The organism is Rhizobium sp. No.120 (assembly GCF_054558365.1).
The window spans coordinates 1-228,882 of record NZ_BAAJNQ010000008.1 but is presented as its reverse complement, the minus strand read 5'-3'; the positions used below and the strand labels follow the sequence as shown (position 1 = coordinate 228,882).

The following is a 228,882-nucleotide window of genomic DNA, read 5'->3' as shown; positions in this document are numbered from 1 at the left end:
GGCGAGTTCCGCGCTGCTCGGCTGGGGCATCGCATTTGCCCCTCCGCTGCCGGTTAACGCGCAATCATTGCCGCCAGATCAGAACCTCGACGATACCTTGCCTGCTCCGACATCGGTATCCCCGACCGATCCGAATGGTGCCCACACCGCTAACGGCCAGACGGCCGCATCGACCAACCAGACGTCGACAACCGGTGACGCGCCGTTAAACGTGCCGCTGCGCCTCACCGGCATCGACCCCACAACCACCGGCTCGACGCTGGATAACGACCTGCGCCGCGTGAACCTGCGGGAACCAAGCGTCGATGACCTGAGAGCTCGCCGGTATCCAGATCGGCCAGATGCACAGGGCATACCGCTCGGCACCTTTACTCTGCGCCCGTCGATCAATCAGTCGATCAATGTCGAGCGGGATCGCACAGGCGACGTCAAGGACAACCGCACCTTCTTGCAGACCGATCTGCGCAGCACCCTCACATCGGATTGGGATCGTCACGCGCTGACCATCACCGGCGAAGGCGTCTGGCAGAGGAACGTCGGCGGCACGGGCGAAGAAAAACCGACTGTCAATCTGAATGCCGACCTGCGCCTAGATCTTCCAGCCGACACGACCGCGCATGTCACCGCCGGCTATCAATTCTACCGGGAGGATACGAGCGACCCGAATGCGATCGCCGGTGCCTCGAAACAATCCGCCGTCAACCAGTACACGGCCGGACTGTCGCTGGAGCGCGATTTCGGCTTGCTGCGCGGCACGACGGCCGTGGCGCTGACGCGCAGCGTCTATTCCAACGCCGTGCTTTCGGATGGAACGACTGTTACCCTCAGCGATCGTAACCAGACGGCCGGAACCTGGCGCGGCCGCATCGGTTACGAGCTCTCACCCGCCATCATTCCCTTCGTGGAAGTCGATCTCGGGCGAGCCGTCTACGACCAGACGCGCGATAGCAACGGTTACGCTCGCTCGAACCAGAGCTATGGCGGCAAGGGCGGCGTCGAAGTCGATCTCGGCGAAAAATTCAAGGGCGAGCTGGGCTTCGGCTACCAGCACACGGAATTCGACGATTCGCGCCTCGCATCAGTGGACTCACCAACGATCGACGGCAACCTTGCCTGGTCACCCCAGCGCGGTACCGACATCAGCGTCGGCCTTTCGACGACGGTCCAGCCCTCGACCTCAGCCGGCCTCAGCGGCTACACCGCGTACCAGCTGACGAGCACCGTGGCCCATCAGCTGCGCGACGATCTCACCGCCAAGCTGACGGGCGGAACGATCTGGCGCAACTATCCCTCCAATGGCAGCGCCGCCGATGAAACCGAATATGACGCCGCCTTCGGCCTGACCTGGGGGATCAATCGTTACCTCGATCTCACTAGCAATGTCGGCTATCAGCTGACGACCAGGGACGTTGGCGACAGCACCCGTCAGTTCCAGGCCGGCATTGGTTTGACCGCGAAGCGTTGATGGCCCGCACCTCGCTTTGAATACTCTTGCGTTCAAACGAATTGAGGCCCGGCATATGCCAGGCCTCATCATATTTCCCGAAAGTTCGAGCGCTTATTTTAGGGCAGCGATCAGCGCCTTGAACTCGTCCTCGATGGTCGGGCGGATGTCGTCACGCGCCAAAGCGAAGGCGACGTTCGCGAGGATGAAGCCGTCCTTTGCGCCACAGTCGAAGGTCTGGCCGCGGAAGTGATAGCCGGCGAAGTCCTGCGTCTTGGCAAGCTTCAGCATGCCGTCCGTCAGCTGGATCTCGTTGCCGGCGCCGCGCTCCTGGCTTTCCAGAATGTGGAAGATTTCCGGCTGAAGAATGTAGCGGCCGTTGATGAAGAAGTTGGACGGAGCAGTGCCCTTGGCGGGCTTTTCGACCATTTCCGTAATGCGGAAACCGTTGCCGATCGTCTCGCCGACACCGACGATGCCGTATTTATGAGCCTGATCGGGCGCGCATTCCTCGACCGCGATGACATTGCCGCCGCTGTGCTCGTAAAGCTCGATCATGCCCTTCATGCAGCCCTTTTCGGCGCGCATGACCATGTCGGGCAGCAGCAGTGCGAACGGCTCGTCGCCGACGATCTCGCGGGCGCACCAGACGGCGTGGCCGAGACCGAGCGGCTCCTGCTGGCGCGTGAAGCTTGCCGTGCCGGCCTTCGGCAGCAGGCCGCTCAGCAGCGACAGCTCGGCATTCTTGTTCCGCTGGCGCAGCGTCTGCTCAAGCTCGAACTGGATGTCGAAATAATCTTCGATGACGTGCTTGCTGCGGCCGGTAACGAATACGAAATGCTCGATGCCCGCTTCCATTGCCTCGTCGACGACATACTGGATCACCGGCTTATCCACGACGGTCAGCATTTCCTTCGGCACCGCCTTGGTCGCCGGCAAGAACCGCGTCCCTAGCCCGGCGACCGGAAATACTGCCTTACGAACCTTCTTATGCTGTCCCACGCATACCTCCTGGCATTAAATCAGTTGGCACAAAGCCATTCTAAAGGTCAGTAGATTAGATTTGCTACCGTTTTGCAAATAATGACTGACGCAAACTTCCATGGTAAAGAATTTGTTGACTTCGTTCGTTTAGCGTCATGCATGGGCCGATGCAACGCGCATCGCCGCACCGAAATCCAACGATTGATGGACAAGGCTGTAGATGACCGTAAACCGCAAACACTCCCTTCGTGGTCTCGCTCTGGCGCTCGCGCTCGGCGCCTTTGCGGGATTCCTTCCCGCTAACGCCAATGCTGACCCTGGGTTCCAGAAATGGATCGCGGGCTTCTACGCTACCGCCGCAAGGAGCGGGATTACGCAATCCACCTATCGCGATGCATTTGCCGGTGTAACCGATCCGGACCCCACGGTGCTTGAAAAGGCGCAGTACCAGCCGGAATTCAAGTCCCAAATCTGGGATTACCTCGACTCCCGTGTCAATCCCTATACGGTCGATATTGGCCGCAAGATGGCGGTCAAGTACGGATCCACACTGCGCACGCTCGAACAGCATTTCGGCGTCGACCGCAATATCATGCTGGCCATCTGGTCGATGGAGTCGAATTATGGCGAAGTTCTCGCCAAGAACGATCGGCTGCATTATGTGCCCCGCGCGCTGGCAACCCTTGCCTATGCCGATCCGAAACGGGCGAATTACGCCAAAAAGCAGCTCATCGCCGCACTGAAGATCCTGCAGAAGGGCGATATCTCGCGCAAGGACCTGAACGGTTCCTGGGCCGGCGCCATGGGCCATACGCAGTTCATCCCGACGAGCTATCTGCTCTATGCAGTCGATGCCGACGGCAGCGGCCATGCCGATATCTGGAATTCCGTTCCGGACGCCTTGGCGACAACGGCCAATCTTCTCGCCAAGAATGGTTGGGATACCGGCCGGACCTGGGGTTACGAGGTGGTCGTGCCCCCCGGCGGCAGCGCTCAGGCCGGCAAGACACACACCATCGCACAATGGGCGGCTCTCGGCTTCGTGCGTCCTAACGGCAAGGGTTTCCGCACCACCTCGGACCGCGCACAGCTGAAGATGCCCGGCGGACCGAACGGTCCCGGCTTCCTGATGACCGGCAATTTCTTCACCATCAAGCGCTACAACGCCTCCGACAACTATGCGCTGGCCGTGGGCCTGCTCGCGGATCAGATCGCCGGATATGGCGGCATGCAGCAATCATGGCCGCGCCCGAGCGGCGCACTCGACGTCAAGCAGAAATTCGAGCTGCAGACGCGTCTGAAGCAACTCGGCTATTACGATGGCGTGGTCGACGGCAATTTCGGCTCGGGCTCGAAGGCCGCGATATCAGCCGTTCAGCAGCGCATGGGCATGGATGCGGACGGCGAGCCGTCGATGAACCTGCTCAAAGCACTGCGCAAGTAGGCCGCCTCGAGCGAATCCGGATTGCCGGACGATGAAATCGTCCTCATGCGGCGCGGAGTCGTCAGCGGAAAAGAAGCGATCATGAAACACCCTGCCCGCGCGACCAAGGCAACTGTAAGGATTGTTCTGACGGCATTCCTCGCCGCCATCATCGCGCTTGGCTGCCTGCCGAATATGGCGCAGGCGCAGGAGCGTCCGCGGCGGAACCTGTTCGATATGCTGTTTGGGCCGCGTGAGCCCGATTATCCGGATCAGCCCATCGAGCAGCCGCCGCCACGGCGCAAGGTGCAGCCAAAAAAGCGGCCGACCCCGCCGCCGCGTCAGCCAGTCGTGCAGCCCGAAACGCCGCCGCCCGCGGAAAAGCTTCCTGACGCCAAAACCATACTCGTCGTCGGCGATTTTCTGGCGAGCGGTCTGGCAACGGGGCTGGAGGATGCCTTCTCCACCTCCCCCGGCGTCGTCATCCAGTCCCGCGGCAACGTCGCCTCCGGTCTCGTGCGTCAGGATTATTACAATTGGCCGCAGCAATTGCCTGGCATGATCGATCAGCTGAAGCCGGCCATGGTCGTCGTCATGATCGGCGCCAACGACCGCCAGCAGATGATCGGCGACGGACTGAACGAGAAATACGGCACCGACCCGTGGTTCCTCGCCTATGAAGAGCGCGTGCAGCAATTCGCCAAGCTGGTAACGAGCCGCCACATTCCGCTGCTCTGGGTCGGCCTCCCTTCCTTCGGCTCCGATCAGCTGACTGCCAGTGCGGTCAAGCTCAATCAGATCTATCAGAGTCAGACCACCAGTGTCGGTGGCGAGTTCATCGACATCTGGGACGGATTTACCGACCAGAACGGCGAGTTCATCGTCACCGGTTCCGACATCAACGGCCAGCAGGTTCGGTTGAGAACGGCCGACGGCGTCAATCTGACGGCAGCCGGCAAGCGCAAACTCGCCTTCTATCTGGAGAAATCCGCGCGCCGGATCCTGGGCGATCAGGCAAGCCCGGACATCACGCGCCTAGACACGGGCAATCTCGTGCCGGCGCAACAGGCCAATCTTCCTGGCGCAGAGCCGGAAAAGATCACCCGCACGCAGCCGATGAACCTCTCCGATCCCGATCTCGACGGCGGCTCGCAGCTTCTGGGCAGCAGCCCTGCCCCTGCCGCAACGACGTCATCGCCCCGCGATCTTCTGGTCGAAAAAGGCCTGATGGATCCGGCGCCGGCCGGCCGCGTGGACGACTACAGATTGCCGGGATCGGTTGCACGGTAAGCGTCGCGGCTGCGGTTTGACAATCCTGCGCCCCGCCAATAGAAGAATTGCATGAGCACCAAAAGCGCAGATCAGATCGATCGTTACCGCACCTGCCCGCAGGTTGCGGTTTTGCGCGCGTTCTCCGGCCGAGGTCTCCGCGTCCAGTCGTGACAGCCGGAGGCGTTTATGCGTCCGGCGGCGGCTGGACGTAAAGCCCTCAACCTCAAGACATCAACGTTGCCCATGGAGAATGGCACGTGCTCAATATCTATAGCGTCAATTCGCTCGTTCACTGGGAAGAGCGGGACATCCGGCTGCGCGACGATTTCGTCCGCTTCTTTTCCGATGAAGTCGCGAACCTCCTGCGATCCGCAAATCCCGCCTGGGATATGCGAAGGATCGAAGCACCGACTCTGATGCCTCGAAACCTCGTTTCGGACGCCTATTCCAACTCGGACATATGGGTGCAGGAGCGAATGTCGAACACCGAGACCGAACTTGTCCTGCGGCCGGAAACGACACCTTCAAGCTATGTCTACATGCAGCATCTCCTCGGAAACCATTCGAGAACAAGCTTGCCACTATGCGTCTGGCAAGCCGGCAAATCCTTCCGCCGGGAACAGGATCAGCCAAGCAAGCATGTGAGGCTCAAGGAATTCTATCAGCTCGAGTTCCAATGCGCCTTCACCGCCGATAGCGGCAACGATTATCACGCTGCCTCCCTTGAGCCGGTGCGACGGATGATCGCCTCGGTCATCCATCTGCCGACCCGCATCGTGCCGTCCGATCGCCTTCCGGCCTATTCTGAGGTCACCATGGATATCGAGGTCGATAACGGCGATAAATGGATGGAGGTCTGCTCGATCTCGAAACGCACGGATTTTCCACAACGCTACCGCAGCCAGCCGAAGAAAGGGCCGGCGTTAGACCATGACGTTACGGTGCTCGAAATCGCTATCGGCCTCGATCGCTGCATCTACAACTGGAATATCGCCGCAAGCCGATAACGACAAAGGCCGGGGTCGCAATGAACCCGGCCTTCAATCACTTTGCGCGAAAGACAGCGAAACTTAGGCCGGCAGAACCGTCGAACCCATAAGAGCCTCATCGATCGCGCGCGCGGCCTGACGGCCTTCGCGGATCGCCCAGACCACCAGCGACTGGCCGCGGCGAACGTCACCGGCTGTCCAGAACTTGTCGACAGACGTCTTATAGTCCTTGTCGTTGGCAACAACGTTGGTCGAGCCGCGACGGTCGGCATTCACAGTCAGCTTGCCGTCAAGTTCCTTGAGCACGCTGTCGGTGAACGGGCCGCGGAAGCCGATGGCGATGAAGGCGAGGTCGGCGCGGATGACGAATTCCGTGCCGGCGATCGGCTTGCGGCGATCGTCCACTTCGCAGCACTTCACGCCGGTCAGCACGCCGTCTTCGCCGATGAATTCGAGCGTCGCGACCTGGAATTCGCGAACCGCGCCTTCGGCCTGCGAGGAGGAGGTGCGCATCTTCGTTGCCCAGAACGGCCATACGGCGAGCTTATCTTCCTTCTCCGGCGGCTGCGGACGGATATCGAGCTGCGTGACCTTTACCGCGCCCTGGCGGAATGCGGTGCCGACGCAGTCTGATGCCGTATCGCCACCACCGACGACGACGACATGCTTGCCGCCGGCCAGGATCGGATCGGCGGGCCAGCCGACGCTGTCAATGTTTTCGCGGCCGACGCGACGGTTCTGCTGCACGAGATAGGGCATGGCGTCATGGACGCCCGCCAGCGTCGTGCCAGGAATGCCCGCTTCGCGCGGGGTTTCCGAGCCGCCGCAATAGAGCACGGCATCATGATCGGCCAGAAGCTGCTCGACCTTGATATCGACGCCGACATTGACGCCGCAATGGAAGGTCACGCCCTCGCCCTTCATCTGCTCGACGCGGCGATCGATGAAGTTCTTCTCCATCTTGAAGTCCGGGATGCCGTAGCGCAGCAGGCCGCCCGGCTTGCTTTCGCGCTCGTAGACATGGACGTCATGACCGGCGCGGCCGAGCTGCTGGGCGGCTGCCATGCCGGCAGGACCGGAGCCGATGATCGCGACCTTCTTGCCCGTGTGCACGGTTGCCGGCTGCGGCCGGATGAAGCCGAGCTCATAGGCCTTGTCAGCAATCGCCTGCTCCACCGTCTTGATGGCGACCGGCGCATCTTCCAGGTTCAGCGTGCAGGCTTCCTCGCAGGGCGCGGGGCAAACGCGGCCGGTGAATTCCGGGAAGTTGTTGGTCGAATGCAGGTTGTGGATCGCCTGCTCCCAATTGTTGTTGTAGACGAGGTCGTTCCAATCGGGGATCTGGTTGTGCACCGGGCAGCCGGTCGGGCCGTGGCAATAGGGAATACCACAGTCCATGCAGCGGGCTGCCTGTTTCTGCACCTCCTGGTCCGACATGGGGATCGTGAATTCACGGAAATGCCGGATGCGATCCGACGCAGGCTGATACTTCGCCACCTGCCGGTCGATTTCCAAGAAGCCTGTTACCTTGCCCATGCTTTCGTTTCCTCACTCAAAAAGAGGAGCTCATGGCTCCCGTGCCTGAGGGTCATCTCGGTTTCCCTATCCGGCACTTTAATTCAAATCCGATTCCGCTATTCGACAGTCGCGATCGCCATGATGGCGATCGCAATGCGAGGCGAAACCCTCGGCTGGTTTCAGAACCGGGGCGGATTACTCCGCCGCCACGCTCATCCGGCTGCGCTCCATTTCCTCAAGGGCGCGACGGTATTCGACCGGCATGACCTTGCGGAATTTCGGGCGATAGTCGGCCCAGTGATCGAGGATCTCCTTGGCTCGCGTCGAGCCCGTATAGTGGACGTGGTTCGAAATCAGCTGGAAAAGACGCTCTTCGTCGTGGCGCGTCATGTCGTCAGAGACGTCGACACGTCCCTTATGCATGATGTCGCCGCCGTGATGATGCAGCTTCTCCAGCAGTTCGTCTTCCTCCGGAACCGGCTCCAGCTCGACCATCGCCATGTTGCAGCGGCGGGCGAAATCGCCCTTCTCGTCGAGAACATAGGCCACACCGCCCGACATGCCGGCCGCGAAGTTGCGCCCGGTTTCGCCGAGCACGACGACGACCCCGCCGGTCATATATTCGCAGCCATGGTCGCCCACGCCCTCGACGACGGCGATCGCGCCGGAGTTTCTGACCGCAAAGCGCTCGCCCGCGACCCCGCGGAAGTAACACTCGCCTTCTGTGGCGCCGTAGAGCACGGTGTTGCCGACGATGATCGAGTTCTCGGCGACGATCTTCGAATTCTCCGGCGGACGGATGATGATGCGGCCGCCCGAAAGGCCCTTGCCGACATAGTCGTTGCCGTCGCCGATGAGGTTGAAGGTGACGCCGCGTGCGAGGAACGCACCGAAGGACTGACCGGCCGTTCCCTTCAGGGTGACGTTGATCGTGTCATCCTTCAGGCCGCGGTGGCCGTAGCGCTTAGCGACTGCGCCCGACAGCATGGCGCCAGCCGAACGGTCGACGTTCTTAATGTCGACCTCGAAGGCGACCGGCGTCTTCGAAGCGAGCGCCGGCTCCGCCTTCTCGATCAGCTTGCGATCGAGAATGTCGACGATGGGGTGCTTTTGCACCGTCGTCCAATAGGTCTCTTCCTTCGGCGCATCGACCTTGTGGAAGATACGGCTGAAATCGAGGCCCTTGGCCTTCCAGTGGGCGAGCATCTCATCCTTTTCGAGAAGCTCGGAAGCGCCGATGATATCGTCCAGCTTGGCAACGCCGAGCGAGGCGAGGATCTCGCGCACTTCTTCGGCCACAAAGAAGAAGTAGTTGATGACATGCTCCGGCGTACCCTTGAAGCGCTTGCGCAGAACCGGATCCTGGGTGGCGACACCAACCGGACAGGTGTTGAGATGGCACTTGCGCATCATGATGCAGCCGGCCGCAATCAGCGGCGCGGTCGCAAAGCCGAATTCGTCGGCACCGAGCAGCGCGCCGATGATGACGTCACGGCCGGTCTTCAGGCCGCCATCCACCTGCAGGGCGATGCGCGAGCGCAGCCCATTCAGCACCAGCGTCTGCTGGGTTTCGGCAAGGCCGATTTCCCAAGGCGAACCGGCATGCTTGAGGGAAGTCAGCGGCGAAGCGCCGGTGCCGCCATCATAGCCCGAGACGGTGATGTGATCGGCACGCGCCTTGGCGACGCCGGCGGCAACCGTGCCGACGCCGACTTCCGAGACGAGCTTGACCGACACGTCCGAGGTCGGGTTGACGTTCTTCAGGTCGTAGATCAGCTGTGCCAGATCTTCGATCGAGTAGATGTCATGATGCGGCGGCGGCGAGATCAGGCCGACGCCCGGCGTCGAGTGCCGGGTCTTTGCAACCGTCGCATCGACCTTGTGGCCGGGCAGCTGGCCGCCTTCGCCGGGCTTGGCACCCTGCGCGACCTTGATCTGCAGCACGTCGGCATTGACAAGGTATTCGGTCGTCACGCCAAAGCGGCCAGAAGCGATCTGCTTGATGGCGGAGCGCTCCGGGTTCGGCGAACCGTCGAAGAGCGGCATGTAGCGGTCGGCTTCCTCGCCACCTTCGCCGGTGTTCGACTTGCCGCCGATGCGGTTCATGGCAATCGCCAGCGTCGTATGCGCCTCGCGGCTGATGGAGCCGAAGGACATGGCGCCCGTCGAGAAGCGCTTGACGATATCGGCAGCTGGCTCGACCTCGTCGATCGAGATCGGCTTGCGGCCCAGCGCTTCCGCACCCCTAATCTTGAAGAGGCCGCGGATCGTGTTCATTCGGAGCGCCGACTCGTTGACCATTTCGGAGAATTCGCGATAGCGATCCTCGGCATTGCCGCGCACGGCATGCTGCAGGGCAGCTACCGCATCCGGCGTCCAGGCATGGCTTTCGCCGCGCATGCGGTAGGCATATTCGCCGCCGATGTCGAGCGTGCTTGCCAGCAGCGGATCGCGGCCGAAAGCAGCCTTGTGACGGGAGACGGTCTCCTCGGCGATCGTCTCAAGGCCGATGCCTTCGATCATGGTCGCCGTGCCGAAGAAATACTTGTCGACCAGCTCCTGCTGCAAGCCCACGGCATCGAAGATCTGCGCGCCGCAATAGGATTGATAGGTCGAGATACCCATCTTCGACATGACCTTGAGGATGCCCTTACCGACAGCCTTGATGTAGCGGTAAACGACTTCGGTCGCGTCCACTTCTTTCGGGAATTCGCCGCGCTGATGCATATCGAGCAGCGTGTCGAAGGCCAGATAGGGGTTGATCGCTTCCGCGCCGTAGCCGGCCAGCAGGCAGAAGTGATGCACTTCGCGCGGCTCGCCGGTTTCGACGACGATACCGACCGAGGTGCGCAGGCCCTTGCGGATCAGGTGATGGTGTACGGCCGCCGTCGCCAGCAGCGCCGGGATCGCAATGCGGTCCGGTCCGATCTGGCGGTCGGAAAGCACGATGATGTTATAGCCGCCGCGAACGGCAGCTTCCGCCCGCTCGCAGAGACGGTCGAGCATCTCGGGCATGCCTTCGGCGCCGCGTTCGACATCATAGGTGAAGTCGAGCGTCTTGGTGTCGAAGCGATCTTCCGTATGACCGATTGAGCGGATCTTTTCGAGATCGCCGTTGGTCAGGATCGGCTGGCGCACTTCCAGACGCTTGGCGTTGGCCATGCCGGTATGATCGAGCAGGTTCGGACGCGGGCCGATGAACGACACAAGGCTCATGACGAGTTCCTCGCGGATCGGATCGATCGGCGGGTTCGTCACCTGCGCGAAGTTCTGTTTGAAGTAGGTATAGAGCAGCTTCGGCTTGTCGGACATGGCCGAGATCGGCGTATCCGTACCCATGGAGCCGACGGCTTCCTGCCCCGTCGTCGCCATCGGCGACATCAGGAGCTTGGTGTCTTCAGCCGTGTAGCCGAACGCCTGCTGGCGGTCGAGCAGCGACACGTCGCGACGCAGCGCCCGCGGCTCCACTGGCTTCAGGTCTTCCAGGATCAGCTGCGTGCGGTTCAACCAGCTTCGATAGGGATGCTTGGTCGACAGTTCCGACTTCACCTCGTCATCAGAGATGATGCGGCCCTTTTCCATGTCGATCAGCAGCATCTTGCCCGGCTGCAGGCGCCACTTCTGGATGATCTTCTCTTCCTCGACAGGCAGAACGCCGGCTTCGGACGCCATGATGATGCGGTCGTCGCTGGTGACGAGATAGCGGGCCGGACGCAGGCCGTTACGGTCGAGCGTCGCGCCGATCTGCTTGCCATCGGTGAAAGCGACGGCGGCCGGGCCATCCCAAGGCTCCATCAGGGCGGCATGATACTCGTAGAATGCCTTGCGTTCCGGCGCCATCAGCTGGTTGCCGGCCCAGGCCTCAGGGATGAGCATCATCATGGCATGGGCAAGAGAGTATCCGCCGCGCACGAGGAATTCGAGCGCGTTGTCGAAACAGGCGGTATCGGACTGTCCCTCATAGGAGATCGGCCAGAGCTTGGAGATATCCTCGCCGAAGAGCGGCGAAGAGACCGAAGCCTGGCGGGCAGCCATCCAGTTGACGTTGCCGCGCAGCGTGTTGATTTCGCCGTTATGCGCGACCATGCGGTATGGATGGGCAAGCTTCCACGATGGGAAGGTGTTCGTCGAGAAACGCTGGTGCACGAGCGCAACCGCCGTCTCGAAACGCGGATCGGAGAGGTCCTTATAATAGGCACCCACCTGATAGGCGAGGAACATACCCTTGTAGACGATGGTCGAGCTCGACAGCGACACGGGGTAGAAGCTGCTCTCCTCGCCCTCATATTCCGCATAGATGCGGTTGGAGATCACCTTGCGCAAGGTGAAGAGGCGACGCTCGAATTCCTCGTTCGTGCCGGCATCGCGGCCAGCGCCGATGAAGACCTGCACATGGTGCGGCTCGGTGGCGGCAATGTCAGGCGCCTTCGACAGCGAAGAGTTGTCGACAGGCACGTCGCGGAAGCCGAGCAGAACCTGGCCTTCTTCGGCAACGACCTGCGTGATCGCGGTCTTGAAATGCTCGATCAGCGCCTCGTCGCGCGGCAGGAAGAAATGGCCGACGCCGTATTCGCCCGCCTTCGGCAGGATGACGCCCTGCTTCGCCATCTCCTCGCGGAAGAAGCGGTCGGGGATCTGCACGAGGATGCCGGCACCATCGCCCATCAGCGGATCTGCGCCGACAGCACCGCGATGCGTCAGGTTTTCGAGAATGAACAAGCCGTCGCGCACGATCTGGTGCGACTTCTGGCCCTTCATATGCGCGACGAAGCCGACGCCGCACGCATCATGCTCGTTGCGGGGATCATAAAGGCCCTGTTTCGGCGGGATGCCAACAGCGCGTTTCGACGTCTTGGCCGTAGCGGCAGCATTCACTGCAGCAGTCTGGTCAAAACTCGTCAACGTCGTCCTGTTCGTCATGGTCTTCCCTCCGATAAGGCCCGCGTCGCGGGCGCTCCTTCGTCCCGCGCGGTCCGTTTCCGGGGCCGACGCGCGACTGCGCTGTTGCATTGTGAAGATCCGGCCGCAAACCGCGGCTCCCTATACGGAGCCCGTCGTCAGCGTTTCGCGCCTTGCCATTCCACCGCCGCATTGCCTTATCGCCCGAAGGGCGGAAAGGAACATGCTCCCGGTAACTATAGCTTGAAATCCTGACATCGTCAGGACCCTCTAGCGCATCTTCGGCCTTGGCGGCCAAAATAGGACAGCAACCCTGTCCTAATTCATCAGTTCTATGCCAGAAAGCTTCCGCCTTCGCAAGAGCAAAACGGCAAAATTTCGTCAACGGAAGACGTAAGATTGCCTATGCTGCATAAATCAAGCAATAAAGTTTCGCTGCAGCGCATCATTTTATTTGTTGATTGCGTAGATCAATTTCTGTGATGCATTCGTCAAACTCATGCTCTTGATAGGTTTTTGCATTGGCGTAATGTCCAGCCGACCCTATCTATCTCACCGCAATTTCCTCCTTCATCTGGTGCATTTCCATGTTCTTTGCTTCCGATAACTGGGCCGGCGCCCATCCTAAAGTCGCCGAACGTCTGCTTGCCGAGTCCAGCGGTTTCGCCTCCGCTTACGGCACGAGCGAGCTCGACCAGCGCGTCGAAGCCAAATTTGCTGATATTTTCGAGCGCGAGGTTGCTGTCTTCTTCGTCGCAACGGGTACAGCCGCCAATTCGCTGTCGCTCGCGAGTGTCCAGAAACCGGGCGGCATCAGTTTCTGTCATAGCGAGGCGCATGTCGCCGAAGACGAATGCGGCGCACCCGATTTCTTCAGCGGCGCCCGTCTTGCAACGGTCGATGGCGCTCTCGGCAAGATCGATCCCGAGGCGCTCGCCACCAAGATCGCTCGTTTCCCGCAGGATGCCGTGCATCACGGCCGCGCCGCCGCCGTGACGATCACCCAGGCGACGGAGATCGGTACGGTCTATTCGCTGGATGAGATCGACGCCATTGCCGCCATTACAAAGGCGAACGGCCTGCCGTTGCACATGGATGGCGCGCGTTTCGCCAACGCCCTGGTCGCGCTCGGCACGACGCCAGCCGAAATGACATGGAAGCGCGGCGTCGACATTCTTTCCTTCGGCGCCACCAAGAACGGCTGCTGGTGCGCCGAGGCGATCGTCTTCTTCGATCCGGAGAAGGCAAAGGAAATGCATTTCATCCGCAAGCGCGCCGCCCAGCTCTTTTCCAAGTCGCGCTTCATCGCCGCCCAGTTCGACGGTTATTTCCAGGACGGCCTCTGGCTCGAACTTGCCCGCCATTCCAACGGCATGGCCGATCGCCTGCGCGCTGGGCTGGAAAAGACCCCTGGCGCTCGCCCGGCGTGGCCGACCACCTCGAACGAGGTTTTCGCGATCATACCGAAATCCGCCGCCAAAGCGGCCGAAGACAAGGGAGCGAAGTTCTACGAATGGCCGATCCCGGAGTCACGGCCGGATCTGGTCGGCAGCGATGAAACGCTCATCCGGCTCGTTACCAGCTTCGCCACCACCGAAGCGGATGTGGCGAACTTCCTCGCCTGCCTGGGCTGATCCGCATGAAAAAGAGCGCCGTGGCTGGCTTTCAGAGCCCGACGGCGCTCACAATGGGCAAGAGATCAATTTTGATTCCGATGAGCGATCATTGCGAAGTTCGATAGATCGTCGCGATCTGATGCCGGTGCGTTGTGTATAATCATCGTCATTGCCACGACGCAGGCGACAAGCCCGGAAATGAAGATGGCACCATAGATCATCGGGCGACTATTCCTCCGCAACTCCCCATCGCCACCTGAGATAGCAGAAGAAGCTGACTTCCGCCTGAAAACGGGCGCAACAATAAATCAGCCGGCGAAATAAATCCGGATCTCATCCGCATGATTGGAAATGGTTTTTAACAATGGCTGACAGACGATTTCGTCGTTAGCTGGATCGCGGCCCCCGCACCTTGGAGAGTATGTCGTCAGAGAGCGCATTAACCAGAAGTTGGTCGGCACCCTTGCGCGGCACAAGGACGAATTCCACGTCTTCGAGGATGGGCAACCAGCCGGGGGCGATCTCGCTTAGTCCCGCCGGCGCCATGCTTTTCGGCTGCACGAGAACGCCCATGCCTGCGCGCGCAGCCGCGGTCAGGCCACTCAAGCTGCCGCAGGTGCAGACGACGCGCCAGGGCATCTGCTGCCGGCGCAGCGCCTCCAGCGCCACTGCGCGCGTGACGCTTGGGGTGGGAAAGGCAATCAGCGGCAATGGCCCAGTAAGTTTGCGGATGCGATCCGGGTCGCGGGCCAGCCAGACCAGCGGCTCGCGGTAGACGAGCTTGCCCCTCGCATCGCCGAGCCGCCGCTTGGCAAGCACGAGATCGAGATCGCCATTGTCCTGCATCTCATAAAGCACGCCACTGAGCGCGACCGTCAGCTCGAGATCGACGGAGGGATGCGAACGCACGAACTCCTCCAGGACGGCCGGCAGCTGGCTGGTGACGAAATCCTCGGAAACCCCAAGCCGGAGATTGCCGCGCAGGCTGTTGCCTGCAAAAAGCTGACGCACCTCCCCTTCGATCGACAGCATCTGACGGGCATGGCCGAGCAGCGCCTCGCCATCGCCAGTCAGGACGACGCGGTGCGTGTCGCGCGCCAAGAGCTTTCGACCGAGCTCTGCTTCCAACCGCTGTATATGCTGGCTGACGGTGGATTGCCCGAGCCCCAGCCGCTCCGCGGCAAGCGTGAAGCTGCCCATCTGCTCGACGGCGACGAAGCTGCGCAACTGCGTGAGATCAAGCATGACTCATCCTGAATCCCGATAACTGTTATTCCTTGCATCGTGGATCACAATAGGTCTATCTGCAAGGAGTATCATCAAGACTTGCAAATGCGATTGGGGTAGGCACAATGCGCCGCTTTCTTCCAGACACCTTCACCATGCTGCTGGTGCTCACCGTCCTGACAGCATCCTTCTTTCCGGTGCAGGGGGCGAGCGCCCACTATTTCAGCATTGCCACCAACTTCGCCATCGGCCTCTTGTTCTTCCTGCATGGCGCGCGTCTGTCACGCGATGTCGTCATCGCCGGCCTGTTGCACTGGCGGCTGCACCTCGTCATCCTGCTGACAACCTTCGGCGTCTTTCCGCTGCTGGTGCTGGCCATGGGTCAAATCGTTCCGAACAGCATCCTGCCCGTATCGCTCTATACCGGCATGCTGTTTTTGAGCGTGCTGCCTTCAACGGTGCAGTCCTCGATCGCCTTCACCTCCATTGCCGGCGGCAATGTGCCGGCCGCGATCTGCTCGGCATCGGCCTCCAACATCTTCGGCATGTTCCTGACGCCGCTGCTCGTCGGCATCCTTTTTTCGGTCGGCGGCCAGGGCGGCGGCTTCTCCTGGGATGTTCTCTGGCAGATCATGCTGCAGCTGCTCGCCCCATTCATCGCCGGCCAGCTGCTGCAGCCATGGATCGGCAACTGGATCCGTTCGAAGAAGAAGATCCTGATGCCGGTCGATCGCGGCTCGATCCTTATGGTCGTCTATTCCGCCTTCAGCGAGGCCGTGGTGGAAGGATTGTGGCATACCTTCTCCGTCCTCGACATCGTCACGGTCATCATCGCGAACATGGTGCTTCTGGCTATGGTAATCTGCATCACCATGTTCGGCAGCCGTGCCCTGGGTTTTGAAAAGGCCGACGAGATCACCATCACCTTCTGCGGCTCGAAGAAGTCGCTGGCGAGCGGTGTGCCGATGGCCAACGTCATCTTCGCCGGCCAGAGTATCGGCGCCATCGTGCTGCCGCTCATGCTGTTCCATCAGATCCAGCTGATGACCTGCGCCGTGCTTGCCCAGAAATACGCCGAGGCCGCAAAGCGGCGCGAGGCTGCGAAGGCACAGGCGGGCGCAAAGTCCGGCGAAGCGACGAACGCGGCCTGAGCCTCCGGTATCAGACAAAACGAAAGCGGCGCCCCGATGGAGCGCCGCTTCTTTTGATCTTGGGAGGATCAGGAGCTTGGCGGCCAGAGACCGCCAGCCCCGGCATGACAGTCCAAGACCGTCAGATCGCACTTAGTTGATATGAGCCTCGATGGCCTTCGGGGTTTCCACGGGCTCGGCCGCGATGGAGATACGGCGGGGCTTCATGGCTTCGGGAATGTTGCGCAGCAGGTCGATGTGCAGCAGACCGTTCTTCAGTGAAGCAGCCTGGACCTCGACATGGTCGGCAAGCTGGAAACGACGCTCAAAGGCACGCTTGGCGATACCGCGATAGAGATATTCGCTGGCTTCAGCCGGCTCTTCGCTCTTTTCGCCCTTGACCTGAAGGACATGGGCGTGGGCCTCGATGCTCAGTTCCTTTTCATCGAAACCGGCAACGGCCATGGTTATGCGATAGGTATTTTCACCCGTGCGCTCGATATTGTAAGGCGGATAGGTCTGGGCCTGATCCGGTTGGCCAAGGCTGTCGAGCATGGTGAACAGACGGTCGAAACCGACGGTGGAACGGTAAAGGGGAGAGAAGTCTACGTGACGCATGGAAGTCCTCCTGTGAGCGACAATTGCGATGTCAATTCTTGTCCCATGACCCCACTCGGGGCGGCCTCGGGACGGTTCCGCGAGCCCGTTTGGCACCCGCGAAAAAGAGATGGGGATCACTTTTCCGGAGTTCAAGCCCCCAGTGCCGCAACCCTCATTTTGCAGAAAATCACTGCGTGAACCGCAGATGAACGGATAGTTCGGAACCCGTTCAGGCTGGCCGGCCTATCATTTGACCATCGGAACAACCATCGTCCGATGACTGAAGTGTATCGTCCCTTCTTCTTCAGTCCTTGCTCGGCCGGCGAAGCGGATCTCTCTATCTCCGCAAGCCGGCCTTTTTTCTTTGCGCCGGCGGAGCAACAGACGGAGATCAACTTGGATGGAAGTCCACGGGGATTGATCGCCTAGCTCGAAAGCAGCCCGTTCGCCGCCATTATGAGTTGAGACACCTCATGCAGGCTGGAAACCGAGCCCAGGCAAGGTTTCAGGATTTCCTGATTGGGCTCCATCTGGTCCGGCACCATGATCGTCATCATGCCGGCTCCGGAGGCAGATCTTATTCCGTTATGTGAATCTTCCAGCGCAAGACAGGAAGATGGCTCGATACCTAGCCGGGCGGCCGCCGCCAGAAATGGGTCTGGAGCAGGTTTGCTTCCCACATAGTCGCCATAAGCGACAATGTGATGGAAACGATGCGTTAGGCCGTGGGCCTGAAGATGGTGATCAACACTATGACGGAATGAGGACGTCGCTATCGCTCGTGGAATATCGAGTTCGTCCAGAAGATCTAGTAGTTCCGAAACCCCTGCTTTCAAAGCAAGTTCCGTCTCGCCTAAAGCACTGAAATGCTTGAGCCAGAGCGCGCGCACATCGTCGACCGGAAAAGAGGAGCCATATAGGAGAAGTAGCGAATGACGATTCACATGCCACGGCGAACCGATCATGGGACGGTACAAGTCCCATGTCATTTCATAGCCATACTCCGCAGTCGCCGTGATCAGCGAACGTATGTAGAGCGACTCGGTATCGAAGAGCAGTCCATCCATGTCGAAGACGACTGCACGGGGTGGTTGAGGGAGCTTCATCCCATAGGCGTTACCAGCATGGGACGAGAACGACAAGTTCGCCGATGCCGAAAACCATCCCTCGCTACGAAGGGACATGGCGACAACCCTACCCCAAAAGCTTCAGCGAACCAGTGAGCGACTTCACCCATTTCGAAGGTCCCGCCAGCCCGAGGCCGTCGATCACCTCACCGGCAAGATCGCGATTTGGAAACGTCGCCTCATACTCCCTGTAATCGTGTAGCGAGCGCGCAAAGGCAGGAAACGGAACGATCGCGCGGTCGTTTTCCACCGGCAAGGTCTTCAGCAACAGAGATCGTATGGTTTCCGCATCCGCCTGCAGTATCGGAACGGGCATGTTCGAGCTGATGTCGATGGTACGCTCCTCCCTGTCGGTCAATTGCCTAGCCGCAAGCGCCGGAAACTTTGCGCCCAACCCGATCGAGATGGCGCCGGCGGTATTGGCGATCAGACCGAGCGGCAATGCCGGATTGATGACGATGGCAAGACGGATATCGGGAAGCATGGAGACCTGCTGCTGTTGACAAAAGGAATTACAGGATATCTCGCGCGTTGAGGATAATCTTACCTTTTATTGCCGCATAATTAGAGAATATGGTAGTACCTACCTATCCGATATGGATATAAGGTCAGATATGCCAGATACCCTTGAGCCCATCGATTTGAAGATTCTCAGCGCCCTTCAGAAGGACGGACGCCTGACGAATCAGGCGCTTTCCTCCGAAGTCGGGCTCTCCACATCTCCGTGCTGGCGGCGCGTGCGCCAGCTGGAGGAAAAAGGCGTGATCCAGGGGTATACGGCCATGCTCGACAGGCGCCGGATCGGCCTCGGCGTCCTTGCCTTCATCAGGGTCAAGATCGACAGCCACAGCGAAGCGGAAGCCGAGGAATTTTCCCGAGATGTACTGAAACTCAACGAGGTCGTGGCCTGCTACAGCATCGCCGGGGATGCGGATTTCCTGCTGCAGGTCGTAGCCGCCGATCTCGACAGCTATGCCGATTTCGCCATGGCGGTGGTGCGCCGCCTGCCGCGCATCAAGGAGATGGAGACCACCTTCGTGCTGAAGGAAATCAAGCCATTCAAGGGCTTTTCGCTTGAGGTTGGGCAGCGATAGCAGCGCAAAGCACGGAGTGCCGAGTGAGGTATGGGGGAGACGGCACGTCTCTGTGCTCTTTACGTTTGGATCGAAGCCATCCTATTCTCGGGCGAGTGGCTGCCCCCAGGGTATTGCCCGGGGGATATAATGTCGGCGTTTTCTTTCTCAAAGATTTCCTCATCGCTGAGTACGCTTCTGGCCGCCATCGGCCTGCTGACGGTGGCGGTGCTGACAACGCCTGATATCGTCGGACAGACGAGGCTTATCCTGGAAGTCGTGCTTGCTGGCGTCTGGGCTATCTATGTTCTGCAATTGATCGAAACGCTGGTCATACATCGCGCAAGGGAGGTGCGCGGCAGGATACCGGAAATCGCCGTCGACATACTGGCCGTTTTGGTCCCTTTGGCCGCCTTCCTTCTCATCCGCGGACGCGACCAAAGCCTCTATTGCGCCATCTGGCTTTTGAAGCCACTGCGCGGCTCGATCTTCTTCCGACTGCTGGGCAGAGTCCTGACCAAGGAAGCGCGCAACCTAATCGGCGTTACCTCGATTTTCGTCATCGTTCTGTTCGCCGCAGCGCTTGCGGCTTATATCATCGAGCGTGATGTCCAGCCTGACAAGTTCGGCAGCATCCCCCTCGCAATGTGGTGGGCCGTGACGACGCTGTCGACCACGGGCTATGGTGACGAGATCCCGCAAAGTTTCGCCGGCCGCACCCTTGCCGGGCTGGTCATGATGTGCGGAATCGGCATCTTTGCCTTATGGGCCGGCATTCTCGCCACCGGCTTCTACGAAGAGGTGCGCCGCCAGGATTTCGTGCGCAACTGGCAACTAGTGGCGGGAGTTCCGCTGTTTCAGAAGCTCGGTTCGGGCGCTCTCATCGAGATCGTACGGGCGCTGAGACCTCGCATCGTGCCGGCCGGCGGCATCATCTGCCGTAAGGGCGAAGCCGGCGACCAGATGTATTTCATAGTCGAAGGCCGCGTCAGCGTCGCAACACCAAACCCGGTGGAACTTGGCTCCGGCAGTTTCTTCGGGGAGATGGCGCTGATCACGGGCGAACCCCGCTCTGCAACCGTCAGCGCCGCAACCGAGGTCTCCTTGCTGTCGCTCTACTCATCGGATTTCCAGATGCTCTCGAGCAGCAGCCCCGAGATCGCCGACATCATCCGTCAGACCGCGTTGGAACGACGGGGTGCGGTGCCGAAGAGCTGATGTGATCGGACATCATGCTGCCGAAGTCTCCGAAGGCACAATAAATTGCGGACACCGGCGGCCCTGCCATATGCATTGACGTCGATATAACGGATGTGTCAGCCTGATGGGCATTGGCGCCGTCTTCTTATTCGACGGCGCTTGTCACATTGGTTCGGCACGGCGATGCACCCCCGATTACTCAAGACATTCCTGGCTGTCGCCCGGACCTGGAATTTCACCCGCGCAGCCGAAGAGGTTCATCTCGCGCAATCGAGCGTGAGCGATCAGATCCAGTCGCTTGAAGCCGAGTTGGGCACCGCGCTTTTTATCCGGTCAAGATCGGGCCTGGAGCTAACGGCAGCTGGCGAGGCACTGAAGCCCTATGCCGAGAAATTGCTGGCAATCGCCAACGAGGCGCGCGCTGCCGTTGAATCAGTCTCGGCGGCTACGGCTGGCACGGTGACGATTGGCGCACTCGAGACCATTGCTTCCATGAAGCTTCCGCAATGGCTGATGACCCTTCAGCGCGATCATCCCGATATCGATCTGCGGGTGAAGGTTGCAGGCAGCGGCGATCTGTTGCGCGGGCTCGAAACCGGTGAGATCGATGTCACCTTCTGCTTTGACAAAGGCGAGGTCGATGAACGCCTCGCAAAACGGGCGATATCGACAGAGCCGTTGATCCTCATTACCCCTCCTGCACACAAGCCATCATCGAAGACAAACGATCTTGCGGCACTTGCTTCGATGAACTTCGTGGCAACCGAAGCCGGCTGCATCTATCGCCACCTGTTCGACAAGGCATTCGAGACGGCAGGGACGGCAACACCGAAGATCGCCGCCGAAGTCGGCAGCATCGGCTCCATTGCGCGGCTCGTGGCGGCCGGTAGGGGCTCAAGCCTCGTTCCTCGGTTTGCGGTCGCCGACGCACTCCATCGTGGCGAAATCGAGGAAATCCCCTGGCCGGGGCCAATGCGGACAGCGTCGCTTGTGATGATCTGGCGGCGCAGGCGCGTTCAGCCGCAAGCTTTGAAGCTGTTCCTGGCCTTCGCAAATACCGGCTTAGCACCCGCTAAATCAGCCGATGCCCGCCCTCGACATGCAGTATCGTTCCCGTTGTGAAGGCGTTGCCAATCAGAAAGCTGATAGCATCGGCGATGTCTTCCGGCTGTCCCACTCGTCCAACCAGCAGCCGTTTCGCCATAGCGTCCAATGTTTCCTCTTTCCGATCACCGGCAACGAATGTCCAGATGGGCGTATCGACCCAGCCGGGCGAAACGGCGTTCACACGAATGGGCGCCAACTCAACGGCGAGTGCGCGAACCAGCCCTTCCAAACCAGCATTGACGGCAGCGACCACCGACCCTCGTGCCGCCGGCCGGTAAGCGGCTATGCCTGATGTGAACGTAATGGAGCCCGTAGCAGGGAGTAAGGGCGACCCATATTTTGCAAGCAGCAGCGGACCGTAGAATTTACTGTCCACGACCCTCTGCGCAGCCCTGAGGTCCAGCGAAGGCAGCAGCTCGTAAGCGCCCTCGATATCGGCGGCGGTGCTTACGATATGATCGAGCCGGCCGATGCGCTCAAACAGACCGGCGGCTTGGCTTTCTTGCGTGATATCGATCGTCTCGATGGAAACCGATGGGCTTTGGAGTTCCGCGTAAGCGCGCTGGAGCTTGCCCGTGTTCCGTCCAGCGATAATGACCTCGGCTCCAGCTGCGAGCGCGCGTTTTGCCAGCGCCAACCCCATTCCGGAGCTGCCGCCGACAATAAGAATTCTCGAATTCGCAATTTCAGTGATTGCCATATCTTCCATTCCATCAAGTGATGACCACGGCCGAACATTTGCAAAGCTGCACAAGAAGATGAAACGGAGAAAAGCGATGGCACCATCGGAATCGCCGATGGTGGAGTATTGTCTTTAAGGTGCATCGGATTCGATTGCCGGAGCTGCCAACAAAGCTGTTGCAATTCCTCCAGCCTGCGCTATCCCCTTGAGACGAGACATTGTCAGCGAGGCGCGACACCATCATGGATTCGATCCTCTATTCCACAGCAGACAATCCGGTGCCGGAAAACCGCACCGAAGGCTTTTTCGAAAGTTTCGACGGGCGCAAGCTGCGCTACGCCGTCTTCCGCTGCGAGCAGCCAGTCGCCAAGGGAACCGTTGTGCTGCTGCAGGGCCGTAACGAATTCATCGAAAAATATTTCGAGACGATCCGTGACCTCACGGCCAAGGGCCTGTGGGTCGCGACCTTCGATCTGCGCGGCCAGGGCGGATCCGAGCGGCTGCTGAAAGACCCGCTGCGCGGCCATATCCGCCATTTTTCCGATTATGAGCGGGATCTGACCGTCTTTCTCGACAAGATCGTCCTGCCGGATACCCGCCTGCCCTTTTTTCTGCTCGCTCATTCGACGGGCGGGCTGATTGCCCTGTCGGCCGCACCGAGGCTCGCGAGCCGCATCGACCGCATGGTGCTGTCGGCCCCCTTTATCGGCTTGACCGGCCACGGCGCCTCACCCGGCTTTATCCGCTTCCTCTCCGGCGCAGTCAGCGGCATCGGCCTGGGCCGCATGCAGTTCAGCAAGAAATTCAAGGAAAGACCGTTTGCCGAAAACCCGTTGACCACGGACGAACAGCGCTACCGGCGCAACACCGGCATCGGCACCGCCTATCCACAGCTTTGCCTTGGGCCGCCGACGGCACGCTGGCTGTCGCAAGCCTTGCGGGCAATCGAACGGGTCAACATGCCCGAACATCTGTTTTCAATCCAAATTCCTACGGTTCTGATCGCACCGACACGCGACGGCGTCGTGCCCTATGCCGATCAGGAGTGGCTGTCGCGCTATTTCCGCGCCGCACAGCTGGTGCCTGTCCACGGCGCCAAGCATGAAATCCTGCAGGAACGGGATGTCTATCGCAACCAGGCACTTGCCGCGATCCACGCCTTCATCCCCGGCAGCGACGCCGAAACCAATGCCTATGAGATCGAAGCGGAAGCTTGATTCTCAGCGGGATAGGACGGCCAAAGCCTGCTCGTAAACGGCACGGCTGCCGGCCGCGATGATCGTTCCGCCCATTTCGGGGCGACCGCCATCCCAGGTAGTCATGATGCCCCCGGCCTGCTCGATGACCGGAATGATGCCGCCGACATCATAGGGCTTCAGCGAATTCTCGATGACGAGATCGATATGGCCGGCCGCAAGCAGCGCATAGGCATAGCAATCGCAGCCGTAACGGAACAGACGCACCTGACTTTCGATTTCGCGATATTTGGCAAGCTCGCCGCCGACGAAGAGATGCGGCGAGGTGGTAAAGAGGGTGGCATTGGAAAGGCTGCCGCAATCGCGGACCTGCAACCGCCTCTCGCCATCAGGACCGGAATAGGTAGCGCCATTGCCATCGGCAAAATAGCGTTCGCCGGTAAAGGGCTGGTCGATCATCCCCATGACGGCGCGGCCGTTCTTCTGCAGGCCGATCAGCGTTCCCCATACCGGAACGCCCGAGATGAAGGCGCGCGTGCCGTCGATCGGATCGATCACCCAGACATGCTCGCGGTCGAGCCCGACATTGCCATGTTCCTCGCCGAGAATGCCGTGCTCCGGGAATTCGGCCTCGATCAAGGCACGAATCGCCTCTTCAGCGGCACGGTCCCCCTCCGTTACGGGATCAAAGCCCTTGGCTTCCTTGTTGACCACATCGATACCGGCACGAAAGCGCGGCAAGGTTTCGGCCTTGGCCGCTTCGGCCAGACGATAGAAGAACGAGCGATCGGGAAGCATGGTGAATCCGGATAGATGACGGGATGGCGATGTCATAACGCATATAAGCCGTGAAGCAAACCGGCTGATGAAGCGCTGAGCGCAATGCCTGCGGATCAGGCAAGATTTTTGAATTTGCCTAAATATTTTGCACCGCAATAAAGTGCTTGACATTTGTGCAATGCAGCAGCAATATCCTCAATGCAGTCTTTTGACTGTAAATACCCTCCTTGGGTGTTTCCTCCCTAGACTTAGCCGCGCCACGAGCGCGGTTCTTTTTTGCCTGACCTAGCTATGTTGCAAGGCAATCCGCATTCATTGCGGCATTGTGGAAGGCACCTTCGATTTCACAAAAGCGAGATCATTGATGTCTGCCGTTTGAGTGGGCAGCGTCATGAATTGGTTGATCGCCATAAATATCATCCAATAGGTCGGCCGTTGCCAGATTTCGGTAACGGTGGACCAGGGAACTTTGACCGACCCCACCTCGGACGCCACGTCAAACCCCTCATCATGAAAAGCAAACGTCGCCTGTCGGGTCGACATTTTGCGGAACTTACCGACCGTATTGCGGTAATGCGCGACCCATACGGCGATAATTACAGCCGGATAGAGAAGAACGAGGCTGCCAAAGACGCCGGTGAGCCATTCGGTGCCATCACTCCAAAGCTGCCAAAGAAACAGCAAGATTGTTGCAATTTCCGCGACCCAGAGGCGCTGATTGACGATTAGCCGCCGCCAGACAAAGGCCTTTACGGCATCGCGAAGCAATTCTTCCGTGTAGGTGACAGTGATAGTCCGACGCATCGCCCACCCGCTGCGTTCAGGCTATCGCCAAGTTTCGAATTCCGACGTCGCCCACAAGCAGATTTTGCCTGGCCGCGCATCCCTTCGGCGAGCTCAACGACAACAAAACGCTCACTCCGCCGCCAGTGCCGGATCGCCCGTATAGGATTCCACATGCTCGGCCATACGCTTCATGAAAAGCGTGATGGCGGCGGCGACCTTGTCGAAATCCGGGCGCTTTTCCAGCGTTGTCTCATCGACGTAAAGAGAGCGGTTAACCTCGATCTGCAGGGCATGCAGCCCGCGGGAGGGACGGCCGTAATGCTCGGTGATGAAGCCGCCGGCATAGGGCTTGTTGCGCACGGCGTTGAAGCCCATCTCCTCGAGAATCTGCATGGCTGCGCGCGAAAGCTCGGCCGAGGCGCTGGTGCCGTAGCGATCGCCGAGGATAAAATCCGGCCGCACATTGCTTCCGGCTATACGGATATTGCCGGGCATGGAATGACAGTCGACCAGCACGCCGAAGCCGAATTTGACATGGGTGCGCGCAATCAGCCGCCGCAGCGTCGCATGATAGGGCTTGTAGATCGTGTCGATGCGCTTCAGCGCATCCTCGACCGGCACGCGCCGCGCATAGATCTCCATGTTCTCGGCGACGATTCGCGGGATCGTGCCGAGACCGCCGGCGACCCGCAGCGAATTGATATTGGCGTAGGATGGCAAAGCGCCGTCGAACATGCGCGGATCGAGCTCATATGGCTCGCGATTGACGTCGATGTAGGCGCGCGGGAAATTGGCGAGCAGCAGCGGCGCTCCAAGCGCGCTCGCCGCCGAAAAAAGCTCGTCGACATAATGATCCTCGGAGCGACGGATAGCGATGCCCTGCAGGCGGGATTGGGCGATGAAATCGGGAGGATAGATACGACCGCTGTGAGGCGAGCTGTAGACAAACGGTATCGTCTGGGAAGCAGGTTCCAATACCTCGAAAATCTCGAAACTGCGCATTTCTGCGGACATCAACGTCTTTACCATGTCAACAACTTGTCGCAGTGATCATGTTGCCAGTTGCATGACCGCAAGTCCATAGTAACTTGAGCGAAATGGCCTTAATCCAAAACACCGTATTCGGAATCCGGGATGCTTGGCCAGCGGAAACGCGCGGCGTTTTCGAGGAATGAACCTGTGCTTCGAACAAATGCCGGAATGGCGCGTTTTGGCTGACCATTCACGGCTTGTTTACGGCGCCGCGGTACCCTAAACGCTGGACGAGTCCAACAGACAAAGTTGATTAGCGATAGAGATGATGACCCAGAAGATACTTCTTGCCGAAGACGACAACGACATGCGTCGCTTTCTCGTGAAGGCACTCGAAAAAGCCGGCTACAAGGTCTTGTCCTTTGACAATGGAGCCAGCGCTTACGACCGGCTGCGCGAAGAGCCGTTCTCGCTGCTTTTGACAGACATCGTCATGCCCGAGATGGACGGCATCGAGCTGGCGCGCCGCGCTACCGAACTCGATCCGGACCTGAAGGTGATGTTCATCACCGGTTTTGCCGCCGTCGCCCTGAACCCTGATTCGAAGGCGCCGAAGGATGCGAAGGTCCTTTCCAAGCCTTTCCACCTTCGCGAGCTCGTCGACGAAGTCAACAAACTCCTTGCCGCATAAGGCTTTCGGCGGCCACGTCACAAAACCGAAAAAAAGCCTATTGACGGCGACCAAGGTTTTGTGATCTATGCGCCGCCATCGGATGGGCGTGTAGCTCAGCGGGAGAGCACTACGTTGACATCGTAGGGGTCACAAGTTCGATCCTTGTCACGCCCACCATCCTAATTCGCTGAAAAGCAAGGCCTTTCGAGAAATCGAAAGGCCTTTTTAGTTTCGTCATCGGCTTGCTGGAACCTAAGTTTGCCTTGCAGCAGATTGGCCAATAAGCCGATCAGGACCCAAAGCAAATTGCGGACGGTCAGCGATCCAGCAAATGCCGTAAAACCGCCGTCGTCGGATAGGCGTAGACGCCGCGGTCGACAAAACCGTGACGATAGAGACAATTTCGCAGAGCCAGCCAGTAAGGGGTACTATCGGGGTCTGGAGAACCACGATGCCACGAATATGCCTCAGGCTCGCAGCGATCGAGAACCCTCTCGTATGTCGCGAGCACCACCGGATCGCTGTCGGCCCGAATGCCGTGATAGGTCTGATAGTTCGAAGGCGCCTCACCTGCGGAGACGCATGCCAGGCTCAAAATGGCTCCCACCGCTAACATCATTCTCATGTGCTTCGATCTCCAACTAGAGCAATTCCAGACAAAGTGCGCAGCATTTTGCGTCTGGAATTGCGTAAACAAAAGATAGAGCGGTCAGAGATTCCATGAAAAGCTGAACCGCACTGGCCGCGTCTCGAAAATTCGAGCGCAAAGGCGAGAATAATCGTCTTGCGGAAGATAGCCAATCACATGCTGATGTTCGCTGCGATTGCGGTTAAATGGAGCCTGCAACACAAGTTCCCGTGACAAGCCGCTTGACTTCCGGCCGCGCCGTCATCCTACTGTCATATCAGCGCATCGATCATACGGGAGGACGAGATGACGGTGGTGAAGCGGCAATTCTACAAGAACCACAAGCCCAACGGCGATGAATATATGTTCCACCTCGCCCGCGACACCGAAAGCGGCGAGGTCTACGTCATTCGCCAGGCGGATTACACCGTTGACGGCGGCAGCGAGAAGAGCATGAGCCTTTATGAATTCCTGGCCGGCGGCGGCAATCGCCAGAATGCCCTGCTGCAGTTGATCGGCTCACTCGTTCCGGAATCGGCGCCACAACATTGAAGCGCGTCGGACAATGTCCGCAGTGACTTCACCACGGCGACATTCCTGACGTCGAACCCAGACGGGCCTAGTGTGAGCCCAGGTACGGCCAATGGGGTTTGGGCTTGCGTACCGTCTCGGGTTGACTGCCACATTTTGATCGGCGAATCTGCATGGGCTTGAAAGGAGCCTCTCTTATGCGATTCGCAGGCATTGCTTTTGGATTGACGGCGCTGGTCGCCACACAGGCCGCAGCTGCGACCGTTGAGAATTTTCCGGCACAGGGCGCCACCGTGGTCAGCGGAAAATGCTCCAAGCTCGTGGTCGGCAAACTCGATGCTTCCAAGGGATGTAAGGCAGAACTCGCCAGCGTTACCGCACCCGATGGTTCCGTGACTTTCATTTTCACATCCGGCGGCAAAATGCTCGGCTTCCGTGGCAATGGGAAAGGCATCAAACCCGGCAGCCAGAAAGGCACCGCGCAATTGCCGATCGACGTTATCGCGACGGGAGCTGGCAACACCATGTCGAATCAAGTCCCGGCAAAGGGCGCCTGCACCTTTGCCAATCCTTATGCCGGCAAGCCGGTCGCCATCGAATGCTCGGCCAAATCGCCGGAAATGAGCTTTAACGGTAGCTTTACGTCCGATGGCAAGGCGCCCCGCCACAAATAGGCCGGCGCCATCGCGTCGCCGCCGTCTGAGTTAGTGCGGCAGCGCGTTTTTGTGTTTTCTGCCATGATTTGCGCCGGCCGGCGCTTCTCGGGACAGGTCCGACCCGTTGATATGCGCGGGAACGTGCACATCCTCATGGGTAACGGGATGCAACGTCAGATCCACCTGATGCGGCGGTAGGACCTGGGCTTGACGAAGCCTATTCGGCCGCGCCTTTTTCTGCCGTTCCGTCAGTTCCGGTTTTTGCATTTGCGGCGTGCGATGAATGGGTGCTGGACTCATCGGAGCTCCTCCTATTGAACGCTGTTGTTAACGACCTCGCCGCAGCGGCGGGCGGCCACAAGAACACTTGAAGACCAAACGCAGCCTTTATCGTTTGGTTCCCCGAATCCTCAATTATCGGGGGCAATGGCAGCCATCACCATTTCAACTCTTGACCTGCATCCCCACTTCACTAACTATGGAGCATCTCCGTGCCTTCCTGACATCGGCAGCGGATTGAACTTTGGTGCCGGGCCCCTCTGGCGAGAGTTTTCACGGCGCTCTCGCGATGTCGGTACCGCCTGCAGATGAGCCGGCGGACTTCTTTCTATGATCAGCTTGACCATGCCTGACCCGCATGCCGTCTTCGGTATGCGGCTATGCGCGCAATCCGGGTATACCCACTCCGTTTGCAGCGAGGCGCATCCATGAGATCGCCCGCAGCCTCAAAATCCGTCCTCGGTTATTTCAGCTGGGCTTTTGCCGTAACCGTCGGCGGCCTTGCGCTTGGCGCGCTGTTGGGCTGGAACACCACAGGCACCTTCAGCGGCCTTGCCACAGCCTTCTTCATCTGCGCGGTCCTCGCCGTGCTGGAAATATCGCTTTCCTTCGACAATGCCATCGTCAATGCCAACAAGCTGAAAGAGATGACTCCGATCTGGCAGCATCGCTTTCTGACCTGGGGCATCATCATCGCCGTCTTCGGCATGCGGATCGTCTTTCCGTTGGCGATCGTCGCCGTCGCTGCCTGGATCAACCCCTGGGAAGCGCTGAAACTCGCCGCTGCGAAGCCCGAACAATATGCCGAGATCATGCAGGCGGCGCATCTTCCGATCGCCGCCTTTGGCGGCACCTTCCTGATGATGGTAGGTCTGACCTATTTCTTCAATCACGAAAAGGACGTGCACTGGATAGGGTTCATTGAAAAGCGGATGGCGCATTTTGCGACCGTCAAAGGCGTCGAAATCGCCTTCGTGCTGGTCCTGGTCCTGATCTTCACCTCGGTGCTTGACGGGGATGACGCGACAACCTTCCTGCACGCCGCGATCTATGGCCTCCTGACCTTCCTGCTCGTCGAGGTTCTAGCAGGCTTTCTGGATGCTTCGCAGCGGACGATGAGCGCGGCGGCAAGAGGCGGCTTCGGCGCTTTTCTCTATCTCGAAATCCTCGATGCCAGCTTCTCCTTTGACGGCGTCATCGGCGCCTTCGCCCTCACGCAGAACCTCTTCATCATCGCCATCGGCCTCGGCATCGGCGCCATGTATGTCCGCTCCATGACGATCATGCTGGTGGAAAAGGGCACGCTTGCCCATTACCGCTACCTCGAGCACGGTGCCTTCTACGCCATATTGATCCTCTCGGTGATCATGTACGTGCAGACGTTGATGCACATCCCCGAAGTCATCACCGGCCTTGGCGGCGCAGCCCTCATCGGCATCTCGCTCTGGTCGTCGATCCGGTACAACAGGCGCAACGGCCCCGATCACGTGCCGTCGCAAGATGAACGGCAAGACAGAGCGGAAGCTTGATCTCTGTAGCATTGAAACTATTACTTACAGCAATGCTATTTTAATCTGTAACAAAAGCAGTCTTTCTATGGATTCTGCTTTTTTTAAATATAATCGTGCATGCGACACACTTTCAGTGGATCTTGTGGACTAAAGTTGTCGAATGTTTAGGATCTCGACGTATTAGAGCTAGCGCTTTAAGAAAAAACATCGCAATGGCGATGGAAATTGTCGAAGGAGCATGGTCGTGCGCGCAATGGTTGCGCGCCGGCGGATGGCTTCAATTGAGATGGCCAGGAGAGGCAGAGCATGGCGGCAAAAATCGTCCCGGTGATCATGGCAGGCGGCAAGGGTACACGGCTGTGGCCGCTATCGCGCGCTTCCGCCCCGAAACAATTCATCCAGTTCATCGGCGACAAGACGCTGTTTCAGAACACTTTGGAGCGCGTGGCCGATCCAGAGCTCTACGAAGCGCCGATCGTTCTTACCAATGAGGAATTCCGTTTCCTCGTCGCAGAACAGGCCCGCGAGCTCGACTTGAAGCTGGCAGCGGTGCTGCTGGAGCCGGTCGCCCGCAATACGGCTGCCGCCGTTGCCGCCGCCGCCGCGCTCGTCACCGAACTCTTCGGCAAGGACGCGATCATGCACGTCCTCGGTTCCGATTACGAGATCGACGCCAACACTACCTATTATGATTGCGTGCGCCTGGCACGCGATACCGCGCTGCAGGGCAAGCTTGTCACCTTCGGCATCAAGCCGACGGAGCCGGCCACCGGATACGGCTATATCGAAACCGGCAAGGCGCTCGCCACCGGCGCCCATGCCGTCAAGCGTTTCGTCGAGAAGCCCGTCCTGGACAAGGCAAAGGAGATGGTGGCAAGCGGCAGCTTCTATTGGAACTCCGGCATGTTCATGTTCTCGGCCGCCCAACTTCTCGCCGAAATGAAGGAATTTGCGCCAGAAGTCGAAAAGGCTGCCAGCAAGGCCGTCTCCAAATCGACGCGCGACCTCGATTTCACCCGTCTGGATGCCGATAATTTCGCAAAGAGCCCGGACATTTCCATCGACTATGCGCTTATGGAAAAGACGGCCAATGCCGCCGTCGTTCCCTCACCTTTCACCTGGTCCGATCTCGGCAGCTGGGATGCGGTATGGAAAGTCGGTAGCCGTGACGAAAGCGGCAATGTGTCGGCGGGTGCCACGACGCTGGTCAACACCAAGAATTCCCTCGTCATGTCGCACAGCCTGCACGTCGCCGTGCAGGGCCTTGAGGATGTCGCCGTCATCGCCAGCGAAGACGCCGTCTATGTCGGTCACCTCAAGGACAGCCAGGAAGTCGGCAAGCTCGTCAAGCTACTGGCAAGCGAGAAGAAGACGGCCAAGCTCACCGAAACGCATCCGACCTCCTACCGCCCCTGGGGCGGCTATACATCCGTGCTGAACGGCGAGCGCTTCCAGGTGAAGCGCATCTTCGTGCTTCCGGGCAAGAAGCTGTCGCTGCAGAAGCATCACCATCGCTCCGAGCATTGGATCGTCGTCAAGGGCACCGCGGAAGTGACGGTCGGTGAGAACGTGCAGATGCTGCGCGAAAACGAATCGATCTATATCCCGCTCGGCGAAGTGCATCGCCTGGCCAACCCGGGCAAGATCCTGCTGGAGCTCATTGAAGTGCAGACCGGCTCCTATCTCGGCGAGGACGACATCATCCGCCTCGTCGACGAATTCGGCAGAAGCTGATTGCAAGCAGCCGGATCGCGATTTCAGAGCGGCGGGCGAAAGCTCGCCGTTTTGCTTTCGCGTTACACGGCAGGACTTTCCCAAGCGCCGGCAGACATCTTGCTTTCTTTCGCTGCATTGCACACACTGACTCAAGGGAACAGCAATCACCGCACAACGATGCGGGCTAGGCGAAGAGACATATGGCGATCAAGGCAAGCATCTACCATCTCACCCACTATAAATACGACAATCCGGTCCGCCTCGGCCCTCAGATCATCCGCCTGAAACCCGCCTCCCATTCCAAAACCCGCGTACTCAGCCATTCGCTGAAGGTCACGCCGTCGAATCATTTCGTCAATCTGCAGCAAGACCCCTACGGCAACTATCTCGCCCGCTTCGTCTTTCCCGATCCGGTGACCGAGCTGAAGATCGAGGTCGATCTCATCGCCGACATGACGGTCTACAATCCCTTCGACTTCTTTGTCGAAGAGGAAGCGACGAAATGGCCCTTCGACTATCCCGAGACCATTCGCGACGATCTGTCGATCTATATGAAGCCGGAAGAACCCGGCCCGAGGCTGAAAGCCTTCCTCGCCACGCTCGACCGCTCGGAACAAAAGACCGTCGATATGATCGTCGGCCTCAATGCGCGGCTGCAGCAGGAGATCGGCTATGTTATCCGCATGGAGGCCGGCGTCCAGACGCCGGAGGAGACCTTGGAAAAGGCGAAAGGCTCCTGCCGCGATACGAGCTGGCTGCTCGTTCAGGTTCTGCGCCATCTCGGCCTCGCCGCCCGCTTCGTCTCCGGCTATCTCATCCAACTCACGCCGGATCTGAAGGCCCTTGACGGTCCCTCCGGCACCGAGGTCGATTTCACGGACCTGCATGCATGGGCAGAAGTCTATCTTCCCGGCGCCGGCTGGGTCGGCCTCGATCCGACCTCGGGTCTTCTGACGGGCGAGAGCCATATTCCGCTGGCCGCCACGCCGCATTACCGCAACGCCGCACCGATCTCGGGCGGCTATTTCGGCGAAGCCAATACCGAATTCGATTTCGACATGAAGGTCGCCCGCGTCGCCGAGCATCCGCGCATCACCAAACCCTTTTCCGATGAAAGCTGGGATGCCTTGAACGCGCTCGGCGAAAAGGTTGACGCGATCCTCAAGGAAGATGACGTGCGCCTGACCATGGGCGGCGAGCCGACTTTCGTGTCGATCGACGATTTCCAGTCCGAGGAATGGAACACTGCCGCCGTCGGCCCGACCAAACGCGACCTTGCCGATCAGTTGATCAGGCGCCTGCGCGAGCGCTTCGCGCCCGGCGGCTTCCTGCATTATGGCCAGGGCAAATGGTATCCCGGCGAAAGCCTGCCCCGCTGGACCTTCTCGCTTTACTGGCGCAAGGACGGACGGCCGATCTGGCAGAACCCCGCTCTGATCGCCGAAGAAACGGCACAGACCGGTGCGGACTCGGAGCGCGCCAGCAAGCTCCTGAATGCGATTGCCAAAGAACTGGCGATCGAGCCTGACATGGTGCAACCGGCTTACGAAGACCCGGCTGAATGGATCGTCAAGGAAGGGAGCCTGCCGGAGAACGTTGATCCTTCCAATTCGAAGCTCAAGGACCCCGAGGAGCGCAGCCGTATCGCTCGTGTTTTCGAGCGTGGTCTGACGACTCCAACCGGCTACATATTGCCCATACAGGCATGGAACGCGCGTGCCGGCGGTACGCGATGGGTCAGCGAAAAATGGCGCACACGCCGCGGCAAGATTTTCCTTGTGCCCGGCGATTCTCCGGTCGGCTATCGCCTGCCGCTCGGCACGCTCCCTTATGTGCCGCCGTCACGCTATCCCTATATCCACACGGCCGATCCCTCCATTCCGCGCATGCCTCTGCCTGATGTCATCGTGCCGGCTGGCCGCACCATGCCAGAAGCTTCGTTCCAGGTGGATGAAAGCTCGCAATCGCGGGTCGAACAGACGCTCGGCGAAATCGGCGGCGCCGTCCGCACCGCGATCTCTGTCGAACCGCGGGACGGTCGGCTGTGTGTCTTCATGCCTCCGGTCGAAAAGATCGAACATTATCTCGAACTGCTGGCAGCGGCCGAGAATGCCGCGGCGGAACTTGCGCTGCCGATTCACATCGAAGGCTATTCGCCGCCACAGGACGAACGCATCAACGTCATTCGCGTCGCGCCTGACCCGGGCGTGATCGAGGTCAATATCCATCCCGCGTCGAACTGGCAGGACTGCGTCGACATTACGACGGCGGTTTACGAAGAGGCGCGGCAGACACGCCTCGGCACGGACAAATTCCTGATCGACGGGCGTCATACCGGTACCGGTGGCGGCAATCATGTCGTCGTTGGCGGCGCCAATCCGAACGACAGCCCGTTTCTTCGTCGTCCCGACCTGTTGAAGAGCCTGGTGCTGCACTGGCAGCGCCATCCCTCGCTCTCCTACCTCTTTTCCGGCCTGTTCGTCGGCCCGACAAGCCAGGCGCCGCGCATCGATGAAGCCCGTCACGACAGCCTCTACGAGTTGGAAATCGCGCTGGCCCAGGTGCCGGCGCCAGGGCGCGGCATCCAGCCGCTGCCCTGGCTGGTGGATCGGCTCTTCCGCAATCTTCTAACCGATGTCACCGGCAACACGCACCGCTCGGAAATCTGCATCGACAAGCTGTTTTCGCCGGATGGACCGACGGGACGCCTTGGTCTCGTCGAATTCCGCGGTTTCGAAATGCCGCCGAATGCCCGCATGAGCCTTGCCCAGCAATTGCTGGTGCGCGCACTGATCGCTCGCTTCTGGCGCAACCCGATTGATGGCAAGTTCGTGCGCTGGGGCACGACGCTGCACGATCGCTTCATGCTGCCGCATTATATCTGGCAGGATTTCCTCGACGTTCTCAACGATCTTCGCGAAAACGGCTTCGATCTGCGACCGGAATGGTTCCAGGCGCAGCTCGAATTCCGCTTCCCCTTTTGTGGCGAAGTCGAATACGAGGGCAGCAAGCTGGAACTGCGCCAGGCGCTGGAACCTTGGCATGTCATGGGCGAAGAAGGTGCGATCGGTGGCACAGTGCGCTACGTCGATTCGTCGGTCGAGCGTCTGCAGGTACGGTTCGAAACCGCTAATCCCTCCCGCTATACGGTGACCTGCAATGGCCGTCCCGTACCGCTGACGCCGACAGGGATGGCAGGTGTTTCGGTCGCCGGCGTGCGTTATAAGGCATGGCATCCGGCGTCAGGCTTGCATCCCGTGCTCCCCATCGACACGCCGCTGACCCTCGATATCTATGATACGTGGTCGCGCCGCTCGATCGGCGGCTGCATCTATCATGTTGCGCATCCGGGCGGCCGCAACTACGACACCTTCCCCGTCAATGGCAACGAGGCGGAAGCGCGACGTCTTGCGCGTTTCGAGCCTTGGGGGCATACAGCAGGTGGCTATGCCGTAAAACCGGAGACTGCATCGGTGGAATTCCCGCTGACGCTCGACCTCAGGCGTCCGGCGGGAATTTGAGACGGAACTGGGCATGAGTAGAAAACCGGCGACGGAACGGCGGGATGAGGTAAAGATCGGCACTGCCAAGGCGCCGGCCTTTGCCTATCGTCCCCTGCCGGGTGTGGCCGACGAAATGGTCGACAATACTGGCGCGGTCCGCCCAGTCTGGCAAAACTTCCTCTCGGCGCTGACGCGTATGACGGAAGAGGGGTTGACCGAGCGCTTCGCCCGTGCCGACCGCTATTTGCGCGATGCCGGCGTCTTCTACCGTGCTTACGGGACAGCGGGTGTCAGCGAACGCAACTGGCCGATTTCCCACATCCCAGTGCTCATCGATGAACGCGAATGGCAGGCTCTTTCCGAAGGCTTGCAACAGCGCGCCGATCTCTTGGAATCGATCATCGCCGATATCTATGGTGACAGCCGGCTGGTGAGCGAAGGGCTGCTGCCGCCGGCCCTGATTGCCGCCAATCCGGAATTCCTGCGTCCGCTTGTCGGTGTGAAGCCCGCAAGCGGCCATTATCTGCATTTCCTCGCTTTCGAAGTCGGCCGCGGTCCCGATGGCAACTGGTGGGTGCTGGCCGACCGCGCACAGGCGCCATCCGGCGCCGGCTTCGCTCTCGAAACCCGCGTCGCCACCACTCGCGCCTTCTCCGATATCTATGCCGAAACTAAGGTTCATCGCCTCGCCTCCTTCTTCGGCGCATTCCGCGATGCCCTGCTCGGTGGCAAGCGAAGTGGCGAGGGCCGCGTCGCGGTCCTGACGCCGGGGCCTGCCAACGAAACCTATTACGAGCACGCCTATATCGCCCGCTATCTCGGCTTCATGCTGCTCGAAGGCGAGGACATCACCGTCGTCAACGATCAGCTAATGGTGCGCACCGTCGCAGGCCTAAGGCCGATCAGCGTGCTCTGGCGCCGCCTCGATGCTTCCTACGCCGATCCGCTGGAGCTTAACCAGCATTCCCATATCGGCACGCCCGGCCTCGTCGAAGCACTGCGGGCGCAGACGGTGACCATCGTCAACGCGCTCGGCTCCGGCATTCTTGAGACCAGAGCGCTGCTCGCCTTCATGCCGACCATTTGCCGGCATCTGCGCGGCGAGGAGCTGAAGCTGCCCTCGATCGCGACCTGGTGGTGCGGCCAGAAGAGCGAGCGGGAACATGTCGCCGCCAACATCGAAAAGATGGTCATCGGCCCAGCCTATTCCTGCATGCCCTTCTTCGATGACAACGGCCAATCGGTATTGGGCTCGACATTGCGCAGCACCGCACGCGATTCGATCGCGGATTGGTTGGCGACAGAGGGCCACAAGCTGGTGGGTCAGGAGGTCGTGACACTTTCGACGACGCCGGCCTGGGTCAACGGCAGGCTGACGCCGCGACCGATGAGCTTGCGCGTCTTCGCCGCCCGCACGGAAAACGGCTGGCAGATCATGCCCGGCGGCTTCGCCCGCATCGGCAGCGGCGACGATGTCGCAGCCATTGCCATGCAGGCCGGAGGTTCGGCCGCCGATGTCTGGATCGTCTCAGACAAGCCCGTCGAGGCGCACACGCTGCTGCCGGCCGAAGAAACCTTCACTCGCAACATGCCGGGCAGCCTGCCAAGCCGGGCGGCCGACAACCTTTTCTGGCTCGGCCGCTATATCGAGCGCGCCGAAGGTGCGTTGCGCATCCTTCGCGCCTGGCATGGCCGTTTTGCCGAAGCGGCCGATCCGAACCAGCCGCTGCTTGCCGATGTCAGCGCCTATCTTGCCGCCATCGACATCGATACCAAGCAGGCCGTGCCGGAAAACCTGTTGCGCAACATCGAGAGCGCCGTCTATTCGGCAAGCAACATCCGCGACCGCTTTTCTCCCGACGGCTGGCTGGCGCTGAACGATCTCGCCAAGACGGCACGCCGCTTCAAGGAAGGGGTGAAATCTGGAGACGATGCCAGCCATGCGATGACGATCCTCTTGCGCAAGCTCGCGGGCTTTGCCGGTCTTGTGCATGAAAACATGTACCGCTTCACCGGCTGGCGATTCCTGTCACTCGGCCGCTATATCGAGCGCGGCCTGCACATGACGCGATTGCTCGGTCATATGTCTGGCCCCGATGCGCCCGACGGCGCGCTCGACATGCTGCTTGAAATCGGCGATAGCGTCATGACCCATCGCCGCCGATATAACGTCAATACCGCTCGGCTGACAGTGACGGACCTGCTCGCGCTCGATCCACTTAACCCGCGTTCGATACTTTTCCAGATGAACGAGATCCACCGCGAAGTGGAACAACTGCCGAATGCCTACGTCAACGGCCAAATGTCGCCTTTCTTCCGCGAAGCCATGCGCCTGCACTCGGGGTTGGCTGTCATGACGCCCGAAGCGATGACGGTCGAAGTTTACCAGCAGCTGGCGCGCGAACTGGAGCGGCTGTCCGACCTGCTGGCACGCACCTATCTCGGATGACGTAATGCTCTACGACCTTTCGCTTCATATGGGCTATATCTATGACGTGCCGGCAAGCGGCGCGCGGCATATATTGCGCGTCATGCCGCTCTCCCTACCCAATCGGCAGCGGCTGATCGCCGGCTCGGTGAAAATAACACCGGGACCGGACGAGCAATCCAACTTCACGGATTTCTTCCAGCATCCGGCAACCTCGATCCTCGTGCGCGAGCCGCACGAAAGGCTCGATATCCGCATGCAGGCACGCGTTCAGGTGGAGAGCCAGCCCGTTGGGGCGGACTTCTCGCCGCTGCTTGCCAAGCTGCCTGACGAGATCAATGATTGCTGGTCGATCGATCCATCTTCGCCCCACCATTTTCTCGGCAGCAGCCCGCGTTTGCCGGACACGAGGGAAATCGCGGATTACAGCAAACAGTGGAAATCGGCCAATCTGACGACCGTGCAGATCGCCCATGCGGTCTGTGCGCAGGTACACAAGGATTTCGTCTATGATCCGGAGGCGACGACAGTGGACACCACGCCGAGGGAAGCTTTTCGCCTCAAGCGCGGCGTCTGCCAGGATTTCACGCATGTCATGATCATCGCGCTTCGCAGCCTCGGCATTCCTGCCGGCTATGTCAGCGGCTTTCTGCGTACCATCCCACCGCCCGGCAAGGAAAGGCTGGAGGGCGCCGATGCCATGCATGCCTGGGTGCGCATCTGGTGCGGCGAGACCGCAGGCTGGATCGAGCTCGATCCGACCAATAATATTCCCGCCGGCACCGATCACATCGTCGTTGCCTATGGTCGTGATTATTCGGACGTTGCCCCTGTTATCGGCGTACTGAAGAGCTACGGCAACCAGGAAGCCGTTCAGGCTGTAGATGTAATTCCACTAAAATAGAATATACTTAAAGTAGTAAAAATCTGAAGCAAATCGCGCCAGATTATGTAGTTGGTTAAAAATCAACCGACCGCTTAAACCTTCAACTAATATCTGTAATCGATAGTCCCGCCATTCTTGAGACTGAAGCTCTTTTATAGGCGGACATGATGGTTGCCGGCTCGGATTTACTTCGCATTACAAAACAACTTCTACGAGATAGAGCCGGAAACTTCGGCATCCTGACGGCGATTGCCGTACCCGTGCTCGCTGTGGCAGGAGGTGTAGCGGTCGATGTCACGAATATGTCGCTGACACGCAGCCAGCTTCAGGAATCAACGGACGCCGCGGCACTCGCTACAGCAACGGCGCTCGCTGAAGGTAGTGCGACCACGACGACCGCCAAGGATATGGCCAATAATTTTGTCCTCGGCCAGATGTCGAATTATCTCGCCAGCGATGTGCAGGCTACGAATTCACTGAAAGCGGGCACCAGCACGACGGTAACAAAAACGACCGATTCCTCCGGGAATTCGGGTTACACGGTCGTTGTAAATGCATCCTATTCGATGTCTGTGAACAGCATGACCCGCCTGACCGGGCAGAGCTCCCTGAACATTTCTGCGTCCAGCACGTCAACCAGCGGTAAGACTACCGAAACCCAGAAGAATGCGCTGTCGATGGAGATCGCGCTCGATAAGTCCGGTTCGATGTTACTGAATACGGAAGTTATCGACACCACTCAGACAAGCTGTATTCAATATTATACCAAAGGGAATTATCTGTATCAGTATCCAAAGGCTCAGAGCCCTTGCTACGTCAAAAAGATTGCAGCACTGAAAACAGCGGTCGGCAGTCTCCTGGACCAGTTGGACGCGGCCGATCCTACCTCGCAATACGTCCGCACCGCAGCCATTGCTTGGAGCAGCGAAGTCGACAGCTACAGCAATCTCGATTGGGGAACAAAATCGACTCGTACCAACGTCGTCAGCGGGTTGAATGCTGAGGGCGGTACCGAGTCCAGTGCACCGATGACAATGGCTTTCAACAACCTCACGTCGGCTTCTGAAGCAGCTGCGCAGGCCAAAAAGAATAACAAGACTTTCCAGAAGTACATCATCCTGATGACAGATGGAGAAAACAACGACGCCAGCTCGGATCAGAAGACGCTGGCAACCTGCAATGCTGCAAAGGCCGCCGGTATCAGAATCTATACTGTTGCCTTCATGGCTCCGGCACGTGGCCAAAGTCTGCTGCAAAATTGCGCGACGAGTCCATCAAACTACTTTGCTGCGCAGCAGATGTCGGATCTGGTTGCCGCCTTCAAGACAATCGCCACGGAAACATCAAAGCAGATGACGCTGCTGACTAAGTGATCCAGCCGGCAATAGCGCGACGCAACCAAAGGTATATGAAAAAGAAAAAGCCGCGCGGGACGAGTATCGCGCGGCTTTTGTTTTTTCAATGCGCGGATAAGAGCCCGAAATATCACCGGAATCAAGTCTTTTCCCGTTTACCGGAAACCTTTCGCCGCAATTTTCGCATCTGCGCAACTCGCTTGTTGCAACTGCTTTACATCGGTGCGTAAACTGATAGTGAAACGGAAGGCAAATCGATTTAGTTTAGCGTAACACGCTGAATATAAATCACAAATGGCGAGAGTTGATAGTATGAATAACTTGACGAAGGCCGATCTCCCCGTTCCAGCGCCGCGCAGTTCCCGCCCGGAAATCCTTGCCGAAGAAATCATCGAGCGCCTGACATACCGCATCGGCAAGGACGCAAAGGTCGCCAAGCCACATGACTGGCTGACGGCAACGATCCTGGTCATTCGCGACCGCGTCATCGACAAATGGATTGAATCCACCCGCAAGGTCTATCAGACCGGTGCGAAGCGTGTTTACTACCTATCTCTCGAATTCCTCATCGGCCGCCTGATGCGCGACGCCATCTCCAATCTCGGCCTGATGGAGGAGATCACCAACGCGCTCGCTTCGCTGGGCGTCGACATCCGCGTCATCGCCGGCCTCGAGCCCGACGCGGCGCTCGGCAATGGCGGTCTTGGCCGTCTCGCCGCCTGCTTCATGGAATCCATGGCAACCGTCGACGTGCCGGCCTATGGCTATGGCATTCGCTACGTGCACGGCCTGTTTCGCCAGCAGATGGCCGACGGCTGGCAGGTGGAGCTGCCCGAAACCTGGCTGGCGCACGGCAACCCGTGGGAGTTCGAACGCCAGGAAAGCTCCTATGAAATCGGCTTCGGGGGCGCCGTCGAAACCATCGGCAGCCATGACGATCAGCCCCGCTACGTCTGGAAACCGGCCGAGCGCGTCATCGCCACCGCCTTCGATACCCCCGTCGTCGGCTGGCGCGGCAAGCGCGTCAACACGCTGCGCCTCTGGTCGGCGCAGCCGATCGACCCTATCCTGCTCGATGCCTTCAACGCCGGCGATCACATCGGCGCGCTACGCGAAAGCAACAAGGCCGAAAGCCTGACGCGCGTTCTCTATCCTGCCGATGCGACGCCCGCCGGCCAGGAGCTGCGCCTGCGCCAGGAATTCTTCTTCTCGTCGGCTTCGCTGCAGGACATCCTGCGCCGTCATCTTCAGCAATATGACGATCTGACCAATCTCGCCGACAAGGTCGCGATCCAGCTGAACGACACGCATCCGGCCGTCTCCGTCACGGAAATGATGCGCCTGCTGATCGATGTCCACGGCTTTGATTTCGACAAGGCCTGGGACATCACCAGAAACACCTTCGGCTACACCAACCACACCCTGCTGCCAGAAGCACTGGAAAGCTGGCCCGTGCCGCTGTTCGAACGGCTTTTGCCGCGTCACATGCAGATCGTCTACGCCATCAATGCCAAGGTACTGTTGGAAGCGCGCAAGCTGCGCAATTTCAGCGATACCGAAATCCGTTCGATCTCGCTCATCGACGAGAATGGCGATCGCCGCGTGCGCATGGGCAATCTCGCCTTCGTCGGCTCGCATTCGATCAACGGCGTTTCCGCGCTTCATACCGACTTGATGAAGGTCACCGTCTTCGCCGACCTGCACAAGCTCTATCCCGATCGCATCAACAACAAGACGAACGGCATCACGCCGCGGCGCTGGCTGATGCAGTGCAATCCCGGACTGACCAATCTCGTGCGGGAAACCATTGGCGACGCCTTCCTCGACGATGCGGAACAGCTGAAGCCGCTGGATCAGTTTGCCCGCGACAGCGCCTTCCAGGAGAAGTTCGCCGCCATCAAGCGTGCCAACAAGGTGCAGCTCTCCAACCTCGTCGCCAGCCGCATGGGTATCAAGCTCGATCCGAATGCGATGTTCGATATCCAGATCAAGCGCATCCATGAATACAAACGCCAGCTTCTGAATGTCATCGAAGCGGTGGCGCTCTACGACCAGATCCGGTCGCATCCGGAACTCGACTGGCAACCGCGCGTCAAGCTCTTCGCCGGCAAGGCGGCGCCGAGCTATCACAACGCGAAGCTCATCATCAAACTGATCAACGACGTCGCTCGTGTCATCAACAACGATCCCTCCGTGCGCGGCCTCCTGAAGGTCGTCTTCGTGCCGAACTACAACGTCTCTCTGGCGGAAGTCATGGTTCCGGCCGCCGATCTTTCCGAGCAGATCTCCACCGCCGGCATGGAAGCATCGGGCACCGGCAACATGAAGTTCGGCCTCAACGGCGCGCTGACCATCGGCACGCTGGACGGCGCCAATGTCGAAATGCGCGACAATGTCGGCGAGGACAATATCGTCATCTTCGGACTGCGAGCCGACGAGGTCGCGAACCTGCGCAGCGACGGTCACAATCCGCGCGCGATCATCGAGCGTTCGCGCGAATTGGCTCAGGCACTTTCGGCCATCGCCTCCGGCGTCTTCTCCCCTGACGACCGCAACCGCTATGCGAGCCTGATCGACGGCATCTATAGCCACGACTGGTTCATGGTCGCCGCCGATTTCGACGCATATGCCTCGGCACAGCGCGAAGTCGACATTCTCTGGGCCAACCCGTCGGAGTGGTACGCAAAGACGATCAACAATACCGCTCGCATGGGCTGGTTCTCCTCCGACCGGACGATCCGTCAGTATGCCAAGGAAATCTGGAGAGCCGGATGAAAAAGCCGAAAAAACCCGCTGACGGCACAAGCTTGAGGGATATTTCGGCAGGGGATATTGCTGCAATTCTCGCAGGCACGCATTCCGATCCGTTCGCTGTTCTCGGCGTACACAAGACGGATGAAGGCTATGTGGCCCGCTGTTTCATCCTTGGCGCGGAAGCCGTCACCGCCACGGCGCTAGACGGTTCCGTCATCGGCGAGCTCGAATGTCTTGATTCGGCAGGCTTCTTTTCCGGCGAGGTCAAACTCGCCAAGCAGCAGCCGGTCCGCTATCGCGCCAGGCGCGGTGATGCCGAATGGGCTGTGACCGACCCCTACAGCTTCGGCCCGGTCCTTGGGCCGATGGACGATTACTTTGCGCGTCAGGGCACGCATTTGCGCCTCTTCGACAAGATGGGCGCCCATCCGCTGAAACACGAGGGCGTCCAGGGTTTCCATTTCGCCGTCTGGGCGCCGAATGCGCAGCGTGTTTCAGTCGTCGGCGACTTCAACAATTGGGATGGCCGCCGTCATGTCATGCGTTTCCGCTCCGATAGCGGCATCTGGGAGATCTTCGCCCCCGATGTGCCGGCCGGTGTGGCCTACAAGTTCGAGATCCGCGGTCAGGATGGCGTATTGCTGCCGTTGAAGGCGGATCCCTTTGCTCGACGCAGTGAACTGCGCCCGAAGACGGCTTCGGTCACCGCCAACGAATTGCTTCAGGTCTGGGACGATTCCGCCCACCGCGAGCATTGGGCAAGCGTCGATCAGCGCCGTCAGCCGATCTCCATCTACGAGGTGCATGCCGGTTCCTGGCAGCGCCGGGACGACGGTTCGATGCTGTCATGGGACGAGCTTGCTTCGCGCCTTATCCCCTATTGCGTCGACATGGGCTTCACCCATATCGAATTCCTGCCGATCACCGAGCACCCCTACGATCCGTCCTGGGGCTATCAGACCACGGGCCTTTACGCGCCGACGGCCCGCTTCGGCGAACCGGAAGGTTTTGCCCGCTTCGTCAACGGCTGCCACAAGGTCGGGATCGGCGTCATTCTCGATTGGGTGCCGGCACATTTTCCGACCGACGAGCATGGCCTGCGCTGGTTCGATGGTACAGCGCTTTATGAGCACGAAGACCCGCGCAAGGGCTTTCATCCCGACTGGAATACGGCGATCTACAATTTCGGCCGCACCGAGGTTCTCGCCTATCTGCTGAACAATGCGCTCTACTGGGCGGAAAAATATCACCTGGACGGTTTGCGCGTCGATGCCGTCGCCTCCATGCTCTACCTCGACTATTCCCGCAAGCATGGCGAATGGATACCCAACGAATACGGCGGCAACGAAAATCTCGAAGCCGTGCGTTTCCTGCAGTCCATGAACACCCGGATCTATGGCGCTCATCCCGGCGTCATGACCATCGCCGAGGAATCGACCTCCTGGCCGAAAGTGTCGCAGCCCGTCCATGAAGGCGGGCTCGGCTTCGGCTTCAAATGGAACATGGGCTTCATGCACGATACGCTGAGTTATCTTGCCCGCGAGCCCGTGCATCGCAAATATCACCACAACGAGCTCACTTTCGGCCTGATCTACGCCTTCTCGGAAAACTTCGTGCTGCCGCTCTCCCATGACGAGGTGGTTCACGGCAAGGGATCGCTGATTGCCAAGATGGCAGGTGACGACTGGCAGAAATTCGCCAATCTGCGTGCCTATTATGCCTTCATGTGGGGCTATCCCGGCAAGAAGCTGCTCTTCATGGGTCAGGAATTCGCGCAATGGAGCGAGTGGAGCGAGGAGCGCGCTCTGGACTGGAACCTGCTGCAATACCGCATGCACGAAGGCATGCGCCGCCTCGTTCGCGATCTCAATTTCACCTATCGCAGCAAGCCGGCGCTCCATGCCCGCGACTGCGAGGGCGATGGCTTCGAATGGCTTGTGGTCGACGATTTCGAAAACTCGGTCTTCGCCTGGCTGCGCAAGGCGCCAGGCGAAAAGCCGGTTGCCGTCATCACCAATTTCACGCCAGTCTATCGTGAGAATTACACCTTGCGTCTGCCGGCTGAGGGGCGGTGGCGTGAGATACTGAATACCGATGCCGATATCTACGGCGGCAGCGGCAAGGGGAATGGCGGGCGCGTCCAGGCCGTCAATGCAGGCGGAGGCGTACATGCGATCATAACGCTGCCTCCGCTGGCGACCATCATGCTCGAACCGGAATTCTGAGATCACTACGGACAGGGAGGAATAAAATGGTAGAAAAACGTTTCCAGCCGCTGGCGCGCGATGCCATGGCCTACGTTCTTGCCGGCGGACGAGGAAGCCGCCTGAAAGAACTGACCGACCGCCGTGCCAAGCCCGCCGTCTATTTCGGCGGCAAGACCAGAATCATCGATTTTGCGCTGTCGAACGCGCTCAATTCCGGCATCCGCCGCATCGGCGTCGCGACGCAATACAAGGCGCACTCTCTGATCCGCCACATGCAGCGCGGCTGGAACTTCTTCCGCCCCGAGCGAAACGAGAGCTTCGACATCCTGCCGGCATCGCAGCGCGTTTCTGAAACACAGTGGTATGAGGGTACAGCGGACGCCGTCTATCAGAACATCGACATTATCGAGCCTTACGGTCCGGAATATATGGTCATCCTAGCCGGCGACCATATCTATAAGATGGACTACGAATGGATGCTGCAGCAGCACGTGGATTCCGGCGCCGATGTCACCATCGGCTGCCTGGAAGTGCCGCGCATGGAGGCCGTCGGCTTCGGCGTCATGCATGTCGATGACAAGGACCGGATTATAGATTTCGTCGAGAAACCGGCCGATCCGCCCGGCATCCCCGGCAATCCCGATTTCGCGCTCGCCTCGATGGGCATCTATGTCTTCCATACGAAATTCCTGATCGAATGCCTGAAGCGCGACGCGGCCGATCCGAATTCCAGCCGCGATTTCGGCAAGGACATCATTCCCCATATCGTCAAGAACGGTAAGGCCGTAGCCCATCGCTTCACACAGTCCTGCGTTCGCTCGGATTTCGAGCGTGAAGCCTATTGGCGCGATGTCGGCACGATCGATGCCTACTGGCAGGCGAATATCGACCTGACCGCCGTGGTGCCGGAACTCGACATCTACGACAAGTCCTGGCCGATCTGGACCTATGCGGAAATCAGCCCGCCGGCCAAATTCGTCCATGACGACGAGGACCGCCGCGGCTCCGCCATCTCCTCGGTCATCGCCGGCGACTGCATCATTTCCGGCGCGACCCTCTATAACAGCTTGCTCTTCACCGGGGTTCGCGCCAATTCCTACTCCAAGCTGGAAGGTGCCGTCGTGCTGCCGAGTGTCAAGATCGGCCGCCGCGCGCAGCTCAAGAACGTCGTCATCGACCATGGCGTCACCATTCCGGAGGGATTGGTGGTAGGCGAGGATCCGGAACTCGACGCCAAGCGCTGGCGCCGCACGGAAAGCGGCATCTGCCTCATCACCCAATCGATGATCGACAAGCTGGATTTGTAACCTATGAAGGTTCTCTCGGTTTCGTCCGAAGTCTTCCCCCTGATAAAGACAGGGGGCCTGGCCGATGTGGTCGGCGCCCTGCCTATTGCACTGAAGCCCTATGGCGTCGAAACCAAGACCCTCATCCCGGGCTACCCTGCGGTCATGAAAGCGATTCGCGATCCGATTGTCCGTCTGGACCTTCCGGATCTCCTTGGCGAGGCAGCTACCATTCTCGAAGTCGAGCACGCAGGCATCTCCTTCCTTGTGCTCGATGCGCCGGCCTATTACAGCCGCACTGGCGGTCCCTATGTGGATGCGACAGGCAAGGATTACCCGGATAACTGGCGGCGCTTCGCCGCGCTATCGCTCGCCGGTGCGGAAATTGCCGCAGGTCTCCTGCCCGGCTGGCGGCCGGATCTTGTGCATGCGCATGACTGGCAGTCGGCCATGGTGCCAGTCTACATGCGCTACTATCCGACACCCGAACTGCCGAGTGTTCTGACCATCCACAACATTGCGTTCCAGGGTCAGTTCGGCGCCGACATTTTCCCGGGCCTGCGCCTGCCGGCCCACGCCTTTTCCATGGAAGGCATCGAATATTACGGCGATGTCGGCTTCCTGAAAGGCGGGCTGCAGACGGCACATGCCCTAACCACCGTCAGCCCATCCTATGCCGAGGAAATCCTGACGCCGGAATTCGGCATGGGCCTCGAAGGCGTCATCGCCAGCAAGGCTTACAATCTCTACGGCATCGTCAACGGCATCGACGACGATATCTGGAACCCTGCGACCGATCCGATGATCGCCCAGACCTATAGCGCTGCGACGCTGAAGGATCGCGCCATCAACCGCCATCGGGTCGTCGAGCATTTCGGCCTGGACGAGGATGATGGTCCGATCTTCTGCGTGGTCAGCCGCCTCACCTGGCAGAAGGGCATGGATCTTCTGGCCGAGGTTGCCAGCGAGATTGTCCACATGGGTGGTAAGCTCGCAATTCTCGGTGCCGGCGACGCAGCGCTGGAGGGCGCGCTCTTTGCCGCAGCCGGCCGTCACCGCGGTCGCGTCGGCGTTTCGGCCGGCTACAACGAGCCCATGTCGCATCTGATGCAGGCCGGCTGCGACGCGATTATCATCCCATCGCGTTTCGAACCCTGTGGTCTCACGCAGCTTTATGGCTTACGCTACGGCTGCCTGCCGATCGTTGCGCGAACGGGCGGGCTGAACGATACGATTATCGACGCCAACCACGCCGCGCTGCAGGCAAAAGTCGCGACCGGCATTCAATTTTCGCCCGTCACCGCGGAGGGGCTGTTGCAGGCCATGCGCCGCGCGATGCACCTCTTCCAAGATCGAAAAGTCTGGACGCAGATGCAAAAGCAGGGCATGAAATCCGACGTATCCTGGGGCAGGAGCGCAGAACGCTACGCCGCTCTCTACTCCAGTCTAGTCTCGAGAGGCGCTTAACCCGATGATTAAAACTGTACCGACCACCCCCTACGCGGATCAGAAACCCGGCACTTCGGGCCTGCGAAAAAAGGTTCCCGTATTCCAGCAGCCGAACTACGCGGAAAACTTCATCCAGTCGATTTTCGATTCGCTCGAAGGCTATCAGGGTAAGTGCCTGGTCATCGGCGGCGATGGCCGCTACTACAATCGCGAAGTCATCCAGAAGGCCATTAAAATGGCCGCCGCCAACGGCTTCGGCAAGGTAATGGTCGGCAAGGGCGGCATCCTCTCGACGCCCGCAGCCTCCAACATCATCCGCAAGTACAAGGCCTTCGGCGGCATTATCCTGTCGGCCAGCCACAATCCCGGCGGCCCGACGGAAGACTTCGGCATCAAATACAACATCAGCAATGGCGGCCCCGCGCCGGAAAAGATCACCGACGCCATCTACGAGCGCTCCAAGGTGATCGACAGCTACAAGATCGCCGACTTCCCGGACATCAACCTGGACCGCATCGCCCGCGAGGATGTCGGCGGCATGATCGTCTCGGTCATCGACCCCGTCGAAGATTACGCGGCTCTCATGGAAGAGCTGTTCGATTTCGGCGCCATCCGCAACCTGATCAGCCTCGGCTTCCGCATCTGCTTCGATGCGATGAGCGCCGTCACCGGCCCCTATGCCAAGGAAATCTTCGAAATCCGCCTCGGCGCGCCGGACGGATCGGTCCGCAACTTCCTGCCGCTGCCGGATTTCGGCGGTCACCACCCGGATCCGAACCTCGTCTACTGCAAGGAGCTTTACGACGACATGATGAGCGACGATGCGCCCGATTTCGGCGCAGCATCGGATGGCGACGGCGACCGCAATCTCATCATCGGCAAGGGCATCTACGTCACACCGTCCGACAGCCTGGCGATCCTGGCGGCCAATGCCAATCTCGCTCCCGGCTATTCGCACGGCATCGCCGGCATTGCACGCTCGATGCCAACAAGCGGCGCCGCCGATCGCGTTGCCGAGAAGCGCGGCGTCGGCATTTATGAGACGCCGACCGGCTGGAAGTTCTTCGGCAATCTGCTCGACGCGGGTATGGCGACGATCTGTGGCGAGGAAAGCTCCGGCACCGGCTCGAACCACGTTCGCGAAAAGGACGGCCTCTGGGCCGTGCTGCTCTGGCTAAACATTCTCGCCGTACGCGGCGAGAGCGTCATCGATATCGTGACGCAGCATTGGGCCACCTATGGCCGCAACTATTATTCACGCCACGATTATGAAGGCGTCGATACCGATGCTGCCAACGGCCTGATTGCCGCGCTGCGCGAAAAGCTGCCGACGCTGCCGGGCACGAAGTTCGGCGATCTCACCGTTTCCGCCGCCGACGATTTCGCCTATCACGACCCGGTCGATAAGTCGGTCAGCCAGCATCAGGGCATCCGCATCCTCTTCGAAGGCGGCTCCCGCGTGGTCTTCCGCCTTTCCGGCACCGGCACGACGGGCGCAACGCTGCGTGTCTATATCGAGCGTTACGAGGCCGATCCGACGCGTCACAATATCGAAACCCAGGAAGCATTGGCCGATCTCATCACTGCCGCCCAGGAAATCGCCGACATCAAGGGCCGCACCGGCCGTGACGCACCGACGGTGATTACCTAAATTTACGACTAAGCCCCTTCTCCCTGCATATGCGGGGAGAAGGTGGCCAAAAAGCCGCCGAACAATGTGAGGCGGCGATTGGTCGGATGAGGGCCTTCTCGAAATTCGCCACTGAATAATTTGCCGAACGCTCTGCCCCTCACCCTAGCCCTCTCCCCGCAGGCGGGGTAAGCGAACAATCTCCAGCGATCCGGAGAGCCCGCGAGACATGTCCGAACCGACAACCCGCTGCCTTGGCACCACCCTCACCGACTCGGGTGTCGAATTTGCTGTCTATTCCAGGCATGCCGAGCGGATAGAGCTTTGCCTGTTCGACGCCGAGGGCCACAAGGAAATCGCGCGTCTGCCGCTCACCCGCGACGGCGATGAGCATCGACTCTTTGTGAAAGATGTGGGGGAAGGCACGCGCTATGGCCTGCGTGCCCATGGCACCTATGATCCCGATCGCGGCCTATGGTTCGATCTATCCAAGCTGCTGGTCGATCCCTATGCCAAGGAGATCGATCGGCCGTTTCGCTACGATCCGCGCCTCGGGGTCTATGGCACTGATACGCAGGATCTCATGCCGAAGGCGATCGTCTCGCGCGACGTTGCCGTCAAGCGGGCCAAGCCTCTGTTTCAGCCCGGCGGCCTGATCTACGAAATCGCGGTAAAGCCGTTCACCATGCTGCATCCCGATGTGCCGGCGAAACAGCGCGGCACGCTCGGCGCCCTCGCCCATCCCTCAATCATCGCACATCTCAAGCGCCTGCAGGTCGACGCCGTCGAGTTGATGCCGATCACCGCTTGGATCGATGAACGGCATCTGCCGCCGCTCGGGCTCACCAATGGCTGGGGCTACAATCCCGTTGCCTTCATGGCGCTCGATCCACGTCTCGTCCCCGGCGGCATCAGGGAATTGCGTGAGACGGTGGCAGCCCTTCACGCCGAAGGGATCGCAGTCATCCTGGATCTCGTCTTCAACCATACAGGCGAGAGCGACCGTCAGGGCCCGACGCTATCCCTGCGCGGTCTCGATAACCCTACATATTTCCGTAGTCTGCCGGATCAGCCCGGAACGCTGGTCAACGATACCGGCACGGGAAACACTGTCGCATGTGATCAGCCTCCGACACGCAAGCTCATCATCGACAGCTTGCGCCATTTCGTCCGCAATGCCGGGATCGACGGCTTCCGCTTCGATCTCGCCACCGTGCTTGGACGCAACGGCAAGGGCTTCGATCCGGAAAGCATGACGCTGCGCACCATGCTGGCGGACGAGGTGCTGCAGGATCGCATCATGATCGCTGAACCCTGGGACATTGGTCCCGGCGGCTATCAGCTCGGAAATTTCCCGACACCTTTCCTCGAATGGAACGACCGCGCTCGCGACGACCTGCGCCGCTTCTGGCGCGGCGATGCCGGCATCGGCGATCTGGCAACGATTCTTGCCGGCTCCTCGTCCATCTTCGGCCGTGACGGGCGGACGCAGACGCGCAGTGTCAACTTCCTCGCCGCCCATGATGGCTTTACCCTGATGGATCTCGTTTCCTACGAGAACAAGCACAATGAGGCCAATGGCGAGAACAATCGCGATGGTCATAACGAGAACTTCTCGTGGAACAACGGCATCGAGGGAAAAACGGACGATCTGGAGATCCAATCCAAGCGCCGCGCCGATATCGAAGCCATGCTGTCGATGCTCTTTGCCACGCGCGGCACGATCATGCTGACGGCGGGCGATGAAGGCGGACGCAGCCAGCAGGGCAACAACAATGCCTATTGCCAGGACAACGCCATCACCTGGGTGGACTGGAAGACGCTGGACAAGGAACTGATCGGCCATACCGCCTGGCTTGCCAGCCTCCGCCGCCGCTTCACGGCCTTTGGCGACATGAATTTCTTCCGCGGCGATGGCGACGTGCATTGGTTCTCAGGCGCAGGGACGCCGATGACGGTGCCGGATTGGGAAGCGCCGGGAGCGGCCGTGCTTGGCATGGCGCTGCAGACAAAGGATCGTGCGACGGACCGCTCGACACGGCTCGCCCTGGTCTTCAATCGCGCCGGAGACGAACGCGCCGTGACATTGCCGGCTTCCGAGAGCGGCGGCTGGTCCCAGCTGACGACGGGGGGCGAGAATATAGCCGGTGGACAAATCGCCATCCCTGCCCGCTCTGTCGCCTTCCTTCTGGAAAACTGATCGCGGTTGCACTTTCAGTCTCGATTCGCCAGAAAGGGTTTTGACGACACAGACTGACGAGGATGGAATGCCCGGCGAAATTTCGCTTGTTGAGATCATGAAGCTTGCGGGAACGGAAATCGGCGTTTCCGACTGGATCGCCGTCGATCAGACGATGATCGACACTTTTGCCGATGCGACACTCGATCATCAGTTCATCCACGTCGACCCCGAACGCGCCAAGGCGGAAACGCCCTATGGCGGCACGATTGCCCACGGCTTCCTGACGCTCTCGCTGCTCTCGGCGATGAACTACAGCGCCCTGCCGAAAATCGGCGAACAGATCATGGGCATCAACTACGGCTTCGAGAAGATCCGCTTCATGTCGCCGGTCAAGTGCGGCGTGCGAGTGCGAGGACATTTCACCCTCGCCGAAACGCGACTGCGCGGCGCCAATATGCTGATGTTGACTTATGACGTGACGGTCGAGATCGAAAACGAACGCAAGCCGGCACTGACTGCGACATGGACGACCATATCGCAGTTCGACCCGAAGGATCGGCCGGAAGAGCCTTAAGACTTTTTCAGGATGGAACGGATTTTCTGAGCAAATATAACCAGAAGAAGAAGCGCAATTCCGCACAAAGCTTCCGGGAGTTGGGAAGTTAGAGCGCGAAATATAGAAAGCACTTCGAAAGAAACTTCGCCATCAACAACCTGCTCAATTATATGAAGAACTATTATCGTTGGCACGAAAACTGTCAAGTAGCTTCGAATACGGTCCAAAGCGTCAAATTTACTTGGCATCGTTGGCTGCGTGCTTTCGAAGCCTATCCCGGTCCATGCCCTGGAATCGACTTCAAGGCTTTCCCTGTCAGAGCCCATGGGCGTGACCTTTGTATCGCGCATCACAATGCGCTGATTGAAGGCGAGTGCTGCGAGCGCGCCGATACAACCAATATGCGACCGAAATTGATGGCAAACAAGATCCATTGCCATCAACTCTCGGCGTCATGCACCACATCGACTTTGCCCGCTAAGGCTATCGAGCTTAAAGGCCGGCATCCTCCGCGCCTTCTGCCAGAAGGCCAAAGGCATAATCGGAGAAGGAGCGCCAGACTTCGACGCGGAATGTCTCGTCGTCGAGCCGCAGGATTACGACTTCCGCCTTGCCAAGCAGCGTGCGCGAGCAGGCGCCGACAGGAAATGCGCTGAGCGACACATCCTGCGGGCAGCCGGCGGCAAGCGTTGCTTCCGCGCCGGGGCCGGACACGATGACGGCTGTATTGCGATGCGAGATATCCGTCGCCGAATGCAGCACGCCAGACGATGCAGCCACGCCGACCAGCTCGACACCATTTTCGTCGATAACGAGCCATTCGTCCGGGCCGAGCCACAGGGCATGACGCCCATTGGCGCTGGCCGAGGTCTTCGGCCGGGTCGGCAGTTGAAGGCCGATCGCCTGTGAAAGACCATGGACGGAATCGGCCGGTGCGCGCAGCGAAATGCGGCTTGCGGGAGCAGCTGGCGTCAGCCGCACGGTCGAGGAACCACCGTGGCGGCCGGCGAGGGGCAGTTTGCGGGTAGCGAGATCAGCCATTGATCCGGCCTCCTTCCTTGTCAAAGAACACCAGATCCGTCACCTCGACTGATATCGTCTTGTCTGGCATGGGCACATAGAGCGTCTTGCCCATGCGCTCGCGTCCGCCGGCAACGAGCGCGAAGGCGATGGAGCGGCCGAGATTCTCGGACCAATAGGCGGAAGTGACATGGCCAAGCATGGTCATCGGTTTCGGCTCATTCGGATCAGCAACGATCTGTGCACCCTCCTCCAGCACCACCTTCGGATCGCGGGTGACGAGACCGACGAGCTGCTTGCGCCCTTCCTTGACGAGATCCGGCCGCTTCAGGCCGCGAATGCCGACGAAATCGGTCTTCTTCTTGGAAACAGCCCAGGCAAGGCCGGCATCGTCAGGCGTCACCGTACCATCGGTATCCTGGCCGACGATGATGTAGCCCTTCTCGGCGCGCAGCACGTGCATGGTCTCCGTACCGTAGGCGCAGGCGCCCATAGGCTCGGCACGAGCCCATACGGCCTCCCAAACGGACTGGCCGTAATCGGCCGGCACGTTGATTTCGTAGCCGACTTCACCGGTGAAGGAGACGCGGAACAGCCGCGCCGGTACGCCGCAAACCTTGCACTCGGCCACGCTCATATGCGGGAAGGCCTCGTTGGACAGATCCTGGCCTTCGACGAGCGGCTCGATGATCTCGCGCGCCTTCGGACCCTGCACGGCGATAACGGCCCATTGCTCGGTGGTGGAGGTCAGCCACACCTTCAGATGCGGGAATTCGGTCTGCAGATAGTCTTCCATGTGATGCAGCACGCGCGGCGCACCGCCGGTTGTGGTGGTCACATGGAAGCGATCCTCTGCCAGACGCCCGACGACGCCGTCGTCATAAACAAAGCCATCTTCGCGGGTCATGATGCCGTAGCGGCAGCGGCCGGGCTTCAGCGTATCCCAGGCGTTGGTGTAGAGGAGGTTCAAAAACTCGGCTGCGTCGGGTCCGACCACTTCGATCTTGCCGAGCGTCGACGCATCGAACACGCCAGCCACTTCGCGCGCCGTGCGGCACTCGCGATTGACGGCTTGGTGCATGGTCTCGCCGGCGCGCGGATAGAACCAGGCGCGCTTCCAGTTGCCGACATCTTCGAAGATCGCGCCGTGCGCCTCTTCCCAGGCATGCATCGGCGTCTTGCGTGCGGGATCGAAGAGAGCCCCGCGCGAATGGCTGATGAGCGTACCGTAGGTCACCGGCGTATAGGGCGCGCGGAAGGTGGTAAGGCCGACCTGCGGAATATCCTTGCCGAGCATTTCGGCGGCGATCGCCAGCCCGTGCATGTTGGAAAGCTTGCCCTGATCGGAGGCCATGCCGTTGGTGGTGAAGCGCTTGATATGCTCGATGGAATGCATGCCTTCGCGCACGGCAAGACGAATATCCTTGGCGCAGACATCGTGCTGGAAATCGACGAAAGCCTTCGCATTCGTGTCCGGCCCGGCGCCTTCGGCCGCACCGATCATGCCGCCGGTCCACTCGAAAGCCTGTTCGGCGTGGAGCTGGATCTTCTCGCCGCCATTGGTGCTGCCGGTGGCGCGCGCCATCAGCTCACCGGCGGCAAGAGATTCCTCGATCGCGGCCTGTAGCCCGTCCGTACCGTTGCAGGCACCGACCGAAAGGCAATCCTGAACATAGGTGCCCGGCAGGAAACGCTGCTTTTCGGCATCGAATTTCAGCTTGCCGCGCGATTGCGAGAAGAGATGAACGGAAGGCGTCCAGCCCGCCGAAACCAGCAGGGCATCCACCGGGATCTTGCGGGTGGCGGAGCTGCCGTTGCGCGAGACGGTCATGGAGGAGACGCGCAGTTTGCCTGATGTATCGACGACCGCATAGTCGGTCATCACCTCGATACCGAGCCGCTTTGCCTCGGCGAGAATTGCCTCGCCCGGCCGCGCACGGCTGTCGACGATGGCAGCGATCGAGATGCCGGCACGCTTCAGGTCGAAGGCGGCCTCATAGGCCGAATCATGTGCGGTATAGACACCGATCTTCGCGCCGACGGCGACGCCATAATGATTGAGATAGGCACGCGCCGCCGAGGCGAGCATGATGCCCGGACGATCGTTGTTCGGAAACACCATGTGGCGTTCGATCGCGCCGGTTGCCAGGATGGCGCGCTTGGCACGGACCTGCCACAGGCGTTCGCGCGGCAAGTCGCGGCCGGGTTTGGCCAGATGGTCGGTCACGCGTTCGGCAAGGCCGAAGAAATTGTGGTTGTAATAGCCGAAGGCGGTCGTGCGGGTCAGCACCTGGACATTCGGCATCGCCTTGAGCTTGGCGAAGGTCACCTGCGCCCACTCGTAGCCTTCCACACCGTCGATCTTGATGCCGGTGTCGAAGCGGAGCGCGCCGCCGACCTCCGGCTGCTCGTCACAGAGGATGACTTTAGCGCCGGTTTCAGCCGCGGCGAGTGCCGCGGAGAGGCCGGCAACACCGGCACCGACGATGAGCACGTCGCAATGCGCATAGCGGCTGGCATAGTGATCCGGATCCTCTTCCGTCGGCGCAACGCCGAGGCCGGCGGCACGGCGGATGAAGGGCTCGTAAATATGCTTCCAGGCCGACTTCGGCCACATGAAGGTCTTGTAGTAGAAGCCGGCGGCAAAGAAGGGCGACATCAGATTGTTAACGCCCCCGATATCGAAGGCGAGCGACGGCCAGCGGTTCTGCGACTGGGCCTTCATGCCGTCGAAGACTTCCTGCACGCTGGCACGTACGTTCGGCTGACGCCGCGCCGCATCGCGTGAAATATCGAGCAGCGCGTTTGGCTCTTCGGCTCCGGCCGAGAGGATACCGCGCGGACGGTGGTACTTGAAGGATCGGCCGACCAGATGAACGCCATTGGCAAGCAGCGCCGATGCGACGGTATCGCCTTCGAGCGCGGTATAGGTCTTGCCGTCAAAAGTGAAGCGAGCGGTTCTGGCCGGCGTCAGACGCCCCTTGCCCGCGATACGATTGGCGCCGCTCATTCAGCAAATCCCTCTGTTGGTGCCGTCTTTTCTTGTTCGTTTTGTTGCTGCGCCACCGGTTCGGCCGCGCCGGGCTTGAGCGTCGCCGGATCCGGTTTCGGTTCGCCGGCCTTGTAGGTTCGGTAGAAGTGATCGCTCACTGTATCGCGCGCCGCATTGAAGAAGCGGCCGCAGCCATGGATGTGCCGCCAGCGCTCGAAGATCAGCCCCTTCGGATTGTCGCGCAGGAAGAAATATTCCTCGAATTCTTCGTCCGAGATCCCGGCAATATTGGCCGGCCGCACGATATGCGCGTCGCCGGCGTTGCGGAATTCAAGTTCCGAACGCTCTTCCTCACAATAGGGGCAGTAAATCAGCAGCATCGTTTTCTACCTGTGTTAAAGCTCGGAGCCTGTAAGGCTTGTGCCGGGAGGCTGCGCGCAAAGCTGCCGCCCCATGATGACGAAAGGTGTTATGCGCTTCAGCAGCGCCTCCAGCGATCCATAGGGCTTCAGCACGTTGGTCATCCCCAGATTAACCAGGCTCATGCCCAGCAGATCAGTGTCGATCGCAAACGCCCTGGTCGCCTCGGGCGTCTGGTCCGGCACGAAATAGACCGTCGGCTTGTTCAGCACCTTGGCACAGGCAATCACGCCGCTTTCGGCCACGAAGGGCCAGTCGGCCTCATCCTTTGCCTTGTGGATCACCTGCATGCGAAAATCCTTGACCCCCGGAATAAGATCGCTGACTTCGGTCGCGATCGCTCCGACCGGCAGGGAAAGCCCTGCGGCAAGAACGATCCCGACCGCGGCCGACATCAGTGTGCCACGGCGGCGGCGGCCGCCTCATCGATCAGACGGCCAGTGCGGAAGCGATCCAGCGTCAGGCCGGCATTGAACTTATGCGGCTCGTCGCGAGCAATCAGATGGGCAAAGAGATTGGCCGAACCCGGCGTCGCCTTGAAGCCGCCCGTGCCCCAGCCGCAATTGACATAGAGTCCGGGCACCGGCGTCTTCGACTGGATCGCCGACCGGTCCGGCGTATTGTCGACGATGCCGCCCCAGGAGCGCATCATCTTCACGCGGCGGAACATCGGGAAGAGCTCGCAGATCGCATCCAACGTATGGGTTATGATCTGCAACCCGCCGGTCTGGCTATAGGAATTGTACTGGTCCGTGCCCGCACCGATGACGAGCTCGCCCTTGTCGGACTGCGAGATATAGGCATGCACCGTGTTCGACATGACGACACAGGGAAAGATCGGCTTCAGCGGCTCGGAGACCAATGCCTGCAGCGGGCTCGATTGCAGCGGCACACGCACGCCGGCCATCTGCATGACGACCGTGGTATGGCCGGCTGCGGAAACGCCGACCTTCTTCGCGCCGATGAAGCCCTTGCTCGTTTCGACACCCGTCACGCGGCCATCCGGCCCACGGCGAATGCCGGTCACTTCGCAATTCTGGATGATGTGCACGCCGCGATCGGAAGCAGCGCGGGCAAAGCCCCACGCGACCGCATCGTGACGCGCCGTGCCGCCGCGACGCTGCAGGGCAGCGCCGTTGATCGGATAGCGAGCCGTCTTCGAAATATCGAGCGGCGGACAATAGGCTTTCGCCTGTTCCGGCGTCAGCCATTCATTATCGATGCCATAGAGGCGATTTGCGTGGATATGACGCTTGAAGGACTGCTGGTCATGCACATTGTGCGACAGCATCATCACGCCACGTGGCGAATACATGACATTGTAATTGAGATCCTGAGATAGCCCCTCCCAGAGCTTCATCGAATGCTCGTAGATGTGCATGCTCTCTTCATAGAGGTAGTTCGAGCGGATGATCGTCGTGTTGCGGCCGGTATTGCCGCCGCCGAGCCAGCCCTTTTCGATGACGGCAACATTGGTGATGCCATGCTCCTTGGCGAGATAGTAGGCCGCACCCAGGCCATGACCGCCGGCGCCGACGATGATGACGTCATACTCCTTGCGCGGCTCCGGCGAGGTCCATTGAGCCTCCCAGCCCTTGTGAGCCCGCATCGCTTCCCGTGCCACGGCAAAAACCGAGTATTTACGCATTCGCCCTCAACTCCTTCAGGCAAGACGCCCATCTTTATGGGTCATACAAATCGCAAATCCAAAACCGACACAACGGCTCTTTTGCGACGCATTCAGGACCGGCTTTCGACACGGTTAAAATTGCCATGCGGCCGAACCGTCTGCTTACGAGTGCCAGCAGATCTATTTGCGCTGCAGGTGACAGACCTTCACACGCCCGCCATGACCGTCCTTGCGCCAGACGCATCCCTCTTCTCGCGGCTTTCCATTATAGAGATAAATTCTCGCACGACGCTTGCTGTCGTAGGTCTGATTGGAAAAATCATGGCCACCGATGCGCACATTCTTGCCGAGCCGCACTTCGCCGGCTTTGGCAGGCGCAAACACCGTAGTGAGAACGACAAGGCTAAGCGCGATGGCACTAAGCGCTTTCCTAACAGCAATAAAGCGATGCGATTGCATAAAGTGATTTCCCCTCGTTTCGGACGGCTGCTCCAATACCCCCGCAGCTCACGAATGATTCTGATCCGAAATGCTCACATAAGCATGTCAGTGCCGCAAAGATCGGGATCTGCCAATCCCTCTTTCAAGCGCCTTCGTGAAAGCCCAGCAGGTATCGCCGGCTCAAATCCACCCTCGACAAACCGCTTTTTCCTCTGCAAACTCACGATCTAGCTAGACTTTGACAAACCGATCTGCTATCCCGCCTTCCAATCGCAAGGCTACGGCTGCGCGAACGTTATATTTTTGCCTCCTGGCGCTGCCGTCGCCGCTGGCATCAACCAAACCAAAGGAACGTGATTCTCGTGCAGGTACTTGTCCGCGATAACAATGTCGACCAGGCTCTCCGCGCTCTCAAGAAGAAGATGCAGCGCGAAGGTATTTTCCGCGAAATGAAGATGCGCGACTACTATGAAAAGCCGTCGCAGAAGCGTGCTCGCGAGAAGGCAGAAGCTGTTCGTCGCGTTCGCAAGCTTGCTCGCAAGCGCGCTCAGCGCGAAGGCCTTGTTGCCAAGTAATCGCCGTTTTTTCGACGTTTTCAGATGCATGTGTGGCGGGGGCGAGTCGTTCGCCGCCGCCTTTTTGATTTATTCTCTACGCAAATCGGATTAAATCAGAACAGCCTGATATGACGCATGGGGAAAGCGAACCCGATAATGGCAATGACGACTTCCGTAAAGTTCCGCACTTCGAACCTCTCCTTACCCGTTTCGAAGCGCGCCGCGGCTCTGCCTGCTTTGGCGATACTTGCCGCAATCAGCCTTTCCGGCTGCCAGACTGCCAGCACAGATAACGTGATCCAGATCGACAAGGCGCAGGGTTCGTCCGAAAATATCGCCTCGCTGACATCTGTCATCAATGCCAATCCGCAGGATCCGGAAGGCTACAATGTGCGTGGCACGGCCTATGGCCGCGGCGGCGATTTCAACCGCGCTCTTGGCGATTTCAATCAGGCGATCCAGCTCAATCCGAAATTCTACCAGGCGTACGCTAACCGCGCGCTGATCTATCGCAACATGGGCAAGCTGCCGGAAGCGGTCGCGGACTATAATGCGGCGCTGCAGATCAACCCGAACTATGATGTCGCCTATATCGGCCGCGGCAATCTCTACCGACAGTCCGGCCGCGACAACGACGCCTTCAACGATTATTCGAAGGCCATCAGCCTCGGGACGACGGATGGACGCGCCTATAACGGCCGCGGCGTGATCTACCAGAAGCGCAATCAGCAGGATAAGGCGATCGACGATTTCTCCAAGGCGATCTCGCTGTCGCCGAACTCGCCGGAACCCTACAATAGCCGTGGCATTTCCTATCTCGCGCAGAACGACGACGACAACGCTTTTGCCGATTTCAACCATGCTATCGAGCTGAACAACAAGCTCGCCGAATCCTGGGCAAACCAGGCCTTCGTTTATGAGCGCAAAGGCGACAAGGCGAAAGCCCGCCGCTCCTATCAGCATGCGGTCAACCTCGATCCCAACTATCAACCGGCCAGAGACGGCCTGGCGCGTGTCGGCGCCGGCGCCTGACGCAAATCATATAACCGCAAGACATCCAGCCGCCGGCGCTCTTTCGCACGGCGGCTTTTCTTTGCCAGGGTCTTTGATTTCGCGCATGTCGTTATCGCAAAACCGCTGCACACTTTTGCGCGACATGCTGTAGTCTCAAGCTCATCCGTTCAAGCGAGACAAAGACATGTCCTCCCCGCAGAAAATCATCGTCATCGGCGCCGGTATCATCGGGGCTTCCATCGCTTGGCATCTGAGCCGCAAGGACGTATCGGTAACGGTGGTCGCGCAGCAGACCGGCGGCGTTGCCACTCCGAACTCCTTCGCCTGGATCAATGCCAGCTGGGGCAATCCGGAATTCTACTTCCGCGTCCGCCATCGCTCGATGACGGAGTGGTCGAGGCTGAAGGCGGATCTGCCTGACATCCCTCTATCCTGGTGCGGCGGCCTCAGTTGGGATCTGCCCGAGGCGGAGTTGGACGCTTATGCGGCGCAGCACCACGGCTGGGGCTACGGCATACAGCCTGTCAACCGCGCGACAAGTGCCATGCTCGAACCCTACCTGGCCAATCCGCCCGACTATGCCCTGCATGTCGCGGAAGAAGGCGCCGTCGAACCCGTTACCGCTGCCGAACTGCTGCTGGAAGATGCCCGCCGTCGAGGGGCGATCCTGTCATCCGGCGTCGAAGTCAAAGGGCTGCTGCGGCAGAGCGAGCGAATCGTCGGTATCGAGACGAACGAGGGACCGATATACGCCGATCATGTCGTTCTGGCCGCCGGTGCCGGCACGGCCGCACTCGCCGCCTCGATCGATATTCTCGTGCCGCTCGAAACACCTCCGGGGCTCATCGTTCATTCGCGACCCGTGCGGAAAATGTTGAACGGTCTGGTGATGGCACCGGAACTGCATCTGCGCCAGACGGCAGAAGGACGAATCATTGCCGGCAGCGACTTCGGCGGCACCGATCCCGGCGACAATCCTCGAGCGGCTGCCGACGCGCTCTTCGCCAAGGTCAGAGCAATGTTGAAAAACGGTGAGGCGCTGGAGCTTGATTTCCACACCATCGGCTATCGCCCGACTCCGAAAGATGGCCTGCCGATCCTGGGTAACACCGGTGCGGCGCCCGGCCTCTACCTCGCAGTTCTGCATTCTGGCGTCACGCTCGCGCCGCTCGTCGGCCTGCTCGCCGCGCAGGAAATCGTCGATGGCAGCGAAGCGCACGAGCTTGCGCCGTTCCGGCTCTCCCGCTTTTCCTAGCTTGCGAATGAGACGATCAGCGCAACTGCAGGGATGCGTTGCCACAGTCGTAAATACCCGAGATCGCTTACGATTTCGCAGTAATGACTTTTCAGATGTTGCAAGGAAAATTACCGAGCCCTAACATGGCGCTTCTGGAGCATGTAGCTCGGATCGGGGCATGGGGGCGCTTGGCACGATGACCAATACCATTTTCTTTGCGTTTGCCGGCGCGTCGGATCCTTGTGGAGACACGATCGGTTGATCGCTTCATGAGAAAGCCGCATTTTCCGAAAGCGTCGATTGGTGCCTATCTGATCGCCATCGCCTTGGCGATCGCCTTGCCTATTCTCGCCTTCGTTGCGCTGCTTCTGGTTCAGCTTGAGAATAATGAACGTGATGTGCTGAAGGGTGACACCGTTCAGGACGCGCAGGCGCTTGCACGCGTCATTGATCGCCAATTGCAGGACATGGCGACGACGCTACGTCTCCTGTCTTCCTCGCCGGAACTCGAACGCAACGACATTGCCACCTTCTTCGCCCGTACGGAAACGGTCCTGCGCACCGATTCGCTCTTCGTGCTACTCATGGAAAAGGATGGCCAGCTTCGGCTGAATACCCGCTGGCCGCTTGGAAAACCGCTCGGCAAGACCGGCAACATGGCAGCACTCCAATCGGCGCTGAACTCCGGCCGCATCGAGGCATCCGACGTTTTCATAGGATCGAACGCCCGCCGTTGGGTCTATAACGTCACCCTGCCGCTTGAGCATTCGCCGGCCGGCGCGGCTTTGGCAGTAACCCAGGATGCCGACGAGCTCGCCAAGCTCATAACGACTGAGGCCCTGCCGCCCGGCTGGTCCGCCGCCGTTGTGGATAAATCCGGCCATGTCGTCGCTGCCGGCGGACCGACGACCCTCGCTCCTGGCGACACCTTTAACAAGGACATTCTGCCGAAGCTGATCGCATCCAGCGGTGTCTACCAGGACGAAAAGACCTTGCCGAATGCGGTGCTCGGCTATGCCCAGATCTCCGGCTGGTCCTGGAAGGCCGTCGTCTGGGGACCGATTGCATCCGCGCAGCAGTCGCTGATGAGCACCTGGCGGTTCCTGATTTATGGCGGCGTGACGCTGCTAATGGTTGCGCTCATCGCCGTTTATGCGCTGGCGCGTCAGGTGCGCACCACCATCCAGAGCATAGCCGACATGGCAGACCGCATGGGCCGAGGCGAAATCGTGTCGCCAGTTGACACCAGCGTTATCGAGGCAAATCAGGTGGCCATTGCGCTTTCCAACGCATCCTTCGACCGCAGCGTTACCGAGGATCGGCTGCATTTCGTCATGCACGAGCTCGTCCACCGTACCAAGAACCTGCTGGCGCTCGCCCAGGCGATGACACGCCAGCTCGCGCGGCAGACTGATAGCGTCGACACGTTCCAGCGGGCGGTCGCCGACCGGCTGGAGGGCCTGGCTCGCTCGATTGAGGTGCTGACCAGCGAACAATGGTCCGGCGTGTCGCTGCGCCGCGTGATCGACATTCATCTCGCTACTTTCCTTCAGGGACCTCAGCAACTCGACGTTCTCGGCAACGACTTCCTGCTGAAGCCGGAGGCGGTACAGAATCTCGGCCTGATCCTGCACGAGCTTGCCACCAATTCGGTCAAGTATGGGGCGCTTTCCGCACCGGAGGGCAAGATCACCATCGAATGGACAAATGAAGCCAGTGAAACCGGCACGATGATCCGCTTCGTCTGGACTGAAAGCGGCGGTCCGACTGTCAAACCGCCGAGCGAGGCCGGCTTCGGCACCACTGTCACGAGAACTCATGCCGCGGCATCCTTCAGCGGCCAAGTCGAGGTCGATTTCCGTCCGGCCGGACTCATCTGGATACTGACCGCGCCACGCAACATGATGGAGCGTCAAAGGAGCTGAAATGCTGCGCGTGCGGGCGCAGCGACAGCCTACTCGTTCATCGCCTTGACGATTTCCTCGGTGACCTTTTTGGCGTCACCGAGAAGCATCATCGTGCCGTCCTTGTAAAACAGCGTATTGTCGATGCCGGCATAGCCGGAGCCAAGCGAGCGCTTGACGAAAAGGCAGGTCTTCGCCTTGTCAACATCAAGGATCGGCATGCCGTAGATCGGCGAGGTCTTGTCGTCGCGCGCCGCCGGATTGGTGACGTCATTGGCGCCGATGACATAGGCGACATCGGCCTGGGCGAATTCCGAATTGATATCTTCGAGTTCGAAGACCTCGTCATAGGGCACGTTGGCTTCGGCGAGCAGCACATTCATGTGACCCGGCATGCGGCCGGCAACGGGGTGGATGGCATATTTGACCTCGACGCCATGCGCCTTCAGCCTGTCCGCCATTTCGCGCAATGCATGCTGGGCCTGCGCCACCGCCATGCCGTAACCCGGCACGATGATGACCTTGGAGGCATTCGCCATCAAATAGGCGGCATCCTCGGCCGAGCCAAGCTTCACGGTCTTGTCGGAATTATCAGCTCCGCCCGAGGCCGTCTCGCCGCCGAAGCCGCCGAGAATGACCGAAAGGAAGGAGCGGTTCATGCCCTTGCACATGATGTAGGACAGGATGGCACCCGAAGAGCCGACAAGCGCGCCGGTGATGATGAGCGCGAGATTGCCGAGCGTGAAGCCGATGCCGGCGGCAGCCCAGCCAGAATAGGAATTCAGCATCGACACGACGACCGGCATGTCGGCGCCGCCGATCGGCACGATCAGCAGCACGCCAAGAAGTAGCGACAGCGCGACGATCGCCCAGAAGGCGAGATGGCTTTCGCTCGCCGCCAGGCTGATGATCGAGACCAAGATCAGCACAAGCAGAGCAGCGTTGATGATGTGCCGGTTCGGCAGCAGGATCGGCTTGCCGGACATGCGCCCGTCGAGCTTCAGGAAGGCAATGATCGAGCCGGTGAATGTCAGCGCGCCGATCGCCACACCGATCGCCATTTCGATGCGGGCTTCCGTATGGATATGGCCGATTTCGCCAATGCCGAAGGAAGACGGAGTATAGAGCGCCGAAGCGGCGACGAGGACAGCCGCAAGACCGACCAGCGAGTGGAAACCGGCCACGAGCTGCGGCATCGACGTCATCGGAATGACGCGGGCGATGTAAGCCCCCGCTCCGCCGCCGATGGCAAGACCGAGAATGATCAGCACGAAGCCGCCGAAGGACGGCGTCGCCAGCACCAGCGTGGTGACAATGGCGATCCCCATGCCGACCATGCCGTAGAGATTACCGCGCCGGCTCGTGGCCGGATGCGACAGGCCGCGCAGCGCCAGGATGAACAGGACGCCGGAGACGAGGTAAAGGAAAGCCGCGATATTGCTCAGCATGCCGTCCTCACTTGTCCTTCTTCTTGTACATCGCCAGCATGCGCTGGGTGACAAGGAAGCCGCCGACGATATTGACCGAAACGAGCACCAACGCCACAAAGCCAAAGCCGGTGGCAAGACCGCTCACGGAAATTCCAACAGCCAGCAGCGCGCCGACGACGATGACCGAGGAAATGGCGTTGGTGACCGCCATCAGCGGCGTATGCAGGGCCGGCGTCACCGACCAGACGACATAGTAGCCAACGAAGATCGCCAGCACGAAAATTGCAAACTGGAAGACGAAGGGATCGATCGCGCCGCCAGTTGCCGCGCTGACAGTCTCCGGGGCCTGCGCCGCGGCGGCCGTGACGGCGTCAACGGCATCATGCAGTTGCTGGAGTGCCTGGTCCATCGCTTGGCTGGCCATCTCAGAGATCTCCCTTCTTGATCGTCGGCTGGTCGGGATCGACGAAGTTCGGGTTCACGACTTCACCACCATCGGTCAGCATCGTCGCTTTGATCAGCTCATCGGTGCGGCTGAGGGCGAGGCTCTTCGTATCCTTGTCGACCATCGTCTCCAGGAAGGTCACGAGGTTCTTGGCATAGAGAGCTGAAGCGCTGGCCGCGATCCGGCCGGCCATGTTGGGATAGCCGATCACGCGGACGCCTTCGACCTCGGCGATCTTGCCATACTCTGCGCCTTCGATATTGCCACCGCGCTCCACGGCCAGATCGACGGCAACAGCGCCGGGGCGCATCGCCTTCAGCATGTCGCGCCCGACGAGGCGCGGTGCAGGCCGACCGGGGATCAAGGCCGTGGTGATGATGATGTCCTGTTTGGCGATATGATCGGCAACGAGAGCTGCTTGCTTGGCTTGATACTCTTTCGACATTTCCTTGGCATAGCCGCCTGCGGTTTCCGCCGCCTTGAACTCCTCGTCCTCAACCGCGATGAATTTTGCACCGAGCGAAGCGACCTGTTCCTTCGCAGCCGGACGAACATCGGTCGCTGAGACCTGCGCGCCGAGACGCCGTGCGGTCGCAATCGCTTGCAGGCCGGCAACACCTGCCCCCATGACGAACACTTTCGCCGCAGGCACCGTGCCCGCCGCCGTCATCATCATTGGTAACGCTCGATCATAGACGGCTGCCGCCTCGATGACGGCCTGATAGCCGGCAAGGTTTGCCTGTGACGACAGAACGTCCATCGACTGCGCGCGAGTAATGCGCGGCATCAGCTCCATCGCAAAACTCGTCAGCCCGGCGCGCGCCATCCCGGCGAGCGCTGTCTCGTTGCCATAGGGATCCATGATGGCGACGACGATGGCACCGCTCTTGTAACCTGCTATCTCCTTGGTCGTCGGTCGCCTGACCTTGAGCACGACGTCGGCCGCCTTTGCATCCTTGACGGAGCCGATCCGCGCGCCGACGGCTTCATATTCGACATCGGGGATACGCGATAAAGTCCCCGCACCGGCTTCGATCACGACATCGAAACCGAGGCTCCTCATCTTCTTTACCGTTTCGGCGGACGCCGCAACACGCGTTTCCTCCGCGACACTTTCCTTGGCAACGAAAACCAGATTGCTCAACAACGACACCTCGCATCACAAACGGCACCGCTCCTGAATGCGGCGGCGCTGTAGCCTGCAGAATCATGGGAAAGCGCGGGCGATCGACCCGCCATCTGTCAGCGCTGTATGTCAGCGCAACAGGACGATGCTGGCGATGGTCAGAACGATGAATATCAGGACGCCGCCGAGGAAGCCGGCATGACCGAAGAAACCGGCGGCCATGGCGATCAGCAAGGCGGCGACGATCGCAGACCCAACTTTAGCGCCCGAGATGAAAAGATTATAGGTCTTCTCATGTTCTTTGTAGTCCATCGGAGCACCCACTTCAGCGGGTCCAGTATGATGTTCGGCCATGCAGATTTCTCCCCTCAATCCTCTCCTCCGACAGACAATCTAGACAGCTCGCCGGAGTCCATCCTCAAAAACTGCGATATCCCGTAAGGGAAATACCGCGATCAATCTTCCTCCACCGAGGCGTTACACAAAGCGAGGAAAAATGCAATGCACGAGAAGGTCGCAGATGGCGCAGGCCGATCGAATTGCCGGAGGTTTCCAAATGTCTCAGCACCGCTGGGACGCCGGCTATCTGACGACCTCGGGCGGCAAGAGCCTGCCGGCTCCCAGCTGCCGTCTATCGAGACCGGCGACCTTCTCGACGACTTGCTCTGAGGCTATCGGAGGGGAAAATACGTAACCCTGGACGATATCCGCCAGGTTCCGCTCGACGACCAATGCGAGCTGCTCCAGCGTCTCGACACCTTCGATCACCACATGCAAGCTGAGGGCGCGGGAAAGATCGACGATGCCGCACAGCAGCTTGAAACGACGGCTGTCCGTCGTGATATCGCGAACGAAGGAGCGATCGATTTTCACGACATCCACCGGCAGCGTATCGAGGTAACTGAGGCTGGAAAATCCCGTTCCGAAATCGTCGATCGCAATCGTAATGCCCCTCGTCCGCAAATCCGCGAGAATGGAGTGGACCGTTGCCACTTCGTCCATCAGGCAGCTTTCGGTAACTTCGAGATGCAGGCGGAAGGGCTCAAGTCCCGATATCTCGAGCGCCGCGGTGACGATTTTGATGATCTCGTCATTGCGCAGATCCTGCGCGGAGAGATTGACGGAAACGGCGAGTGGCGCAGGCCATGAGGCACAATCCCTGCAGGCCTGGTTGATCATGAAGTGGGTGATGCCGGCAACGATCCCCATCTCCTCGGCAAGCTGCACGAAAAGATCGGGCGGGATCGAGCCCTTCTCGGGGTGAATCCAGCGCGCAAGCGCCTCGCAGCATTCGATGCGGGAGCCATCCGGCCTGTACATCGGCTGGTAGGCCGCCTGAAGTCTTCCTGCCTCCACCGCCTCGCGCAAGTCATCCTTCAGCTTTTGCCGCTCGACATAGCGTGCGTCCATTTCCTGCTCGAAGGCGCTGCAGCCGCCCCTCATTCGGGATTTCGCCTCGAAGAGTGCGAGATCGGCCTTGATCTGCCATTCCTCCGGCCGGAACTCCCGGCTGGGCATCGTCATATATCCGCCACTGACAGAAACCCGAAAGCTGCTGTCTTCCGCGTCATAGGTGCCGGCCATTGCCGCATGCAGGGCGCGGATGCGACCATCGATATTCGCAACATCGTCCTCATTCGGAAAGAACAGCACGAATTGATCGCCGACAAGACGAGCAACAAGCGCTGTCGTGCCGGCAAGCGCCTTCAAGCGCTCGGCCACGGCAACCAGCAGACGGTCCCCCGCGACATGTCCCTTGGTATCGTTGACATGCTTGAAGCCGTCGATATCCAGAACCAGTATGCCGATGCGGCTTTCCCGCTTGCGTGTAGCCAGCCTCTCCTTGACCTGATCCATGAAATATTCGCGGTTCGGCAGCCCGGTCAAAGGGTCGTAGCGCACCATATGCAGGATCTTGCGCTCTGCGCGAATACGCACCGTCACGTCCTCGAAGATCAGAATGACGATCCCATCAGCACGCCGGCTAGCCGAAAATTCCAGAAACTGATCCTCATTGAATTGAATGAGGGTTCGGGAAAGCGTGCCGCTGACGAGTTGAGCCAATTGCCGCTGAATGAGCCCGGGAAGCGATCCGTCGATGAAGGCGTGACGGGCGCCATAACGTAGAACGACGTCGAATTCGCAGTCCTTGAGCCGCTGCGGATCGGCGAAGTTGAGGAGCTCGCATGCCTTGCGATTGACGACCAGAATGCGATTTTGGGCGTCCAGCATGAACAGCCCGTGGGGCATGTTGTTGAGCGCGGTGTCAAACCTGTCGGCCATCAACGATATCTCACGTGAGGCGACAATGTTCCTGTAGAGGAATTCGCGCATGCCACTTGCCATTGAACGGGTCGTCAGCCCAAACGGAATAAGCATGAGGGACGCGGTTCCCTTGTAAAATTCCTGCGATAGCAGACAGGCAATAACGATCGGCACGCAGCAGGCCAGAATCTGAAGATCGACTGCACGAGGCGAACCGTAGTTGCGACCGACGATCGATACAATCGACGCCATCGTGACGGCGATGCAGATGAATTCCGCCAGCGGATTGCGCAGGATGAGGATGGCATAACCGCTTCCGATGCCGAGAATGGCGGCCGTTGCCGCGGCGCCAACGGCATAACGTGTTTCCCAGCTGGCTATATCGGCGCGCGAAAAACCGTTCTTGTCCGCTGCATCGAACAGCCGAAACAAATTGATCCGTAAGCCAAAGACAACGGCAAACGCCACGCAAAAGGCCAGATAAATGCCGGCATGCGTACTTAGAAAAACGAGGACATAGGTGAGGATATGAACGAATACGCCCGTAAAGAGCGTTTTCCGGTTTCCGAAAAGCGAACTGACAAACGACAGATAAACATCCGTCGGCACGGTGTCCGGGCTTGGAGGCTTCATTCAGACTTCCCCTGATGCGGCGGACACCCTAGGGGAAACCTTTTAAAATTTACTTGCCCAAACCGAGTTCATTCGGAAAGTTTTACCACTCAAAACGGCAGCTTAAATTCAAGCTGGATTGGGATCAGTATCGCGCCGACATAATGATTCCCGACACACGTTGACGTTGATCTGGCATTTAAATCGCCAATAAAGAAAACGATATACCGCCAAAGACTTATGAAATACGATTACAGCTTGCCCGCCCGCTGCTGGATCATCATGAAGGTATCGAATGTATACTCGGAAAGCTGCATCCAGAGATAGGCATCCTTCTTATAGGCAACTTGATCCTCGTAAATGCGCTTGAAATAGTCGTTGGATTTGGAGAGATCGGCATAGAGCGCGCTAGCTGCCTGGAAACAGGCTTCCATGATCTCCTGGCTGAAGGGCCTGAGGGTCACTCCTTGTGCCACGATGTCCTTCAGCGCCTGCGGATTTTTGACGTCGTATTTCGCTAGCATGTTGGTGTTGGCGAAGGCGCACGCATCGCTGAGGATCGTCTGATAAGGCTTCGGCAGGGCATTCCATTTTTCCAGGTTGAAGAAGGCATGCACCACGGCGGCGCCTTCCCACCAACCAGGGTAATAATAATATTTCGCGATCTTCTGCAGCCCGAGCTTCAGGTCGTCATAAGGTCCGACCCATTCGGCCGCATCGACGGTGCCCTTGTTCAGCGCATCGTAGACACCGTTGACAGCAATATCCTGCTGCGGCACGACACCGATCTTCTCGATCACCTTGCCGGCTAGCCCGGCGATGCGCATCTTCAAGCCCTTGAGATCGTCGAGCGTATTGATTTCCTTGCGAAACCAGCCGCCCATCTGCGCACCGGTGTTGCCCGCGGGCAGCCCTAAAATGCCCTGCGTCGCATAGAACTCGTTCATCAGCTTATTGCCGTTGCCCTGATAGAACCAGGCATTGGTCAGCCGGGCATTGAGGCCGAAGGGCAGTGCCGTACCGATGGCATAGGTCGGATCTTTCTGCCAGAAATAATAGGAGCAGGTATGCGCGGCATCGACGGCGCCGGCGCTGACCGCATCGGCCGCCTGCGCACCGGGTACGATCTCACCAGCCTCATAGGTCTGAATTACGAAATTGCCGTTGGTCGCGTCGGAAACATGCGTCGCAATATCCTCCGCGCCGCCATAGATCGTATCCAGGCTCTTGGGAAAGGAGGAGGTCATCCTCCAGGTAATCTTCGGATATTCCTGGGCAAGGGCCGGGCTCGCAAGCGCGGAAGCGGCAGCACCTGCGCCAACAGCTCCTGCCCGCCTGATGAAGGAACGGCGATCCATCGAATTCTCCCATACGGACGGCATTGCTGGGGAACGGCACGCTCCCCGTCACGGCGCAAGCGATGGAACTAACCATGCCGCACACAGTCTTTCAAGTTTGCTCTTGCACCGCATTATGGCGATTCCTGTACATCCGCACGACGAGCCGAAACAAAGCCTTGTGAAAACCTCTGCGCGTTGCCGGCCGGGTTGTCTTCGCGTAAATTCATGGAGCATGAATCCGCCCTCGGATTGACATCATGATCGTCCAGAGGTCCATCATAGAACCGTTTCGCCTCTTCCGGAGCCTTGAATGCTTAGACCGATCATCGCTATTCCCGCCGATATCCGCGAGTTCGACGGCACCAGCTGGCATGCGGTGCAGCTGCAATATGTCCGCGCGGCGGTCAAAGCAGCGGGATTGATGGCACTGATCGTTCCCGCGCTGGAGGAGGGCAACGATGCAGAGACCATTCTCGACCGGGTGGACGGATTGCTCGTTTCCGGTTCGGCGACCAATGTGCATCCATCGCTCTATGGAAAAGAGGCAAAGGACAGCGACGGCCCCTTCGATCCGGCGCGCGACGCGACATCGCTGCCGCTCATCCGCCGTGCGATCGACCGCGCCATCCCGATGCTTGCCATCTGCCGCGGCATTCAGGAGCTGAACGTCGCGCTTGGCGGCACACTGGCAAGCGAAATCCACGACCAGCCGGGCATATGGGACCATCGCAAGCCGCCGAATGTCGATCGAGATACGATGTATTCGATCCGCCAGAGCGTCTTCGTCAAGGAAGGCTCCTGCATCGCCCGTGTCGTTGGATCAGGTGAAATACAGGTGAACTCGCTGCATCGTCAGGCGATCGCCGATACGGCACCGAGACTGCAGGTGGAAGCGCTTGCTGAGGACGGCACGATCGAGGCTGTCTCCGTCATTGGCGCCAAGGCCTTTGCCGTTGGCGTGCAATGGCACCCGGAATATTGGGCCGAGACGGATTCGCCGTCGCTAAAGCTCTTCACTGCCTTCGGCGATGCAGTGCGCGACTATGCTGCGAGCAAAGAGCAGCTCGCAGCTCCGTATCAGCAAAAAGCGGTATGATCAGCCTCGCGGCTTGATCGCCGTTTCCGGCACTGGCGTCACAGGCCTGCCCTTTGCGAACCATTCGATGATATTGTCGGAGACCAGATCGGCCATGGCATCGCGCGTCGGCACCGAGGCGGATGCCACATGCGGCAGCAGCGAAACGTTGGGCAAAGAGAGATATCCAGCGGGGACATTCGGTTCGTCATAGAAGACATCGAGGCCGGCAGCGCCAAGAGTTCCATTCCCAAGGGCAGCGATGAGCGCGTCGTCATCGACGGACCAGCCGCGACCGACATTGATGAACACGCCCTGCGGCCCAAGAGCCGAGAGGATTTCGGCATTGATGACCTTATGCGTCTCCGGCGTCTTCGGCACGATCGAGATCAGGGTATCGACCGACTGCGCCATCTCCTTCAGCGTCGGGTAGTAATCGTAAGGCAGGGAGTCGCGCGGCGTGCGGGTGTGATAGCCGATCTTTACCTTGAACGGCTCTAGCCTTCTCGCGATCTCCAGGCCGATACGACCGAGACCATTGATGCCAATGCGGCGTCCCCTCATCGAAAAGGGCGAGAGCGGAAAAGCCCCTTCCTTGACCCAGCGCCCATCACGCAGCCAGGTTTCCGCCTTGGGAAACTGCCGCAGCGTGTTCAAGAGCAAGGCGATCGCGGTATCTGCAACCTCGTCATTCAGGACATCAGGCGTGTTGGTGACGACGATGCCCTTGGAAGCGGCATGCTTGACGTCCACACCATCGTAACCGACGCCGAAATTGGCGATGACTTCGAGATTCGGAACGGCATCGATCCAGCCGGCGTCGAAGCCACCCGCAACGGCAACGCCGCGGATGCGGGCCGCGGTTTCCGCATCGATCTTGGGGCCACCATCGCGCTCGACGGAAACGATATCGAACTGTTTCCGAAGCCTTTCGAGGACACGCGGGTGTATCTTCCCCGGAACGAGGACGGCGATGCGATTATCGGACATGGATCTTTCCTCTTGAGATACAGTTCGGCGCCGAACCGCTGTTAGCGAGCTTTATAAGGCGCCGTCGATTGGCGGATGCGCATTTCCGGCTTGATCAGATGAATACCGTCCGGCTCATGGCTTCCCGCCAGCCTATCCAAAAGCGCGCGCGCTGCAAGCCTCCCGACCTCGGCCTGACCGTTCCAGACGGTGGTGAGCGCCGGCGTTGCGATTGCCGCCTCCTCCAGATCGTCATAGCCGGTGACCGAGATGTCCCGCCCGGGAACTAGGCCGGCGCGCGAAATGCCGTTCATCAGGCCGATGGCGACCAGATCGTTCCAGCAGACAGCCGCCGTCGGCTTCTGCGGTAGCGACAGGAAATGCACCGCCGCCTCGAAGCCGCCCTGCTTGGAACGGGCGCCGGGAATGCGCAGATTGGGATCGACCTCGATGCCCGCCTTGCGCAGCGCATTCACATAGCCCTGGTAGCGGTCGCGCCCCGTCGAGGTCTGATCGGTGCCGCCGATCATGGCAATGGATCGGTGACCGAGACTGATCAGGTGGTTGGTGGCAAGCGAGATCCCATAACTGTCGTCACCGCGAAAGGTCGGCAGATCCAGCGCTTCGATCTGTCGCGCGACAAGGATAGCCGGCATTCCGTTTTCTTCCGCCAGTTCGAAATCTTCGGGCGGCGTCCCGATTGCGGGCGACATGATGACGCCATCGCCGCCGAGTTGCAGCAGCGTCTCGATAAAGGTTCGCTGCTTTTCGACGGAATCATAGTGATTGGAGAGAATGAAGGTGTGGCGGCTGCGATCGAGCTCGCTTTCGATCGCCTTCAGGATTTCACCATAGAAGGGGTTCATTATGTCATGAACGACGACACCGATAATGCCCGATCGCGATGTCCTGAGGCTTGCCGCGCGCCGATTGTAGATATAGCCCAGCGCGCGGGCCTGGTCCTTGATCTTCTCGCGTGTGTTGACCGCAACCAACGGGCTGTCGCGTAAGGCCAGAGATACCGTTGCCGTTGAAATGCCCAGTGTTTCCGCAATCGTAGAAAGCTTTATCTTTTGCGCCACGCGCGCCCTCCCGTGAAACGCAGCCGTAACATATTCCGGTCGTTTTACGATTCCGGAATTTAAAATCTTTAATTAAAAGCTTTAATCACGTCACGCAACACGAATTCTTGAGGATTCTCAGAATTCGTCGTCATCCTCGCCATCGTCACCGGCCTGGAGATTATGTTCGATCGTTTTGAGCAGGCGCACAAGCGAGCGAATGTCTTTTTCCGAGAAGCCGCGGGTCGCAAGCTCATCGCAGCTCGCCGCCGAACTCTCGATCTCGCTAACGCTGTTTCGGCCTGCTTCCGTCAGATAGACCTTGGTCAGGCGGGCATCGTCGGCATCCGGCCGCCGTTCGACGAAGCCTTGCGCCTCCATGCGGCCTATCGTCCTGGTCATCGTCGGCGCCTTGACGCCGAGCTTTTGCGCCAGCGTACCGGCTGGAAGACCATCGCTTGCCGCCAGGGCAAGAATGACACCATCCTGTCCGGCATAGAGACCGCTCGCCGTCAGGCTGCGCGTCATCACCGTGCGCATGGACCGCGCCGCCTGCGTCAAGGCCGGTGACAGATCGGCAAGCGTGTAGTCCCGGTGATCCTTCTTCTTACCTGACTTACTTTTCTTCCCGACCTTGTTCTTTTTGCCCATCGTGATTCCGTTGACCTTTTCGCCGCTAAGTCATCACGCTATGACATTGCGCAGGTTACTGACATAAACAAGAGGTACATCCTCAGATGGCGCATCCTTTGCCATGTTTCGATGACAATGATGAAACATTGACGCCCGAAGAGCGAAGAAAATGGATCGCCGTACTGCCACTTGGCGCCTATGAGCAACACGGCCCGCATTTGCCGTTCGAAACCGACGCACTCATTGCCGAGGGAATCGTCTCACGCCTCAAGGTTGCCTTGCCGGCAAACCTGCCCGTCACTTTTCTCGCCGTCGAGCCGGTTGGATATTCCATTGAGCATATGGATGTCGCCGGTACCCGCACGCTGGCTTTCGACAAAGCTGTTCTGCGCTGGCTCAGCATTGCCGAGATGATTAACGATCTCGGCATCCGCAAATTCGTCATGCTGAATGCCCATGGGGGCAACTCGCCGCTGACGACCATCGTGGCGACGGAAGCGCGCGTGCGCTTCAACATGCTGGCAGTCGCCACCAGCTGGACCCGCTTCGGCGTGCCGGATGGGCTAATCTCGCCGGACGACAAAGCCATCGACATTCATGGCGGCGATATCGAGACGTCTGTCATGCTCGCCCTCCATCCGGAGAAGGTGGACATGTCGAAAGCGGCAAACTTCTCATCACGACAATCGGACTTCATCAAGGGCTTCAAGCATCTGCGCGCCTACGGCCCTCACGCTTTCGGCTGGAAAATGTCCGATCTGAGCGCACAAGGCGTCGCTGGCAATGCAGGGGCCGCCACGGCGGAAAAGGGCGAACGGCTGATCTCGCACGCTGTCAAAGGTCTCGTCGAACTGCTTGAAGATGTCGACAGCTTCGATATGTCGACGCTGTCGTGACTATGCGATCAATCCGTATCTCCGCAACCCAATGTGATCTTATAACATATAAAAGCCTTTGAACTGGCGTCTTCAACTCCTTATATGAAAGCCGACCAATGTCTGCTCCCCGGGGCAATCTTCCATATTTCGAGGCTCCCATGACCGAAACAGCCACGCAAAAGCCCGTTCCCGTCACCGTTCTCACCGGCTATCTCGGCGCCGGCAAGACGACGCTGCTGAACCGCATCCTTTCGGAAAATCACGGCAAGAAATACGCCGTCATCGTCAACGAGTTCGGTGAGATCGGTATCGACAACGACCTGATCGTCGAGTCGGACGAAGAAATCTACGAAATGAACAATGGCTGCGTCTGCTGCACCGTTCGCGGCGACCTGATCCGCGTCGTCGAAGGATTGATGCGCCGCCCCGGCCGCTTTGACGGCATCATCGTCGAAACGACAGGCCTTGCCGATCCGGTTCCCGTCGCCCAGACCTTCTTCATGGATGACGATGTCCGCGCCAAGACCGAACTCGACGCCGTCGTCGCGCTCGTCGACGCCAAGCACCTGCCGCTGCGCCTGAAGGATAGCCGCGAAGCCGAAGATCAGATCGCTTTTGCCGACGTCGTCGTCATCAACAAGTCCGATCTCGTCTCACCGGAAGAGCTGGCTCAGATCGAGGACATCGTCCGCGCCATCAACCCGGCTGCCCGCGTCTACAAGACGACCCGTTCCGGCGTGGAGCTCGCCCGCGTGCTGAACCAGGGCGCCTTTAATCTGGAACGCGCGCTGGAAAATGATCCGCATTTCCTCGAGCACGGCCACGAGGATCACGTCTGCGGCCCGGATTGCGATCATGATCACCACCACCATCATGATCATGACCACGATCATCACCACCATGATCACGATCACGACCATCATCACCACCACGCGCCTTCGCCGATCCACGATGTGACCGTGCAGTCCGTTTCGCTGCGCGGCGGCGAAATGAACCCGGAGCGCTTCTTCCCCTGGGTCCAGAAGGTCACGCAGACGCAGGGGCCGAACATCCTGCGCCTCAAGGGCATCATCGCCTTCAAGGACGATCCGGAGCGCTATGTCGTCCAGGGCGTGCACATGATCATCGAAGGCGATCATCAGCGTCCTTGGAAAGACGGCGAAAAGCATGAGAGCCGCCTCGTCTTCATCGGCCGCGAACTCGACCGCGAAAAGCTGGAAGCCAGCTTCAAGGCGTGCGAGGCGACTGCCTGATGCCAACAGTTGCTCCGCTTGATATCGACGGCCACGTTCTGGCCGTCGAATTTTTAGGTGATACACCCTTCTTCGCCAGCGCCGCCGGCGCAATCCACCGCCTCGAAGGCGGCGAGAAGATAACCGAGGCCCATCAGGGGATGCTGACCTGCATCCGCGATCCCTATAGCGATAGCCTGATCTCCGGCGGCGAGGACGGCAAGGTTCTGAGAATCACAGCCGACGGCAGCATAACGGTGCTGGCCGAAGCGCCGCGCAAGTGGATCGGCCAGCTTGCGGCGGGCCCGCAAGGCGCCGTCGCCTATTCCTATGGCAAGAGCACATTCGTACGGCTCTCCGACGGCACGACGAAAGAGTTTCCGGAAGAACGCACCGTCGAAGGCATTGCCTTTGCACCCAAGGGGCTGCGCATTGCGGTCGCCCGCTACAACGGCGTATCCCTGCACTGGGTCGGCATGAGCGCCCAGCCCGTCAATCTCGAATGGAAGGGCGCCCATACCGGCGTCACCTTCTCGCCGGACGGCCAGTTCATTGTCACCACCATGCAGGAAAATGCCCTGCACGGCTGGAAGCTGGATACGAAGCCCGGCGCCGAAGCCCGCCATATGCGCATGACCGGCTATCCCGCCAAGGTGAAGTCGCTCTCCTGGTCCAACAAGGGCAAGTGGCTTGCCTCGTCTGGCGCACCGGCCGCGATCGTCTGGCCCTTTCAGGGCAAGGACGGCCCGATGGGCAAGGCGCCGCTGGAGCTCGGCACGCGCGCCAACATCATGGCGACCTCGGTAAAGTTTCATCCTGCCGAGGATATCCTCGCCATTGGCTTCATCGATGGTATGATCCTTGCGGTTCGCATCGGCGACGCCAAGGAAGCGCTCCTCCGCCGGCCCGGCAAGGGTGCGATCACGTCGATGAGCTGGAGCAAGTCCGGCAAGCTGCTCGCCTTCGCCTCTGAAGCCGGCGACTGCGGCGTTGTGGACATTTCCGGCTAAAGCAATTCCAGGAAAGTGCGCAGCGGTTTTCCGTCTGGAGTTGCGTGTAAACACAATGAGATGCAGAGAGACAGGACCATGCCTCAGCCCGGAACGGCAATCGCCGGAAACATAGCTGCCTCAGCCGAAAACGTCTGGGATGTGATCCGCTGCGAAGCCGTCGAGCTTGCTACACGCGAGCCGACGCTTGCGTCGCTGCTGCGAGCACAGTTGCTTGACGGAAACTCCAATGCCGAAAGCCTTGCCAACATTCTCGCCGCCCGGCTCTGCGTCGTCAGGATCGAGCATGGTGACATGCTTTCGCTGCTGTCCGATGTACTGAAGCGATATCCCGTCATCCTGCAGGCAACGGAAGCGGATCTTGTCGCGGTGCGAACCCGCGACCCCGCCTGCACGACCTACCTGCACGCACTGCTGAACCTGAAGGGTTTTCATGCCCTGCAGACGCACCGCATCGCTCATGCGCTCTGGACGGAAGGCCGCAAGGAAATTGCGAGCTGGCTCTCCAATCTCGTCTCGCTCGTCTTCGGCCCGGATATCCATCCGGCCGCAAAGATCGGCACCTCGATCATGCTTGATCATGGCTCCGGCATTGTCATCGGCGAGACTGCCGTCATCGAGGATGAGGTCTCCATCCTGCAGAATGTCACGCTCGGCGGCACCGGCAAGGAAAGCGGCGACCGCCACCCCAAGATACGCCATGGCGTGATGATCGGCGCCGGTGCCAAGATCCTCGGCAATATCGAAGTCGGCGCCTTCAGTAAGGTTGCCGCGGGCAGCGTTGTCGTGAAGCCCGTGCCGCCGCATTGCACCGTTGCAGGCGTCCCGGCCGTAGTCGTCCGCATCCATCGCGCCGACGAGATTCCGGCTGAGACAATGGATCAGAATATTTAGGTGTGAAGGACTATCGCGGCCTCGTCTTCGAGACATTTCCTCGCCGCGCCGATGAACCTCAGGCCCGGCGAGCCTCTGCCCTCGCCACCAATCAGAAACGCCTCCGCCCGAAGGACGAAGGCGTAATAGAGCGCAGAACTGCTCGTTCTCTTTATGCAGCCTTTGCTATCGGCGGCTGGGCCAGTTTGCGGCCGCTAGCGACGATCAGGCCGGCGGCACTATCGAGCCAGCCCTCCTTGAGCTCGAGAGCCAGGAAGCGCTCGCGCTGGAACGGACCGGGCATGACGAGATGGCGGGTCTTTGCGGCAAAGAAGCCGAAACGCTCGTAGTAAGGCGCATCGCCGACGAGCAGGATCGCGCCGTGGCCGCGCTTCTTGGCCTCCAGAATGGCGGCGCGCATCAGCGCCGAGCCGATGCCCTTGCCTTCATAGGCGGGATCGATCGCCAGCGGGCCGAGCAGCAGCGCATCGACCGGGCGGGTCTCGCGGTCGACGCCAGCTTCGACGTTCCAGAGGCGAACCGTCCCGATGACATGGCCGCTGCGATCACGCGCGACCAGCGCCAGGCCTTCAGCCGGCACGCGACCCTGGCGCAGCTTTTCCGACGACTTCTTGCGGCGGTCGGGACCCATGGCGCGATCCAGCAGGTTTTCGCGCGCAACGACATCGCCTGCATTTTCCAGGTCGAGGGTGAATGTGGACGGCGCAAAGAATGCGCGGACAGAATCAAGAACAGCGGCCATCTCGGCCTCCCGTGCCCAATACCGTTATCAGCGGTGGTGACGAACTATTGTGAGGGTGCCGCCCCGGCTGGCTACGGGGCAGCTTTGTCGAACTTCAGATCCCTGCCGGACCTCAGATGATGTAAGCCTTCAGCGGGTCGAAGCCGTTGAACGCCACAGCCGAGTAGGTCGTAGTGTAGGCACCGGTGCCTTCGATCAGGACCTCGTCGCCGATGGTGAGCGACACCGGCAGCGGATAGAGGTTCTTCTCATAGAGCACGTCGGCCGAATCGCAGGTCGGACCGGCGATGACGCAGGGTTCCATCTCGTCGCCGTCGCGCGTCGTGCGGATCGGGTAGCGGATCGCCTCGTCCATGGTTTCGGCCAGACCGCCGAACTTGCCGATGTCGAGGAAAACCCAGCGAGCGGCATCGTTGTCCGACTTCTTCGAAATCAGAACGACTTCAGCCTTGATCACGCCGGCATTGCCGACCATACCGCGGCCCGGCTCGATGATCGTGTGCGGGATCTGGTTGCCAAAATGGGCGCGCAGAGACGCGAAGATCGCCTTGCCATAAGCTTCGGCCGAGGGAACGTCGCGCAGGTACTTGGTCGGGAAACCGCCGCCCATGTTGACCATCTGCAGGTGAATGCCCTGCTTGGCGAGCGAAACGAAAACGCGCTTGGCATCGGCAAGAGCGTCGTCCCAGGCATCGACCTTGGTCATCTGCGAGCCGACGTGGAAAGACACGCCGTAGGATTCCAGGCCCAGCTGATGTGCATAGACAAGAACGTCGACGGCCATCTGCGGGACGCAGCCGAACTTGCGCGACAGCGGCCATTCCGCACCTTCGCCATCCGTCAGCACGCGGCAGAACACGCGAGCGCCGGGAGCGGCACGCGAAATCTTCTCGACTTCCTCGTGGCTGTCGACGGCGAAGAGGTTGATACCGAGCGCATGCGCACGGGCGATATCGCGCTCCTTCTTTATGGTGTTGCCGTAGGAAATACGCTGTGCGGTCGCGCCGGCATCGAGCGCCATTTCGATTTCGGCGACGGACGCGCAATCGAAATTGGAGCCGAGGCTTGCGAGCAGACGCAGCACTTCCGGAGCCGGGTTGGCCTTGACGGCATAATAGATGGCGCTGTCCGGCATGGCATGACGGAAGGCGTGAAAATTGTCGCGGACGACATCGAGATCGACCACCAGGCAAGGACCGTCCGGACGTCGGGCAGCGAGGAAATCGCGAATACGTTGCGTGGTCATGTCAATTCCCTTTCAATTCCAAAGGCTCCGGGGAAAACCCAGAGGACAAAGGGCGACGCTCACTCGCTCAGGAACCAGCCGGTGGAGACCCCGGTACCGTGCAAATGCGCGAAGCGCGGATGATGAACCAGTGCCGCAAGCGGCGCTAATTCGCTTTGTCTGCCATGGATTGGAGGGAATATCCCAACCGCACTTCCGGCAATGAAGGTGTGCCTCTTCAGTATCCCCGGCTGATGGAAAGCCGGGAGAGAACAAAAAGGCCCGCACCGTCGTTGCTTCAGATGTCCTCGCATTTTTCGGTTGGCCGAAATAGCGACTGGAGGGGTTAGTTCCAGGTACCTTACCGATTTTCTCACCACATCGAGGATCGGCGGACACCCACGGGCACGTGCGACTTTGGGCTGATCGGGAAATAGGAATATTCGCCGTAATAATCAAGAAAATTTTTCAGCTGTGCCCGAAAAAAATAATTGAACAAATCGGCACGTTTTGTTCAACATCCAGAAACAGTTAGCGGGAGGCTTCAGCATGGACACTTTAACCCGGATTCGCGCCTTTATCGACGTAGTCGAAGCCGAAGGATTTTCCGCGGCCGCCCGCAAGACCGGCCGCTCCAAGGCGCTTCTTTCGAAATATGTCCGCGAACTGGAGGACGAGCTCGGCGCGCTGCTCTTGAACCGCACCACGCGTCAATTCTCCATGACGGAGGCCGGTCATACCTATTATCGCACTGCCTCCGATATCCTGAAGGAGATCGATAATCTTGCCGACCTAGTGCGCGAGAACAATCAGCAGCTGAAAGGCCGGCTGCGCGTTTCCGTGCCGCGCACCTTCGTGGATGCCGATGTCGGGCAGTCGTTGATCGACTTCGCCAAGGAAAATCCCGATCTTGCACTGGAAATCGCCGCCGACGACCGCTTCGTGGACTTGATTGAGGAAGGCTTCGATGTCGCCGTGCGCATCACCAAGCTCGAAGACTCCGGCATGATTGCCCGCAAGATTTCCGATTTCCGCATCCATCTCTGCGCGACACAAGAGTTCCTCGATCGCTATCCGACGCTGGAACATCCGACTGACCTTGCGCGCATTCCCTTCATCATCGACACCAACACCCGCTCGCAAGGCACCATTCGCTTCGTCGATGCCGACAGCACGACCTTCAACGTGGCCATCAACGGCACGCTTGAGGTCAACAGCCCGCATGCCACGCTGCGTGCGGCGCTCGCCGATCTTGGCGTTGCCATCGTCCCGGACTTCATCGGCCGCAAGGAAATCGAAAGCGGACGGCTGCTGACGCTATTCAACGACTACCTGCCGACGGACCGCGGCATCTATGCCGTCTATCCGCATCGCCGCTATCTCCCCGCCAAGGTGCGCATTTTTGTGGACTACCTGCACAACTGGTTCCGCAAGAACGGCTGAACGGCCGAGGTTGGCCTGCCGGTCCCAATTCCGTCTCATTTCCTGACCAGAAAACGAAGTGAATCAATGCTCGCGAAATACATCGGACGCATGAGAAAATCCACGACCGCCTACGCTGTTGCCCTGACCGGCGGCCTGTTGATCATGCCGGCCTCAGCATCGGCGCATCCGCATATTTTCGTCGAAGCACGTCTGGAAGTGTTGGCCGGCCCGGACAGCAATGTGCAGGAACTGCGCAACGTCTGGCGCTTCGACGAAGTGTTCTCTTCCTCCGTCCTTATGGATTTCGACAAGAACACCAATCTGAAGCTCGATCCGGACGAGTTGAAGGAAGTCGGCAAGACGGTGCGCGAGTCTCTGGCTGACTACGATTATTATGCGAACCTGACGCTCAATGGCAAAGCGATCAAGGTCGAGAAGCCCGACGTCATCAATGTCGATTATCGCGACGGCCAGCTCCTGATGTTCTTCGCCGTCAAGCCGGCCGAGCCGATGCCGCTGGCGAAGGGCAACAAGCTCAGCTTCGGCATCTATGACCCTACGCTATACACCTCGATCGATTTCCCGAGCGACAAGGAGCTGATGACCGAAGGGGAAGCCTTCAAAAGCTGCACATCGAAGGTCGTGCGCCCGAATCCGGATGAAGTCATCGCCGAAAACAAGTCGACCCTGACGGATGCCTTCTACAATGATCCGACGGGAACGACGATGTCGAAACTCTTCGCAACGCGGATAGACGTCCAATGCTGATTTCGAGAATAGGGAAGCTCGCACCTGCCGTTGCGCTCGCCCTTCTGGCGGCAGCCGGTCTCGCCCATGCTGCCGGCTCGCCGCTTGGCATCGGCACGGCCGAGCCGAGCTTCCAGCCGATGGGCGGGCCGCTGGCGCCGATCTTTCTCTATGTGAATTACGAGCAGCAGGCTTTCTACCGTGCGCTCACCAAGTCCATTGAGGCCATGCGCCAGGATCCCTGGCAGCTCTGGACGCTGATCGGCCTCTCCTTCGCCTATGGCATATTCCATGCCGCCGGCCCCGGCCACGGCAAGGCTGTGATTTCCTCCTACATGGTCGCCAATGAGATCGAGCTGAAGCGCGGCATCGGCATTTCCTTCGTCTCCGCACTCATTCAGGGCCTTGTCGCCGTCCTTGTCGTCGGCGCCGCCTATTTCGTCCTGCGCGGGTCCGGCATCACCATGACGATGGCCACCAACGCCATGGAGATCACCAGCTTCGTCATGGTCATCCTGTTCGGCAGCTGGCTCCTGTTCCGCAAGCTGCGGGCGATGATGCAGAGCCGGGCGCAGCATCAGGAAATGCAGCTTGCGACATCAGCCGGGCCAATCAGCCTTTCGCTGTTCGAGGGAGCCGCGACGGGCACGGATTCGGCGAGAGGTTTTGCGCGCAGCAGCGCCGCTATGCCCGCCGCTGGCGGCTATCAATGCTACGATCCAGCCCATACTAGCGGCGACGGCGCCTATTGCGAGACGTGCGGCCACGCCCATCTTCCCGATCCGAAGATGCTGTCGAACGAAAAATTCAGTGTCCGCGAGGCTTGGTCCGCCATTGCCGCCGTCGGCCTGCGACCCTGCTCGGGCGCGCTGCTTGTCATGACCTTTTCGATGCTGAACGGGCTCTATCTCGGCGGCCTGTTGTCGGTCCTTGCCATGTCGATCGGCACGGCGCTCACCGTCTCGCTGCTTGCCATCATCGCGGTCTTCGCGAAAGGCACCGCCGTGCGTTTCACCGGCAAGGGCTCGAGACTTTCAGTTTGGGTCAGCAATGGCATCGAGATCCTCGGCGCGCTGCTCGTCATCTGCACAGGCGTCATCCTCCTCGGCGCCTCGCTGCAGAACTGAGCGGTTTCCGGAAGAATTCGGGAAAGCTTGCTTTGGAGTTTATGGTTGATTGCGTCGCTGATGACGCGCCCGAAGCCAGAACACGAAGAAAAACGCCAGAATGACCAGCACACCGAAGCCGGTGCCGAGCCATGGCGAGATCGAGCCAAGCCAGACGATGACATTCGGCATCAGGTAAAGCACGGCTGTCGCGACCAACAGAATAACGCCGGCTGCGATTGCGGCCGAACGGGTTTCGCTTTTCTTGTCCGTCAATGTAGCCATCCCTGACGCCCTGACATGAGTTCCGGCGAAGGCTTAGGCCAGCTGCCCGGGAAAGGCAACCGGCCTATCTCTCAGAGCTGAACTTTGGCGCCGGCAACAGTCGCTTCGATATGATCGACCAGAGCATCGGCCAGGCCAAGCCGCCCGGCCAAGAGATCGAGATAGCCGCGCTCGGCCCGCGAATCCGGTTCGATCGCCAGCCGTGACGCAGTATAGACCTGCACGCGCTGTTCCTCCGTCTTCGCCGAGGCGACGATGGCATCGAGATCGACGGGATTGGCAAGTTCACGCTGGAAGAAGGCTTCCACCTCGGACCCGACACCGGCCTCCTGCACCTTGTCGAGAATGCGCTGACGCTCCGCATCGTCGATATGGCCGTCGGCACGGGCAGCGGCGATCATGGCCCGCACCAGCGATAGCGTAAAATCATTGCTGGCAACTGCCGGCGACGTGCTGAAACCGGAATCTGACGGCGGCGGCAGGAACTGCGGCTCGGCCTGCGGGGCCGATTGCGGTGCCGGCGGCGGCTGGTTGCCGTCGCGATAATTCTTATAGGCCTGATAGCCGAGGCCTGCGATGGCTGCGAGACCGCCGAGCGCCAGCGCATTTCCGGCGACTTGGCGTCCGGTTTTCGTCCCCAGCAGCACGCCGGCGATCGCGCTCGTCGCCATCGGATTGTCCCTGGCAAGATTGATGGCCTGGGTGGCCCTATCTTTTACTGTCCCTTGCACACCTGGAACCTGCGATCCCAGGAATTGGTCAAGAAGCTTGCGGGCGTCGATCATAGGGATGGTCCTCCGTCCTTGTAATGGTGAAGGGGAGATAGGAAGCGCAGCCGCAAATACCAATCCGCAGAATACAAAAAGGCGCGCGGAAAGCTCCACGCGCCTTTGAAATCGAATTGGATAGGCTTGGATCTCAGCCCTTGAGCGCGGCTGCCTCTGCGGCGAGCTTGGTGATCCCAGCCCAGTCACCTGATGCAACCAGTTCCTTCGGCGCAACCCAGGAGCCGCCGACGCAGATGACGTTCGGCAACGACAGATAGTCATGGGCGTTCTTCAGCGAAATGCCGCCAGTCGGGCAAAAGACCGTGCCCGCGAGCGGCGACGACAGGGCCTTGAGATACGAGGCACCGCCGGCCTGCTCGGCGGGGAAGAACTTGAGCACCGTATAGCCCTCTTCGCGCAGCGCCATGACTTCGCTTGCGGTAGCGGCACCCGGCAGCAGCGGCACATGCGAACCGCGCGCGGCATCGAGCAGCTCCTGCGTCGTGCCGGGGCTGACGATGAACTTGGAGCCGGCTTCGACGGCTGCGTCCCACTGGCTGACATTGAGGATCGTGCCGGCGCCGACTTCGGCACCCTCGACCTCCTCGGCGACAGCGCGGATCGCATCGAGCGCGCCGGCAGTGCGAAGCGTGATCTCGATGGCTTTCAGGCCACCCGCAACGAGCGCCCGGGCAAGCGGCACGGCCGATTTCGCATCGTCGACGATCAGCACGGGAACGACGGGCTGCAGTTTCAGGATGGAAAGAAGCTTCTCGGTTTTCTCGCCCATGATCGGCATACTTCCTTAAAACGATTGAAATCCGGTTTTCGAATACCCCTCCCAAAGGTGCTTGTCGAGACAAAAGCACGCTTTCGATACGACGGGTAGGAATTCGTCCTGACATACTATAGTCTAATGTCATCTGTGCCGGTGGAGCATGTCAAACGCATGGCAAAAGAGATCGAGCGAAAGTTTCTGGTGCGCGGCGATCATTGGCGTAATCTCGTTTCCGAGAAGCTGATCCTGCGACAGGGATATATTGCCTCCATGGCGGACCGTTCCGTCCGTATACGGCTGACGAACGACATGAAGGCGACCTTGACCATCAAGATCGGCAAGGCGATGACCAGGGACGAATTCGAATACGAGATCCCGCTCGATGAAGCAGAGGAGCTTCTGGAAACGGCGATCGGCCTCGTCATCGAGAAGGCTCGCCACAAGGTTCCTTTCAAGGGCTTCACCTGGGAAGTGGATGTCTTCCACGGCGCCCATCGCGGCCTAGTGATCGCTGAAGTGGAAATGGATAACGAAAGCGACAATCCGGAACTGCCGGACTGGATCGGACGCGAAGTAACCGGCGAATACCGCTATTCCAACCAAGCCCTCGCGACGCAGTTCGAGCAGGAATACGATGAGCTATCGCATACGGCCTGACCGGGCTCTTGACGACGAGGTGCACAAAGCCGCCGTGCACCAACTCGGCAAGGCGATAGCCGAATTGACCGATAGGCCTAAAGGCCTGCACGAAGCGGTTCACAACGTCCGCAAAAACATCAAGCGTGTGCGAGCCCTCTACCGATTGATAGCGCCGATCGCACGTGAATTTCAAAAGCGGGAGAACGGCCGGCTGCGGGACATGGCACGCACGCTTTCCGGCGTCCGTGAGGCAACCGCGCTGATCGAGGTCAGCCACTATCTGCAGGCGACCGCCACATCCGCGGAAGAATTGCATGCGCTGGCGCGCGTGAACGATCTGCTGACCGCGAGACGCGACCGCATGGCTGAGGCGGAGACCGACCTCGAAAGCAAGGCACAGGCAGCAATCGCGACATGTGCGGAGGCACGCGAAGCGCTGAAGGACGCCTCCTTCGGCCGTGGACGCCGCGATACGGCCCGCCTTTTTCAAAAGGGCTGGCGCACGAACGTCCGCAAGGCGATGGAAGCGCTTTCTGAATGCCATTCGGAATCGGCCCATACCGAAAACTTTCACGATCTGCGCAAGCGCAGCCAGGATTACTGGATGCATCACATGCTGCTGCGCGATATCTGGCCGGCCGCCATGCATGCTAAGCAGCTGGAGGCCAAAGCTTTGGTCGACGTGCTCGGCCGCTATCTCGACATGTCGATACTGGCCAATGTCGCGGATCGCGAACCGCATCTCTTCGACAGGAGCGACGATCACGCTCGTTTGCTGGAGGCGATCATTTCCAGACAGCAGACCGCCCGCGAGGAGGCGCTGAGCCGGGCGCGCTGGGTCTTCGCCGACAAGCCGGAGAACGAGGCGCGAACGATCAAGCGCCTCTGGCTGGAGGCGGGAGACTGAGGCTGACGAGTCCCCCTCACTCGCCCTTGCGCTTCGGGGTTTCGGCCTGACGGCCTGCGCGCCTCAGCGTGAGGGCCTTCACCAGCGCCCCGCCCATCACTGCAGACATTATCTGAAGCTCAAAGGCCACTCCGCTCTCGTCTGAGCGCGTCGAGGGACGGGGGTGGCTCTGCCTGGCTATGCCTCGAAAGATGGAGGCTGCCCGCCGCATGGTTTCAAAATACGAATCCCGATTGCCTGAAAGCCCGCAAAATTGTATTTCACCGGCATGACCGACATGCTTTCAGATCCACGGCGCGACGCGACCGGCGCATTCCTCGTTGCCGCGCTCTATCATTTCGTTTCCTTTCCGCGCTTCGAAAGCCTGCGCGAGCCTCTGCTTGCGCTTTGCGAGAAAAATGGAGTGAAGGGCACGTTGCTGCTCGCGCATGAAGGGCTCAACGGCACGATTGCCGGTACGGATGCCGCTATCGGCACCATACTCGCTTTTCTGCGCGCCCAACCGGAATTCGCCGGCCTTGAGCATAAGGAAAGCCGCGCCTCGAAAATGCCGTTCGTGCGCATGAAGGTGAAGCTCAAGAAAGAGATCGTCACCATGGGTGTCGAGGACATCGATCCGACCAAGGTCGTCGGGACCTATGTCGCGCCGAAGGACTGGAACGCGCTGATCTCCGATCCCGATACCATCGTCATCGACACCCGCAACGACTACGAGACCGCCATCGGCGTCTTCAAGGGCGCAGTCGACCCGAAGACCAAGACCTTTCGTGAATTTCCCGACTGGGTGCGCGACAATACCGGCCTGCACAACAAGCCGAAGATCGCCATGTATTGCACCGGCGGCATCCGCTGCGAAAAGGCAACCGCCTTCATGAAGCAGCAAGGCTTCGACGAGGTCTATCATCTCAAGGGCGGCATTCTGAAATATCTCGAGGAAGTGCCGCCGGAAGAGAGCCTGTGGGAAGGCGCCTGCTTCGTCTTCGACGAGCGTGTCTCTGTCGAACACGGCCTGAAGGAAGGCAATCACAAGCTCTGCCACGCCTGCCGCAATCCCATTACATCAGAGGAAGTGACCTCACCCTTTTACGAGGCCGGCGTTTCCTGCAGCCACTGCTACCACGAACGCACTGAAGAAGACCGCGAACGTTACCGCGAAAGGCAGCGGCAGATCGCGCTCGCCCGCAAGCGTGGTCACGAGCATATCGGCTAAAGACATTTTCGGAAGAACTGCACTCCGGCCCTTGCGTCGGGAATGCGCGAGCGCGTTAGCCGTATCAGGCAGCGGCGTGTTCTTCGTCCACTGCGGCGGCTATCTGCACGGCGAGGCGTTTGCTGATTTCGGCTTCCGGCATCGGCTTACCATAGAAATAGCCCTGCAGCTCGTCGCAACCGAAGCCCTCCAGCGCCCTGCCCTGCTCTTCCGTCTCGATACCCTCGGCCGTGACGGGAATGTCGAGTGATCGGGCGAGTGCCACGGTGGCCTTCACCATCTCGCGGGCGCGGTTGTCTTCCAGCACATTCATCGTCAGGGAGCGATCGATCTTGATGCGGTCGAACCCGAACTGGCGCAGGTAACCGATGGAGGAGAAACCGGAGCCGAAATCGTCGAGCGCCACCTTGACGCCGAGCCTCTTCAACCGCTCGATCGACTGACGTGTACGCTCCGGATTTTGAATGATATAGCCTTCGGTGATTTCGAGCGTCACCCGCTCGGCTTCGATTTCGGTACTGTTGAGCACGCTGCGGACATAATCGGCGAAGGCGGGATTGCGGAACTGGCCCGGCGAAACATTGACGGCAACACGCAGATCCGGCCAGTGCCTTGCCGCCTCGCAGGCCTTGCGCAGGACAAGCAGGCCCAATGCCTCGATCAAGCCGCTGGTTTCGGCAATCGGAATGAAAGCCTCCGGCGAAATAGGCCCATGGCCGGGGCGGTTCCACCGCACCAGCGCCTCGACGCCGATCATCTCGCAGCTCGATGCATCAACCAGCGGCTGGTAGGCGAGCGTCAGTTCCTCCATCTCGATCGCGCGACGCAGATCGAGCTCCAGCGCATTGCGTTCCTCGCGATGAGCATCCATGGCCGTCTCGTAGCAGGTCATGCGGGCGCGACCGGCTTCCTTGGCCTTATACATGGCAAGATCGGCGCGTCGCACCAGTTCCTCGCGATCGATGCGGCCCTCAGGCGAGCTTGCGATGCCAATACTGGCGCCGACGACGACCACGCGACGGCCGATTTCCAGCGGTTCGGCAAGGAAATCCAGGATCTGCTCCGCCAGGTGCAAAGCCGGGGCGTCATTGAGTTCCTTCGTCGGGAAGGCGATGGCGAACTCATCGCCTCCAAGGCGCGCCAAGGCTGCCTGTGGTGGCACGAGAACCTTGAGTCCGGCGGCTACCGCGCGGATGAGCTGATCGCCAGTACCATGCCCATAGGCATCGTTGATTTCCTTGAAGCCATCGAGATCGAGATAGAGAAGCAGGACGTTGGTGCCATCGGAGCGCGCTCGCTCGACCAGGCGATCCACATCGAGCCGCAATCCCTCGCGGTTGAGGAGCCCGCTCAGCCGGTCTCGAAGAGAAACCTGGCGCGCCAGAACCTCTTCCGCTCGCAGCCGGCGTCCCGCCATCGATCCCAACATCAGAAGCACAATGAAGAACAGGCCTACGAGACCGAGGGCTCCGAGAACCAGCGGGCGGACCTGCTGATAGCTCATATCCCCCGGCTGGCGTGAGTTCCACACGAGCCGCCCCAGCGACTTGCCAAGGGGGTCGACGATGGAGACGGCGTATCGGACGACGGTATCCGGCGGCACCAGCGTCAAGCCGCTGATAACGTAGGTATTGGAGAGCATCTTGATCCGGCCGGCGTCAAGGTAGCGGACGAGGATCAAATAGCGCCGATGACCTTCTGGCACCGGAATGCGACCGGATCTTTCGCGGATCGTTGCAGCCCCGGCAGCGGCGATACCGTCCCTGGTCATGATATAGCCGGCAGCTTCCGGCACCCCCGTCACACGCGTTGTGCGCGCCTGATCGACAAGCGCCCAGACTGCGCTGCCAAGAACCTCCTCGACGTTGCCGGTCAATGGTTGACCATCGTGATAAGCGACGATCGGTTTGTTGTTGTCGTCGACGATGACGGCGGTATCGAACAGCGCACCGTTGGAGGAAATGTCGCCATAATTGCCGACGATCCAATTTTGATTATCGGTCTCATAGACGCTTCGCGCCGCATCATTGCGCGCGGAATGGTCGTGCAGCGTCGCTTCCAGCTGTCCCTGAAAGGTCTTGAGTGCACCGACGGTCGTTTCCCAGGAGCGCTCGTCATCGAGCTTGTTGGAGTATTCCGCAACCCGCCCGATCGCGGTAAGAACCATCAGGGTCACGACGGCAACGATCAATGCAAAGCAAAGCAAAACGGCCGTCACGATGGAATGACGACCGATCTGTGTATTTTCGTGCAATGATCTGAAAGCTGCTCCCAACGCCTTTTCTCCTTGCGAACAAGTCTGCCGTCAGGTCTTCAATAAACGGTTAAGGCGAATTGGAGATTCCTACAGGAAAGAGTTGTATATCCGCCGAAGCCGAAAGAATTCATCCCTTAGTGGCAATCGCGCGCGCGAAACGGCTGAGACTTGCGGAGAAAATACCGCTTTCACGCGCCTCCAGCAGCATCGCAGCCTGCATTTCATCGCTCCTGCCCGCAACCGGAAGACGCAAGAAAGCATCTTCAATGACGCGCAGGGACATGGTCTGCAGGACATCGGCCAGCAGTGCCAATACGAGATCGCCGCGATGCGACGCGTGAGCAAACATCAGCGGCTTGAACGGCACCTCGTCACGCGATACCAGCCAGTCCAGCGCATTCTTGAAGCCCCCGGGTATGCCATGGGCATATTCCGGACAAGCTACGATCAAACCGTCTGCCTTACGGATCTCAGCAGCAAATCGCTCGACGATGGCTGGTGTTCGCTCGCCCTCATTGTCCGGGTTGAAGATCGGCAGATCTCCGATCAGATCGCAAATCGCAATAGTGATGCCCTCCGGGCAGGCGAGCTGCAGCGCCTCCAGCAGCCTGCGACTGGCCGAAGCCCGCCGCTGGCTGCCGCAAAGTGCATAAAGAGAAATTGGCCGTCGGGTCATGCGCGATGTCTAGCAAGCCTGGCCGATTCGAGCGACAGACATCTCCCCCTCAAGGGCCGAACCGCGTCAGACCGCTTTGTGGTTGCCCTTCGGAAACTGCGAGGCAAGCTCCTTATACCACTTGCCGCTCTTCTTGATCGTGCGCACCTGTGTCTCGTAATCGACATGGACGAGGCCGAACCGCATACGGTAGCCCTCAGCCCATTCGAAATTGTCCATCAGGCTCCAGGCGAAATAACCGCGCATCGGATAGCCGTCCTTGATGAGATCGGCGACGACACCGAGATGCTCGATATAATAATCGAGACGCGGCTGGTCATCGACCTCGCCATTGACCACGCCCATGTTGTAGCAGGCGCCGTTTTCGGTGATGTAGCACTCCGGCAGGTCGTAGCGCTTGTTGAGGTCCTCGACGACATGCTTCAAGCCGGGCGAATAAACCTCCCAGCCTATATCCGTCCTTACGTCGCTGACCGGCGGCGCTTCCTTCGTCCAGGGGAAATCGCCGCTCTTGGAGGCGTCATCGTGGACGCGCATCGGCATGTAATAGTTCAGACCCCACCAATCGAGCTTCTGATTAATGGTCTTCAAATCGCCGTCCTCGATGACAGGCATGCGATCGCCCAGCGCCTCGACGAATTCCTTCGGATACTCGCCCTTGAAGATCGGATCGAAGAAGGCGCCGTTGTGGAACTGATGCGCGCGTTCGACAGCGGCGGCATCTTCCGGGCGATCCGAGCCCGGCAGGATCGAAGCGGCATTGAGCACGATACCGACCGGCACCTTCGGCGCGACGGAGCGGATCGCCTCGACGCCAAGGCCATGCGCAAGGTTCATATAATGCATGGCATAGAGCGCCGCCTGCATGTTGCGCTCGCCGGGCGCATGGACGCCATAGAGGTGGCTCAGCCAGACGATGCACCAGGGCTCGTTGAAGGTGGCAACCGAGTCCAGACGGTCACCGAGACGGCCCATGACAGTCTTGGCGTAGCGTTGGAAGGCATGCGCTGTCGAGCGCGCCGTCCAGCCGCCATCGCCGGCGAGCGCCAGCGGCAGATCCCAATGATAGAGGGTCGCAAAGGTCTTGATCCCTCGTGCCTTACATCCGTCGACCAGGCGATCGTAGAAATCGAGACCGGCTTCGTTCACCGGGCCGGTGCCTTCAGGGATGATGCGCGGCCAGGCGATCGAGAAGCGATAGGCCTCAACGCCCATTTCCTTGATGAGATCGAGATCTTGCTCAAGACGGTTATAATGGTCGCAGGCGACGTCGCCATTATTGCGCTGATAAACGCGGCCCGGCATGTTGGCGAAAGCATCCCATATGGATGGCTTGCGGCCGTCCGCCTTGGTGGCACCTTCGATTTGGAAGGCAGCCGTCGCCACACCGAATGTGAAATCGCCGGGGAAGCGATCGGCAAGAAGCTTCGGATCGATCATGGTGAAAATCCCGTCTGTTTTGGCTTCGTTGGCTGCGGTTTAGCCAACCCGGTTGGCAAAGTACAGTGCCGGCGCCGGAAAACTGCAACGTTGCAGGCGCCGGTAAACAACGCGACCAAGGTGCGCCTCCGCCGGCGACGGCAATACTTTTCGCACGACTGGATAACAGCAATGTCAACAGTCGTGACTTGTCTTTCAGCTTGAGATCAATTGAGGGTAGCATTCAAACTTGACAATGAAAGGACACAAATGCTTCCTGCGATCCACGCCCTCCATCCTCATCTTCTGAGCCTGCTGCGCATCGTCGCCTCGCTCGTGCTCTTCAGCTATGGAACGCAGAAGGTGCTGCATTTCCCGGCAGCTGAAAACGTGCCAGCTGTCGGATCGCTGCCCTGGATCGCAGGCCTGCTGGAGCTGACGCTTGGCTTCCTAGTGCTCATCGGTTTCCAGACGCGGATTGCTTCGTTCATTCTGTCAGGCTTGATGGCCGTCGCCTATTTCCTGCGCCACGCGCCGCAGAGCTTCTATCCCGCTCAGAATGGCGGAACGGCCGCCATCCTCTTCTGCTTCATCTTCCTGTTTCTCATCGCCGCCGGCGGTGGTCCGTTGAGCGTGGATGCACTGACGAAGCGCGAGCAGCAAGCTACTGCCTGAATGAGCAGATTCGAGGCGGCAAAACCGCCTCGAATCTCCGTCAAACCTAGAGCTTAACCCAGGCGCCATTGCGCTTCGAGGACGCAACGCAAGCCTCGACGAAAGCCACGCCCCTCACGCCGTCATCGACAGTCGGGTAGATCACGGCGGGATCGACGGCCACACCCTTCTTGCGGGCGTTGATGGCACGCGCAGCCTCGGTATAGATCGTGGCGAAAGCTTCCAGATAGCCTTCCGGATGACCGGACGGGATGCGCGAGACGCGTGCCGCTGCGGCACCCGAGCCGGCACCGTTGCGGGTGATCAGCCGCTTCGGCTCGCCAAACGGCGTATACCACAGATAGTTCGGATCGGCCTGCGTCCACTCGATGCCGCCCTTTGTGCCATAGACGCGGAGCTTCAGGCCATTCTCATGACCTGGCGCCACCTGGCTGCACCACAGCATGCCCTTTGCCGGCTTTTCCTTGCCCTTCGCCTTGAAGCGCAGCAGCACATGGCCGTTATCATCCAGACGGCGACCTTCAACGAAGCTGTCGAGATCGGCAGCAAGGCTGTCGAGCTCGAGGCCGGTCACGAAGGACGCGAGATTATAGGCATGCGTGCCGATATCGCCGGTGGAGCCGCCGACGCCCGACTGGGCCGGGTCGGTACGCCAGGCCGCCTGCTTCTGGCCGGACTGCTCGATATTTTCGGTCAGCCAATCCTGCGGATATTCCGCCTGCACAACGCGGATATCACCAAGCTCGCCATTGGCGATCATCTCGCGCGCCTGGCGGATCATCGGATAGCCGGTGTAATTATGCGTAAGGATGAAGAGCGCGCCGCTTTCATCGGCCACCTTCTTCAGCTTCTTGGCATCGGCAAGATTGGAGGTCAGCGGCTTGTCGCAGATGACATGGATGCCGCGGCGCAGGAATTCCTTGGCGGCGTCATAATGGACATGGTTCGGCGTGACGATCGAGACTGCTTCGATGCCGTTCTTCAGCTTGGCTTCGCGGATCGCCATGTCGCGATAGCTGGAATAGGTGCGCGAGGGATCGAGACCAAGATCGCGGCCGGATGCCACGGCCTTTTCCGGCGAAGACGAGAGCGCGCCGGCGACGAGATCGAACTGGTCGTCAATGCGCGCGGCAATGCGATGCACCGCGCCGATGAATGCGCCGGCGCCGCCGCCCACCATGCCGAGCCGAATGCGCGGCTCCCGCGTCTGTTCCGATGATCCTTCGATTGCCATTTTGTCCTCCTGAATGAATGGAATTTTATGAACGCGATCGCTTGCCGCAATCGTCCCCTCTCCCCGCCTGCGAGGAGAGGGCTAGGGTGAGGGGCCGAGCCTTCTGCAAGCTCTGAATTGGCGGAAATATCGAGAAGGCCCCTCATCCGTCCTCAAACGATTTCGCTCCGCTCAATCGTTCGAGTCCACCTTCTACCCGCATCTGCGGGGCGAAGGATCGGGATTACAGCCCCAGCATGCGCCGGTTCGCCGCCTGGTCCGTACCGCTGCCGGCAAAATCGTCGAAAGCCTTTTCCGTGACGCGGATGATATGCGCCTTGACGAATTCGGAGCCTTCGCGGGCACCGTCTTCGGGATGCTTCAGCGCGCATTCCCATTCGACCACGGCCCAACCATCGAAATTATTAGCGGTCATCTTCGAGAAGACAGCGCCGAAATCGACCTGGCCGTCGCCAAGGGAACGGAAGCGGCCGGCACGCTCGACCCAGCCCTGATAGCCGCCATAGACACCCTGGCGCCCGGTCGGATTGAACTCCGCATCCTTGACGTGAAACATCTTGATGCGGTCCTTGTAGATATCGATATTCTCGAGATAGTCGAGGCACTGCAGGACGTAGTGCGAGGGATCGTAGAGCATGTTGGCGCGCGGATGGTTCTTCACGCGCTCCAGGAACATCTCGAAGGTGATGCCGTCATGCAGGTCTTCGCCCGGATGGATCTCGTAGCAGACGTCGACGCCGTTTTCGTCGGCGTGATTGAGGATCGGAGTCCAGCGGCGGGCAAGCTCTTCGAAGGCGGTCTCGACAAGGCCGGCCGGACGCTGCGGCCAGGGATAGATGAAGGGCCAGGCGAGCGCGCCGGAGAAGGTCGCATGCGCCTTGATGCCGAGATGCTTCGACGCCGTCAGCGCCATCTTCACCTGCTCGACCGCCCATTCCTGCCGAGCCTTCGGATTGCCCCGTACTTCCGGAGCGGCAAAACCGTCAAAGGCTTCGTCATAGGCAGGGTGCACGGCGACGAGCTGGCCCTGGAGGTGGGTGGAAAGCTCGGTGACCTCGACGCCGTTGGCGCGGGCGACACCGGCAAATTCATCGCAATAATCCTTCGAGGAGGCTGCCTTCTTCAGGTCGATGAGCTGGCTTGCCCAGGTGGGAACCTGCACGCCGATATAGCCGGCATCGGCAGCCCATTTCGTGATCGAATCCCACGAGTTGAATGGCGCCGCATCGCCGGCGAACTGGCCGAGAAACAGGCCTGGTCCCTTGATCGTCTTCATCTGTAATTCCTCCCTAATCGCGTTCTGTAAACGTTTCCGATGCCTTTCGGACCCATATCCGAGGCGGCTGAGGTGCCGTAGCCTCCAAAAACTATAGGGTCGTCGGGCTGAAAGTCGAATGCCCTGCGACCTAATCACGGCACGCCGCAGACGGCAAGAGGTACGTGCCGCAAAATTTCCATCCTCCCGCAAACGAGAATGATGAAACATCGAAAAAAGCGCCCGCCGAAACTGGCGGGCGCCTCGCAAAATCAACGAATAACCGATCAGAACGGTGAATCGGGGAAGTAGAAGTCCTTGGCATTGTCCTTAGTGACGAGCGTCGCATCCAGGATGTAGTTGCCGCGAACCGGAACCTGATCGTAGAAGTTGGCAGCCGTCAGTTCCATGGCTGTGCCAACCATTGCCGGCGGATAGAGCACGTCGACCGGGATCAGCTTGTCGCCATCCATGACCTTCTTGATCATGTCCTTCGAGCCAGCGCCGGCGATGATATACTTGATATCGGTGCGCTTGGCCTGCTCGATTGCCTGCAGCACGCCGACAGCCATGTCGTCATCCTGGCACCAGACCACATCGATCTTCGGGAATTTGGTCAGGTAATCCTGCATGACCTTGAAGGCGTCGTCGCGATTCCAGTTGCCATATTGGCGGTCGAGAACCTTGACGTTCGAGCCGGCAATGCCCTTGTCGAAACCGTCCTGGCGCTGCTGGTCGATCGGGATCGGCAGGCCGCGGATGACGACGACCTGTGCATCCGGCGTGTTCTTCTTGATGTATTCGCCAGCGACCTGGCCAAGCGCCGGATTGTTGCCCGCGACATAGAGGTCACGGACGGAATTGTCGTTGTTGCTGGGCGCACGGTCGACGAGCGCCACGAACTTGCCCTTGTCCTTGACTTCCTTGATGGCGTTGACAAGCGGATCCGGATCCGACGGCAGGATCACGAGAGCGTCGATGCCTTGAGTTTCCAGATCCTGCACCGCATTGGCCTGGCTCGCCGCGTCAGGCGAGGTCTTGACGATGACGTTCAGCCCCGGATGTTCCGCCATCAAGAGCTTGGCGACGCGCTCGGCATGGAAGACCACGCCCGAGGTCCAGCCGTGGTCGGCCGCGGGAATGGAAACACCGATCGTCACTTTCTTGTCCTCGGCATGTACCGTGCCGGCCAGAGCCGCCAGCACGACGGCCACGCCCAATAATCTTTTGCGCATTCTATCCTCCCACAAAGAAACAGGGCTTTCTCCTGATGACCGGGCGCCCCCTGACCCGGTTATTGGCTATTTGCGAGCAAGCGAGCGCTGAACCAGCATGGCGATGATGATAATCGCGCCCTGGATGGCACTGAGCAGATACTCGCTGATGAAATTGGAAAGCAGCATGATGTTGCCGACGAGCTCGAGAATGAAGGCGCCGCAGATCGTGCCCCATACCCTGCCCGCTCCGCCCTTCAGCGCCGTGCCGCCGACGACGACGGCGGTAATTGCCTGCAATTCCCACAGGCTGCCCGTCGTCGCCGAGGTCGAGCCGAGCCGCGGTACATAGAGAAGCACAGCGACCGCCACGCAAAGACCCTGGATGACGAAGGCGACGGTGCGCACGCGATTGACCGCCACGCCTGAATAACGCGCCACGTCGCGATTGGAGCCGACGGCGATCACATGCCGCCCGTAGCGGGTGCGGTAGAGAATGAAGGCCGCAATGCCGGTAACGACGAGAATGACCACGATCGGCACCGGCACGCCGAGCACCGTGCCATAATAAGCAGGCTTGTAGAGCGCCTGAATAGCTGGAGGCCGCAGGGTGATCGCGCCACCCTGCGACAGCCAGGTCGTCAAGCCGCGGTAGACGCCCATCGTGCCGAGCGTCGCGATGAACGGCTCGATCTTGCCCACGGTCGTAATCAGCCCGTTGGCAAGGCCGCACAGCAGGCCGGCAACGACCGAAAACAACACGGCCGCCGCCAGCATCGTGGCCGGGTCGGCAATGACGCCCGAATTCATGAACAGGATCATCAGGCTGGCGACGAAGGCGACCATCGCGCCGACGGACAGATCAAGATCGCCGGCCGAAATGACGAAGGTCGCCCCGACCGCGATGATGGCGATGAAGGCGCATCTTGTCGCGACATTGGTGAGATTGGTAATGCCGATGAAGTTCGGGTTGACCAGTGCGCCCACGATCAGAAGCAGCACCAGCGCCGCAAACGGTGCAACCGCCCTAAGATCGACATCCCGCCAGGAACGTCCCCGCCGGCCTGTCTTGCCGCTGCTGTCTTCACCCACGCTCATAACCAAAACCAACCTCCCGTCCCATGATTGCTGGGAATTCGCCCTGCTACGCCGCCCTTTCAGGCAGCCGTCTTTTTCTTCAGGCCCGCCGCATAACGCATGATTTCCTGCTCGGTGATCTCTTCGCCTTCGAGCACGCCGACGATCCGGCCCTCGCGCATCACTGCAACCCGCGTGCAAAGCCCGATAACCTCTGGCATTTCCGAAGAGATCACGATGATCGAATGGCCGTCGCGTGCCAGCGCAGAAATGAAATGATAGATCTGCTGCTTCGTCCCCACATCGATGCCGCGCGTCGGCTCGTCGATGATGATGATCTGCGGCTCGGTCTCCATGATCTTCGCAAGAAGCAGCTTCTGCTGGTTGCCGCCGGACATGCGACCGGCAACGATATTTCCGTCCCTCACCCGGATGTCGAAGCGGCGGCGCGCCCGCGTCAGCGCATCGGCTTCGCTTGAGGCACTCAGATAGCCGAACTTGCCGTGCCGGTCGAGCGACTGCAGGGTCAGATTGACGACCATGCCCGAGTTCAGCAGCAGACCCTTCGATTTGCGGTCCTTGGTCATATAGGCAAGGCCGGCATCGATGGCCGCATGCACGTCATGCGGGGGCACGGTCTGGCCGTTGGCAACGACCTCGCCGGATGTACGCGCCCGCAGACCGACGATCGCCTCCATCAATTCGGTGCGGCCCGAGCCGATCATCCCGGAGAAGCCCAATATCTCGCCCTTGCGCAGCTCGAAGCTTGCATCGTGGACATAGCCGGTCGAAACCGAGGCAATGCTGAGCACCACCTTCTCGTCGACATCGGGCTCGTTCTTGGCCGGATAAAGGCTGGAAAGCTCGCGCCCGACCATCAGTTGGGCGATCGATTCGCCATCGAGCAGCGAGGTCGACGAGGTCTTCACCCATTGGCCGTCGCGCAGTACCGTGACCCGATCCGTCAGCTCCATGACCTCATCGAGCTTATGGGAGACGAAGACGAAGCTCGTTCCCTGATCGCGCAGCTTGCGCACCTGCTTGAACAGGAAATTGGTTTCTTCCCGCGACAAAACGGCAGTCGGCTCGTCCATGAAGACGATGCGCGCATCGCGGCTGATCGCCTTGGCGATCTCCACCATCTGCTTGTCGGCAATGGAGAGTGTGCTGATGATGGCGTTCTCGTCGACATGCGATCCCAGAAGGTCGAGCACGCGCCGCGTTTCGGCACGCATGAGCTTGCGATCGAGCACGCCGAAACGCGTGACTTCGCGGCCGAGAAACAGGCTCTCGGTAACGGTCAGATGCTCCGCAAGATTGAATTCCTGGTGAATGATGACGATGCCGAGCGCCTCCGCGGCGCCGTTCGGCGGCAGCTTCACCGGCTTGCCGTCGAGGAGGATTTCACCCGATGTCGGCTGTTCGAAGCCGGACAGAACCTTGACGAGCGTCGACTTGCCGGCACCGTTTTCACCCATGAGCGCATGGATTTCACCGGCCCGAAGATCGAAGTTGACGCTGAACAGCACCTGCACGCCGTTAAAGGACTTGGAAATCCCTCTCGCAGACAGCACGACCGTACCGTCGACGGCTTCCGAACTCATTGAATCCTCCCTGCGGTCCCACCCGCTTTCCACGCTATGTAAACCTTTACATACATCGTGTAAAGGTTTACATCATTGGATATCGTACAAAATTTCGCGGTTACCTTTGACCTCCACGTAAGTCTGTGTAGTCTCCAGCCCGAGACGAGACCCAAGGCAGAGCGCAGTGTCGAATTCCACGCCCGCAACTATCGAAGACGTCGCCCGAATTGCCAATGTTTCGATAGCAACGGTTTCGCGGGCCATCCACACTCCGGAGAAAGTCGCCAACTCGACGCGGCTGAAAGTCAATCAGGCTATCGCCGTTACCGGTTATACCACCAACGCCATGGCGCGCAGCCTGAGACTCGGCCGCTCGAACATGATTCTCGTCGTGGCGCCCGATATTGGTGATCCCAATTTCTCGAATATTCTGATCGGCCTGGAAAACGAGGCGCGTTCGCACGGCTACGGCATCCTGATCGGCCACACGCAGAACGATGCCCAGCGCGGCCTGGAATATCTGAAATTTCTGAACTCCAACCAGGCGGCGGGATTGATCCTCTTCACCGGCATCCTGCCCTTCGGACATCAGACGATGACAGCGCGGTTGCCGCCGAGCGTCGGTGTCTTCGAACCGGTCTTCAACGGCGGCATCCCCTATGTCGGCGTCGACGATATCGCCGGGGCGCGCAAGGCCGTAGACCTGTTGATCGCCGAGGGCCATCGCAAGATCGCCTTCATCGGCGATTCCCGCACTCGCCTCGCCTACAGCAGGCGGCGCATGGGCTACGAGGCTGGGCTGGATGCGGCCGGCATCGGACAAGATATGCGCATCGTCTTGGATGGCGACGGCACCATCGAGAGCGGCCGGCTCGCGGTCGAGCAGCTGTTCATGCGGGACACGCTGCCAACGGCCTTCATGTGCGTCAACGACCAGACCGCGATCGGCGTGATGATCGGCCTGAAAACGCGCGGCTATGATATCCCCGAGGATTTTTCGGTGACCGGCTTCGACGACGTGCCGCAAGCCGTCTTCATGACGCCGTCGCTGACCACCATCCGGCAACCCCGCACCGCCATCGGCAAGCATGCGATGGCGCTTCTGCTGGGACTGCTTTCGGATGGCGAGCCGGCCGAGACGGAGATCCTGCTGCGGCCGGATCTGATCGTGCGGAACTCGGTCGGAGCTCCGCCGCGCAATCGACGCTAGGCAGACGCAACGATGCCGCTCGGAAGGATCACCCTCTATGTCCGCGATGTCGAAGCGACGGTCAGCTTTTACGAAAAGCATTTCGGGTTCAAGCCACTCCGGCTGGAGGGCGATCGGATTGTTGAGCTGCTCGCGCAGGATGGCGGTGCCAATCTGATGATCCATCCGGCGGGTAAGGCGCAGAAAATGGGCCAGGTGCTGGTAAAGCTGGTCTTCGACGTCGAACATGTCGAAGCTTTCCGGGCTAGGTGTGCCAAAGAGGGGCTGGAGTTCGGCCCCCTGCACCAGGCCGACGGCTATGTCTTCGCCAATGCCAAGGACCCCTCAGGGAATCCTATAGCCATTTCCAGCCGTGCCTTCCGGCGATAATCCGGGAGGCGATGAAGGTCGCCTCCCGGACGCATCGATCAAACGTAGCGATTGACGATGTTTTCGAGCAGTTCCTGCTTGCCGGACTTCGGCTGCGGGTTGACGTCCTTGGTCTCGACCCACTGAGCGATCTGGTCGAGCGAATATTCGCCGCGCAGCAGCTTCTGGCCTTCCGCCGAATCCCAGCCGGCATAACGATCGGCGAGCGGCTTGGAGAGTGCCTTGTCTTCGATCATCTTGGCAGCAGCCTTCAGGCCGCGAGCGCAGCAATCCATGCCGCCGATGTGGCCGATGAGCAGATCTTCCGGATCGAGCGACTGACGGCGCAGCTTGGCGTCGAAGTTCGTGCCGCCGGTCTTGAAGCCGCCGCCTGCCAGAACCTGGTAATAGGCCAGCGTCATTTCCGGAACGTTGTTCGGGAACTGGTCGGTATCCCAGCCGGACTGGTAGTCGTTGCGGTTCATGTCGATCGAGCCGAAAATGCCGAGCGCATTGGCAAGCGCCAGTTCGTGCTCGAAGGAATGGCCGGCAAGGATCGCATGGCCCTGCTCGATATTGACCTTCACTTCGTTTTCGAGGCCGTACTTCTTGAGGAAGCCGTAAACCGTGGCAACGTCGTAGTCATACTGGTGCTTGGTCGGCTCCTGTGGCTTCGGTTCGATCAGGATCGTGCCCTTGAAGCCAATCTTGTGCTTGTATTCGACGACGAGGTTGAGGAAGCGGCCCAACTGGTCCAGCTCACGCTTCAGGTCGGTGTTGAGCAGCGTCTCATAGCCTTCGCGGCCGCCCCAGAGAACATAGTTTTCGCCGCCGAGCTTATGGGTGGCGTCCAGGCAGGTCTTCACTGTCGCAGCCGAGAAAGCGAAGACATCCGGATCCGGATTGGTCGCGGCACCCGACATGAAGCGGCGATTGGAGAAAAGGTTTGCCGTGCCCCAGAGTAGCTTTACGCCGGTATCGGCCTGCTTCTTGGCAAAATAGTCGACGATTTCGTTGAGGTTCTTGGTGTTCTCGGCGAAATTCTTGCCTTCCGGACGCACGTCGGCATCGTGGAAGCAATAATAGGGAGCACCAAGCAGGGTGAAGAATTCGAAGGCGACGTCAGCCTTCAGCTTGGCGGCTTCCATGGTTTCATGGAACCAGGGGCGAAGGAAGGTCTGACCGCCGAAGGGATCGCCGCCCGGCCAGGTGAAGGTGTGCCAGTAGGCCACGGCGAAACGCAGATGGTCTTCCATGCGCTTGCCGGCAACGACCTCGTCCTTGTTGTAATAACGGAAGGCCAGCGGATTGGTGCTGTCCGGGCCTTCGTATTTTACCTTGCTTATGTCACCAAAAAATCCGGTGCTCATATCTCATCTCCTTGGTTGGTGTTTCGGTAGTGTTGTTCGTTTCATGCAGCTCTGCCCCTCACCCTAGCCTCTCCCCGTTCGCGGAGAGAGGGGACGACCTCTGTATCCTCGCCGAGCAAAGCGTTAGGACGGGCAACAGTTGCCGCCATCCCCTTCTCCCCGTCAAAACGGGGGGAAGGTGCCCACCCTTCGACAAGCTCAGAAGGGCGAATGAGGGGCTAGCCCTCCACGCTGCTTCAATGCGCCGACAGCGGCTTGATCGCTGGATAAACCGCCCGATAACGCTTGTAGGCATCCGCATAAGCATCCGTCAGCGACCCAACCGGATCGATCGTACCGGCCGTCTGTGGCGGTGTGCAGACCGCGACAGGGTCGGCGCCGGTAGCGGCAATCAGACCGAGGCGTGCGGCACCAAAGGCGGCGCCGAAATCGCCGTCCGCCGGCAGGTCGACCGGTACGCCGAGCGCAGTCGCGATCGAGGCCAGCCAGTAGCGCGAACGCGAGCCGCCACCGATGGCGGTCACACGTGCGATATCCGTGCCGGCCGAGCGCAGCGCTTCCAGATTGTCGCGGATGGCGAAGGCCACGCCTTCGAGCACGGCTTGCGTCAGCACGGCGCGGCCGCTTTCATGGCCGAGACCGATGAAGGCGCCGCGGATGGTAGCGTCATTGTGCGGTGTGCGCTCACCCGAGAGGTAGGGAAGGAAGGTGACGCTGGTCGGCGCCTTCAGCGTCTCGCCAAGCTCCGTGGTGAGTTCGGCAGCGGATTTGCCCGTCACATGCGAATGCCAGTTCAGTGCATCGGTTGCCGAGAGGATGACGCCCATCTGATGCCAGGTGTTCGGCAGCGCGTGGCAGAAAGCATGTACGGCGCTTTCCGGCTTCGGCAGATAGGAGCCGTTGGCAGCAAAGAGCACGCCAGACGTCCCGAGCGAAACGAAGGCAGCGCCGTGGCTCACCGTACCCATGCCGCAGGCGGAGGCCGCATTGTCCCCTGCCCCACCGGCAACGACGACATCGCCGCCGATACCCCATTTCGAGGCCAACTCGCCGCGCAACTTGCCGGCAACTTCCGTGCCTTCGACCAGCGTCGGCATCTGCTTCTCATCGAGATTGGTGGCAGCCAGCAGCTCGGAAGACCATTTGCGCTTACCGGTATCGAGCCAGGACGTGCCGGCCGAGTCGGACATTTCCGACATGTGCTCGCCGGTCAGCCACAGGCGCAGATAATCCTTCGGCAGCAGCACCCAACGCACTCTGGCGAAAATGTCAGGCTCGTGCTTGGCCACCCATGCGAGCTTCGGCGCGGTGAATCCAGGGAAGACGATATTGCCGGTCAATGCCCGAAAGCGCGGGTCGGCATCGAGCGCGGCGGCCTCCTGGTAGCTACGGGTATCGTTCCAGAGGATGCAGGGCCGCAGCACCTTGTCATCGGCATCGAGCAGCGTCGCGCCATGCATCTGGCCGGAAAGGCCGATGCCGCGCGCGGCCGCCAGCTCCTTCGGATGCGCCGCTTTCAGCCCGGCAACTGCTTCTTCCGTCGCGCGGATCCAATGGGCCGGCTCCTGCTCGGACCAGCCGGGATGCGGGCGCGACACATCGAGCCCGCCATTGGCGGAACCGATGATCTTCTGATTACCGTCTATCAGCATCGCTTTGACGCCGGACGTTCCGAGATCGAGACCCAAATACATCAGATATTACTCCCTATGCTCTGCCGCGTTCGAATGCTCAGGGCAGATTATCCTTCAAGAAAATGTCGAGACGAATGCGCTCCTGATCGGCGATGACAGCCTGGCCGTCGGCCGTCGCCTTCATGACGCGGATGGCGCTGCGGACTTCATGGCCGGCATCCTGATTGAGGACGGCATCGAGCGTGCCGTCCAACAGCGCCGCCCTGGTATGCTGCGTCAGTTCATGCACGACCACCGTCAGCTCACGCTCGGGCCGCACGGCTTTCAGGGCCGCAATCAGACCACGGTTGCCGGCACCGAGGCTGTAGATGCCGATGATATTCTTATTTGCGGAGAGCGCCTTTGAAACAAGCGATCGGGCCTGTTCGGGATCGTCACGTCCTTCCAGCACAGGCAGCAGCCGCAGCTTGGGAAACTCTTCTGCCATCACGGCGGAAAAGCCCTGTAGGCGCTCGCGATGGTCGCGCACCAGCATCGAGCCAGCGAGAACGGTGAGATCGCCTTCACGCCCGCCAAGAAAGCGCCCGAGCAGCCGCGCGGCCGTCCGCCCGGCGGCAATATTGTCGATACCCGCATAGTGATGGCGCATGGAATCGGTAAGGTCCGAGACCAGCGTAATGACGGGAATACGCTCCGATACGAGACGGTCGACGGCGGCCCGCACTTCCGGCGCATCGGTCGCCACGAGGGCGACGCCGGCGATATCCTGCCCCTGCAAGGCGTCCAGTGCCGTGACCAGCGCCGGCACATCGAATGGTGGCACCTCGACGATGCGGATGTCCGTGCGCTCTATGCTGGCCCGCAAGGTTGCCTGATGCACTTCGAATCGCAGCCCATGCATGAAGGAATTATCCCCCGTTGGCACGATGAAAACGAGAGGATAGACACGGCTCTTGGCCAGATTGGCAGCAGCGACATCGCGGATATAGCCAATTTGCCGGATAGCGGCTTCCACCTTCTCCCGTGTCACCAGCCGCACGCCTGGCCGCTGGTTCAGGACTCGGTCCACCGTAGCGAGGCTGACGCCCGCAGCAGCGGCGATGTCATGCACGGTCGGTCTCATGGGTTCCTCCTGCGGAAACCCTTACTGCGATTTTTGATGTACGTAAATCAAAAATTTCGGGCCGGTGAATTTTTCCAAACGACCTCAAACAAAAAAGGCCCCTCGCGAGGAGGGGCCATGCCTTGGGAGCATTATCAAGAGCCGGATCAGTGGCCTCCGCCGCCGCCCGCTGCGTTCGGCTTGCTGAGCATCAGAACGCCGAGGATCATCGCGAGAAACAGCACGGTCAGCATCAGGAAAATATCCCCGAATGACATCACGACCGCCTGCCGCGTCGCCATATTGACCATTTGCTTCAGGGCGGCCTGATCACCGTCCAAGCCCGCTGCATTGAAGCTGGCGGCCATGTTGTTCAATTGTGTAACGGCGGCATGGCTGCCCCAATGAACATGGTCGCGGAGATTGAAATAATGCTGATCCTGCCTGTTCGTCAGAAGCGTGTTGATGATCGCGAGACCGACGGCACCGCCGAGATTACGCGTCAGATTGAACAGGCCGGACGCGCCGCGCATGCGCGCAGGCGGCATGGTTCCGAGCGCGATATTGTTGATCGGCACCATGCAGAGCATCAGACCGAAACCGCGCAGGATCTGCGGGATGAGCAACTCCCAGAAATCCCAGTCCACCGTCAGGTGCATCATGATGTAGGTGCCGGCCGAGAAACTGGTGAAGCCGATGATCATCAGGATACGCAGGTCGACCTTGCTCGACAGGAAGCCGGCCAGCGGCGCCGTGAAGAACATAGTAAGACCGGAGACGAACATCGTCTCGCCGATCTGCAGCGAATCGTAGCCGCGAATACGCGCGAGATAGAGCGGATAGATATAGGTGAGGCCGTAGAGACCGATGCCCATGACGAAGGAGAATATCGACCCGAAGGAGAAGTTCTTGTTCGTAAAGGCCCTCAGATCGACGACGGGAAAATCGACCGTAAAGGCGCGATAGAAGAAAATCACGGCGCCGATAGCGGACGCGATGGCACCGGCTACGATATAATTGTCATTGAACCAGTCATTCGTATTGCCTTCCTCGAGCACATATTCGAGCGCGCCAAGGAAAACACCCATCGAGATCAGACCCCACCAGTCGAACTTCTTGAAAAGCGACAGCTCGGGCTTGTCGAAGTCGATGAAATTCCAGGTGACGATGGCAACAATGATACCGGGTGGAATGTTGACCAGGAACAACCAATGCCAGGAGAAGGCGTTGGACAGATAGCCGCCGACGGTCGGGCCGATGGTCGGCGCAAGCGTCGCGATCAGGCCGATGATCGGCGAGACGACGTTGCGCTTGGACGGCGGAAAAATCGTGAATGCCGCCGCGAACACCGAGGGGATCATGCCGCCGCCGATGAAGCCCTGCAGGGCGCGGTAGATGATCATCTGATCGATATTGGTGGCGGTCGCGGCAAGTGCGCTCGATATGGTAAAGCCGGCCGCTGAAATCGCGAAGAGATAGCGCGTGGAGATGATGCGCGCCAGCGTTCCCGACAGCGGGATCATGATGACTTCGGCGATCAGATAGGCCGTCTGCACCCAGCCGATTTCATCCGAGCCGGCGCTGAGGCCGGCCTGTATTTCGCTGAGCGATGCCGAGACGATCTGAATGTCGAGGATCGACATGAACATGCCGAGCACCATCGCCAGAAAGGCGATGAGCTTTCTCGGCTCGATATGATCAACCGCGGGCGCGGCGGGGGCGGCCGCGCGTGGGGGCGACCCGGCTGTAGTGCTGGCGGACGACATGATGCGTCTCTCCCGAGCTCGATCGTTTTTTACTTGTCCGGCGCCGTGCGGGTATCGACGTCGACGACGACGCTAAGGCCAGCGCGCAGACGGCCGGTATTGAGCGCATCCTGCGGCAATGCGATGCGGACAGGAACACGCTGAATAATCTTGGTGAAGTTACCCGTCGCGTTTTCCGGCGGCAGCAACGAAAAGACCGAACCGGAAGCCGGCGAGATCGACTCGACGGTGCCGACGATCGGATGATCGCTGAAAGCATCGACGTGAACATTGACCTTGGAGCCGGGAACCAGATGCTGGATCTGCGTTTCCTTGAAATTCGCGTCGATATAGAGCTGCTTGGTCGGTACGATCGCCATCAGCTTCTGACCGGGGGAGACGAGATCGCCTTCCTGCACCGAGCGATTGCCGACGATGCCGTCATACGGAGCCTTCAGCACGGTAAAGGACAGGTCGCGAGCGGCCTTGTCGCGCGCGGCTTCGAGACCCTTGATCGTGCTTTCGGCTTGGCGGCGCTGCGCCTGCAGCAGGTTGATGTTGGCCTGTGCGGATGCGATAGCGGCGTCGCCGCCGACCAGATTGGCCTTGGCCTGATCCAGCGCGATATTGGCGCTGTCCAAAGCGGCCGTGGTGCCGACCGACTTCGATTGCAGTTCAGCAGCGCGCGTCTGGGTGATCTGGGCGCCGCGGACCGTGGCTTCCAGGGCAACCTTCTGCGCCTGCGACTGGGCAAGGGCTGCCTGGCCGGCAGCGATCTGTGCATCGATGGTATGGAGTGAGAGCTCTTCTGTATCGAGCGAGGCCTGCGCCTGGCCGAGCGCCAGTTTGTAGTCGCCGTCGTCGAGCGTCGCGAGCACGTCGCCAGCCTTGACCTGCTGGTTGGCAACGACGTTTACCTTAGCCACATAGCCGGTTACCTTTGGCGAGATCGTAGCGATATCGCCGCCGATATAGGCGTCGTCGGTCGAGACCATGAAACGGCCGTTCGTCCACCAGTCATAGCCATACCAACCGCCGGCTCCGAGAGCCGCGACGATGAGGATTGGAAAAACCAGGCTGCGCCGCTTCTTCTCCGATGGCGGTGGGGCCGCAGGGGCCGGAGCAGCGGGCGCAGCCTGGGCGGGAGCAGGATTGCTGCGCGTTTCAGCCACTGGAGCCTCGGTAGGCACACCGGTCTCCCGGGCTTCTACTTCCGCATCAGCGGGCTCGTTCACGATACGCGCTACATTGTTTCCATGACTTGACGACATTTCCTACCACCGAAATCTGGCAAAATAATCGAACCGAACGGTTCGGTTCAATTGACATAGAGCCTTTCTCACGCCATATCAAGAGATATCGAACTGAGCGGTTCGATTTATTTTGCGAATCTGTTTAAGATTCAAAAAAAATGATCGAGTATCGCGTAAAGGAGACAGTGAAAGAGCCTATGAAACACGAATCCCAAAATGCCGCTGTGCTGAACGCACCCGCGCCGGGTTCCGGTGGACGCTGGGCAGCCGGCGAGGACCCTGCCAAGCGTCATCAGATTCTCGAAGGCGCCAAGCGTGTCTTTATGAAAATGGGCTTCGATGCGGCGAGCATGAACGATGTCACCCGCGAGGCGGGCGTTTCCAAGGGCACCCTCTACGTCTATTTCGCCAACAAGGAAGATCTGTTCGCCGCCATGATGGAGAGCGAGCGTACCCATTTCGTCAACCTTGTGCGCAATGCTCTTTCAGACGAAGCGGATGTCACGACCTCGCTGTATGATTTTGGCATCGTCTTCGTCACGCACGTCACCTCGGAAAAGACCATAAGCGCCATGCGCACGGTCATCGGTGTGCGCGAACGCATGCCTTCGCTCTGTCAACGCTTCTTCACCGGCCCCGAAAATCTGCGCACGGTGCTGCGCGGCTTCCTCGAGCGGCAGGTTGCCGCAGGCCATCTCAAAATTGACGATTTCGACATGGCTGCCCGCCACTTCCTGGAAATGGCCAGCGGCGGCTATTTCAAGCTGCGGCTCTTCGGCGACATGGAAGAACCGCCGTCGAAGGAAGAGATCGACTATGTCGTGCGCGGCGCTGTGCGGGTTTTCCTGGCCGGCTACGGTCCGGATCGCAGGGATTAGCATGAACAGGCCTCCCCTGTCTTACGCGAGCATGCAGTGATCCAACTCCGCAATGGCGATCAAGCATCGCTTCTGTCGGCAGCCTATGAGTGGTCCGGCAACCAGGGGAGTTGAAATGAGCGCGATCGGCAGAGCGATATGGTTTATCGAAAGCCATTTTAAATCCGACATCTCCCTCGACGAGATCGCCGAGACGGCCGGGCTGTCGCGTTTTCATCTATCGCGTGTCTTCGGCATGACGACGGGCCACTCGATCAGCGGCTATATCCGGAACCGTCGCCTCAGCGAAGCGGCTGTCGCACTGGCTGACGGCTCATCCTCCATTCTCCAGGTTGCCCTCGATGCGGGCTACGGCTCGCATGAGGCTTTCACCCGTGCCTTCCGCGAGCAATTCGGCATGACGCCGGAAAGCCTGCGCAAACAAGGACACGTTCGTAACCTCGCTCTACAGGAGCCGATCAGAATGGACGACACCCGCCTTCCCAAGCTTGAGGCACCGCGCTTCGAGACCCATCCCGCAATGCTGCTTGCCGGCCTCGCGGAAACCTATGCCTATGAGGCGACAGAGGCCATCCCCTCGCTCTGGCAGAAATTCAACCAATATTTCGGCCATATATCCGGCCAGATAGGCAACGTCGCCTATGGCGTCTGTACCCAGGCGGAAGAAGGCAGCGAAAGCTTCCGCTATATGTCGGCAGCCGAAGTTTCCGCCCCCGACGGCCTGCCCGAAGACTTTGTGACGATGAAACTGCCGCAGCAGCGCTATGCGATCTTCACACATCGCGGCCATATTTCCGGCATTTCCGCGACGGTGCATCAGATCTTCGGCGAATGGCTGCCGCAATCGGGTCAACAGCATGCCGGCACCCCCGACATGATGGAGCGCTATGACGACCGCTTCGATCCGCGCACCGGCATGGGCGTGACGGAAATCTGGATACCCCTGAAAGCCTAAAAACCAAGCCTGGGAACAGAGCCGTGGAAACAAGGCCGCCGCCACGAAATTGGCGGCGCCGCTTGTACGAACCATGACACTCCTTACATTACGGCCATTCTGAAGAGGCCGGGCTGGGGGCCAGCATCGGCGAATGCTGATAAAGGGGGCATCGTCAATGGATATTGTGGGGCTAATACAGGACCCGGGAGCGTGGGTGGCGCTCGTCACGCTTGTCGTCATGGAGGTGGTCCTCGGCATCGACAACCTGATCTTCATCTCGATCCTCACCAACAAGCTGCCGCCGGAGCATCGTGACAGAGCCCGCAAGATCGGCATCGGCCTCGCCCTTATCATGCGCCTCGCACTGCTCGGAACCGTCGCCTGGATCGTTCAGCTCACGCAGCCGGTCTTCGAAATCTTCGGCCAGGGCTTCTCCTGGAAGGACATGATCCTCATTGGCGGCGGCCTCTTCCTCGTCTGGAAAGCGACGAAAGAGATCCATCATAATGTCGATCCGCAGGAGCAGGGCGAGGATTTCATCGCCAAGTCGAACACCACGACCTTCGCCTCGGCGATCGGTCAGATCCTGCTACTCGACCTGGTCTTCTCGATCGACAGCATCATCACCGCCGTCGGCATGACGCCGCACCTGGCGATCATGTTCGTCGCCGTCATCGTCGCCGTCACGGTCATGCTGGTCGCCGCCAACCCGCTCGCCAATTTCATCGAGAAGAACCCGAGCATCGTCATGCTGGCGCTCGCCTTCCTGCTGATGATCGGCACGACGCTGATCGCCGAAGGCATGGGCGTGCATGTTCCCAAGGGCTACATCTATGCCGCCATGGCCTTCTCCGCCCTGGTCGAAGTGCTCAACATGATAGCGCGGAACCGTCGGAAAAGGGCATCCGGCGGTCATTGACCGAGAAAGCCGCATCGATGACGAGGTGCGGCTTCATCACATCGATCAATCCTGAACGTGGATGTCGACCCACTGGCCGACATCGCCGTGCCCGTAAATATCGACCTTGATCCAGACATTGCCGCGGACGATGAGATTTCCGGCATCGTTTGCGATATTGCCATTGGCCAGCATGGCTTCCAAATTTTGGCGATTGGAAGCCTGCGAGAAGAAGCTATCGCCCTGATCGCCACGGTCTCGGCGGCGATAAACGTGATAGTTCGCACGGTCCTGACGGATGATCTGCCAGGGCGCCGTCAGGCGCTCGCCTTTGGAATTGTAAAGATCGTCGTTGCCGATATAGGCGCGATAGGATTCGATCAGTTTCGCTGATTTATCGCGCGTGATGGTGGATTGGGCAGCAGCGGCATCGACCATCGAGACCGTCAATAGCAAACTCAAAATCAGTTTTTTCATGGTATCCCCGGAATGAACGATTGAAAACCTATTTCGCCACTGCCGCGAAAATTGCAAATCAAATTCGGCAAGCGTAAGGCTTTTCTTCTGAAACACTTACGAAGAGTAAAGACGCTTGGCGAAATTGGAAGGTCGGCCCTTTTCGATGCAGCACAGCCTCCTTAGCATCATCACCCGCTCTTGCGGCGCAGTTTCCCTTGACGCCATCCCCTGAATATGGCCTAAGGCCAGCCATACGGAAAACGCTGATAGAAGCGGCAAGACGCCCTTTTCCGGCCGGTTTCCTGATCCAGATAGACATTTTCGGCTGGACGGCGCTTGTCCCAAGCGCGGCCCGGCCTTTTATGACGGGCAAACAAGATGACCACTTCAGGCGTTCGCGTCCGCATCGCACCCTCTCCCACCGGCGAGCCGCATGTCGGCACCGCTTATATCGCGCTGTTCAACTATCTCTTCGCCAAGAAAAACGGCGGCGAGTTCATCTTGCGCATCGAGGATACCGACGCGACCCGCTCCACTCCGGAATTCGAGACCAAGGTGCTCGACGCCCTGAAATGGTGCGGCCTGAAATGGTCCGAAGGTCCCGATATCGGCGGCCCTTACGGCCCCTATCGCCAGAGCGACCGCAAGGACCTCTACAAGCCCTATGTCGAGCAGATCGTTACAAACGGTCACGGCTTCCGCTGCTTCTGCACGCCGGAGCGCCTGGAAAAGATGCGCGAAGCGCAGCGCGCCGCCGGCCTGCCGCCGAAATACGACGGCCACTGTCTAAACCTCTCGGCCGAAGAAGTGACCTCACGCGTCGCAGCCGGCGAGCCGCATGTCGTGCGCATGAAGATCCCGACCGAAGGCTCCTGCAAGTTCCATGACGGCGTTTACGGCGATGTCGAAATCCCGTGGGATGCCGTCGACATGCAGGTCCTGCTCAAGGCCGACGGCATGCCGACCTATCATATGGCCAACGTCGTCGACGACCATCTAATGAAGATCACCCACGTCGCGCGCGGCGAGGAGTGGCTCGCCTCGGTGCCGAAGCACATTCTGATCTATCAGTATCTCGGCTGGGAGCCGCCGGTGTTCATGCACCTGTCGCTGATGCGCAATGCCGACAAGTCGAAACTGTCGAAGCGCAAGAACCCGACCTCGATCTCTTATTACACGGCGCTCGGCTATATCCCTGAAGCGCTGATGAACTTCCTCGGCCTGTTCTTCATCCAGATCGCCGAAGGCGAAGAGCTTTTGACCATGGACGAACTTGCCGAAAAGTTCGATCCGGAAAACCTGTCCAAGGCCGGCGCCATCTTCGACATCCAGAAGCTCGATTGGCTGAACGGCCGCTGGATCCGCGAGAAGCTGTCGGAAGAAGAGTTCCAGCATCGGGTGCTGACTTGGGCGATGGAAAACGACCGCCTGAAGGAAGGCCTGAAGCTGTCGCAGTCGCGCATCACCAAGCTTGGCGAACTGCCCGACCTCACAGGCTTCCTGTTCAAGTCCGACCTCAACCTCGATCCCTCAGCCTTCGCCAAGATCAAGTCGACGCCCGAGGAATTGCTTGAGATCCTGAACACGGTACAGCCTGATCTCGAAAAGATCCTCGAATGGAATGTCGAGACGATCGAAGCCGAGCTGCGCGCCATCGCCGACCGCATGGGCAAGAAGCTGAAGGTCATCGTAGCCCCGCTTTTCGTCGCCGTATCGGGTTCCTCGCGCTCGCTGCCGCTTTTCGATAGCATGGCGATCCTCGGCCGCTCCGTCGTTCGCCAGCGGCTGAAACTGGCCGCGCAGACCGTTGCGACCCTCGTCGGCCCGAAGAACTGAACCGGACTTTAAAACCATGAACGACAAGACCGAAGCATCCGCCCTCTCCTCCGACGCAACGGAAGTTCGCCGCCAGAAGCTGAAGCTGCTGCGCGAACAGATCGGCGACGTCTATCCGGCGCATTTCCACCGGAGCATGACCAATGCCGAACTCGCTGCGAAATACGAAGACCTCGAGCCGGATACCGAAACCGGCGATGTCGTTACCGTTGCCGGCCGCGTCTATTCCTCGCGCAACTCCGGCATGTTCATGGATATCCACGACGCGTCCGGCAAGATCCAGATCTTCAGCCACAAGGACGTGACCTCGGAAGAGGCCCGCTCCCTGCTGCCGATGATCGATATCGGCGACATCATCGGCGTCACCGGCGTCGTGCGCCGCACCAAGCGCGGCGAGCTGACGATCAATGCCCAGCAGATCACCATGCTGACCAAGTCGCTGCTGCCGATGCCGGAAAAGTGGCACGGCCTGTCCGATATCGAGCTGCGCTATCGCAAGCGCCATCTCGACATCATGACCAACGAGGAATCGAAGCTCCGCTTCCAGCAGCGCAGCCGCATCGTCTCGGGCATCCGCCGTTTCATGGAAGATGACGGCTTCATGGAAGTCGAGACGCCGATGCTGCAATCGGTCTATGGCGGCGCCACCGCCGAGCCGTTCAAGACGCATCACAACACGCTGAAGCTCGACATGTACCTCCGCATCGCGCCGGAACTCTTCCTGAAGCGCACGCTGGTTTCCGGTCTCACCGACAAGGTCTTCGAGATCAACCGCAACTTCCGCAACGAAGGTGTCTCCACCCGGCACAATCCAGAATTCACCATGATGGAGTGCTATTGGGCCTATGCCGACTACGAGGACATGATGGATCTTGTCGAGCGGCTGTTCTCGACGCTTGCCATGTCGATCCACGACAGTACCGAATTCGCCTTCGGAGACAAGCAGATTTCCTTCAAGGGCCCGTTCCGCCACGTGCCGATGCCCGACGCTGTCAAGGAAGCGACCGGTATCGATTTCCTCGCGATCAAGACCGACGAAGAAGCCCGCGCCGCGTCCAAGGCCGCCGGCTTTGCCGTCGAGAAGGATGCGACCTGGGGCGAATGCCTTGCCTTTATCTTCGAAGAGAAGGTCGAAGGCACGCTGATCCAGCCGGCGCACGTCACGCATTTCCCGAAGGACATCTCGCCCTTCGCCAAGGAAGTGCCGGGTGAGCCGCGCCTTGTCGAACGCTTCGAGACCTATTGCAACGCCTGGGAACTCGGCAACGCCTTCTCGGAGCTCAACGATCCGGAAGAACAGCGCGCCCGCATGGTCGAGCAGCTCGAGCAAGCGCATGCGCGCGGCGAGAAGCAAAAGGAACTCGACGAGGAATTCCTCGACGCGATCGATCAGGGCATGCCGCCGGCGGGCGGTCTCGGCATCGGTGTGGATCGCCTCATCATGCTGTTGACCAACTCGCCGTCAATCCGCGACATCATCCTTTTCCCAGCCCGCCGCAACAAGGCCGATTGAGACAGCCTCGCCCGAATAGCAAAGGTGCGAACCATGACGGATAAAGAGATTTCAGCCGCAGATTCCGACAGCGAGCATCAGCGGCTGGCTGATCTTGCAGAGCTCGGCGACATCGATCTCTCGCAATATGCACCGGGAACGTTCGGCTGCCACGAGGCGATGCACACGGCGTCGATCATGCTCGACATGACCGACGACCAGCTGCTGCAGCACCCCACCATCTTGGCGGATCCGGACTTCTATCGTCTTGCCGGCGAAGTCCACGAGGCGCTCTTCGCGCTTTACCAGGCTATCGGCAAGAAACATCTGGCGGAATGAGGCATCAGCCTTTCCGCCAGATAGCGCAAATCCGTTTTTGGTCAGTTGGTGACGGGCGAGCGGCGGTCGGCTGCACCCGTCATGGTCGGGTCCAATCCCGGCGGTGGGCTCTTGTCTTTGGGACCGACATCGGCGCCGATGAACTCGCCGTTTATATCGTAGCCCGGCTGCACATTGCCGGTCGATTTCGGCTCCGGCAGTGGCGGCTTGGCATCGTGGCTTTTTGCCTGCTTTGCGGCCGTCTTCTCTTCCGCAGCGATCGCCGCCTTCATCTTGTCCTTCTTGGCGTCGCCACCATTGTCCGCTGCCAGCGCATTGTCGCAGTCGGACAGATTCTTCAATCCAGCAATCGCCGCATCGATATCCTGCGGCAGCATGGTAATCTGCTCGCCGTAGAACAAGCCGGCGTTGCTGGCGCCACCATCGTAATAGCGCGCCGTCAGTGGTGCTTCGGAACTACCATCGACCACCCGGTCGGGATGGGCCACATAGACGACATCGGCACCTAGAGCCCGGCCACGCAGGTCGGAACGCAACGTTGGCCCGTTTTTGTCAAGAACCACAACCTGAACGAGATCAGGCTTCTGTTCCTGATAGACGGCCTTAGCAACGCGGAGCGCGGTTCTGACCCGCGTTAGCCCATCGGTCGGTTCGGTGCGAATATATTTGCGAACCCAGAAACGGTTGTCCTTACGGATAGTGATGAGATTGACGTCGGTGCACTGGAGCCCGTCGGGGGACGCAGATACAAGACCGAGCAGTCTGTCCTTGCCGACATAAAGCGCAAAAACGCCGGAGGACCCTACGAGAAGGGCCGCTCCGCCGATCAGGACGACAAGTTTCCGGGGTACCCGGAAGATGTGCAGTAAGGCGCTCACGCCAACTGCTCCCTCATAGACCACTCCAAGGCGATAAAAATGATCAACCCTCACGTTAGGGAACTGGCGTTTCGGAATACTTAAAACCGAGGTAAAACTTGCATCGTCTTCGACATCGTTACCAAAAAAGGTCCAGGCTTTCACAGCTATGACGAGCACTTGCCTTTCTCAGCGCGCACATGCTCTAACCGGAGCATGGCCTTCACCCTGAGACAGCTACAATACTTCGTCGCCGTGGCGGAACAGGGCTCCGTGACGCGCGCCGCGCAGAACCTGTCCATCTCGCAATCCTCTGTGACCGAAGCGCTCAAGGAGCTGGAAAGCGACCTCGGCGTCGAGCTGTTCGAACGCCATCCGCGCGGCCTATCGATCACCCATAACGGTCACCAATTCCTGCGCCATGCGACGAAGATCCTGGCAACAGTCTCCGATGCTCGCACCAGCTTTTCCGGCAAACAGAACGAGGCCGGCGGCACGCTGAATATCGGCGTGACATCGCTCGTTGCCGGCTATGTCCTATCTGATCTTCTGGCGCGCTATCGTCGCGCCTGCCCCGGGGTCGAGGTCAGCGCCATCGAGGACAATGGCGGCTATCTGGAACATCTTCTGGTGGGCGGGGAACTCGACGTCGCCGTCATGGTCATCTCCAACCTTCGCGACCGCATGGCCCTGCAGGCGGAGATTTTGGAGACCTCGCCCTATCGCCTTTGGCTGCCAATGGGTCATCCCCTGGTCTCGGCCGATATCATCAGCGTCGCCGACATCACCCGTGAGCCGCTGATCATGCTGACCATCGACGAAATCGAGGAAAACACCGGCAAGCTTTTGAGTGCGCTCGGCGCCCGCCCGCATGTCGCCTTCCGCACGCGCTCCGTCGAGGCAGTGCGTAGCCTGGTTGCCACCGGCGCCGGGGTCGCACTACTGCCGGATCTCGTCTATCGTCCCTGGTCGCTGGAAGGCGACCGCATCGAGAGCCGCGACGTGTCGGGATCGCTGCCTGTGGTCCAGGTCGGCATGGTCTGGCGTAAGGGATCCAGCCTCCCCCAAGCAGCCCGCGATTTCGTCGGCGTTGCAGAAAGCATGCGCTCGGGCCGGCAGCGGTAGTAGGCAGCATTCTTCCGACGTGGCAGAGTGGAATACAATCGAAGATTGCTGCAAATGGAGATCCGGCATGACGACCGTAATCATATTCGACTGTGAGTTCCTTTGCCTCGAAGGATCGCAACGCCGGTTCTGGTGTGCCGCCCATGATCCTGATCCAGTCGTCGCGCAAATCGGGGCCGTCAAACTTAGCCTCGAAGGTGATTTCCCGATCCTGGACAGCCACAAAGCCTATGTTCGTCCGGTCGATCGGTTTGGCAAACAATATGCGCTCGATCCGTTCTTCACCGCATTGACGGGTGTGACCGAAGAGAACATCGAGGCGGAAGGAATGGCTCTGCGGGACGTCATTGCCGGCCTGGATCGCTTCTCAGGCGGTGCTCGCTTCTGGTCCTGGGGCAAGGACGAGCTGAATATGATGGCAATCAGCTGTTACGTCGCCGGTATCCAGCCCTTGATCCCCGCGCATCGCTTCGACAATGCCGTCAAGCTGTTGCTTGCGGCGGGAATGCCGGCCAAAGATCTGGCCAGGACGCCGAGCAACAAGCTTGCCAATTACTATGACGTGCAGCACCCACCGCTTCAGGGCCATGATGCGCTCGATGATGCCCTTTCCATTTCCTACACGCTGCAGCACCTCATGCGGGCTGGAAAGCTGCGGCCCGAGGTTTTCGATCCCTTAACCGCGGATAGCTAGAAATCGGAATTTCCGATATCGCCTTTCTGATAAATGAATTTGCGAATACGGCGAAATCGCGTCACCTTTTCTTCCGGGAACAAAAAGCCAGCCACTGGCTCCACAATATCAAGGCTCAAAAACCGGGAGAGTCCGATGAAGCATCTGCTGAAATCATGCACGGCTGCACTCGCATGCTTAAGTTTCGCCATGCAGGTCATTGCCGCCGAACCATTGAAGACGCTCGGCAAGGGCGAAGGCGCGGTGAGCATTGTCGCATGGGCCGGTTATATCGAGCGCGGCGAAAGCGACAAGAATTACGATTGGGTTACCGGCTTCGAAAAGGAAACCGGCTGCAAGGTCAGCGTCAAGACTGCAGCGACATCGGACGAAATGGTTGCGCTGATGAACGAAGGCGGCTTCGACCTCGTGACGGCCTCTGGTGACGCATCGCTGCGTCTCGTTGCCGGTAAGCGCGTGCAGCCAATCAATACCGATCTGATTCCGAGCTGGAAGAACCTCGACGAGCGCCTGAAGAATGCTCCCTGGCATACCGTCAACGGCGTTCACTATGGCGTGCCCTATCTCTGGGGGCCGAACGTGCTGATGTACAATACCGACGCCTTCAAAGACCAGGCGCCGAAGAGCTGGAATGTCGTCTTCGAAGAGATGACACTGCCCGACGGTAAGTCCAACAAGGGCCGCGTGCAGGCCTATGACGGCCCGATCTATATTGCCGATGCTGCCCTCTATCTCATGGCGCACAAGCCTGAGCTGGGCATCAAGGACCCCTACGAGCTCAACGAAGACCAATACAAAGCCGCCCTTGAGCTGCTACGCGGCCAGCGCAAGATCGTCAGCCGTTACTGGCATGACGCGATGATCCAGACCGACGACTTCAAGAACGAAGGCGTCGTCGCCTCCGGCTCCTGGCCGTTCCAGGTGAACCTGCTGCAGGCCGACAAGCGGAAGATCGCCTCCACTTTCCCGGATGAGGGAGCGACGGGCTGGGCCGATACCACCATGCTCCATGCCGACAGCGAACATCCGAACTGCGCCTATATGTGGCTGGAACACTCGCTGCAGGCCAAGGTTCAGGGCGATGCTGCCGCCTGGTTCGGCGCCGTGCCCTCGGTTCCAGCCGCTTGCAAGGGTAACGAACTCTTGACCGACAGCGGTTGCGCCACCAACGGCTACGATCACTTCGACAAGATCAAGTTCTGGAAGACGCCCGTCGCGAAATGCAGCACGCAGAGCGAATGCGTGCCCTATCACCGCTGGGTCTCCGACTATATCGGCGTGATCGGCGGCCGGTGATCTTCCTCTTCTCCCCAGCGGGGAGAAGGAGGCACGTCTCCGCCAAGCGCCTCGGGCGCATCCGGCCGGCGCGAGAGACAACCATTTTGGGGAGAAACCTATGAACTCCGTTCGTTTCCAGCAGGTGTCGCGTCATTTCGGCCAGGTCCGCGCCGTGGACCGCGTCGATCTGGAGATCGCGCCCGGCGAGTTCTTCGCCATGCTCGGCCCTTCCGGTTCCGGCAAGACCACGTGCCTCAGGCTGATCGCCGGCTTCGAGCAACCGACAGGCGGTCATATCGAGATCTTCGGCGAAACCGCCGAAGGCGTTCCACCCTATAGGCGCAACGTCAACACGGTCTTCCAGGATTATGCGCTCTTTCCGCATCTCAACATCCTCGACAACGTCGCCTATGGGCTGATGGTCAAGGGTGTCGGCAAGGCCGAACGGCTGAAAGCCGCCGAGCAGGCGCTGGAGCTGGTGAAGCTGCCGGGCTATGGCGCGCGCCGTCCCGGCCAGCTCTCCGGTGGCCAGCGCCAGCGCGTGGCGCTGGCCCGCGCGCTCGTCAACAAGCCGAAGGTATTGCTGCTCGATGAGCCGCTTGGCGCGCTCGACCTGAAACTGCGCGAGCAGATGCAGGAAGAGCTGAAGAGCCTGCAGCGGGCGCTCGGCATCACCTTCATCTTCGTCACCCACGATCAGGGCGAGGCCCTATCCATGGCCGATCGCGTCGCCGTCTTCAACGACGGCCGCATCGTGCAGCAAGGCACGCCGCACGATATCTATCAGCGGCCGAAAACCCGCTTCGTTGCCGATTTCGTCGGCTCCTCCAACGTCATCGCCCCGGAAGTCATGTCATCGCTCGGCGGCGAACGCCGCTGGGCAAGCCTGCGCCCCGAAGCCATCCGGTTGACTGAGGAGAGCGGCGTGGCGGCCACCGTGAAAGCAACGAGCTTCCTCGGTGCCGCTACCCGCCTCTCGGTCGAGACGAATGGCATCCGTCTGCATGTGACGGTACCGGCCGGTCTATCGGCTCCGGATGCCGGCGCTTCCGTCCGCCTCGCCTGGCGGCCGGCGGATGTTCATTACATGGATGACGCCGCATGAACGCCGCCGTCTTCCCCACCGCGTCGAGCCAGGCGCCGGCCTCGATCCTGCCGCGCCGCGGCGGCGTCTTCGGCCGCCTATCGGATCTTTTCTGGCGCCGCCCGAAACTCTTCCTCTTCCTGATGCTGACGCCGCCGCTGCTCTGGCTCGGTATCATCTATATCGGCTCGCTGATCGCGCTGCTGCTACAGAGCTTCTTCTCGATCGACGACTTCTCGGGAATGGTGAACTACGAATTCACGCTCTCGACCTATGCGCAGCTGCTGAACTCGGCCAATTTCGATATCATCGTGCGCACGGTCGTTATGGCCGCCCTCGTTACGCTCGCCTCAGCCTTCGTCGCTTTCCCAATCGCCTATTATGCGGCCCGTTATGCGCAGGGGAAATGGAAGGCGCTGTTCTATCTCGGCGTCATGCTGCCGCTCTGGTCGAGCTATCTCGTCAAGGTCTATGCCTGGAAACTGATCCTCGCCAAGGAAGGCATCCTCACCTGGATCTTCGCTAAGCTGCATCTCGGCTGGCTGCTCGACGGCGTGCTTGCCCTGCCCATCGTCGGCGGCAACTCGCTCTCGGTCAGCTACATCGGCACCTTCCTCGTCTTCGTCTATATCTGGCTGCCCTATATGATCCTGCCGACGCAGGCAGCCCTCGAGCGCGTGCCGGCGAACCTGCTGGAAGCCTCCTCGGATCTCGGCGCAACGCCGAACCAGACCTTCCGCACGGTTCTGCTGCCGCTCGCTTTGCCCGGTGTTGTCGCCGGCTCCATCTTCACCTTCTCGCTGACCCTTGGCGATTACATCATCCCGCAGATCATCGGCTCCTCGCGCCTCTTCATCGGCCAGGCCGTCTATACGCAGCAGGGAACCGCCGGCAACGTGCCGCTGGCCGCCGCCTTCTCAGTCGTGCCGATCGTCATCATGGCCATCTATCTCTGGATCGCCAAAAAGCAGGGAGCTTTCGATGCGCTCTGACCGTGGCCAACGCGCCTCATTTCCGCTGAAGGCCGCAGCCGCAGGCGGCCTCCTCTTCCTGCACCTGCCGATCCTGCTGATCTTCGTCTACGCCTTCACGACAGAGGAGAAGAGCTATCAGTGGCCGCCGCCGGGGCTGACCCTGCAATGGTTCGGCATCGCCTGGAACAGGCCGGATGTCTGGTCGGCGCTGGCGCTGTCGGTGCAGGTCGCGACCATCGCAACCGCCATTGCATTGATCCTCGGCACGCTCTGCGCCGCCGCGGTCAGCCAGACGAAATTCTTCGGCCGCGAAGCGATCTCGCTCTTGGTCATCCTGCCCATCGCGCTGCCTGGCATCATCACCGGCATTGCGCTGCGTTCCGCCTTCAGCCTGTTCGATATCCCCTTCTCGGTATGGACGATCGTTCTCGGCCATGCCACCTTCTGCGTTGTCGTGGTCTATAACAACGCGGTTGCTCGCTTCCGTCGCACCTCCGGCTCGCTCATCGAAGCGTCGATGGATCTTGGTGCCGATGGCTTCCAGACCTTCCGCCATGTCGTCCTGCCGAATATAGGCACGGCGCTGCTCGCCGGCGGCATGCTCGCCTTCGCGCTGTCCTTCGACGAAGTCATCGTCACCACCTTTACCGGCGGCCAGCAAATGACGCTGCCGATCTGGATGCTGGAGGAACTCATTCGCCCGCGCCAGCGACCCGTGACCAACGTCGTCGCTATGGTCGTCGTGCTTGTCACCTTCCTGCCGATCCTGGCAGCCTATTATCTTACCCGCGACGGCGACCAGATTGCCGGCGGCGGCAAATGAAAGGGAGATAAATATGGATACCCAAATGCTGATCGGCTCCCGCTTCGAAGCCGGCACCGAAACGGAGGAACGCGTCCTCAACCCGAAGACAGGCGAGGCGGTGCTCAACTTGCCTGAGGCCTCGCTCGGGCAGATCGACGCCGCTGTCGACGCCGCGGAAAAAGCCTTTACGAGCTGGTCGCAGACGACACCAAGCCAGCGCTCGGCCTATCTCCTCAAGATCGCCGATGCCATCGAGCGGGATGCCGAAGGTTTCGCAGCCCTGGAAGCGTTGAACTGCGGCAAGCCGATCAACGCCGTGCTCAATGATGAGATCCCGGCGATCGTCGACTGCTATCGCTTCTTTGCCGGCGCGGTGCGCAACTTGCACGGCCCGGTCGCGGGCGAATACCTGCCCGGCCACACCTCGATGATCCGCCGTGATCCGATCGGTATCGTCGGCTCGATCGCACCGTGGAACTATCCCTTGATGATGATGGCCTGGAAGCTGGCGCCGGCCATTGCCGGAGGCAACACCGTCGTCTTCAAGCCTTCCGAACAGACGCCGCTGACGGCGCTGAAGATGGCGAAGCTGCTGGCGGATATCCTTCCCGAGGGCGTCGTCAACGTCATCCTCGGCCGCGGCGAGAGCGTCGGCAACGCGCTGATCAACCATGCCAAGATCAGCATGGTTTCCATCACCGGCGATGTCGCCACCGGCAAGAAGGTCCTGCAGGCCGCGGCCAAGACGGTCAAGCGCACACATCTCGAGCTCGGCGGCAAGGCCCCCGTTATCATCTTCGACGATGCCGATATCGACGCCGTGGTCGCCGGCATCCGCACCTTCGGTTACTACAATGCCGGCCAGGATTGCACCGCCGCCTGCCGCATCTATGCTGACGCCAAGGTCTACGACAATTTCGTCGCTGATCTGACGTCAGCCGTGTCAAGCATCAAGTTCAACCTCGCTGACGACACCGAGAACGAAATCGGCCCGCTGATCTCCAAGCGTCAGCGCGACCGCGTCGAGAGCTTCGTCACCCGCGCCGCCGAACACAAGCACATGGAAGTCACCACCGGCGGCAAGATCTCTGGCGAGCGCGGCTTCTTCTATGCCCCGACCGTCGTCGCCGGCGCCACGCAGCATGACGAGATCGTCCGCCGTGAGGTCTTCGGGCCTGTGGTCTCCGTAACGCGCTTCACCAATCCCGAGGATGCCGTCACTTGGGCCAACGACAGCGACTACGGCCTGGCTTCATCGGTCTGGACGAAGGACATTAGCCGCGGAATGCAAACCGCTGCCCGCCTGCAGTATGGCTGCACCTGGATCAACACCCATTTTATGCTGGTTAACGAAATGCCGCATGGCGGCCTGAAGCAATCAGGCTACGGCAAGGATATGTCGGTCTACGCAATCGAAGACTATACCGCCGTTCGACATGTGATGATCAATCACGGGTGAGAAGAGTTACGCAAACCGGCCTTCCTGAGTTTGAGGCCCCGCTGTACCCCCTCTCTCCCTTTCGGGACATCTCCCCCACAAGGGGTGAGATCGTTGGAGCGCATCATTCAGTCCGTAAGATAAAGCATAACAGCTCAGCCGATACGATACTCATTGTTTTGCAATGGCAGCGCTGCAGGTTACCAACCTCCCCGTTGTGGGGGGAGATATCACGAAGTGACAGAGGGGGGTGCCACACTCCCCACAATTCCAGAGCCCTCGCCGAAAACAAACCGCCTTCGGAACAAATCACCCTTCTCCAGCGTATTTATGAAGTACAACGCAGAGGAGACAGCTAAATGCTGAAATGGGCTCTCATTTTCTTTGTGATTTCGCTGATCAGCGGCTTTTTCGGCTTTTCCGGCGTATCCGCCGCAACCGCAACCATCGCGCGCGTTCTCTTCGCCATCTTCCTGATCATCTTCCTGGTGTTCCTGGTTCTCGCCGTCATGGCCGGCAATGCCGTCATGTGACGGTTTCAGCCACGATTGTCGAAGGGGCGGGCCTAGATCAGGCTCGCCCCGACATTTATGGCAAGCGCTAGGATCGTCGTATTGAACAGGAACGACAGGATCGCATGCAGAAGCACCAGCTTACGCATCGAAACCGTGGAAATACCGATATCGGCGGTCTGTGCGGCAACGCCGATGGTGAAAGAGAAATACAGAAAATCCCAATAGATCGGCTCCTCCACCGGCTCGGCGAATTTCAGCCCCTGCCCCTTGCCCGGAATACTGTAGAACCGGTGTGCGTAGTGGATGGTGAACAGCGTGTGCAGGAAGGTCCAGGATATCAGGATCGTCACGATCGCCATCATCACGCGGTAAAAGGCGATTTCGGGTGAGGCATTCTTAACGCCAAGCAGATCGAGCGCAATGCCGCCGATGCTGGCGAGCGCTGCCGCAATCGAAAGGAACAGCAGAAACCCATCCGAGAAATCGAGATCGGCCGAGCGCTTGCGGATGCGCTGCGGGTCGGCCGTCAGCATGCGGTAAAGGCTGTAGACGATGAAGACGACGGCGGTCGCATCCCAGGCGATCAGCAGATTGCTGGCGTTAAAGTCCCTGGAGGTCAGAAGCAGGAAGACGCCGATGCCTGCAAGCACCGAGATCACGATCACATGGTGCTTACGCCATAGCGCGAAGCCTCTTGAACGATGCAAAAATCCGTTCGCATCCATGCCGCTCTCCCGATCGCAAATCGCCCATCGCAAGCCGATTCGCAAACGAGAGTGGCAAATAAAAGGAAGCCCTGCAACACGAAGCCTCCGATACAAAAAGCGGCTTCAGCCCGTCCAGCCGCCATCGATGACGTGGATCTGGCCTGTTGTGAAGCCGGCCTCGTCGCCGGCAAGGTAAGTCACCAGAGCGGCGATCTCCTCCGCGGTCGCGATGCGGCCCATCGGCTGGCGGGCGATGAAATCCTTCAGCGCTTTGTCATAGTCGCCGGTTGCCTTCAGCCGCTCATGCAGCGAAGGGCTGTCGACCGTACCGGGGCAAATGGCGTTGGCGCGGATGCCCTTGGCAACGAAATCGGCGGCAATCGATTTGGTGAGGCCGATGACGGCAGCCTTGGAGGCGCAATAGGCGAAACGGTTCGGCACGCCCTTCACGCTTGAAGCGACCGAGGACATATTGACGATCGAGCCCTTGCCCTTCTCCAGCATGCCCGGCAGGAAGGCGCGGCAGGTGGTGTACATGGCCTTGGCGTTGAGGTTGAAGGAAAAATCCCAATCCTTCTCTTCGCAGTCCAGGATCGTGCCGGCATGGACGAAGCCGGCGCAGTTGAAGAGCACGTCGATCGGGCCAAGCTCTTCCGCATAGGCCCTGACCGCGGCGTTATCGAGCACGTTCAATACATGCTTGGTGGCGCCGTCCAGTGTCGAGAGCGTCTGCTCGTTGATATCAGTGGCGTAGACATGCGCGCCGAGCGAGATGAAGCGCTCCGCCGACGCCCGGCCGATGCCCTGCCCCGCCGCCGTGATGACGACCTTCTTGCCTTCCAACCCGTGACCCATAATCCTGATCCTTTCTTCGGGACAATGATCCTAGCCAGTTTCGGCGGCTGCAGCGCCGACACCTCGGATAAGATCATGCAATAACAATTAATTGGCGTAGCCTTGTTCTAAACTACGAGAGATTGCCCAAAGCGGTGGTTCGGCTTGTCGACAAGAACTGTATGGTGCTCGCCACTTGGCAGTCCATCGCTAATCACTCGGACGCCCCGCTTCATTGAGCTTCCTCCCTCCAAGCTCGGACCAGCCGTCCGATTGCTCTCTGGCCTTCTACAGATTAATAATTTATAAGCAAACATCTTATTCACTGGTCGTCAAGTCACGATCGACTGCTTGCAAAAGACTATCATTCATATATGAATGATAGTTGCACTTTCTTCGCGTGAGGGCTTGTTTATGAGCATAGAAGACGACAGTGACCGCTATCGCGCGCCAGCCTTGGATAAAGGGCTCGATATTCTCGAATTGCTGGCAACGATCGACGGCGGGCTGACGCAGGCGGAAATCGCCAAGGCGCTCAACAAGAGTCCCAACGAATTCTATCGCATGCTCGATCGCCTCGTGCGGCGCGGCTATGTGCAACGGCAGGACGGCGATCGCTTCTATCTGACCCTAAAGCTTTTCGGCCTGGCGCATTATCATGCGCCGGTGCGACGCCTCGTCTCCTTCGCCACGCCATTGATGCGTGAATTTTCCAATCGGGCCGAGCAGGCTTGTCATCTGGCGATATACGATCGCGGCTCCGTCGTTGTCATCGCGCAGCAGGATTCGCCGACCTATTGGGGCATCTCGATCCGGGTCGGCGCCCAGCTCAATCTCTACAACACCGGCTCCGGCCACATTCTCCTGGCATTCAAGGATGAAAAGCAACGCCGGATGATGATCAACGAACAAAGCCGCCAGGAACCGGATCCCGAGGAGCCGCCCGCAGACCTCGAAGAGAAGCTCTCGGCAATCCGCGCAAAAGGCTTCGAAACCATGGACAGCCTGCAGACGAGCGGCGTTCACAATATTTCCGCACCGGTGCTAGCGATGGACGGGAATGCGCTGGCCGCGTTGACCTGCCCCTATATCGAGGCCGTGAATCCGAGGGCGCCGACGCGCCAGCAAGTGGTCGAATACGTGCTGCAAGCAGCCAAGGCGATCTCCGAAACCGTCGCCGGGACCATAGACAAGGCCGAGCTATAATTTTTATTTGAATGAATGATTTTCTGTGAGCATTTGGAAATGTCAGCTTCTATGGGAGGAACGCCATGCTTTTCGACAGCCATCTCCACATCGTCGACCGGAAGCGGCTGGGCTATCCTTGGCTGGCAGAGGCCGGCGCACTCAATCGCGACAGTCTCTATGACGATTATGCGCGCGAGGCCAAACGCCTTGGGATAACCGATACGCTTCACATGGAAGTCGATGTGGCCGAAGAGGATATCGAGCGCGAAACCGAATATGTCAAAGGCCTGAGCCGCAAGCCCGGCAGCTTGCTGCGCGGCGCGATTGCCGCCTGCCGTCCCGAAAGTTCAAACTTTCCTGCATACCTCGAGCGCGCCCTCGCCGACCCTTTCGTCAAAGGCTTCCGGCGTGTTCTGCACGTCGTACCGGATGACGTCTCGGAGGGTGCCCTCTTCCGCGAAAACCTGAAGCGGCTCGGCAATACCCGCCTCACCTTCGATCTCTGCGTCTTGCCGCATCAGATATCCAAGGCGATCGCGCTCATCGATCTCAATCCCAATGTTCGCTTCATCCTCGACCATTGCGGCGTGCCTGCCGTGAAGGATGGGCTGAGCGAAAGCTGGTCGACGGGTATCAGCGAGGCAGCGAAAAGGCCGAATGTCGTGGTGAAGATCTCCGGCGTCGTCGCCTATGCCGACCCGGACAACTGGTCGCCGGAAACGCTGCGCCCATTCGCCGAACATTGCATCGCAAGCTTCGGCTGGGATCGCGTCATCTGGGGCAGCGATTGGCCCGTCTGCACGCTTGGCGGCAATCTCTCCACCTGGGTCGCCGCCACGCATGCCCTGATGCACGGCGTCAGTGCCGACGAACGCGATAGGCTCTATCGCCTCAATGCCAAGCGCCTCTGGTCTCTGTGAGGCTGCGCGCTTCCGTCTAACTGCGGCAACTTCAAAGCCCATTCTTCAAACAAAAAAGGGCGTCGCATCCCTGCGACACCCTTTCGAATCTTAGCTTCCCTCGATGGAGAGAACCCAGTTACCGTCAAGCAGCGGCGAGCTGCAGTTCCTTGCTGACCATGGCGCGCAGCGTGCCGAGATCCTTGGCGAAGGCGCGGATGCCTTCGGAGAGCTTTTCGGTTGCCATTGCGTCTTCGTTCATCATCCAGCGGAAGGTTTTTTCGTCGACGGCGATCTTTTCGACCGAACCCTTGGGCTCCGGCGAGAGCTTGCGCTCCAGCTTGCCTTCGTCCTTGGAGAGCTCATCAAGCAGGTTCGGGCTGATCGTCAGGCGATCGCAGCCGGCCAGCGCTTCGATTTCGCCGGTGTTGCGGAAGGAGGCGCCCATGACGATCGTCTTGATGTCGTTGGCTTTGTAGTAGTGATAGATATCGCGCACCGAGATAACGCCCGGATCTTCCTCAGCCGTGTAGTCCTTGCCGGTCGACTTTTTGTACCAGTCGAGGATGCGGCCGACGAAAGGCGAGATCAGGAAGGCCTTGGCGTCGGCGCAGGCAATCGCCTGTGCTTTGCTGAAGAGCAGCGTCAAGTTGCAGTCGATGCCTTCCTTCTGCAGCACTTCGGCGGCGCGAATGCCTTCCCAGGTGGAGGCAAGCTTGATCAGGATGCGGTCACGCTCGATACCGCGCTCCTTGTAGGCGGCGATAATGGCGCGGGCCTTGGCGAGCGATGCTTCCGTGTTGAAGGAGAGGTCGGCATCGACTTCGGTGGAGACGCGACCGGGAACGAGGCCGGAGAGCGCTGCGCCGACTGAGATCGCCAGACGGTCGGCAACGGCGGCAACGACGGCTTCGGAGGCACCGCCCTGCTTCTTGCCCCAGGCGACGGCTTCCTTAATCGCATCGGCGAACATCGGCGTACCGAGCGCCTTCAGCACGATCGTCGGGTTGGTGGTGCAATCCACCGGCTTCAGGCGGGCGACTGCCTCGATATCGCCGGTATCGGCCACGACCGTGGTCATGGCGCGGAGTTGATCAAGCTTGGAAGTCATAACAGGTATCCTTGTTGAACGAAGCTCATTGAGATGGGAGATATTGGCAGCAGATCCGGTCTTTGCGTCAGACGCGGCCGAAGGCATCAGGGGTGCAGCCTTCCTTCTCCTATGTGTCGGTAACGGGATAAAAAGCGCGAAAGTTCCATTTCCGGTGAACGGCCGAGCGGCGAAGAAACAACCTTCCGAAAGCAGGCTTTTCACCGGTACCGGGCGCCCTATATGGCTCCCTGTCCGGTCTGGCACTTGCTTGCAGCAGCACTCGCACATTGTCCTCCTCGATTGGACAAGACCGAATTCCTCACCACCGACTATCAGCAATCTCGCATCGAAAAGTCAAGGACATTTGTGCAATTCGATTGACATAAGTTTCATGTCATAGAATATCGCCAGCAGAAGAGCCGATCTCGCCTGCCCAGTCATCCGCCATCATTCCTTTTCTCATCTCAGGCGGATCATGACGTTAAACGGCGCAGGCGACAATCTCGCCGGAGGACCTGTGGCCAAACTGAGACGCGGAACCCACACCGCCTATTCGGAGACCTCCTCCCTGAGGCTTCGCGCCGCCTGGCTCTATTACAACCAGGGCCTGACGCAGAAGGATGTCGCCGAACAGCTCGGCATCAGCCGCACCACCGTCATCCGCCTGCTCGACGAGGCCATGCGCCGGGCCGAAGTGCAGATCTGGATCACCGAAGGCATCGACGACTGTGTGGAACTAGCGATCAAGCTGGAGCGCACCTTTGGACTCGATGAAGCGATCGTCGTTCCCGAGCCGGCCAATGGGGATGTGAACGCGCAGGCAAAGAGCGTTGGCCTGGCGCTCGGCCAGTTCCTGACGGAGGCCATCCCCGACAATTATACGATCGGCGTCGGCTGGGGCCGGACGATGACGGCTTCGCTCGCGAGCTTCCGCCCGACCCGCCGCGACAATTGCAAGGTGGTCTCCCTGCTCGGCGGCATCGTCGCCGTCCATCAGACCAACCCGATCGACTATACATGGCGTCTGGCGAGCCAGCTCGGCGCGGAATGCTACATGTTCCTGGCGCCGCTGCTCGTCGACTCCATCGAGACCAAACGCAATCTGATTGAAAAATGCGGGCTGGAGGCCATCTACCGCCTAGCGGAGAACCTCGATCTCGCTATTGTCAGCTGCGGCGATATCGGTCCGCAATCGACTTCCCTATCGGAAGGTTTCATCTCGAAACGCGAGCTGGAAGAGCTGATCGAAATGGGCTGCGTCTGCGACACCATGTTCAACTTCCTCGACGCCGAGGGCAATTCCGTCGATCACCCGATCAACAAGCGTGTCATGTCCGTCGATCTCGATACGCTGAAGAAGGCCAAGCATATCGTGATCTCTTCCGGCGGCGCTCACCGTGCCCAGGCGATCGGCGCCACCATCAAGCGCATCGGCTGCAATACGTTGATTACGGATGAAAGTGCCGCGAAGGCGCTGCTGCAGATGGCTGTAGCGAAGGCGGCGTGAGCAATTGCATTTGCGTTTGCGTTTGCGGAGGGTGGATCAATGCCTCAGCGATCTCAAAACTTTCGAACGCCCCTTCAAGCATCCCCCGCTTCCCACCCCAGCATCGCCCGCTTTCGCGTCAGCCCCCAGTGATAGCCCGTCAGCTGCCCATTTTTCCCGAGCGCGCGATGGCAGGGCACGACAAAAGAAATCGGGTTGCGGCCCACTGCCGCGCCGACAGCCCGCATCGCCGTCGGCTGGCCGATATCCCTAGCGATGTCAGAATAGGTCACCGCGCGGCCCATCGGGATCTTTAACAGGCTCTCCCAGACGCGAAGCTGGAAATCCGAGCCGATCAGCACGACGCGCAGCGGCTGGTCGCTCGACCAATTCGAGCGCTCGAAGATGCGTGCCGCATAAGGTGCCGTCGCATTCGGATCCTCGATGAACTCGGCATTCGGCCAGCGGCAGGTCATGTCGGCGAGGCAGGCCTTCTCATTGCCGGCATCGCTGAAGGCGAGTCCGGCGAGGCCGCGATCGGTGACCATGATCAAGGCGAGGCCAAAGGGCGATATGTGAAACGCATAGCGCATCACCAGACCGCTGCCCCTCGCCTTCCATTCGCCCGGCGACATCGCCTCATGCGTCACAAAAAGATCGTGCAGCCGGCTCGGACCGGAAAGGCCGACCTCGAACGACGTCTCCAGCAGCGGCAGATCCTCCTTGCGCAGGAGACGCTTGGCATGATCGAGCGTGACAGCCTGCAGGAAGGCCTTCGGCGACAGCCCGGCCCAGCGTGTAAACGTCTTCTGCAGCTGGGTCGGCGATTGGCCGAGCCTTTCCGCCAGCATCTCCAGCGAAGGTTGGTCGCGATATTCCTCGGTGATGAGCTCGATGACCTCCCGCACGGTCTCGTAATCCTGACCTTCCGGGGTGATGTCTTTCTTCAGCTGTGCAATCGCATTCATGATCTTTCTCCTTAAAAAGGAGAAAACCACGGCAAGAGGGCTAAAACCACCCGTTTCTTGCGCAAGTGGTCTCTCTGCAAAAATGTGATATCGCCGGTCTGGAAAGGCCGCTCATATCCGCTGCGTTACGGTCGCCAAGGCACGTTTGAAGGCGTTGGCAAAGCTCTCGCGATCCTCGGGATTGAGGAAGGAGCCGACATCGATGCCGTGATTTCGATCGCGAACATGCATCGACACGACACCGATCTCGCTGTGACGGCGAACGAGGAAACGCGTCCAGAACGGATTGAAATCATGTTCCACCATGCGACCCGTCGGCGAGAATTTGCGGATGGAGACGTTGGTGCGCGATACCGTCACCTCTTCGCGCACACGGCCCGAGCGGTAATTCAGCCAGAAGGCGCCATAGAGCAAAAAGAAATCGGCGCCGAAGAAGATGCCGATCGGCCAGGCGCCGCGCGTGACGAAGAGAATGCTGTAGAAGAGGCAGAAGGTGCCGGCCAAGGCCAGCATGATCTTGAACCCCTTTCGCGGCAGCGAGCGATGGGGAAACAATTCGGCGGCGAAAACCGGTCTGTTGTCGTCTGCCGCCGTATCGGCGTTGCGTTTCGTCATCGGACTTGAGTATAGGTCGTTTATGGCAAATCCAAAGATCAAATCCAGCGCCCAAACCGCGAAAAAGTCAAATGCGACCGCAGGCCGCAAGCCGGCTGGGAAGAGCCTCTATTCCAAGGCAGACCTGGAAGAGATCTTCCGGCGCTTCTCCATCCAGCGGCCGGAGCCGAAGGGCGAGCTGGAACACGTCAATCCTTTTACGCTGGTCGTTGCCGTGGCGCTGTCGGCACAGGCGACCGATGCCGGCGTCAATAGGGCGACGCGCGCCCTCTTTGCCGTCGCCGACACGCCACAGAAGATGCTCGATCTCGGCGAGGAGCGCATTCGGGACTACATCAAGACGATCGGCCTTTACCGTAACAAGGCCAAGAACGTCGTCGCCTTGTCCGAAAAGCTGATCACGGATTTCGGCGGCGAAGTGCCGCGGACGCGCGAGGAGTTGGTAACCCTGCCCGGTGTCGGCCGCAAAACCGCAAATGTCGTGCTCTCCATGGCTTTCGGCCAAGCGACGATGGCCGTCGACACGCATATTTTCCGCATCGCCAACCGGCTGCTGCTGGCTCCAGGGAAGACCCCCGACGAAGTCGAACAGCGGTTGATGAAGATCATTCCCGATCAGTATCTCTACCATGCTCACCATTGGCTGATCCTGCATGGTCGCTATGTCTGCAAGGCGCGCAAACCCGAATGCGAACGCTGCGTCATTGCCGACCTCTGTCGCTCGCCGGAAAAGACCTGGGACATCCCAGCTCCTCTGGTCGAGCTTCCGCCCCAGATCATCGGAGCGGAAGCGGCAGGCTAAGCCCGTCTTGACCGCGGGTTCGTCTCCCTGTGCGAGATCAGCTTGTGCAGATGCACCATCATGCCCGCAGCAAAGAGCGGCGTCAGCAGGTTGAGCAGCGGGATCGCCAGAAACGCGGCGATCACCAGGCCGGCCAGGAAGACTTTAAAGGCGTGCTTCACGCGGAATTCCCGCGCCTTGTCCGGCGGATGGAAGCGCATAGCGGCAAATTCGAAAAATTCCCGCCCAAGCAGATAGCCGTTCACCAGGAAGAAGGCGACGAGATTGACGCCCGGAATGAACAGCAAGAACAGCGCCACGATATTGCCGACGATGACGACCCCGAGAAAGCGTAAGGAGCTCTTCGTCGCCGCGACGATCGGCATCGCGGTTCCCGGCGCATCATTCGGATAATCGCGTCTTTCCACCACTTCGGCGACATCGTCGAGAAATAGGCCGGCAATCAGTGCCGTGACCGGCGAAATCAGCAACGCCATCGCCAATGCCAATGCAATACCCGCGAAGATGGCAAGGAAGAACGAGAGCCAGCCGGTCCAATCTGAAGTGGATGGCATGAAGCCCTGCAGCCAAGGCAATATAAAGGAATTGAAAACGCCTCGCAGGACGAACCAAAGCACGAGAAGCGCCAGCAATGTAAGGCCGAGTACCTTCCAGAAAACTTTGCGCGTCTCGGGCGCAAAAAGATTTTCGAAGGAGCGGCGGGCGGCAAGGCCAATCATTCGTTCTACCTCTCTTAGTGGCAACTGGACACTTAAGAAACGGTTGTATCGATATCAATATCCCGCAAAGATATATGAATGTGACAATTAAAAATTTGAATTATTGTAATACATTTTGCACTAATATATTCTGTAGGCCACATTAAGAACAACAACCGCAACAAGAACGACGGCCCGACCTAAATTGAATACCCAATGGGCGCAGAAATTGGCGCGACATAACATCGAAAAGACCATCAAAGAGGCGCAAAATTTGGAAGACCTTAGCCAGAAACTTAGACAATATATAAAGATCGGCACTCCGGCCGAACGAAGAATTGCTAAGTATTTCTCCGAGCATTTGAACGAACTGCCGTTTGAGACGGCCTCCTCCGTCGCCGACAGGCTGGAATTGAGCCCGATGACGGTAGGGCGGTTTCTGCGGTCGCTCGGTTATCACGGTCTCGATGGGATAAAGGTACACCTCAAGGAGAATGCACCCAGCATCACCTCGCAATTGCCCAATATACTGGAACAGTTGCAGAAGGATGCAAGCGAAGGGCGCCCGCTTGCGACGCAGATTGCCGAACAGGTCGAGATGCTGCAGCATATCTATAACCTCGCCGGCCAGCCTCAATGGCGCGACGCCGTTTCGACAATTCTGTCCTCCGGAAATGTCTTCGTCACCTCTCACCCGAGTCTCGCGGGGATCGGACGCTATTTCCGCGATCGCCTCACCTTTGCCCGCGATCAGGTCCTTTTCCTCGATGGCGCCAATGGCAGCTATATCGAGCTGTTCGGTGAGCCCGCCGCGGACGGACTGGTTGTCGTCATCGACTCCCCGAGCTTTGTCGCATCACGGCTTCTGGCCCGTTCGGCTCGTCGGGCAGGCTACAAGGTATTGCTTTTAACAGGACAATTCACGGAATGGGCGCATGAATTCGCAAACATCACGCTGTCCCTGCCGCCGCAGCGCGCGACCAGCCGTGAAAATCTTTCAGCCATAATGGCGCTGCTGGAATATCTGGCGACTTCAGTTGCTCACGCAGCCGGTGAAGCGGCGGAGGCAAGGGCGCGCCGCATAGAAGAACTGCAGGGCATGTTCGCGCAGGCACCGCTTCGGTAGGCTGCCTATTCGATGGCGTCCAGCTCCGCTCGATGGCGATACATGGCGAGGAAACGCCGGTAGTCGCGATCATAGAGCTTCTGTTTTTCCGCATTCGGCAGCCGCTCATGACCGCCCGGATACATGGCTGCGCCGGCAACTCCGAGGCTTTCGTGAATCCCGCAGGAGACGGAGGCTGCGATAGCCGTGCCGAGCAGCACGGTCTCGTTCATCTTCGGGATGACGACCTTGCAGCCGGTCACGTCGGAATAAAGCTCCATCAGCACCGAATTCTTCACATGGCCACCGGCGACATGCAGCGTATCAGGCACGTAGCCGTAATCGCGCATCCGCTCGAGGATATGACGAATGCCGAGTGCAATGCCGACGCTGGTGCGCCAGTACAGCCTGCAAAGCCCATCGAAGGAGGCATCGAGAGTCATGCCGCTGATGACTCCCAACGCATGCGGATCGGCAAGGGGCGAGCGATTGCCGTGAAAATCGGGCAACACGTGGATGCGTCCGCCGAAGGAAGCCCCCTCCTCCAGCCGCAATTCCGCGATCCGCCGGACGATGCGGTCATGCAGCGCCGCCGTTGGAAGGCCGCCGGCCGCATGCATGCTGACGATATGGTCGAGGAGCGCACCGGTGGCAGATTGCCCAGCTTCGGCAAGCCACATGCCCGGAAAGACGGCTTCATAATAGGGGCCCCACATGCCGGTGCTGCGCTTGCGCTCCCGCGCAAAGGAAACCACGCAGCTCGAGGTTCCCGCAATCAACGCCAGTTGATGCTCCAGCATGTCGGCATCGCCGGCATGGCCTGCAAGCGCACCGAGAGCGCCCGCGTAGGCATCGATCAAGCCCGCGCCCACATGGCATTCACGATCGAGACCCAGCGCTTCTGCCGCCTCTGCCGTCAGTGTGCCGATGGACCGGCCGACTGCAACACTTTCGTCGGGCAGGCTGCCGCGTTCACGCAGATCGCCAAGGCCGATCAGATTGAGAAAATCGGCCTGCCAGCCCGGCTGGCGGTGCGCCAGATAATTCCATTTCGCCACCAGCGTCGAACGCGAGCGCGCAAGCGAACCGGTCGCCTTCCAGGTCATGAAATCGGCAAGGTCAAAAAAGTAGCCGGCCTGCGCCCAGCTTTCCGGCAGGTTTTCCTTCAGCCACATCAGCTTCGGCATTTCCATTTCGGGCGACATGAACTCGCCGGAATATTCAAGAACCGCGTGCTTCGTCGCCGTACAGTAATCCGCTTCGACCAGCGCCCGATGATCGAGCCAGACAATGGTGTCGAACCTTTTCTCGCCCCCAGTGGACACGGTAAGCTGTCCGCCATCGCGATCGCGCACGACCAGCGAACAGGTCGCATCGAAGCCGATAGCGCCGATAGCGGATGCGGCAACGCCGGATGCCTTCACGGCTCCGCGAACGGCGGTGCAGACGGCAGTCCATATGTCTTCGGAATCATGCTCGGCGTGGTTCTCACGCGGGCGGTTCATGAGGATCGGATGTTCGCTTTTACCCAGCAGTGAACCGCCCGCGGTGAAGACACCAGCGCGTGCGCTGCCTGTGCCGATATCGACCGCAACCACGTGATCACGCATGCAAAAGAAGTCCCGCCCACTTATCTCTTGTTGCGGACAAGTTGTATCAATTCCGGCATCGCGTCAAACACGACTTCCGGTGAAAGCTGCTCCAACTCGGCCCGATAACTCGGCGAATGAGCATGCGAACCACCGGTAAAGGCAAAGACTGTCATGCCGGCCGCGCGCGCGGCCGTGATCCCTGCCGGACTGTCCTCGACGACAATGCATTCCCTCGGCGGTATACCCATTTTTTCCGCCGCATAGAGAAAGAGATCCGGCGCCGGCTTGCCACGCTTGACCATGCTGGCGCTGAAGATATTGGGCTCCAGCCTGTCGAGCAGACCGGTCACGCCGAGTGAGAGACGGATACGCTCCAGCTGACTGGATGAGGCGACGCAACGCGGCAGCGAAAGCGCATCCAGCGTCGCGCCGATACCGTCGATCGGCTTCAATTCATGCTTGAAGCGCTCGTAGAGGTCATTGCGGATGCGATCGAGAAATGCCTGATCGATAAAGACGTCGAATTCCGTTTGCATCGTATCGACGAGCGTCGCCAGGCTCTTGCCGAGGAAGCGGCTATAGACATCCTCCTCGCTCATCTCGATGCCAACATCATGCATCGCCTGGATGAGCACACTGACCGACAGCGGCTCGCTGTCGACAAGCACACCATCGCAATCGAAGATTACGAGCCCTGTTCCCGCATCCGCCATCACAGATCCAACCTGAATTCTATTCGTAGCCCTGCCATGTCCGAAATACCGGCGGGACAATGGAAAACGGCCGGAACAGGAGAGGTCCGGCCGTTCGAAAATTATTCCGCGAGTTTGTTGTCCAAGTATAGCTGCAGGGTGACGCGGGTACCCTTTTCCCACAGCGTTTTCAGTGCATGCGCGAAGCGCTTGCGGAAAAGATCGGATTTGGCGACATCACCGAAGATGTCGTCAAAGACGAGGAAGGCATTCGGATCGTCCTTGGCCTTGAGGGCCGCTTCATGCAGCCGATCGGCGCTGGCATCGTTGAAGACGATATCCTTGCCGCTATCACTCTTGCCGGCGAAGTAACGGCACCACAACGCCGAAACGAGCGCGAGGCCGACAATATCCTCGCCGCGGCGAAGACGATCGGCCGTCGACGGCAGGATGAATTTCGGCTGCCGGTTCGAGCCGTCCTGCGCCAGGCGCGGAATGGTGTCGGCGATCTTCGGGTTGGCGAAGCGGTGCTCGATCAGCTTGAAGTAGTCGGCCAGCACGGTGTTCGGCACCGGCGGGATGACGGGAATGATCTCGTCGTTTTCAAGCTTGGCGAGGAAGGCCCGGATCAGCGGCTCCTCCATGGCTTCATGCACAAAATGGATATCCATCAGCGCCGCCGGATAGGCGATTGCCGCATGGCCGCCGTTGAGGATGCGGATCTTCATGTGCTCATAGGGCGTCACGTCGGGCACGAAGGTCACGCCAACCTTTTCCAGCGCTGGTCGTCCGGCGGGGAAATTGTCCTCCAGCACCCATTGCTTGAACTCTTCGCAATAGACGGGCCAGTTGTCCTCGATATCGAAGACTTCTTTCAGCAGGTCGATTTCACGCGCGCCGGTTGCCGGCGTGATGCGGTCGACCATGCCGTTCGGGAAGGCGACGTTCGCGGCGATCCAGTCGGCAAAAGCCGGGTCGGACAGCCGCGCCGTGCCGACGACGGCGGCTTTGGTCACGCCGCCATTATGAGGGATGTTGTCGCAGGACATGACGGTGATGGGCTGCAGGCCGGCAGCGCGCCGCGCCTTTAGACCGGCGACAATCAGGCCGAAAACCGTCTTCGGCGCATCCGGGTTCTGTCCGTCGGCCACGATCGCCGGATGAGCGGGATTGAACTTGCCCGACGCATCGATGAAGTAACCGCCCTCAGTAATCGTCATCGACACGATGCGTATCGCGGGATCGGCAAGCTTGGCAATGATCGCCTTGGCGTCGCCGACCGGCAGGATGTCGATCATCGGCGCGGTCACACGCGCAGCCGTGCGATTGTTGTCCTGCTCGACGACGGTCGTCAGAAAATCCTGGGAAGCCAGCTTCTCGCGCATAGCCGCATCCGACGGCAGCACGCCGGCGCCGATGATCGCCCAGTCATCGGCTTCTCCGGCATTGAAAAGATCGTCGAGATAAACAGCCTGATGAGCGCGATGGAAATTGCCGACACCGAAATGCACGATACCAGCCGAAAGCGACTTCCGGTCATAGGCAGGAATAGCCGCCTTTGCAGCCGCCTGCTGGAGAGTTGCGAGCGATAATTTGCACGTCATGTCTCTGGTCCTTCTGAAAGGTCTTTGGCTCCGGGCGGCTGGGGGAGACCGCACCGGCTGGTATGCTTGACCGGTCTACGCAGATCGAAGGATCCGGACCGGAACAGATGCATCGGCCGCGCCCGCTCAAGGGCATGCGGCCTTGACTTTTAGGCTGAAATCGCCAGCCCTTCGGCGCTGAACCGGTGGATATGCGCCTTGTCCGGCGTCAGGTAAACGGTATCGCCGGCCCGGGCCGGAAAATCGCCCGAACCGCGCGCGGTCACCGTGCCGATCCCGTCGACATCGATATGCAGGAAGGTGTCGGAGCCGAGATGCTCGGCAACAAGCACCTTGCCCTGCCAGTCGCCCGACGTGGTCGACAACAGCACGTGTTCCGGCCTGACGCCGATCGTGTCGCCGCCGAGGCTCTGGGCATAGGCGCCCTTGACGAAGTTCATCTTTGGCGAGCCGATGAAACCGGCGACGAAGAGATTGCGCGGGCTGCGATAGAGCTCCAACGGCGAGCCCACCTGCTCGATATTGCCGCGGTTGAGCACGACGATCTTGTCGGCCATGGTCATGGCCTCGACCTGGTCATGCGTCACATAGACCATCGTCGTCTTCAGCTGCTGGTGCAGCTCGCTGATCTCGAGGCGCATATTGACGCGCAGCGCCGCATCGAGGTTCGACAAAGGCTCGTCGAAGAGGAAGGCTGCAGGCTGGCGCACGATGGCGCGGCCGATGGCGACGCGCTGACGCTGACCGCCGGAAAGCTGGCGTGGTTTGCGCTCCAGATAATCCGTCAGGTTGAGGACGCGTGCGGCATCCGCTACCTTTTTGTCGATTTCCGCCTGCGGCATGTTCGCCATTTTCAGCGGAAAGGCGATGTTCTTACGCACGCTCATATGCGGATAAAGCGCGTAAGACTGGAACACCATGGCCAGGCCGCGATCGGATGGTTTGAGATTGGTACCATCCTTACCGTCGATCATGATCTGACCGCCGGAGACGTCTTCGAGGCCAGCGATGAGACGCAGCAGCGTGGACTTGCCGCAGCCTGACGGGCCGACGAACACGACGAACTCGCCATTGTTGATCTCAAGGTCGATGGAAGGGATGACCTTGGCTTCGCCGAAGACCTTGGAGACTTGTTTGAGAACAATGCTACCCATGCTTCTCTTCCTTACTTAACCGCGCCGAAGGTCAGGCCGCGAACGAGTTGTTTCTGGCTGAACCAGCCGAGGATCAGGATCGGAGCGATCGCCATGGTCGATGCCGCCGAAAGCTTGGCATAGAACAGGCCCTCCGGGCTGGAATAGGAGGCGATGAAGGTGCTCAACGGTGCGGCGTCTACCGCGGAGAGGTTGAGCGTCCAGAAGGCCTCGTTCCAGGCGAGGATGATGTTGAGCAACATCGTCGAGGCAAGACCCGGGATCGCCATCGGCGTCAGCACGTAGACGATCTCCTTGGCGAGCGTCGCGCCGTCCATGCGGGCCGCCTCGAGGATTTCGCCGGGAATTTCCTTGAAGTAGGTATAAAGCATCCAGACGATAATCGGCAGGTTGATGAGCATCAGCACGACGACCATGCCAACCCGGCTGGCCAACTGGTTGTTCAGGAGGCCGAAGCTCTGGAACAGCAGATAGATCGGGATGAAAGCACCGACCGGCGGCATCATCTTCGTCGACAGCATCCACATCAGCACGTCCTTGGTGCGCTTGGTCGGCGAGAATGCCATGGCCCAGGCGGCAGGCACCGCAACGAGCAGCCCTAGAATGGTCGAACCGAAAGCGATGATGACCGAGTTGCCGAAGTGGAGGAAGTAATCCGAGCGCGACTGCACCTCGAAATAATTCTCCAGCGTCCAGTGGAAGAAGAGGAACTGCGGCGGCGAGGCAATCGCATCGCCTTCCGTCTTGAAGCTCGTCAGGATCGTCCACAAGATCGGGAAGAAGATGAGGAGCGCCACGACCCAGGCGGCGACCGATACGACGATCTTGCGTTGCGTGCTGATCTTGCGTGCCATCTCAAGCCTCCAGATTCTTGCCGACCGCGCGCATCAGGAAGATCGCGACGATATTGGCGAGGATGACGGCGATGATACCGCCCGCCGATGCGCCGCCGACATCCTGCGACAGAACGATCTGCGAATAGACGAGATAAGTGAGGTTCGTCGTCGCCGTGCCCGGACCGCCATTGGTGGTGACGAGGATCTCGGCGAAGGCCGACAGCATGAAGATCGTCTCAATCAGGATCACCACGGTGATGGCGCGCGCCAGATGCGGCAGGATGATGTAGATGAATTTCGAAACCGGTCCGGCGCCATCCATCTCGGCGGCTTCCTTCTGCTCCTCGTCCAGCGACTGCAGGGCTGTCAGCAGAATAAGTGTCGCGAAAGGCAGCCACTGCCATGCGATGATGATGATGATCGACAACAGCGGAACCGTCTCCAGCCAGGTCAGCGGATCAAGCCCAAAGAACCGGAAGAGATGTGCCAAGAGCCCGTTTACCGGGTTCATGAACATATGCTTCCAGATGAGGGCTGCGACCGTCGGCATCACGAAGAAGGGCGCAAGCACCAGCATGCGCACGATGCCCTGGCCGAAGATCGGCTGATCAAGAAGGAGAGCCAGCGCAATGCCGCCAACGACGGTGATCAGCAACGCACCGCCGACGAGCAGCAGCGTCACGATCAGCGAACTCAGGAAGGCCGGATCGGTGATGAAATATTCGTAGTTGAGAAACCCGAGGAAATCATGCGTGCCGGGATTCAGCAGATTGTAGTTCAGCGTCGAGAAATAGATCGTCATCACGAGCGGGACGATCATCCACGCAAAGAGGAGCAGAACCGAAGGCGCCATCATGACGCGCGCGGTGGAACGGGTGTGCAACGTTGCCATGGCAAGTACCGACCTATCTTTGAAGGAGGGGGTGGCCGCGGACCGGCTGAAACAAAAGGGCCGCCAAGGGCAGTTCGGCGCTCGGCGGCCTAGAGGAAAGCAGTGCTCGAGAGGGCGCGCTGCTTTCCTTAGCTTCGAAGGCCCTTACTTCGGATAGCCGGCCTTTTTCATTTCGCGTTCCGTCAGCTGCTGGGCAGCCTTCAGAGCCTGATCGACCGAGATCTGGCCGGCAAGAGCAGCCGAGAACTGCTGGCCGACCGCCGTGCCGATGCCCTGGAATTCCGGAATAGCAACGAACTGCACGCCGACATAGGGAACCGGCTTGACGGTTGGATGCGTCGGATCAGCCGAATTGATCGAGTCGAGCGTCATCTTCGCGAAAGGCGCCGCCTTCTGGTAGTCCGCACTTGCATAGAGCGACGTGCGGGTGCCGGGAGGTGCATTCAGCCAGCCTTCCTTCTGTGCGACCAGGTTGGTATAGTCCTTGCTGGTTGCCCAGGAGATGAACTTTTCCGCCGCTTCGGTCTTCTTCGAGGAGGCTGGGATGGCGAGGTTCCATGCCCAGAGCCAGTTGCCGCGCTTGCCGAGGCCCTTATCCGGAGCCAGAGCGAAGCCCACCTTGTCTGCGACCTTCGATTCCTTCGGATCGGAAACGAAGGAGGCAGCAACGGTAGCGTCGATCCACATGCCGCACTTGCCGGACTGGAACAGGGCCAGGTTCTCGTTGAAGCCGTTGGACGATGCGCCCGGAGGACCTGCATCCTTCATCAGCTTGACGTAGAAGTCGAGCGTGTCCTTCCATTCCGGCTGGTCGAACTGTGCCTTCCACTTTTCGTCGAACCAGCGAGCGCCGAACGAGTTCGACATCGCCGTCAGGAACGCCATGTTCTCGCCCCAGCCCGCCTTGCCACGAAGGCAGATGCCGTAGACTTCATGGTCCTTGTCGGTGATCTTGCGGGCTGCATCGGCAACAAAGTCCCAGGTCGGCGCATCCGGCATCTTCAGGCCGGCCTTGTCGAAGAGGTCCTTACGGTACATGACCATCGAGCTTTCGCCATAGAACGGTGCTGCGTACAGCTTGCCGTCGGTCGTCAGACCGCTGCGAATGGCCGGGAGAAGGTCATTCACATCGTAGTTCTTGTCAGCGGAAAGCTTGTCGAGCGAGGCAAGCCAGCCGAGCTTGCTCCAGATCGGCACTTCATATGTGCCGATGGTCAAAACGTCGTATTGGCCGGCCTTGGTGGCGATGTCGGTCGTAACCTTCTGGCGCAATACGTTTTCTTCAAGCGTGACCCATTGCAGGTCGATGCCGGGGTTCTTGGCTTTGAAGTCGTCCGTAAGCTTCTGCATTCGGACCATGTCGCCGTTATTGACCGTCGCAATCGTGAGGGTTTCGGCAGACGCCAGGCCGGCAAACATCAGGGCCGAGCAGGCGCCCAGCAGTAAAGTTTTCAATTTCATATCTTCCTCCCAGAAGATTAAAATGAGCATTCGCTTTGCTCGTGGGCAATTACTCACTTCTTGCGACAAAATGTCAATGCAGATTCGTTGCTGCATTGCCGAGCAAACCGCCTATCATTTTGATTTTATAAGTTGATTTTTTTGCTCAGACCTTGAGCAAAAATTCAGCAACTGCCTCGTCGGTGATCAAACCATTGATCTGCCGGCCGACAATCGCAGCCTTGATCGCCTGGAATTTGCGCCGACCCTTGGCGATTCCGATGACGCTGCAGGTATCTCGGGATGGCAAGGGCGCACTGGCGACGCGCTCATTAACATCGTCAGGCATGAGCTTGCCATTGCCATCGAAAACCCAGCCACAGATCTCGCCCGCAGCACCTCGATCCATCAGGGCCAGCATCTCGTCTTTTTCGAGAAAGCCGTCGAGGCAGAGCGGCGCCTCGACACCCATCTCGCCGATGCCGACGAAGGTCACGTCGGCCTGCGCACTGATATCGAGCGTCGAGCGCACCAGCGCCTGCGCGTGCAGGAGCTCGCGCTCCTCTGCGGAGGACACCAGTACCGGCAGCGGCATCGGAAAATGCCGCGCCTTGACGACGTCGGCCATGCTGAAGATGACGTTGTAGTAGGCGGCCGAACCGTCGGGGCCGATATTGCCCGTCAGCGACACAACCCGGTGCTGTAGACATTCGATCGCCGGCAACTGATCGACCGCAGCCTTCAGCGTACGCCCCGTGCCGATTGCCAGCACGATCGGGTCGGGTCGCCGCAGCCAGCGCTCGATTTCGGCGGCACCCGCTTCGGCAATGCCGACCGTAGAGGACGTACTGTCCGGATCGCTCGGCACGATATCGACATGTCGCAGATTGAATTTCTTCTTGAGCTCCGCCGCATATTCCATGCAGACGGCGATCGGATGGTCCAGCCGGACCTTGATCAGCCGCTCGGCAACGGCAAGCGACACCAGCCGCTGGGCTGATTGCCTGGATATTCCCATCGCGACTGCGATTTCGTCCTGGGTGCGGCCGGCAACATAGTAGAGCCAACCGGCCCGCGCCGCATCATCAAGCCGCCCCTGGGAATCCAGCTTTCTCGCCATCGCCTTCCTTTATCGAAACAGCGCCCTTGCCGCCATCCGGATCAAGCGTGCCTGATTACTCAGCTTCCGGCGGGATGACGCCCTTGGTCAAGGTAAAACAACCGTAGAAACGGCGCTCGCCGGTCTGAATGACGCAAAAAGCGTCCTTGGCACGCTCATAGAAGGCAAAACGCTCGACTGGCGTCAGCGGCCAATGCTTGCCCTCGGCCTTGTCGATTACGGCCTGGACTTCACGCTGCACCTGCGGCACCTCGTCCGGCGCGCCTACCACTTCCATGCGTGCCGCCGCATCGTCGATGAAAGTATCGAGCGGCATCAGCGATAGGATCGCCGCAACCGCTTCGGCAGACGACACATTGTCGATGCGCAACAGCTCGCCCAGAACCGTCTGGCTTGCCACCGATTCAGCGGGGAAATTCGTATCGACGACGGCGAGCATATCGCCATGCCCCATGGACTTAAGTGCGTAGAGCACATCTGCATTCAACAGCGGCGAGATTCCCTTCAGCATGGCCAATATCCTCCGATAGCCTATGGCGGCACCCGCCGCTTCGTTCTTCGCGCAAACAAGTAACCATCGCGTTCCTATCTGTCTATAGGTTCCGGGAACGTTTTCGATGCGTCGGAGAGCTATGAACTGTGCATCCAGCTATGGCTTATTTCAGCCGTTATTGACCCGATAGGTTCGTCGGCATTAACTGAAGTACGTTCAACGGTTGAGAGGTGCAGGTGCGCATTCTTGTGGTGGAGGACGACGACACGATCGGCGGTGCGGTTCGCGACCATATTGCGGCAGGACCTCATGCCGTGGATTGGGTCAAGAACCTGACCGATGCGGAAGAGGTCACCAGCGCCGTGCAATACGGTCTCATTCTGCTGGATCTGCAGCTTCCGGACGGCAGCGGGATCGATTTCTTGAAGCGGCTGCGCCGCAGGCCGGATGAAACGCCAGTCATCATCCTGACGGCACGCGACCAGATTTCCGACCGCATCGAAGGCCTGAACAGCGGCGCCGACGATTATCTCGTCAAGCCGTTCAACCTCGGCGAATTGACGGCACGTATCCTGGCGGTCGCCCGGCGTTATGCCGGCAGTCCGCAGCCGACGCTCCGGTTTGACGACCTCGAAATCGACCAGCCGCAGCGCCGCGTCAAGCTGGCGGGCAAGGACGTGATTCTGACGGGCCGGGAATGGGCAGTCCTCGATCTGCTGGTCACGCGGCCGGGCGCCATCGTCTCCAAAGATAAGATAGAGGAAGCGCTCTACGCCTTCGGCTCCGAGATCGAGAGCAACACGGTGGAAGTCTATGTCAGCCGCCTTCGCAAGAAGATCGGCAAGGACCGCATAAAGACGGCGCGCGGCGTCGGCTATTGCCTGGGCGAGCGATGAGTGAGTCCAAAACCGCCAGTCGCGCCAGTATCACTCGGCGTCTGATCACAGCGCTGACCGGGACCGTCGTTATCTTCTGGCTGATCGCGGTCGGCATCGGTGTCTATGTCGTCAACAAGGAGCTCTCCGAGACCTTCGACGGCGCATTGCAGGAAACCGCCGAGCGTCTGCTGCCGCTGGTGCTCGACGACCTCGCTAACCGCGACCATTCCGGCGATCCCCAGAGCCTGGAAGCACTCAACAAGGGGCTGAACCGTGAATATCTGACCTACCAAGTGCTCGACGGGAACGGCAAGGTCATCCTGCATTCCCACGATGCCCCTCCGACCGCCTATGAGGTGCCGCTGACAATCGGCTTCCACAATACATCGCGATATCGCATCTATACCGAATCCTCGGCAGACGGGACGATCTTCCTCCACGTCGCCGATGCCTTCAAGAATCGCCGCGAGGCATTGCGCGAGAGCGGCGTCGCGCTGCTGTGGCCGCTGCTGGCGCTTATTCCGGCGAGCATCATCGCCATTGGCATCATCGTCGGCCGATCGCTGCGACCGATCGATCGCCTGCGCTCTCAGATCGCCACCAAGGATGGCGGCAACATGGCGCCGCTCGAAAGCGAAACGCTGCCGCTCGAACTCCAGCCGATCGCCCGTTCCGTCAACCTGCTGCTCGAGCGCCTGCGCCTTGCCCTTGAGGCCGAGCGCGAATTCACCGCCAACAGCGCCCACGAGCTGCGCACCCCGATTGCAGGCGCACTTGCCCAGACCCAGCGGCTCATCGCCGAACTGCCGCAGGGGCAATTGAGGGAGCGCGCCAGCCGCATCGAATCGTCTCTCTCCAATCTTGGCCGGCTGGCGGAAAAGCTGCTGCAGCTCTCCCGTGCCCAGGCCGGCATCGGCACCGGCGACAAACCCGCCGACCTCATGGCCATCATCGAAACCGTCATCGGCGATTACGACCGCGATACCAGCACAGCAGGCCGCGTCCTGCTGGAGAGCAGGACATCGGGGAAACTGATCCGCAATATCGATATCGACGCCTTTGCGATCGTCATGCGCAATCTGATCGAAAACGCTTTGATCCACGGCCCGGCCGATGATGAGGTCACCGTCAGTGTCGACGACCGCACCGTTCGCGTCATCAATGGCGGCGCCGTGCTTTCCGCGCATGAGCTTGCCGGCCTGAAGAAGCGTTTCTGGCGCGGCAAGACGAAAGCGGCGGGCTCCGGCTTAGGCTTGTCGATCGTCGAGCGCATCATCGGCCAGATCGGCGGACACCTCGATCTGCTGTCGCCGGCGAGCTGCAGGACCGATGGCTTCGAAGCGAAGATCACCCTGCCGCTTCCGACAACGGACTGATGGCACGCCGACCCGGGAGGATTGGCCCCACCAAGGATTGATCTTGCAAAGACCGGCAAAGGGTGCGAGCAAGTGCGCATGTTTCCAGCGGATCGGCATTCATGATCGTTTCCTTCGACATCGGCGGCAGCGCCATCAAAGGCGGCATTGCCCGCTCCATGACGGATATCGTAACGCTGGCGCGGCGCCCGACGCCCAAGCATGATTTTGCTGAATTCGTCGCTGCCCTAAGAGATGTAATCACGGAGGCGGAAGGCAAGCCGGATTGCCTGTCCTTCTCCATCGCCGGCGTCATCGATCCCGATACGCAGGCGCTCACCTGCGCCAATATTCCCTGCATTCACGGCCGGCACCTTGCCGCTGACCTCGAAGCGGAACTCGGCTATCCCGTGCTGATTGCCAATGATGCCGACTGCTTTGCCATGGCCGAGGCCATGTCTGGCGCGGGCCGCGGCCATCGCATCGTGTTCGGCGCCATTCTCGGCACTGGTGTCGGTGGCGGCCTGGTCGCTGATGGACGGCTGGTCAACGCTGCCGGCGGCTTTGCCGGGGAATGGGGCCACGGTCCGATCATCGCCTCCTTTGCCGGCAATCCGCCTGTTGCCATTCCCGCCTATGCCTGCGGCTGCGGCCAGAAGGGCTGCGTCGACACGGTCGGCGGCGCCCGCGGCATCGAACGCCTGCACAAGACGCTGCACGGCCTGGAACTCTCCAGCGAAGAGATCATCGGCGAGTGGCTCAAGGGCGAAAGCCGCGCGGAACGAACGATCGACATCATGGTCGATCTGGTGGCCTCGCCGCTGGCGCTGACCATCAACATAACCGGTGCGACCATCGTGCCCGTCGGCGGCGGCCTTTCCAACGTCGAGCCGCTTCTGGCACGTCTAGACGAGGCAGTACGCGGCCGCATTCTGCGCAAGCTCGGCCGGCCGCTCGTGGTGCCCAGTGAGTGCAAACTGGAACCGGGCCTCATCGGCGCGGCCCTGCTGGGCCTGAAACATGCCGGACAGCGCACCCATGCTGCTTGAAGTCTGCGTCGAGGATATTGCCGGTCTCAAGGCCGCCGTCGAGGGTGGCGGCGATCGCATCGAGCTTTGCAGCGCACTCCCTCTCGGCGGCCTGACGCCAAGTGCCGGGCTGATGGCCGCTGCAGCCAAGATGCCCGTCCCGGCATACGCCATTATCCGTCCGCGCGCCGGCGGCTTCGTTTACTCGACAGATGAGATTGACATCATGAAGCGCGACATCGATGCGGCGCGAGCTGCCGGCCTGCCGGGTGTCGTGCTCGGTGCCTCCCTGCCAGATGGGCGACTTGATGTTGACACGCTCGCGGCTCTCACCACCCATGCGGACGGTCTTGGCAAGACGCTGCACCGCGCCTTCGATCTGGTACCCGGCGTCGAGGAAGCCGTCAATGCCGCGATCTCCCTCGGTTTCGAGCGTATCCTGACATCCGGCGGCGCAAAGACAGCAGCCGAAGGACTTACCATGCTCGAACAGGCGATTGCGGCCGCCGCCGGCCGCATCTCCATCATGCCGGGCTCCGGCGTGACGCTTGCGACGGTCGGTAAGCTATGGCCGCGCCTACAGGTCAGCGAGATCCATGCCTCCTGCTCGGCACCCGTTTCCGAGATGGATGAGCGAGTCATCGCCCTCGGCTTCTCGGCGCCATTGGTACGCCGCACAGATGCCGCCACCGTCAAGGCGCTCAAGGCATATTTTGCCTAAAGCATATCGTACAAGGATGTTGCAGCAGCTCCGGGACATAGAAAAGCCGGAGCCCCGAACACAGGGAACCGGCTGCGCAATATCGCGGTCTGCTTGAGCAACATCATGAATTGACAAAGAAACATTAGAATGATCAATCGTTCATAAACGCATATGCTGTAGTCATGAATATGGCTGCGCAACATTTAGTTATTGCAGCAAGGTAAGTTTCCTCGGGAGTAGCTGTGATCTGAATCATGTCGGTGGCGCCACCTCGCAAGAAAAGCAGAGCTGTCTTTTGGATTGCCGCCGTTGTCATCGGTTCGATCATTCTCGCAACCGCTCTCCTGGCTAACGATATGCGCAATCTACGTGCCCTGGATGATCGCTATCATCTCAATCTGTTTCCGAAATCGGAGCAACATGCAGCAGCGCCGACCGTGCCGGCGCAGGAGCAGCAGCCATCTCGTACAGCCGCTCCTCCTCCGGCAGCGGCGCCGAAGACTTCAGCCGCGGCAGCCCGCAACGTCCGCGTTAAGCCAGCGACCGTCACCGTTAAGCCTCCCGTCAAGAAAATATCCCATCTGCTGGACGAGCCTGTCGATGTGCTGCTAAGCGCCTTCGTGCGCAGTTGGCGGATATCGGGTCAAACGCTTTGCGCTGATCTCCAAAAGTTCGGCCTGTCCGTGGGCGAATGGCGGCAAAGCGAACTGGGCGCCGGCACTTCAGAGTGCAGTTACGCCGTCCAGAAGGGCGCCTACGGCGATCCCAAGGCGGCCTCCTTCTTCATCATCGCCAGGGGCAAACCGTCAGGCGAAATCGATGCCATCCGCATCAAGGTCATCATGCCTGATAATGACGACGGAAAGGCCGTTGCCGGCACCTTTGTCGACACCGTCGTCCTATTGCTGAACGAAACCCATTGGCTGGACTTTCAGGCCGCGCTCGAGGCGGTCGGCAAGTTGCAGGATGTGACGCTGCAAGCCTTCGGCGCTAAGCTTGCCTTTTTCAAGGAATTCCAGAGCGACAACAATTTCAACCTGCAGCTGGAATTGCGCAGAACATCGCCGGAACAGCTCCGAACCGCGATCGTCTTCGACAAGGCGCGCTGGACACTACCCTCCCCGCCATCGACTAACTGATCACATGGATTCCTTCGAAATGCGGGGTTCCTGTTGCGCTGCGCCATGGATGGTGCTCATATAGGCAACGATTCCGAAGGTCGGCGGATCACCGGCCGCCAGCACCATGTTTCCCGAGAGCACGACGCGGTTTCCGAAGGGATCCATGCAAATCGTCAAACGCGCCGGGCCCCAGCCGAGCGTTGGAAAGTCATTACATTCCATGGATTCGATAGATCCCAATCCGCAGGGTCAGACTTTTGCGGTCGAACGCAATCCCCGCCTGCGCTACATCATCCCCGCCGTAGTCGCTGTTGCCTTCCTGATGGAACAGCTCGATTCGACCATCCTCATCACTGCCGTTCCCGATATCGCCAAGAGCCTCGATACCACACCGCTTCGCATGAACCTGGCTGTTACGACCTATATTCTCACGCTTGCCATGTTCATTCCGGTGAGCGGATGGTTTGCGGATCGCTTCGGCGCCAGGCGCATCTTCACGCTTTCCCTCTTCATCTTCACCATCGGCTCGATCCTCTGCGGCCTGGCGACCAGCCTGCCGATGCTCATCGCCACGCGCGCGCTGCAGGGCTTTGGCGGCGCCATGATGACGCCGGTCGGGCGCCTCATCCTCATCCGCAGTTTCCCGCGCAGCCAGCTCGTGACAGCCATGACCTACATGACCCTACCGGCTGTCATGGGGCCTGTCATCGGGCCGATACTTGGCGGCTTTCTGACGACCTATCTGTCCTGGCGCTGGATCTTCTGGGTGAACCTGCCCTTCGGCCTCATCGGCATGACCATGGCGCTGCGCTATGTTGAGGATACTGAACGCGACGCGACGATCAAATTCGATTTTCCTGGCTTCGTCATGGTAGGCATCGGCTGCGTGCTGCTGCAATTCGGCATCGAGAATATCGGGCGCCCGACAATCCCCGGCTGGGCTATCGTCCTCACGCTTGCCGCCGCCGGCCTGCTGCTGGTCGGCTTCATCCGCTATGCCAGAGCAGCGGAATCTCCAGCCGTGGACCTTACACTCTTCAAGCTGCGCACCTTCCGCATCGGCACCCTTGCCGGCGGTATCTGTCGTGTGGGACTGAACGGCGTGCCCTTCCTGCTGCCACTGATGCTGCAGGTTGGCTTTGGCTTGAGCCCGATCATCTCGGGCACGCTGACCTTCGTCAGCGCCCTGAGCGCCCTCGCCGTACGGCCGATCTCGGCAAAATTGCTGAAGCTCTATGGCTTCGATCGCATGCTGACCTGGAGCGCGGTGTTCGGCGCCGCCGTCGTCGCCGGCTTCGCATTGATCACGCCGGATACGCCGCACTGGTTCATCATCGTCTATGTCTTCATTTTCGGGCTGGCGCGGGCCGGACAGTTCATGACGTCCAATACCCTGTCCTATTCCGATACCCCGGCGGCACAGCTTAGCCGCGCCACCAGCTTGGGGGGCGTGCTGCAGCAATTGAGCGTCAGCTTCGGCGTCTCCGTCGCCGCCATGCTGCTGGGATTGGTGACCTTGGATGGATCGCCGCTGACGCCGGAGAAATTCCATATTGCTTTTTTGCTGATGGCGGTCATACCGCTGCTCGGTATACCCGGCTTCCTCCAGCTGCGGCCGGAAGACGGCGCACAAGTGAGCGGCCATCAACGGCAATCGAAAAAGCAGCCGTAAGGGCTAAGCCGCAAGCGCCGAGGCGCGCGGATGGACGAGATGATCGCGAAGCACCGCACCGGAGCGGTCGACTTCCTGCATCAGCACGTCGTAACTCCACAGATCGGCCAGATGCTGCAAGACGCGCTTGGCATCCATATCATCGAGCAGCGCGCCGTTCAGCACCGTATGCTTGACCAGCAGCCGCCTGTCGCCGGCAAGATCGACATCGACGATCTCGATATGCGGATCGATCCAGCCGACATCATATTGCCGCGACAGCTCACGGCGGATGCGCCGGTAGCCGCGCTCATCATGAATGGCGGCCACCCTCAGCCCCTCCTCCTCTTCCGGATCGTCGGTCAGTTGGAACATGCGCATCTTGCGCATCAGGTGAGGGCTGAGGAACTGCGCTACAAAGCTCTCGTCGCGATAATTGGCCCAGAGATCGCGCAGCACCGCCATGGCATCGCCGGTGCCGGCGATCTCGGGGAACCACTGGCGATCCTCCTCCTCCGGCTTCGTCACGATACGCTCGATATCCTGCATCATGGCAAAGCCGATCGCATATGGGTTAAGGCCGGAATAGCGGGGATCGTTGAAGGTCGGCTGGAAAACCACATTGGTATGCGATTTCAGGAATTCCAGAAAATCGCCGTCGCCGATGCCGCCGAGCTCATGCAGCCGCGTCATGATGCGATAGTGCACATAGGTCGCAGTACCCTCGTTCATCACCTTGGTCTGGCTCTGCGGGTAGAAATATTGCGCCACATGCCGCACGATACGGATGATCTCGCGCTGCCAGGGCTTCAGACGCGGCGCCATCTTTTCCAGGAAATAGAGGATATTCTCCTGCGGCAGGCCGGCCAGCGAACGCCGCCGCTCCAGATCGAGATCGTGGGTCTTCTTGCCGGAGCCGGCTGGAACCGTGCGCCAGAGATCGTTGAAGATCTTCTCGTCATACTCGCGCCGTTCGCGTTCGCGCTTTTCCTCGTCGCGCAAATCCGGCGTTTTCTTGCCCGCATAGCGATGCACGCCATGCGACATCAGCGCATGGGCGGCATCCAGCGTGCGCTCGACGGCGGCGTGGCCATAGCGCTCCTCGCAGCGCGCGATATAGCTCTTGGCGAAATTGAGATAGTCGAGAATGCCTTCAGCATCGGTCCAGAGCTTGAAGAGATAGTTATTCTTGAAGAAGTGATTGTGGCCGAAGGCGGCATGCGCGATGACGAGCGCCTGCATCGTCGCCGTATTCTCCTCCATCAGGTAAGAAATGCAGGGCGAGCTGTTGATGACGATCTCATAGGCGAGCCCGCGCAGGCCCTTGCGGTAAAAGGCTTCATGATGGGCGAAGTGCTTGCCGAAGGACCAATGCTTGTAAAATAGCGGCATGCCGATCGATGAATAGACGTCGAGCATCTGCTCGGCAGTGATGATCTCGATCTGGTTGGGATAGACATCGAGACCGAGCTCGTCGACAGCAATCTTCTCGCAGGCATCATGAATTCGTTGGATCGTGGCGAAATCCCAGTCTGCACCTTCGAAAAGCCGCTCCATCGATGCCCTCTTTGCCATCATCCGCTCCTTGTTTCCGCCGTCCGGCGCTGGAAGAGATCGTGGAAGACCGGATAGATCTGGCTGCGATCGCTGACACGCCGCATGGAAAGCACCGGCCATCCCGCCTGCATCCGCTCGTAGAGCGACCAAATCGCCGAGCCGGACGAGATCGCGACGCTGCGTGATTCCCCGACTTCGAGATAGGCGAAATATTGGCAAACGGGCAGGATCTCGCTCGTCATCAACGCTGCCGTCGTCGCATTGTCGGAATAGGCGTTGTCGCCGTCCGACGCCTGGGCGGCGTAGATGTTCCAGTCGGACGCCGGGAAGCGGTCCCGCACGATCCGCCGCATGGCCTCGAGCGCGCTCGAAACCTGGGTGCCGCCAGTTGCCGGGCTGCGGAAGAAGGTCTCCTCGTCCACCTCTTCCGCTACGTCGGTATGACGAATGAAGACGATCTCGACGCGGCGGTACTGCCGGGTCAGGAAGATGTAGAGCAGCATGTAGAAGCGCTTGGCGAGATCCTTCATGTGCTCTGTCATCGAGCCGGAAACGTCCATCAGGCAGAACATGACGGCTTGCGCCACCGGCTTCGGCTCGTTCTCGAAACGGCGATAGCGGATATCGATCGGGTCGATATAGGGAATGCGCCGGACCTTCGATTCCAGCTTTTTGATCTCGTCTTCGAGCTGTGCGCGGCGCTTCTCGTCCGTGCACTCCTCGGCTTCCTCGATGAGCTTTTCGACCGTTTCCGGCTTCGGGCGATGCAGCGCAACACGGCGCATCATCGCAAGCCGCATCGTGCGGTTGATGGCAAGATTGGCGGGCGACCCCGCAACCGAGTAGCCCGAGCGCACCGGATTGATCTGATCCGCCGACATCAGGCGGCGCTTGGCAAGATCGGGCAATTCCAGATCGTCGAGGAAGAGATCGAGAAACTCATCCCGCGTCAGGATGAAGCGGAAGGCATCCTCACCGGAGCCGTCGCCGCCGGCACGGCCATTGCCGCCGCCACCTTCAGGCCGCGGCAGGATATCGCCTTCGATGAAGTCCTTGTTACCGGGAAGAATATGTTCCTTCAGGCCCTCTGGGCCACGATGGAACCGAGGTTCCTCGGTTCCATCAAGGGGAATGCTGACTTCGCCACCCTTCAGAATATCCTGAATGTCGCGATTTTGAGAGGATTCATAGACCGCTCTCTGCACCAGCGCTTTTGCTCTTCGCAAAAATCGTTGACGATTTTCCAGACTTTTTCCGCCTGGGTTCAGGCGTCTGTCAACAATGTGCATTCCTTCTTCCTTGGTGGCTCATCCCGCCTGTTTCACACGCATGTACCATTCCACAAGGCGCCGGACCTGACGCTCGGTGTAACCCCGCGCGACCATCCGCTCAACGAATTCGCCATGTTTCTTCTCCGTCTCGCCGTCCTTCTTGGACCCGAAGGAGATGACGGGCAGAAGGTCCTCGACCTGGGAGAACATCCGCTTTTCGATGACTTCGCGGATCTTCTCATAACTGGTCCAGGACGGGTTCTTGCCGCCATGGCTCGCTCGTGCCCGCAGGCAGAATTTGACGACCTCGTTGCGGAAGTCCTTCGGATTGGCGATGCCTGCCGGCTTTTCGATCTTGGTGAGCTCCTGGTTTAGAAGCTCGCGGTCGAGAAGCTGGCCCGTATCGGGATCCTTGAAGTCCACATCCTCGATCCAGGCGTCGGCATAGTCGACATAGCGATCGAAAAGGTTCTGCCCGTAATCCGCATAGGATTCCAGATAGGCCTTCTGGATCTCGTTACCGATGAACTCCGCATAGCGCGGCGCCAATTCACTCTTGATAAACTCGATATAGAGCTTTTCGGTTTCAAGCGGCAGCTGTTCCCTGCGGATTGCCTGCTCCAACATGTACATCAGATGCACCGGATCGGCACCGACTTCTGTCGTATCGTAGTTGAAAGTCGCCGCCAGCACTTTGAAGGCGAAACGAGTGGAAGCCCCATCCATACCCTCGTCGACACCGGCCGCATCACGATATTCCTGCACGCTGCGGGCTCTCGGATCGGTCTCCTTCAGGCTCTCGCCGTCATAGACCCGAAGCTTGGAGAAAGCGGTCGAGTTCTCGTGCTTGGACAGCCGCGTCAGAACCGTGAAGCGGGCGAGCGTCTCCAAGGTCGATGGCGCGCAAGGCGCGTCGCTGAGCTCGGATTCCTCGATTAGCTTTTCATAGATCTTCTGCTCTTCGGTGACCCTGAGGCAATAAGGCACCTTCACCACGCAAATGCGGTCGATAAATGCCTCATTGTTCTTGTTGGCCTTGAATGTCTGCCATTCCGACTCGTTTGAGTGCGCCAGGATGATGCCTGAGAAGGGTATCGCACCGATATTTTCCGTACCGATGTAATTGCCTTCCTGTGTCGCCGTCAGCAGCGGATGCAGCATCTTGATCGGCGCCTTGAACATTTCAACGAATTCGAGAACGCCCTGGTTGGCGCGGTTCAATGCACCCGAATAGCTGTAGGCATCCGGATCGTTCTGCGCGAGACTTTCGAGCTTGCGGATATCCACCTTGCCAACCAGCGAGGAAATATCCTGGTTGTTCTCGTCGCCCGGTTCCGTTTTGGCGACGGCTATTTGCCGCAGCCTCGAGGGCTGTATCCTGACGACGCGGAAGCGGGAAATATCGCCTTCGAACTCCTCCAACCGCTTGAGGCACCAAGGACTCATGAGCCCGGTCAGGCGTCGACGCGGAATGCCATAGCGCTCTTCGATCATCGGCCCCATGGTGACGGGGTCGAATAGGCTGAGCGGGCTTTCGAAGACCGGGCTCAGCTCGTTTCCGGCCTTGAGGACATAGATGGGATGAACTTCCATCAATGATTTCAGCCGTTCGGCAAGCGACGACTTGCCGCCGCCGACGGGCCCAAGCAGATAGAGGATCTGCTTGCGCTCCTCCAGCCCCTGGGCCGCATGGCGGAAGAAGGCGACGATGCGTTCGATCGTCTCTTCCATGCCGAAAAAGCCCGAAAAAGCCGGATAAGTCCGGATGGTCCGGTTCATGAAAATACGCCCAAGCCTTGTATCCTTGGCCGTATCGATCAGCAGTGGTTCGCCCATGGCTGCCAGCAGCCGCTCTGCCGCATTTGCGTACATGAGCGGGTCATCCCGGCACGCTTCCAGGTATTCTGAGAATGACATCTCGACTTCGCGCCGTGCTTCAAAAGTACGGGCGAACGTGTTGAACAGAACATCGTTGTTTAACATGGCGCCTCGGTAGCTTGCTATTGCAATTAACGCCGGCTTTTACGAGATCACTTTATCCCGCTATATCTAAAGTGCGGTATGACTCGTTTCGAATCAATAGGTGATCTGTCAATAATTCGTACGCTTGATTCCAAATGTCATCAATATCTTGATGGGGTCATGCACCGAATTAATGAAACACAACCAAGGGATTGTTGTAGCAACACAACGCACGCAGTGGTTATGCAATCTCGACCGGCCTATTGCCGCGTATTCTTGCAAATACACGATCTCGGCGAGGAATTGAACGAAGCCAGCGTCAAGCTTCATTGTCCGCATGATTGGGGAGAAAAGATGGTGCCCAGAGCCGGAATCGAACCAGCGACACGCGGATTTTCAATCCGCTGCTCTACCAACTGAGCTATCTGGGCATCCGAGCTTCCCGTCGAAGGAAGAGCCTTGTCAGGCGCTGGGCGGTTGGTTCGCCCCGGAAGCGAGCGGGGTTATAGCATCTTGTTCGGCCATGTCCAGCCGCAAATGACTCTTTTTTGACAGGAAATCGAATTTTGCCAATTCGCGAACAAAATGAAAGGGTTCGCGACACCGAGCCCTCTTGGAAAACGCATTCAGCCCTGGTCGGAGCCGTCGGCCTTCGTCTCGTCCTCGGTCACGGGAATGGCGTAGGAGCCGTTGAGCCATCGGGAAAGATCGACGGATCGGCAGCGATCCGAGCAGAAGGGGTAATGTTCACGCAGTGAAGGGCGGCCGCATTCCGGGCAGGGACGCGTCTTTCGCAGCGGCTCGACCTTCGAACCCACCTTGATCTCCTCAGCTTCCGTCATGACAACTATCCTTCCTGCCATCCGGCGTGGACATCGAAGCCCTCGCCCGCCAGCAGCAGTATGGTTTCATAAAGCGGCAATCCGACGACATTGGTGTAGGAACCGACAAGCTTCTGCACGAAGGAGCCGGCAAGCCCCTGAATGCCATAGGCTCCCGCCTTGCCACGCCACTGGCCGGAGGCGAGATACATGTCGATATCGCGGCGGGAGAGTCGCTTGAAGCGAACCTTGGTCTCAACGACCTTCTGGCGGGCCTTGCGATCCGGCGTGATCAGGCAGATGCCGGTATAGACCACGTGGCCGCGTCCGGAGAGCAGATGCAGAGCAGCAGCGGCCTCGTCGACGAATTCCGCCTTCGGCAGGATGCGCCGTCCGACGGCGACGACGGTGTCGGCGGAAAGAATATAGCTCCCCTGCCAGGTGGCGTCGCTCTTGATCGCCGCAAAGGCGGCATCACCCTTCTCAGCCGAAAGCCGCCGCGCCAGCGAGCGCGGATGCTCCGATTTCTTCGGCGTCTCATCGATATCCATGGGCATGAGGCGCGCGGGCTCGATGCCTGACTGATGCAGGAGTTCGACGCGACGCGGTGATCCGGAGGCCAGTATCAGCTTATGTTTCAACGCCATCAGATCTCGACTTGTCATACGGGAATGAGAGCCGGTTCTGGAGCATGATGCCGAAAAGTGTCAGCGGCTTTCGGTCGACATCATGCCGAGAACGGCGAATTACTTGAAACGATAGGTGATGCGGCCCTTGGTCAGGTCGTAAGGGGTCATTTCCACCAGCACCTTGTCGCCGGCCAGAACGCGGATGCGGTTCTTGCGCATGCGGCCAGCGGTGTGGGCGATGATCTCGTGCTCGTTTTCCAGCTTCACGCGAAAGGTCGCGTTCGGCAGGAGTTCGGTGACGACACCGGGAAATTCGAGGACTTCTTCTTTCGGCATTAAAGCTTCTTTTCCTGTCGGTTGGGGCCAGCGCCCATGCCAAAAAAGCGGGGTCGCCGGAAATTTGCGCGGAAACTACACAATCGCCGCGGTTTTGTGAACCACGTTGATAAGGGTTTCTGCATTTGTTTCATTTGCGGCTCTAAAGCGAGCCGCGATGTTCCACCAGCCTGCTCTCGATCAGGTCCAAAAGATAGTCCCTCACGCCGCGATAGGCATCCAGAATCTGCTCACGCGTCCCATCCGTCGCGGAAGGATCAATCGTCGGCCAATAGATGACGTCGATGGCATTGGCCCGTGTCAGCTCCAGCGCGGCATGATGGGCCTCGGGAGACAGCGTAATGATGACGTCGAAGAAATCATCCTCCAGCTCTTCCATGGTCTGTGGCTGGCGGCGGCCGAGCGAGAGCCCCATCTCGGAAAGCACGACATCGACGAAAGGATTGCGCTCGCCGGCACGCACCCCCGCCGAGGCGATATAGGTGCCCTGCGGCAGCATTTGCCGAGCGATCGCTTCGGCCATGGGCGAACGAATGGTATTCAGGCCGCACATGAAGAGGATGGCGCCGGGGGATTTGCCCCCGGGCGACCTGCCATTGTGCTCGATGGCCTGCGGCTCGTCCATGGCAGTCACCCGCGCCAGTAGAGCACGCAGACGAGCGTGAACAGCCGCCGCGCCGTATCGAAATCCACGCTGATCTTGCCGTTCAGCCGGTCCATCAGCGTCTGGGAGCCTTCGTTATGGATGCCGCGCCGGCCCATGTCGATCGCCTCGATGCGGCTTGGCGTGGCCGAGCGGATCGCCTCGTAATAGCTCTCGCAGATCATGAAATAATCCTTCACGATCCGGCGAAACGGGGTGAGCGACAGAATATGGGTGGCGACAACGCCACCATCTTCCATGCGGATGTCGAAGACCAGCTTCTGGTCGACCAGCGAAAGGTTGAGCAGATAGGGCCCGCCCTCATGCCCGACAGGCGCGAAACTGTTTTCCTCGATCAGGTCGAAAATGGCGACGGCGCGCTCATGCTCGACATCGGGCGTCGAGCGGCCGATTGTGTCGTCCAGGACCACATCGCTCAGCCGGAAGACGCCCTTTGCCATGCCTTACCCCTCGAGATTGAGGCGGATCGCGACCGACCGCGCATGGGCATCCAGCCCCTCGGAATTGGCAAGCGCGATAGCCGCCGGCCCGAGCGCGCGAAGCTGCTCGGATCCCAGCCGCAGAATCGAGGTGCGCTTTACGAAATCCAGCACGGAAAGGCCGGAAGAGAAGCGTGCGGAGCGGGCCGTCGGCAGCACATGGTTCGAGCCGCCAACATAATCGCCGATCACTTCGGGCGTGTGACGACCGACGAAGATCGCGCCGGCATTGCGCACACCAGCAAGCAGCGGCTCGGGATCGTCGACAGCGAGTTCCAGATGCTCGGCCGCGATTCTGTTGGCAAGCGGAATGGCCCGCTTCAGATCGGAGACCAGGATGATCGCGCCGAAATCCCGCCAACTCGTTGCCGCCGTCTGCGAGCGGCTGAGCTGCTTCAGCTGCCGCTCGACCGCCGCTTCCACAGCCCTGCCAAATTCGGCATCGTCGGTGATCAGGATCGATTGCGCACTTTCGTCATGCTCGGCCTGCGCCAGCAGATCGGCGGCGATCCAGTCCGGATCGTTATCCCTGTCGGCGATGACGAGCACTTCCGACGGGCCGGCAATCATGTCGATACCAACAGTGCCGAACACCTGGCGCTTGGCGGCCGCCACATAGGCGTTGCCGGGGCCGGTGATCTTGTAGACCGGCTTGATCGTCTCGGTGCCATAGGCAAGGGCCGCGATCGCCTGTGCACCGCCGATGCGGTAGATCTCCTCGACGCCGGCCATGCGCGCCGCGGCAAGCACGGCCGGATTGACGGCGCCGCCGGTCGCCGGCACGGCGATGACGACGCGGTCGACACCGGCGACCTTGGCCGGCACGGCATTCATCAGCACCGAGCTCGGATAGCTCGCCGTGCCGCCGGGTACATAGAGGCCGACCGCGTCGATCGCCGTCCAGCGCGACCCCAGGCCGACGCCGAGATCGTCCTCATAGATATCGTCCTTCGGCAACTGCCGGCGATGATGCGATTCGATGCGGGTCGCGGCGACCTTCAGCGCGCCCAGCACTTCGGCCGGAACGGCCGCGATCGCCGCGTCGATCTCCGCTTCGCTGACGCGCATCGGCGTTACGGCGAAATCGACGCCGTCGAACTTCTTGGAATAATCCGCAAGGGCGGCATCGCCGCGCGCCCGCACATCGTCGATGATGCCGCGCACGACCACGTTCACATCCTCGGACACTTCCCGCTTGGTCGTCAGGAATGCGGCGAACTGCTGCTCGAACCCTTCCGACGCCTGATCCAGCCAGATAGCCAAACTGATATTCCTCTTTCACTGCGGCCGCCTGCGGCGGCAAGAAATCCAACCGTCGCGGCTTATTCGCCCGCGTCGGGATGTCGGGGCTTGTGGGCCGTTTCCCATGCCCCGCCAATATCCGCAAGCTGGGCCTCGATGCACTCGACATCGAGCGCGATGGTGGCGTTGGCGGCAAGGGCAAGCTCGATCGTGCCGTCCGGCCCCTCGCCTTTTTGCTCGAAGCGGATGGCGAGCAGCGACAGAACCTCGTCGCGCTTGCGCCGGTCGAAGCCGTTGGAGCGCACCGCCTGCACGCGCTTGAACACCAGCGCGGAACGATGGCGTTCATAAGGCTTGCTGCGCTGGTCCGATTGCTCCCAGGCGAAACGGTTGGCCGCGAGCGAAAACTGCTCCTGCTTCGGCGCATAGGACATGTCGCCGACCTTGAAGACGCTATCCTGCATATAGGCAGAGATGACATCCAGGTCCTCGGTGTCGAGTGCCATTAGCTTGAGATCGCTCATTCGTCCTTTATCCCTGATCGCGCCCCTAGAGCGTTTCTGCTTTCTTCGAAGCGCGAAAACGCTCTATCCTTTTTATTCTCTCGCAATTCCGGACGGAAAACCGCTACGCACTTTTCCTGGAATTGCTCTGGAACGCCCGGCAAACATTGTTGCCGACATTTTCCATTCTGGACATAAGATGCGAGCGCAAAAGACGCAACCGAAGAAAGCGGGCTTGCCCGCTCTCTTCGCGCCATCCGATGGAATTAAGACATGCCGCGCAAAACGCTGTCGCGGTTTTGCGACAGCGGACGGGCAAAACCTGCGCGACGAGCTTAGTCGCTGATACGCTCGACCACGGCGCCGCAGCGCGTCAGCTTGTCTTCCAGCCGCTCGAAGCCGCGATCTAGGTGGTAGATACGCGATACTACCGTCTCGCCTTCGGCGGCAAGGCCGGCAATCACGAGCGAGACGGAAGCACGAAGGTCGGTCGCCATCACGGGCGCACCCTTCAGCTTCTGTACGCCTTCGACGCGGGCGGTCTGACCGGAAAGCGAGATCTTGGCGCCGAGGCGGGCGAGCTCCTGCACATGCATGAAGCGGTTTTCGAAGATGGTCTCGGTGATATTCGAGACGCCCGACGAGCGGGTCATCAGCGCCATGAACTGCGCCTGCAGATCGGTCGGGAAGCCGGGGAATGGATCGGTGACGACGTCGACCGGCTGGATGCCGCCGCCGTTGCGCATGACGCGGATGCCGTTATTGGTCGGCGAAACCGTGGCACCGGCGCGGCGCAGGCTTTCGAGCGCCGTGTCGAGCAGCGCCACATCGGTATTTTCGAGCGTGACATCGCCGCCCGCCATGGCAACGGCCATGGCATAGGTGCCGGTCTCGATACGATCGGGCAGCACGCGATGGCGGGCGCCGGAGAGCGAGGTGACGCCCTCGATGGTGATCGTGCTGGTGCCGGCGCCGGAGATCTTGGCACCCATGGCGATCAGGCAGTTGGCGAGATCGACGACCTCGGGCTCGCGGGCGGCATTGCCGATGATCGTGGTACCGCGGGCAAGCGTGGCGGCCATCATCATCACATGCGTCGCACCCACGGAAACCTTCGGGAAATCATAACGCGCGCCGATGAGGCCGCCCTTCGGCGCGGTGGCATTGATATAGCCGCCATCGATTTCCATGGTGGCGCCAAGCGCCTGCAAGCCCTCGATGAAGAGATCGACGGGACGCGTGCCGATGGCGCAGCCGCCGGGCAGCGACACGCGCGCCTGGCCCTCGCGGGCGAGCAGCGGCCCGATGACCCAGAAGCTCGCGCGCATCTTGGCGACGAGTTCGTAAGGCGCGGTCGTATCGACGATGGTGCGGCAGGTGAAATGGATGGTGCGGGAATAACCGTCTTCCTGGCGCTCGCGACGGCCGTTGACGGCGACATCGACGCCGTGATTGCCGAGGATGCGCATCAGGAGCTCGACATCGGCGAGATGCGGCACGTTTTCGAGGGTCAGGGTATCGCTTGTCAGAAGCGAGGCGATCATCAGCGGCAGGGCGGCATTCTTGGCGCCGGAGATCGGAATGATACCGTTGAGCTCATTGCCGCCGACAATCCTGATACGATCCATATAAGCAATACGGGCGAGGCCCGCCTTTCCTGATAGTCCCGGGCGCCTCAAATCGCGGGCGCCAGGTTTCGTGCACCTTGGTAAAAGGCGCTCTTTAGACGAAATAGATTAACGCATCAATTCGATTGATGATGGGCGACATCAATCATTGCGATTCGTTCCTTTTTGCGGCGGTTTCAGCACTATCCACAGGCTTTGCCGCCGGCAAACCATCCGTCTCATCGGCCTGGCCGGCGCGCCGCGCCCGCACCTGCTGCTTGCGGCGGGACAGATTCTCCCGCAGCTTCTGCGCGGCACGCTCCCGCCGCCGATCCGCCTCCGTGACCTGCTTGCCGCCCACGGGCTCACGCGCCTCGCCGCCGGCCCCGTCACCGGCCCCACCGGGCGCCCAACCGTCCTGCAAAGCCTGCCCACCATCGATTTTCGTCTTGTCCGTACCCATGGCTTCCTCATAGCGGAAAACCTTAGGCGCCAAAAGACCGACACATTTTTTCCAACGATCTTTCACAGAACTTGCAATTTGCGACTTGCACTCCGCCTCCACCTATGGCAATAGCCGCCTCGCCCAATACGGCGCACCACACCGCGCCACGGAATGCTGCTATAGCTCAGGGGTAGAGCACTCCCTTGGTAAGGGAGAGGCCGAGAGTTCAAATCTCTCTAGCAGCACCAGTTTTCTCAACAACTATTGATACTCGGCCGCTGGCGGCCCCATCATATCCGTGCGTTTCTCAACTCAATTGCATGGATGTTCCGCGCACAACATTCTACGGATGTTCGCGAATGCGCAGGTCCCCGCGGCCCTGATCCCAATTTTTAACGCTGTGATTTGATTCAAAATGACATCCAGAACCGCAACGCCGCTACCCGTGCGAACAATTTACTTGCCGTATAACATTTACAGCATCGTATCTATACTCGTAAGATTCTTGTCTCGTCATTCAAATTGAATTCAAAAATAGTTATGGCTCCTAGCGAACAAAAAGCGAAGAAAAAATCCATGTTTGATATATCTCTCGCGACTGCCAACTTTTGGTTTGACGCAGCGAATATAGCCTTACTGATTGGAGCCATTTTTGTAGGTCTAGGAACTTTCGGCGTTTACAAAATGGGGGCAATAAAAGAGAAATTTGCGGACGAACGTATTTCATACAATGAAAATGAAACTGCAAAAGCCAATGAAAATGCCGAGATCGTCCGCAAATCAAATCTAGTACTTCAAGCAGACCTTGAGCGTGAAAGAAGCGCTCGACTAAAGCTGGAGAAGAATTTAGCGCCTCGTCATTTAGGCGACGAGCAAGCTAAAGTTATTGCTGACGCGATAAAGTCATTCCGTGGTCAATCGATAACTATCATTTCTCCAATAGGAGATGCAGAAGCAGAGGCGTATGCCGCTGAGTTTATTCTCATGTTTAAGAATGCTGGCTGGAATCCAGGGACAGCTGACCTACCTGACCTAGCAGTTTTTACGCCATCTCCAACTGGTCTTGTGCTTGCCATTAATAAAGAGGATTCGGACGCCCGCACCCCTCCTCCGAGTGCGATGCCTCTGTTGGAGGTTTTCAGCAGCCTTGGCCTTGTGAGCTCTGCGAAAGCGGAGAAAATCGCGCCTAAGGGAGGTATTTTGTTGATAGTCGGCACAAAACCCCGCTAGGGAATTCGCGCTCGGTCTCATTCGAACGCAACACGGCGTGATCGAAACTCCGACCTCGCCGCGCACACACTCTCTCTGGTTTGCGCTCCTGACCCTCCATCGCACAGAACATTTGATGGCGACGATGGCGCTCGCGTCTTCATTTATTTCACCACTACCCTCCCCAATTTCGCTTCAATCCCTCGTTTAAACCCTTCCCTCATCACACCCATTCCAGCCCGGGAGAGCCACCCTCCATGTCGAAACTACGCGTCGCCGTTCTGTTTGGCGGTCAGTCCAGCGAGCATGAGGTTTCCGTCATGTCGGCCCGCAATGTCGTCAAGGCGATCGATGGCGCAAGATATGAGATCGTGCCGATCCTGATCGATCGCGGCGGGCGCTGGCTGCTGGTGGAGGAAAAGGGTGGCGCGCTGCCGGAGCCGGTTGCCTATGAGGGCACCGAAGTCTGCCTGGTTCCGGGCGGCAAGGGCCGGCTGATGGCGCTGGAAGGGGCTGGCGCGCGCGCGCTGCCTGCGGTCGATGTGCTGTTTCCGGTGCTGCACGGGCTGAACGGCGAGGATGGCTCCATTCAGGGCCTTGCCCAGATCGTCGGCCTGCCCCTCGTCGGTTGCGGCATTCTGGGTTCGGCCAACGCGATCGACAAGGATATGGCAAAGCGCCTGCTGCGCGAGGCCGGCCTGCCGGTGGCCCGCTCCGTGACGCTTGTGCGCGGCGACAAGCCGGATTTCAACGAAATCGCCGCCACGCTCGGCTCGCCCGTCTTCGTCAAGCCGACGCGCCAGGGCTCGTCGGTCGGCGTCAGCAAGGTGGGGGATGCCGCGGCCTTCGAGAGCGCACTCACCGAAGCTTTCCGGCATGACCGCAAGGTGCTGGTGGAAGAATTCGTGCGTGCCCGCGAGATCGAATGCGCCGTGCTGGAAGAGCCTGACGGATCGCTCTTCGTCTCCGTGCCGGGCGAAATCGCCACGGCCGCGACCCACGGCTTCTATTCCTACGAGGCGAAATATCTCGACCAGAACGGCGCCGTCGTCACCGTGCCGGCGGATATTCCGGCCGGAACGGCAGACATGCTGAAGCGCATGGCGGCGGATGGCTTTCGCGCGCTCGGATGCGAAGGGCTGGCGCGCGTCGATTTCTTTCTGCGGCCGGATGGCAGCGTCGTCATCAACGAGATCAACACCATGCCCGGCTTCACCAATATCAGCATGTATCCCAAGGCCATGGATGCCTCGGGCATTTCCTATCCGGAGCTTATCAGCCGACTGATCGAGCACGGGTTTGCCCGGGCGCGGCAGGGATAATCCAAGGGCGGCGGCAGGTTTCGATGCCGCCTGCCCTCAGACCTTCTCCGTCTTCTTGGTCTTCACCTTCGGCTCGGCGGGCGCATCCGGCGTCGGCGCGAGCAGCTTTCTGAGCGAGGCGATCTTGTCCTTCACCAGCGGGCGGAAGCGGCTGGCGCGATAGGGCATGTCGGCGGCGCCATAACCTTCCGGCCCGTCGTCATTGCCGCGATGGATCTCCTCCAGCTTCACGCCGATGAAGGTGCCGTCGACATAATGCGTGTATTCGCCGACCCAGCGGATGGTGTAGATCGTTCCCTTGCGGATCAGCTGATCGATGCTGACATGCTTGAACGTGTCGTCGACACAGACGACCTTTTGCCCCACATGGAAATCGTAGCTCACCCTGCCCTCCTTGAGGCGACGAAACATAATGGCTTCTGCCGCTAGGGCAGGAACATGGCCAGATATCGGCAAATCCGGTGCGCTTCACTCTCCAGAACAAATCATCCGGCGAGTCAAGTTCATCTGCCGCTGAGAAAGGCTGCGTCCGTCGCCGGCGGCCGACCGAACAATTTGCGGTATTCACGCGTGAACTGCGTCTGGCTGTCATAGCCGACCTCAAATCCGATCTCCCGTGCGTTGCCCTCGCGAAGGAGCAGCCGGCGACGCGCTTCCTGCAGCCGGATGAGCGCCCGATATTGCAACGGCGTCATCAATGTCACGGCCTTGAAATGCCGATGCAGCGATGTGGGGCTCATTCCCGCCATATCAGCCAGCTTGCCGATGCTCATGGCCTCGGCGAAATGGCCCTTGATCCAATCGGTGACGCGGCCGATCTGCGCCAGATTCGTTCCGTGCGTGGCAAGCTGCCGCAGCATAGGCCCGAGCTCGCCGCGCAGCAGCCGATAATAGAGTTCAAGCTTGGCAAGCTTTGCCATCATGTCGATATCGTCAGGCGCATCCAGGCAGGAGACGAGGCGCAATGCGGCGCTCACGATCTCCGGCGTCTGCCGCGACACCGCAATTCCCGTGCGATCGAGAGGCTCCGCCGCATGAATCACCGGAGCCTCCGCAAGAAGCTTTGCGATCTCCTCTCTCTCCAGTTCGAAGGAGAGCGCCAGGTGCGGGCTCGCCGGATCGGCCTGTTCGATCCGCGCAGACACCGGCAGATTGACCGTCGCGATGAAATATTGCGAGGAATCGACGCTGAAAACCCGCTCTCCGAGCCGGATCGTCTTCTTCCCCTGCAACACCATGCAGATTCTTGGACTGTAGACGGTGTCCGTCGGCAGGGTCGGCCGATCAACCCTATAAAGCGTCAGCCCCTGCACCTCGGTCGTCTGCTTCTGAACGGCAGCGTGACGGCTGATCAGCTCTCGCAGCTGCGTCGAAGATTCCATAAATCCGGCTTTCGATGATGGCGACATTTCCTACACATGATATCGCCAACAGGCAAAATTGGAAGGATCGTATGAAAGTCTGGTCCTTCTGCCCTAACGCTTGAATGCCAGCCGCTCCTAGTTTTGCGCAAGGCGATCCTTCGACAGAAGGCTGCCAAAACATGCAAATGAAGGAGCAGAACATGAACGACACACCTGTATGGTTTATCACCGGATCATCCGCGGGCCTCGGATTTGAGCTTGCAAAATCCGTGCTCGAGCGCGGTTGGCGGGCGGTCGTGACGGCAAGACAGCCTGAGCGGCTGGAGGCCCTGGTCGCCGAGCACGAGGAGCGCGCTCTGGCACTCCGCCTCGACGTCACCGACATCTCCACGATCCGTACGGCAGTGGCCGATGCCATGGCCGCCTTCGGCCGGATCGACGTGCTCGTCAACAATGCCGGCTACGGTTATCTCGCCGCCATCGAGGAAGGCGACGATGAGGGCGTGCGCAAGCAGTTCGAAACGAATCTGTTCGGTCTCATCAATGTCACCAAGGAAGTATTACCCGGTATGCGCGCCCGCAGGAAAGGCCATATCGTCAATATCTCGTCCTTGGGCGGCCTGGTCGCATTTGCCGCCACCGGCTATTATCACGCGACGAAGTTTGCCGTGGAAGCGATCTCGGAATCCCTGTCCTATGAGGTTGCGCCACTTGGCTTGAAGGTGACGATTGTCGAGCCGGGCGCGTTTCGCACCAATTGGGCCGGAAGCTCGATGGTCGAATCCCCGATCCGGATCGAGCATTATGACGACACGGCCGGAAAACGCCGCCAATCCACGAAAGCGTCCTCCGGCAATCAGCCGGGCGATCCCTCGCGTGCCGCGGCCGCCATCATAACGGCGGTCGAAGCCGAGGTGCCACCGCTTCGATTGCTGCTGGGCGCTCCGGCACTCGATATCGCCTACAAGCGTCTCGAAGCGCTCAAGGCGAATTTCGATGCCTGGAAAGACGTTACACTGAGCGCCGACTTTCCTGATTTGCGGAAGAACTGACTTTCTCGCAGGCGGAAGCATCGCGCACCGTGGCCGGCGGCACCCGATTACGCGCCTGCGAGAACAAGACGAATGTCACAATACCCATCCAATGAAACGGTGACAAAGCAACCGTTGACAAGCCCCATGGAAGGCTGAAGATGCGCTTCGTTCAAGCAGCCGTAAGGCCTTGCTTCCATATCCGATACCCGCAAGGCTCGTTGAGTTCATGCCCACCCTCCGCCTCATTGCCGATGACTTAACCGGCGCGCTCGACACCGCCGTGGAATTCGTCGGCGTCTACGGGCCAATCGACGTGGAGCGCAGCGATGCGCTTTCCGAGACCCTGCCGGATTGCCTCGCAATCGACAGCGGCACTCGCGAGAAGACGGCAACGCAAGCGGAGGTGATCGTCGGCGGCATCGCGCCGCTGCTGGAGGGCGCCGATCTCGCCTTCAAGAAGGTGGATAGCCTGTTTCGGGGGCCTTGGGCGGCGGAGCTTGCAGCCTGCTTCCGGCTCGGCCACTGGCGCCATTGCATCCTCGCGCCGGCCTTTCCGCATCACGGGCGGCACACGCGCGGCGGACGACAGGTGCTTTATGCCGGCAGGGACGCCTGGCGCGACATCAGCGGCGATATAACAGCGCATTTGCGCGCCGAGGGTTTGCAGGCTTTCAACACACCACTCGATAGGCTCGAAGGCCAGTCCATTCCGGATGGCATCCATGTTTTCGATGCGCACACGGATGACGATCTCGATGCCATCATCGTATGGGTCTCATCTGAGCTGAAGGGGCCGGTTCTCTGGAGCGGCACAGGCGGCCTTGCCCGGGCTCTAGCGCGCAATATCGAGCTGGCGACTCATCACCTGCCTCGCGCAAATAAGGACAAAGGCGAACGCCACCCAGCGCCATCGGTCCCTATCTCGCGCAAGCTGCGGAGGCCGGTGCTCGGTCTGTTCGGCTCCGATCAGCCGATCACGCTGGCGCAGCTCCAGGCCTGCGGCCCCAATTGGCTGAAGCTTGCGGAAGGGGCCGATGCTGGCGCCATCCATCATCAAATTCAGCAAAGCGGCATCGCCATGATCAGCCTCGATCTGCCGACGGGGCTTGAACGCGAGGATGCTGCAAGGCGCATCGCGGCGAGCTTTGGCGGCATGGCCAAGGCGTTGCCCGCCCCAGGCACGTTGATCGTCGCCGGCGGCGAGACCCTGCGCAATCTCTGTTCGGCGCTCGATGTGTCGGCCCTCAGCATCACCGGCCAGGCCGCACCCGGCCTGCCGCGCTCGACGATCGTCGGCGGTCCTTGGGAGGGCACGACGGTCATCTCAAAGTCGGGCGCATTCGGCGGCCCCACCCTATGGCGCGATCTCTTGAGTGAAAACGGGCTGATTGCCGGAGGAGAAGAACCATGACGCGACATCTCGCAATCACCATGGGCGATCCCGCTGGCATCGGTCCGGAAATCATCGTCAAGGCCGCGGCTCGGCTCAGAAATAGACTCGATAATGGTAAGCTAAAGCTAAACATTATTGGTAGCGGCCCTGCCCTGCGTCTCGCCGAAAAGCAACTCGGCCTCGATATCAAAATTCCTGAAGTGCAGATGGAGGCCGACTGGCCGAACCTCTGCTTCATCCAGGCCGATGCCGAGGGAGAACCGATCCTGCCGGGTCGGCTTTCCGCTGATGGCGGCCGCATGGCCTTCAAGGCGATCGAAAAGGGCGTTCAGTTGGCGCTGTCAGGTAAGGTCGGCGGCATCGTCACCGCACCGCTCAACAAGGAAGCGCTTAACAAGGCTGGCTTTCATTATGCCGGCCATACAGAACTGCTGGCGGAACTCACAGGCGCGCGCAGCTCGGTGATGATGCTCGCCCATGGCAATATGCGCGTCAGCCACGTCACCACCCATGTGGCACTTGAGGATGTGCCGAAGCGCCTGACGCCCGAGCGGCTGCGGCTCGTCATCGACCTCACCGATAAAGCGCTCAGAAATCTCGGCATCGCCAACCCGAAGATCGCGGTGGCGGCGCTCAATCCGCATGCCGGCGAAGGCGGCCTCTTTGGCCGGCAGGATATCGATATCTCCGCGCCGACCATCGCCAAGGCGGTGTCCGACGGGCTCGATATCGTCGGCCCCGTTCCCGGCGACACCGTTTTCGTCAAGTTGCGCGCCGGCCAGTACGACGCGGTCATCGCCATGTATCACGATCAGGGCCATATACCGGTCAAGCTGCTCGGCTTCGAGATCGATCCGGCCACGGGCAAATGGATGGATCTTTCCGGAGTCAACATCACGCTTGGCCTGCCGATCGTGCGCACCTCGGTCGATCACGGCACGGCCTTCGACATCGCCGGCAAGGGCATCGCCAATGAGCGCAGCCTGATCGAGGCGATCGAATTCGCGGAGAGATTGGCGGCCGGCCGATAAGGCCCTAAACCGCCGATGTCCCGCCAAAAAGCAAATCGGTGCGCTCGGCGACCAGCGTAAGGAAAGCCTTCGTCCTCGCCGCAGGACGCGGCCCCGGCGGATAGATGGCATGCACGTCCACAAGCCTGAACTCATAGGCGGGCAACAGGGGAACAAGCCTTCCTTCGGCAATTTCCTTGCCACAGACGGCTGCAAACAATGCACCTATTCCCCGCTCCGCCAGCACCGCCTCCATCAGCGGCCTCCAATGATTGACGCGCCATTTTGTATGGATGAGTGCTTCCACCGGCTTGCCGTCGGGACCGATCAGATGCAGCCGCTCGTCCGCCGCGAAACCCGCAACCCTAATGAACGGATGCGCCGCTAACTCCGCGGGTTCCCGCGGTAACCCGTGTCGCTCGATATAGCCGGGAGCTGCCAGCAGGAACCGCCGCATCGTCCCCAGCCGGCGGGCGATGAAATTGCCGCTGCCGATCTCGCCGATGCGGATGGAGAGATCCACACCTTCAGTCATCGGATCGACGAAACGATCATTCAAGGTCATGTCTATTGCCAGGTCCGGGTGCAATCTCTGGAATTCGACCAGCAGCCGCGGCAAAGTCATCTCGCCAAGCCCGTGCGGTGCTGCGATCCGAAAGGTTCCGGTCAGTGACGTCTCGGCCGATGCAACGGAAGCCTCTGCTTCCTCGGCAGCCTCGATGGCACGCTTGGCATAGTCGTAGAAGCGCGCGCCGGCGTCGGTCGCCTGCACCGAACGGGTCGTCCGGTAAAGGAGCCGCGCGTTCAAGTGCTTTTCCAGCTTCTCGACGCGTTCGCTGACGGTGGGTTGGCCGAGGCCGAGGTCGCGTGCCGCGGCCGAAAGGCTGCCACGTTCGACAACGCGAGTGAAGATGCGCATGGCGGAAAGCATATCCATGATCACATCTTATCGTCTTTTACGATAAATGACATCGCTATTCGCTTTCTTCCCAAGCATATGCCGATCGACGATCTTCTGGGCGGTCAACAACCCAATCGGAGAACCAGTCTTGCAGACCAGCACCATTCAAACGGGCAATCCGCAGCCTCAATCGTTCCAAGGTCAGAACATCGTCATCATCGGCGGCTCCTCGGGGATCGGCTTGGCAACGGCCAGACAGGCCAAGGAAGCCGGCGCAAATCTCTTTCTGCTATCCCGCAACCCTAAGCGTCTTCGGGAAGCCGCCGTGGCGATCGGTGGCGCAGTCCAGATCGTCTCTGATATTGCCGCCCCGCAGCCGGCGATGTTTACGGGGATCGAAAGAATCGACCATCTGCTGATCACGGCGGGAACCGTGCAGCTGCAGTCGCTGAAAGATCAGTCGGAGGCGGATCTCCTGAAGGTCATCAGTGAGCGTCTGATCGGGCCTTTGCTTGCCATCAAGGCCGCCCTTCCGCTTCTGCATCCCGCAAGCTCGATTACCATGACCTCCGCACAATTGGCCTCCCGCCCCGCTGCCATCGGCGCTGTCGTGGCCGCGGCCGTCGCCGCGGTCGAGAGCACGGTTCGTGCCCTCGCCCTGGAATTATCGCCGATGCGCATCAATGCGGTTTCTCCGGGATGGGTGGATACCCCACTGCTCGATGGCCTGATGGGAGAGGCCAAGCGGCAGGTGCTCGAACAGACCGCCTCCACGCTCCCTAGCCGCAATATCGGCCGGCCCGAAGATATCGCCCAAGCTATTCTCTTCCTCATGGCAAATCGCTTCGTGACGGGAGAGATCTTGCATATCGATGGTGGCGGCCGCTTGGTCTAGCCGCTCGACTGTCGGCAAGAACTCGAAAATTCCGCAATCGTGTCGGCTTTGCCGCTCCTCTTTCGTCCTTGGGGCATCCAACGAGAGAGGAGCACCCAATGTCCAAGATTGCCCCATGCCTGTGGTTTGCGCGGGAAGCCGAGGAGGCTGCGAATTTCTATGTTTCGCTCTTCCCCGATTCCCGGATCGATCACGTACAGAAGAACATTGTCGACATGCCCTCCGGCAAGCCCGATGAGGTTCTGGTCGTTGCTTTCACGCTCGCCGGCCAGCGCTTCATGCCACTGAACGGCGGCGACCGCATCGAATACAATCATGCGATCTCGCTGGAGGTGGATTGCGCAGACCAGGCTGAGGTCGACCACCTTTGGGGCGGCCTCGTCGATGGCGGCACGCCGGTGCATTGCGGTTGGGTGACGGATCGCTATGGCGTCTACTGGCAGGTCGTGCCGACGGTGCTCCGCAAGTATATCGCCGATCCGGATCCGGCCAAGGCCGCCCGCGTCATGCGAGCCTGGATGGGCATGGTCAAGCTCGACATTGCCAGACTCGAAGCCGCCTATCGCGGCTGAGCGACCGTTCTGGGGATCGAGTCATGGGCGAGGTCCGCCGAGCGTTCTGAAATTCCCTGCAATTTCAGCGGTTCAGACCAATGCCTGTGCCCGTAAGACTTGCGGCGGATCGACGCTTGGAATACCGTCTACTATAGGCTCGCCACAGGCGGGTTTCTCGACATCATGTCAAGCAATTGGACTGCCGCGCCGTTAAGGCACGACCCGGCAGGAAACGGCCGATTTCATGCAGCATCCAAGAGAACGTATCGATCTCACCGGGCGTGATTACACGGCGATTTATGCCCTAAGCGACATCCATGGCTGCTATGATGAGATGGCGGAGGCCGAAAGGCGCATCGTCGCGGATGCGCGCAGCCTCCCCGGCCGAAAGCTGCTGATGTATCTCGGCGACTATGTCGATCGCGGCCCGCGCTCCGGCGATGTTCTCGCGCATCTCAGCGCACCGCCGCCGGAAAACTTCGACCGCTACACGCTTTGCGGCAATCACGACGATGTCTTCCTGCGTTTTCTCGACGATCCCGAAACCAATAGCCACTGGCTCGAATTCGGCGCACTGCCGACGCTCGCCTCCTATGGCATCGATGCCCGGCACATTCTTGTCGATCTCGGCTACAGCGTCCAGCAATTGCGCGACATGACACTCAGCGCCATGCCGCCGGCGCATGTCGATCTCCTGCGTTCATTGGCGATAGCCGTCACGTTCGGCTCGACGCTCTTCGTCCATGCCGGCATCAAGCCCGGCATTCCCTTAAGCTATCAGACGGATGAAGATCTGATGTGGATCCGCGAACCCTTCCTGTCGGAGGGGCCGCAACTGCCACTGCAGGTGGTCCACGGCCACACACCGCATTCGCACCCCACTTTCGGCTTGGGCCGCATCGGCATCGATACCGCCGTTTCCATGGGCGGAAGCCTGACGATCCTCAAGATCGCCGACGGCAGCTCGACAATCCTGCAATCGATCTAAACGGTTCAAACAAATATCCCGGCTCGAAGCCGGGATATTTGTTCTTTCAGGTGCCTTACTCTGCCGCCACAGCCGGCGGCAGCTGGATCGTATTCTGCTCCTCCGCGTCGGCGTGCTCCTTGGCCGGCGGTTCCGCCGACTTGTTCTTCGGCTCGCGGCCGAAGAACAGGGCGTAGCCGGCGGGCAGGACGAAGATCGTCAGCACGGTCGCGACCAGAATGCCGCCCATCATGGCGTAGGCGAGCGGTCCCCAGAAGACGCCGCGCGAGATCGGTATCAACGCCAGCACGGCCGTCAGCGCCGTCAGCATGATCGGCCGGAAACGACGCACGGCCGAGCCGATGATCGCCTCCTTCCGGTCCATGCCCGCCGCGATATCCTGGTCGATCTGGTCGACGAGGATGATCGAGTTACGGATGATGATGCCGAGCAGTGCGATCACGCCGAGGATCGCGACGAAGCCGAAGGGCGCACCGCTGATCAGGAGGGCACCGGCCGCACCGATGATGCCGAGCGGGCCGGTCGCGAGCACCAGCATCGCCTTGCCGAAATGCTGCAGCTGCGCCATCAGGAGCACGACGATGATGACGAGCATGATCGGCGCCTTGGCAGCGATCGAGGCTTGGCTCTCCGCGCTGTCCTCGGCACCGCCCTGGATCTCGATCTTGTAGCCGGCCGGCAGGCTGTTCCTTAGATCAGCCATATCGTTGTAGAGCTTGGCCGTCACGTCGTTCGACTGCACGTTATCAGGCAAGGTTGCCCGCACTGAGATGGTCGGCAGACGATCGCGGCGCCATTCGATGCTCTGCTCCATGACGGGCACGATCTTGGCGACTTGCGACAGCGGCACGAACCCGCCCGAGTCGGTCGGGATATAGACGGAGTTGACCGAGGTCAGCAGGTGGCGGCTCCCGTCCGGTTCGCGGGCAACGATCCCGACGGTTTCCTCACCCTCGCGATAATTGTCGAGCGTGAAGCCGGACATCGAGGCCTGCAGCATCTGGCGGATGCGTTGCGAGGTGACGCCGAGAGCGCGAGCGCGATCCTGATCGATCACGAGCTTCATGGCTGGCACCGGTTCGAGCCAGTCGTCATGGATGGCGCCGAGCAGCGGGTTTTGGGTAAAGCGCTGCTTCACCTCGTCGGCAATACGGCGAACCTCCTGCCGGTCGGGACCCATGATGCGCAGCTGCACGGGCCAGCCTGTGGGCGGGCCAAGGAACAGGCGGTCGACCTTGCCACGGACGGAGGGGAAATCCGCCGCCAGGATGCCGCGCATCTTGGCAATCAGCCGCTCACGTGCCGGCTCGTCCTTGGCCATGACAAGCATCTGCGCATAGTTCGGGTTAGTGAGCTGCTGATCGAGCGGCAGGAAGAAGCGCGGCGCGCCCTGACCGACATAGGTCGCGATGAAACGCTTGTCCGGATCATCGGCCATGCGGGCTTCCAGCGCCTGCGCCTGACGCTCGACTTCCTTGATGCTGGTGCCCTCAGGCAGCCAGAGATCGACCAGGATTTCCGGACGCGACGACTGCGGGAAGAAATTCTGCGGAATGAACTGGAACGACCACAGGCTGCCGACGAAGGCGGCAAGCGTCAACAACAGAACAATGACGCGGTGGCGCACGGCCCAGGCGACCGAAGAGTGCAGGCGGCGATAGAAGCGCGTATCGAACACATCATGATGCTCGCCGGCATGGTGGCGCTGCTTGAGGATCATGTAGCCGAGCCATGGCGTGAAATAGACGGCCACGAACCAGGAGACGACGAGCGCGATGCCGACGACATAGAACAGCGTGCGGACATATTCGCCCGCGGTCGATGCTGCAAAGCCGACGGGAATGAACCCGGCCGTCGTGATCAGCGTGCCGGTCAGCATCGGGAAGGCGGTCGAGGAATAGGCGAAGCTTGCGGCATCGAGCTTGACCAGCCCTTCCTCTAGCTTACGCTCCATGAGCTCGACCACGATCATGGCATCGTCGACCAGTAGGCCGAGCGCGATGATGAGCGCGCCGAGCGAAATACGCTGCAGGTCGATGCCGAACTCGTACATGATGGCGAAGGTAGCGGCCAGCACCAGCGGAATGGCGATGGCGATCACGAGACCGGAACGCCAGCCGATCGACAGGAACGAGACGATCAGCACGATGACGAGCGCTTCGCCGAGCGCATGCATGAATTCGCTGATCGCGTCGGTGACGACATCAGGCTGGTTGGCGATCTGATCGACCTGAACGCCGACCGGCAGAGAGGCTTCGAAGCGCTTGTAGGTTTCCTCAACCGACTTACCGACATCGGTCACCTTGAAGCCTGGAGCCATGACGACACCGAGCTGCACGCTTGGATGGCCATTGTAGAGGAACTTGGCAGTATAGGGGTCCTGCAGCCCGGCGGTGACCGTAGCGATATCGCCGAGGCGTGTTACTTGGCCACCGGCGTTGAGTCGCAGGTTCTTGATATCCTCGATCTTGTTGACGTCGCCCTCGACCGAGATGCGCACAGAGCGGGTGCTGGTATCGACATTCCCGGCCGGATCGACGCTGTTCTGGCCGACGACGGCGTTCTTGAGGTCGTTGAGCGTCAAGCCGCGCTCGGCCAGAACCTTGGAGGAGACGTCGATATAGATCTGTTCCGCCTGGTCGCCGATGATGGTTGCCTTCTCGACACCTGGCGTCGAAAGCAGCATGTCGCGGGCCTGGATGGCAAACTTCTTCAGCTCTGGATAGCTATAACCATCGCCACTGATCGAATGCAGCGTGATGAAGGTATCGCCGAATTCATCGTTGAAATAGGGGCCGAGCAGGCCCGACGGCAGCTCGTTGCCGATATCGCCCACCTTCTTGCGGATCTGGTAGAAGGCATCCTTCACCTCGGCGGTGTTGGTATCGCCCTTGATCTGGATGGTGGTGATGGCAAAACCAGCGCGGGTGTAGGATTTGACCCAATCGAGATGCGGCGTTTCCTGCAGCTTGCGCTCGATCTTGTTGACCACCTGGTCTTCCATGTCTTGCAGCGAGGCGCCGGGCCAAACGGTCTGGACCACCATGACGCGGAAGGTGAAATCCGGGTCTTCCTTCTGACCCATATGGGTCAGGCCCAACGCGCCGGCGATAATGATAAGCCCGAACAGAAAACGAGCAATACTTGGATGGGCGATCGCCCAGCGCGACAGGTTGAAACGCTTCCTCTCGCCGGAGGTGCTGTTGATGGACATGGTGTCGTCCCCTCGATCCGGGTCAGCGTACAATAGCCGCCGAAGCGGCGCTGGTTTCTGCGGAGGCCTGCTGGGCTGACGCAGCCGGAAGCTTGACCTTCATGTTCTCGTTCATGAATTGTGTGCCGGCGGCAACGACGACATCGCCGGCTTTCAGGCCATCGCCAACCCGTACGCCGTCATCGGCAAAATCGGCAACCTTGATGGCACGGGAATGGACCGTGCCGGCACTGCGATCGACCAGCCAGACGATCTGTTTTCCGTCCTTCTGCGCAAGAGCGCTGAGCGGGATGGAAACATAGGGCTGGGTATTGTCGGCAAGCGCCTCGATCGTCGCGGTCATGCCAAGCAACACGCGCGGATCGTTCGGCACGCTTACACGTACCGCAAAGGTGCGCGACTGATCGGCGCTCCCTGATACTTCCCGCACCTTTCCATCCAGAACGAGGGCGGCGTCAGACCAGAAGCGCGCCTTGACCTCCTTGCCGACCTTGAACTGGGCGATGTCCATTTCCGGGACCGCGACCTGCACTTCCTTCTCGCCATCGACGGCAACAGTGATGACGGGTGTGCCGGAACTGACCACCTGGCCGACATCGGCATTGATTGCGGTCACGATACCATTCATGTCAGAGGTCAGGTCGGCATAAGCGACTTGGTTTTTGGCTTCGCTCAGGGCCGACACCGCAGAATCCCGCGACGAAACGGCCTGCTCATAGGAAAGCTCCGCCTGCTCGAGCTGCGACTTGGAGGTAACATTCTTGTTAAAAAGCGTCTGCGCGCGCGTGCGGGCAAGCTCGGTCGTCTGCACCTGCTTTTCGGCCGCATCCAGATCGGCCTGCGAGCGACGCACGGCGAGGATATAATCGGTCGCATCCATGCGAGCGATCACATCGCCGGGCTTTACCCTCTGGCCGATATCCACCTTGCGCTCGACGATCTTGCCGTTGACGCGAAAGCCGAGATTCATTTCCGTCCGTGCACGGACGGCGCCGGAATAATCGAGCTTGCGCGTCGTGTCCGCTTGGGCGATTTCGACCACCTTGACCGGCCGGATCACCTCCGCCGTCTCCTCTTTCTTCTCATTGCAGCCCGCGAGACCAAGTCCGAAAGCGGCAAAGAGCGCCGCGCCCGCAATGGTCCGTAAAGTGTTGGTCGTCAGCGAAACCATGTCGCTCTCCTAAAGTCGAACAAAGAGTACGAGCACGCCGGCCATCCGGATGCGCATTGTTATTTCTTCAAAGCCCTGATGACGAACGCGATGATATCTTCGGGATCCGCCTGGTAGGATTTGGCAAGGCACTGAGCCACCATCTGCGGATGACAGAGATCGACGGTCGTCGCAGCAAAGCATTTGGCGGCAAGATGCGGATCCTGTTCGGCGAATTCGCCGGCAGCAATCCCCTCGGCGATGATCTCGGCGACCAGCGCTTGCGTACGCTCGATATGCTTTTCGATGACATGCCAGTCGCGCTCGATGGCGACGATGACCATCTCGTGAACCTTCTGCTCATCCAGCATGGTCTCCAATATCATCTTGTACTGAGATAGCGCATAAGCCCGCAGCCGCTCGGTCGCGCTGATCGGCTGATTGCGGATACCAAGGGCCATCTGATAGCTCAGCTCCAGCATGCGCCCACATAGAGCCTGGTGAATTTCCACCTTGGAACCGAAGAAGCGATAGATGTTTGCCGTCGACATGCCGAGATCGCGCGCGATGTCGGCTACATTCGTCTTGCTGTACCCATAGTGGCGAAACAGCTTTTCGGCGGCGTCGAGAATACGCGTGATGTTTTCCTGGCGGGCAGGATCGGCGTTGACATCGTGAAGCTCGAGCATAAAGAAAGCCTGATAGATTACGAGTGACGAATTTCAATTTTCGTCACTCGTAATCTATCAGAGTGCCGATGTCAAGAAGCCGCCCACAACCGTAGGCAGCTTCAGATGCTACTGAATAAACCGATGATGCGGCGAAGAACTTGAAACAACAGTTAAACGTTCAACAACGCTCCTTGCGGAACGGGCTGAAAGGCGTCCGGCATTTTGTCGCAGGCCGATCCCTGCGCGGTCAGGCACCCACAAGTGTTGGATGGAAACGACGAAGGCTGAAAAAGCCGACGAAGACAATGACCACCAAAAGCGCCACCTGCGCCGCGAGAATCGGCGGTTCGTTTCCGGTGGGTGCCAGCGTATTGAGCGCCGGTATCTTCTGGAACGATTGAATGATGAGCACCAGACAGTTGAAGAATAACAGCACGAGCGCGCCGATCACGAAAACGGCGCGCCATATGCCGGCAAGGTGGAATGTGTAACGCGCCAGCGCCGTCGGAATGAATATGAGCAGACAGATGATGCCGACGATGATCGCCGGCGTCACACCATGAAACGGGAACAGAAAACCCGTCAAGCTGGTGAGAGCCGTCGTCAGCATATAGACGAGCGTCGAGCGATTATGACGGTCGGCCGTGAGGAAGCCGTAGGCTACCACGATGCCGCTGATAATGGCGATCAAGCTGATGACGACGTGAATCAAGAGAATTCCAGACATTCGCCCCTCCTTGAGCATTGCATTAAATGGAAATGACAGCCCAATTTCGAATGCGGAATATATATGAAACGCGCCGCGCCAGCCAGGGCGACGCGAAAGAGCCAAAAGACCGCTTAGGCGGCGTGAACTTCCAGAGAAATCGGAACGGAAGCGAGCGCCTTTGAAACCGGGCAGCCAGCCTTCGCCTTGTTGGCAAGCTCGGTGAATGTGGCCTCATCGGCGCCGGGGACCTTGCCGATCAGTGTCAGATGAATGGCGGTAATAGCGAAGCCGCCTTCAACGCTTTCAAGCGTGACCTTGGCCGTCGTCTCCATGCTTTCGGCAGTGAAGCCGGCTTCATTGAGGATCAGCGACAAGGCCATGGTGAAGCAGCCGGCATGCGCCGCGCCGATCAGCTCTTCCGGATTGGTGCCTGGAACGCCTTCGAAACGGCTGGCAAAGCCGTAAGGATAATGATTGAGCGCGCCGCTTTGCGTCGAGATCTGACCCTTGCCGTCCTTCAAGCCACCGGACCATTGAGCCGAACCTGTGCGATTGATCTGCATGTCGTTCTCCTTGTCGTTGAATGAACTTGGGTGCGGAACCGCCTCCCGTTGATGATCGACGGCAGGCGGAATGGCCGCCCGCGTCAACACCATAATCGTTCTATCCCGCGAAGACGACGCCGCAGTAACAGCAGCGGCGCCGATTTTGAAAAGCCTGATAGCCGCGGACTGGTCTCAAATGGCTGAAATGCAGCAGACTAAATCATCATACAAGAATATTGCCAATGTATGATGATTGGCGTATTCTCATCTCAATGCGAAAAGGGAGGCACGAAAGCGCCCAGATCTTTCGCAGCGAGAGGTGTCCGCAGAAACTGCGGAATGATGCGGAGGATAAAGCGTGGAATCGCTGCAAAGGCAGGAGCATGGCGCGTCGGCCAAGCTTGAGCGTCGTCCGCGTGTGCGCAGAAACGTGACGGCGGCGATCGCCGAAGACATCTGCGCCGAGCGCTATGCTTCCGGCTCGACCCTGCCGCGCGAAAACGATCTCTGCGAAATATACGGCGTCAGCCGCACGGTTATCCGCGAATCCCTCAAGGTTCTGGAGTCCAAGGGCCTCGTGCGAGGCAAGCCGCGCATCGGCACTTCCGTTTGCGATATGGATGATTGGAACATTCTCGATCAGGATGTGCTGGAGTGGATGGGTCCTTATATCGCCGATTTCGATATTCTCGGTTCCATCCTCGAAGCGCGCCGCACCATAGAGCCCGCCGCCGCCGAATATGCGGCCGAGCGCGCCACGGCCCGTGAAATTGCCGACCTGGAGAGCGCATGGCAGCAAATGCGCGACAGCGGCGATGATCCGGAAGGCTTTACGGAAGCCGACGTGGCTTTCCACAAACTGCTGCTCAGCGCCAGTCACAACCAGGTGTTCCGGCGCCTCTCCAGCGCCATGCATGCCGGCCTCAAATATGCGCTGCACGCCTCCAACGTCGCCGCCGACAGCCGCGACGAAGCAATCGCCGTGCACGGCGAACTCGTGGAAGCGCTGCGCCTTCGCGACCGCGATGCGGCGCGCGCCTGTGCCCATCGCATGCTCGATCTTGCCGCCCGCGATCTCGCCGTCGAACGACGGCTGGACAAAGGCCGGAAAACAAATCCCGAAACCCCGAGATCCGCGGCATCGCGCCGCTGACGCAACCCGAAGTCCAAACGGAATTATTCCCATGAAAATTACCAAGCTGACGACCTATATCGTTCCGCCGCGCTGGCTGTTCTTGAAGATCGAGACCGATGAAGGGATCGTCGGCTGGGGCGAGCCCGTGGTCGAGGGTCGCGCGTTGACCGTACAGGCGGCCGTGCACGAACTGGAAGACTATCTGATCGGCAAGGATCCGTTCCTGATCGAGGATCACTGGAACGTCATGTATCGCGCCGGCTTCTATCGCGGTGGCGCCGTCCACATGTCGGCGCTCGCCGGCATCGACCAGGCGCTCTGGGACATCAAGGGCAAGGCGCTCGGACAGCCGATCCATTCGCTGCTCGGCGGCCAGGTGCGCGACAAGATCAAGGTCTATTCCTGGATCGGCGGCGACCGTCCCTCCGACGTCGCCAACAATGCCAAGGATGTGGTTGCCCGTGGCTTCAAGGCGATCAAGCTCAACGGCTGCGAGGAAATGCAGATCGTCGACACCTATGACAAGGTGGAAAAGGCTGTTGAGACCATCGCCACCATCCGCGAGGCGATCGGCCCCTATATCGGCATCGGCGTCGATTTCCACGGCCGCGTCCACCGGCCGATGGCCAAGGTGCTCGCCAAGGAGCTGGAACCCTACAAGCTGCTCTTCATCGAAGAGCCGGTGCTGTCGGAAAACCGCGAAGCGCTGAAGGAAATCGCCAATCATTGCTCGACGCCGATTGCCTTGGGTGAGCGCCTCTATTCGCGCTGGGATTTCAAGTCGGTGCTGTCGGACGGCTATGTCGACATTCTCCAGCCCGACCTCAGCCATGCCGGCGGCATCACCGAATGCCGCAAGATCGCGGCCATGGCCGAAGCCTATGACGTCGCGCTTGCCCCGCATTGCCCGCTCGGTCCGATCGCGCTCGCCGCCTGCCTGCAGGTCGATGCCGTCAGCTACAATGCCTTCATCCAGGAGCAGAGCCTCGGCATCCACTACAACAAGGGCAACGACATCCTCGACTACATCTCCAACAAGGAGGTGTTCCAGTATGCCGACGGCTTCGTTTCGATCCCGCAGGGTCCCGGCCTCGGCATCGAAGTCGACGAAGCCTATGTCATCGAGCGCGCCAAGGAGGGCCATCGTTGGCGCAACCCGGTCTGGCGCCACGAGGACGGCAGCGTCGCCGAATGGTAAGATTATGCTCGTCCCCTGACGGACGAGAAACCGCATATCTCCAATGATGAAAGGCCCGATGGCAGCAGATCTGCGCTATCGGGCCTTTTCTTTAGACAGTGCTCTTCTTGGTTCGGCACCTTCCCCTTTGCCGCGTGGCGGCGAACATCGCTGCAGATCCCGTCTGCCGCCCTCCCAAAAAAGTTGCGCCTGCAGTATCGGCGCAGATACTGCAGGCGCGTCATGCGTCTCAACAAGCCCCCAGGGAGACGCATTCCCAGAGCACGATCACCAAAAACGTGGAGTGTCTTTTGGCTCAGACCATGCTCAAGCAGGCAATTTCTAACTACTCCCGCTCGCCGGTGAAATTCAGCAGCAGCTGGAAGATGTTGACGAAGTTCAGGTAGAGCGACAGAGCACCGAAAACGGCGAGCTTCTGCTGCGATTCCTGATCGTAGTTTTCGGCATACTGCTCCTTGATGTTCTGCGTATCCCAAGCGGTCAGGCCGACGAAGACGACGATACCGATGATCGAGATGGCGAACTGCAGGGCGCTCGAACCCAGGAAGATGTTGACGATGCTGGCGATGATCACGCCGAACAGACCCATCATCAGGAACGAGCCGATGTTGGAGAGATCACGCTTGGTCGTATAGCCGTAGAGGCTGGTAGCGCCGAACATGGTCGCAGCGATGAAAAAGGTGCGCGCGATGCTCGTACCGGTGAAGACCAGGAAGACGGAGGCCAGCGACAGGCCCATGACTGCGCAGAAAGCCCAGAACATCATCTGCGCTGTGCTTGCCGACATCGACTGGATGCGGAACGAGAAGAAGAACACAAAGGCGAGCGGCGCCAGCATGACGACCCACTTCAGCGGGCTCTGGAAGATCGGCACATAGAGCGCCGGCGTCGTGCCGACGATCAGCGCGACGATTCCCGTCACGACAAGGCCGATGCCCATGTAGTTGTAGACGCGCAGCATGTGCCGGCGCAGCCCCTCGTCGAAGAGCGCCTGAGAGCCGGCGGCGGCTCCGTAGCCGTATCGCGGATTGGTCGGATTCATGGTCGTTCTCCTTTAAATTCGAACTAGTACAGGCTGCGGGCAAGCTTTTCGGCATCGCCGTCAAGCTGACCCGCCTTGCCGTTGCCGATCAGCGCATAGGCGACTTCACCGATCTGCCAATAGGCAGCCTGGACATCGTCACGCTTTATGTGACTGACATCCTGCACGGCGAAATTGCCCGGACGGACGGCAAACAGTGACAAATGTCCGTCTTCGCCGGCATCGACCATCATTTCGACACTCGGACCGAATTCGGACGGATAGATTTGCGCGTCCGTGACGCGCCAGTCCCCCGGCAGCTGCGGCAAAATGATTGCCGTGGATGCGCGGATTTCATCCGGATTGTAATTGGCAGCCGCCGACTGCGGCTTGAGCTCTTCGCGTACGGCCGTGGTCTTGTAGGCGCGCACCGCATCGTCGACGAAGGTTGGCGGCCGCGTCGATGCACTGACCTCGCTCGCCGTAAAGGCGCCGAAGGACGTATGCGCGACCCAGCCGGTCGTAACCAGTACGGCAATGGCCGCGACGCGCTGGAAAGAACCCAGCATGCGGCCGTAGACCAGCCCGCGCTCCAGCCGCCGCGCGGCCTCACGCGTTTCCGCCCGAACCACATGGCCTTCTCCGGCCAGCGCCATGCGCAGCTCGCCGCGGATGCTCATGTCAGCCATCACCTTGGCTGCGATCTCCGGATGTTCCGAGAGATAGGATTCCACCTCGACACGGCGCGCAAGCGTCAGCTCGCCGTCGACATAGGCGTCGAGATCGGTATCGATGATCGGATCAACGATTTTCATTGCCGCCTCCCTCGATAAGCCTGAGATGTGAAACCTTCGAGGTAGCCTCCTCGAAACTACGCAGCGTCGCGCGAGCCCGCGCAATGCGGGACATCAGCGTGCCCAGAGGAATGCCAAGTGCCGATGCCGCCTCCTGATAGGAGAGATCCTCGATCGCAACGAGATGCAGCGCCTCACGCTGCTCCTCGGGCAGACTGAAGAAGGCTTCGCGGACCTGGTTCAAACGCACCGTATGGTCCTGCGATGCCGGCAGCGCCGTTTCGAGATCGGCCGCAGCCTCCTCGTGACGACGGTTCAGCGACTTCTTCTGGCGCAGGCGATCGATATGCACATTGTGCAAGATCGACAGCAGCCAGGTGCGCAGATTGCCGTCGCGCCGGAAGGATGCCTTGCGCTCATAGGCCTTGACCAGCGCGTCGTGCACCAGATCCTCGGCCTCGTCCGCATTGCGCACAAGCGAACGGGCGTATCGTCTCAGCGACCCGAGCTGCCCCAAAACATCGAATGTGCGTCCTTTGCGTTCCATACACCTATATACGGAAGCACTCCGGATTCTATTCCATCGCCCGGCGAATATTTTTGCCGATTTTTTACATCAGCAGGAAATCCCTGGGCTGCGGCAGCGGCGGCAGGTCGGTTTCCCCAAGCGCTTCGCGCAAATTGATCTCGATCGTATCGGCAAGCGCGCCGATCGCGAGCGCATTGGGTCGCTTGCCGAAAGGGTCTTCCAGCTCGTCGCCCAGCGCATCCAGACCGAAGAAGGTGTAGGCAATGAGGGCAGTCACGAAAGGCGAGCCCCAGCCGAGCGTGTCGACATAGCCAAAGGGCAGCAGGAAACAGAAGAGATAGGCGGTGCGATGCAGAAGCAGCGTATAACCGAACGGAAGCGGCGTATTTCGGAGCCGCTCGCAAGCCGCCTGGGCCGCACCCATCTGGCCAATCGTGATGTCCAGCATCTGATATTGGATATCGGAAATCACACCCGATGCTTTCAGCCGCGCGAGATCGGCGGACATCAGGCGCAGAATGAGATCAGGTTTGTTGCGAGCCGCACGGTAGAACTCTGCTTCGCTCGGGGTCAGCAGGCGAAACACCTTGCCTTCGTCACTGCCGGGCCGCAGAAGACAGACCAGCGCCTGCGCGAAGGCCATGGTCAGACGTAGCAGGTTTTTGCGTGCTTCGACGCCGGCCCCACCCGCTCCCTCGAGCACCAACGTCTGCCGGGCAAAGCTGCGTGACACATTGATGAGCTGTCCCCAATCGCGCCTGCCCTCCCACCAACGATCGTAACAGGCATTGTTGCGGAAGCCGAGGAAGATCGAAAGCGCGATGCCGAGCAGCGAAAGCGCCGAACCATTGAAGGAGACGATGAGGTTCGGCCGCTCCTCATGGCCCCAGACGATTAATGCCGACAGCAGAAAGATGGCAATGATCTGTGGCAGGATGCGCCGAATGATCGACCCGCGGACGATGAAGAAAAGCTGGAAGAGATTCGGCCGGTCGCGGACGATCATGACGAAATGCACTCTCGATGACTATCTGGTGAAGCAGAAATACACCAGACGCACCGGCAGTAACGATCATTTCTTGCAAGGCGGCTCTGACCAGCAGGCATCGCTCGCCGGTCAGGGTGGATCATCATTTCGCGCTGGCGCTTGCCGTCACCAGAACCGGGTCGGCGCGATAATCGCTCGGGAAGAGATGCTGCAGGTTCTTGATCTTCGGCAGGTCGTTGATGACGATATAGGGATAGTCCGGATGCGTCGTCAGGAAATCCTGATGATAGGCCTCGGCGGCATAGAATTGCCGCGCCGGCTCGATCTTGGTGACGATCGCAGCGTCGAAGACCTTGGCATGGTTGAGCTGATCGATATAGGCCTTGGCGATATCGGCCTGTGACTGGCTGGTCGGGAAGATGGCTGAACGATATTGCGTGCCGGTATCCGGCCCCTGACGGTTCAGCTCCGTCGGATCATGCGCTACCGAGAAATAAATCTGCAGCAAATGACCGTAGCTGATCTTATGGGGGTCGAAGACGATACGCACGGATTCGGCATGGCCTGTCTCGCCCGAGCCTACCATTTCATAGTGCGCAGCATCCTTGCTGCCGCCGGTGTAACCGGATGTGGCGCTGATCACGCCGTTGACGTGCTGGAAGACGCCTTGCACGCCCCAAAAGCAGCCGCCGGCAAGCACCGCAGTCTCCGTATTGGCGGAGGATGCCTTTTCATCCATGCTCGGCGCGGGAATGACGCGGGCGTCCTCGGCAGAGGCGCGACCGGCGAATTGCAGCGCAACGCCGCCGAGCAATACCGCGATCGCCGCAAAGCCGGCCAAGCGGGTGACGCGCCCTGAATAAATGCTGATCGTGTCCTTCGATAAAATCTTCATGACGATTTCCTCTCGACCGCGATTGTAAATGCTACAGTCACAAGGGAATACGGGAGGACAGGCATTTTTGTTACGCGCGCCCGCGTGCAACACCGAAATGTGAACGCCGGACGCAGCTCAGTAGTGCGGCGGCTTGGTAATGGCCGGCGCGTCGAGCGACTGCTCCTCCAGCGTCAGAAACCGCTCGGTCAGCCGATCAAGTTTCTGCCTGGTCTGCTCGACCACCTTCCATTGCTCGGCAAGCTGATCGGAAAGCTCCTCGATCGTCTTGGCCTGATAGGCGACGGTTTCCTCAAGTTTGGTGATGCGGCTCTGTTCGTCTGACATGTCTGATCCCTTTCGCAACGATCTACAGCACCGGTACCGCCGCGTACAGTCCTTCCGGCATGAGACAAGCGGCAGCATCATTTGACGGTGATGTGACAAAACTGAAAAACAGCTGAAAACACCTGTTACCTGACTGACATGGGGCCCCTCTAAAGAGAGCGCAGAGACGCGTCGGTATGAGGGCAATCCCTTCCGCGGGCGCACCCTTTCTGAAGACTGCGGAGAAGCGCCTTGAAGATCATCCAGATCACCGACACGCATTTGAGCCCCAACAAGCCGCATTTCAACGGCAATTGGGAGCCGCTGGCGAAATGGATCGAGGCAAGTGGCGCCGATCTCATCATTCACACCGGCGATCTCAGCGTCGATGGCGCCGACAAGGATGAAGATCTCATCTTCTCCATGGAACTGATGCGCCAACTCTCCGTGCCGATGCTGATCGTGCCCGGCAACCACGATGTCGGCCACCTGCCCGGCTCCTATCAGCCCGTCAATCCAGAGCGGCTGGACCGCTGGCGCCGCCTCGTCGGCCCGGATTATTGGGCGAAGGACGTCGACAACTGGCGCCTGATCGGCCTCAACAGCCTGCTGATGGGCTTCGAGGATGCCGAAGAGCAGAAGCAGTTCGACTGGCTGCAGGAGAAGCTCGAAAGCCGTGGCGAGCGCCGCATCGCTCTCTTTGCCCACAAGCCGCTTTTCGTCGATGCGCCCGATGAGGGCGATACCGGCTACTGGAGCGTTCGTCCGGCGCAGCGCCGCCGTCTCTACGATCTTATCGCGGCCCACGATGTCGCCCTCTTCGGCAGTGGCCACCTGCACTGGACCTGGGAAGGCCGCTTCAACGACACGAAGCTGGTCTGGGCGCCGCCTGGCGCCTTCATCCTCGGCGAGATGGAACGCGAAATGCCGGGCGAACGCCTGATCGGCGCGGCGATCCACGAGCTTGGCGAGAGTGTATCGACCGAGCTCGTCGCCGTACCCGGCATGACCGCTTACTTCCTCGATGACGTCGTCATGGAAGTCTATCCGCAAGCCGCCCCCAAGGCAAAGGAGCCGACCGAATGAGTGCGCTTTCGCTTCGCGGCATCGCCAAATCCTTCGGCGGCAACGCCATCCTCAAAGGCGTCGATCTCGACGTCCAGCCCGGCGAATTCATCGCTCTCGTCGGCCCGTCCGGCTGCGGCAAGAGCACGCTTTTGCGCATCCTCGCCGGCCTCGACCATGCCGACAGCGGTGAAATCGTCCTCGGCGGCAGCGACGTTTCCGGTGTTGCCGCCGCCGACCGCAACATCGCTATGGTGTTCCAGTCTTACGCGCTCTATCCGCACCTGACAGCCTCGGAAAACATCGCCGTGCCGCTCGCAATGCGCCGCCTGTCGCGCGTCCAGCGCCTACCCTTCATTGGCTCGCTCATCCCCGGCCAGCGCACGACCCGCGCCGGCATTATCCGCGATGTCCGCGAAATGGCCGTATCGCTGAAGATCGATCACCTGCTCGATCGCAAGCCCGGGCAAATGTCCGGCGGTCAGCGTCAGCGCGTGGCACTCGCCCGCGCCATGGTGCGCCGTCCCGCCGTCTTCCTGATGGACGAGCCGCTTTCCAATCTCGACGCCAATCTGCGTGTCCATGCTCGCGGCGAGATCGTCGATCTGCACCGCCGTGCCGGCGTGCCCACGGTCTACGTCACTCACGATCAGGCCGAGGCGCTGTCGATGGCCGACCGCGTCGCCGTCATGATTGGTGGACAGCTGCTGCAGCTCGCCTCTCCCCAGACGATCTATGACGACCCGGCTCATGTCGAAGTCGCCCGCTTCGTCGGTCAGCCGCGCATCAACCTTTTGCCGGCGCTCGCCGAAAACGGCACCGTCGCCTTCGGTGGCATCCGGCTGGCACTCGACGACAGCAGCTTAGCCGGCAGGAATGTGACTCTCGGTATCCGCCCGGAATTCGTGCAGCTCTCCCAGGACCGTCAGGATGCGCTCGCCGCCCATATCGAGCGCATGGAATTCCTCGGCTCGGAAGTCATCCTCTATGCCAAGCTCGACGCCATCGGCGAAACCATGGTCGTCAAGCTTGCACCGGCGGAAGTCGCCGGCCTGTCCGCCGGTATGCCTGTCGCGCTGACGCTTGCAGCCGAACGGGCCATGGTCTTCGCCGAAGACGGCCGCCGCCTGCGCGCAAGCCCCACGACCGTTGACGCGACACGGGAGAAGGCGCATGGCTAGCATTGCCGCCACCTCCCTGCCGATGAGGACGGCCGCGGCACGCGAACGCAGCGAAGCCCGAACGGCGCTGTTCTTCGCCCTGCCTGCCATCATCTTGATTGTGCTCTTCATCATCGTGCCGATCGTCGCCGTCGTCGTGCTCGGCTTTACGGATTTCCAGCTCGGCGACAAGAGCCTGCGCTTCGTCGCCTTTGAAAACTATGCGCATCTGCTGCGCGACCGCGCCTTCCAGAAATCGCTCTGGAACACGACGGTCTACACCGCCATCGTGGCACCCGTCTCGATCGTCCTCGGCCTCGGCGTCGCATTACTGATTGAGAGCGAAGGCATCGGCCGCAGCTTTTTCCGCACGGCCTATTTCCTGCCCGTCGCCTCGCTGATCGTCGCGATGGCGACCGTCTGGCAATATCTCTTCCATCCGACGATCGGCCCGATCAACGCGCTGCTCGGCGAGATCGGCGTGCGTGGCCCGAATTGGCTCGGCGCCTCGGCGACCGCCCTCTACAGCCTGTCGATCATCGGCGTGTGGCAATCGGTTGGCTTCAACATGGTGCTGTTTCTCGCAGGCCTCACCGCCATCCCGCGTGAACTCTATGCCGCCGCCGAAGTCGATGGCGCGAAATCCGCATGGGACCGCTTCTGGCTCGTTACCTGGCCGATGCTCGGGCCGACGACGCTCTTCGTCACCACGATCAGCATCATCAATGCGGTGAAGGTCTTCGACACGGTGAAAGCCCTGACTGACGGCGGCCCAAACCATGCTTCGGAAGTCCTCCTCTTCAGCATCTACCAGGAAGGCTTCGTCTATCTCCGCGTTGGTTATGCTTCGGCAATGACCACGGTGTTTCTCGCCATCCTCGTGGTGCTGACCTTCCTGCAATATCGCGTCCAAGACCGGCAGGTGCATTACACATGACCTCGACAGGCTTCACTCCCGGCCGCATCCTGCGCCTCTCTCTACTGATCCTGGGCTCGCTCATCTTCCTCGCGCCCTACATCTTCATGATCTCGACCGCCGGCAAGGCACAGGACGATATCTTCACCTCGGCGCTGAAGCTGATCCCGACGCATTTCTATTATGTCGAAAACATCGCCAAGGCGCTAAGCAAGGTTTCGATGGGCACGCTGCTCTTCAATGGCGTCCTGGTCTGCGGTCTGATCTTCTTCTTCCAAGTGCTGATCGCCATTCCCTGTGCCTACGCCATGGCGAAGCTGAAGTTCCCGGCGGCACGCACCATGATGGTGCTGGTCATGCTCGGCTTGCTGGTCCCGATCCATGCGACGGCGCTACCGCTCTATGTCGGCTTCAATAGCCTGTCGCTCCTGAACAGCTATACGGCTCTCGTCGCGCCCTTCTCGATCTCGGTCTTCGCGATCTTCATGTTCCTGCAGTTCTTCCGTTCCATGCCGGACGATCTGATCCATGCAGCCCGCCTCGACGGCATGTCGGAAATCGGTATCGTCGCCCGCGTTATCGTGCCGAATGCCTGGCCGGCGGTGACAGCCTTTGCGATCTTCTCGGTCGTCGCGCACTGGAACGACCTCTACTGGCCGCTGATCGTCATCACCAAGCAGGAATACTTCACGCCGCCGCTGGGCCTCATGTATTTCCGCGCCGCCGAAGCAGGCGACGACTACGGCGCTCTGATGGCTGCAACCCTCATCATCACCCTTCCCCTCGTCGCGGCATTCCTTCTGGCACAGAAGCGTTTCGTCGAGGGCATCACAATGACCGGTCTCAAAGGCTGATCGGTTCGACAACGGAGAACGAGCGATGAAGCATATCACCCAGATTCTCGCCGCCGCGGCCATTTCGATGGTCGTGTCGGTCCCGGCTTACGCCGAAACGACCCTGACGGTTCACTACCCCATGCCCGGTTTCTTCAAGAACGTGATGGACACGATCTCGAAGAAGTTCATGGAGGAAAACCCGGATATCAAGATCCAGTTCGCCGCTCCTTCGGCCACCTATGAGGAAGGCATCCAGACCATCCTGCGCCAGGCCGGCACCAGCGAAATGCCCGATGTCACCTTCATCGGCCTCAACCGTCTGCGTATGATGGACGAGCGCAACGTCGCCGTCGATCTCGGCCCCCTCGTCAAGAAAGAGGGCAACATGGCCGAGAAAGGCTTCTCGGACACGATCCTGAAGCTCGCCCAGGTCAAGGGCAAACAGGTCGGCCTCGCCTTCGCGACGTCCAACCCGATCATGTATTACAATGCCGATCTGGTGAAGGCTGCCGGCGGCAACCCGGACAACCCGCCGAAGACCTGGGACGAGGTCATCGCGCTTGCCGGCAAGATCAAGGCGCTCGGCAACGGCGTCGACGGCATGGACTTCCGCTGGCAGGGCGACGACTGGATGTTCTCCGCCCTCCTCTTCGGCGCCGGCGGCAAGATGCTGAGCGACGACGAGACGAAGGTGGCCTTCAACGGTCCCGAGGGTCAGAAGGCCGTCGAACTGATCCAGCGCTTCGTCAAGGAAGGCGGCATGCCGGTCTTCACCAAGGCCGCTGGCGAACAGGCTTTCGCAGCCGGTAAGGTCGGCTTCGAATTCCAGACGACCGGCGCTCTCGTCAACACCATCAAGAATGTCGGCGCCAAGTTCGACCTGCGCACTGCCAAGCTGCCGCTGATCGACCCGGTCAATGGTCGTCTGCCGACGGGCGGCAACGCCGTCGTCATCCTGACCCACGACCCGGTCAAGGAAGAAGCCGCCTGGAAATTCGCCAAGTTCGCCGCCGGCCCCTATGGCGCCTCGGTCGTCGTTCCCGGCACCGGCTATGTTCCGAACAATGAGCTTGCTGCCAAGTCGGCCGAATATCTCGGCGACTTCTACAAGAAGAACCCGCTGTTCCAGGCCGGCCTCAGCCAGATGTCGATCATGGTTCCCTGGTACGCCTTCCCGGGCTCCAACGGCGTCAAGGTCACGCAGACCATCGTCGACAACCTCTCACGCATCGTCGATGGCTCGGCAGAGCCGAAGGAAGCGCTCGACGACGCCGCTTCCGACGTCGAAGGTCTGCTGCCGCGCAGCTGATCTTTCGAACCCATCTGAACGATCCGCGCCGTCTCGCAACAGGAGGCGGCGTTTTCATATGCGAAGATATGTCAGGATTGGAGGGTGAGATCGCGTACTGTGCCGCCCGCACGCATCCGGTAGGGCACGGTCAGATGACGTGGCGGCGCGGCATTCTCAGCCATGTCGAGCAGCAGCGAGGCGGCAGCGGCCCCCATGGTTCCATCCGGAATTTCCACCGTCGTCAGAGCTACTTCACCTAGAAAACCGAGGGAAATCCCGTCAAAGCCGGCGACGGAAATATCGCGCGGGATCGAAAGACCCTGACGCCGAAGTGCACCCATGACGCCGAGCGCGAGAAGATCGTTGGAGGCAATGATCGCCGTTGGGCTAAACCGCGAAACCGCATCTGAAAGATCGAGCTGTTCCAGGCTGTTTACGAAGGAAATTTCGAGCGCATCGAGAGGCAGCTGACCCGCTGCTTCCATCGCCTTGATATAGCCGAGGTAGCGCAGCTTGGCTCGATCCGACGCGGAGAAATGGCCTGATATGAACAGGATGCGGCGATGTCCCTTGCACAGGAGATGATCGGTCAGGTCCCGGCCCGCACCGAAATTGTCGGTCGCGACGGCCGCCGTGAAGCGGTTGGTCGGCAAGTTTCCAAGCAGGACCGTGGGTGGCAAGGCGGAGGATAGGACGAGGCTGCGTTCGGGATTGCAGAGTGTAAGGATCAACCCGGTCGGCTGCTGCTGAAGCAGCGAGGCGACGGCATCGACCTCCTGCGCCGGATCGTAGTTCGATTGCGCGATCAGCACGCTATGCCCCGCGTAAAGGGCGCGGTTCTGGATACTCGAGAGCGAAGCCGCGAAAACCGGATTGGTGATGCTCGGAATGAGCACCCCGATCGCCGGCCGGCCAGGGCCGCTACGCCCGCCGGCCCGATAGCCAAGCTCCGCCGCCGCCCGGCGCACGCGCCGCACCATTTCATCGCTCACCGGACCACTGCGATTCATCACCCGGCTGGCGGTCGCGACCGAGCAACCGGCGCGAAAGGCGATCTGCTGGAGCGTCGACATGATATCAATCACCTCCGGCTTCGGTTTCAGCGCTCGACTGGTGCAGCCCTATGGGAATGTCGGGGATTTATATCAGACCGATGACACTTATTTGACAGCCCTCCGCGCACCGCGACAATCCGACCCTTGATCTTTGCTGCAGCGCAGCAGATGCTCGCTCCGATCGCGCGGCGAATGATGCTGTCATCAACCGATGTCATGATTGCCGCGCTGTGATCCGCAGATCCGCCCCTCGAAAGGATGCTCTCATGTCAGAAGCACGGACGCCTGCCACCACCACCGACAAGACCGAAAGACTATTTTTTCTCGATATCAACGACGGACGAATCCTCTCCTCCGCCATCGACGGCACTGATTTGAAGCTCATCGTCCAGCGGCAAGGCCGCAGCCCAGACGGCATTCTCGTCGACAGCGAGAACGGCTGGATCTACTGGACGGAGATGGGCAACGACTACAACGCCCATGACGGCTCCATCGAGCGCATGGACCTCGACGGCAGCAACCACATCACGCTAATCCCGCCGGGCAGCACGCTCGTCACACCGAAGCAGATCCAGCTCGACCGCGAAAACGGCAAGCTCTATTGGTGCGACCGCGAGGGCATGCGGGTGATGCGCGCCAATATCGACGGCAGCGATATCGAAACCCTCGTGCAGAATGGCGACAGCCCGGAAGACAGCGCCGATATCGAACGCTGGTGCGTCGGCATCGCCCTCGACCTGCCGCTCGGCCAGATCTACTGGACCCAGAAAGGGCCGCCGGATGCCGGCCTCGGCCGCATCTTCCGTGCCGGCATCAATATCCCGGCCGGCGAAACCGCGACGAGCCGCAGCGACATAGAAATCCTGCTGGACAAGCTGCCGGAACCGATCGACCTCGAGCTGGATCTCGCCACGCGCACGATCTACTGGACCGACCGCGGCAATCTCCCGCGCGGTAATACCGTCAATCGCGCAGCGATGAACGATATCGCCGCAACCTCCGAAGTCGTCCTCGAAGGGCTAGACGAAGGCATCGGCCTCTCGCTCGATCTCCCCAACAACCGCATGTTCTTCACCGACATCGGCGGCAACCTCTATTCGGCAAGCCTCGATGGTTCAGGCGAGCGCGAACTTCTTCATCATGCCGGCTCGTTCACCGGTATCGTCTACGCCGAAATCTGAATGTTGATCGTCGTAGGCGCACACCAGCGCGCCTACGACCCATCCTCCTCGGCCACCATCCGATCCAGATTCTGGTTTAACCGCCGCATGAGTTCAACCAGCGTCTGAATTTCATCAGCGCTGAAGCCAGAAAGAACCTGTTCTCTCCCCTCTTCCAGCGCCTGGCGCGCTGCCGGGAGTTTCGCGACTGCGGCCTCGGTCAACGACACGAGGCTACTGCGGCCATCGGCCGGGTCGGGCGTGCGCCGGATCAGACCATCCCGCTCCATGCGCGCCAGCATCTGAGCCATCGATGGCTGCTCGATTTTGGCGAATTTCGCCAAATCCTTCTGCGACATCTGCGCGCCATTCCGGAGCAAATACAGCACCGGCAGCTGGCCGATATTGAAGCCCAAAGCTCTCACCCGACGTTCGCCAAGACGTGAAAACGCTCGCGACGCCATGTTGATGAGCGGCGCCGGTGTGTCGAATAAATCCCAATCAATCATGTCTTCACCACTTGAGTAGGTACCTATGTTAATTTATATAGGTACCTATATAAAAAATTATGAGAACTCTGTCCATGACATCCTATCCCCGCATCGCCATCATCGGCGCAGGTCCCGGTGGTCTGACCCTGGCCCGCATCCTCCACCAGGCAGGTGTGCCGACCATCGTATTCGAACGCGAGGAACATGCACTTTCCCGGCCGCAGGGCGGCACGCTGGACCTCCATGTAGAATCCGGCCAGCTCGCGCTGCGCCGCGCCGGCCTCTACCAAGAATTCCTGACAATCGCCCGCTATGAGGATCAAGGAAGCCGGCTCTATGACAAGCATGGCGCGCTGCTCTTCGCCGATGACGACGCAGATGAATCCGATAGGCCCGAGGTCGACCGCACCGCGCTCAGGCAAATCCTGCTCGCCTCTTTGCCATCGGAAGTCATCTGCTGGAACCACGGTCTGCGCGAAGTCCGCCCGCGCGACGACGGCACGTACGATCTGGTCTTCGAAAACGGAATGGCTGGTCCCTTCGACCTTGTCGTCGGCGCTGACGGCAGCTGGTCCAAGGTCAGGCCGCTTGTCTCCTCGTACCACCCGCAATATAGCGGTATCACTTTCATCGAATTCGGCATCGACGATGTCGACGCCAGCCATCCGGATCTCGCAGTCCTTGTCGGCCGCGGCAAGATCGGCGTCGAAGCCGATGGAAGAGGCCTGATCGTCCAGCGCAACGGCAACGCCCATCTCAGAGGTTACGCGATCTTCCGTGTGCCGGCCGACTGGGCAGACGAGACCTTCGACTTTTCAACGCCGGCAAAAGCCCGCGCGCGGCTGATGGCCGAGTTCGAAGGCTGGACGCCGGAGATTCTGCGCTTCATCGAAGCCAGCAACGACCATATTGTTTCTCGACCGATCTACGCATTGCCGGTTGGCCACCACTGGCAGAACCGCATCGGCATCACACTGCTGGGCGATGCCGCACATGTGATGTCGCCCTTCGGCGGCGAAGGCGTGAACATGGCGATGCTGGACGCAGCGGAGCTCAGCCGCCAGCTTCTTGAGCAGGCCGACTGGAAACGTGCCGTCCAAGCCTATGAAGCTGAGATGTTCGAGCGGGTCATCGAGCCAGCAGGACAGGCCGCCGAGGCCGTAGCGACGGAGCTTTCTCACCTCGGAGCCGAGCTATCGCTTCAGCATTACAAGGCACATCTCGAGGCCCGTCAACAAAGTGCGGCAACGTAGCCGCACTGAAAGAAAAGCGGGCCAACCTGACCCGCTTCAAAGAATGTCATCTATCCCGTCGGGGGCGGCTCAGTTACTCTTTCGCACGCCATCCAGCAGATGCGGCAACGTCTTGACGCCCTGGTCACGCAATTCCGCCGGCAGCAGCCCTTCCGGAAGATCCTGATAGGAGACCGGGCGCAGGAATCGGCGGATGGCCAGCGTGCCGACCGAGGTCGTGCGGCTGTCCGAGGTCGCCGGGAACGGCCCGCCATGCACCATGGCGTGGGAGACTTCAACGCCAGTCGGCCAGCCATTGGCGAGAATACGCCCGACTTTGCGCTCCAGCACCGGCACGAGCTTGGTGGCCGCCGCATAATCTTCCGCTTCAATCTGCAGCGTCGCGGTCAGCTGGCCCTCGAGCTTTTCCGCAACGGCGATCATCTGGTCGATATCCTTGCAGCGCACGAGAAGGCTCGCTGCACCGAAGACCTCATGGCCGAGACGTTCATCCGCCAGGAACTCCTCGACGTCGGTCTCGAAGAAGATACCGGGGCTGCGATTGACACCTTCAGCCGGAGCGCCGTGAGCGACGGTCTTCACAGCTTCATGTTCCGCCAGTGCCGCAACGCCCTTGTCGAAGGCGGCGTGAATGCCGGGTGTCAGCATTGGCGCGGGCGCACGGCCGGTCAGCGCGTCACTGGCAGCCTGGACGAAGCGGTCGAGGTCGGGGCTCTCGATTGCAAAAAGCAGGCCCGGATTGGTGCAGAACTGGCCGGCACCGAGCGTCAGGGAATCGATGAAGCCGGTCCCGATCGCCTCGGCGCGCGCGGCAAGCGCTGCCGGGAACAAGAAAACGGGATTGACGCTGCTCATCTCGGCATAGACCGGGATCGGCTCGGGCCGCGCCGCGGCAATGGCGCCGAGCGCCAGTCCGCCGCCGCGCGAGCCGGTGAAGCCGACGGCCTTGATGCGGGAATCGCGCACCAGTGTTGCGCCGGTTTCATTGGCACCGGTCAGTAGCGAGAATGTGCCTTCCGGAAGACCGGATGCGGCGACGGCGGCGCGGATGGCGCGGCCGACAAGCTCGCCCGTGCCCGGATGGGCAAGATGGCCCTTGACGACGACCGGGCAGCCGGCGGCAAGTGCCGATGCCGTATCGCCACCGGCAACCGAGAAGGCGAGCGGGAAGTTGCTGGCGCCGAAGACGGCGACCGGGCCGAGCGGGATCTGGCGCAGGCGCAGGTCCGGCCGTGGCAACGGCTTGCGCTCAGGCAAGGCCGGATCGACGCGCAGGTCGAGCCACTCGCCGGCACGGACCACCTGCGCGAAGAGCCGCAGCTGGCCGACGGTGCGGGCGCGCTCGCCCTGCAGGCGCGCCACCGGCAGGCCGGTCTCTTCCGCCGCCCGCTCGATCAGTGCATCGCCGATTTCCATGATATTGTCGGCAATCTTTTCGAGGAATGCTGCGCGCTGTTCGGGAGTGGTCGCACGGTAAACGTCAAACGCCTGCGCCGCCAGTTCGCACGCTTTGGCAACTTCGCTCTCGCCGGCGATCGCAAAAGCCGGCTCCAGGCTTGCGCCGGTTGCCGGGTTGATGGCACGCACGGTTCTGTTGCCGCCGGTAGAATCTGAGCCGATCAGCAGATCGCCGCGAATCTCGAAAGACTGTATCATGGGTATTCCTTAATGATGTCGGAGCGCTAAGGTGGCGCTGCGAGAGCAGATAGCAGGACGGGATGACAGATATAAGATGATAATCGTCATCTAATTATCAAGGTACAAGTCCTGAGATCAAGGCGTCGGCGTCAATTAATCATACTTTTTCTGCATATGGCGCTGCCGCCTCTTTCGTGCCAATTTAGCGCCCATCCGAAAGACCGAGTGCGACCAAGTCCCCATGTCCATTGCACTTCTTGGCGATCCGATCGTCCAGTTCTTCATTCTGGTTGTCGTCGGCACATTCGTCAGCCGCATCATGCTGCGTCACCAGCGCGCGGGGCGTCTGATCGGTCAGATCGCCTTTTTCGTCTGCCTGACCGCACTTTTGTTCTATCACGGCATCGTGCCCTATGAGCCGAGCCCGCCGCAGGACTCGGTGACGCTGCGCACCTTCACGGGCTTTGCCAAGATCGTCTGGTGGGTCAATGGTGCCTGGGTGCTGATCGCCTGTGTGCGGCTGTTCCTGATTTTCGAGCGCAAACCCCGCGAAGGCCGGCTGCTGCAGGATCTGATCGTCGGCGTCATCTATCTCGGCGCCATTCTCTCCATCGTCGGTAATGTCTTCAGCGTCCCGATCGGCACACTGATCGCGACATCGGGCGTCTTCGCCATCATTCTCGGTCTTGCCTTGCAAAGCACCCTGAGTGATGTCTTCTCCGGCATCGCCCTCAATCTCGGCCGCCCCTACTCCGTCGGCGACTGGATCATCCTCGAAAATGATGTCCAGGGCCGCGTCGTCGAAACCAATTGGCGCGCCACGCAATTGCTGAGCGGCACCAACGATCTGGTCGTCATTCCGAACAGCGTCCTTGCCAAGACGCGGCTGACCAATCTCTCCGCGCCCGACGAGAGTCATGGCGCCACCGTCACCGTTCGGATTCAGCCGACCACTCTGCCGCGCATCATCGCGGATGTGATGCAAAACGTCTTGATCAGCTGCAATTCGATCCAGAAGAACCCGGAACCCAATGTCGCCATCAATTCCATCGATGGGCAGGCGATCGAACTGCAGCTGTCTTTTCGCGTGCGCGACATGTCGCTGACCCAAGCCGCAAAGAACGAGATCTACGATCTGCTATTTCGCCACGCCAAGGCGGCAAACTTGAAATTCGCCGATCCCCCCGGCACGATCGTGCTTCCGATGGAGCAAAAGCCTGAAGCGGCCGACGAGAAGCAACATGCGCCCGGAACACCATGGCGGCTTGTCAGCAATATCCCCCTGTTCTCTTCGCTTACCGAGGATGAAAAGGAACATCTGGCATCGCATATGCAGCGTCGGACCTACCGCAAGGATGCCGTCATCGCCGAACAGGATGCCCGCATGCGGGCGCTGACGATCGTCCGCTCGGGCGTCGTCAGCATCACCCGCCGCGAAGGGCATCGCCAGATCGAGCTGACGCGCCTTGCGCCGGGAGATTATTTCGGTGAGAACGGGCTGCTGATGGGGTCGGGCGAAGTCGGGACGGTTCGCGCCCTGACCTTCGTCGTCACCTATGAAATCGGCGAGGAATGTCTGGCGCCGCTGCTGCATGACCGGCCGACCCTTGCCGAAGAACTCGGCGCCATTCTGGCAAAACGCATCGAGGCGGAGCAGCATCTCTTCGCCAATGTTGATATGCTCGGCCATGGCGCTCACGTGACCTCGCTAAGCTCGCGCATCAAGCATCTCTTTCAACTGCAGCAGCACGATTAGGCCGCATCCGCCGCCTTCGTCGATCGCGAAACAGCTAAGAGATTTTGCCCGATGGCGCGGGCGGTATTGAAATGGGAGCTCACATCCTGCGTCTCCGTCAGCAGCAATTCGGAGGTCGCGACGGGAGCGCCGCAATATCCGAAAATGCCATGATCGATCTGCATCTTCATGGCACCGAAATAGCCATGGCGCGCATAGGTCCGCATGGTTGCACCGCCAATAGCGATCAGATGGACGCGAAGATGGCGTAATCTTTTGATCGCCCTGTCACCGGGCATGTCGTCATAGGCCCAGCCATTTGTGAACACCCGGTCGATCCATCCCTTAAGGAGCCCAGGCATGGACCACCAATAAACCGGATAGACCAGCACCAACGCATCGGCGCGATCGATTCGCGCTTGCTCGGCAACAACATCTTCGGGCGATGGCCCTTCTCTGAGATGAGCCGCAATATCGGCGGCGCTGAACCTCGGATCAAAACCTTCCGCCGTTAGATCCGCGATTTCAAACGAAGCCCCCGAAGCCGTTACACCTTCGGCGACTTTGGCCGCGACGGCGTGGCTGAACGATTCGGGATTCGGATTGGCAATGACGATAAGCGCGTGCATGTGAAAAACTCCTGATGACACATTGTGAGCGGCGGCCCAGTCTTATATACTTTTAGTAAGTTACTTTTGGTATATAGCGATGTCAAGCATGCAGATAAAGAAACCGGAATCCCGCAGCCGCCTGACGCGGGAGGAGCGCTACCGGCAGCTCATCCAGGTTGCCTGGCAAATCATCGGCGAAGAGGGAACGGAAGCCCTGACATTGGGGCGGCTTTCTGAGCGTGCCGGCGTGACGAAACCTGTGGTCTACGACCACTTCACGACCCGTTCCGGCCTGCTTGCCGCGCTCTATCGCGAATACGATATCAGACAGACCTCGGTGATGGACAAGGCGCTGGATGCAAGCAGCCCGACGCTGACAGGCAGGGCGGAGGTGATAGCCGCCTCTTATGTCGATTGTGTGCTGCTGCAGGGACGCGAAATACCCGGTATCATCGCCGCCCTTGCAGGCACGCCGGAGCTTGAAAAAATCAAGCGCGAATATGACATGGCCTTCATTGAGAAATGCCGCGCGCTGCTCGCTCCTTTCGCCGATGCAAGTTCCATCAAATCGGCCGGCCTCTGGGCGATGCTGGGTGCCGCCGAAGCCCTGTCTTATGCTGCGACGACAGGCGACATCAGCCCACAGCAGGCAAAGGACGAGCTCCGTGAAACCATCAAGGCCATGGTCGCGAGAAACAGGTGAGAACGGGTTCCCGGTAAAGTCCCGAACGACGGTCAGTTCGATTGCGGTGTCGGCACCGCCTTGAGCTGCCCAGCATAAAACGCCTTGGCGTCGCCCGTGAACTGCTCGCGCGACGTCGGCCGCGTGTAGAACATATGGCCGCCGCGATAGAGCTTCATCGCCACGCGGTTAGCAAAATCGGACGGCATATGGTCGAGCACATATTTGTTCACGCCAAAGGGAATGACGAGATCGCTATAGCCCTGCCCGATCATCACCCGGAAGGATGGCGAGAGCGACAGCAGCTCCTTGAGATCATCGCTGACGCCCGCGGTTCCGCGCGAGCCACCATTGCGCCCACCCCATTTCCATTCCCTGTTCACGGATGACGACAGCAGCGTGTAGGTCATGTCGGTATGGAAGCCCAACTCGTCACGTGCATAGCCTGAAAAGGCACCGCCATAGGCGCGGACGAAGCCATCCAGAACCGGATCGCCGCCATGCTCGGCCTCGGACTGCGGATAGGGGTCGGGCGCCAGAAAGGAAGCATCATAGGCGCTCGCCACATCCGCGCCATCGCCATTGGAATGCTTGCGATAGACGCCGCCAAGAAAGCCCTGGTTCTTGGCGACGACATCCTGCGGTATGCCGGTCAGCTTCGCGACGAGTCCGTAGAAGGCTTGGCCGGAGTCTCCTGATGGCGGCCGTCTGGCAAGAGTTGGCAAATATTCGTTGAAAGCGAAGGCTTCGGCATCCTGGACTGCTTTCTCGCTGAAGGCGTTTTGACGCTCCAGTTCGGCCGCTGCCAGTGACGGCAGCTGCAGGGCCGCGCCAAGCGCATCCTCACCGCCCCCGAAGACAAACCGACCCTCCAGCAGCGGCGACAGCATCACGACGCCGGAAATCAGAATGCCCTGATCCTCGCGCAGGCTGTTGGCAACCTTGATCGAACGAAATCCGCCATAGCTCTCACCGAGGATATATTTTGGCGATGCTGCCCGGCTGTTATGTGCGACGTAGAGGGCAATCGCCTTGGCAAGGCTCTCGGCATCGCTGTCGACGCCATAGAAATCATTCTGATCATCTGGCTTGGCAGTGCGGCTCCAGCCGGTACCGATCGGATCGATCAGCACGAGGTCGGTAAATTCGAGCCAGCTTTGCGGATTGTCCACCAGCTTGGCATTGGCGCCATCCCGCCCGTCCGCGCCGAAATCGACGATGCGTGGACCGACGAGCCCGAGATTGAGGAAGGCCGAAGCGGCACCTGGCCCGCCATTGAACACGAAAGTGACGGGCCGGTTCGCATCCCGGTTCTTTGCGACATAGGCGGTGTAGAAGATCGCGGCACTGCGCTGCCCATCCTGGCCAAAGAGATCGAGCGTACCCGCTGTCGTCGTATAGGGGATGGTCTTGCCATCAGCATTCAGCACATGATCGCTCACGGCATCGGGCGGCAGGAGCGAGAGCACGCCGCTCGCACTGGCAGGCGCGCCATGACCCGGCTCAGGCGGAGCGGCGGAAGCCGTTACCGATATAAGGGAAAAGGCCAGCGCCAGGCCGGGAACCATCTGGCGAAAAGACATGAAATCGCATCCTCCAAAGGGATCATCGCATAGCGGTCATTGCCGGCGATACTATGTCACGAACACCAAGCGCCGAAACTCAAGAGATGTTGATCGATAAATGATCGAGCATGGCGCTTCTGGAGGATGGCGGGCTGCAGCAAATCAGAATTTGATCCTGTCGATGCTGGTGAGCGTCGTCTTCTGCGCCACGCCAGGTGCATTGACCATGTGCCAAGCCACATATTGCTCGCCGTACAGCTCGGTGGAGGACATGCCATCGACGGGCAGTACGATGTTCATGCCGTTGAGCGCGGCATCCGTTGCCGTATCGAGTACCGCGCCCTCCGAGGCCGTACCCGTGACGATAACGGTCTTGATGCCTTTGTCGGAAAGAATGCTGCGCAGGTTGGTGCCGATGAACTTGTCCGCTCCGGATTTGACGATCGGCTCGCTCGCCAGAGGTGCGAGCGCCGTTGCGATATCCTGCGGCTCGCCGACACCGGCCAGGCTGAAGACCACCAGCATCTCCTTGGCTCGAGCCTGATCGAGCAGGGTTTTGACCTTGGGGACGGAGGCGAGGCAACGGGGCTTGGTCTTCACGTTGCACGGTCCCTTGGTCGGGTCCTGCGCGCCATTGAAATCGAGGATCAGCAGGGCCGTCGCCTTCGGATCGACGGCAACAGTCTTCAGCTCTGGCGGCGCCGGCGGCTTCACCTTCTGCCAGTCGTCGATGATCGTCTGCGCCGCGGCAGGTGAGATCAGCGCAGGACTGAAGCCTATGCATAGGATTGCAAAACCCGCACCGAATGCAAAGCTGGTCTTGCCAACCCTGCCGCTTGTTTTTCTAACCGAGTTCCCCTCCTGCATCGACGTCCTCTTGGTTTGACGGTGGTGGAAGAGAGATAGGACATAAATTCCGACCGGGCACCGAAACTCTTCGTGATGCGCCGCCCGCCCAGATCACGGCGAGCGACAGGGAGCCGCTAGGCGCCGGCAGCATCGTCGGACGGCTGTTCGCTACCTTTTTCGCCACCACGCAGCTTCTCCAGCAGGTTTTGCAATCCCTGCCTGATCACTTCGATTTCGCCCGAACCGGCCATGTCGGACCAACGCTGCTCCACCATCTTGCCCGCAGCCATGGCGACCGGCCGCACGCCCTTGCCGCGCTCGGTCAGAAACACCAGCCGAGCGCGCCGGTCGTTCGGATCCGGTCGCCGTTCGACATAACCCAGGCGCTCCAGTTCCTCCACCGCCTGCGTCATCGTCTGCTTGCGCACATGGGCAAGCCGGGTGAGTTCGCTCACCTGGATGCCTTCCGGACGCGCGAAGGTGAAGACGTTGGAATGCGGCGGGCGGATGTCACGAAAGCCGGCCTCCTCCAGCGCGGCGTCGACAGCCTGCGCATATTGCTGATGAACGAGCCGCAACAGCAGACCCAGCGACAGATGAGCTGGAGCATCTTTTTCCATATAGACAGGTGCCTGACCATTATGATAAATAGACAGGTACCTTACCATTGTATTTCACGAGAGGATACCCCCACATGCCCTCGCTCAACGTGCTGGATTCAACAATTTTCTATCAGGAAACGGGAACGGGAACGCCCTTCGTCTTCCTGCACGGCAACCCGACCTCATCTCACCTGTGGCGGAATGTGTCGCCTGCCGTCACCACACCGGGCCGTCGTCTCGCGCCCGATCTCATCGGCATGGGCCGCTCCGGCAAGCCCGATATCGCCTACACGTTCGAAGACCATTCGCGCTATCTCGACGCCTGGTTCGATGAACTGGCGCTCGAGGAAGTCGTATTGGTCGGTCATGACTGGGGCGGTGCGCTTGGCTTTGATTGGGCAGCCCGCCATCCGGAACGCGTGCGTGGTATCGCCTTCTTGGAAACGATCGTGCGGCCGATGACCTGGGACGACTTCCCCGGCGCACGCCCTCGCTTTGAAGCGCTCCGGTCGCCCGGTATCGGTGAGACAAAGGTATTGGACGAGAACTTCTTCATCGAACAGGCTCTGAGGCTTACCGTTCTCAACGGACTTAGCGAAGAGGATCACGCTGTCTATGCCGCACCCTATCCGACGCGCGAAAGCCGCCGGCCGCTGCTTGCCTGGCCGCGTTCGATGCCGATCGAAGGCAAACCGGCCGACGTGATCAAGCGCATCGAAGCCTATGACGCCTGGCTGGCGGAAGATGCCGGCATTCCCAAGCTGCTGCTGACCTTCGAAGGACCAGCAGAGACATTGCTGATTAGCGAGGTGATGACGGCCTGGTGCCGGGAAAACATAGCCGATCTCGAGATCAGAAACTGCGGGCCGGCCAGGCACAATGCGCCGGAAGATCAACCGGAGGCCATCGCGTCAGCTATTTCCGACTGGGCGGATCGTCACGCCTTGTCCAGATAGGCCTCGTAATCGAGCAGGAGCCTTGCGCTACTGCTGCTCGATCGCTAACCATCGAGGACAATCCGTCGTTGACAAAAAACTGCCAGCCCATAATCTGCGTCTAAGCCTTTGCGATTGCCCAATTTTCTTTTGGAGATCAGGATCATGCCGGCACATTGCATGAGACGACTGGTTCTGGCAGGCATCATCCTCGGCATATCCGCTTGTATGGCAGCCGCCGCGCAGACACTCGACGCAATCGCGCAAAAGGGCACGATCCGCATCGGCTATATCAGCGATGAAGAACCCTTCTCCTTCAAGAAGAAGGACGGCAATCCAACGGGATATGCCATCGACCTCTGCGGCAAGATTGCCGATGCTGTCGGTACCAAGGTCGTCAATCTCAAGCGGGATTATGTCGAAACCACGCTTGCCGATGGCTTCGATGCAGTTAAAAGCGGCCAGGTCGACCTTCTCTGCGGCGCCATCACCATCAATCTCGGGCGACGCCAAAGCGTCGATTTCTCACAGCCGATCTTCATCACCGGCGCCAGCGCCCTGCTGCGCAAGGATTCGCCTGATTATCTGATGTCTTTGTTCCTCGACAAGCGGCTGGCGCAAGTCTCCGCCAAGCCCGCCCCCGCAACGAGTGCGATTGGCGTTCGCGCCGACACGACAACAGGCACGACCCTGCGCGAGGCGCTAGGCTCCGACGTGCCGAAGACGCGGATCGCCGAGTTCGCCACGCATCAGGACGGTCTGGTCGCGCTCGAAAACCACAAGATCGATGCCTATTTCGCCGATCGCGCCCTGCTCTTCGATCTCGCTTCCCATGCGCATAATCCGTCCGCGCTCGCCATCGGCAACCGCCTCTTCACGCATGAGCCCTATGGGATCGCACTCCGGCAGGATGACTCCGCCTTCCGCCTGCTCGTCGACCAGACGCTGACCGAGACCTACCAGTCGGATGATTTCGCCAAGCTACTGACCACTTATTTCGGCCAGGAAGGCCCCGTCTTGCGCCGCGAAATCATGATGCAATCGATCCCTCAATAATAAGGGATAGCGTGCAGACGGTTATAAAGTCGTCTTTGCGACATCTCCGATCAGCATATGTCGCCGCCAAACCCAGCCATTTCCTGATGGGCCAGCGTGACGGTCGTCGTGCAAGCATCTTCAATATGTCGTAGACAGGCTCTGGTCGCCGCCGCACACATCATAAAATCCGTCTTCAATATCAATCAGGGTCGCACGCAATGGCAGTATTTCCTCAAAAGGCGAAGGTCGTCATCATCGGTCTCGGCGGTATCGTCGGCGCATCGATCGCCCACCATCTGATCGAGCGCGGCTGGGACGATATTGTCGGCATCGACAAATCAGGCATCCCGACGGATATCGGCTCGACAGCGCACGCCTCCGACTTCTGCTACACGACGAGCCACGATTTCCTTTCCTGCTGGACAACCCTCTATTCCATCGATTTCTACGATAAGCTCGGCCACTATGCCCGCGTCGGCGGTCTGGAAGTCGCCCGCGTCGGCGATGATGACCGCATGGCGGAAATCAAGCGCAAAGTCACCTCGGGCAAGGCCTTCGGCACACGCGCCCGCCTGATCGAGCCCGCCGAGATCAAGGAAAAATTCCCGCTGATCGAGGAAAGCATGGTTCAGGGCGGCATGTGGGACCCGGATGCAGGCCTCGTCATTCCCCGTTCGCAGACTGTTGCCGGCAAGCTGATCGACCAGGGCGAAAAGAGCGGCAAGCTGCAATCCTTCGCCAATACGCCGGCCCAGTCGCTGATCGTCAAGGACGGTCGCATCAGCGGCGTCGTCACCCATCGCGGCACGATCGAGGCAGACTATGTCATCGTCTGCGCCGGCCTCTGGGGCCGCCTGATCGCCGAAATGGTCGGCGAAGACCTGCCAGTCATGCCGGTCGACCATCCGCTGACCTTCTTCGGTCCCTACAATGAATTCGCCAACACCGGCAAGGAAATCGGTTTCCCGCTGATGCGCGACCAGGGCAACTCCGCCTATATGCGCGACACCGGCGATCCGAAGACCGCCGAGGGCGGCCAGATCGAATGGGGTTATTACGAGGAAAAGAACCCCCGCCTCTGCCATCCCCGTGATCTCCTCGAAAAGCATGAGGCACGCCTCTCGCCGTCGCAGCGCGATCTCGACATGGAGCAGATCATCGAGCCGCTCGAGCGCGCCATGGAGCTGACGCCGATCCTCGGCGAACTCGGCTATAATGAAGGCCATTCCTTCAACGGCCTCCTGCAGGTCACCACCGATGGCGGTCCGTCTGTCGGCGAAAGCCAGAAGGTCCGCGGCCTCTGGTATTGTGTCGCCATCTGGGTGAAGGACGGCCCCGGCTTCGGCAAGCTCGTCGCCGACTGGATGACCGACGGCCGCACGCCGATCGACCACAACCGGATCGATTATTCCCGCTTCTATCCGCATATGCTGGAAGAGAAATTCATCGAAGGCCGCTGCACCGAGGCTGCGCAGAAGATCTACAATCCCGCTGTCCACCCGCGCGAACCCTACGCGACCGGCCGCAATGTCCGCCGCTCGCCCTTCTATGAGCGTGAGAAGGAGCTCGGCGGCTACTTCATGGAGCTTGGCGGCTGGGAGCGTGCGCATGGCTATGCCGCCAACGAGCACCTGCTGGAAAAATATGGCGATCGCATCCCCGTGCGCGAAAATGAATGGGACAACCGCCATTTCTGGCGCGTTTCCAATGCCGAGCATCTGGCGCTGAGCGAAGATTGCGGCATCATCAACCTCTCGCATTTCGCCATGTACGACATCGAAGGCCCCGATCATGTCGAGCTGCTGGAATGGCTCTGCGCGGCCAAGATCGGCGGCGATGCCAATATCGGCAAGGGCATCTACACCCACTTCCTCGACGACGAGGGCATGGTGCGGGCCGATTTCACCGTCATCCGTATGGCCGACCGTTGCCGCCTCATCGACGGCGCCGATGCCGGCCCGCGCGATTTCCACTACATGCGCCGCGTTGCTCAGGACAAGGGCTTCGACGTCACCATCACCGATGTTACCGAACGCTATGTCACCATCGGCATCTGGGGGCCGAATGCCCGCACCAACCTGCAGAAGGTGGTCGAGAACCCGGAAAGCCTCTCGCACGAGAACTTCCCTTTCGCTGCCATCAAGCAGATCCGCCTTGCCGGCAAGAACGTCACCGCATTCCGCATCTCCTATGTCGGCGAACAGGGCTGGGAACTGCACATGGCCTATGGTGACGCGCTGGCCGTCTGGGATGCGCTGCGTTCGACGGGCGCCATCGCTGTCGGCGTCGAGACCTATGCCAACAGCCGCCGCATGGAAAAGAGCCTGCGCCTGCAGAATGCCGACCTGTTGACGGAATATAATCTTCTCGAAGCCGATCTCGCCCGCCCGAAGGTCAAGGAGGCCGATTTCCGCGGCAAGGCGAAGCACCTCGAATACCGCGCCCGCGAGCATCAGCCGGCCATGCTCTGCACGCTTGTGATGACCGACAATATCGACTCCAACGGCGTGGCCCGCTACCCCGTCGGCATCCTGCCGGTCATGGATCCCGAAACCGGCGAAACCCTTGTCGACGAGCTCGGCCGCCGCTCCTTCACCACCTCGATCGCCTACGGCCCTACCATCGGCAAGAACATTGCGCTCGCCTATCTCCCCTGGTCCTATGCCCAGGAAGGCCGCAAGCTGACGGTCGAATATTTTGGTGAGACTTACCCGGTCGAGGTCGCCGGCGTCGGCTACAAACCGCTCTACGACGCCGAGAACCTGAAGCCGAGAAGCTGATCTCCAACAAACCGGAAAGCGAGGTCATGCCTGGCTTTCTGGTTGTCTGTCGGACCGGACGTCTGTCAGGCCGTGTGATCGATGATGGCCTGCGCGATCTCGTCAATATCGCGCTCGTGGATTTCGTGCCCTCCACCCTCGACCCGGTGCAGCCGTGCATCTCGCACGACCTTGGTGAAGGCCTCCCCGTGCTCTATGGGAAACAGCGGATCGGCTGTGCCGTGGATCGCAAGGACCGGCAATTTGATATCGGAAGCGTGAAGTCTTTCGGGCCTTTCCTCACTCACGAGCGTGAAATGGTTCGTAGCGCTGGCAAATGACGACGCCCGTGCCATGTCGCGGGCGATCAACGCCCTTGCAGCGTCAGGATCGTGCGGATGCCTGGTGCCGGCAAGCATCGTTGTATCGCGACGCAGGAAATCGGCAATAGCTTCGAGGTTCGACCAGTCGATTGCTTCGGCCGACCTGGAATGCTCCTGATAGGCCTCCGTCGAGGAGGGCAAGCCCTCGACTCCAAGCGGTGATGTGCTGATCAGCGTAAGCGTGCGCACACGCCGGGGATGGCGCAACGCGACTTCTTGTGCAACGGCGCCACCCATCGACATGCCCACTACATGCGCTGTTTCCAATCCATAGCCTTCGAGAATGGCGATGGCATCGTCGGCCAAGTCGCCGAACGAATAAGGCGGTTCGCCTTGCGGATAATGTGTCGAGACGCCGGTATCGCGTTGATCGTATCGGATCACATAGCGCTGGCGGGCGGCAAGCGCCTCGCAGAACCTGTCCGGCCACCACAGCATCGAAGCCATCATTCCCATGATCAATATGATGGGCGGACTGGAGGAATCACCGAAAGCCTGGGTCTGCAGTTTCGCTCCCTTGCCCTCGATTGACGTCTGGGTGGCAGTGAATGATCTCGTTTCTTCCATGGTAAAATCCACCCGATTGCAAATTGCAACTGGAATCGTATTGCATAACTGATCTTATTATGCAATCAGTTTATGAGGCTGAAATACGGGGTATCGACTTCCATCAGAGCAATTCCAGAAAAGTGCCCAGCAATTTTCCATCCGGAATTGTGCAAGAACAATGGATTAGAGCTGTTCGAGGGTCTTGCGAGAACTGAGCCCGATGGCGATTGAGACAAGATGAGAGAGGCTTGTAGTGCTGCAATGTGCTGATTTTTACGACGCTGAACTATCACGGCATAACCGGCATTTGCGAGCCGCCGCCCACGTCCGGGCGCATGACCGTGTACTCGATATCGGCTGCGGAGCCGGACAAACCACCCGCGAAGCAGCTCTTGCCGCAACACAAGGCAGCGCGATCGGCGTGGACACGTCCGCCGAGATGATTGAGATAGCGCGTCAGCGTAGCGCTGATGCGGGATTGCGCAACATCAGCTTCGAGCTGGGTGACGCACAAGCTCACGACTTTCCAGCTGCCGACTTCGACCTATGCATCAGCCGGTTCGGCGTCATGTTCTTTGCCGATCCGCCGGTGGCATTTGCCAATATCGCCCATGCAATCCGCCCCGGTGGACGCATCGCCTGGATGGTATGGCAAGGCGAAGAGCACAACAAATGGTCCAGCGCCATCAGGCAGGCGCTGGCGCCAGGAAGCACCATTTCTGCAAAAGCCGGCAAGGCATTTTCGCTCGGGGATCCCGCTATTGCCACGAAGCTACTAAGCACTGCCGGCTTCACCTCGATCGACTTGATAGACGTGCGCGAACCGGTCTTCTATGGACCTGACGTCGATTCCGCCGTCGATGCCTTGAGCCACCTGTATATGGTAAAGGACGCGCTCTCGCATACGGACGGGACAGCCAACCAATCACTGCAGCGTCTGCACGATCTGCTGGAGGCGCATATGACCCCTGAAGGTGTGCTCTTCCACTCCCGCGCATGGATCATTACCGCCGATCGGGCCGATGGCTAAGTGGCCTCCACCTTTCCGGGCGATTGCGTTACGGCGCGGATCTGCGAACACCCGCTTTAGGTTCGCGCCCGCGATTTTAGCATGAGTTTTGCCTCCCTCAAGCTAAGGCCCATCATTAGCCAACGCAAAAACTAGTCGGCCTCGCGCGCGCCTCTAGCATCAGGCAAAAATGCGCCGGAAGTTGATCGCATAAGCGCCCTCGTGCCTAATAGCGCTTGCGTTCTGTCAATCTCGCGTCTCAGAAGCTCTATTACCTCGACTACCCCCTGCTCACCGCCGACAGCAAGGCCGAACAAGGCAGCGCGGCCAATCATCACCGCGCTCGCACCCAGCGAGATCGCCTTGACGATGTCGCTGCCACGCCGGATGCCGCTATCGATGATGATCGGAACATTGACGACGGAAAAGCGAGACAGAACGTCGATAGGTGCGGGAGCTATGTCGAGTTGGCGGCCGCCATGGTTGGAGACAACGACGGCATCAACGCCGAGAGCGACAGCACGCTCAGCGTCGTCGGGGTGTAAAAGCCCTTTTACCAGCAGATGACGTGGCCAGCGGTCGCGCAGACGTTTCAGATCGTCCCAATCGAAGCTCGCGTCCATCTTGCGGGAAAGAAGTGCTGCCTGGGCATTGGGATCTGTGACCGTGTCTGTGGCGAGATTAGCCATTAATGGCGCGCCGTGCCGGCCAACGTCCCACAGCCAACGCGGATGACAAAGGACATCTGCGATGGTCTTGGGACGGAAGCGGAACGGCATTACGAAGTTGTTCCGCTCATCGCGCTCCCGCTTGCCGCCCATCGCAACATCCACCGTCAAAACCAGATGACTGAAGTCGGCCGCAAGCGCCCGATCCACTAATTGATCAGCGAAATCGCGGTTCATAACATAAAGCTGGAACCACAGATCGCCGTTCGAAGCCTTGGCGACTTCTTCGATGGAATTGTTCGAGGCCGTCGACAAAGTGAAGGGGATACCCAATCTGGAAGCAGCCCTGGCGAGCAAAATATCGCCCTCGCGTCGGTAAAGGCCGTTGAGGCCGGTCGGCGCGATGACGATCGGCATCGGCAGGCGTTGCCCGAACCAGTCGATGCTCTGGTCGCGGACGGAGACATTGTTGAGCAATCGCGGCGTCATTTTGATCGCCTCGAAAGCCCTGCGGTTTTCCTTGAGCGCGACCTCGTCTTCTGAGCCGCCGTCCAGATAGTCAAAGACAAAGCGAGGTAACCGGCGCCGCGCCTTCCGCCTGTATTCCTCGACGTTGAGAAAGGTCATTAGGGCGCGATCCGGATTTCGACAAGGGCCTGGGTCTTGTGTATCGTCACCTGTTCGATCGCGGCTATCAGAGCCGCGTCGAGATCCTCAGCGCGATCCACCCGGGCAGTCCAGGCTCGGCTTGCCGCCGCCACCTTGGTAAAGTCCGGCGCCGGTGCAAGCGAAACCAGAGGCATAGTGTTTGCCTTTGCCGCATATCCGTCCGGGTAAACGCCGAGCACCGACTGGCGTACCGCCCCCCATTCGGAATTGTTAAGAACCAGAATAAGCAGCGGAATGTCAGCCGCTTCTGCAATCTGATGGCAGGCAACCGGGTTAGAGAACATGTAGGAACCGTCTCCCATGGTGGCGACGATCAGCCTGTCCGGCCGGGCGAGCTTCATGCCGAGCGCTGCGGGGAAGCACCAGCCAAGGCCGCCGGAATGCGGTTCCTGAAACCAGCTATTGGGCGAGCGCAATGTCAGCTCCTCGAGCGGCGCGCCGAGCTCTGAAAGCACCGCCGCGTCCATTCCCTCGATAGCCTTGGACAGGCAGGTGCTGACAAAAGCCTTCGACATCACGGGGCCACGGCCTGCCGCTGCACGTTCCAGGACTGCCGCGCGGCGCTTGGAGGATGCGGTTGCGACCTCGGCGCGGCGGGCATCGCGAACCTTTTCCGTCTGCAGCAAGAAGCCGGAAACGGCGGCAGAGAGTTCAATGATGACATCGGCCGTATCGCCGACAAGTGCCAGATCGCAGGGGAAGTTGCGGATGGGAAAGCGTGCATAGAGCGGATCTTCGCCTATATGCACAACCTTGCAGCCGGGCTTTAGCGCATGAATATCGGGCGACCATGGCGCAAGGCTGTCGATCACCAGTACGAGATCGGCCTTGGCAAGCCATTCGGCTGGGTCGCCGCCCACCGCCATAGGATGGTCGGTCGGCGCCGCGAGCTGGATCGCCCAATATTGGCAAATCGGAATGCCCCACTCCTCGGCGAGGCGCGACAGGGTCTCGAAGCCTTCCGGCGAGCCTGCGCCACGCTGTGCGATGATCAACGGGTTCTTGGCTTCGCTCAGCAGTTTCGCGGCTGCGTCGATATCGGCGCGGCGCGGCCCAGCGCTCGCGGCCGCAATCGTCGCCCGACCTTCGAGCTCGTCCGATGGGCAAGGCTCACAGAGAACTTCGCGCGGCAGACTCAGATAGACCGGCCCGCGCGGCGTCGAATTGGCGATGGCAAAGGCCCGGTCGACGATGTCGACGGCCTGTTCGGGAAATTTCAGCTCGTAGTCCCATTTGACCGATTCGCGGATCATGGCGGCCTGGTCACGCATTTCCTGACCCCAACCGATCGGTACCGTGCGGGCGCCGAGGCGCCCCTTTTCGACGACGGGCGTGCGGCCGGAAAAGACGAGCACGGGAACATGCTCGGTCGCCGCGTTGATTGCGCCAATAGCGCAATTGGCAAGGCCGACATTGGTATGAGCCATGACCGCCTGTGCGCGTCCCGTCGCCAGATAATAGCCGTGCGCCATGCCCATGGCCGCGTTTTCATGCGGGATGACGATGGCCTTCGGTAGCGGGATCTGCTTGGCCGATGCCTCCGCCAGACCCTCGATGATCGGCGGGAAATCCGTTCCGGAATTGGCGAAAATGTAATCGACGCCCACGGCCTTCAGGCGCGCGAGAAGAGCACCGCCGGCGGTTATCGTTGGAGTCTTTTCGTCCGTCATGAATGTTACTCGCTTTCACTATGTTAGAGGTGGCTGGGAAGCCAGGTCGCAAGGATTGGAAAGGCAATGAGGAGCGCTAGCCGGACGAGATCGGTGACGATGAAGGGGGTAACGCCTTTGAAGATTTTCGAGAAGCTTAGCTCCGGCACGACGCTCTTGATGACGAAGACGTTCATGCCCACCGGCGGATGAATGAGCCCGAGTTCCACGGTCATGACAATAATGACAGCAAACCAGATCGGATCGAACCCGAGCGACAGAATGACCGGATAGACGATCGGAACCGTCAGGATGATCATCGCCATGGCATCCATAAGGCAGCCAAGGACGATGTACATCAACAGGATCAGCAAGAGTACGCCATAGGGATTCAAGCCAAGCCCGGTCAGGAATGCCGTTACCTTCTGCGGCGTACCGGTAATCGTGAGGAAATAGCCGAAGATCAATGCACCGATGAGGACGGTGAAAACGGCTGCAGCCGTGCGCGTCGCCTGCAAAAGCGACGTCAGGATTTGGCGTCGCCCGAGCTTGCGGCGGAGAACCCCAATGATGAACGCGCCGCCAGCACCGACACCACCAGCCTCCGTCGGTGTGAAGAGACCGCCATAGAGACCGCCGATCACGAACACGAAAAGAGCGAGCGGCGCCCAGATGTCCTTGATCGCCTGGAAGCGCTCGCTCCACGAGCTTTTGGCCGCCGCCGGCAGCAGGTTGGGACGCACGGCGCCTAAAATGACGATCGTCGTCATATACATGAGGACGGCGATTATTCCCGGAATTAGGCCCGCCATGAACAGCTTGCTGATATCCTGCTCGGTGATGATTCCGTAAACGACGAGCACGGTCGAGGGCGGGAACATCGCGCCCAGCGTCCCGCCGGCTGCGATCGTGCCCGCGGCGAAAGAGTCTGGATATTTCAGCCGCCGCATCTCGGGATAAGCGACCGTGGAGAAGGTTGCAGCAGTGGCAACCGATGAGCCGGAAATGGCGGCAAAGCCACCGCAGGCGAGGATCGTGGCCAGCCCCAGGCCGCCTTTCAAATGGCCAATGAGCGTGTTGGCGGCGCGGAACAGTTCCCGGCTCATGCCGGAATTGGAAACGAACGCCCCCATCAGCAGGAACATGGGGATGACGCCGAACGTGTAGTCGGTGACGGTGCGCATCGACGTCTGGCCGATCAGCTTCAGCGCTGGGCCGAATCCGGCAAGAAGGCCGAAGCCTGTTACACCGACGAGGCCCATGGCCATGCCGACGGGAACGCGCAGCAGCATAAGCGCGAAGAGAACGACAAATCCGGAAATGGCGACAAGGTTCTGTGTCATAAGCTTATTCCACCGGATCGTTGACGTGCTCTTCATTCACACGGTGCGGGTAAAAGACGAGGCGGAACGTGCGCACGGCGATCAGCAGCACGGCGGCAACGTCGCCAAGCCAGGCAACGAGAAAGAAGGGCCAGGTCGGAAGCTGCAGATCGTAGGTGAGGACATGCTGGGCGCGGGTCTGGACGACCTTGTCGAACAGCATGATGGTTTGCACCGTTACGACGAGGAGCAGGACGAGTGTGGCGAAGATGTCGATCGCCCGCTTGTATTTCGGGCCAACATTCTCCCAGACGAGATCAACTGTGATATGCGCGCCCCGATAGCTGGTGGCAGCAATCCCCCAGAAGATAAGGATACCCAGGAACAGGCGTCCGAAGTCATAACCATCGGGAATGGAATAGGAAAAGAAATAGCGCAGCATGACCGAAATGAAGATGTCCGCAGCGACAAGTCCGACAAATCCGGCAGCGATCCATTCAATCCCGGCGATGAAGCGATCCATGCCGTTTTGCGGCGGCTGGACGGCAGGTGCTTGGCCTTCTGTTATTTCAGGCGTCATGGTTTCCTCCCATTTGCCCTGAGCGATGGACCGGCCCCTGACGGGACCGGTCCGACCCGCATCAGAAGGCGGCGTTATTGTCGGAAAGGCTTTTCTTCAGGTCATCGAGTACTTGCTTAGGGTCGCCCCCCTTCGCGGTAACCTGCTTTTCCCAGCTGCTCTGCAGCGGAGCTACGGCCTTGCGCCACAAATCGATCTGCTCCGGCGTCAGTTCCACGACCTCATGGCCGGCGGCCGCCTTCATGCGCGCGCGGCCGGCATGCTCAAACGCGGTCCAGGCGGAGGAGAGCTTGACGGCCCATTCCGTGTTGCAATGGGCGTCGAGCACTTTTTTCTGCTCGGGTGAGGCGTTGTCGTAGACATCTTTATTCATCGACCAGGTGTAGGCGGTCGTATAAAGCGGGACGTCGAGCGTGTATTTCGTCACCTTGTCGATGCCGAACAGGAAGACCGAATTCCATGGGAATGTGATGGCGTCGGCAATGCCGCGCTCCAGTGCATCGCGTGATTCCGGCGCTGATGCCTGAATATTGGTACCGCCGAGAAGCGTCACCATTTCGCCTATGGTCTGTTGCGCGGGGCGGACTTTCAGACCCTTCAGGTCGCTGGGTAGAACGATCTTCTTGACCGAATGCAGGCTGCCCGGATCATGTACAAAAGCGAGGCAGAAATGCGTATCCGCCATCTCCTTGCCAGCATATTTGCGATACCAGCTATCGACCGCGGCCGTGCCGCCCGCCGCATTCGCAATCGTGAAGGGAAGCTGAGCAGCATTGATCAGCGGGAACCGGCCCGGCTGATAGCCGGGGCTGACATAACCGACATCGGCAATGCCATCCCGCACCATGTCATAATGGTCGAATGCCTTGCCAAGCTGCTCGGCCGGAAAGATCGAGGCGGTAATGGTGCCACCGGAATCCTTGGCGATGCTGTCGGCCCAATCCTGCGCGGATTTCACGAGTGGATGCGTCGGTGGCACCCAGAGCGAAATCTTCAGGTTAATCGGCTTATCCGCAGCCGCCGCGGACGAAACAGCGCCGCCCAAAAGCGATCCAAGCCCCATAGCGGCAATTATGAGACCGCTTTTCAGAATTCTGTCGAACATGTCTTCCTCCTTGTTGAAGGCTGCAGGCAAGCCGCAACCGTTTCCGGCTCTCCTCAAAGCCGAATTGCGCGGGAAATCCCGGGGTTCGAAATGTCTTCCAATCGCCAGCGAAGCGTTGCCGTAGGGGCGGCCAGCGACGCTGTGAGCGACTTCAGCCTTTGCCGAGCGCGCCGACAATCCTTGCCAGGATCGCGATCAGCGCCTCCTTGTCCTTTCCGACGATCGCATCGAGACGGCGGTCATGCTCGCGCGCGACGGCGTGCAGCCGCTGATGCATTTTGCGACCCTCGTCCGTGAGGCTGACACTGTAGCTGCGCTGATCGTTCGGGTTTTGTCGCCGTTCGATCAGGCCGCGAATTGCAAGCCCCTTCAGCGTCGAGGTCAAGGTCGAGCGGTCGCGACCGCAGACCCTGCTCAAGTCCGAAGGGGTCAGCTCGTCATATTCGGAGAGGATCGTCAGGATCGAATACCAGCCCGGCTTCAGGTCGCTCTTTTCAAGCATTGCGCTGAACGCCTGGAAAGAAACCTCTTGAGCCACGCGAAGGTGATAACCGACGACGTCCCTGAAGGCCGTCGGGATGAGAACGTCGCTTTCGTTTTCGCTCGGCAAATCTTCGGCTGTTTTGGCTGATACTGTCACGATCGCTCTCCGTTGTGCCTTCAAAACGGGTAATGCTGGTGTGCGTCTTCCACCGTGATCCAACGCAGATCGGTGAATTCCGCAACCGCTGCACGTCCGCCGAAGCGGCCGTAACCTGAAGCCTTGACCCCACCAAACGGCATTTGAGCTTCGTCATGCACGGTCGGGCCATTTATGTGGCAAATCCCGCTTTCAATTCGGCGGGCAACGGCCATGGCGCGCTCGACATTCCGGCTGAAGACGGCAGATGATAAGCCATATTCCGTATCATTCGCGACGCGGATCGCCTCTTCATCGCCATTCACACGGATGACGCTTTTGGCCGGACCGAAGGATTCTTCGGAATAGATGCGCATCTCGGGCGTGACATGATCGACGAGCGTTGCTGCCATGATGGAACCATTATGCGTACCACCGGCAACGAGTACCGCACCTTTGGCAATAGCGTCATCGACCATTTCCTGCACTCGCTCGGCCGCCTCGGGCGTGACGAGTGAACCCAGAACGACGTGACCGCGCGGATCGCCGACCGGAAGCGCCTTCGCCTTGGCCGCTAGCTTTTCAACGAAAGCATCCGCCACCTTCGTATCGACGATGATGCGCTCCGTCGACATGCAGATCTGGCCCTGATTCATGTAGGCGCCGAAAGCGGCGGCATTGACTGCCGCATCGAGATCGGCGTCATCGAGAACGATGAAGGGCGCCTTGCCGCCGAGCTCGAGAAGAACCGGCTTGAGATGCTCGGCCGCAAGCTTGGCGATGATTTTGCCGACGCGGGTAGAGCCGGTGAAGTTAATGCGCTTGACGGCCGGATGGGCGACCAGCGTCTCAACGACCTTGGCCGCATCGGCCGGTGCGTTGGTGACGACATTGACGACACCATTGGGGAAGCCCGCTTCTCGCAGCACCTGGCCGATGAGCCGATGCGTGCCAGGGCACATCTCGGAGGCTTTCAGGATGACCGTGTTGCCACAGGCAAGTGGCATGGCGATTGCGCGCGTGCCGAGGATGACGGGAGCATTCCAGGGCGCAATTCCAATGCAGACGCCGGCTGGCTGGCGAATGCCCATGGCAAGTGTGCCGGGCTTGTCGGACGGGATGATCTCGCCGGAAATCTGCGTCGTCATCGCTGCGGCCTCGCGCAGGATGTTGGCGGCGAACATGGTATTGAACCCGCCCCAGGGCGCGGTTGCACCCGTTTCGGCGGTCATCAGGCGGATGAATTCGCCCGCCTTGGAATCCATGATATCGGCCGCCTTCAAGAGCAGCTTGCGGCGTTCGCCCGGACCCGATGCCGACCATTGCGCGAAGGCCGCGGCGGCAGCATCGGCCGCGGCATGGGCGTCGTCCGCCTGGCCGGCGGGCGCCTTGGTCGCGATCTCTCCGGTCACGGGATCGATGCGCTCATATACCCCGCCCGAAAGGGCTGCGCGGTCTTCATTGTTGATCAAAAGCTGAATGTTATCCATGATCCTCCTCCTCGGACGGCAAGGTCGCGTCGGTTGTAAACCGCCACGCTGCTCTGTGCAGATACGCCAGTCATTATGCTGTGCCTGTTCGCCCTGCCTCCTCTACACCTGAAGCTTATCCAACCTGCATCAGCCTCGCAAGATAGTTTGACATCAAAATATTTGACGTCAAACTATTTTGATGTGAGCATTGCGCGACCAAATGCGGCTGAGGATGGAAAGCCGAAAGCTATGGGAGGAAATGCATGAAGATCGCTGTTATCGGGGCTGGAGCCATGGGAAGCCTGTTCGCCGCACGCTTGGCGGAAAAGGATCACTCGGTCTCTCTCGTCGAAGTCTCCCGCGTCATGATCGACACCATCGACGAGAAGGGGCTTCGGATGACCGGCCTCTTTGGTGAGAAGGCCTATAGCCTGCCGATCGCTCTGGCGGCTCATTATGCTGAGGCCTTCGAACTGTTGATCGTATTCACCAAGGGCATGTACACGACCGCTGCGATGGAAGCTGCGAAACACCTCCTCGGCCCGCAGACATGGGTGCTCACCGTTCAAAACGGCATAGGCAATGTCGAGGCGATCGAGGCCTTCCTGCCACGAGACCGCATCGTCATGGGCATGACCAACTGGCCCTCGACGCTGATCGAACCGGGCCTGATCACTGTTCCAGGTGAAGGCGAGATCAAGGTATGGGCGGCGAACGGTCAAGCCTCCGCAAGACTGGAAGCGATCAGCCGCGCCTTGGACGAGGCGGGCCTCAACTGCAAGCTGGACCCAGATGTCGAAGTGAGCATCTGGGAGAAGCTCGCCTTCAATTCAGCACTCAATTCACTGGCAGCAGTCACGGCATTGACGGTCGGCGAAATGGGCGACCGGCAGGAAGCCCGAGACATCGCTTTCGCGATTATCGATGAGGTTGTCGCCGTCGCAAAGGCGCGCGGTCTTGCCGTCGACACCGATCATATTCGAGAGTCGATCGAACACGCCTTTGCCAATCATGGGCAGCATAAACCATCCATGTTGCAGGATCGGCTTGCCGGCCGGCGTATGGAAATCTCCACGATCACCGGGGCCGTCAGCAAGGCGGGCACGACGCTTAACGTTGCAACACCTGTGACGACGACGTTTGCCAATCTGCTGACCATTTTTGACGATGCCGGCCCGGTCGCCTAGACATCTCGGGCGGAGGCTTATGCGAGACCTGGACTCGCATTTCTGTTCTTGAAATAGAACCTGATTGGAATGGCGAATCCGCAACTGGATTGATCCTGGGAATAAATTCGATATAGGGCGCCCTGGCAAGCGTATCATCGGTGGGAAGTGGCCATCATTTCCTTCTGCTCCTTGTCCGGCTTACGCGCTCTGGCCTGCTTCCCTCATTGAGCGGCGGATCGGCAGCAAATCGACCCTGATTACCGATTTCAGGAGCCCCCAGGCTCCGCCCGGAACGAACAGCGTGACGCCGATCGCCAGCAGGCCCAGGATGATAAAATAAAACGAGCCGATATTGCCCATGGTTTCGCGGAGCAGGAAATAGATCGCCACACCCACAATCGGCCCTTCGAGCGTCCCTATACCGCCTAGAATGACGGCGAAGAGGATGATCGCCATCCAGTTCATCGAAAAGCCCGCCGTCGGGCTTACCTGCAGGGCGACCATGTAATAGCAAGCCCCGGCCGCGCCACCGATCGCCGCTGCGATCAGAAGCACGTATGTCTGCGTCTTGCGGATGGTCACGCCCATGGCCTCAGCCGCGAGTGAACTGTCTTTCATAGCGCGTAGGGCCAGCCCGAAGCGACCGCGCATGAGACCGACGCAGGTCAGAAGCGCAATGAGCAGAACAATGGCTGCCGTCCCATAGGTGGCAAAAAGCCGGACCGAACGGTCGATGCCGCGCACCGCCGTCAGTGCGACGCCACCGCCGCCGCCGAGCACGGCGGTATGATAGACGATCAGCCGGACGACCTCGGAAATCACCCACGAACCAATGGCAAGCTGCGCGCCGGAGAGGCGAAACAGGATCGGCGTGATCAGCAGCCCAAAGGCTGCGCAGACCAGCGCCGAAATGATGACGAAGGGAAAGGGCGGCAGGCCGAGACCGTTGGCGACCAAGAAGAGCGTGTAGCCGCCGATGCCGATAAAGACCTGGAAGCCCATGAAGACGATGCCGCCGAAACCGGCAAGTAGGTTCCACATCAGGGCAATCGACAGCACTGCCGCGATTTCAGTCGTCAGCAGCACGGCATAACGCGAGCCGGCAAACGGAATCACAATTAGGACGGCAGCGATCAATCCGACTGTGACGAGCGACCGGGCGAAAGGCGAGGCGAGCGTCATGCACGTATCCTTTTGGTAAAGAGACCGCCCGGCATTAGCAGCAGGCCGAGGAGAAAGACGACGTGGCCAACAAGCGGCCCCAGGCTTGGGACGACGAACGTACCGGCCGCCTGAGAGATGCCGAGAATGATGCCACCGGCGAGCGTTCCCCAGATCGAGCCGAGCCCGCCGAGGATCACCGCCTCGAAGGCGAAAAGCATCCGCTCCGGCCCCGTAGACGGGTCGAACGTGCCGCGCATCCCGTAGAAGATCGCGGCAACGGCGGAAATCGCCAGCGCAAAGCCCATGGCATTGGCAAAGACGCGGCGTGTCCCGATGCCCATCAGTTGCGCGACCGCTTCATTGTCCGAGGTCGCCCGGACCGCGCGGCCAAAGCGCGTGCGGCCAAAGACGGCGGCGGTGAGTGCAAAAATCCCGACCGCTACCGCCAGCGTAAGAAGCGGCAGAACACCGATGGCCACCGAGCCGATATTGATGGCAGCCGTTCCGAGCGGGCCGGGATCGAGACTCTTCGTATCGGCGCTGAAAAGCTGCAACATGACATTCTGCAGAATGACCGACAGACCGAAGGTCACGAGAATGGGCGGCATCTCCCCACGCCCCAACGTTCGCTCGATGACGAAGCGCTGCAAGAGCCATCCGATCACAAACATGATCGGCACCACGATGGGCAGTGCCAGCAGCGGATGGATGCCGAGATGCGTCATGAGCAGCAAGGCCAGAAAGGCCGAGAAGACGATGAAGTCGCCATGTGCCAGGTTGATCTGCCGCATGAGACCGAGGCAGAGCGACAGTCCGAGACCATAGAGGCCGTAAAGTGCGCCGACCAACGCGCCGTTGATGAGTGTTTCCAGCATATCAGCTCATCCCGAAATAGGCGTTTGAGATTTCCACCCTGTCAGCCGACTTGGATGCGCCGGAAAGCACGATCTGACCATGGCGCATGCAGGCGAAGCGATCCGAGGCGGAGAGCGCGCGGGCAATGTCCTGCTCAACGATCACCGTCGTTAGCCCCTCGTCTCGCAGCTTCTGAAGCGCTGAATAGACGATATCGACGGCAGCCGGCGAGAGACCAAGCGAGAGTTCGTCGCAGAGCAGAACGTCAGGATTGGACATGAGCGCGCGACCGACGGCGACGAGCTGCTGCTGTCCGCCCGAAAGCGCCATGGACGGACGGTGGCGGAATTCCGCGACCGTCGGAAAGATCTCGTAGACGCGTTCGATGTTCCATCCGCCCGACCGGCGTGAATGCGCGCCGACAAGCAAATTCTCCTCCACCGTGAGGCTCGGGAAGAGCTGCCGCCCCTCGGGCACCAGCGCCAGCCCATGAGCGACGATGTCCATGGGGGTGAGACCGGCAATGTCGCGGCCATTGACCGAGACGCTGCCTTTCTGCGGCTTCAGCCGACCGGTCATCACGGCAAAGGTCGTGGTCTTGCCGGCGCCGTTCGCCCCGATCAACGCGAGCGTCTCGCCCCGCGCAACATTGAGGTCGAAGCCGAACAGGACCGGCAGCGGGCCATAGGATGCCCGCAAGTCAGTGATCGATATCATCGATGTCAGGCTCCATGCCCAGATAGATTTGACGCACCTTCGGCATCCGCATCGTCTCATGCGGCTCGCCATGCGCGATGATGCGTCCTTCACCAAGCACCGCGAGTTCGTCAGCGGCATGTGTCAGGACGTGAACCAGATGTTCGATCCAGATGATCGCAAGGCCGCTTGCCGCGAGCGACTTCACGATGCCCGCAACGCCGGCGGCCTCGTCATCTGTCAACCCACCGGCAATTTCGTCGAGCAGGAGGACCGAAGGCTTGGTAGCCAGCGCTCGCGCAAGCTCCAGCCGTTTGCGGTCAAGCAGCGGGAGCCCGCCGGCAATCAGGTCGCCTCGGCTCTTGAGCCCGCAGATTTCCAACGCCTGCAGCGCCGCCTCTTCCGCCGCGCGCCCTTTGAGAGCTCCCGCAAACGCGGCGGCGACCAGCGCATTTTCGTAGACCGACATGTGCGAGAAGGTTTGCGGGACCTGGAACGTCCGACCGATGCCGGCAGCTGCGCGCGCCGAAGCGCCAAGCGAGGTCACGTCCCGCCCGGCAAGGAATACTTTGCCGGACGAGGGCGCGAAGGCTCCCGAAATCACACTGAACAAGGTCGTCTTACCGGAGCCGTTTGGGCCGATGATTCCGAGAATTTTCCCGTGATCAACTTCGATGCTGACACCGTCCAGGACGATCGGTCCGCCATAGGACTTCACGACATTTTCGACAATGAGCGACCTGGTTGTATCAGTCGCCGGCATCATCCAGCCTTCCTGGCCAAGTCCATCGTGAAGTCGGCCTGGATTGGAACTTCAGGAGCGTTCTTGTTGTAGGTCACCTTCAGGTCATAGGTACCATCCGGCTGAAGACGCCATTGGCCGCCTGCGATCTTGAGCTTGGCAACATTCTTGATTGGGCTTCCGACCCAGTCGATATCGCCGACAATAGTCGTCATCCTAGTCGACTTGATGACTGCCTGGATTGCATCCGGATCGGTCGGATCGGCGGCATTCTTCAACGCATTGATCCCCAGTTCCCACAGGGCATGGACAACACCTATCGGCTGTGTCCAACGCTTGCCCGATGACTTGGAATATTCAGCGGCGATCTCGACGCATGACTGCCCCGTCAGCGTCGACTTGAAGGGGTAGTTCGGCGTCCACCAGATTTCCGTCGACATTCCGTCTCCGGCCTTGCCGAGAGCCTCGATGCCGGACGGGAAAAGCAGAGCTTTGGCGGGCGTGGCAATCTTCGGCTTGAAGCCGAGCTGCTGCGCCTGACGCCAGAACACGGCCCATTCCGGTGGAGAGAAGAGACCGGTCACGATATCGCAGCCGGCATCGCGGAAAGCGACGATTTGGCGCGAGAAATCATCTGCGCCCGGCTGGAACTCGCCGACGTCGACAATTGAGTAGCCGCCCTTGCCCAAAGATGCGGGGAAACCGATTTCGGCATTGCCGAAGACCTTGCCGGGCGGATCGTTTGACCAGACCGTGCCCACTTTCTTGTTGGTGGTCTGCGAATCCCATATACCGATAAAGGTCGAGATGATGTCCTCGATACCCCAGAAGAAATGGTTCACATACTTGAACCCGACGTCCGGCTTGCCCTTGAGCGGGAACATCCAGCCCTGCCACGGATCCATCGTGGTGATGCTCGGGATGCCCGCGGTTTCGCATTGTGATGCGACCGGAACATTGGTCAGCGCACCCTGCGCCAGCATGAGATTGACGCCATCGCTGTTGATCAACTGGCTTGCCGAAGTGGCAGCGCGGTCGGAGTTCGACTGGTCATCAATGTCGGTGATCTCGACCTTGTACGTCTTGCCGTTGTTGACAAGCCCATCCTTCAACACCTCGCGCACCTTGCCGAGGATGAAAGGGTCCGCCTCGGCGAACGGCGCAAGCGCACCCGTCTTCGAGCTGACATAGCCAATCTTGATCGTCGGGCTGGCCGCGATAGCCGGAGCCGGCAGAACAGATGCCGCCGCTCCGGCGGCGGCACCGGCTCCTACGGCCTGCAGGAAGCTACGGCGAGTGAACCTCATGTTGTCGCGCGAGAATGTCATTGTTCTTCCTCTGTCGATTTTGTTGCCGTCGGTGCGGCTTTTTTTGCAGCTGCAGATCCGTCGATAGGCGGAAACTGGCAACCGATCTGCAGCATGATACGGGTGGGCGTACGAGGGCGGGATCAACAGTTTTGCGGATAATTCCGGTTTTGCTGTCCCGGGGATTCGCGCTTCAAGTTCAGGCAAAAAGGCGAAAGCGGCACCCTTAGGTCCCGCAATCGGTCGCTCGCCTAAAAGTGGGATCTCATTCGTGGAGGAGAGACTAGGCTGTCGCTCGCCGGCTCGCCGGGCTGACAGCGATCGGGCCTATATCCGCATCGTGGTCACCGGCATGACAATGATGATGTTCATGCCCGTGGTGGATATGCTCATGTGCGTGCTCAAGCTCTTGAAGCGCACCTGGAGGGATCGGCGCAAGCCCCTTTCTGAAGTCGATCGGCTTGCCATGTTCCGTATGAAAATAGGACCGTCGCCAGTGTTCCTCGTATTCCTCAACCTCCCCGCCGCTTATCAGACCACGCGCCGCGACGATCTTTTCCAATGCCTGCGTCCATTGACGGTAATAGGCCGTGTTGACATCCTCATCGTCTCTTTGGGGCGCGGTTTCGATTTCGCGTGAGAAAGCCGCAGCCCACTCCGTCCATGTGAAATGCCCGGCCCGCGATAATTGCATTGTAAGCGCGAAGGCCTCTGCCTGCCACGGCTCGGAAAAGGCCGGCCCTTTGTCGAGCCATTGCTGATCAATCGTCAGGTCGCGGGGCATCACGACAAATCTCCCACCGTCAGATAGCTTTCCCAGAGGTTCAGGTAGACGGCTCCCGGTCCATCACTTCCCTTGCCCCATAGTGTTTTGCTTTCGAATCGTACGCGATAGAGATGATCGGGGCGTTCCCCGAGCCCGATCGAATGGGCATCCGGAAAGACATGCGCTCCCTCATACGCGACGATGGTCCCACGCTTATCGCGAGCATAGCCTGGAAGGCGCGTATGGGCGGAAATATTATCGTTGGTGGTCTTGATGGCGTCACCCACCTTGAATTTCGGCAGGGTCCCAATGGCGCGCAAAGTAGGCGCCCCGGTGGCGATGGCGACGGCGACCATCTCCTTAGGCAGCATCGTCAGCCTCCTTCGCCGCAAGCTCGGCGATCCGCGCTTCATATTCCTGAAGCGTGAAGACGCCCTTCGTCGTGAGGAGATCCTCAAGCGAGTAGAGCCAATGTTCGAAGTACGAGGTGTTCAAATATTCGACCGGCGGCATCCGCTCCATGGAGTAGCGGCTTTCATCGATGTTGAAGCAGCCGGCCGCCAGCGACAGGAGATTGACCGCAAAGGTCTTGGCTTCCCACTCCGCCTTAAACCTCGTGTCATCATCCGCGCGGTTGACCGGGCCGAAGCCCTGCATTCCGCCCATATCTGCTATCGATCTCATGATATTGCTCTTCTCAGACTGCCGAAGTCGCCAGCGGGACGCCAGCACCGATCATGGAATCGCGAGTGACTAGAGCTGCAAGCTTCTCCTCGCTCCAGTCCTCCGTACCGGCCGGACGCTCTGGCAGAACCATGTAGCGGATCTCCGCATTGCTGTCGTAGACTCTGACTTCGCGGTCGTCGGCAATATTCAGGCCGAATTCGGCAAGCACGGAGCGTGGCTCGATGACGATGCGGCTGCGATAAGGTGCGGATTTGTACCATGTCGGCGGCAAACCGAGGACTGTCCACGGATAGCAGGAGCACAGGGTGCAAACGATCACATTGTGAACGTCCCGTGTATTCTCCAGAATGACCATTGCCTCGCCTTGCAGGCCGCCGATCCCCATCTCCTTCAGGGCATCAGTCCCGTCTGCAAGCAATCGCGCCTTGAACGCCGGATCGAACCAGGCACGCGCCACAACTCCAGCACCGATGCGCGGGCCGAGCTTGTTCTGGAAAATATCGACGATTTCCGTCACCGCACCGGCGTCGATCTTGCCCTTTTCAACCATCAGCGTCTCGATCGCCTTGATCCGGAGCGCGAGTGTTGAAGGTGGCATCGTGTGATCGTCGTGGCTCATCGAAGTCCTCTGGAATATCACGAAATGGGCTAAGAATAGCGCCGATCGAGGGTTTCTTCATCAGCAATATTGAGGATAGGGGCGAGCCGCCGTTCGCCGGAAACGCACGCCATGAAGCGCTTCCGGTATCTCTTCATACCGGGGGTGACGGAACGGGAAAAAGCGTCTCGATCGCAAGCGAGAATGCCAAAAGCGCCTGATCCTGTCCGAACGGGAAGTCCAGTCCCAGGCCCACGGGCAGACCTGCCCGCGTGAGACCGACCGGAACGGAAACCCCAGGCAGGCTCGCGACGCTGCCGATATCCGTATTGTGAATGAGTGCTGGAAAGATAGGCAAGACCTTACCGGCGATTACTACCGTTGAGGACTGGTCAAGCTCCGGGGCCGGCAAACGGCAGGCGGGAAATGCGAGTGCGTCGACCCTGTTGGTCTTGAACACATCGGCATAGGCCGACGTCAAGGCAGGGAGATGCTCCGTCTTAGCGGCCTCGTAAGCCAAGGAACTGACGGCCGTCGCCGCATCGAGCTGGGCTAGAAGGATTTCACGCACATCCGGGCTCGCGACCTGATGGGCAACCTCCGCAAAGGTCAACGGTATTTCGTGATCGGCTAGGAATGCGGATAGTGCGAGCCTTCCTTCGTAGATCGAAATGGACATCGCGGCTGCGGCATAGGGCTCGGGAAGTGCTCGCGAATCGACCTCGACAAGCTCCGCGCCTTCAGCAACGAGCCGTTGAAGCGCCTCCATGCAGATCGCGGCGACCTCGGAATCGACGAGGTCCCAGAAATGCTTGTGGGGAATGCCGAGCCGAGTGCCCCTTATAGCCGACGCCAAAACCGGTGGTGATGATGTTACAACATTGTCCAGCAGCATCATGTCTGCCGCGGAGAGCGTGATCGGGCCTGGCGTATCCCGCGTCGTTGAAATCGGCACGATACCGGCAGTTGGCCACCGCCCGGTTGTCGGGCGGTAGCCCCATGCGCCGCAGAAGGCAGCAGGAATGCGCACCGAGCCGCCGGTATCGGTCCCGATGGAGGCCGGCACAAGCCGCGCGCCGACGGCTGCCCCGCTGCCACCGCTGGAGCCGCCCGAGGTGCGGGCCTCATCGAAGGGATTTCGCGGCGTGCCATAGGCGGCATTGGCGGACGTCGCGCCATAGGCCAGCTCGTGCATGCCGTTCTTGCCATAGGCAATCGCGCCAGCCTTCAGAAGCCGGGCCGCGACCGGCGCATCCTGCACCGGCCTAAAACTGCGAAGCGCTGGCGTTCCGCCCGTCGTAACATAGCCGGCGATATTGATGTTGTCCTTGAAGGCGATGGGCAGGCCATGCAACGGCCCCCGCAACCGTCCTGTTGCCCGCTCCGCATCCGCCTGACGCGCATCCCGAAGCACCCGATCCTGGTCAAGCGACACAAAGGCATCGATCGAGGCAAGGCTTGCCTTTCTCTTCAACAGATCGGTGACGAGTTCCTCAGCGCCGAGCATGCCCCGCGCCATGGCGGCGGAAACCTCGGTCAACGTGAATGCCTTGAGTGTCATTGTAGTGCCCGCACAAGATTTCGACATGTGAAGGGCTACCGAGATGACCGGCGTGCCACCATCCGCAATTTTGCTGGTGAATGATTGTTCTCATTAGTCCGGGCTGAGGAAAAGTCCCGTGGCTAGCGAGCCGGCACACTTTCCGGCTGGCAGGTTCATCTTAGACAAGTCGAAAACTCTTGATCTTTGGCACGTGGTTTGCTTCCATTCCTAAAAAGGGAACAAAGCGGACAAGAAGATTCCGCAATTATTGGGGGTCTCATGAGCGGGACTGCATTTGATTTGACATTCGATGAGGCCAGTCTGTTCGCGGATATTGTCGGAAGACTGACAAGCCCAGGCTCGGTGGAGATCAGGGAAACTGTCTTCCCTGACATCCTGCGCCTGATGCGGGCCGATGTATTGGCGTCATACAAATGGAACCCGAAAATAAGCTGTTATGATGAGCCGTTCGTGATCAACCAGTCCCCCGACAGCATCAAGGCTTACAGGAATTGGTTCCAGTATCGCGATCCCATGACCCGGCAATTGCGCAGCCTATGGCGTCCGGCCTATGTCGACGAAGTGATTTCAAAACCGGACTTGAGCAAGACGGAGTTCTTCAACGACTTTCTGATGAAGGACGGGCTTGATCATGGCATTAATGTCTTCCTCAAGGATAACGAACGAGCACTGGCGGATCTACGCATCTGGCGTACCAAGCGCCAACCGGACTTCGCGGACCGCGAAATCAACCTGTTAAAAGTCCTTGCGCCCCTACTCAAGCGCGCTCTGTCCGTCGCGCCTGACGTAACACTCTCCGTTCTGACCGATCGCGAGCGAGACGTCGCGCTCCTCACCGCACGCGGCTGCTCTGACAAAGACATTGCGCGCGTCCTCAACATCGGTTTTGCAACGGTGCGGACACATCTTACGCGCTGCCTTGAGAAGATGGGCTGCTCAAACAGGGCGGAACTCGCCGCCCGCGTCACAAGACTTTCGCAATAAATGGAAGGACCAGCCAACAAGGCGACCTTTCAAATCGCAGCGCTCCACTGATAGCGTTTTGTCAAAGTGGAAATCTCGTGAACGAGCGCTTGTGGAAGCTCTTGAAGGAGATTTTACTGCGGCCGCTGATAAGTTCCCGCGACCGCAGCCCAGAGCGATCTGATGATTCGGATTTGCTTCGGATGAATTTGAAACAGAAGCCAAACGCTAAAAGCTGCTAGATGCTTACGCGGAGTAGCTTAATGCTGAGAAGGTCAAATTTGGGTTTTGGTTTTGGTGGCAGGATTTGAACCGTTTGTTGCTTCGAACAGTCCACTGGACTGTCCGATCGAGCTATGCTCGAGCGCGCCTCACCCTTCAGGTTATGGTGCGCAGGACGACGAGCTAGCATCGCCAGCAAAGCGGAATGCTTTGCGCCAGCGATAGGGTCTTGGCGATGTATTCAGTTGGAGAG

General features: G+C 59.9%; 211 protein-coding genes and 3 tRNA genes (1 of these 214 only partly in view). 97 read left to right on the top strand and 117 right to left on the bottom strand.

Annotation, left to right across the window (positions count from 1 at the left end; all coding sequences use genetic code 11):
* On the top strand, positions 1-1,465 hold the 3' portion of the coding sequence (locus tag ACYJRZ_RS22000; protein WP_459462524.1) for an outer membrane beta-barrel protein. It extends 53 nt beyond the left edge of the window; the window shows 1,465 of its 1,518 coding nt (coding positions 54-1,518); the start codon falls outside the window, past its left edge; its stop codon occupies positions 1,463-1,465.
* 93 nt (positions 1,466-1,558) lie between these two features.
* Here the strand turns inward: ACYJRZ_RS22000 and galU are convergent, their stop codons facing one another.
* On the bottom strand, positions 1,559-2,446 hold the full coding sequence (galU, locus tag ACYJRZ_RS21995) for a UTP--glucose-1-phosphate uridylyltransferase GalU (protein WP_459462522.1): 888 nt from the start codon (positions 2,444-2,446) through the stop codon (positions 1,559-1,561).
* A 202-nt stretch (positions 2,447-2,648) separates the two neighbouring features.
* Here galU and ACYJRZ_RS21990 point away from each other — a divergent pair, with 202 nt between their 5' ends.
* The 3 genes from ACYJRZ_RS21990 to ACYJRZ_RS21980 all read left to right on the top strand — a co-directional run bounded on the left by ACYJRZ_RS21990 (position 2,649) and on the right by ACYJRZ_RS21980 (position 6,130).
* Positions 2,649-3,872 carry a lytic murein transglycosylase gene (locus ACYJRZ_RS21990; protein ID WP_459462520.1) on the top strand — a complete coding sequence of 408 codons (1,224 nt, stop codon included), beginning with the start codon at positions 2,649-2,651 and terminating at the stop codon, positions 3,870-3,872.
* A gap of 81 nt (positions 3,873-3,953) precedes the next feature.
* Complete coding sequence (locus ACYJRZ_RS21985) at positions 3,954-5,141, top strand: SGNH/GDSL hydrolase family protein (protein WP_459462518.1); 1,188 nt, start codon at positions 3,954-3,956, stop codon at positions 5,139-5,141.
* 239 nt (positions 5,142-5,380) lie between these two features.
* Positions 5,381-6,130 carry an aminoacyl--tRNA ligase-related protein gene (locus ACYJRZ_RS21980; protein WP_459462516.1) on the top strand — a complete coding sequence of 250 codons (750 nt, stop codon included), beginning with the start codon at positions 5,381-5,383 and terminating at the stop codon, positions 6,128-6,130.
* A gap of 63 nt (positions 6,131-6,193) precedes the next feature.
* Here the strand turns inward: ACYJRZ_RS21980 and ACYJRZ_RS21975 are convergent, their stop codons facing one another.
* Together ACYJRZ_RS21975 and gltB are read right to left on the bottom strand one after the other, a co-directional pair.
* On the bottom strand, positions 6,194-7,648 hold the full coding sequence (locus ACYJRZ_RS21975) for a glutamate synthase subunit beta (RefSeq protein WP_459462514.1): 1,455 nt from the start codon (positions 7,646-7,648) through the stop codon (positions 6,194-6,196).
* Between the two features lie 177 nt (positions 7,649-7,825).
* Positions 7,826-12,550, bottom strand: coding sequence for a glutamate synthase large subunit (gltB, locus tag ACYJRZ_RS21970; RefSeq protein ID WP_459462512.1), 4,725 nt, complete (start codon positions 12,548-12,550; stop codon positions 7,826-7,828).
* 566 nt (positions 12,551-13,116) lie between these two features.
* Between gltB and ACYJRZ_RS21965 the strand changes: the two genes are divergently transcribed.
* Entirely contained in the window at positions 13,117-14,163 is a 1,047-nt protein-coding gene (locus ACYJRZ_RS21965) for a threonine aldolase family protein (RefSeq protein WP_459462510.1), read from the top strand.
* A gap of 369 nt (positions 14,164-14,532) precedes the next feature.
* On the opposite strand, the gene ACYJRZ_RS21960 is transcribed toward ACYJRZ_RS21965, so the two are convergent.
* Positions 14,533-15,390, bottom strand: a complete 858-nt coding sequence (locus tag ACYJRZ_RS21960; RefSeq protein WP_459462508.1) for a LysR family transcriptional regulator — start codon at positions 15,388-15,390, stop codon at positions 14,533-14,535.
* A gap of 107 nt (positions 15,391-15,497) precedes the next feature.
* Between ACYJRZ_RS21960 and ACYJRZ_RS21955 the strand changes: the two genes are divergently transcribed.
* The gene (locus ACYJRZ_RS21955; RefSeq protein WP_459462506.1) at positions 15,498-16,523 is read left to right on the top strand and encodes a bile acid:sodium symporter family protein; all 1,026 of its coding nucleotides are present in this window, start codon (positions 15,498-15,500) and stop codon (positions 16,521-16,523) included.
* Positions 16,524-16,655: 132 nt separating this feature from the next.
* Here ACYJRZ_RS21955 and ACYJRZ_RS21950 read toward each other — a convergent pair whose 3' ends face one another.
* From ACYJRZ_RS21950 to ACYJRZ_RS21940, 3 genes are all read right to left on the bottom strand, one after another.
* A complete protein-coding gene (locus ACYJRZ_RS21950; protein WP_459462504.1) occupies positions 16,656-17,120 on the bottom strand; it encodes an Hsp20 family protein in 465 nt (154 codons plus the stop codon).
* Between the two features lie 407 nt (positions 17,121-17,527).
* On the bottom strand, positions 17,528-18,286 hold the full coding sequence (locus ACYJRZ_RS21945; protein ID WP_459462502.1) for an HAD family hydrolase: 759 nt from the start codon (positions 18,284-18,286) through the stop codon (positions 17,528-17,530).
* A 10-nt stretch (positions 18,287-18,296) separates the two neighbouring features.
* Complete coding sequence (locus ACYJRZ_RS21940) at positions 18,297-18,713, bottom strand: DUF2000 domain-containing protein (RefSeq protein ID WP_459462500.1); 417 nt, start codon at positions 18,711-18,713, stop codon at positions 18,297-18,299.
* Between the two features lie 130 nt (positions 18,714-18,843).
* Here ACYJRZ_RS21940 and ACYJRZ_RS21935 point away from each other — a divergent pair, with 130 nt between their 5' ends.
* The 3 genes from ACYJRZ_RS21935 (at position 18,844) to ACYJRZ_RS21925 (ending at position 21,624) form a co-directional block, all read left to right on the top strand.
* The gene (locus ACYJRZ_RS21935; RefSeq protein WP_459462498.1) at positions 18,844-19,323 is read left to right on the top strand and encodes an Lrp/AsnC family transcriptional regulator; all 480 of its coding nucleotides are present in this window, start codon (positions 18,844-18,846) and stop codon (positions 19,321-19,323) included.
* Between the two features lie 129 nt (positions 19,324-19,452).
* Positions 19,453-20,520 (top strand): cyclic nucleotide-gated ion channel, encoded by a 1,068-nt coding sequence (locus ACYJRZ_RS21930; RefSeq protein ID WP_459462496.1) that lies wholly within the window; start codon positions 19,453-19,455, stop codon positions 20,518-20,520.
* A 165-nt stretch (positions 20,521-20,685) separates the two neighbouring features.
* Positions 20,686-21,624 carry a LysR family transcriptional regulator gene (locus ACYJRZ_RS21925; RefSeq protein ID WP_459462494.1) on the top strand — a complete coding sequence of 313 codons (939 nt, stop codon included), beginning with the start codon at positions 20,686-20,688 and terminating at the stop codon, positions 21,622-21,624.
* Here the strand turns inward: ACYJRZ_RS21925 and ACYJRZ_RS21920 are convergent.
* Positions 21,575-22,309, bottom strand: coding sequence for an SDR family oxidoreductase (locus tag ACYJRZ_RS21920; RefSeq protein WP_459462492.1), 735 nt, complete (start codon positions 22,307-22,309; stop codon positions 21,575-21,577). The genes ACYJRZ_RS21925 and ACYJRZ_RS21920 overlap by 50 nt on opposite strands.
* 224 nt (positions 22,310-22,533) lie before the next feature.
* Between ACYJRZ_RS21920 and ACYJRZ_RS21915 the strand changes: the two genes are divergently transcribed.
* Positions 22,534-23,508, top strand: a complete 975-nt coding sequence (locus ACYJRZ_RS21915; protein ID WP_459462490.1) for an alpha/beta fold hydrolase — start codon at positions 22,534-22,536, stop codon at positions 23,506-23,508.
* A 3-nt stretch (positions 23,509-23,511) separates the two neighbouring features.
* Here the strand turns inward: ACYJRZ_RS21915 and hisN are convergent, their stop codons facing one another.
* The 3 genes from hisN to ACYJRZ_RS21900 all read right to left on the bottom strand — a co-directional run bounded on the left by hisN (position 23,512) and on the right by ACYJRZ_RS21900 (position 26,067).
* Complete coding sequence (gene hisN, locus ACYJRZ_RS21910) at positions 23,512-24,285, bottom strand: histidinol-phosphatase (RefSeq protein WP_459462488.1); 774 nt, start codon at positions 24,283-24,285, stop codon at positions 23,512-23,514.
* Positions 24,286-24,579: 294 nt separating this feature from the next.
* Complete coding sequence (locus ACYJRZ_RS21905) at positions 24,580-25,035, bottom strand: YcxB family protein (RefSeq protein ID WP_459462486.1); 456 nt, start codon at positions 25,033-25,035, stop codon at positions 24,580-24,582.
* A gap of 147 nt (positions 25,036-25,182) precedes the next feature.
* Positions 25,183-26,067, bottom strand: coding sequence for an N-formylglutamate amidohydrolase (locus ACYJRZ_RS21900; protein ID WP_459462484.1), 885 nt, complete (start codon positions 26,065-26,067; stop codon positions 25,183-25,185).
* A gap of 286 nt (positions 26,068-26,353) precedes the next feature.
* Between ACYJRZ_RS21900 and cpdR1 the strand changes: the two genes are divergently transcribed.
* The gene (gene cpdR1 / locus ACYJRZ_RS21895; protein ID WP_004117561.1) at positions 26,354-26,716 is read left to right on the top strand and encodes a response regulator CpdR1; all 363 of its coding nucleotides are present in this window, start codon (positions 26,354-26,356) and stop codon (positions 26,714-26,716) included.
* A gap of 84 nt (positions 26,717-26,800) precedes the next feature.
* Positions 26,801-26,875: transfer RNA gene (locus ACYJRZ_RS21890), tRNA-Val, on the top strand.
* Positions 26,876-27,014: 139 nt separating this feature from the next.
* On the opposite strand, the gene ACYJRZ_RS21885 is transcribed toward ACYJRZ_RS21890, so the two are convergent.
* A complete protein-coding gene (locus tag ACYJRZ_RS21885; RefSeq protein ID WP_459462482.1) occupies positions 27,015-27,323 on the bottom strand; it encodes a hypothetical protein in 309 nt (102 codons plus the stop codon).
* 309 nt (positions 27,324-27,632) lie between these two features.
* Between ACYJRZ_RS21885 and ACYJRZ_RS21880 the strand changes: the two genes are divergently transcribed.
* Together ACYJRZ_RS21880 and ACYJRZ_RS21875 are read left to right on the top strand one after the other, a co-directional pair.
* Positions 27,633-27,878 carry a hypothetical protein gene (locus ACYJRZ_RS21880; RefSeq protein ID WP_459462480.1) on the top strand — a complete coding sequence of 82 codons (246 nt, stop codon included), beginning with the start codon at positions 27,633-27,635 and terminating at the stop codon, positions 27,876-27,878.
* Positions 27,879-28,054: 176 nt separating this feature from the next.
* Entirely contained in the window at positions 28,055-28,531 is a 477-nt protein-coding gene (locus tag ACYJRZ_RS21875) for a hypothetical protein (RefSeq protein ID WP_459462478.1), read from the top strand.
* 30 nt (positions 28,532-28,561) lie between these two features.
* On the opposite strand, the gene ACYJRZ_RS21870 is transcribed toward ACYJRZ_RS21875, so the two are convergent.
* A complete protein-coding gene (locus ACYJRZ_RS21870; RefSeq protein WP_459462476.1) occupies positions 28,562-28,813 on the bottom strand; it encodes a hypothetical protein in 252 nt (83 codons plus the stop codon).
* Positions 28,814-29,220: 407 nt separating this feature from the next.
* Between ACYJRZ_RS21870 and ACYJRZ_RS21865 the strand changes: the two genes are divergently transcribed.
* From ACYJRZ_RS21865 to ACYJRZ_RS21805, 13 genes are all read left to right on the top strand, one after another.
* Complete coding sequence (locus ACYJRZ_RS21865) at positions 29,221-30,321, top strand: DUF475 domain-containing protein (protein WP_459462474.1); 1,101 nt, start codon at positions 29,221-29,223, stop codon at positions 30,319-30,321.
* 288 nt (positions 30,322-30,609) lie between these two features.
* A complete protein-coding gene (locus tag ACYJRZ_RS21860; protein ID WP_459462472.1) occupies positions 30,610-32,037 on the top strand; it encodes a mannose-1-phosphate guanylyltransferase/mannose-6-phosphate isomerase in 1,428 nt (475 codons plus the stop codon).
* A 182-nt stretch (positions 32,038-32,219) separates the two neighbouring features.
* Positions 32,220-35,540 carry a transglutaminase family protein gene (locus ACYJRZ_RS21855; protein WP_459462470.1) on the top strand — a complete coding sequence of 1,107 codons (3,321 nt, stop codon included), beginning with the start codon at positions 32,220-32,222 and terminating at the stop codon, positions 35,538-35,540.
* Between the two features lie 13 nt (positions 35,541-35,553).
* The gene (locus ACYJRZ_RS21850) at positions 35,554-37,971 is read left to right on the top strand and encodes a circularly permuted type 2 ATP-grasp protein (protein ID WP_459462468.1); all 2,418 of its coding nucleotides are present in this window, start codon (positions 35,554-35,556) and stop codon (positions 37,969-37,971) included.
* A gap of 4 nt (positions 37,972-37,975) precedes the next feature.
* Positions 37,976-38,854, top strand: a complete 879-nt coding sequence (locus ACYJRZ_RS21845; protein WP_459462466.1) for a transglutaminase family protein — start codon at positions 37,976-37,978, stop codon at positions 38,852-38,854.
* Positions 38,855-39,000: 146 nt separating this feature from the next.
* Positions 39,001-40,209 (top strand): vWA domain-containing protein, encoded by a 1,209-nt coding sequence (locus ACYJRZ_RS21840; protein ID WP_459462464.1) that lies wholly within the window; start codon positions 39,001-39,003, stop codon positions 40,207-40,209.
* A gap of 294 nt (positions 40,210-40,503) precedes the next feature.
* The gene (locus ACYJRZ_RS21835; protein ID WP_459462462.1) at positions 40,504-42,966 is read left to right on the top strand and encodes a glycogen/starch/alpha-glucan phosphorylase; all 2,463 of its coding nucleotides are present in this window, start codon (positions 40,504-40,506) and stop codon (positions 42,964-42,966) included.
* Positions 42,963-45,170 (top strand): 1,4-alpha-glucan branching protein GlgB, encoded by a 2,208-nt coding sequence (glgB, locus tag ACYJRZ_RS21830; protein WP_459462460.1) that lies wholly within the window; start codon positions 42,963-42,965, stop codon positions 45,168-45,170. The genes ACYJRZ_RS21835 and glgB overlap by 4 nt, the downstream gene beginning before the upstream one ends.
* Positions 45,171-45,196: 26 nt before the next feature.
* Entirely contained in the window at positions 45,197-46,459 is a 1,263-nt protein-coding gene (gene glgC, locus ACYJRZ_RS21825; protein ID WP_459462458.1) for a glucose-1-phosphate adenylyltransferase, read from the top strand.
* A 3-nt stretch (positions 46,460-46,462) separates the two neighbouring features.
* On the top strand, positions 46,463-47,905 hold the full coding sequence (glgA, locus tag ACYJRZ_RS21820; protein WP_459462456.1) for a glycogen synthase GlgA: 1,443 nt from the start codon (positions 46,463-46,465) through the stop codon (positions 47,903-47,905).
* Positions 47,906-47,909: 4 nt separating this feature from the next.
* Positions 47,910-49,538, top strand: a complete 1,629-nt coding sequence (locus ACYJRZ_RS21815; RefSeq protein WP_459462454.1) for an alpha-D-glucose phosphate-specific phosphoglucomutase — start codon at positions 47,910-47,912, stop codon at positions 49,536-49,538.
* A gap of 208 nt (positions 49,539-49,746) precedes the next feature.
* Positions 49,747-51,717, top strand: coding sequence for a glycogen debranching protein GlgX (gene glgX / locus ACYJRZ_RS21810; protein ID WP_459462452.1), 1,971 nt, complete (start codon positions 49,747-49,749; stop codon positions 51,715-51,717).
* A 67-nt stretch (positions 51,718-51,784) separates the two neighbouring features.
* Complete coding sequence (locus ACYJRZ_RS21805) at positions 51,785-52,273, top strand: MaoC family dehydratase (protein ID WP_459462450.1); 489 nt, start codon at positions 51,785-51,787, stop codon at positions 52,271-52,273.
* Here the strand turns inward: ACYJRZ_RS21805 and ACYJRZ_RS21800 are convergent.
* From ACYJRZ_RS21800 to ACYJRZ_RS21770, 7 genes are all read right to left on the bottom strand, one after another.
* Positions 52,270-52,695 carry a hypothetical protein gene (locus tag ACYJRZ_RS21800; RefSeq protein WP_459462448.1) on the bottom strand — a complete coding sequence of 142 codons (426 nt, stop codon included), beginning with the start codon at positions 52,693-52,695 and terminating at the stop codon, positions 52,270-52,272. The two genes, ACYJRZ_RS21805 and ACYJRZ_RS21800, sit on opposite strands and share 4 nt — an antisense overlap.
* Positions 52,696-52,747: 52 nt before the next feature.
* Complete coding sequence (locus ACYJRZ_RS21795; protein WP_459462446.1) at positions 52,748-53,296, bottom strand: sarcosine oxidase subunit gamma; 549 nt, start codon at positions 53,294-53,296, stop codon at positions 52,748-52,750.
* Positions 53,289-56,285 (bottom strand): sarcosine oxidase subunit alpha, encoded by a 2,997-nt coding sequence (locus ACYJRZ_RS21790; RefSeq protein WP_459462444.1) that lies wholly within the window; start codon positions 56,283-56,285, stop codon positions 53,289-53,291. The genes ACYJRZ_RS21795 and ACYJRZ_RS21790 overlap by 8 nt, the downstream gene beginning before the upstream one ends.
* On the bottom strand, positions 56,282-56,647 hold the full coding sequence (locus tag ACYJRZ_RS21785; RefSeq protein WP_112400687.1) for a sarcosine oxidase subunit delta: 366 nt from the start codon (positions 56,645-56,647) through the stop codon (positions 56,282-56,284). The genes ACYJRZ_RS21790 and ACYJRZ_RS21785 overlap by 4 nt, the downstream gene beginning before the upstream one ends.
* 15 nt (positions 56,648-56,662) lie before the next feature.
* Positions 56,663-57,082 carry a hypothetical protein gene (locus ACYJRZ_RS21780; protein WP_459462441.1) on the bottom strand — a complete coding sequence of 140 codons (420 nt, stop codon included), beginning with the start codon at positions 57,080-57,082 and terminating at the stop codon, positions 56,663-56,665.
* Positions 57,082-58,335 (bottom strand): sarcosine oxidase subunit beta family protein, encoded by a 1,254-nt coding sequence (locus ACYJRZ_RS21775; protein WP_112343287.1) that lies wholly within the window; start codon positions 58,333-58,335, stop codon positions 57,082-57,084. Before ACYJRZ_RS21775 ends, ACYJRZ_RS21780 begins: the two co-directional genes overlap by 1 nt.
* Before the next feature lie 162 nt (positions 58,336-58,497).
* Positions 58,498-58,776: a hypothetical protein gene (locus tag ACYJRZ_RS21770; protein WP_459462439.1), complete on the bottom strand. Its 279-nt coding sequence runs from the start codon at positions 58,774-58,776 to the stop codon at positions 58,498-58,500.
* A 344-nt stretch (positions 58,777-59,120) separates the two neighbouring features.
* Here ACYJRZ_RS21770 and rpsU point away from each other — a divergent pair, with 344 nt between their 5' ends.
* From rpsU to ACYJRZ_RS21750, 4 genes are all read left to right on the top strand, one after another.
* Complete coding sequence (gene rpsU, locus ACYJRZ_RS21765; protein WP_004117638.1) at positions 59,121-59,333, top strand: 30S ribosomal protein S21; 213 nt, start codon at positions 59,121-59,123, stop codon at positions 59,331-59,333.
* Positions 59,334-59,471: 138 nt separating this feature from the next.
* A complete protein-coding gene (locus tag ACYJRZ_RS21760; RefSeq protein ID WP_459462437.1) occupies positions 59,472-60,347 on the top strand; it encodes a tetratricopeptide repeat protein in 876 nt (291 codons plus the stop codon).
* 166 nt (positions 60,348-60,513) lie between these two features.
* Positions 60,514-61,584: an NAD(P)/FAD-dependent oxidoreductase gene (locus ACYJRZ_RS21755; RefSeq protein ID WP_459462435.1), complete on the top strand. Its 1,071-nt coding sequence runs from the start codon at positions 60,514-60,516 to the stop codon at positions 61,582-61,584.
* Between the two features lie 251 nt (positions 61,585-61,835).
* Positions 61,836-63,491: a sensor histidine kinase gene (locus ACYJRZ_RS21750; RefSeq protein WP_459462433.1), complete on the top strand. Its 1,656-nt coding sequence runs from the start codon at positions 61,836-61,838 to the stop codon at positions 63,489-63,491.
* Between the two features lie 29 nt (positions 63,492-63,520).
* Here ACYJRZ_RS21750 and ACYJRZ_RS21745 read toward each other — a convergent pair whose 3' ends face one another.
* From ACYJRZ_RS21745 to ACYJRZ_RS21720, 6 genes are all read right to left on the bottom strand, one after another.
* Positions 63,521-64,915, bottom strand: coding sequence for an NAD(P)(+) transhydrogenase (Re/Si-specific) subunit beta (locus ACYJRZ_RS21745; protein WP_459462608.1), 1,395 nt, complete (start codon positions 64,913-64,915; stop codon positions 63,521-63,523).
* A gap of 10 nt (positions 64,916-64,925) precedes the next feature.
* Positions 64,926-65,324, bottom strand: a complete 399-nt coding sequence (locus ACYJRZ_RS21740) for a proton-translocating transhydrogenase family protein (protein WP_459462431.1) — start codon at positions 65,322-65,324, stop codon at positions 64,926-64,928.
* Position 65,325: 1 nt separating this feature from the next.
* Positions 65,326-66,489, bottom strand: coding sequence for a Re/Si-specific NAD(P)(+) transhydrogenase subunit alpha (locus tag ACYJRZ_RS21735; RefSeq protein ID WP_459462429.1), 1,164 nt, complete (start codon positions 66,487-66,489; stop codon positions 65,326-65,328).
* A gap of 111 nt (positions 66,490-66,600) precedes the next feature.
* Positions 66,601-66,825 (bottom strand): aa3-type cytochrome c oxidase subunit IV, encoded by a 225-nt coding sequence (locus tag ACYJRZ_RS21730; RefSeq protein ID WP_459462427.1) that lies wholly within the window; start codon positions 66,823-66,825, stop codon positions 66,601-66,603.
* A gap of 228 nt (positions 66,826-67,053) precedes the next feature.
* Positions 67,054-69,369, bottom strand: a complete 2,316-nt coding sequence (locus ACYJRZ_RS21725) for a putative bifunctional diguanylate cyclase/phosphodiesterase (RefSeq protein ID WP_459462425.1) — start codon at positions 69,367-69,369, stop codon at positions 67,054-67,056.
* 230 nt (positions 69,370-69,599) lie between these two features.
* Entirely contained in the window at positions 69,600-70,706 is a 1,107-nt protein-coding gene (locus ACYJRZ_RS21720) for a TRAP transporter substrate-binding protein (RefSeq protein ID WP_459462423.1), read from the bottom strand.
* 292 nt (positions 70,707-70,998) lie between these two features.
* Here ACYJRZ_RS21720 and ACYJRZ_RS21715 point away from each other — a divergent pair, with 292 nt between their 5' ends.
* Complete coding sequence (locus tag ACYJRZ_RS21715) at positions 70,999-71,784, top strand: gamma-glutamyl-gamma-aminobutyrate hydrolase family protein (RefSeq protein ID WP_459462421.1); 786 nt, start codon at positions 70,999-71,001, stop codon at positions 71,782-71,784.
* On the opposite strand, the gene ACYJRZ_RS21710 is transcribed toward ACYJRZ_RS21715, so the two are convergent.
* The 3 genes from ACYJRZ_RS21710 to ACYJRZ_RS21700 all read right to left on the bottom strand — a co-directional run bounded on the left by ACYJRZ_RS21710 (position 71,785) and on the right by ACYJRZ_RS21700 (position 74,444).
* Positions 71,785-72,753, bottom strand: coding sequence for a 2-hydroxyacid dehydrogenase (locus tag ACYJRZ_RS21710; protein WP_459462419.1), 969 nt, complete (start codon positions 72,751-72,753; stop codon positions 71,785-71,787).
* Between the two features lie 41 nt (positions 72,754-72,794).
* A complete protein-coding gene (locus ACYJRZ_RS21705; protein WP_069613309.1) occupies positions 72,795-73,814 on the bottom strand; it encodes a LacI family DNA-binding transcriptional regulator in 1,020 nt (339 codons plus the stop codon).
* A 117-nt stretch (positions 73,815-73,931) separates the two neighbouring features.
* Positions 73,932-74,444, bottom strand: coding sequence for a MarR family winged helix-turn-helix transcriptional regulator (locus ACYJRZ_RS21700; RefSeq protein ID WP_459462417.1), 513 nt, complete (start codon positions 74,442-74,444; stop codon positions 73,932-73,934).
* A gap of 86 nt (positions 74,445-74,530) precedes the next feature.
* On the opposite strand from ACYJRZ_RS21700, the gene ACYJRZ_RS21695 reads away from it, so the two are divergent.
* From ACYJRZ_RS21695 to cysE, 4 genes are all read left to right on the top strand, one after another.
* Positions 74,531-75,322, top strand: a complete 792-nt coding sequence (locus ACYJRZ_RS21695; protein WP_459462416.1) for a creatininase family protein — start codon at positions 74,531-74,533, stop codon at positions 75,320-75,322.
* Between the two features lie 140 nt (positions 75,323-75,462).
* A complete protein-coding gene (locus ACYJRZ_RS21690; protein ID WP_459462415.1) occupies positions 75,463-76,557 on the top strand; it encodes a CobW family GTP-binding protein in 1,095 nt (364 codons plus the stop codon).
* Positions 76,557-77,546: a WD40 repeat domain-containing protein gene (locus ACYJRZ_RS21685; protein ID WP_459462414.1), complete on the top strand. Its 990-nt coding sequence runs from the start codon at positions 76,557-76,559 to the stop codon at positions 77,544-77,546. The genes ACYJRZ_RS21690 and ACYJRZ_RS21685 overlap by 1 nt, the downstream gene beginning before the upstream one ends.
* A gap of 78 nt (positions 77,547-77,624) precedes the next feature.
* The gene (cysE, locus tag ACYJRZ_RS21680) at positions 77,625-78,440 is read left to right on the top strand and encodes a serine O-acetyltransferase (protein WP_459462413.1); all 816 of its coding nucleotides are present in this window, start codon (positions 77,625-77,627) and stop codon (positions 78,438-78,440) included.
* A 151-nt stretch (positions 78,441-78,591) separates the two neighbouring features.
* Here the strand turns inward: cysE and ACYJRZ_RS21675 are convergent, their stop codons facing one another.
* A complete protein-coding gene (locus ACYJRZ_RS21675; protein ID WP_459462412.1) occupies positions 78,592-79,182 on the bottom strand; it encodes a GNAT family N-acetyltransferase in 591 nt (196 codons plus the stop codon).
* Positions 79,183-79,294: 112 nt separating this feature from the next.
* On the bottom strand, positions 79,295-80,428 hold the full coding sequence (gene odc2, locus ACYJRZ_RS21670) for an ornithine/lysine decarboxylase (protein WP_112421581.1): 1,134 nt from the start codon (positions 80,426-80,428) through the stop codon (positions 79,295-79,297).
* Positions 80,429-80,956: 528 nt separating this feature from the next.
* Here odc2 and ACYJRZ_RS21665 point away from each other — a divergent pair.
* From ACYJRZ_RS21665 to ACYJRZ_RS21655, 3 genes are all read left to right on the top strand, one after another.
* Complete coding sequence (locus ACYJRZ_RS21665; RefSeq protein ID WP_459462410.1) at positions 80,957-81,850, top strand: LysR family transcriptional regulator; 894 nt, start codon at positions 80,957-80,959, stop codon at positions 81,848-81,850.
* A 90-nt stretch (positions 81,851-81,940) separates the two neighbouring features.
* Complete coding sequence (locus ACYJRZ_RS21660; RefSeq protein ID WP_459462408.1) at positions 81,941-82,600, top strand: DUF1007 family protein; 660 nt, start codon at positions 81,941-81,943, stop codon at positions 82,598-82,600.
* Entirely contained in the window at positions 82,594-83,706 is a 1,113-nt protein-coding gene (locus ACYJRZ_RS21655; RefSeq protein WP_459462406.1) for a nickel/cobalt transporter, read from the top strand. The genes ACYJRZ_RS21660 and ACYJRZ_RS21655 overlap by 7 nt, the downstream gene beginning before the upstream one ends.
* Before the next feature lie 39 nt (positions 83,707-83,745).
* On the opposite strand, the gene ACYJRZ_RS21650 is transcribed toward ACYJRZ_RS21655, so the two are convergent.
* From ACYJRZ_RS21650 to ACYJRZ_RS21640, 3 genes are all read right to left on the bottom strand, one after another.
* Positions 83,746-83,961, bottom strand: coding sequence for a hypothetical protein (locus tag ACYJRZ_RS21650; protein ID WP_459462606.1), 216 nt, complete (start codon positions 83,959-83,961; stop codon positions 83,746-83,748).
* A gap of 80 nt (positions 83,962-84,041) precedes the next feature.
* On the bottom strand, positions 84,042-84,755 hold the full coding sequence (locus tag ACYJRZ_RS21645) for a tellurite resistance TerB family protein (RefSeq protein WP_459462404.1): 714 nt from the start codon (positions 84,753-84,755) through the stop codon (positions 84,042-84,044).
* Positions 84,756-84,888: 133 nt separating this feature from the next.
* Positions 84,889-85,527, bottom strand: a complete 639-nt coding sequence (locus ACYJRZ_RS21640) for a 2-dehydro-3-deoxy-phosphogluconate aldolase (protein ID WP_015341154.1) — start codon at positions 85,525-85,527, stop codon at positions 84,889-84,891.
* Between the two features lie 159 nt (positions 85,528-85,686).
* On the opposite strand from ACYJRZ_RS21640, the gene ACYJRZ_RS21635 reads away from it, so the two are divergent.
* The 3 genes from ACYJRZ_RS21635 (at position 85,687) to trhO (ending at position 88,271) form a co-directional block, all read left to right on the top strand.
* Complete coding sequence (locus ACYJRZ_RS21635; protein ID WP_459462402.1) at positions 85,687-86,172, top strand: CYTH domain-containing protein; 486 nt, start codon at positions 85,687-85,689, stop codon at positions 86,170-86,172.
* Complete coding sequence (locus ACYJRZ_RS21630; RefSeq protein ID WP_459462400.1) at positions 86,150-87,061, top strand: CHAD domain-containing protein; 912 nt, start codon at positions 86,150-86,152, stop codon at positions 87,059-87,061. Before ACYJRZ_RS21635 ends, ACYJRZ_RS21630 begins: the two co-directional genes overlap by 23 nt.
* A gap of 268 nt (positions 87,062-87,329) precedes the next feature.
* A complete protein-coding gene (trhO, locus tag ACYJRZ_RS21625; protein WP_459462398.1) occupies positions 87,330-88,271 on the top strand; it encodes an oxygen-dependent tRNA uridine(34) hydroxylase TrhO in 942 nt (313 codons plus the stop codon).
* A gap of 64 nt (positions 88,272-88,335) precedes the next feature.
* On the opposite strand, the gene ACYJRZ_RS21620 is transcribed toward trhO, so the two are convergent.
* The 3 genes from ACYJRZ_RS21620 to ACYJRZ_RS21610 all read right to left on the bottom strand — a co-directional run bounded on the left by ACYJRZ_RS21620 (position 88,336) and on the right by ACYJRZ_RS21610 (position 92,644).
* Entirely contained in the window at positions 88,336-90,546 is a 2,211-nt protein-coding gene (locus ACYJRZ_RS21620; protein ID WP_459462396.1) for a putative bifunctional diguanylate cyclase/phosphodiesterase, read from the bottom strand.
* Between the two features lie 109 nt (positions 90,547-90,655).
* Positions 90,656-91,204 (bottom strand): NADPH-dependent FMN reductase, encoded by a 549-nt coding sequence (locus ACYJRZ_RS21615; protein ID WP_459462394.1) that lies wholly within the window; start codon positions 91,202-91,204, stop codon positions 90,656-90,658.
* Between the two features lie 66 nt (positions 91,205-91,270).
* Positions 91,271-92,644: a GH1 family beta-glucosidase gene (locus ACYJRZ_RS21610; protein WP_459462392.1), complete on the bottom strand. Its 1,374-nt coding sequence runs from the start codon at positions 92,642-92,644 to the stop codon at positions 91,271-91,273.
* A 249-nt stretch (positions 92,645-92,893) separates the two neighbouring features.
* Here ACYJRZ_RS21610 and ACYJRZ_RS21605 point away from each other — a divergent pair, with 249 nt between their 5' ends.
* Positions 92,894-93,298: a DoxX family protein gene (locus ACYJRZ_RS21605; protein WP_459462390.1), complete on the top strand. Its 405-nt coding sequence runs from the start codon at positions 92,894-92,896 to the stop codon at positions 93,296-93,298.
* Between the two features lie 46 nt (positions 93,299-93,344).
* On the opposite strand, the gene ACYJRZ_RS21600 is transcribed toward ACYJRZ_RS21605, so the two are convergent.
* The 5 genes from ACYJRZ_RS21600 to ACYJRZ_RS21580 form a co-directional block, all read right to left on the bottom strand.
* Positions 93,345-94,532 carry a Gfo/Idh/MocA family protein gene (locus tag ACYJRZ_RS21600; protein WP_459462388.1) on the bottom strand — a complete coding sequence of 396 codons (1,188 nt, stop codon included), beginning with the start codon at positions 94,530-94,532 and terminating at the stop codon, positions 93,345-93,347.
* A gap of 223 nt (positions 94,533-94,755) precedes the next feature.
* Positions 94,756-95,808, bottom strand: coding sequence for a sugar phosphate isomerase/epimerase family protein (locus ACYJRZ_RS21595; RefSeq protein WP_112343252.1), 1,053 nt, complete (start codon positions 95,806-95,808; stop codon positions 94,756-94,758).
* A 266-nt stretch (positions 95,809-96,074) separates the two neighbouring features.
* Entirely contained in the window at positions 96,075-97,022 is a 948-nt protein-coding gene (locus ACYJRZ_RS21590) for a substrate-binding domain-containing protein (protein ID WP_459462386.1), read from the bottom strand.
* A gap of 66 nt (positions 97,023-97,088) precedes the next feature.
* Complete coding sequence (locus ACYJRZ_RS21585; protein ID WP_459462384.1) at positions 97,089-98,099, bottom strand: ABC transporter permease; 1,011 nt, start codon at positions 98,097-98,099, stop codon at positions 97,089-97,091.
* Positions 98,100-98,158: 59 nt separating this feature from the next.
* Positions 98,159-99,682 (bottom strand): sugar ABC transporter ATP-binding protein, encoded by a 1,524-nt coding sequence (locus tag ACYJRZ_RS21580; RefSeq protein ID WP_459462382.1) that lies wholly within the window; start codon positions 99,680-99,682, stop codon positions 98,159-98,161.
* A 166-nt stretch (positions 99,683-99,848) separates the two neighbouring features.
* Between ACYJRZ_RS21580 and ACYJRZ_RS21575 the strand changes: the two genes are divergently transcribed.
* Together ACYJRZ_RS21575 and ACYJRZ_RS21570 are read left to right on the top strand one after the other, a co-directional pair.
* A complete protein-coding gene (locus tag ACYJRZ_RS21575) occupies positions 99,849-100,874 on the top strand; it encodes a LacI family DNA-binding transcriptional regulator (RefSeq protein WP_459462380.1) in 1,026 nt (341 codons plus the stop codon).
* Between the two features lie 12 nt (positions 100,875-100,886).
* On the top strand, positions 100,887-101,243 hold the full coding sequence (locus ACYJRZ_RS21570) for a VOC family protein (RefSeq protein ID WP_459462378.1): 357 nt from the start codon (positions 100,887-100,889) through the stop codon (positions 101,241-101,243).
* A gap of 38 nt (positions 101,244-101,281) precedes the next feature.
* On the opposite strand, the gene xylA is transcribed toward ACYJRZ_RS21570, so the two are convergent.
* The 5 genes from xylA to ACYJRZ_RS21545 form a co-directional block, all read right to left on the bottom strand.
* Positions 101,282-102,592, bottom strand: coding sequence for a xylose isomerase (gene xylA, locus ACYJRZ_RS21565; protein WP_459462376.1), 1,311 nt, complete (start codon positions 102,590-102,592; stop codon positions 101,282-101,284).
* Positions 102,593-102,828: 236 nt separating this feature from the next.
* Positions 102,829-104,286 (bottom strand): xylulokinase, encoded by a 1,458-nt coding sequence (gene xylB / locus ACYJRZ_RS21560; RefSeq protein WP_459462374.1) that lies wholly within the window; start codon positions 104,284-104,286, stop codon positions 102,829-102,831.
* A gap of 37 nt (positions 104,287-104,323) precedes the next feature.
* The gene (locus ACYJRZ_RS21555) at positions 104,324-105,349 is read right to left on the bottom strand and encodes a LacI family DNA-binding transcriptional regulator (protein ID WP_459462372.1); all 1,026 of its coding nucleotides are present in this window, start codon (positions 105,347-105,349) and stop codon (positions 104,324-104,326) included.
* 146 nt (positions 105,350-105,495) lie between these two features.
* Complete coding sequence (locus ACYJRZ_RS21550; protein ID WP_459462370.1) at positions 105,496-107,094, bottom strand: DHA2 family efflux MFS transporter permease subunit; 1,599 nt, start codon at positions 107,092-107,094, stop codon at positions 105,496-105,498.
* A 29-nt stretch (positions 107,095-107,123) separates the two neighbouring features.
* Entirely contained in the window at positions 107,124-108,344 is a 1,221-nt protein-coding gene (locus ACYJRZ_RS21545; protein ID WP_459462368.1) for an HlyD family secretion protein, read from the bottom strand.
* A gap of 179 nt (positions 108,345-108,523) precedes the next feature.
* Here ACYJRZ_RS21545 and ACYJRZ_RS21540 point away from each other — a divergent pair, with 179 nt between their 5' ends.
* The 3 genes from ACYJRZ_RS21540 to ACYJRZ_RS21530 all read left to right on the top strand — a co-directional run bounded on the left by ACYJRZ_RS21540 (position 108,524) and on the right by ACYJRZ_RS21530 (position 111,060).
* Positions 108,524-109,204 carry a TetR/AcrR family transcriptional regulator gene (locus tag ACYJRZ_RS21540; protein WP_459462366.1) on the top strand — a complete coding sequence of 227 codons (681 nt, stop codon included), beginning with the start codon at positions 108,524-108,526 and terminating at the stop codon, positions 109,202-109,204.
* A gap of 115 nt (positions 109,205-109,319) precedes the next feature.
* Positions 109,320-110,159, top strand: coding sequence for a GyrI-like domain-containing protein (locus ACYJRZ_RS21535; RefSeq protein ID WP_459462364.1), 840 nt, complete (start codon positions 109,320-109,322; stop codon positions 110,157-110,159).
* 157 nt (positions 110,160-110,316) lie between these two features.
* On the top strand, positions 110,317-111,060 hold the full coding sequence (locus ACYJRZ_RS21530; protein ID WP_459462362.1) for a TerC family protein: 744 nt from the start codon (positions 110,317-110,319) through the stop codon (positions 111,058-111,060).
* 45 nt (positions 111,061-111,105) lie between these two features.
* Here the strand turns inward: ACYJRZ_RS21530 and ACYJRZ_RS21525 are convergent, their stop codons facing one another.
* Positions 111,106-111,516 (bottom strand): hypothetical protein, encoded by a 411-nt coding sequence (locus ACYJRZ_RS21525; RefSeq protein ID WP_459462360.1) that lies wholly within the window; start codon positions 111,514-111,516, stop codon positions 111,106-111,108.
* Between the two features lie 360 nt (positions 111,517-111,876).
* Here ACYJRZ_RS21525 and gltX point away from each other — a divergent pair, with 360 nt between their 5' ends.
* The 3 genes from gltX to ACYJRZ_RS21510 are packed head-to-tail and all read left to right on the top strand — an operon-like array spanning position 111,877 to position 115,165.
* Positions 111,877-113,334 carry a glutamate--tRNA ligase gene (gltX, locus tag ACYJRZ_RS21520; RefSeq protein WP_459462358.1) on the top strand — a complete coding sequence of 486 codons (1,458 nt, stop codon included), beginning with the start codon at positions 111,877-111,879 and terminating at the stop codon, positions 113,332-113,334.
* 16 nt (positions 113,335-113,350) lie between these two features.
* Positions 113,351-114,847: a lysine--tRNA ligase gene (gene lysS, locus ACYJRZ_RS21515; protein WP_459462356.1), complete on the top strand. Its 1,497-nt coding sequence runs from the start codon at positions 113,351-113,353 to the stop codon at positions 114,845-114,847.
* Positions 114,848-114,880: 33 nt separating this feature from the next.
* A complete protein-coding gene (locus ACYJRZ_RS21510) occupies positions 114,881-115,165 on the top strand; it encodes a hypothetical protein (RefSeq protein ID WP_459462354.1) in 285 nt (94 codons plus the stop codon).
* A 41-nt stretch (positions 115,166-115,206) separates the two neighbouring features.
* On the opposite strand, the gene ACYJRZ_RS21505 is transcribed toward ACYJRZ_RS21510, so the two are convergent.
* Positions 115,207-116,043 carry a hypothetical protein gene (locus ACYJRZ_RS21505; protein ID WP_459462352.1) on the bottom strand — a complete coding sequence of 279 codons (837 nt, stop codon included), beginning with the start codon at positions 116,041-116,043 and terminating at the stop codon, positions 115,207-115,209.
* Between the two features lie 195 nt (positions 116,044-116,238).
* On the opposite strand from ACYJRZ_RS21505, the gene ACYJRZ_RS21500 reads away from it, so the two are divergent.
* From ACYJRZ_RS21500 to ACYJRZ_RS21465, 8 genes are all read left to right on the top strand, one after another.
* A complete protein-coding gene (locus tag ACYJRZ_RS21500) occupies positions 116,239-117,147 on the top strand; it encodes a LysR family transcriptional regulator (protein WP_168812612.1) in 909 nt (302 codons plus the stop codon).
* Positions 117,148-117,214: 67 nt separating this feature from the next.
* A complete protein-coding gene (locus ACYJRZ_RS21495) occupies positions 117,215-117,841 on the top strand; it encodes a 3'-5' exonuclease (RefSeq protein ID WP_459462350.1) in 627 nt (208 codons plus the stop codon).
* Between the two features lie 135 nt (positions 117,842-117,976).
* The gene (locus tag ACYJRZ_RS21490; protein WP_459462348.1) at positions 117,977-119,137 is read left to right on the top strand and encodes an ABC transporter substrate-binding protein; all 1,161 of its coding nucleotides are present in this window, start codon (positions 117,977-117,979) and stop codon (positions 119,135-119,137) included.
* 100 nt (positions 119,138-119,237) lie between these two features.
* Positions 119,238-120,224 (top strand): ABC transporter ATP-binding protein, encoded by a 987-nt coding sequence (locus ACYJRZ_RS21485; RefSeq protein ID WP_459462346.1) that lies wholly within the window; start codon positions 119,238-119,240, stop codon positions 120,222-120,224.
* Positions 120,221-121,195, top strand: coding sequence for an ABC transporter permease (locus ACYJRZ_RS21480; protein ID WP_459462344.1), 975 nt, complete (start codon positions 120,221-120,223; stop codon positions 121,193-121,195). Before ACYJRZ_RS21485 ends, ACYJRZ_RS21480 begins: the two co-directional genes overlap by 4 nt.
* Positions 121,185-122,000 carry an ABC transporter permease gene (locus tag ACYJRZ_RS21475; RefSeq protein WP_459462342.1) on the top strand — a complete coding sequence of 272 codons (816 nt, stop codon included), beginning with the start codon at positions 121,185-121,187 and terminating at the stop codon, positions 121,998-122,000. Before ACYJRZ_RS21480 ends, ACYJRZ_RS21475 begins: the two co-directional genes overlap by 11 nt.
* A 13-nt stretch (positions 122,001-122,013) precedes the next feature.
* Positions 122,014-123,441 (top strand): gamma-aminobutyraldehyde dehydrogenase, encoded by a 1,428-nt coding sequence (locus ACYJRZ_RS21470; RefSeq protein ID WP_459462340.1) that lies wholly within the window; start codon positions 122,014-122,016, stop codon positions 123,439-123,441.
* A gap of 338 nt (positions 123,442-123,779) precedes the next feature.
* Positions 123,780-123,953 (top strand): DUF1328 domain-containing protein, encoded by a 174-nt coding sequence (locus tag ACYJRZ_RS21465; protein WP_459462338.1) that lies wholly within the window; start codon positions 123,780-123,782, stop codon positions 123,951-123,953.
* Positions 123,954-123,985: 32 nt separating this feature from the next.
* Here ACYJRZ_RS21465 and ACYJRZ_RS21460 read toward each other — a convergent pair whose 3' ends face one another.
* Entirely contained in the window at positions 123,986-124,660 is a 675-nt protein-coding gene (locus ACYJRZ_RS21460; protein ID WP_459462336.1) for a DUF1345 domain-containing protein, read from the bottom strand.
* A gap of 105 nt (positions 124,661-124,765) precedes the next feature.
* Positions 124,766-125,497 carry an SDR family oxidoreductase gene (locus tag ACYJRZ_RS21455; RefSeq protein WP_459462334.1) on the bottom strand — a complete coding sequence of 244 codons (732 nt, stop codon included), beginning with the start codon at positions 125,495-125,497 and terminating at the stop codon, positions 124,766-124,768.
* 393 nt (positions 125,498-125,890) lie between these two features.
* Here ACYJRZ_RS21455 and ACYJRZ_RS21450 point away from each other — a divergent pair, with 393 nt between their 5' ends.
* Both ACYJRZ_RS21450 and ACYJRZ_RS21445 read left to right on the top strand, forming a co-directional pair.
* Complete coding sequence (locus ACYJRZ_RS21450; RefSeq protein WP_459462332.1) at positions 125,891-126,682, top strand: IclR family transcriptional regulator; 792 nt, start codon at positions 125,891-125,893, stop codon at positions 126,680-126,682.
* Between the two features lie 65 nt (positions 126,683-126,747).
* On the top strand, positions 126,748-127,584 hold the full coding sequence (locus ACYJRZ_RS21445; protein ID WP_459462330.1) for an amidohydrolase family protein: 837 nt from the start codon (positions 126,748-126,750) through the stop codon (positions 127,582-127,584).
* Between the two features lie 124 nt (positions 127,585-127,708).
* Here ACYJRZ_RS21445 and tal read toward each other — a convergent pair whose 3' ends face one another.
* On the bottom strand, positions 127,709-128,674 hold the full coding sequence (tal, locus tag ACYJRZ_RS21440) for a transaldolase (RefSeq protein ID WP_069615972.1): 966 nt from the start codon (positions 128,672-128,674) through the stop codon (positions 127,709-127,711).
* A 499-nt stretch (positions 128,675-129,173) separates the two neighbouring features.
* On the opposite strand from tal, the gene ACYJRZ_RS21435 reads away from it, so the two are divergent.
* Complete coding sequence (locus ACYJRZ_RS21435) at positions 129,174-130,163, top strand: sugar-binding transcriptional regulator (RefSeq protein WP_459462327.1); 990 nt, start codon at positions 129,174-129,176, stop codon at positions 130,161-130,163.
* Positions 130,164-130,237: 74 nt separating this feature from the next.
* Here ACYJRZ_RS21435 and ACYJRZ_RS21430 read toward each other — a convergent pair whose 3' ends face one another.
* Together ACYJRZ_RS21430 and ACYJRZ_RS21425 are read right to left on the bottom strand one after the other, a co-directional pair.
* Positions 130,238-131,110 (bottom strand): methylated-DNA--[protein]-cysteine S-methyltransferase, encoded by an 873-nt coding sequence (locus tag ACYJRZ_RS21430; RefSeq protein ID WP_459462325.1) that lies wholly within the window; start codon positions 131,108-131,110, stop codon positions 130,238-130,240.
* Positions 131,111-131,221: 111 nt separating this feature from the next.
* On the bottom strand, positions 131,222-131,725 hold the full coding sequence (locus ACYJRZ_RS21425) for a DUF2244 domain-containing protein (protein ID WP_459462323.1): 504 nt from the start codon (positions 131,723-131,725) through the stop codon (positions 131,222-131,224).
* A 22-nt stretch (positions 131,726-131,747) separates the two neighbouring features.
* On the opposite strand from ACYJRZ_RS21425, the gene nth reads away from it, so the two are divergent.
* Positions 131,748-132,527, top strand: coding sequence for an endonuclease III (gene nth, locus ACYJRZ_RS21420; RefSeq protein ID WP_459462321.1), 780 nt, complete (start codon positions 131,748-131,750; stop codon positions 132,525-132,527).
* Here nth and ACYJRZ_RS21415 read toward each other — a convergent pair.
* Positions 132,524-133,246, bottom strand: coding sequence for a sulfate transporter family protein (locus ACYJRZ_RS21415; protein WP_459462319.1), 723 nt, complete (start codon positions 133,244-133,246; stop codon positions 132,524-132,526). The genes nth and ACYJRZ_RS21415 overlap by 4 nt on opposite strands.
* A gap of 253 nt (positions 133,247-133,499) precedes the next feature.
* Here ACYJRZ_RS21415 and ACYJRZ_RS21410 point away from each other — a divergent pair, with 253 nt between their 5' ends.
* Positions 133,500-134,351, top strand: a complete 852-nt coding sequence (locus ACYJRZ_RS21410; protein ID WP_459462317.1) for a MurR/RpiR family transcriptional regulator — start codon at positions 133,500-133,502, stop codon at positions 134,349-134,351.
* A gap of 5 nt (positions 134,352-134,356) precedes the next feature.
* Here the strand turns inward: ACYJRZ_RS21410 and ACYJRZ_RS21405 are convergent, their stop codons facing one another.
* From ACYJRZ_RS21405 to ACYJRZ_RS21365, 9 genes are all read right to left on the bottom strand, one after another.
* Complete coding sequence (locus ACYJRZ_RS21405) at positions 134,357-135,940, bottom strand: FGGY-family carbohydrate kinase (RefSeq protein ID WP_459462315.1); 1,584 nt, start codon at positions 135,938-135,940, stop codon at positions 134,357-134,359.
* 20 nt (positions 135,941-135,960) lie between these two features.
* On the bottom strand, positions 135,961-136,635 hold the full coding sequence (locus ACYJRZ_RS21400) for an HAD family hydrolase (protein ID WP_459462313.1): 675 nt from the start codon (positions 136,633-136,635) through the stop codon (positions 135,961-135,963).
* A gap of 101 nt (positions 136,636-136,736) precedes the next feature.
* A complete protein-coding gene (locus tag ACYJRZ_RS21395; RefSeq protein ID WP_459462311.1) occupies positions 136,737-138,218 on the bottom strand; it encodes a mannitol dehydrogenase family protein in 1,482 nt (493 codons plus the stop codon).
* Positions 138,219-138,367: 149 nt separating this feature from the next.
* Positions 138,368-139,372 carry an ABC transporter ATP-binding protein gene (locus ACYJRZ_RS21390; RefSeq protein ID WP_459462309.1) on the bottom strand — a complete coding sequence of 335 codons (1,005 nt, stop codon included), beginning with the start codon at positions 139,370-139,372 and terminating at the stop codon, positions 138,368-138,370.
* 11 nt (positions 139,373-139,383) lie between these two features.
* Entirely contained in the window at positions 139,384-140,226 is an 843-nt protein-coding gene (locus ACYJRZ_RS21385) for a carbohydrate ABC transporter permease (protein WP_459462307.1), read from the bottom strand.
* A gap of 1 nt (position 140,227) precedes the next feature.
* Positions 140,228-141,100 carry a carbohydrate ABC transporter permease gene (locus ACYJRZ_RS21380; protein ID WP_112602949.1) on the bottom strand — a complete coding sequence of 291 codons (873 nt, stop codon included), beginning with the start codon at positions 141,098-141,100 and terminating at the stop codon, positions 140,228-140,230.
* A 144-nt stretch (positions 141,101-141,244) separates the two neighbouring features.
* Positions 141,245-142,561: an ABC transporter substrate-binding protein gene (locus tag ACYJRZ_RS21375; protein ID WP_459462304.1), complete on the bottom strand. Its 1,317-nt coding sequence runs from the start codon at positions 142,559-142,561 to the stop codon at positions 141,245-141,247.
* Positions 142,562-142,706: 145 nt separating this feature from the next.
* A complete protein-coding gene (locus ACYJRZ_RS21370; RefSeq protein ID WP_459462302.1) occupies positions 142,707-143,660 on the bottom strand; it encodes a sugar-binding transcriptional regulator in 954 nt (317 codons plus the stop codon).
* Between the two features lie 55 nt (positions 143,661-143,715).
* The gene (locus tag ACYJRZ_RS21365; RefSeq protein ID WP_015341211.1) at positions 143,716-144,171 is read right to left on the bottom strand and encodes an RbsD/FucU family protein; all 456 of its coding nucleotides are present in this window, start codon (positions 144,169-144,171) and stop codon (positions 143,716-143,718) included.
* A 218-nt stretch (positions 144,172-144,389) separates the two neighbouring features.
* On the opposite strand from ACYJRZ_RS21365, the gene ACYJRZ_RS21360 reads away from it, so the two are divergent.
* The 5 genes from ACYJRZ_RS21360 to ACYJRZ_RS21340 all read left to right on the top strand — a co-directional run bounded on the left by ACYJRZ_RS21360 (position 144,390) and on the right by ACYJRZ_RS21340 (position 149,256).
* The gene (locus tag ACYJRZ_RS21360; RefSeq protein ID WP_459462300.1) at positions 144,390-145,049 is read left to right on the top strand and encodes a response regulator; all 660 of its coding nucleotides are present in this window, start codon (positions 144,390-144,392) and stop codon (positions 145,047-145,049) included.
* The gene (locus ACYJRZ_RS21355; protein ID WP_459462298.1) at positions 145,046-146,407 is read left to right on the top strand and encodes an ATP-binding protein; all 1,362 of its coding nucleotides are present in this window, start codon (positions 145,046-145,048) and stop codon (positions 146,405-146,407) included. Before ACYJRZ_RS21360 ends, ACYJRZ_RS21355 begins: the two co-directional genes overlap by 4 nt.
* Positions 146,408-146,508: 101 nt before the next feature.
* Complete coding sequence (locus ACYJRZ_RS21350) at positions 146,509-147,435, top strand: ROK family protein (protein ID WP_459462295.1); 927 nt, start codon at positions 146,509-146,511, stop codon at positions 147,433-147,435.
* Positions 147,425-148,135 carry a copper homeostasis protein CutC gene (locus ACYJRZ_RS21345; RefSeq protein WP_459462292.1) on the top strand — a complete coding sequence of 237 codons (711 nt, stop codon included), beginning with the start codon at positions 147,425-147,427 and terminating at the stop codon, positions 148,133-148,135. The genes ACYJRZ_RS21350 and ACYJRZ_RS21345 overlap by 11 nt, the downstream gene beginning before the upstream one ends.
* 236 nt (positions 148,136-148,371) lie before the next feature.
* Positions 148,372-149,256, top strand: coding sequence for a DUF6030 family protein (locus ACYJRZ_RS21340; protein ID WP_459462290.1), 885 nt, complete (start codon positions 148,372-148,374; stop codon positions 149,254-149,256).
* On the opposite strand, the gene ACYJRZ_RS21335 is transcribed toward ACYJRZ_RS21340, so the two are convergent.
* Positions 149,257-149,403: a hypothetical protein gene (locus ACYJRZ_RS21335; protein WP_459462288.1), complete on the bottom strand. Its 147-nt coding sequence runs from the start codon at positions 149,401-149,403 to the stop codon at positions 149,257-149,259.
* Positions 149,404-149,458: 55 nt separating this feature from the next.
* Between ACYJRZ_RS21335 and ACYJRZ_RS21330 the strand changes: the two genes are divergently transcribed.
* On the top strand, positions 149,459-150,910 hold the full coding sequence (locus ACYJRZ_RS21330) for a DHA2 family efflux MFS transporter permease subunit (RefSeq protein ID WP_459462286.1): 1,452 nt from the start codon (positions 149,459-149,461) through the stop codon (positions 150,908-150,910).
* Positions 150,911-150,913: 3 nt separating this feature from the next.
* Here ACYJRZ_RS21330 and ACYJRZ_RS21325 read toward each other — a convergent pair whose 3' ends face one another.
* The 13 genes from ACYJRZ_RS21325 to ACYJRZ_RS21265 all read right to left on the bottom strand — a co-directional run bounded on the left by ACYJRZ_RS21325 (position 150,914) and on the right by ACYJRZ_RS21265 (position 162,423).
* Entirely contained in the window at positions 150,914-152,464 is a 1,551-nt protein-coding gene (locus ACYJRZ_RS21325; RefSeq protein WP_459462284.1) for a SpoVR family protein, read from the bottom strand.
* Positions 152,464-153,735, bottom strand: a complete 1,272-nt coding sequence (locus ACYJRZ_RS21320) for a YeaH/YhbH family protein (RefSeq protein WP_459462282.1) — start codon at positions 153,733-153,735, stop codon at positions 152,464-152,466. Before ACYJRZ_RS21320 ends, ACYJRZ_RS21325 begins: the two co-directional genes overlap by 1 nt.
* A gap of 18 nt (positions 153,736-153,753) precedes the next feature.
* Positions 153,754-155,700 (bottom strand): PrkA family serine protein kinase, encoded by a 1,947-nt coding sequence (locus ACYJRZ_RS21315; protein WP_459462280.1) that lies wholly within the window; start codon positions 155,698-155,700, stop codon positions 153,754-153,756.
* 334 nt (positions 155,701-156,034) lie between these two features.
* A tRNA-Phe gene (locus ACYJRZ_RS21310) sits at positions 156,035-156,110 on the bottom strand.
* Between the two features lie 195 nt (positions 156,111-156,305).
* A complete protein-coding gene (yacG, locus tag ACYJRZ_RS21305) occupies positions 156,306-156,521 on the bottom strand; it encodes a DNA gyrase inhibitor YacG (RefSeq protein WP_459462278.1) in 216 nt (71 codons plus the stop codon).
* A 5-nt stretch (positions 156,522-156,526) separates the two neighbouring features.
* Positions 156,527-157,147: a Maf-like protein gene (locus tag ACYJRZ_RS21300; protein ID WP_459462276.1), complete on the bottom strand. Its 621-nt coding sequence runs from the start codon at positions 157,145-157,147 to the stop codon at positions 156,527-156,529.
* 99 nt (positions 157,148-157,246) lie between these two features.
* Entirely contained in the window at positions 157,247-157,465 is a 219-nt protein-coding gene (gene infA / locus ACYJRZ_RS21295; RefSeq protein WP_004117876.1) for a translation initiation factor IF-1, read from the bottom strand.
* 142 nt (positions 157,466-157,607) lie between these two features.
* Complete coding sequence (locus ACYJRZ_RS21290) at positions 157,608-158,090, bottom strand: arsenate-mycothiol transferase ArsC (RefSeq protein ID WP_459462273.1); 483 nt, start codon at positions 158,088-158,090, stop codon at positions 157,608-157,610.
* 5 nt (positions 158,091-158,095) lie between these two features.
* Positions 158,096-158,569, bottom strand: a complete 474-nt coding sequence (locus ACYJRZ_RS21285) for a UPF0262 family protein (protein ID WP_112722616.1) — start codon at positions 158,567-158,569, stop codon at positions 158,096-158,098.
* 3 nt (positions 158,570-158,572) lie between these two features.
* Positions 158,573-159,871, bottom strand: coding sequence for a histidinol dehydrogenase (gene hisD, locus ACYJRZ_RS21280; RefSeq protein ID WP_459462271.1), 1,299 nt, complete (start codon positions 159,869-159,871; stop codon positions 158,573-158,575).
* 59 nt (positions 159,872-159,930) lie between these two features.
* Positions 159,931-160,374, bottom strand: coding sequence for a DUF2948 family protein (locus ACYJRZ_RS21275; protein ID WP_459462269.1), 444 nt, complete (start codon positions 160,372-160,374; stop codon positions 159,931-159,933).
* A gap of 314 nt (positions 160,375-160,688) precedes the next feature.
* Positions 160,689-161,981, bottom strand: a complete 1,293-nt coding sequence (gene murA / locus ACYJRZ_RS21270; RefSeq protein ID WP_183812651.1) for a UDP-N-acetylglucosamine 1-carboxyvinyltransferase — start codon at positions 161,979-161,981, stop codon at positions 160,689-160,691.
* 145 nt (positions 161,982-162,126) lie between these two features.
* Positions 162,127-162,423, bottom strand: coding sequence for a hypothetical protein (locus ACYJRZ_RS21265; RefSeq protein ID WP_459462604.1), 297 nt, complete (start codon positions 162,421-162,423; stop codon positions 162,127-162,129).
* Between the two features lie 155 nt (positions 162,424-162,578).
* On the opposite strand from ACYJRZ_RS21265, the gene ACYJRZ_RS21260 reads away from it, so the two are divergent.
* The 3 genes from ACYJRZ_RS21260 (at position 162,579) to ACYJRZ_RS21250 (ending at position 164,936) form a co-directional block, all read left to right on the top strand.
* Positions 162,579-162,653, top strand: a tRNA-Thr gene (locus ACYJRZ_RS21260).
* Between the two features lie 328 nt (positions 162,654-162,981).
* Complete coding sequence (locus ACYJRZ_RS21255; RefSeq protein WP_459462267.1) at positions 162,982-163,635, top strand: hypothetical protein; 654 nt, start codon at positions 162,982-162,984, stop codon at positions 163,633-163,635.
* Positions 163,636-163,871: 236 nt separating this feature from the next.
* The gene (locus ACYJRZ_RS21250; protein ID WP_459462265.1) at positions 163,872-164,936 is read left to right on the top strand and encodes a D-alanine--D-alanine ligase family protein; all 1,065 of its coding nucleotides are present in this window, start codon (positions 163,872-163,874) and stop codon (positions 164,934-164,936) included.
* A gap of 36 nt (positions 164,937-164,972) precedes the next feature.
* Here the strand turns inward: ACYJRZ_RS21250 and ACYJRZ_RS21245 are convergent, their stop codons facing one another.
* Both ACYJRZ_RS21245 and ACYJRZ_RS21240 read right to left on the bottom strand, forming a co-directional pair.
* The gene (locus tag ACYJRZ_RS21245) at positions 164,973-165,320 is read right to left on the bottom strand and encodes a CAP-Gly domain-containing protein (RefSeq protein ID WP_113389262.1); all 348 of its coding nucleotides are present in this window, start codon (positions 165,318-165,320) and stop codon (positions 164,973-164,975) included.
* Positions 165,321-165,439: 119 nt separating this feature from the next.
* Positions 165,440-166,318 carry an AraC family transcriptional regulator gene (locus ACYJRZ_RS21240; protein ID WP_459462263.1) on the bottom strand — a complete coding sequence of 293 codons (879 nt, stop codon included), beginning with the start codon at positions 166,316-166,318 and terminating at the stop codon, positions 165,440-165,442.
* A 182-nt stretch (positions 166,319-166,500) separates the two neighbouring features.
* On the opposite strand from ACYJRZ_RS21240, the gene ACYJRZ_RS21235 reads away from it, so the two are divergent.
* The 3 genes from ACYJRZ_RS21235 (at position 166,501) to pdxA (ending at position 169,758) form a co-directional block, all read left to right on the top strand.
* Complete coding sequence (locus ACYJRZ_RS21235) at positions 166,501-167,352, top strand: oxidoreductase (protein ID WP_459462261.1); 852 nt, start codon at positions 166,501-166,503, stop codon at positions 167,350-167,352.
* Between the two features lie 208 nt (positions 167,353-167,560).
* Positions 167,561-168,745, top strand: a complete 1,185-nt coding sequence (locus ACYJRZ_RS21230) for a four-carbon acid sugar kinase family protein (protein ID WP_459462259.1) — start codon at positions 167,561-167,563, stop codon at positions 168,743-168,745.
* Complete coding sequence (gene pdxA / locus ACYJRZ_RS21225) at positions 168,742-169,758, top strand: 4-hydroxythreonine-4-phosphate dehydrogenase PdxA (RefSeq protein WP_459462257.1); 1,017 nt, start codon at positions 168,742-168,744, stop codon at positions 169,756-169,758. The genes ACYJRZ_RS21230 and pdxA overlap by 4 nt, the downstream gene beginning before the upstream one ends.
* A 4-nt stretch (positions 169,759-169,762) precedes the next feature.
* Here pdxA and ACYJRZ_RS21220 read toward each other — a convergent pair whose 3' ends face one another.
* Positions 169,763-170,674, bottom strand: coding sequence for a LysR family transcriptional regulator (locus ACYJRZ_RS21220; RefSeq protein WP_459462255.1), 912 nt, complete (start codon positions 170,672-170,674; stop codon positions 169,763-169,765).
* A 112-nt stretch (positions 170,675-170,786) separates the two neighbouring features.
* Here ACYJRZ_RS21220 and ACYJRZ_RS21215 point away from each other — a divergent pair, with 112 nt between their 5' ends.
* The 3 genes from ACYJRZ_RS21215 (at position 170,787) to ACYJRZ_RS21205 (ending at position 173,075) form a co-directional block, all read left to right on the top strand.
* Positions 170,787-171,533, top strand: coding sequence for an SDR family oxidoreductase (locus ACYJRZ_RS21215; protein ID WP_459462254.1), 747 nt, complete (start codon positions 170,787-170,789; stop codon positions 171,531-171,533).
* 98 nt (positions 171,534-171,631) lie between these two features.
* Positions 171,632-172,105, top strand: coding sequence for a VOC family protein (locus tag ACYJRZ_RS21210; protein WP_459462252.1), 474 nt, complete (start codon positions 171,632-171,634; stop codon positions 172,103-172,105).
* 226 nt (positions 172,106-172,331) lie between these two features.
* A complete protein-coding gene (locus ACYJRZ_RS21205) occupies positions 172,332-173,075 on the top strand; it encodes a metallophosphoesterase (protein ID WP_459462250.1) in 744 nt (247 codons plus the stop codon).
* A 55-nt stretch (positions 173,076-173,130) separates the two neighbouring features.
* On the opposite strand, the gene ACYJRZ_RS21200 is transcribed toward ACYJRZ_RS21205, so the two are convergent.
* The 5 genes from ACYJRZ_RS21200 to ACYJRZ_RS21180 form a co-directional block, all read right to left on the bottom strand.
* A complete protein-coding gene (locus ACYJRZ_RS21200) occupies positions 173,131-176,289 on the bottom strand; it encodes an efflux RND transporter permease subunit (RefSeq protein WP_459462248.1) in 3,159 nt (1,052 codons plus the stop codon).
* A gap of 22 nt (positions 176,290-176,311) precedes the next feature.
* Positions 176,312-177,460, bottom strand: coding sequence for an efflux RND transporter periplasmic adaptor subunit (locus tag ACYJRZ_RS21195; protein WP_459462246.1), 1,149 nt, complete (start codon positions 177,458-177,460; stop codon positions 176,312-176,314).
* A gap of 59 nt (positions 177,461-177,519) precedes the next feature.
* Positions 177,520-178,128 carry a TetR family transcriptional regulator gene (locus ACYJRZ_RS21190; protein ID WP_459462244.1) on the bottom strand — a complete coding sequence of 203 codons (609 nt, stop codon included), beginning with the start codon at positions 178,126-178,128 and terminating at the stop codon, positions 177,520-177,522.
* Between the two features lie 229 nt (positions 178,129-178,357).
* Positions 178,358-178,837 carry a hypothetical protein gene (locus tag ACYJRZ_RS21185; protein WP_459462242.1) on the bottom strand — a complete coding sequence of 160 codons (480 nt, stop codon included), beginning with the start codon at positions 178,835-178,837 and terminating at the stop codon, positions 178,358-178,360.
* A 113-nt stretch (positions 178,838-178,950) separates the two neighbouring features.
* Positions 178,951-179,382: an OsmC family protein gene (locus ACYJRZ_RS21180; RefSeq protein WP_459462240.1), complete on the bottom strand. Its 432-nt coding sequence runs from the start codon at positions 179,380-179,382 to the stop codon at positions 178,951-178,953.
* Between the two features lie 70 nt (positions 179,383-179,452).
* On the opposite strand from ACYJRZ_RS21180, the gene ACYJRZ_RS21175 reads away from it, so the two are divergent.
* From ACYJRZ_RS21175 to dgoD, 3 genes are all read left to right on the top strand, one after another.
* The gene (locus ACYJRZ_RS21175; RefSeq protein WP_459462238.1) at positions 179,453-179,614 is read left to right on the top strand and encodes a hypothetical protein; all 162 of its coding nucleotides are present in this window, start codon (positions 179,453-179,455) and stop codon (positions 179,612-179,614) included.
* A gap of 108 nt (positions 179,615-179,722) precedes the next feature.
* A complete protein-coding gene (locus ACYJRZ_RS21170; protein WP_459462236.1) occupies positions 179,723-180,517 on the top strand; it encodes a FadR/GntR family transcriptional regulator in 795 nt (264 codons plus the stop codon).
* Between the two features lie 31 nt (positions 180,518-180,548).
* Entirely contained in the window at positions 180,549-181,697 is a 1,149-nt protein-coding gene (gene dgoD / locus ACYJRZ_RS21165; protein ID WP_092712672.1) for a galactonate dehydratase, read from the top strand.
* Between the two features lie 325 nt (positions 181,698-182,022).
* Here dgoD and ACYJRZ_RS21160 read toward each other — a convergent pair whose 3' ends face one another.
* The 6 genes from ACYJRZ_RS21160 to ACYJRZ_RS21135 form a co-directional block, all read right to left on the bottom strand.
* Positions 182,023-182,739 carry a Bax inhibitor-1/YccA family protein gene (locus tag ACYJRZ_RS21160; RefSeq protein WP_112341769.1) on the bottom strand — a complete coding sequence of 239 codons (717 nt, stop codon included), beginning with the start codon at positions 182,737-182,739 and terminating at the stop codon, positions 182,023-182,025.
* 23 nt (positions 182,740-182,762) lie between these two features.
* Positions 182,763-183,533 (bottom strand): anti-sigma factor family protein, encoded by a 771-nt coding sequence (locus ACYJRZ_RS21155; protein WP_459462233.1) that lies wholly within the window; start codon positions 183,531-183,533, stop codon positions 182,763-182,765.
* A complete protein-coding gene (locus ACYJRZ_RS21150) occupies positions 183,520-184,059 on the bottom strand; it encodes a sigma-70 family RNA polymerase sigma factor (protein ID WP_459462231.1) in 540 nt (179 codons plus the stop codon). Before ACYJRZ_RS21150 ends, ACYJRZ_RS21155 begins: the two co-directional genes overlap by 14 nt.
* Positions 184,060-184,123: 64 nt before the next feature.
* A complete protein-coding gene (locus ACYJRZ_RS21145; protein WP_459462229.1) occupies positions 184,124-185,047 on the bottom strand; it encodes a bestrophin family protein in 924 nt (307 codons plus the stop codon).
* A gap of 124 nt (positions 185,048-185,171) precedes the next feature.
* On the bottom strand, positions 185,172-185,924 hold the full coding sequence (msrA, locus tag ACYJRZ_RS21140; protein ID WP_459462227.1) for a peptide-methionine (S)-S-oxide reductase MsrA: 753 nt from the start codon (positions 185,922-185,924) through the stop codon (positions 185,172-185,174).
* A gap of 117 nt (positions 185,925-186,041) precedes the next feature.
* The gene (locus tag ACYJRZ_RS21135) at positions 186,042-186,251 is read right to left on the bottom strand and encodes a SlyX family protein (protein ID WP_015341249.1); all 210 of its coding nucleotides are present in this window, start codon (positions 186,249-186,251) and stop codon (positions 186,042-186,044) included.
* Between the two features lie 231 nt (positions 186,252-186,482).
* Here ACYJRZ_RS21135 and ACYJRZ_RS21130 point away from each other — a divergent pair, with 231 nt between their 5' ends.
* From ACYJRZ_RS21130 to ACYJRZ_RS21110, 5 genes are read left to right on the top strand one after another with little or no spacing between them, the layout of a single operon-like run.
* Positions 186,483-187,316 carry a metallophosphoesterase family protein gene (locus tag ACYJRZ_RS21130; protein ID WP_459462225.1) on the top strand — a complete coding sequence of 278 codons (834 nt, stop codon included), beginning with the start codon at positions 186,483-186,485 and terminating at the stop codon, positions 187,314-187,316.
* Positions 187,313-188,476, top strand: coding sequence for an ABC transporter ATP-binding protein (locus ACYJRZ_RS21125; protein ID WP_459462223.1), 1,164 nt, complete (start codon positions 187,313-187,315; stop codon positions 188,474-188,476). The genes ACYJRZ_RS21130 and ACYJRZ_RS21125 overlap by 4 nt, the downstream gene beginning before the upstream one ends.
* Positions 188,469-189,392 (top strand): carbohydrate ABC transporter permease, encoded by a 924-nt coding sequence (locus tag ACYJRZ_RS21120; RefSeq protein WP_459462221.1) that lies wholly within the window; start codon positions 188,469-188,471, stop codon positions 189,390-189,392. The genes ACYJRZ_RS21125 and ACYJRZ_RS21120 overlap by 8 nt, the downstream gene beginning before the upstream one ends.
* Positions 189,389-190,225 (top strand): carbohydrate ABC transporter permease, encoded by an 837-nt coding sequence (locus ACYJRZ_RS21115; protein WP_459462219.1) that lies wholly within the window; start codon positions 189,389-189,391, stop codon positions 190,223-190,225. The genes ACYJRZ_RS21120 and ACYJRZ_RS21115 overlap by 4 nt, the downstream gene beginning before the upstream one ends.
* Positions 190,226-190,250: 25 nt before the next feature.
* Positions 190,251-191,516, top strand: a complete 1,266-nt coding sequence (locus ACYJRZ_RS21110) for an ABC transporter substrate-binding protein (RefSeq protein WP_459462217.1) — start codon at positions 190,251-190,253, stop codon at positions 191,514-191,516.
* Positions 191,517-191,587: 71 nt separating this feature from the next.
* On the opposite strand, the gene ACYJRZ_RS21105 is transcribed toward ACYJRZ_RS21110, so the two are convergent.
* Positions 191,588-192,571, bottom strand: coding sequence for a substrate-binding domain-containing protein (locus ACYJRZ_RS21105; RefSeq protein WP_459462215.1), 984 nt, complete (start codon positions 192,569-192,571; stop codon positions 191,588-191,590).
* Between the two features lie 248 nt (positions 192,572-192,819).
* On the opposite strand from ACYJRZ_RS21105, the gene ACYJRZ_RS21100 reads away from it, so the two are divergent.
* Positions 192,820-193,734, top strand: a complete 915-nt coding sequence (locus ACYJRZ_RS21100) for a 3-hydroxyacyl-CoA dehydrogenase (protein ID WP_459462213.1) — start codon at positions 192,820-192,822, stop codon at positions 193,732-193,734.
* 32 nt (positions 193,735-193,766) lie between these two features.
* Here the strand turns inward: ACYJRZ_RS21100 and ACYJRZ_RS21095 are convergent, their stop codons facing one another.
* The gene (locus ACYJRZ_RS21095; RefSeq protein WP_459462211.1) at positions 193,767-194,222 is read right to left on the bottom strand and encodes a MarR family winged helix-turn-helix transcriptional regulator; all 456 of its coding nucleotides are present in this window, start codon (positions 194,220-194,222) and stop codon (positions 193,767-193,769) included.
* 74 nt (positions 194,223-194,296) lie between these two features.
* Here ACYJRZ_RS21095 and ACYJRZ_RS21090 point away from each other — a divergent pair, with 74 nt between their 5' ends.
* Entirely contained in the window at positions 194,297-195,457 is a 1,161-nt protein-coding gene (locus ACYJRZ_RS21090) for an FAD-dependent oxidoreductase (protein WP_459462209.1), read from the top strand.
* A gap of 69 nt (positions 195,458-195,526) precedes the next feature.
* Here ACYJRZ_RS21090 and ACYJRZ_RS21085 read toward each other — a convergent pair whose 3' ends face one another.
* Complete coding sequence (locus ACYJRZ_RS21085; protein ID WP_459462207.1) at positions 195,527-197,113, bottom strand: aldehyde dehydrogenase (NADP(+)); 1,587 nt, start codon at positions 197,111-197,113, stop codon at positions 195,527-195,529.
* A 223-nt stretch (positions 197,114-197,336) separates the two neighbouring features.
* Here ACYJRZ_RS21085 and ACYJRZ_RS21080 point away from each other — a divergent pair, with 223 nt between their 5' ends.
* On the top strand, positions 197,337-198,851 hold the full coding sequence (locus tag ACYJRZ_RS21080) for a mechanosensitive ion channel family protein (RefSeq protein ID WP_459462205.1): 1,515 nt from the start codon (positions 197,337-197,339) through the stop codon (positions 198,849-198,851).
* Here the strand turns inward: ACYJRZ_RS21080 and ACYJRZ_RS21075 are convergent.
* Positions 198,848-199,459 carry an NAD(P)H-dependent oxidoreductase gene (locus ACYJRZ_RS21075; RefSeq protein WP_459462203.1) on the bottom strand — a complete coding sequence of 204 codons (612 nt, stop codon included), beginning with the start codon at positions 199,457-199,459 and terminating at the stop codon, positions 198,848-198,850. The two genes, ACYJRZ_RS21080 and ACYJRZ_RS21075, sit on opposite strands and share 4 nt — an antisense overlap.
* 79 nt (positions 199,460-199,538) lie before the next feature.
* Here ACYJRZ_RS21075 and ACYJRZ_RS21070 point away from each other — a divergent pair, with 79 nt between their 5' ends.
* The gene (locus ACYJRZ_RS21070; protein ID WP_459462201.1) at positions 199,539-200,144 is read left to right on the top strand and encodes a TetR/AcrR family transcriptional regulator; all 606 of its coding nucleotides are present in this window, start codon (positions 199,539-199,541) and stop codon (positions 200,142-200,144) included.
* 32 nt (positions 200,145-200,176) lie between these two features.
* Here ACYJRZ_RS21070 and ACYJRZ_RS21065 read toward each other — a convergent pair whose 3' ends face one another.
* The 3 genes from ACYJRZ_RS21065 to ACYJRZ_RS21055 all read right to left on the bottom strand — a co-directional run bounded on the left by ACYJRZ_RS21065 (position 200,177) and on the right by ACYJRZ_RS21055 (position 203,157).
* Positions 200,177-201,706, bottom strand: a complete 1,530-nt coding sequence (locus tag ACYJRZ_RS21065) for a S10 family peptidase (RefSeq protein WP_459462199.1) — start codon at positions 201,704-201,706, stop codon at positions 200,177-200,179.
* 144 nt (positions 201,707-201,850) lie between these two features.
* A complete protein-coding gene (locus ACYJRZ_RS21060) occupies positions 201,851-202,555 on the bottom strand; it encodes an isochorismatase family protein (RefSeq protein WP_459462197.1) in 705 nt (234 codons plus the stop codon).
* Positions 202,556-202,671: 116 nt separating this feature from the next.
* Positions 202,672-203,157 carry a MarR family winged helix-turn-helix transcriptional regulator gene (locus ACYJRZ_RS21055; RefSeq protein WP_459462195.1) on the bottom strand — a complete coding sequence of 162 codons (486 nt, stop codon included), beginning with the start codon at positions 203,155-203,157 and terminating at the stop codon, positions 202,672-202,674.
* 74 nt (positions 203,158-203,231) lie between these two features.
* On the opposite strand from ACYJRZ_RS21055, the gene ACYJRZ_RS21050 reads away from it, so the two are divergent.
* The 3 genes from ACYJRZ_RS21050 (at position 203,232) to ACYJRZ_RS21040 (ending at position 207,892) form a co-directional block, all read left to right on the top strand.
* Entirely contained in the window at positions 203,232-204,095 is an 864-nt protein-coding gene (locus ACYJRZ_RS21050; RefSeq protein WP_459462193.1) for a haloalkane dehalogenase, read from the top strand.
* Positions 204,096-204,239: 144 nt separating this feature from the next.
* Entirely contained in the window at positions 204,240-205,130 is an 891-nt protein-coding gene (locus tag ACYJRZ_RS21045; RefSeq protein WP_459462191.1) for an amino acid ABC transporter substrate-binding protein, read from the top strand.
* A 200-nt stretch (positions 205,131-205,330) separates the two neighbouring features.
* The gene (locus ACYJRZ_RS21040) at positions 205,331-207,892 is read left to right on the top strand and encodes a GcvT family protein (RefSeq protein WP_459462189.1); all 2,562 of its coding nucleotides are present in this window, start codon (positions 205,331-205,333) and stop codon (positions 207,890-207,892) included.
* A 65-nt stretch (positions 207,893-207,957) separates the two neighbouring features.
* On the opposite strand, the gene ACYJRZ_RS21035 is transcribed toward ACYJRZ_RS21040, so the two are convergent.
* The gene (locus ACYJRZ_RS21035; protein ID WP_459462187.1) at positions 207,958-208,821 is read right to left on the bottom strand and encodes an alpha/beta fold hydrolase; all 864 of its coding nucleotides are present in this window, start codon (positions 208,819-208,821) and stop codon (positions 207,958-207,960) included.
* Positions 208,822-209,056: 235 nt separating this feature from the next.
* Here ACYJRZ_RS21035 and ACYJRZ_RS21030 point away from each other — a divergent pair, with 235 nt between their 5' ends.
* Positions 209,057-209,833 (top strand): class I SAM-dependent methyltransferase, encoded by a 777-nt coding sequence (locus ACYJRZ_RS21030; RefSeq protein ID WP_459462185.1) that lies wholly within the window; start codon positions 209,057-209,059, stop codon positions 209,831-209,833.
* 131 nt (positions 209,834-209,964) lie between these two features.
* On the opposite strand, the gene ACYJRZ_RS21025 is transcribed toward ACYJRZ_RS21030, so the two are convergent.
* From ACYJRZ_RS21025 to ACYJRZ_RS20995, 7 genes are all read right to left on the bottom strand, one after another.
* Positions 209,965-211,107 (bottom strand): alpha-hydroxy-acid oxidizing protein, encoded by a 1,143-nt coding sequence (locus ACYJRZ_RS21025; RefSeq protein WP_459462183.1) that lies wholly within the window; start codon positions 211,105-211,107, stop codon positions 209,965-209,967.
* Complete coding sequence (locus ACYJRZ_RS21020) at positions 211,107-212,819, bottom strand: thiamine pyrophosphate-requiring protein (protein ID WP_459462181.1); 1,713 nt, start codon at positions 212,817-212,819, stop codon at positions 211,107-211,109. Before ACYJRZ_RS21020 ends, ACYJRZ_RS21025 begins: the two co-directional genes overlap by 1 nt.
* A gap of 23 nt (positions 212,820-212,842) precedes the next feature.
* Positions 212,843-214,141 (bottom strand): TRAP transporter large permease, encoded by a 1,299-nt coding sequence (locus ACYJRZ_RS21015; protein ID WP_459462179.1) that lies wholly within the window; start codon positions 214,139-214,141, stop codon positions 212,843-212,845.
* A gap of 4 nt (positions 214,142-214,145) precedes the next feature.
* Positions 214,146-214,700 (bottom strand): TRAP transporter small permease, encoded by a 555-nt coding sequence (locus tag ACYJRZ_RS21010; RefSeq protein ID WP_459462177.1) that lies wholly within the window; start codon positions 214,698-214,700, stop codon positions 214,146-214,148.
* A 61-nt stretch (positions 214,701-214,761) separates the two neighbouring features.
* Positions 214,762-215,805: a TRAP transporter substrate-binding protein gene (locus tag ACYJRZ_RS21005; RefSeq protein ID WP_459462175.1), complete on the bottom strand. Its 1,044-nt coding sequence runs from the start codon at positions 215,803-215,805 to the stop codon at positions 214,762-214,764.
* 151 nt (positions 215,806-215,956) lie between these two features.
* The gene (locus ACYJRZ_RS21000) at positions 215,957-216,445 is read right to left on the bottom strand and encodes a MarR family winged helix-turn-helix transcriptional regulator (RefSeq protein WP_459462173.1); all 489 of its coding nucleotides are present in this window, start codon (positions 216,443-216,445) and stop codon (positions 215,957-215,959) included.
* Between the two features lie 20 nt (positions 216,446-216,465).
* Positions 216,466-217,914, bottom strand: coding sequence for an aldehyde dehydrogenase (locus tag ACYJRZ_RS20995; RefSeq protein ID WP_459462171.1), 1,449 nt, complete (start codon positions 217,912-217,914; stop codon positions 216,466-216,468).
* A 245-nt stretch (positions 217,915-218,159) separates the two neighbouring features.
* Here ACYJRZ_RS20995 and ACYJRZ_RS20990 point away from each other — a divergent pair, with 245 nt between their 5' ends.
* Complete coding sequence (locus ACYJRZ_RS20990) at positions 218,160-219,083, top strand: ketopantoate reductase family protein (RefSeq protein WP_459462169.1); 924 nt, start codon at positions 218,160-218,162, stop codon at positions 219,081-219,083.
* A gap of 180 nt (positions 219,084-219,263) precedes the next feature.
* Here ACYJRZ_RS20990 and ACYJRZ_RS20985 read toward each other — a convergent pair whose 3' ends face one another.
* From ACYJRZ_RS20985 to iaaH, 10 genes are all read right to left on the bottom strand, one after another.
* Positions 219,264-220,247 (bottom strand): branched-chain amino acid ABC transporter permease, encoded by a 984-nt coding sequence (locus ACYJRZ_RS20985; protein WP_459462167.1) that lies wholly within the window; start codon positions 220,245-220,247, stop codon positions 219,264-219,266.
* The gene (locus tag ACYJRZ_RS20980; RefSeq protein ID WP_459462165.1) at positions 220,244-221,104 is read right to left on the bottom strand and encodes a branched-chain amino acid ABC transporter permease; all 861 of its coding nucleotides are present in this window, start codon (positions 221,102-221,104) and stop codon (positions 220,244-220,246) included. The genes ACYJRZ_RS20985 and ACYJRZ_RS20980 overlap by 4 nt, the downstream gene beginning before the upstream one ends.
* Position 221,105: 1 nt before the next feature.
* Entirely contained in the window at positions 221,106-221,801 is a 696-nt protein-coding gene (locus ACYJRZ_RS20975; protein ID WP_459462163.1) for an ABC transporter ATP-binding protein, read from the bottom strand.
* Positions 221,785-222,546: an ABC transporter ATP-binding protein gene (locus ACYJRZ_RS20970; RefSeq protein ID WP_459462161.1), complete on the bottom strand. Its 762-nt coding sequence runs from the start codon at positions 222,544-222,546 to the stop codon at positions 221,785-221,787. The genes ACYJRZ_RS20975 and ACYJRZ_RS20970 overlap by 17 nt, the downstream gene beginning before the upstream one ends.
* Positions 222,543-223,850 carry an ABC transporter substrate-binding protein gene (locus ACYJRZ_RS20965; RefSeq protein ID WP_459462159.1) on the bottom strand — a complete coding sequence of 436 codons (1,308 nt, stop codon included), beginning with the start codon at positions 223,848-223,850 and terminating at the stop codon, positions 222,543-222,545. The genes ACYJRZ_RS20970 and ACYJRZ_RS20965 overlap by 4 nt, the downstream gene beginning before the upstream one ends.
* Positions 223,851-224,112: 262 nt before the next feature.
* On the bottom strand, positions 224,113-224,613 hold the full coding sequence (locus ACYJRZ_RS20960) for a nitrile hydratase accessory protein (protein WP_459462602.1): 501 nt from the start codon (positions 224,611-224,613) through the stop codon (positions 224,113-224,115).
* Positions 224,613-224,966 carry an SH3-like domain-containing protein gene (locus ACYJRZ_RS20955; RefSeq protein WP_459462157.1) on the bottom strand — a complete coding sequence of 118 codons (354 nt, stop codon included), beginning with the start codon at positions 224,964-224,966 and terminating at the stop codon, positions 224,613-224,615. The genes ACYJRZ_RS20960 and ACYJRZ_RS20955 overlap by 1 nt, the downstream gene beginning before the upstream one ends.
* Entirely contained in the window at positions 224,956-225,279 is a 324-nt protein-coding gene (locus tag ACYJRZ_RS20950; RefSeq protein WP_459462155.1) for a hypothetical protein, read from the bottom strand. The genes ACYJRZ_RS20955 and ACYJRZ_RS20950 overlap by 11 nt, the downstream gene beginning before the upstream one ends.
* 13 nt (positions 225,280-225,292) lie before the next feature.
* Positions 225,293-225,901, bottom strand: coding sequence for a nitrile hydratase subunit alpha (nthA, locus tag ACYJRZ_RS20945; RefSeq protein WP_459462153.1), 609 nt, complete (start codon positions 225,899-225,901; stop codon positions 225,293-225,295).
* Positions 225,902-226,034: 133 nt separating this feature from the next.
* On the bottom strand, positions 226,035-227,441 hold the full coding sequence (gene iaaH, locus ACYJRZ_RS20940) for an indoleacetamide hydrolase (RefSeq protein ID WP_459462151.1): 1,407 nt from the start codon (positions 227,439-227,441) through the stop codon (positions 226,035-226,037).
* Between the two features lie 261 nt (positions 227,442-227,702).
* On the opposite strand from iaaH, the gene ACYJRZ_RS20935 reads away from it, so the two are divergent.
* Positions 227,703-228,428, top strand: a complete 726-nt coding sequence (locus ACYJRZ_RS20935; protein ID WP_459462149.1) for a response regulator transcription factor — start codon at positions 227,703-227,705, stop codon at positions 228,426-228,428.
* The last annotated feature ends 454 nt before the right edge of the window (positions 228,429-228,882 follow it).

Bases quoted from the DNA above. Each gene is read 5' to 3' on its own strand.
- ACYJRZ_RS21990 (WP_459462520.1), top strand. From the start codon at position 2,649: ATGACCGTAAACCGCAAACACTCCCTTCGTGGTCTCGCTCTGGCGCTC.
- ACYJRZ_RS21985 (WP_459462518.1), top strand. From the start codon at position 3,954: ATGAAACACCCTGCCCGCGCGACCAAGGCAACTGTAAGGATTGTTCTG.
- ACYJRZ_RS21975 (WP_459462514.1), bottom strand. From the start codon at position 7,648: ATGGGCAAGGTAACAGGCTTCTTGGAAATCGACCGGCAGGTGGCGAAG.
- gltB (WP_459462512.1), bottom strand. From the start codon at position 12,550: ATGACGAACAGGACGACGTTGACGAGTTTTGACCAGACTGCTGCAGTG.
- ACYJRZ_RS21965 (WP_459462510.1), top strand. From the start codon at position 13,117: ATGTTCTTTGCTTCCGATAACTGGGCCGGCGCCCATCCTAAAGTCGCC.
- ACYJRZ_RS21960 (WP_459462508.1), bottom strand. From the start codon at position 15,390: ATGCTTGATCTCACGCAGTTGCGCAGCTTCGTCGCCGTCGAGCAGATG.
- ACYJRZ_RS21955 (WP_459462506.1), top strand. From the start codon at position 15,498: ATGCGCCGCTTTCTTCCAGACACCTTCACCATGCTGCTGGTGCTCACC.
- ACYJRZ_RS21950 (WP_459462504.1), bottom strand. From the start codon at position 17,120: ATGCGTCACGTAGACTTCTCTCCCCTTTACCGTTCCACCGTCGGTTTC.
- ACYJRZ_RS21945 (WP_459462502.1), bottom strand. From the start codon at position 18,286: ATGTCCCTTCGTAGCGAGGGATGGTTTTCGGCATCGGCGAACTTGTCG.
- ACYJRZ_RS21940 (WP_459462500.1), bottom strand. From the start codon at position 18,713: ATGCTTCCCGATATCCGTCTTGCCATCGTCATCAATCCGGCATTGCCG.
- ACYJRZ_RS21935 (WP_459462498.1), top strand. From the start codon at position 18,844: ATGCCAGATACCCTTGAGCCCATCGATTTGAAGATTCTCAGCGCCCTT.
- ACYJRZ_RS21930 (WP_459462496.1), top strand. From the start codon at position 19,453: ATGTCGGCGTTTTCTTTCTCAAAGATTTCCTCATCGCTGAGTACGCTT.
- ACYJRZ_RS21925 (WP_459462494.1), top strand. From the start codon at position 20,686: ATGCACCCCCGATTACTCAAGACATTCCTGGCTGTCGCCCGGACCTGG.
- ACYJRZ_RS21920 (WP_459462492.1), bottom strand. From the start codon at position 22,309: ATGGCAATCACTGAAATTGCGAATTCGAGAATTCTTATTGTCGGCGGC.
- ACYJRZ_RS21915 (WP_459462490.1), top strand. From the start codon at position 22,534: ATGGATTCGATCCTCTATTCCACAGCAGACAATCCGGTGCCGGAAAAC.
- hisN (WP_459462488.1), bottom strand. From the start codon at position 24,285: ATGCTTCCCGATCGCTCGTTCTTCTATCGTCTGGCCGAAGCGGCCAAG.
- ACYJRZ_RS21900 (WP_459462484.1), bottom strand. From the start codon at position 26,067: ATGTCCGCAGAAATGCGCAGTTTCGAGATTTTCGAGGTATTGGAACCT.
- cpdR1 (WP_004117561.1), top strand. From the start codon at position 26,354: ATGACCCAGAAGATACTTCTTGCCGAAGACGACAACGACATGCGTCGC.
- ACYJRZ_RS21885 (WP_459462482.1), bottom strand. From the start codon at position 27,323: ATGAGAATGATGTTAGCGGTGGGAGCCATTTTGAGCCTGGCATGCGTC.
- ACYJRZ_RS21880 (WP_459462480.1), top strand. From the start codon at position 27,633: ATGACGGTGGTGAAGCGGCAATTCTACAAGAACCACAAGCCCAACGGC.
- ACYJRZ_RS21875 (WP_459462478.1), top strand. From the start codon at position 28,055: ATGCGATTCGCAGGCATTGCTTTTGGATTGACGGCGCTGGTCGCCACA.
- ACYJRZ_RS21870 (WP_459462476.1), bottom strand. From the start codon at position 28,813: ATGAGTCCAGCACCCATTCATCGCACGCCGCAAATGCAAAAACCGGAA.
- ACYJRZ_RS21865 (WP_459462474.1), top strand. From the start codon at position 29,221: ATGAGATCGCCCGCAGCCTCAAAATCCGTCCTCGGTTATTTCAGCTGG.
- ACYJRZ_RS21860 (WP_459462472.1), top strand. From the start codon at position 30,610: ATGGCGGCAAAAATCGTCCCGGTGATCATGGCAGGCGGCAAGGGTACA.
- ACYJRZ_RS21855 (WP_459462470.1), top strand. From the start codon at position 32,220: ATGGCGATCAAGGCAAGCATCTACCATCTCACCCACTATAAATACGAC.
- ACYJRZ_RS21850 (WP_459462468.1), top strand. From the start codon at position 35,554: ATGAGTAGAAAACCGGCGACGGAACGGCGGGATGAGGTAAAGATCGGC.
- ACYJRZ_RS21845 (WP_459462466.1), top strand. From the start codon at position 37,976: ATGCTCTACGACCTTTCGCTTCATATGGGCTATATCTATGACGTGCCG.
- ACYJRZ_RS21840 (WP_459462464.1), top strand. From the start codon at position 39,001: ATGATGGTTGCCGGCTCGGATTTACTTCGCATTACAAAACAACTTCTA.
- ACYJRZ_RS21835 (WP_459462462.1), top strand. From the start codon at position 40,504: ATGAATAACTTGACGAAGGCCGATCTCCCCGTTCCAGCGCCGCGCAGT.
- glgB (WP_459462460.1), top strand. From the start codon at position 42,963: ATGAAAAAGCCGAAAAAACCCGCTGACGGCACAAGCTTGAGGGATATT.
- glgC (WP_459462458.1), top strand. From the start codon at position 45,197: ATGGTAGAAAAACGTTTCCAGCCGCTGGCGCGCGATGCCATGGCCTAC.
- glgA (WP_459462456.1), top strand. From the start codon at position 46,463: ATGAAGGTTCTCTCGGTTTCGTCCGAAGTCTTCCCCCTGATAAAGACA.
- ACYJRZ_RS21815 (WP_459462454.1), top strand. From the start codon at position 47,910: ATGATTAAAACTGTACCGACCACCCCCTACGCGGATCAGAAACCCGGC.
- glgX (WP_459462452.1), top strand. From the start codon at position 49,747: ATGTCCGAACCGACAACCCGCTGCCTTGGCACCACCCTCACCGACTCG.
- ACYJRZ_RS21805 (WP_459462450.1), top strand. From the start codon at position 51,785: ATGCCCGGCGAAATTTCGCTTGTTGAGATCATGAAGCTTGCGGGAACG.
- ACYJRZ_RS21800 (WP_459462448.1), bottom strand. From the start codon at position 52,695: ATGGCAATGGATCTTGTTTGCCATCAATTTCGGTCGCATATTGGTTGT.
- ACYJRZ_RS21795 (WP_459462446.1), bottom strand. From the start codon at position 53,296: ATGGCTGATCTCGCTACCCGCAAACTGCCCCTCGCCGGCCGCCACGGT.
- ACYJRZ_RS21790 (WP_459462444.1), bottom strand. From the start codon at position 56,285: ATGAGCGGCGCCAATCGTATCGCGGGCAAGGGGCGTCTGACGCCGGCC.
- ACYJRZ_RS21785 (WP_112400687.1), bottom strand. From the start codon at position 56,647: ATGCTGCTGATTTACTGCCCCTATTGTGAGGAAGAGCGTTCGGAACTT.
- ACYJRZ_RS21780 (WP_459462441.1), bottom strand. From the start codon at position 57,082: ATGTCGGCCGCGGTCGGGATCGTTCTTGCCGCAGGGCTTTCCCTGCCG.
- ACYJRZ_RS21775 (WP_112343287.1), bottom strand. From the start codon at position 58,335: ATGCGTAAATACTCGGTTTTTGCCGTGGCACGGGAAGCGATGCGGGCT.
- ACYJRZ_RS21770 (WP_459462439.1), bottom strand. From the start codon at position 58,776: ATGCAATCGCATCGCTTTATTGCTGTTAGGAAAGCGCTTAGTGCCATC.
- ACYJRZ_RS21760 (WP_459462437.1), top strand. From the start codon at position 59,472: ATGGCAATGACGACTTCCGTAAAGTTCCGCACTTCGAACCTCTCCTTA.
- ACYJRZ_RS21755 (WP_459462435.1), top strand. From the start codon at position 60,514: ATGTCCTCCCCGCAGAAAATCATCGTCATCGGCGCCGGTATCATCGGG.
- ACYJRZ_RS21750 (WP_459462433.1), top strand. From the start codon at position 61,836: ATGAGAAAGCCGCATTTTCCGAAAGCGTCGATTGGTGCCTATCTGATC.
- ACYJRZ_RS21740 (WP_459462431.1), bottom strand. From the start codon at position 65,324: ATGGCCAGCCAAGCGATGGACCAGGCACTCCAGCAACTGCATGATGCC.
- ACYJRZ_RS21730 (WP_459462427.1), bottom strand. From the start codon at position 66,825: ATGGCCGAACATCATACTGGACCCGCTGAAGTGGGTGCTCCGATGGAC.
- ACYJRZ_RS21725 (WP_459462425.1), bottom strand. From the start codon at position 69,369: ATGAAGCCTCCAAGCCCGGACACCGTGCCGACGGATGTTTATCTGTCG.
- ACYJRZ_RS21720 (WP_459462423.1), bottom strand. From the start codon at position 70,706: ATGGATCGCCGTTCCTTCATCAGGCGGGCAGGAGCTGTTGGCGCAGGT.
- ACYJRZ_RS21715 (WP_459462421.1), top strand. From the start codon at position 70,999: ATGCTTAGACCGATCATCGCTATTCCCGCCGATATCCGCGAGTTCGAC.
- ACYJRZ_RS21710 (WP_459462419.1), bottom strand. From the start codon at position 72,753: ATGTCCGATAATCGCATCGCCGTCCTCGTTCCGGGGAAGATACACCCG.
- ACYJRZ_RS21700 (WP_459462417.1), bottom strand. From the start codon at position 74,444: ATGGGCAAAAAGAACAAGGTCGGGAAGAAAAGTAAGTCAGGTAAGAAG.
- ACYJRZ_RS21695 (WP_459462416.1), top strand. From the start codon at position 74,531: ATGGCGCATCCTTTGCCATGTTTCGATGACAATGATGAAACATTGACG.
- ACYJRZ_RS21690 (WP_459462415.1), top strand. From the start codon at position 75,463: ATGACCGAAACAGCCACGCAAAAGCCCGTTCCCGTCACCGTTCTCACC.
- ACYJRZ_RS21685 (WP_459462414.1), top strand. From the start codon at position 76,557: ATGCCAACAGTTGCTCCGCTTGATATCGACGGCCACGTTCTGGCCGTC.
- cysE (WP_459462413.1), top strand. From the start codon at position 77,625: ATGCCTCAGCCCGGAACGGCAATCGCCGGAAACATAGCTGCCTCAGCC.
- ACYJRZ_RS21675 (WP_459462412.1), bottom strand. From the start codon at position 79,182: ATGGCCGCTGTTCTTGATTCTGTCCGCGCATTCTTTGCGCCGTCCACA.
- odc2 (WP_112421581.1), bottom strand. From the start codon at position 80,428: ATGACCACGCAACGTATTCGCGATTTCCTCGCTGCCCGACGTCCGGAC.
- ACYJRZ_RS21665 (WP_459462410.1), top strand. From the start codon at position 80,957: ATGGACACTTTAACCCGGATTCGCGCCTTTATCGACGTAGTCGAAGCC.
- ACYJRZ_RS21660 (WP_459462408.1), top strand. From the start codon at position 81,941: ATGAGAAAATCCACGACCGCCTACGCTGTTGCCCTGACCGGCGGCCTG.
- ACYJRZ_RS21655 (WP_459462406.1), top strand. From the start codon at position 82,594: ATGCTGATTTCGAGAATAGGGAAGCTCGCACCTGCCGTTGCGCTCGCC.
- ACYJRZ_RS21645 (WP_459462404.1), bottom strand. From the start codon at position 84,755: ATGATCGACGCCCGCAAGCTTCTTGACCAATTCCTGGGATCGCAGGTT.
- ACYJRZ_RS21640 (WP_015341154.1), bottom strand. From the start codon at position 85,527: ATGGGCGAGAAAACCGAGAAGCTTCTTTCCATCCTGAAACTGCAGCCC.
- ACYJRZ_RS21635 (WP_459462402.1), top strand. From the start codon at position 85,687: ATGGCAAAAGAGATCGAGCGAAAGTTTCTGGTGCGCGGCGATCATTGG.
- ACYJRZ_RS21630 (WP_459462400.1), top strand. From the start codon at position 86,150: ATGAGCTATCGCATACGGCCTGACCGGGCTCTTGACGACGAGGTGCAC.
- trhO (WP_459462398.1), top strand. From the start codon at position 87,330: ATGACCGACATGCTTTCAGATCCACGGCGCGACGCGACCGGCGCATTC.
- ACYJRZ_RS21615 (WP_459462394.1), bottom strand. From the start codon at position 91,204: ATGACCCGACGGCCAATTTCTCTTTATGCACTTTGCGGCAGCCAGCGG.
- ACYJRZ_RS21610 (WP_459462392.1), bottom strand. From the start codon at position 92,644: ATGATCGATCCGAAGCTTCTTGCCGATCGCTTCCCCGGCGATTTCACA.
- ACYJRZ_RS21605 (WP_459462390.1), top strand. From the start codon at position 92,894: ATGCTTCCTGCGATCCACGCCCTCCATCCTCATCTTCTGAGCCTGCTG.
- ACYJRZ_RS21600 (WP_459462388.1), bottom strand. From the start codon at position 94,532: ATGGCAATCGAAGGATCATCGGAACAGACGCGGGAGCCGCGCATTCGG.
- ACYJRZ_RS21595 (WP_112343252.1), bottom strand. From the start codon at position 95,808: ATGAAGACGATCAAGGGACCAGGCCTGTTTCTCGGCCAGTTCGCCGGC.
- ACYJRZ_RS21590 (WP_459462386.1), bottom strand. From the start codon at position 97,022: ATGCGCAAAAGATTATTGGGCGTGGCCGTCGTGCTGGCGGCTCTGGCC.
- ACYJRZ_RS21585 (WP_459462384.1), bottom strand. From the start codon at position 98,099: ATGAGCGTGGGTGAAGACAGCAGCGGCAAGACAGGCCGGCGGGGACGT.
- ACYJRZ_RS21580 (WP_459462382.1), bottom strand. From the start codon at position 99,682: ATGAGTTCGGAAGCCGTCGACGGTACGGTCGTGCTGTCTGCGAGAGGG.
- ACYJRZ_RS21570 (WP_459462378.1), top strand. From the start codon at position 100,887: ATGCCGCTCGGAAGGATCACCCTCTATGTCCGCGATGTCGAAGCGACG.
- xylA (WP_459462376.1), bottom strand. From the start codon at position 102,592: ATGAGCACCGGATTTTTTGGTGACATAAGCAAGGTAAAATACGAAGGC.
- xylB (WP_459462374.1), bottom strand. From the start codon at position 104,286: ATGTATTTGGGTCTCGATCTCGGAACGTCCGGCGTCAAAGCGATGCTG.
- ACYJRZ_RS21555 (WP_459462372.1), bottom strand. From the start codon at position 105,349: ATGAGACCGACCGTGCATGACATCGCCGCTGCTGCGGGCGTCAGCCTC.
- ACYJRZ_RS21550 (WP_459462370.1), bottom strand. From the start codon at position 107,094: ATGTCGTCCGCCAGCACTACAGCCGGGTCGCCCCCACGCGCGGCCGCC.
- ACYJRZ_RS21545 (WP_459462368.1), bottom strand. From the start codon at position 108,344: ATGTCGTCAAGTCATGGAAACAATGTAGCGCGTATCGTGAACGAGCCC.
- ACYJRZ_RS21540 (WP_459462366.1), top strand. From the start codon at position 108,524: ATGAAACACGAATCCCAAAATGCCGCTGTGCTGAACGCACCCGCGCCG.
- ACYJRZ_RS21535 (WP_459462364.1), top strand. From the start codon at position 109,320: ATGAGCGCGATCGGCAGAGCGATATGGTTTATCGAAAGCCATTTTAAA.
- ACYJRZ_RS21530 (WP_459462362.1), top strand. From the start codon at position 110,317: ATGGATATTGTGGGGCTAATACAGGACCCGGGAGCGTGGGTGGCGCTC.
- ACYJRZ_RS21525 (WP_459462360.1), bottom strand. From the start codon at position 111,516: ATGAAAAAACTGATTTTGAGTTTGCTATTGACGGTCTCGATGGTCGAT.
- gltX (WP_459462358.1), top strand. From the start codon at position 111,877: ATGACCACTTCAGGCGTTCGCGTCCGCATCGCACCCTCTCCCACCGGC.
- lysS (WP_459462356.1), top strand. From the start codon at position 113,351: ATGAACGACAAGACCGAAGCATCCGCCCTCTCCTCCGACGCAACGGAA.
- ACYJRZ_RS21510 (WP_459462354.1), top strand. From the start codon at position 114,881: ATGACGGATAAAGAGATTTCAGCCGCAGATTCCGACAGCGAGCATCAG.
- ACYJRZ_RS21500 (WP_168812612.1), top strand. From the start codon at position 116,239: ATGGCCTTCACCCTGAGACAGCTACAATACTTCGTCGCCGTGGCGGAA.
- ACYJRZ_RS21495 (WP_459462350.1), top strand. From the start codon at position 117,215: ATGACGACCGTAATCATATTCGACTGTGAGTTCCTTTGCCTCGAAGGA.
- ACYJRZ_RS21490 (WP_459462348.1), top strand. From the start codon at position 117,977: ATGAAGCATCTGCTGAAATCATGCACGGCTGCACTCGCATGCTTAAGT.
- ACYJRZ_RS21485 (WP_459462346.1), top strand. From the start codon at position 119,238: ATGAACTCCGTTCGTTTCCAGCAGGTGTCGCGTCATTTCGGCCAGGTC.
- ACYJRZ_RS21480 (WP_459462344.1), top strand. From the start codon at position 120,221: ATGAACGCCGCCGTCTTCCCCACCGCGTCGAGCCAGGCGCCGGCCTCG.
- ACYJRZ_RS21475 (WP_459462342.1), top strand. From the start codon at position 121,185: ATGCGCTCTGACCGTGGCCAACGCGCCTCATTTCCGCTGAAGGCCGCA.
- ACYJRZ_RS21470 (WP_459462340.1), top strand. From the start codon at position 122,014: ATGGATACCCAAATGCTGATCGGCTCCCGCTTCGAAGCCGGCACCGAA.
- ACYJRZ_RS21465 (WP_459462338.1), top strand. From the start codon at position 123,780: ATGCTGAAATGGGCTCTCATTTTCTTTGTGATTTCGCTGATCAGCGGC.
- ACYJRZ_RS21460 (WP_459462336.1), bottom strand. From the start codon at position 124,660: ATGGATGCGAACGGATTTTTGCATCGTTCAAGAGGCTTCGCGCTATGG.
- ACYJRZ_RS21455 (WP_459462334.1), bottom strand. From the start codon at position 125,497: ATGGGTCACGGGTTGGAAGGCAAGAAGGTCGTCATCACGGCGGCGGGG.
- ACYJRZ_RS21450 (WP_459462332.1), top strand. From the start codon at position 125,891: ATGAGCATAGAAGACGACAGTGACCGCTATCGCGCGCCAGCCTTGGAT.
- ACYJRZ_RS21445 (WP_459462330.1), top strand. From the start codon at position 126,748: ATGCTTTTCGACAGCCATCTCCACATCGTCGACCGGAAGCGGCTGGGC.
- tal (WP_069615972.1), bottom strand. From the start codon at position 128,674: ATGACTTCCAAGCTTGATCAACTCCGCGCCATGACCACGGTCGTGGCC.
- ACYJRZ_RS21430 (WP_459462325.1), bottom strand. From the start codon at position 131,110: ATGAATGCGATTGCACAGCTGAAGAAAGACATCACCCCGGAAGGTCAG.
- ACYJRZ_RS21425 (WP_459462323.1), bottom strand. From the start codon at position 131,725: ATGACGAAACGCAACGCCGATACGGCGGCAGACGACAACAGACCGGTT.
- nth (WP_459462321.1), top strand. From the start codon at position 131,748: ATGGCAAATCCAAAGATCAAATCCAGCGCCCAAACCGCGAAAAAGTCA.
- ACYJRZ_RS21415 (WP_459462319.1), bottom strand. From the start codon at position 133,246: ATGATTGGCCTTGCCGCCCGCCGCTCCTTCGAAAATCTTTTTGCGCCC.
- ACYJRZ_RS21405 (WP_459462315.1), bottom strand. From the start codon at position 135,940: ATGCGTGATCACGTGGTTGCGGTCGATATCGGCACAGGCAGCGCACGC.
- ACYJRZ_RS21400 (WP_459462313.1), bottom strand. From the start codon at position 136,635: ATGGCGGATGCGGGAACAGGGCTCGTAATCTTCGATTGCGATGGTGTG.
- ACYJRZ_RS21395 (WP_459462311.1), bottom strand. From the start codon at position 138,218: ATGACGTGCAAATTATCGCTCGCAACTCTCCAGCAGGCGGCTGCAAAG.
- ACYJRZ_RS21390 (WP_459462309.1), bottom strand. From the start codon at position 139,372: ATGGGTAGCATTGTTCTCAAACAAGTCTCCAAGGTCTTCGGCGAAGCC.
- ACYJRZ_RS21385 (WP_459462307.1), bottom strand. From the start codon at position 140,226: ATGGCACGCAAGATCAGCACGCAACGCAAGATCGTCGTATCGGTCGCC.
- ACYJRZ_RS21380 (WP_112602949.1), bottom strand. From the start codon at position 141,100: ATGGCAACGTTGCACACCCGTTCCACCGCGCGCGTCATGATGGCGCCT.
- ACYJRZ_RS21375 (WP_459462304.1), bottom strand. From the start codon at position 142,561: ATGAAATTGAAAACTTTACTGCTGGGCGCCTGCTCGGCCCTGATGTTT.
- ACYJRZ_RS21370 (WP_459462302.1), bottom strand. From the start codon at position 143,660: ATGGCGAGAAAGCTGGATTCCCAGGGGCGGCTTGATGATGCGGCGCGG.
- ACYJRZ_RS21365 (WP_015341211.1), bottom strand. From the start codon at position 144,171: ATGCTGAAGGGAATCTCGCCGCTGTTGAATGCAGATGTGCTCTACGCA.
- ACYJRZ_RS21355 (WP_459462298.1), top strand. From the start codon at position 145,046: ATGAGTGAGTCCAAAACCGCCAGTCGCGCCAGTATCACTCGGCGTCTG.
- ACYJRZ_RS21350 (WP_459462295.1), top strand. From the start codon at position 146,509: ATGATCGTTTCCTTCGACATCGGCGGCAGCGCCATCAAAGGCGGCATT.
- ACYJRZ_RS21345 (WP_459462292.1), top strand. From the start codon at position 147,425: ATGCTGCTTGAAGTCTGCGTCGAGGATATTGCCGGTCTCAAGGCCGCC.
- ACYJRZ_RS21340 (WP_459462290.1), top strand. From the start codon at position 148,372: ATGTCGGTGGCGCCACCTCGCAAGAAAAGCAGAGCTGTCTTTTGGATT.
- ACYJRZ_RS21335 (WP_459462288.1), bottom strand. From the start codon at position 149,403: ATGGATCCCTTCGGAAACCGCGTCGTGCTCTCGGGAAACATGGTGCTG.
- ACYJRZ_RS21330 (WP_459462286.1), top strand. From the start codon at position 149,459: ATGGATTCGATAGATCCCAATCCGCAGGGTCAGACTTTTGCGGTCGAA.
- ACYJRZ_RS21325 (WP_459462284.1), bottom strand. From the start codon at position 152,464: ATGGCAAAGAGGGCATCGATGGAGCGGCTTTTCGAAGGTGCAGACTGG.
- ACYJRZ_RS21320 (WP_459462282.1), bottom strand. From the start codon at position 153,735: ATGCACATTGTTGACAGACGCCTGAACCCAGGCGGAAAAAGTCTGGAA.
- ACYJRZ_RS21315 (WP_459462280.1), bottom strand. From the start codon at position 155,700: ATGTTAAACAACGATGTTCTGTTCAACACGTTCGCCCGTACTTTTGAA.
- yacG (WP_459462278.1), bottom strand. From the start codon at position 156,521: ATGACGGAAGCTGAGGAGATCAAGGTGGGTTCGAAGGTCGAGCCGCTG.
- ACYJRZ_RS21300 (WP_459462276.1), bottom strand. From the start codon at position 157,147: ATGGCGTTGAAACATAAGCTGATACTGGCCTCCGGATCACCGCGTCGC.
- infA (WP_004117876.1), bottom strand. From the start codon at position 157,465: ATGCCGAAAGAAGAAGTCCTCGAATTTCCCGGTGTCGTCACCGAACTC.
- ACYJRZ_RS21290 (WP_459462273.1), bottom strand. From the start codon at position 158,090: ATGGACGAGCCGCAGGCCATCGAGCACAATGGCAGGTCGCCCGGGGGC.
- ACYJRZ_RS21285 (WP_112722616.1), bottom strand. From the start codon at position 158,569: ATGGCAAAGGGCGTCTTCCGGCTGAGCGATGTGGTCCTGGACGACACA.
- ACYJRZ_RS21275 (WP_459462269.1), bottom strand. From the start codon at position 160,374: ATGAGCGATCTCAAGCTAATGGCACTCGACACCGAGGACCTGGATGTC.
- murA (WP_183812651.1), bottom strand. From the start codon at position 161,981: ATGGATCGTATCAGGATTGTCGGCGGCAATGAGCTCAACGGTATCATT.
- ACYJRZ_RS21265 (WP_459462604.1), bottom strand. From the start codon at position 162,423: ATGGGTACGGACAAGACGAAAATCGATGGTGGGCAGGCTTTGCAGGAC.
- ACYJRZ_RS21255 (WP_459462267.1), top strand. From the start codon at position 162,982: ATGTTTGATATATCTCTCGCGACTGCCAACTTTTGGTTTGACGCAGCG.
- ACYJRZ_RS21250 (WP_459462265.1), top strand. From the start codon at position 163,872: ATGTCGAAACTACGCGTCGCCGTTCTGTTTGGCGGTCAGTCCAGCGAG.
- ACYJRZ_RS21240 (WP_459462263.1), bottom strand. From the start codon at position 166,318: ATGGAATCTTCGACGCAGCTGCGAGAGCTGATCAGCCGTCACGCTGCC.
- ACYJRZ_RS21235 (WP_459462261.1), top strand. From the start codon at position 166,501: ATGAACGACACACCTGTATGGTTTATCACCGGATCATCCGCGGGCCTC.
- ACYJRZ_RS21230 (WP_459462259.1), top strand. From the start codon at position 167,561: ATGCCCACCCTCCGCCTCATTGCCGATGACTTAACCGGCGCGCTCGAC.
- pdxA (WP_459462257.1), top strand. From the start codon at position 168,742: ATGACGCGACATCTCGCAATCACCATGGGCGATCCCGCTGGCATCGGT.
- ACYJRZ_RS21220 (WP_459462255.1), bottom strand. From the start codon at position 170,674: ATGGATATGCTTTCCGCCATGCGCATCTTCACTCGCGTTGTCGAACGT.
- ACYJRZ_RS21210 (WP_459462252.1), top strand. From the start codon at position 171,632: ATGTCCAAGATTGCCCCATGCCTGTGGTTTGCGCGGGAAGCCGAGGAG.
- ACYJRZ_RS21205 (WP_459462250.1), top strand. From the start codon at position 172,332: ATGCAGCATCCAAGAGAACGTATCGATCTCACCGGGCGTGATTACACG.
- ACYJRZ_RS21200 (WP_459462248.1), bottom strand. From the start codon at position 176,289: ATGTCCATCAACAGCACCTCCGGCGAGAGGAAGCGTTTCAACCTGTCG.
- ACYJRZ_RS21195 (WP_459462246.1), bottom strand. From the start codon at position 177,460: ATGGTTTCGCTGACGACCAACACTTTACGGACCATTGCGGGCGCGGCG.
- ACYJRZ_RS21190 (WP_459462244.1), bottom strand. From the start codon at position 178,128: ATGCTCGAGCTTCACGATGTCAACGCCGATCCTGCCCGCCAGGAAAAC.
- ACYJRZ_RS21185 (WP_459462242.1), bottom strand. From the start codon at position 178,837: ATGTCTGGAATTCTCTTGATTCACGTCGTCATCAGCTTGATCGCCATT.
- ACYJRZ_RS21180 (WP_459462240.1), bottom strand. From the start codon at position 179,382: ATGCAGATCAATCGCACAGGTTCGGCTCAATGGTCCGGTGGCTTGAAG.
- ACYJRZ_RS21175 (WP_459462238.1), top strand. From the start codon at position 179,453: ATGGCCGCCCGCGTCAACACCATAATCGTTCTATCCCGCGAAGACGAC.
- dgoD (WP_092712672.1), top strand. From the start codon at position 180,549: ATGAAAATTACCAAGCTGACGACCTATATCGTTCCGCCGCGCTGGCTG.
- ACYJRZ_RS21160 (WP_112341769.1), bottom strand. From the start codon at position 182,739: ATGAATCCGACCAATCCGCGATACGGCTACGGAGCCGCCGCCGGCTCT.
- ACYJRZ_RS21155 (WP_459462233.1), bottom strand. From the start codon at position 183,533: ATGAAAATCGTTGATCCGATCATCGATACCGATCTCGACGCCTATGTC.
- ACYJRZ_RS21150 (WP_459462231.1), bottom strand. From the start codon at position 184,059: ATGGAACGCAAAGGACGCACATTCGATGTTTTGGGGCAGCTCGGGTCG.
- ACYJRZ_RS21145 (WP_459462229.1), bottom strand. From the start codon at position 185,047: ATGATCGTCCGCGACCGGCCGAATCTCTTCCAGCTTTTCTTCATCGTC.
- msrA (WP_459462227.1), bottom strand. From the start codon at position 185,924: ATGAAGATTTTATCGAAGGACACGATCAGCATTTATTCAGGGCGCGTC.
- ACYJRZ_RS21135 (WP_015341249.1), bottom strand. From the start codon at position 186,251: ATGTCAGACGAACAGAGCCGCATCACCAAACTTGAGGAAACCGTCGCC.
- ACYJRZ_RS21125 (WP_459462223.1), top strand. From the start codon at position 187,313: ATGAGTGCGCTTTCGCTTCGCGGCATCGCCAAATCCTTCGGCGGCAAC.
- ACYJRZ_RS21120 (WP_459462221.1), top strand. From the start codon at position 188,469: ATGGCTAGCATTGCCGCCACCTCCCTGCCGATGAGGACGGCCGCGGCA.
- ACYJRZ_RS21115 (WP_459462219.1), top strand. From the start codon at position 189,389: ATGACCTCGACAGGCTTCACTCCCGGCCGCATCCTGCGCCTCTCTCTA.
- ACYJRZ_RS21110 (WP_459462217.1), top strand. From the start codon at position 190,251: ATGAAGCATATCACCCAGATTCTCGCCGCCGCGGCCATTTCGATGGTC.
- ACYJRZ_RS21105 (WP_459462215.1), bottom strand. From the start codon at position 192,571: ATGTCGACGCTCCAGCAGATCGCCTTTCGCGCCGGTTGCTCGGTCGCG.
- ACYJRZ_RS21100 (WP_459462213.1), top strand. From the start codon at position 192,820: ATGTCAGAAGCACGGACGCCTGCCACCACCACCGACAAGACCGAAAGA.
- ACYJRZ_RS21095 (WP_459462211.1), bottom strand. From the start codon at position 194,222: ATGATTGATTGGGATTTATTCGACACACCGGCGCCGCTCATCAACATG.
- ACYJRZ_RS21090 (WP_459462209.1), top strand. From the start codon at position 194,297: ATGACATCCTATCCCCGCATCGCCATCATCGGCGCAGGTCCCGGTGGT.
- ACYJRZ_RS21085 (WP_459462207.1), bottom strand. From the start codon at position 197,113: ATGATACAGTCTTTCGAGATTCGCGGCGATCTGCTGATCGGCTCAGAT.
- ACYJRZ_RS21080 (WP_459462205.1), top strand. From the start codon at position 197,337: ATGTCCATTGCACTTCTTGGCGATCCGATCGTCCAGTTCTTCATTCTG.
- ACYJRZ_RS21075 (WP_459462203.1), bottom strand. From the start codon at position 199,459: ATGCACGCGCTTATCGTCATTGCCAATCCGAATCCCGAATCGTTCAGC.
- ACYJRZ_RS21070 (WP_459462201.1), top strand. From the start codon at position 199,539: ATGTCAAGCATGCAGATAAAGAAACCGGAATCCCGCAGCCGCCTGACG.
- ACYJRZ_RS21065 (WP_459462199.1), bottom strand. From the start codon at position 201,706: ATGTCTTTTCGCCAGATGGTTCCCGGCCTGGCGCTGGCCTTTTCCCTT.
- ACYJRZ_RS21060 (WP_459462197.1), bottom strand. From the start codon at position 202,555: ATGCAGGAGGGGAACTCGGTTAGAAAAACAAGCGGCAGGGTTGGCAAG.
- ACYJRZ_RS21055 (WP_459462195.1), bottom strand. From the start codon at position 203,157: ATGGAAAAAGATGCTCCAGCTCATCTGTCGCTGGGTCTGCTGTTGCGG.
- ACYJRZ_RS21050 (WP_459462193.1), top strand. From the start codon at position 203,232: ATGCCCTCGCTCAACGTGCTGGATTCAACAATTTTCTATCAGGAAACG.
- ACYJRZ_RS21045 (WP_459462191.1), top strand. From the start codon at position 204,240: ATGCCGGCACATTGCATGAGACGACTGGTTCTGGCAGGCATCATCCTC.
- ACYJRZ_RS21040 (WP_459462189.1), top strand. From the start codon at position 205,331: ATGGCAGTATTTCCTCAAAAGGCGAAGGTCGTCATCATCGGTCTCGGC.
- ACYJRZ_RS21035 (WP_459462187.1), bottom strand. From the start codon at position 208,821: ATGGAAGAAACGAGATCATTCACTGCCACCCAGACGTCAATCGAGGGC.
- ACYJRZ_RS21025 (WP_459462183.1), bottom strand. From the start codon at position 211,107: ATGACCTTTCTCAACGTCGAGGAATACAGGCGGAAGGCGCGGCGCCGG.
- ACYJRZ_RS21020 (WP_459462181.1), bottom strand. From the start codon at position 212,819: ATGACGGACGAAAAGACTCCAACGATAACCGCCGGCGGTGCTCTTCTC.
- ACYJRZ_RS21015 (WP_459462179.1), bottom strand. From the start codon at position 214,141: ATGACACAGAACCTTGTCGCCATTTCCGGATTTGTCGTTCTCTTCGCG.
- ACYJRZ_RS21010 (WP_459462177.1), bottom strand. From the start codon at position 214,700: ATGACGCCTGAAATAACAGAAGGCCAAGCACCTGCCGTCCAGCCGCCG.
- ACYJRZ_RS21005 (WP_459462175.1), bottom strand. From the start codon at position 215,805: ATGTTCGACAGAATTCTGAAAAGCGGTCTCATAATTGCCGCTATGGGG.
- ACYJRZ_RS20995 (WP_459462171.1), bottom strand. From the start codon at position 217,914: ATGGATAACATTCAGCTTTTGATCAACAATGAAGACCGCGCAGCCCTT.
- ACYJRZ_RS20990 (WP_459462169.1), top strand. From the start codon at position 218,160: ATGAAGATCGCTGTTATCGGGGCTGGAGCCATGGGAAGCCTGTTCGCC.
- ACYJRZ_RS20985 (WP_459462167.1), bottom strand. From the start codon at position 220,247: ATGACGCTCGCCTCGCCTTTCGCCCGGTCGCTCGTCACAGTCGGATTG.
- ACYJRZ_RS20980 (WP_459462165.1), bottom strand. From the start codon at position 221,104: ATGCTGGAAACACTCATCAACGGCGCGTTGGTCGGCGCACTTTACGGC.
- ACYJRZ_RS20975 (WP_459462163.1), bottom strand. From the start codon at position 221,801: ATGATATCGATCACTGACTTGCGGGCATCCTATGGCCCGCTGCCGGTC.
- ACYJRZ_RS20970 (WP_459462161.1), bottom strand. From the start codon at position 222,546: ATGATGCCGGCGACTGATACAACCAGGTCGCTCATTGTCGAAAATGTC.
- ACYJRZ_RS20965 (WP_459462159.1), bottom strand. From the start codon at position 223,850: ATGACATTCTCGCGCGACAACATGAGGTTCACTCGCCGTAGCTTCCTG.
- ACYJRZ_RS20960 (WP_459462602.1), bottom strand. From the start codon at position 224,613: ATGCCCCGCGACCTGACGATTGATCAGCAATGGCTCGACAAAGGGCCG.
- ACYJRZ_RS20955 (WP_459462157.1), bottom strand. From the start codon at position 224,966: ATGCTGCCTAAGGAGATGGTCGCCGTCGCCATCGCCACCGGGGCGCCT.
- ACYJRZ_RS20950 (WP_459462155.1), bottom strand. From the start codon at position 225,279: ATGAGATCGATAGCAGATATGGGCGGAATGCAGGGCTTCGGCCCGGTC.
- nthA (WP_459462153.1), bottom strand. From the start codon at position 225,901: ATGAGCCACGACGATCACACGATGCCACCTTCAACACTCGCGCTCCGG.
- iaaH (WP_459462151.1), bottom strand. From the start codon at position 227,441: ATGACACTCAAGGCATTCACGTTGACCGAGGTTTCCGCCGCCATGGCG.
- ACYJRZ_RS20935 (WP_459462149.1), top strand. From the start codon at position 227,703: ATGAGCGGGACTGCATTTGATTTGACATTCGATGAGGCCAGTCTGTTC.